This is a genomic window from Xanthobacter lutulentifluminis (assembly GCF_043194675.2).
In the GTDB taxonomy this organism is placed as follows: Bacteria; Pseudomonadota; Alphaproteobacteria; order Rhizobiales; family Xanthobacteraceae; genus Xanthobacter.
Genome location: NZ_CM195525.1, coordinates 4,132,930 through 4,363,615, shown reverse-complemented (window position 1 = coordinate 4,363,615; position 230,686 = coordinate 4,132,930). Strand labels below are relative to the sequence as shown.

General features: G+C 69.7%; 191 protein-coding genes, 3 tRNA genes, 1 pseudogene and 1 riboswitch (2 of these 196 running past the window's edge). Of the genes and pseudogenes, 81 read left to right on the top strand and 114 right to left on the bottom strand.

Annotated features, from left to right (window positions below; genetic code table 11):
- The 6 genes from rfaE1 to V5F49_RS20135 form a co-directional block, all read right to left on the bottom strand.
- Positions 1–183: the 5' portion of a D-glycero-beta-D-manno-heptose-7-phosphate kinase gene (rfaE1, locus tag V5F49_RS20160; protein ID WP_394115060.1), read on the bottom strand. The gene continues 1,266 nt to the left of window position 1, outside the view; 183 of the gene's 1,449 nt are visible here — the first part of the coding sequence; the start codon lies at positions 181–183; its stop codon lies off the left edge, out of view.
- Between the two features lie 12 nt (positions 184–195).
- Positions 196–1,206 (bottom strand): ADP-glyceromanno-heptose 6-epimerase, encoded by a 1,011-nt coding sequence (rfaD, locus tag V5F49_RS20155; RefSeq protein WP_394115059.1) that lies wholly within the window; start codon positions 1,204–1,206, stop codon positions 196–198.
- Complete coding sequence (waaC, locus tag V5F49_RS20150; protein ID WP_394115058.1) at positions 1,203–2,303, bottom strand: lipopolysaccharide heptosyltransferase I; 1,101 nt, start codon at positions 2,301–2,303, stop codon at positions 1,203–1,205. Before waaC ends, rfaD begins: the two co-directional genes overlap by 4 nt.
- Positions 2,300–3,322, bottom strand: a complete 1,023-nt coding sequence (gene waaF / locus V5F49_RS20145) for a lipopolysaccharide heptosyltransferase II (protein ID WP_394115057.1) — start codon at positions 3,320–3,322, stop codon at positions 2,300–2,302. Before waaF ends, waaC begins: the two co-directional genes overlap by 4 nt.
- 284 nt (positions 3,323–3,606) lie before the next feature.
- Entirely contained in the window at positions 3,607–4,080 is a 474-nt protein-coding gene (locus V5F49_RS20140) for a phasin (protein WP_394115056.1), read from the bottom strand.
- 219 nt (positions 4,081–4,299) lie between these two features.
- Positions 4,300–4,863: a phasin family protein gene (locus V5F49_RS20135; protein WP_394115055.1), complete on the bottom strand. Its 564-nt coding sequence runs from the start codon at positions 4,861–4,863 to the stop codon at positions 4,300–4,302.
- Between the two features lie 204 nt (positions 4,864–5,067).
- Between V5F49_RS20135 and V5F49_RS20130 the strand changes: the two genes are divergently transcribed.
- The 6 genes from V5F49_RS20130 (at position 5,068) to V5F49_RS20105 (ending at position 13,695) form a co-directional block, all read left to right on the top strand.
- Complete coding sequence (locus V5F49_RS20130; RefSeq protein ID WP_394115054.1) at positions 5,068–7,404, top strand: PAS domain S-box protein; 2,337 nt, start codon at positions 5,068–5,070, stop codon at positions 7,402–7,404.
- 187 nt (positions 7,405–7,591) lie between these two features.
- Positions 7,592–7,828, top strand: a complete 237-nt coding sequence (locus V5F49_RS20125) for a (2Fe-2S)-binding protein (protein WP_394115053.1) — start codon at positions 7,592–7,594, stop codon at positions 7,826–7,828.
- Positions 7,829–7,970: 142 nt separating this feature from the next.
- Positions 7,971–8,453 (top strand): bacterioferritin, encoded by a 483-nt coding sequence (bfr, locus tag V5F49_RS20120; RefSeq protein WP_394115052.1) that lies wholly within the window; start codon positions 7,971–7,973, stop codon positions 8,451–8,453.
- A 398-nt stretch (positions 8,454–8,851) separates the two neighbouring features.
- Positions 8,852–9,910, top strand: coding sequence for an extracellular solute-binding protein (locus V5F49_RS20115; RefSeq protein ID WP_394115051.1), 1,059 nt, complete (start codon positions 8,852–8,854; stop codon positions 9,908–9,910).
- Between the two features lie 13 nt (positions 9,911–9,923).
- Positions 9,924–11,648, top strand: coding sequence for an ABC transporter permease (locus V5F49_RS20110; RefSeq protein WP_394115050.1), 1,725 nt, complete (start codon positions 9,924–9,926; stop codon positions 11,646–11,648).
- A gap of 172 nt (positions 11,649–11,820) precedes the next feature.
- Positions 11,821–13,695 (top strand): AsmA family protein, encoded by a 1,875-nt coding sequence (locus V5F49_RS20105; RefSeq protein WP_394115049.1) that lies wholly within the window; start codon positions 11,821–11,823, stop codon positions 13,693–13,695.
- Positions 13,696–14,110: 415 nt separating this feature from the next.
- Here V5F49_RS20105 and V5F49_RS20100 read toward each other — a convergent pair whose 3' ends face one another.
- The 8 genes from V5F49_RS20100 to V5F49_RS20065 form a co-directional block, all read right to left on the bottom strand.
- Positions 14,111–14,641, bottom strand: a complete 531-nt coding sequence (locus V5F49_RS20100) for an invasion associated locus B family protein (RefSeq protein WP_394115048.1) — start codon at positions 14,639–14,641, stop codon at positions 14,111–14,113.
- A 217-nt stretch (positions 14,642–14,858) separates the two neighbouring features.
- Positions 14,859–17,168: a xanthine dehydrogenase molybdopterin binding subunit gene (gene xdhB / locus V5F49_RS20095; protein WP_394115047.1), complete on the bottom strand. Its 2,310-nt coding sequence runs from the start codon at positions 17,166–17,168 to the stop codon at positions 14,859–14,861.
- A complete protein-coding gene (locus tag V5F49_RS20090) occupies positions 17,165–18,574 on the bottom strand; it encodes a xanthine dehydrogenase small subunit (protein ID WP_394115046.1) in 1,410 nt (469 codons plus the stop codon). The genes xdhB and V5F49_RS20090 overlap by 4 nt, the downstream gene beginning before the upstream one ends.
- A gap of 3 nt (positions 18,575–18,577) precedes the next feature.
- Entirely contained in the window at positions 18,578–19,348 is a 771-nt protein-coding gene (locus V5F49_RS20085) for an ABC transporter permease (RefSeq protein ID WP_394115045.1), read from the bottom strand.
- A 37-nt stretch (positions 19,349–19,385) separates the two neighbouring features.
- The gene (locus V5F49_RS20080; protein ID WP_394115044.1) at positions 19,386–20,225 is read right to left on the bottom strand and encodes an arylamine N-acetyltransferase family protein; all 840 of its coding nucleotides are present in this window, start codon (positions 20,223–20,225) and stop codon (positions 19,386–19,388) included.
- Positions 20,226–20,427: 202 nt separating this feature from the next.
- Positions 20,428–21,210 (bottom strand): ABC transporter ATP-binding protein, encoded by a 783-nt coding sequence (locus V5F49_RS20075; RefSeq protein WP_394115043.1) that lies wholly within the window; start codon positions 21,208–21,210, stop codon positions 20,428–20,430.
- Positions 21,211–21,263: 53 nt separating this feature from the next.
- On the bottom strand, positions 21,264–21,884 hold the full coding sequence (locus V5F49_RS20070; RefSeq protein WP_394115042.1) for a glutathione S-transferase family protein: 621 nt from the start codon (positions 21,882–21,884) through the stop codon (positions 21,264–21,266).
- 30 nt (positions 21,885–21,914) lie between these two features.
- A complete protein-coding gene (locus tag V5F49_RS20065) occupies positions 21,915–22,922 on the bottom strand; it encodes an ABC transporter substrate-binding protein (protein WP_394115041.1) in 1,008 nt (335 codons plus the stop codon).
- A gap of 224 nt (positions 22,923–23,146) precedes the next feature.
- On the opposite strand from V5F49_RS20065, the gene V5F49_RS20060 reads away from it, so the two are divergent.
- A complete protein-coding gene (locus tag V5F49_RS20060) occupies positions 23,147–24,328 on the top strand; it encodes a hypothetical protein (protein ID WP_394115040.1) in 1,182 nt (393 codons plus the stop codon).
- 493 nt (positions 24,329–24,821) lie between these two features.
- Here V5F49_RS20060 and V5F49_RS20055 read toward each other — a convergent pair whose 3' ends face one another.
- Positions 24,822–25,874, bottom strand: coding sequence for a FecR family protein (locus V5F49_RS20055; RefSeq protein ID WP_394115039.1), 1,053 nt, complete (start codon positions 25,872–25,874; stop codon positions 24,822–24,824).
- 11 nt (positions 25,875–25,885) lie between these two features.
- Positions 25,886–27,232, bottom strand: coding sequence for a tetratricopeptide repeat protein (locus tag V5F49_RS20050; RefSeq protein ID WP_394115038.1), 1,347 nt, complete (start codon positions 27,230–27,232; stop codon positions 25,886–25,888).
- Positions 27,233–27,592: 360 nt separating this feature from the next.
- Between V5F49_RS20050 and V5F49_RS20045 the strand changes: the two genes are divergently transcribed.
- Both V5F49_RS20045 and V5F49_RS20040 read left to right on the top strand, forming a co-directional pair.
- Positions 27,593–28,525: a ring-cleaving dioxygenase gene (locus tag V5F49_RS20045; RefSeq protein ID WP_394115037.1), complete on the top strand. Its 933-nt coding sequence runs from the start codon at positions 27,593–27,595 to the stop codon at positions 28,523–28,525.
- A gap of 59 nt (positions 28,526–28,584) precedes the next feature.
- On the top strand, positions 28,585–29,238 hold the full coding sequence (locus tag V5F49_RS20040) for an alpha/beta hydrolase (RefSeq protein ID WP_394115036.1): 654 nt from the start codon (positions 28,585–28,587) through the stop codon (positions 29,236–29,238).
- Positions 29,239–29,244: 6 nt separating this feature from the next.
- Here V5F49_RS20040 and V5F49_RS20035 read toward each other — a convergent pair whose 3' ends face one another.
- Positions 29,245–30,081, bottom strand: a complete 837-nt coding sequence (locus tag V5F49_RS20035; protein WP_394115035.1) for an SGNH/GDSL hydrolase family protein — start codon at positions 30,079–30,081, stop codon at positions 29,245–29,247.
- Positions 30,082–30,545: 464 nt separating this feature from the next.
- On the opposite strand from V5F49_RS20035, the gene V5F49_RS20030 reads away from it, so the two are divergent.
- Together V5F49_RS20030 and V5F49_RS20025 are read left to right on the top strand one after the other, a co-directional pair.
- Entirely contained in the window at positions 30,546–30,896 is a 351-nt protein-coding gene (locus V5F49_RS20030; RefSeq protein ID WP_394115034.1) for a RidA family protein, read from the top strand.
- 389 nt (positions 30,897–31,285) lie between these two features.
- Positions 31,286–31,362, top strand: a tRNA-Asp gene (locus tag V5F49_RS20025).
- 347 nt (positions 31,363–31,709) lie between these two features.
- Here V5F49_RS20025 and V5F49_RS20020 read toward each other — a convergent pair.
- From V5F49_RS20020 to V5F49_RS19990, 7 genes are all read right to left on the bottom strand, one after another.
- Positions 31,710–31,785 (bottom strand) — tRNA-Val (locus tag V5F49_RS20020).
- A gap of 518 nt (positions 31,786–32,303) precedes the next feature.
- Positions 32,304–32,582, bottom strand: a complete 279-nt coding sequence (locus V5F49_RS20015; protein ID WP_203192292.1) for an HU family DNA-binding protein — start codon at positions 32,580–32,582, stop codon at positions 32,304–32,306.
- 324 nt (positions 32,583–32,906) lie between these two features.
- Positions 32,907–35,324 carry an endopeptidase La gene (lon, locus tag V5F49_RS20010; RefSeq protein WP_394115033.1) on the bottom strand — a complete coding sequence of 806 codons (2,418 nt, stop codon included), beginning with the start codon at positions 35,322–35,324 and terminating at the stop codon, positions 32,907–32,909.
- A 321-nt stretch (positions 35,325–35,645) separates the two neighbouring features.
- Positions 35,646–36,914 (bottom strand): ATP-dependent Clp protease ATP-binding subunit ClpX, encoded by a 1,269-nt coding sequence (clpX, locus tag V5F49_RS20005; RefSeq protein WP_393982343.1) that lies wholly within the window; start codon positions 36,912–36,914, stop codon positions 35,646–35,648.
- Between the two features lie 413 nt (positions 36,915–37,327).
- The gene (locus tag V5F49_RS20000; protein WP_394115032.1) at positions 37,328–37,963 is read right to left on the bottom strand and encodes an ATP-dependent Clp protease proteolytic subunit; all 636 of its coding nucleotides are present in this window, start codon (positions 37,961–37,963) and stop codon (positions 37,328–37,330) included.
- A gap of 84 nt (positions 37,964–38,047) precedes the next feature.
- On the bottom strand, positions 38,048–39,397 hold the full coding sequence (gene tig, locus V5F49_RS19995) for a trigger factor (protein WP_394115031.1): 1,350 nt from the start codon (positions 39,395–39,397) through the stop codon (positions 38,048–38,050).
- A gap of 203 nt (positions 39,398–39,600) precedes the next feature.
- Positions 39,601–39,685, bottom strand: a tRNA-Leu gene (locus V5F49_RS19990).
- 429 nt (positions 39,686–40,114) lie between these two features.
- Here V5F49_RS19990 and V5F49_RS19985 point away from each other — a divergent pair.
- Complete coding sequence (locus V5F49_RS19985) at positions 40,115–41,347, top strand: multicopper oxidase family protein (RefSeq protein ID WP_394115030.1); 1,233 nt, start codon at positions 40,115–40,117, stop codon at positions 41,345–41,347.
- Between the two features lie 691 nt (positions 41,348–42,038).
- On the opposite strand, the gene V5F49_RS19980 is transcribed toward V5F49_RS19985, so the two are convergent.
- Positions 42,039–43,514 (bottom strand): NAD(P)H-hydrate dehydratase, encoded by a 1,476-nt coding sequence (locus V5F49_RS19980; protein ID WP_394115029.1) that lies wholly within the window; start codon positions 43,512–43,514, stop codon positions 42,039–42,041.
- A 251-nt stretch (positions 43,515–43,765) separates the two neighbouring features.
- Between V5F49_RS19980 and V5F49_RS19975 the strand changes: the two genes are divergently transcribed.
- A complete protein-coding gene (locus tag V5F49_RS19975; RefSeq protein ID WP_394115028.1) occupies positions 43,766–44,104 on the top strand; it encodes a P-II family nitrogen regulator in 339 nt (112 codons plus the stop codon).
- 49 nt (positions 44,105–44,153) lie between these two features.
- Complete coding sequence (gene glnA, locus V5F49_RS19970; protein WP_394115381.1) at positions 44,154–45,563, top strand: type I glutamate--ammonia ligase; 1,410 nt, start codon at positions 44,154–44,156, stop codon at positions 45,561–45,563.
- A 219-nt stretch (positions 45,564–45,782) separates the two neighbouring features.
- On the opposite strand, the gene V5F49_RS19965 is transcribed toward glnA, so the two are convergent.
- Complete coding sequence (locus V5F49_RS19965; protein ID WP_394115027.1) at positions 45,783–46,145, bottom strand: AzlD domain-containing protein; 363 nt, start codon at positions 46,143–46,145, stop codon at positions 45,783–45,785.
- Positions 46,142–46,882 (bottom strand): AzlC family ABC transporter permease, encoded by a 741-nt coding sequence (locus V5F49_RS19960; protein ID WP_394115026.1) that lies wholly within the window; start codon positions 46,880–46,882, stop codon positions 46,142–46,144. Before V5F49_RS19960 ends, V5F49_RS19965 begins: the two co-directional genes overlap by 4 nt.
- A 738-nt stretch (positions 46,883–47,620) precedes the next feature.
- On the opposite strand from V5F49_RS19960, the gene pabB reads away from it, so the two are divergent.
- From pabB to V5F49_RS19945, 3 genes are read left to right on the top strand one after another with little or no spacing between them, the layout of a single operon-like run.
- Positions 47,621–49,009, top strand: a complete 1,389-nt coding sequence (gene pabB, locus V5F49_RS19955; RefSeq protein WP_394115025.1) for an aminodeoxychorismate synthase component I — start codon at positions 47,621–47,623, stop codon at positions 49,007–49,009.
- Positions 49,010–49,019: 10 nt separating this feature from the next.
- Entirely contained in the window at positions 49,020–49,811 is a 792-nt protein-coding gene (locus V5F49_RS19950; protein ID WP_394115024.1) for an aminotransferase class IV, read from the top strand.
- Positions 49,808–50,356, top strand: coding sequence for a GNAT family N-acetyltransferase (locus V5F49_RS19945; RefSeq protein WP_394115023.1), 549 nt, complete (start codon positions 49,808–49,810; stop codon positions 50,354–50,356). The genes V5F49_RS19950 and V5F49_RS19945 overlap by 4 nt, the downstream gene beginning before the upstream one ends.
- A gap of 7 nt (positions 50,357–50,363) precedes the next feature.
- Here the strand turns inward: V5F49_RS19945 and V5F49_RS19940 are convergent, their stop codons facing one another.
- Genes V5F49_RS19940 through crtY form a run of 4 tightly spaced genes read right to left on the bottom strand, consistent with a single transcriptional unit; the run spans position 50,364 to position 55,205 of the window.
- Complete coding sequence (locus V5F49_RS19940) at positions 50,364–51,617, bottom strand: glycosyltransferase (RefSeq protein ID WP_394115022.1); 1,254 nt, start codon at positions 51,615–51,617, stop codon at positions 50,364–50,366.
- Positions 51,614–52,546, bottom strand: coding sequence for a phytoene/squalene synthase family protein (locus V5F49_RS19935; RefSeq protein ID WP_394115021.1), 933 nt, complete (start codon positions 52,544–52,546; stop codon positions 51,614–51,616). The genes V5F49_RS19940 and V5F49_RS19935 overlap by 4 nt, the downstream gene beginning before the upstream one ends.
- Positions 52,543–54,057, bottom strand: a complete 1,515-nt coding sequence (locus tag V5F49_RS19930; protein ID WP_394115020.1) for a phytoene desaturase — start codon at positions 54,055–54,057, stop codon at positions 52,543–52,545. Before V5F49_RS19930 ends, V5F49_RS19935 begins: the two co-directional genes overlap by 4 nt.
- Positions 54,054–55,205 (bottom strand): lycopene beta-cyclase CrtY, encoded by a 1,152-nt coding sequence (crtY, locus tag V5F49_RS19925; RefSeq protein WP_394115019.1) that lies wholly within the window; start codon positions 55,203–55,205, stop codon positions 54,054–54,056. Before crtY ends, V5F49_RS19930 begins: the two co-directional genes overlap by 4 nt.
- A gap of 192 nt (positions 55,206–55,397) precedes the next feature.
- Between crtY and V5F49_RS19920 the strand changes: the two genes are divergently transcribed.
- Positions 55,398–55,769: a DUF983 domain-containing protein gene (locus V5F49_RS19920; protein WP_394115018.1), complete on the top strand. Its 372-nt coding sequence runs from the start codon at positions 55,398–55,400 to the stop codon at positions 55,767–55,769.
- Between the two features lie 12 nt (positions 55,770–55,781).
- Here the strand turns inward: V5F49_RS19920 and V5F49_RS19915 are convergent, their stop codons facing one another.
- Positions 55,782–56,990 (bottom strand): N-acetylmuramoyl-L-alanine amidase, encoded by a 1,209-nt coding sequence (locus V5F49_RS19915; protein WP_394115017.1) that lies wholly within the window; start codon positions 56,988–56,990, stop codon positions 55,782–55,784.
- 853 nt (positions 56,991–57,843) lie between these two features.
- Here V5F49_RS19915 and V5F49_RS19910 point away from each other — a divergent pair.
- The 5 genes from V5F49_RS19910 (at position 57,844) to V5F49_RS19890 (ending at position 68,839) form a co-directional block, all read left to right on the top strand.
- Positions 57,844–60,987, top strand: coding sequence for an Rne/Rng family ribonuclease (locus tag V5F49_RS19910; RefSeq protein ID WP_394115016.1), 3,144 nt, complete (start codon positions 57,844–57,846; stop codon positions 60,985–60,987).
- 694 nt (positions 60,988–61,681) lie between these two features.
- On the top strand, positions 61,682–64,099 hold the full coding sequence (locus V5F49_RS19905) for a penicillin-binding protein 1A (protein WP_394115015.1): 2,418 nt from the start codon (positions 61,682–61,684) through the stop codon (positions 64,097–64,099).
- 359 nt (positions 64,100–64,458) lie between these two features.
- The gene (locus V5F49_RS19900; RefSeq protein WP_394115014.1) at positions 64,459–66,978 is read left to right on the top strand and encodes an EAL domain-containing protein; all 2,520 of its coding nucleotides are present in this window, start codon (positions 64,459–64,461) and stop codon (positions 66,976–66,978) included.
- Between the two features lie 102 nt (positions 66,979–67,080).
- Positions 67,081–68,211, top strand: coding sequence for a peptide chain release factor 2 (prfB, locus tag V5F49_RS19895; protein ID WP_394115013.1), 1,131 nt, complete (start codon positions 67,081–67,083; stop codon positions 68,209–68,211).
- 169 nt (positions 68,212–68,380) lie between these two features.
- A complete protein-coding gene (locus tag V5F49_RS19890; RefSeq protein WP_394115012.1) occupies positions 68,381–68,839 on the top strand; it encodes a hypothetical protein in 459 nt (152 codons plus the stop codon).
- A 149-nt stretch (positions 68,840–68,988) separates the two neighbouring features.
- Here the strand turns inward: V5F49_RS19890 and V5F49_RS19885 are convergent, their stop codons facing one another.
- Positions 68,989–70,398 (bottom strand): hypothetical protein, encoded by a 1,410-nt coding sequence (locus V5F49_RS19885; RefSeq protein WP_394115011.1) that lies wholly within the window; start codon positions 70,396–70,398, stop codon positions 68,989–68,991.
- A 181-nt stretch (positions 70,399–70,579) separates the two neighbouring features.
- Between V5F49_RS19885 and V5F49_RS19880 the strand changes: the two genes are divergently transcribed.
- On the top strand, positions 70,580–70,705 hold the full coding sequence (locus V5F49_RS19880; RefSeq protein WP_394115010.1) for a hypothetical protein: 126 nt from the start codon (positions 70,580–70,582) through the stop codon (positions 70,703–70,705).
- A 119-nt stretch (positions 70,706–70,824) separates the two neighbouring features.
- Here V5F49_RS19880 and V5F49_RS19875 read toward each other — a convergent pair whose 3' ends face one another.
- A complete protein-coding gene (locus V5F49_RS19875; protein WP_394115009.1) occupies positions 70,825–74,562 on the bottom strand; it encodes a vitamin B12-dependent ribonucleotide reductase in 3,738 nt (1,245 codons plus the stop codon).
- A gap of 805 nt (positions 74,563–75,367) precedes the next feature.
- Here V5F49_RS19875 and V5F49_RS19870 point away from each other — a divergent pair.
- The 4 genes from V5F49_RS19870 (at position 75,368) to sseA (ending at position 80,393) form a co-directional block, all read left to right on the top strand.
- Positions 75,368–76,720: an MFS transporter gene (locus V5F49_RS19870; protein ID WP_394115008.1), complete on the top strand. Its 1,353-nt coding sequence runs from the start codon at positions 75,368–75,370 to the stop codon at positions 76,718–76,720.
- Positions 76,721–76,804: 84 nt separating this feature from the next.
- Entirely contained in the window at positions 76,805–78,262 is a 1,458-nt protein-coding gene (locus V5F49_RS19865; protein WP_394115007.1) for a cryptochrome/photolyase family protein, read from the top strand.
- A 72-nt stretch (positions 78,263–78,334) separates the two neighbouring features.
- Positions 78,335–79,363 carry a cysteine synthase A gene (locus tag V5F49_RS19860; RefSeq protein ID WP_394115006.1) on the top strand — a complete coding sequence of 343 codons (1,029 nt, stop codon included), beginning with the start codon at positions 78,335–78,337 and terminating at the stop codon, positions 79,361–79,363.
- A gap of 172 nt (positions 79,364–79,535) precedes the next feature.
- On the top strand, positions 79,536–80,393 hold the full coding sequence (sseA, locus tag V5F49_RS19855; RefSeq protein ID WP_394115005.1) for a 3-mercaptopyruvate sulfurtransferase: 858 nt from the start codon (positions 79,536–79,538) through the stop codon (positions 80,391–80,393).
- A gap of 59 nt (positions 80,394–80,452) precedes the next feature.
- Here sseA and galE read toward each other — a convergent pair whose 3' ends face one another.
- Both galE and V5F49_RS19845 read right to left on the bottom strand, forming a co-directional pair.
- Positions 80,453–81,463 (bottom strand): UDP-glucose 4-epimerase GalE, encoded by a 1,011-nt coding sequence (galE, locus tag V5F49_RS19850; RefSeq protein WP_394115004.1) that lies wholly within the window; start codon positions 81,461–81,463, stop codon positions 80,453–80,455.
- 67 nt (positions 81,464–81,530) lie between these two features.
- Positions 81,531–82,256, bottom strand: coding sequence for a class I SAM-dependent methyltransferase (locus V5F49_RS19845; protein WP_394115003.1), 726 nt, complete (start codon positions 82,254–82,256; stop codon positions 81,531–81,533).
- 316 nt (positions 82,257–82,572) lie between these two features.
- Here V5F49_RS19845 and V5F49_RS19840 point away from each other — a divergent pair, with 316 nt between their 5' ends.
- Entirely contained in the window at positions 82,573–83,643 is a 1,071-nt protein-coding gene (locus V5F49_RS19840; protein ID WP_394115002.1) for an acyltransferase family protein, read from the top strand.
- An 8-nt stretch (positions 83,644–83,651) separates the two neighbouring features.
- On the opposite strand, the gene V5F49_RS19835 is transcribed toward V5F49_RS19840, so the two are convergent.
- The gene (locus V5F49_RS19835) at positions 83,652–84,842 is read right to left on the bottom strand and encodes a glycosyltransferase family 4 protein (protein WP_394115001.1); all 1,191 of its coding nucleotides are present in this window, start codon (positions 84,840–84,842) and stop codon (positions 83,652–83,654) included.
- Between the two features lie 13 nt (positions 84,843–84,855).
- Positions 84,856–85,437, bottom strand: coding sequence for a serine O-acetyltransferase EpsC (epsC, locus tag V5F49_RS19830; RefSeq protein ID WP_394115000.1), 582 nt, complete (start codon positions 85,435–85,437; stop codon positions 84,856–84,858).
- 547 nt (positions 85,438–85,984) lie between these two features.
- Here epsC and V5F49_RS19825 point away from each other — a divergent pair.
- The 5 genes from V5F49_RS19825 (at position 85,985) to V5F49_RS19805 (ending at position 99,400) form a co-directional block, all read left to right on the top strand.
- Positions 85,985–86,989: an NAD-dependent epimerase/dehydratase family protein gene (locus tag V5F49_RS19825; protein WP_394114999.1), complete on the top strand. Its 1,005-nt coding sequence runs from the start codon at positions 85,985–85,987 to the stop codon at positions 86,987–86,989.
- A 92-nt stretch (positions 86,990–87,081) separates the two neighbouring features.
- On the top strand, positions 87,082–88,446 hold the full coding sequence (locus V5F49_RS19820; protein WP_394114998.1) for a hypothetical protein: 1,365 nt from the start codon (positions 87,082–87,084) through the stop codon (positions 88,444–88,446).
- A gap of 120 nt (positions 88,447–88,566) precedes the next feature.
- Entirely contained in the window at positions 88,567–89,856 is a 1,290-nt protein-coding gene (locus tag V5F49_RS19815; protein ID WP_394114997.1) for a lipopolysaccharide biosynthesis protein, read from the top strand.
- 754 nt (positions 89,857–90,610) lie between these two features.
- The gene (locus V5F49_RS19810) at positions 90,611–97,294 is read left to right on the top strand and encodes a hypothetical protein (RefSeq protein ID WP_394114996.1); all 6,684 of its coding nucleotides are present in this window, start codon (positions 90,611–90,613) and stop codon (positions 97,292–97,294) included.
- A 174-nt stretch (positions 97,295–97,468) separates the two neighbouring features.
- Positions 97,469–99,400, top strand: a complete 1,932-nt coding sequence (locus V5F49_RS19805; RefSeq protein ID WP_394114995.1) for an acyltransferase family protein — start codon at positions 97,469–97,471, stop codon at positions 99,398–99,400.
- 521 nt (positions 99,401–99,921) lie between these two features.
- On the opposite strand, the gene V5F49_RS19800 is transcribed toward V5F49_RS19805, so the two are convergent.
- The 7 genes from V5F49_RS19800 to V5F49_RS19770 form a co-directional block, all read right to left on the bottom strand.
- Positions 99,922–101,253, bottom strand: a complete 1,332-nt coding sequence (locus V5F49_RS19800) for a hypothetical protein (protein ID WP_394114994.1) — start codon at positions 101,251–101,253, stop codon at positions 99,922–99,924.
- A 127-nt stretch (positions 101,254–101,380) separates the two neighbouring features.
- Positions 101,381–102,412 carry a glycosyltransferase gene (locus tag V5F49_RS19795; RefSeq protein ID WP_509210717.1) on the bottom strand — a complete coding sequence of 344 codons (1,032 nt, stop codon included), beginning with the start codon at positions 102,410–102,412 and terminating at the stop codon, positions 101,381–101,383.
- Positions 102,413–102,888: 476 nt separating this feature from the next.
- Positions 102,889–103,848: an NAD-dependent epimerase/dehydratase family protein gene (locus tag V5F49_RS19790; RefSeq protein ID WP_394114993.1), complete on the bottom strand. Its 960-nt coding sequence runs from the start codon at positions 103,846–103,848 to the stop codon at positions 102,889–102,891.
- 22 nt (positions 103,849–103,870) lie between these two features.
- Complete coding sequence (locus V5F49_RS19785) at positions 103,871–105,121, bottom strand: glycosyltransferase (RefSeq protein WP_394114992.1); 1,251 nt, start codon at positions 105,119–105,121, stop codon at positions 103,871–103,873.
- Positions 105,122–105,208: 87 nt separating this feature from the next.
- Positions 105,209–106,267 (bottom strand): glycosyltransferase family 4 protein, encoded by a 1,059-nt coding sequence (locus V5F49_RS19780; protein ID WP_394114991.1) that lies wholly within the window; start codon positions 106,265–106,267, stop codon positions 105,209–105,211.
- A 74-nt stretch (positions 106,268–106,341) separates the two neighbouring features.
- Positions 106,342–107,454, bottom strand: coding sequence for a glycosyltransferase (locus V5F49_RS19775; protein WP_394114990.1), 1,113 nt, complete (start codon positions 107,452–107,454; stop codon positions 106,342–106,344).
- Positions 107,455–107,834: 380 nt separating this feature from the next.
- The gene (locus V5F49_RS19770; protein ID WP_394114989.1) at positions 107,835–110,132 is read right to left on the bottom strand and encodes a GNVR domain-containing protein; all 2,298 of its coding nucleotides are present in this window, start codon (positions 110,130–110,132) and stop codon (positions 107,835–107,837) included.
- A 495-nt stretch (positions 110,133–110,627) separates the two neighbouring features.
- Between V5F49_RS19770 and V5F49_RS19765 the strand changes: the two genes are divergently transcribed.
- Positions 110,628–111,944 carry a UDP-glucose dehydrogenase family protein gene (locus V5F49_RS19765; RefSeq protein ID WP_394114988.1) on the top strand — a complete coding sequence of 439 codons (1,317 nt, stop codon included), beginning with the start codon at positions 110,628–110,630 and terminating at the stop codon, positions 111,942–111,944.
- A 116-nt stretch (positions 111,945–112,060) separates the two neighbouring features.
- Positions 112,061–113,515, top strand: a complete 1,455-nt coding sequence (locus V5F49_RS19760; protein ID WP_394114987.1) for a mannose-1-phosphate guanylyltransferase/mannose-6-phosphate isomerase — start codon at positions 112,061–112,063, stop codon at positions 113,513–113,515.
- Between the two features lie 108 nt (positions 113,516–113,623).
- Here the strand turns inward: V5F49_RS19760 and V5F49_RS19755 are convergent, their stop codons facing one another.
- Positions 113,624–114,772, bottom strand: a complete 1,149-nt coding sequence (locus tag V5F49_RS19755) for an AGE family epimerase/isomerase (protein WP_394114986.1) — start codon at positions 114,770–114,772, stop codon at positions 113,624–113,626.
- Positions 114,773–114,990: 218 nt separating this feature from the next.
- Between V5F49_RS19755 and rfbC the strand changes: the two genes are divergently transcribed.
- The 5 genes from rfbC to V5F49_RS19730 all read left to right on the top strand — a co-directional run bounded on the left by rfbC (position 114,991) and on the right by V5F49_RS19730 (position 119,408).
- Positions 114,991–115,563 (top strand): dTDP-4-dehydrorhamnose 3,5-epimerase, encoded by a 573-nt coding sequence (gene rfbC / locus V5F49_RS19750; RefSeq protein ID WP_394114985.1) that lies wholly within the window; start codon positions 114,991–114,993, stop codon positions 115,561–115,563.
- A gap of 15 nt (positions 115,564–115,578) precedes the next feature.
- Positions 115,579–116,700: a dTDP-glucose 4,6-dehydratase gene (gene rfbB, locus V5F49_RS19745; RefSeq protein ID WP_394115379.1), complete on the top strand. Its 1,122-nt coding sequence runs from the start codon at positions 115,579–115,581 to the stop codon at positions 116,698–116,700.
- Positions 116,697–117,614, top strand: a complete 918-nt coding sequence (gene rfbD, locus V5F49_RS19740) for a dTDP-4-dehydrorhamnose reductase (RefSeq protein ID WP_394114984.1) — start codon at positions 116,697–116,699, stop codon at positions 117,612–117,614. The genes rfbB and rfbD overlap by 4 nt, the downstream gene beginning before the upstream one ends.
- Positions 117,611–118,483 carry a glucose-1-phosphate thymidylyltransferase RfbA gene (gene rfbA, locus V5F49_RS19735; RefSeq protein ID WP_394114983.1) on the top strand — a complete coding sequence of 291 codons (873 nt, stop codon included), beginning with the start codon at positions 117,611–117,613 and terminating at the stop codon, positions 118,481–118,483. Before rfbD ends, rfbA begins: the two co-directional genes overlap by 4 nt.
- 151 nt (positions 118,484–118,634) lie before the next feature.
- Positions 118,635–119,408 (top strand): ferredoxin--NADP reductase, encoded by a 774-nt coding sequence (locus V5F49_RS19730; RefSeq protein ID WP_394114982.1) that lies wholly within the window; start codon positions 118,635–118,637, stop codon positions 119,406–119,408.
- A gap of 17 nt (positions 119,409–119,425) precedes the next feature.
- Here the strand turns inward: V5F49_RS19730 and V5F49_RS19725 are convergent, their stop codons facing one another.
- Entirely contained in the window at positions 119,426–120,400 is a 975-nt protein-coding gene (locus V5F49_RS19725) for a DMT family transporter (RefSeq protein WP_394114981.1), read from the bottom strand.
- A gap of 358 nt (positions 120,401–120,758) precedes the next feature.
- Between V5F49_RS19725 and V5F49_RS19720 the strand changes: the two genes are divergently transcribed.
- Both V5F49_RS19720 and V5F49_RS19715 read left to right on the top strand, forming a co-directional pair.
- Positions 120,759–122,753 (top strand): hypothetical protein, encoded by a 1,995-nt coding sequence (locus V5F49_RS19720; protein ID WP_394114980.1) that lies wholly within the window; start codon positions 120,759–120,761, stop codon positions 122,751–122,753.
- A 453-nt stretch (positions 122,754–123,206) separates the two neighbouring features.
- A complete protein-coding gene (locus V5F49_RS19715; RefSeq protein ID WP_394114979.1) occupies positions 123,207–124,679 on the top strand; it encodes an undecaprenyl-phosphate glucose phosphotransferase in 1,473 nt (490 codons plus the stop codon).
- A 565-nt stretch (positions 124,680–125,244) separates the two neighbouring features.
- Here the strand turns inward: V5F49_RS19715 and V5F49_RS19710 are convergent.
- Positions 125,245–125,997, bottom strand: a complete 753-nt coding sequence (locus V5F49_RS19710) for a competence/damage-inducible protein A (protein ID WP_394114978.1) — start codon at positions 125,995–125,997, stop codon at positions 125,245–125,247.
- A 168-nt stretch (positions 125,998–126,165) separates the two neighbouring features.
- Here V5F49_RS19710 and V5F49_RS19705 point away from each other — a divergent pair, with 168 nt between their 5' ends.
- From V5F49_RS19705 to V5F49_RS19655, 11 genes and pseudogenes are all read left to right on the top strand, one after another.
- A complete protein-coding gene (locus V5F49_RS19705; protein WP_394114977.1) occupies positions 126,166–127,581 on the top strand; it encodes a circularly permuted type 2 ATP-grasp protein in 1,416 nt (471 codons plus the stop codon).
- A 195-nt stretch (positions 127,582–127,776) separates the two neighbouring features.
- Entirely contained in the window at positions 127,777–128,727 is a 951-nt protein-coding gene (locus tag V5F49_RS19700) for an alpha-E domain-containing protein (RefSeq protein ID WP_394114976.1), read from the top strand.
- Positions 128,728–128,801: 74 nt separating this feature from the next.
- Positions 128,802–129,647 (top strand): transglutaminase domain-containing protein, encoded by an 846-nt coding sequence (locus V5F49_RS19695; RefSeq protein WP_394114975.1) that lies wholly within the window; start codon positions 128,802–128,804, stop codon positions 129,645–129,647.
- Positions 129,648–129,992: 345 nt separating this feature from the next.
- Positions 129,993–130,925 (top strand): phosphate ABC transporter ATP-binding protein PstB, encoded by a 933-nt coding sequence (gene pstB / locus V5F49_RS19690; protein ID WP_394114974.1) that lies wholly within the window; start codon positions 129,993–129,995, stop codon positions 130,923–130,925.
- 73 nt (positions 130,926–130,998) lie between these two features.
- Complete coding sequence (locus V5F49_RS19685; RefSeq protein WP_394114973.1) at positions 130,999–131,433, top strand: HIT family protein; 435 nt, start codon at positions 130,999–131,001, stop codon at positions 131,431–131,433.
- An 8-nt stretch (positions 131,434–131,441) separates the two neighbouring features.
- A complete protein-coding gene (locus V5F49_RS19680; RefSeq protein ID WP_394114972.1) occupies positions 131,442–132,422 on the top strand; it encodes a beta-ribofuranosylaminobenzene 5'-phosphate synthase family protein in 981 nt (326 codons plus the stop codon).
- A 129-nt stretch (positions 132,423–132,551) separates the two neighbouring features.
- Positions 132,552–133,688, top strand: a complete 1,137-nt coding sequence (locus V5F49_RS19675; RefSeq protein ID WP_394114971.1) for an ATP-grasp domain-containing protein — start codon at positions 132,552–132,554, stop codon at positions 133,686–133,688.
- Positions 133,689–133,710: 22 nt separating this feature from the next.
- A complete protein-coding gene (locus tag V5F49_RS19670) occupies positions 133,711–134,658 on the top strand; it encodes a triphosphoribosyl-dephospho-CoA synthase (protein WP_394114970.1) in 948 nt (315 codons plus the stop codon).
- A 272-nt stretch (positions 134,659–134,930) separates the two neighbouring features.
- Positions 134,931–135,182: a hypothetical protein gene (locus V5F49_RS19665; protein WP_394114969.1), complete on the top strand. Its 252-nt coding sequence runs from the start codon at positions 134,931–134,933 to the stop codon at positions 135,180–135,182.
- Positions 135,116–135,268 (top strand): annotated as a pseudogene (locus V5F49_RS19660) (glycosyltransferase 61 family protein); the annotation flags it as partial. The gene V5F49_RS19665 and the pseudogene V5F49_RS19660, both read left to right, overlap by 67 nt.
- Before the next feature lie 66 nt (positions 135,269–135,334).
- Positions 135,335–135,502, top strand: a complete 168-nt coding sequence (locus V5F49_RS19655; protein ID WP_394114968.1) for a hypothetical protein — start codon at positions 135,335–135,337, stop codon at positions 135,500–135,502.
- A 73-nt stretch (positions 135,503–135,575) separates the two neighbouring features.
- Here V5F49_RS19655 and V5F49_RS19650 read toward each other — a convergent pair whose 3' ends face one another.
- Positions 135,576–136,283, bottom strand: a complete 708-nt coding sequence (locus V5F49_RS19650; protein ID WP_394114967.1) for a HisA/HisF-related TIM barrel protein — start codon at positions 136,281–136,283, stop codon at positions 135,576–135,578.
- 36 nt (positions 136,284–136,319) lie between these two features.
- Between V5F49_RS19650 and V5F49_RS19645 the strand changes: the two genes are divergently transcribed.
- The 4 genes from V5F49_RS19645 (at position 136,320) to V5F49_RS19630 (ending at position 140,668) form a co-directional block, all read left to right on the top strand.
- A complete protein-coding gene (locus V5F49_RS19645; RefSeq protein WP_394114966.1) occupies positions 136,320–137,285 on the top strand; it encodes an ATP-grasp domain-containing protein in 966 nt (321 codons plus the stop codon).
- 70 nt (positions 137,286–137,355) lie between these two features.
- A complete protein-coding gene (gene folB, locus V5F49_RS19640) occupies positions 137,356–137,793 on the top strand; it encodes a dihydroneopterin aldolase (RefSeq protein WP_394114965.1) in 438 nt (145 codons plus the stop codon).
- A 96-nt stretch (positions 137,794–137,889) separates the two neighbouring features.
- Positions 137,890–138,879 carry a class 1 fructose-bisphosphatase gene (locus tag V5F49_RS19635; protein ID WP_394114964.1) on the top strand — a complete coding sequence of 330 codons (990 nt, stop codon included), beginning with the start codon at positions 137,890–137,892 and terminating at the stop codon, positions 138,877–138,879.
- A 181-nt stretch (positions 138,880–139,060) separates the two neighbouring features.
- On the top strand, positions 139,061–140,668 hold the full coding sequence (locus tag V5F49_RS19630; protein ID WP_394114963.1) for an AMP-binding protein: 1,608 nt from the start codon (positions 139,061–139,063) through the stop codon (positions 140,666–140,668).
- 65 nt (positions 140,669–140,733) lie between these two features.
- Here the strand turns inward: V5F49_RS19630 and V5F49_RS19625 are convergent, their stop codons facing one another.
- From V5F49_RS19625 to phaC, 4 genes are all read right to left on the bottom strand, one after another.
- A complete protein-coding gene (locus V5F49_RS19625; RefSeq protein ID WP_394115378.1) occupies positions 140,734–141,375 on the bottom strand; it encodes a GNAT family N-acetyltransferase in 642 nt (213 codons plus the stop codon).
- Positions 141,376–141,584: 209 nt separating this feature from the next.
- Positions 141,585–142,853, bottom strand: a complete 1,269-nt coding sequence (locus tag V5F49_RS19620) for a M16 family metallopeptidase (RefSeq protein ID WP_394114962.1) — start codon at positions 142,851–142,853, stop codon at positions 141,585–141,587.
- Entirely contained in the window at positions 142,850–144,262 is a 1,413-nt protein-coding gene (thrC, locus tag V5F49_RS19615) for a threonine synthase (protein WP_394114961.1), read from the bottom strand. The genes V5F49_RS19620 and thrC overlap by 4 nt, the downstream gene beginning before the upstream one ends.
- 156 nt (positions 144,263–144,418) lie before the next feature.
- The gene (gene phaC, locus V5F49_RS19610) at positions 144,419–146,251 is read right to left on the bottom strand and encodes a class I poly(R)-hydroxyalkanoic acid synthase (protein ID WP_394115377.1); all 1,833 of its coding nucleotides are present in this window, start codon (positions 146,249–146,251) and stop codon (positions 144,419–144,421) included.
- 304 nt (positions 146,252–146,555) lie between these two features.
- Here phaC and V5F49_RS19605 point away from each other — a divergent pair, with 304 nt between their 5' ends.
- From V5F49_RS19605 to glpX, 4 genes are all read left to right on the top strand, one after another.
- Positions 146,556–146,879 (top strand): hypothetical protein, encoded by a 324-nt coding sequence (locus tag V5F49_RS19605; protein WP_394114960.1) that lies wholly within the window; start codon positions 146,556–146,558, stop codon positions 146,877–146,879.
- 150 nt (positions 146,880–147,029) lie between these two features.
- Positions 147,030–148,250, top strand: coding sequence for an LL-diaminopimelate aminotransferase (locus tag V5F49_RS19600; RefSeq protein WP_394114959.1), 1,221 nt, complete (start codon positions 147,030–147,032; stop codon positions 148,248–148,250).
- Between the two features lie 69 nt (positions 148,251–148,319).
- Complete coding sequence (locus V5F49_RS19595; RefSeq protein ID WP_394114958.1) at positions 148,320–149,615, top strand: homoserine dehydrogenase; 1,296 nt, start codon at positions 148,320–148,322, stop codon at positions 149,613–149,615.
- Positions 149,616–149,619: 4 nt separating this feature from the next.
- Positions 149,620–150,609, top strand: coding sequence for a class II fructose-bisphosphatase (glpX, locus tag V5F49_RS19590; protein WP_394114957.1), 990 nt, complete (start codon positions 149,620–149,622; stop codon positions 150,607–150,609).
- A 40-nt stretch (positions 150,610–150,649) separates the two neighbouring features.
- Here the strand turns inward: glpX and V5F49_RS19585 are convergent, their stop codons facing one another.
- On the bottom strand, positions 150,650–151,087 hold the full coding sequence (locus tag V5F49_RS19585; protein ID WP_394114956.1) for a hypothetical protein: 438 nt from the start codon (positions 151,085–151,087) through the stop codon (positions 150,650–150,652).
- A gap of 227 nt (positions 151,088–151,314) precedes the next feature.
- Between V5F49_RS19585 and V5F49_RS19580 the strand changes: the two genes are divergently transcribed.
- From V5F49_RS19580 to V5F49_RS19570, 3 genes are all read left to right on the top strand, one after another.
- Positions 151,315–152,568: an MgtC/SapB family protein gene (locus tag V5F49_RS19580; RefSeq protein ID WP_394114955.1), complete on the top strand. Its 1,254-nt coding sequence runs from the start codon at positions 151,315–151,317 to the stop codon at positions 152,566–152,568.
- A 46-nt stretch (positions 152,569–152,614) separates the two neighbouring features.
- Positions 152,615–154,414: a single-stranded-DNA-specific exonuclease RecJ gene (recJ, locus tag V5F49_RS19575; protein ID WP_394114954.1), complete on the top strand. Its 1,800-nt coding sequence runs from the start codon at positions 152,615–152,617 to the stop codon at positions 154,412–154,414.
- Between the two features lie 281 nt (positions 154,415–154,695).
- Positions 154,696–155,382: a YoaK family protein gene (locus V5F49_RS19570; protein WP_394114953.1), complete on the top strand. Its 687-nt coding sequence runs from the start codon at positions 154,696–154,698 to the stop codon at positions 155,380–155,382.
- Between the two features lie 159 nt (positions 155,383–155,541).
- On the opposite strand, the gene V5F49_RS19565 is transcribed toward V5F49_RS19570, so the two are convergent.
- From V5F49_RS19565 to V5F49_RS19545, 5 genes are all read right to left on the bottom strand, one after another.
- On the bottom strand, positions 155,542–156,036 hold the full coding sequence (locus V5F49_RS19565) for a hypothetical protein (RefSeq protein ID WP_394114952.1): 495 nt from the start codon (positions 156,034–156,036) through the stop codon (positions 155,542–155,544).
- Positions 156,029–156,937, bottom strand: a complete 909-nt coding sequence (locus V5F49_RS19560) for a ParA family protein (protein WP_394114951.1) — start codon at positions 156,935–156,937, stop codon at positions 156,029–156,031. Before V5F49_RS19560 ends, V5F49_RS19565 begins: the two co-directional genes overlap by 8 nt.
- Positions 156,938–156,993: 56 nt before the next feature.
- Positions 156,994–158,385, bottom strand: coding sequence for a GntP family permease (locus V5F49_RS19555; RefSeq protein ID WP_394114950.1), 1,392 nt, complete (start codon positions 158,383–158,385; stop codon positions 156,994–156,996).
- Between the two features lie 167 nt (positions 158,386–158,552).
- The gene (gene argC / locus V5F49_RS19550) at positions 158,553–159,605 is read right to left on the bottom strand and encodes an N-acetyl-gamma-glutamyl-phosphate reductase (RefSeq protein WP_394114949.1); all 1,053 of its coding nucleotides are present in this window, start codon (positions 159,603–159,605) and stop codon (positions 158,553–158,555) included.
- Between the two features lie 158 nt (positions 159,606–159,763).
- The gene (locus V5F49_RS19545; protein ID WP_394114948.1) at positions 159,764–161,077 is read right to left on the bottom strand and encodes a sensor histidine kinase; all 1,314 of its coding nucleotides are present in this window, start codon (positions 161,075–161,077) and stop codon (positions 159,764–159,766) included.
- Positions 161,078–161,379: 302 nt separating this feature from the next.
- Between V5F49_RS19545 and V5F49_RS19540 the strand changes: the two genes are divergently transcribed.
- The 4 genes from V5F49_RS19540 (at position 161,380) to V5F49_RS19525 (ending at position 175,395) form a co-directional block, all read left to right on the top strand.
- Entirely contained in the window at positions 161,380–170,535 is a 9,156-nt protein-coding gene (locus V5F49_RS19540) for a peroxidase family protein (RefSeq protein WP_394114947.1), read from the top strand.
- Positions 170,536–170,598: 63 nt separating this feature from the next.
- Complete coding sequence (locus tag V5F49_RS19535; protein WP_394114946.1) at positions 170,599–172,407, top strand: type I secretion system permease/ATPase; 1,809 nt, start codon at positions 170,599–170,601, stop codon at positions 172,405–172,407.
- A gap of 1 nt (position 172,408) precedes the next feature.
- Positions 172,409–174,046 (top strand): cadherin-like domain-containing protein, encoded by a 1,638-nt coding sequence (locus tag V5F49_RS19530; RefSeq protein WP_394114945.1) that lies wholly within the window; start codon positions 172,409–172,411, stop codon positions 174,044–174,046.
- A gap of 11 nt (positions 174,047–174,057) precedes the next feature.
- The gene (locus V5F49_RS19525) at positions 174,058–175,395 is read left to right on the top strand and encodes an HlyD family type I secretion periplasmic adaptor subunit (RefSeq protein ID WP_394114944.1); all 1,338 of its coding nucleotides are present in this window, start codon (positions 174,058–174,060) and stop codon (positions 175,393–175,395) included.
- Between the two features lie 4 nt (positions 175,396–175,399).
- Here the strand turns inward: V5F49_RS19525 and V5F49_RS19520 are convergent, their stop codons facing one another.
- A complete protein-coding gene (locus V5F49_RS19520) occupies positions 175,400–176,044 on the bottom strand; it encodes a response regulator (RefSeq protein WP_394114943.1) in 645 nt (214 codons plus the stop codon).
- Between the two features lie 410 nt (positions 176,045–176,454).
- On the opposite strand from V5F49_RS19520, the gene parE reads away from it, so the two are divergent.
- Positions 176,455–178,497 (top strand): DNA topoisomerase IV subunit B, encoded by a 2,043-nt coding sequence (gene parE / locus V5F49_RS19515; protein ID WP_394114942.1) that lies wholly within the window; start codon positions 176,455–176,457, stop codon positions 178,495–178,497.
- A gap of 111 nt (positions 178,498–178,608) precedes the next feature.
- The gene (locus V5F49_RS19510) at positions 178,609–178,911 is read left to right on the top strand and encodes a hypothetical protein (protein WP_394114941.1); all 303 of its coding nucleotides are present in this window, start codon (positions 178,609–178,611) and stop codon (positions 178,909–178,911) included.
- Positions 178,912–178,929: 18 nt separating this feature from the next.
- Here V5F49_RS19510 and V5F49_RS19505 read toward each other — a convergent pair whose 3' ends face one another.
- A complete protein-coding gene (locus V5F49_RS19505) occupies positions 178,930–180,072 on the bottom strand; it encodes an MFS transporter (RefSeq protein WP_394114940.1) in 1,143 nt (380 codons plus the stop codon).
- A gap of 433 nt (positions 180,073–180,505) precedes the next feature.
- Here V5F49_RS19505 and V5F49_RS19500 point away from each other — a divergent pair, with 433 nt between their 5' ends.
- Positions 180,506–182,149, top strand: coding sequence for a DEAD/DEAH box helicase (locus V5F49_RS19500; RefSeq protein WP_394114939.1), 1,644 nt, complete (start codon positions 180,506–180,508; stop codon positions 182,147–182,149).
- Between the two features lie 224 nt (positions 182,150–182,373).
- Here the strand turns inward: V5F49_RS19500 and V5F49_RS19495 are convergent, their stop codons facing one another.
- From V5F49_RS19495 to fumC, 51 genes are all read right to left on the bottom strand, one after another.
- Positions 182,374–182,832: a TfoX/Sxy family protein gene (locus V5F49_RS19495; RefSeq protein WP_394114938.1), complete on the bottom strand. Its 459-nt coding sequence runs from the start codon at positions 182,830–182,832 to the stop codon at positions 182,374–182,376.
- A 16-nt stretch (positions 182,833–182,848) separates the two neighbouring features.
- Entirely contained in the window at positions 182,849–183,625 is a 777-nt protein-coding gene (locus tag V5F49_RS19490; protein ID WP_394114937.1) for an ATP12 family chaperone protein, read from the bottom strand.
- A 60-nt stretch (positions 183,626–183,685) separates the two neighbouring features.
- Positions 183,686–184,417, bottom strand: coding sequence for an HAD-IA family hydrolase (locus V5F49_RS19485; protein ID WP_394114936.1), 732 nt, complete (start codon positions 184,415–184,417; stop codon positions 183,686–183,688).
- A complete protein-coding gene (locus V5F49_RS19480; RefSeq protein WP_394114935.1) occupies positions 184,414–185,112 on the bottom strand; it encodes a zinc ribbon domain-containing protein in 699 nt (232 codons plus the stop codon). The genes V5F49_RS19485 and V5F49_RS19480 overlap by 4 nt, the downstream gene beginning before the upstream one ends.
- Positions 185,113–185,320: 208 nt before the next feature.
- Entirely contained in the window at positions 185,321–187,135 is a 1,815-nt protein-coding gene (locus V5F49_RS19475) for a TRAP transporter large permease (protein ID WP_394115376.1), read from the bottom strand.
- A 160-nt stretch (positions 187,136–187,295) separates the two neighbouring features.
- Positions 187,296–187,919, bottom strand: coding sequence for a TRAP transporter small permease subunit (locus tag V5F49_RS19470; protein WP_394114934.1), 624 nt, complete (start codon positions 187,917–187,919; stop codon positions 187,296–187,298).
- Positions 187,920–188,125: 206 nt separating this feature from the next.
- Positions 188,126–188,830, bottom strand: coding sequence for a hypothetical protein (locus V5F49_RS19465; protein ID WP_394114933.1), 705 nt, complete (start codon positions 188,828–188,830; stop codon positions 188,126–188,128).
- On the bottom strand, positions 188,827–189,918 hold the full coding sequence (locus V5F49_RS19460) for an RluA family pseudouridine synthase (protein WP_394114932.1): 1,092 nt from the start codon (positions 189,916–189,918) through the stop codon (positions 188,827–188,829). Before V5F49_RS19460 ends, V5F49_RS19465 begins: the two co-directional genes overlap by 4 nt.
- A gap of 87 nt (positions 189,919–190,005) precedes the next feature.
- On the bottom strand, positions 190,006–190,401 hold the full coding sequence (gene crcB / locus V5F49_RS19455) for a fluoride efflux transporter CrcB (RefSeq protein WP_394114931.1): 396 nt from the start codon (positions 190,399–190,401) through the stop codon (positions 190,006–190,008).
- A gap of 283 nt (positions 190,402–190,684) precedes the next feature.
- Positions 190,685–190,915 (bottom strand): hypothetical protein, encoded by a 231-nt coding sequence (locus V5F49_RS19450; protein WP_394114930.1) that lies wholly within the window; start codon positions 190,913–190,915, stop codon positions 190,685–190,687.
- A 59-nt stretch (positions 190,916–190,974) separates the two neighbouring features.
- Positions 190,975–192,285 (bottom strand): replication-associated recombination protein A, encoded by a 1,311-nt coding sequence (locus tag V5F49_RS19445; RefSeq protein ID WP_394114929.1) that lies wholly within the window; start codon positions 192,283–192,285, stop codon positions 190,975–190,977.
- A gap of 4 nt (positions 192,286–192,289) precedes the next feature.
- Positions 192,290–193,753, bottom strand: a complete 1,464-nt coding sequence (locus V5F49_RS19440; RefSeq protein WP_394114928.1) for a Do family serine endopeptidase — start codon at positions 193,751–193,753, stop codon at positions 192,290–192,292.
- A 162-nt stretch (positions 193,754–193,915) separates the two neighbouring features.
- Positions 193,916–194,338, bottom strand: coding sequence for a 50S ribosomal protein L17 (gene rplQ, locus V5F49_RS19435; RefSeq protein ID WP_394114927.1), 423 nt, complete (start codon positions 194,336–194,338; stop codon positions 193,916–193,918).
- Between the two features lie 105 nt (positions 194,339–194,443).
- A complete protein-coding gene (locus V5F49_RS19430) occupies positions 194,444–195,460 on the bottom strand; it encodes a DNA-directed RNA polymerase subunit alpha (RefSeq protein WP_394115375.1) in 1,017 nt (338 codons plus the stop codon).
- A gap of 142 nt (positions 195,461–195,602) precedes the next feature.
- Entirely contained in the window at positions 195,603–195,992 is a 390-nt protein-coding gene (gene rpsK / locus V5F49_RS19425; protein WP_237345136.1) for a 30S ribosomal protein S11, read from the bottom strand.
- A 130-nt stretch (positions 195,993–196,122) separates the two neighbouring features.
- Positions 196,123–196,491, bottom strand: coding sequence for a 30S ribosomal protein S13 (gene rpsM / locus V5F49_RS19420; RefSeq protein ID WP_394114926.1), 369 nt, complete (start codon positions 196,489–196,491; stop codon positions 196,123–196,125).
- 463 nt (positions 196,492–196,954) lie between these two features.
- On the bottom strand, positions 196,955–197,539 hold the full coding sequence (locus V5F49_RS19415) for an adenylate kinase (RefSeq protein WP_394114925.1): 585 nt from the start codon (positions 197,537–197,539) through the stop codon (positions 196,955–196,957).
- Position 197,540: 1 nt separating this feature from the next.
- Positions 197,541–198,875: a preprotein translocase subunit SecY gene (gene secY / locus V5F49_RS19410; protein ID WP_394114924.1), complete on the bottom strand. Its 1,335-nt coding sequence runs from the start codon at positions 198,873–198,875 to the stop codon at positions 197,541–197,543.
- A 404-nt stretch (positions 198,876–199,279) separates the two neighbouring features.
- The gene (gene rplO, locus V5F49_RS19405) at positions 199,280–199,762 is read right to left on the bottom strand and encodes a 50S ribosomal protein L15 (RefSeq protein WP_394114923.1); all 483 of its coding nucleotides are present in this window, start codon (positions 199,760–199,762) and stop codon (positions 199,280–199,282) included.
- Positions 199,763–199,772: 10 nt separating this feature from the next.
- On the bottom strand, positions 199,773–199,955 hold the full coding sequence (rpmD, locus tag V5F49_RS19400; RefSeq protein WP_024278458.1) for a 50S ribosomal protein L30: 183 nt from the start codon (positions 199,953–199,955) through the stop codon (positions 199,773–199,775).
- 30 nt (positions 199,956–199,985) lie between these two features.
- On the bottom strand, positions 199,986–200,543 hold the full coding sequence (gene rpsE / locus V5F49_RS19395; RefSeq protein ID WP_394114922.1) for a 30S ribosomal protein S5: 558 nt from the start codon (positions 200,541–200,543) through the stop codon (positions 199,986–199,988).
- Between the two features lie 17 nt (positions 200,544–200,560).
- The gene (gene rplR, locus V5F49_RS19390) at positions 200,561–200,923 is read right to left on the bottom strand and encodes a 50S ribosomal protein L18 (RefSeq protein ID WP_394114921.1); all 363 of its coding nucleotides are present in this window, start codon (positions 200,921–200,923) and stop codon (positions 200,561–200,563) included.
- A 12-nt stretch (positions 200,924–200,935) separates the two neighbouring features.
- Positions 200,936–201,469, bottom strand: coding sequence for a 50S ribosomal protein L6 (rplF, locus tag V5F49_RS19385; protein WP_394114920.1), 534 nt, complete (start codon positions 201,467–201,469; stop codon positions 200,936–200,938).
- A 16-nt stretch (positions 201,470–201,485) separates the two neighbouring features.
- On the bottom strand, positions 201,486–201,884 hold the full coding sequence (rpsH, locus tag V5F49_RS19380; RefSeq protein WP_394114919.1) for a 30S ribosomal protein S8: 399 nt from the start codon (positions 201,882–201,884) through the stop codon (positions 201,486–201,488).
- A gap of 10 nt (positions 201,885–201,894) precedes the next feature.
- Complete coding sequence (gene rpsN / locus V5F49_RS19375) at positions 201,895–202,200, bottom strand: 30S ribosomal protein S14 (protein WP_394114918.1); 306 nt, start codon at positions 202,198–202,200, stop codon at positions 201,895–201,897.
- Positions 202,201–202,329: 129 nt separating this feature from the next.
- Positions 202,330–202,887 (bottom strand): 50S ribosomal protein L5, encoded by a 558-nt coding sequence (rplE, locus tag V5F49_RS19370; protein ID WP_394114917.1) that lies wholly within the window; start codon positions 202,885–202,887, stop codon positions 202,330–202,332.
- On the bottom strand, positions 202,880–203,197 hold the full coding sequence (gene rplX / locus V5F49_RS19365) for a 50S ribosomal protein L24 (RefSeq protein WP_394114916.1): 318 nt from the start codon (positions 203,195–203,197) through the stop codon (positions 202,880–202,882). Before rplX ends, rplE begins: the two co-directional genes overlap by 8 nt.
- Positions 203,197–203,565, bottom strand: coding sequence for a 50S ribosomal protein L14 (gene rplN / locus V5F49_RS19360; protein ID WP_138398138.1), 369 nt, complete (start codon positions 203,563–203,565; stop codon positions 203,197–203,199). The genes rplX and rplN overlap by 1 nt, the downstream gene beginning before the upstream one ends.
- Positions 203,566–203,767: 202 nt before the next feature.
- Positions 203,768–204,016, bottom strand: a complete 249-nt coding sequence (rpsQ, locus tag V5F49_RS19355; RefSeq protein WP_012113711.1) for a 30S ribosomal protein S17 — start codon at positions 204,014–204,016, stop codon at positions 203,768–203,770.
- A 7-nt stretch (positions 204,017–204,023) separates the two neighbouring features.
- Positions 204,024–204,236, bottom strand: a complete 213-nt coding sequence (rpmC, locus tag V5F49_RS19350; RefSeq protein WP_394114915.1) for a 50S ribosomal protein L29 — start codon at positions 204,234–204,236, stop codon at positions 204,024–204,026.
- 10 nt (positions 204,237–204,246) lie between these two features.
- The gene (gene rplP / locus V5F49_RS19345) at positions 204,247–204,660 is read right to left on the bottom strand and encodes a 50S ribosomal protein L16 (protein ID WP_394114914.1); all 414 of its coding nucleotides are present in this window, start codon (positions 204,658–204,660) and stop codon (positions 204,247–204,249) included.
- A 29-nt stretch (positions 204,661–204,689) separates the two neighbouring features.
- Positions 204,690–205,451: a 30S ribosomal protein S3 gene (gene rpsC, locus V5F49_RS19340; protein ID WP_394114913.1), complete on the bottom strand. Its 762-nt coding sequence runs from the start codon at positions 205,449–205,451 to the stop codon at positions 204,690–204,692.
- On the bottom strand, positions 205,451–205,831 hold the full coding sequence (gene rplV, locus V5F49_RS19335; protein WP_038193664.1) for a 50S ribosomal protein L22: 381 nt from the start codon (positions 205,829–205,831) through the stop codon (positions 205,451–205,453). Before rplV ends, rpsC begins: the two co-directional genes overlap by 1 nt.
- A 6-nt stretch (positions 205,832–205,837) precedes the next feature.
- Entirely contained in the window at positions 205,838–206,116 is a 279-nt protein-coding gene (gene rpsS, locus V5F49_RS19330) for a 30S ribosomal protein S19 (RefSeq protein ID WP_168458251.1), read from the bottom strand.
- An 11-nt stretch (positions 206,117–206,127) separates the two neighbouring features.
- The gene (gene rplB / locus V5F49_RS19325) at positions 206,128–206,961 is read right to left on the bottom strand and encodes a 50S ribosomal protein L2 (protein WP_394114912.1); all 834 of its coding nucleotides are present in this window, start codon (positions 206,959–206,961) and stop codon (positions 206,128–206,130) included.
- A 25-nt stretch (positions 206,962–206,986) separates the two neighbouring features.
- Complete coding sequence (locus V5F49_RS19320; protein WP_394114911.1) at positions 206,987–207,292, bottom strand: 50S ribosomal protein L23; 306 nt, start codon at positions 207,290–207,292, stop codon at positions 206,987–206,989.
- The gene (gene rplD / locus V5F49_RS19315) at positions 207,289–207,909 is read right to left on the bottom strand and encodes a 50S ribosomal protein L4 (protein WP_394114910.1); all 621 of its coding nucleotides are present in this window, start codon (positions 207,907–207,909) and stop codon (positions 207,289–207,291) included. Before rplD ends, V5F49_RS19320 begins: the two co-directional genes overlap by 4 nt.
- Positions 207,909–208,634 carry a 50S ribosomal protein L3 gene (gene rplC / locus V5F49_RS19310; RefSeq protein WP_394114909.1) on the bottom strand — a complete coding sequence of 242 codons (726 nt, stop codon included), beginning with the start codon at positions 208,632–208,634 and terminating at the stop codon, positions 207,909–207,911. The genes rplD and rplC overlap by 1 nt, the downstream gene beginning before the upstream one ends.
- A gap of 22 nt (positions 208,635–208,656) precedes the next feature.
- Positions 208,657–208,965 carry a 30S ribosomal protein S10 gene (rpsJ, locus tag V5F49_RS19305; protein WP_012113701.1) on the bottom strand — a complete coding sequence of 103 codons (309 nt, stop codon included), beginning with the start codon at positions 208,963–208,965 and terminating at the stop codon, positions 208,657–208,659.
- 65 nt (positions 208,966–209,030) lie between these two features.
- Positions 209,031–210,221, bottom strand: coding sequence for an elongation factor Tu (gene tuf, locus V5F49_RS19300; protein ID WP_509210716.1), 1,191 nt, complete (start codon positions 210,219–210,221; stop codon positions 209,031–209,033).
- A 66-nt stretch (positions 210,222–210,287) separates the two neighbouring features.
- Positions 210,288–212,363, bottom strand: a complete 2,076-nt coding sequence (gene fusA, locus V5F49_RS19295; protein ID WP_394117951.1) for an elongation factor G — start codon at positions 212,361–212,363, stop codon at positions 210,288–210,290.
- 20 nt (positions 212,364–212,383) lie between these two features.
- A complete protein-coding gene (gene rpsG, locus V5F49_RS19290; RefSeq protein WP_394117950.1) occupies positions 212,384–212,854 on the bottom strand; it encodes a 30S ribosomal protein S7 in 471 nt (156 codons plus the stop codon).
- A gap of 25 nt (positions 212,855–212,879) precedes the next feature.
- Positions 212,880–213,251, bottom strand: coding sequence for a 30S ribosomal protein S12 (gene rpsL / locus V5F49_RS19285; protein ID WP_012113697.1), 372 nt, complete (start codon positions 213,249–213,251; stop codon positions 212,880–212,882).
- Between the two features lie 469 nt (positions 213,252–213,720).
- Entirely contained in the window at positions 213,721–214,188 is a 468-nt protein-coding gene (locus tag V5F49_RS19280; RefSeq protein WP_394117949.1) for a lysozyme inhibitor LprI family protein, read from the bottom strand.
- An 89-nt stretch (positions 214,189–214,277) separates the two neighbouring features.
- The gene (locus V5F49_RS19275; RefSeq protein WP_394117948.1) at positions 214,278–215,261 is read right to left on the bottom strand and encodes a malate dehydrogenase; all 984 of its coding nucleotides are present in this window, start codon (positions 215,259–215,261) and stop codon (positions 214,278–214,280) included.
- A gap of 162 nt (positions 215,262–215,423) precedes the next feature.
- Positions 215,424–215,804: a hypothetical protein gene (locus V5F49_RS19270; protein WP_394117947.1), complete on the bottom strand. Its 381-nt coding sequence runs from the start codon at positions 215,802–215,804 to the stop codon at positions 215,424–215,426.
- Between the two features lie 168 nt (positions 215,805–215,972).
- On the bottom strand, positions 215,973–216,632 hold the full coding sequence (locus V5F49_RS19265) for a TPM domain-containing protein (protein ID WP_394117946.1): 660 nt from the start codon (positions 216,630–216,632) through the stop codon (positions 215,973–215,975).
- Between the two features lie 121 nt (positions 216,633–216,753).
- A complete protein-coding gene (locus V5F49_RS19260; protein ID WP_394117945.1) occupies positions 216,754–217,599 on the bottom strand; it encodes a TPM domain-containing protein in 846 nt (281 codons plus the stop codon).
- A gap of 11 nt (positions 217,600–217,610) precedes the next feature.
- Positions 217,611–218,222 carry a LemA family protein gene (locus V5F49_RS19255; RefSeq protein ID WP_394117944.1) on the bottom strand — a complete coding sequence of 204 codons (612 nt, stop codon included), beginning with the start codon at positions 218,220–218,222 and terminating at the stop codon, positions 217,611–217,613.
- Positions 218,223–218,318: 96 nt separating this feature from the next.
- Entirely contained in the window at positions 218,319–218,915 is a 597-nt protein-coding gene (locus V5F49_RS19250) for a ParB-like protein (protein ID WP_394117943.1), read from the bottom strand.
- Between the two features lie 216 nt (positions 218,916–219,131).
- Positions 219,132–220,520 carry a class II fumarate hydratase gene (gene fumC / locus V5F49_RS19245; RefSeq protein ID WP_394117942.1) on the bottom strand — a complete coding sequence of 463 codons (1,389 nt, stop codon included), beginning with the start codon at positions 220,518–220,520 and terminating at the stop codon, positions 219,132–219,134.
- Between the two features lie 264 nt (positions 220,521–220,784).
- Between fumC and V5F49_RS19240 the strand changes: the two genes are divergently transcribed.
- From V5F49_RS19240 to V5F49_RS19215, 6 genes are all read left to right on the top strand, one after another.
- Positions 220,785–220,979 (top strand): DUF4169 family protein, encoded by a 195-nt coding sequence (locus tag V5F49_RS19240; protein ID WP_394117960.1) that lies wholly within the window; start codon positions 220,785–220,787, stop codon positions 220,977–220,979.
- Complete coding sequence (locus tag V5F49_RS19235; RefSeq protein WP_394117941.1) at positions 220,960–221,238, top strand: ribbon-helix-helix domain-containing protein; 279 nt, start codon at positions 220,960–220,962, stop codon at positions 221,236–221,238. Before V5F49_RS19240 ends, V5F49_RS19235 begins: the two co-directional genes overlap by 20 nt.
- A gap of 255 nt (positions 221,239–221,493) precedes the next feature.
- Positions 221,494–222,624 carry an FtsH protease activity modulator HflK gene (gene hflK, locus V5F49_RS19230; protein ID WP_394117940.1) on the top strand — a complete coding sequence of 377 codons (1,131 nt, stop codon included), beginning with the start codon at positions 221,494–221,496 and terminating at the stop codon, positions 222,622–222,624.
- Complete coding sequence (gene hflC / locus V5F49_RS19225) at positions 222,621–223,529, top strand: protease modulator HflC (RefSeq protein ID WP_394117939.1); 909 nt, start codon at positions 222,621–222,623, stop codon at positions 223,527–223,529. The genes hflK and hflC overlap by 4 nt, the downstream gene beginning before the upstream one ends.
- 19 nt (positions 223,530–223,548) lie before the next feature.
- Positions 223,549–223,737, top strand: coding sequence for a DUF2065 domain-containing protein (locus V5F49_RS19220; RefSeq protein ID WP_394117938.1), 189 nt, complete (start codon positions 223,549–223,551; stop codon positions 223,735–223,737).
- 220 nt (positions 223,738–223,957) lie between these two features.
- Positions 223,958–225,436 (top strand): DegQ family serine endoprotease, encoded by a 1,479-nt coding sequence (locus tag V5F49_RS19215; RefSeq protein ID WP_394117937.1) that lies wholly within the window; start codon positions 223,958–223,960, stop codon positions 225,434–225,436.
- A 111-nt stretch (positions 225,437–225,547) separates the two neighbouring features.
- Here V5F49_RS19215 and serB read toward each other — a convergent pair whose 3' ends face one another.
- Positions 225,548–226,447 (bottom strand): phosphoserine phosphatase SerB, encoded by a 900-nt coding sequence (gene serB / locus V5F49_RS19210; protein WP_394117936.1) that lies wholly within the window; start codon positions 226,445–226,447, stop codon positions 225,548–225,550.
- On the opposite strand from serB, the gene miaA reads away from it, so the two are divergent.
- Positions 226,446–227,396 (top strand): tRNA (adenosine(37)-N6)-dimethylallyltransferase MiaA, encoded by a 951-nt coding sequence (miaA, locus tag V5F49_RS19205; protein ID WP_394117935.1) that lies wholly within the window; start codon positions 226,446–226,448, stop codon positions 227,394–227,396. The two genes, serB and miaA, sit on opposite strands and share 2 nt — an antisense overlap.
- A 108-nt stretch (positions 227,397–227,504) precedes the next feature.
- Here the strand turns inward: miaA and thiC are convergent, their stop codons facing one another.
- Entirely contained in the window at positions 227,505–229,379 is a 1,875-nt protein-coding gene (gene thiC / locus V5F49_RS19200; RefSeq protein ID WP_394117934.1) for a phosphomethylpyrimidine synthase ThiC, read from the bottom strand.
- A gap of 85 nt (positions 229,380–229,464) precedes the next feature.
- A riboswitch (TPP riboswitch) is annotated at positions 229,465–229,593 on the bottom strand.
- Positions 229,594–229,742: 149 nt separating this feature from the next.
- Between thiC and V5F49_RS19195 the strand changes: the two genes are divergently transcribed.
- Positions 229,743–230,537: a thymidylate synthase gene (locus tag V5F49_RS19195; protein WP_394117933.1), complete on the top strand. Its 795-nt coding sequence runs from the start codon at positions 229,743–229,745 to the stop codon at positions 230,535–230,537.
- A gap of 148 nt (positions 230,538–230,685) precedes the next feature.
- Position 230,686 carries a 1-nt sliver of a tellurite resistance TerB family protein gene (locus tag V5F49_RS19190; RefSeq protein WP_394117932.1) on the top strand. Its footprint extends 1,148 nt past the window's final position, so just 1 of its 1,149 coding nucleotides falls inside the window; its start codon straddles the right edge of the window (only 1 of its three bases is visible, at position 230,686); its stop codon lies off the right edge, out of view.

Here is a 230,686-nt window from a genome sequence, read left to right as displayed (position 1 = left end):
CGCCGCATTGGCCGCTACGTTGGCCGCGCCGCCGGGCACGATGCGCTCGGCGCCGTGCACCAGCACCGGCACCGGCGCCTCCGGCGAGATGCGGTTGACGGAACCGACGATGTAGCGGTCCACCATCACGTCGCCGATGACGGCGATGGGACCCGCGGGCCCAGCCGCGCCTTCACCCACCATGATGCCTGATCCTCACGCCGCGTTGCGCGGCTTCAAATGGCCGTTCACATAGGCCGAGACCCCGTCCTCCAGCGAGGTGAAGGGGCGGGTGTAGCCGGCCGCGCGCAGCTTGGAGACGTCGGCCTGCGTGAAATACTGGTACGCCTTGCGCAGGCTCTCCGGCATGTCCACGTAGTCGATCTGCGGCGCGGTGCCGAGGGCGGTGAACACCGCCGTGGCGAGATCGGCGAACGAGCGCGCCTCGCCGGTGCCCACGTTGAAGATGCCGGACACGTCCGGGCTCTCCAGCAGCCAGCGCACCACCTCCACGCAGTCCTGCACATAGACGAAGTCGCGCAGCTGGCCGCCGTCGGTGTAGCGCGGGTCATGCGACTTGAAGAGCGTCACGCTCTCCCCCGCCTCGGCCGAGGGGTAGATCTTGTGCACCACCGAGCGCATGTCGCCCTTGTGGGCCTCGCCCGGGCCGTACACGTTGAAGAAGCGCAGGCCGGCGAACTGCGGCGGGCGCGGGCGGTTCTCGGCCACGTCCGCCATCACCCGCCGGTCCACGAACAGCTTGGACCAGCCGTACGGATTGAGCGGCGCCAGCGCGGCGAGGTCGGAGGCCGCCTCGGAATCGGTGAAGCCGTTGGTCCCGTCGCCATAAGTGGCGGCGGAGGAGGCATAGACGAAGCCCAGCGCCTTGCGCGCGCACAGGTCCCACAGGTCCAGCGTGGCGCGGATGTTGCGGGCGACGATCTTGTCCGCGTCCCGCTCGGTGGTCGCGGAGATGGCGCCCATGTGGACCACCGCGGCGAGCCGTCCGCCCTCCTTCTCCACGAAGGCGGTGATGGTCTCGGGCCGGATCACGTCATGCAGCACGATGTCGGCGATGTTGCGCCACTTGGGGCCGTCCTCCAGCCAGTCGGCCACCACCACCCGGTACCCGTCCTCGGCGGCGGCGCGGGCGATGTTGGAGCCGATGAAGCCGGCGCCTCCGGTCACGAGCAGGAGGTCGCGGCTCAGGGCCGGGGTGCGCGTCATGTGGGGCTTCCCATCGGTTCGTCGGGCGCAGGGTGTGCCACGCCCGCGCGCTCCTTGTCCATGATGCCGCCCAAGGCGCCGCCCAGCGCCGCCAGCGCAGCCCACGCCTCGGCGGCGGAAATGGCGGCGAGGCAGGGCGGGCCCTCCGCCGTCTCCGGCGCGATGCGGCAGCGGGCCTTCTCGCAGGGGGCGCAGGGCAGGCGCGCGGCAAGGTCGGCCGCCTTCAGCTCCCTGACGCGGGGGCCGAACAGGCCGGTGAGGCGCGGGTTCGTGGGACCGTAGAGCCCCACCGTGGCCACGCCATAGGCGGCGGCCAGATGGACGAGGCCGGTATCCGCCCCCACCACCCCCGCCGCGCCGGCGATGACCGGCGCCAGCGTCTCAAGCGTCTGCGGCGGCAGGAGGCGCACCTGCGGCAGTCCCTCGGCGATCGCGGCCGCGCGCGCCTCCTCCTCCGCCCCATGGGCGAACAGGCGCACCTCCAGCCCGGCCGCGCCGGCCAGGGCGGCCAGATCGCGCCAGCCGGCGCGGGTCCAGGTCTTGGTGGGCCAGGTGGTGCCGTGGAGGAAGACGAGATAGGGCGCCCCCTCCCCCCGCGCCGGCTCAAGGCCGCTGGAGGCCGGGCGTCCGGCGGTGGAATAGCCGAGCGCGCGGGCGAACAGGGTGCGGATGCGTTCCGCCATGTGCTCCACCTCGGGCACGTGGTGGCGGCGGGCGTAAGTGAGCGCGGCAATGCCCTCGCGCGCGCTGGCGCGGTCGAAGCCGTGGCGCTCGCCGCTGGCGAGGCGGGCGACGGCGGCGCTCTTCATCAGGCCCTGGGCGTCGATGATACGGTCGTAGCGGGTCTCGCGCAGCGCGGTCCGCAGGCGGGCGAACTCCCCGGCGCGGGCGGCGGCGAGCGGCTTGCGCAGCATCCGCCGCAGCGGCACGGGGATGACGCGCCGCACCGCCGGATGCAGCCGCGCGATGGGGGCGAAAGCCTCCTCCACCACCCAGTCCAGCTCGAGCCCGGGGATGGCGGCGGCGGCATCCGTCAGCGCCGGGAACGTGTGGACCACGTCGCCCAGCGAGGACAGCTTCACCAGCAGCACCTTCATTTGCGCAGTTGCTCGGCGGCGGCGAGCACGTCCCCGGCGGCGATGCCTTCCAGGCACGCGAGGGTTCCGAGCGGGCATTCCCGCTTGTGGCAGGGCCGGCACGGCAGATCGAGCGCCATCACCCGCGCGAACGGCGAGGCGGGCGGCGTCATCTTCTCGGAGGAGGCGCCGTAGAGCACCACGAGCTGCCGGTCGAACGCGCCGGCGATGTGCATCAGGCCGGAATCGTTGGAGATCACCACGTCCGCCCCGGCGAGGATGGCGGAGGCCTCGATCAGCGAGGTGCGGCCGACGAGATTGTCCACCGGCACCCCGGCGGAGGCCTCGATGGCTGCCGCGCTCTCTGCATCCTTGGGCGAGCCCAGCACGCGGATGCGATAGCCCGCCGCCGCCGCCAGCCCGGCGAGGGCGGCGAACTTCTCCGCCGGCCAGCGCTTCGCGGGGCCGTATTCGGCGCCGGGGCACAGCACCATCACCGGCCCCTCGCCCGCGAGCGGGAACTTGGCCGCCGCCACGTCGCGCGCGCCATCAGGCAGGATCAGGCGCGGGCGCGGCGGCCGGGTGATGGAGCCGGCCGGCAGGCCCAGAGCGACGAAGCGCTCGATGGTCTTGGCGGTCTTGCGGTCGGGGTCCGGCCGGGCGTCGGTGAGCAGCGGGCCGCGCATCTCGGCGCGATAGCCCACGCGCTCGGGAATGCCGGCAGCCAGCGGCACGATGGCGGCCTTGAAGGCGCGCGGCAGGATGATGGCCTTGCCGTAACCCTCGTCGCGCAGCGCGCGGCCGGCGCGCCAGCGCGCCAGGAGGCCGAGCTCGCCATGGCCGAGGCCCAGGGGAATGGTGCGGCGGATGCCGGGGATCATCCGCGCCACGGGCAGCGCGGCGGGCGGGGCCAGCACATCGATGGGGCGGCCGGGCTCCCGCAGGCGCAGCACTTCCACGAGGCTCGCCGCCATGACCATGTCGCCGACCCAGGAGGGGCCGACGAGCAGCAGGGGCGAAACGGAACCAAGGGCACGCATGCGAAAGCTCGCGGGGTGAAACGCCCGCGTCATTGCAAGGCGGGGGCGCCGCGTCAAGCGCCATCGCCGCAGGGCGGGGCCGCGTCGGGAGCGGCGCGCGGAACGGAGCACCCGCGGCGAAAGGGCCGCGCGGAACGGAGCACCATCGCCGCCGACCGCTGCAATGCGTTCACGCCCCTTGCGGGCGCGCCCATCACGACTGCGGCATTGTCCTCAGGCGAAAGCCGGCTGCGCGGTCCTCGCAGCCGGTGACGGGAGGCCGAGGCCTCCCGGACGGTCCGACCTCAGGCGGCGGGACGGACGGTTTTCTCGACCGAGGTTTTCAGGGGCTCGGAGGAGTCCGCCGCCACCTTCTGCGCCAGCGCGGAGAGGTCCTTCACCTGGGTGGAGAGGGTCTCGACCTGCTTGCGCGCATGGCCGGCCGACAGGTCCACCGCCTCGGTCACCGTCTTGGCGGCGAGCAGGGCGTTGAAATAGTCGAAGGCCGAGTTGACGTTGGACTGCAGCGCCTCGAGCACCTTGGCGTTGTACTCGGCAACACCCTTGCTGGCAGTGGTATAGGTGTCTTCCAGCGCAGAATTCACCTGCGTGGCGGCATCCTTGAACTTGGCGTAGTTCTCGCGGCAGGTGGCGAGACCCTTCTCGGCGATCTCGCGGACGGCCGGCGGCACTTCCACGCCGGGGACACCATTGGCCGAGAAGGCCTTCTTGGCGGCTTCGATCTGGTCCTGGTAGGCCTTGATGAAGGTGTCGTTCATGTCATCCTCGGTGAAACGGGCAGGCCGGTCCGTGCGCCGAGGCACAATGCTGCTCCGCCCGAGACGACACAGGCGCAAGACCTGCGCCGACCGCTCCGGCTGAAGCATTGGCAGCTGTGAAACCCCGACTTGCAGGGTTATATCCGATAAATGCGTGCAGCGCAAAATGAAATTCTGCGCTGCACAAGCTTGGCTTGAGGTATTCGCCTGCGCCGGACGTCAGTGCGACTGGTTCGGATCGGTCGCCGCGGTCACGTTCGCGGCGGCGTGCTCGGCCGTGGTCTTGGCATCGCGCGCCGCGGTCTCGCTGACGGACTTGAAGTCCTGCGCAGCGGTCTGGGCGCTCTGGGCCGCGGCGGCGGCCAGCGTCTTCAGCCGGTCGGCGAGCGTGCGGGCGTGCTCGTCGAGGCTGCGGGCGGTGCTCTCGCCGAGCGCCTTGGCATCGGCGCCGAAGGTCTTCGCCTGCTCGGCGACGGACTTCATCTGGTTGCTCAGGAATTCGGCCTGCAGGCTTACCATCTCCTGCGGGCTCTTGGCCGCCACCAGCCTGTGCAGGAAGTCGAAGCTGGCCTCGACATTGGCCTCCATGACGCCGATGACCTTCTGGCGCAGGTCCTTCATGCCGGACCGCACTTCCTCCATGTGGCCCTCGGTGTCGCCGACGGTCTCGCGCGCGTTGTGGAACAGCGTCTCGAACGCCTGCCGGGCCTGCGCCACGTTCTTTTCCGCGATGGCCCGCATCTCCGCGGGCAGCTCCAGGTCCGGACCGAATTTCGTCGTCATGGCCGTCACTCCTCCGGGTGTTCTTCGGGCGGCGCCAACACCCACCCGACACGATCTTAGTATGGGCGCACCGCGCTTCGCCAATATGAATGCCGAAAATCCACGCGGATTGCACCGTCGTTAATCAATGGGCATCACTATAGACAGCGCACCGCCGCGCGAGTCCCGGGCCTTCCGGACGGCGGAAGGGACCGACGGCAGATCATGACGCAGACCGGCGCACGTTCGCTTCTGGGCGCGGAGCAGGCCCTGTCGCCGCTGCAGCGGCCGGATCTGCCCTCCTTTCTGGTCGCGCTGCCGGGCGGACGGGTGATCGAGGCGACCGCCGCCTGCGCCGCGCTGGGCATCCGCGCCGGCGCCCCCGCCCCTGCCCGCATCGCCGAGGACGCGCGCCGGCTGCGCGCCCTGTCCTGCGCCCGTTTCGGCTATGCGCGGCTGCGCCTGCCCGGCCTGCTGACGCCGCGCCTGTTCCGCTACGCGCCGCTGGCGCTGCCCGGCGGCCTCGCCGTGCTGTTCGCCGATCCCGCCGCCTTCGCGACCGATGCAGGCACCGCCCCCACCGCCCCGCCGGTGCCCCTCGCGCTGCGGCCGCTGCTGGCCCAGCCGGCGCGCATCACCTTCGAGACCGATGCCGCAGGGCGCATCCTCACGTTATCGCCGCTGTTCGCCGACGCCCTCGGCGCGCGGGCGGCGCGCATGCTCGGCCGCAGCTTCGCCGAGATCGCGGCCGACGGGCTCATGTCCGGCGGCGAGGCGCTGGACGCCGCGCTGGCGGGTGGCAGCTTCAGCGAAATGAAGGCCCGTATCGCCGCGAGCCGCCCCGACGAGGCGGCGCTCGACCTCAGCCTCGGCGGCGTGCCGGTGTTCGACGGCGCCCGCCACCGCCAGGGCACGCGCGGCTTCGGCATCCTGAGCGCGGCCGTCGCCGATGCCCCGGCCCCCATCGCCCGCCCCGAGCCGACGCCGCCTCCTCGCCCGGCGCCGCGCGCCACCGCCGGCCTCGGCGAGAATGTGGTGCCGCTGCGCGCCGGCACGCTTTCCCCGCAGGAGCGCTCCGCGTTTCGCGAGATCGCCCGCACGCTCGCAGCCGCCATCGAGGACTGGCCGAAGGGCATTCCGCCCGAGCCGGAACCGGACGCAGAGGAACCGGACGAGGGGGGGCCGGACGCGGGGGAGCCGGACGAGACCTTGGCGGCCGCGCCCCCGCTCCCCGATGCCGCGCGCCCCGATACCGGGCCCGCCGAGGCCGGCGAGGCGCCCGAGGCCGGCCGGGATTTCGAGCTGCTCGACCGCCTGCCCCTCGGCCTGCTGGTGCTGCAGGACGGGCACGCCAGCTTCATCAACCGCACGCTGCTGGACTGGACCGGCCGGGCGGATCTGGCCGAAGCCGAGGCCGCCGGCGGGCTCGATGCCATGCTGGTGCGCGAGGGCGCCGACCTTCTGCTCGCCTCCGCCGACGGCGCGCGGCGCCCGGTGGAGGTCCGCCTCGTCGCCGCGCCCTTCCTCGGCCGGCCGGCGCTGCTGCACGTCATCCGCCCGCAGGCGGAGGCCCAGACCCGGCAGGATCGGGCGGCGGCGCGGCGCGAGGCCATCGACATGGTGCCCTGGCCGGTGTTCCTGGTGGAGCGCGAGGGCGCGATCCGGCTCGCCAATGCCGCAGCGGCGGAACGCGTCGGCTTTGCCGCGGCCGATCTCGCCGGCGAGCCCTTCACCACCGCCATCGCCCCCGAATACCGTGCCGCCGCCGTGGCCGCGCTCGACGCCGCGTGCGCGGACGAGCCGCCCCGCGAGCTGCGGCTCGCCCTGCGCCATCGCGATGGCGGCCTCTGCCCGGGCCGCGCGGGCGTGATGCGCGCGGGGGCCGAGGGCCAGCTGTTGTGCGTCGTGGTCGGCCCGGATGTCGCGCCCGAATCGGCGCCGGACCGCCTGCCCTTCCTCGCCCGCCGCCTCAATGCGGCGCTTGCCGGGCCGCTGGCCCGCCTTGCCGCCGATGATTGCCCGGTGCCCGAGGCGCAGGCGGCGCGCGCGGCCGTGGCGGCGACCCTCGACGACCTGTCCGGCCTTGCCGAGGACGCCCCGCCCGCGCCCACCGCGCCGTGCGATCTGGCCGCGGTCGTGACGGCGGCGGCCGATGGCCTCGCCCTCGCCGCGCGCCGGCGCCGGGTCGCCCTGCGGCGCGACACGCCCGCCGCGCTCTCCGTCCGCGCGGACGCGCCGCGGCTCGCCCGCCTCGTCCGCCTGCTGCTGGAGGAGGCGCTGGACGCCACCCCGGCGGGCGGCAGCATCGCCGTGAGCCTCGCATCCGACGAGAACGGCGCCTGCCTCAAGGTGAGCGACGGCGGTGCGGCGCTGGATGAGGTGACCCTCGCCGCCGCGCTCGATCCGGCGGCGCAGATGCCCGAGCCGGGCCGCTTCGACACCGCCGGTCGGCCGCTGCGCCTCGCCCGGCTGGCGCGGGAGGCGACGCTGCTGGGCGGCGCGCTCACCGCCCGGCCCGACAGCGCACGCGGCATGACGGTGCTGCTGCACCTGCCGGCCTGACGCACAGTCAGACCCCGGCGCAGTGTTCAGACTGGAATTACTCCAGTCTATGCGCCGATGACTTTCGGACGCAGGCGCAAAACACCATCTCGCAATTCTACGGAGTTGACGCGGACCCCTGTCTGCTGCGAAAAATATAGCAGAAACAAGTTTTTAGAAGAATTCCAACTTGCCGCCGGATTAGGCCATGATCATTTGTTCATGCAATGTTTTTTCGGAACAGCAGGTTCTGGACGCCCTTGCCGGAGCGCAGGGCGTGCGTTCGCCGAGCGAGGTTTACCGCTGTCTCGGCTGCTCTCCCCAGTGCGGCCGGTGCGCCCGCACCATCCGCTCCCTCATGAACAAGGCGCAGGGCCACGATTGCGGCGCCTGTGCCGAGGAATGCCCGGCGGCCGCCCTGGTGGGCATGGTCGCCGCGGAGTGATCTTCCCAGGCTGAACCGCAATTCCGCTACGGAATATTCCGGGTGGCGACACGCCGCGGTTGCCGGTAAATTAGAATTGGTCTAAGGCTGAATCCAATCAAGCTGCCACAGGCAAGATGCCATCAGGCACCAGGAGCTGAGCATGAAGGGCGACCCGAAGGTCATTGAATACCTCAACCGGGGGCTGCGTTCGGAGCTGACCGCCATCAACCAGTACTGGCTGCATTACCGCATGCTGGACAACTGGGGCTACAAGGCCCTGGCCAAGAAGTGGCGCGCCGAGTCCATCGAGGAGATGGTGCACGCGGACAAGTTCACCGACCGCATCCTCTTCCTCGACGGCTTCCCGAACATGCAGGTGCTTGATCCGCTGCGGATCGGCCAGGACGTGAAGGAAATCCTCGACGCCGACCTCGCCGCCGAGCTCGACGCCCGAGCCCTCTACCAGGAGGCCGCCGCCTACTGCCACTCGGTGAAGGACTTCCCGAGCCGCGACCTGTTCGAGGAGCTGATGGCGGACGAGGAAGGCCACATCGACTTCCTCGAGACCCAGCTCGATCTCGTCTCCAAGCTCGGCCTGCAGCTTTACGCGCAGCACCACATCGGCGAGCTCGACGAGGACTGAGTCGCACCCGCGACCCGCGTGTGATCGAAAAGGCCCGGCCCCCGCCGGGCCTTTTTGCTTTTGGGCCGCCGCGCCGCGGCTGATCCCCGTCGCGGGCGTTGCGCCCGCCCGGCAGCCCGGTTCACACGGCAGCGCCGGCGACGCCGCCCGCCAGCGGCGACACGCTGGGATCGCCATCGGCGCTTTCGGTTTCGGGAGGGCGCCTCCCCGGCCATCCTGCGCATTGGAATTAGAATGTTTTGAAAGAAGAGTTAGACAGTTTCCAATGTTTGGCATCTCACTTTCTTCTTGATTGACCCTAAGCAAAGCGACGGGTTAGCGAACATCTCGAAGTTGTTTGTCCGGCCCGATGCGGCATTCCAATGCCGCGCCGGCAGCCGCAGCCCGGAGGGGTCCCCATGAGCCCGTATCGCGTCCCGCACGGCATCCTCGGCCGCCGCCCCCTCCTGCGCGGCCTCCTCGCCGGCGGCGCGCTGCTGCTCGGCCTCGGCAGCGCCACGGCGCAGCAGGTGGTGAACATCTACACCACCCGCGAGCCCGGCCTCGCCGCGCCCTTGTTCGAGGCCTTCACCAAGGCCACCGGCATCGAGGTGAAGAGCGTCTTCATCAAGGACGGCCTCGCCGAGCGGGTGAAGGCGGAGGGCGCGAGCTCCCCGGCCGACCTGCTGATGACCGTGGACGTGGGCAACCTGCTGGACGTGGTGGACGCCGGCGTCACCCAGCCCGTGAGCACCCCCGCCCTCACTGCCGCCGTTCCCGCCAACCTGCGCGACCCGGACGGCAACTGGTATGCACTCTCCCTGCGCGCGCGCCTCGTCTACACCGCCAAGGACGTGGTGAAGGTCCCCGCCATCACCTACGAGGAGCTGGCCGACCCGCGCTGGAAGGGCAAGATCTGCATCCGCTCGGGCCAGCATCCCTACAATGTGGGGCTGGTGGCGGCCTATATCGTCCACCACGGCGAGGCGAAGACCGAGGCCTGGCTGCTCGGCCTGAAGGCCAACCTCGCCCGCAAGGCCGCCGGCGGCGACCGCGAGGGCGCCCGCGACATCCTCGGCGGCATCTGCGACCTGGCGGTGGGCAATTCCTACTATGTGGGCCTGATGCGCTCGGGCCAGGGCGGGCCGGACCAGAAGAAGTGGGGCGACGGCATCGGCGTGCTGCTGCCCACCTTCGAGGGCGGCGGCACCCATGTGAACGTCTCCGGCGCGGCGGTGGCGAAGAACGCGCCGCACAAGGACGCCGCCATCAAGTTCATGGAATTCGCCGTCTCTCCCGCCATGCAGGCGGTCTACGCCCAGAAGAACATGGAATATCCGGTGCTCGCCGCGGCCGACGTCGATCCCGTCATCGCCGGGCTCGGCCCGCTGAAGGTGGACCCGATCCCGCTGGTGGAGATCGCCCGCAACCGCAAGCGCGCCAGCGAGCTGATCGACAAGGTCGGCTTCGACAACTGACGGGGCGTTCCCCATGGCAGATGTGGCCGTCGCCACCGGGCAGCGCCGCGCCGGCCTGAGCCTGCCGGCGCGACCGTCCGCTTTGCTCGCGGCAGCGGCGCTGGTGGCGCTGTTCGTGCTGCTGCCGCTGATCGCGCTGGCGGGGATCGCCGCGCGCGGCTCGGGCGACATGTGGCCCCATCTGGTCGCGACCGTCCTGCCCGACGCGCTGGCCCAGACGGCGCTGCTGCTGCTCGGGGTGGGCGTCCTCACCCTCCTGTTCGCGGTGCCCTGCGCCTGGCTGGTGGCCACCTGCAGCTTTCCCGGGCGCGGCGTGCTGGAATGGGCGCTGCTGCTGCCGCTGGCGGTGCCGGGCTATATCGTCGCCTTCTCCTATCTCGACGTGCTGCACCCGCTCGGCCCGATCCAGGAGGCGCTCAGGGCGGTGCTCGGCATCGCCAGCCCGCGCGACTTCCGGCTGCCGGACATCCGCTCCACCGGCGGCTGCATCCTGGTGCTCTCCGCGGTGCTCTACCCGTATGTCTATCTCTCGGCGCGGGCGAGCTTCGTGCTGCAGTCCGCAGCCGCGCTGGAGGTGGCACGCACGCTCGGCGCCAGCCGCTTCAGCGCCTTCCTGCGGGTGGGCCTGCCGCTGGCCCGCCCGGCCATCGTCGCCGGCCTGACGCTGGTGCTGCTGGAGACGCTGGGCGACATCGGCGCCTCCGAGTTCCTCGGCGTGCGCACCCTCACCGTGTCGATCTATTCCACCTGGGTGAACCGCTCCAACCTGCCGGGCGCGGCGCAGATCGCGCTGGTCATGCTGGCGCTGGTGCTGGCGCTGATCGTGGTGGAGCGGGCGGCGCGGCGCTCGCGGCGGTTCGTGGCGCCCGGCTCGGCGCGGCCGCAGGCGCCGGTGCGGCTCACCGGCCTGCGCGGCTACGGCGCCGCCGTGTTCTGCGCCATTCCCGTCACCGCCGGCTTCCTCGTTCCGTTCGTGCACCTGTCGGTCTCCGCCGCCCGCCGGGTCGCGGAGACCGGCGTGCCCGTGCGCATCGGCGGCGAGGCGGCCACCACCGCCGCCATCGCCCTCGCCGCGACCCTCGTCGCGCTCTCCCTCGGCCTCGTGGTGACGCTGGCCCAGCGCCTGACGCGGGCGCGCATCGCCTCCGGCCTCGCCCGGGTGGCGAGCCTCGGCTATGCGGTGCCCGGCACGGTGCTGGCGGTGGGCCTGCTGAGCCCGCTCGCCGGGCTCGACAACATGCTGGATGCGGCCGCGCGGCAGACGTTCGGCCTCTCCACCGGCCTCCTCATCTCCGGCTCGGGCGCGGCGCTGGTGGCGGCGCTGGCCATCCGTTTCCTCGCCATCCCCATCGGCGGCATCGAGGCAGGCTACGCCAAGCTCTCGCCCCATCTCGACATGGCCGCCCGCAGCCTCGGCGCCACCGAGCCGCGCACCGTGCGGCAGATCCACCTGCCGTTGCTGCGCCCGGCGCTCGCCACCGCGGCGCTGCTGGTGTTCGTGGATGCCATGAAGGAGCTGCCCGCCACCCTGCTGCTGCGTCCGCTCGGCCTCGAGACGCTGGCGACCCACGTCTATGGCGAGGCGGCGCGCGGCACCTACGAGGACGGCGCCCTCGCGGCGCTGGTGATTCTGCTGGTCGGCCTCGGCCCGGTGATCCTGCTGGCGCGCATGTCCTCGGCCGCATTGCGCGGCTCGGGCGCCCCGGCGCGGGGCTCAAGCTCGGCCCGCTCTGCCTGAGGGGCCTCCGCGGGGACGCCAGCCATCAAAGCGACACAGACGGCGCGGAAGGTGCCGGCCGCTTGTCGAAGAGGCCGAGGGCGCCGCGCGCCTTGTCCCGCGCCCTGTCTCCATCGGAACCGTCTGGACCTTGATGTTGCGCTTTGGGGAACATACCCGCCGGGCCGGCGCGGTGGTCGCGATCGCCGTGGGCGTTCTGGCGATCATCTCGCTCACCGTGGTGGTGGTGCTGCCGCTGGTGGTGCCGAGCGCCGAATTGCGCCGCACCGCGGTGCAGGCGCTGTCCGGCTCCACCGGCCAGAGGGTCGCGATTCTCGGCGAGCCGTCGCTGCGCCTGTTCCCGTCCCCCCGCGTGGTGCTCGGCAAGGTCTCCTTCCCGCTGCCCGCCGGCCAGTCGCTCGATGCCGAGAACGTGGTGACGCGGCTCGACATCTGGTCGCTGCTCGCCGGCAAGGTGGAGGTGGACGACGTGATCGTCGAGCATCCCACGCTCGTGCTGGCCGGCGACGGCATCGCCCCCGCCCTCGCGGTGGCGCCGGTGCTGGCGGCGGCGGACCGGCCGGAGCTGCGAATCGTCGACGGGACCATCGTCTGGCGTACCGCCGGCGGGCTCACGCGCGAGCTGGTCAGCGGCCTTACCGCCAGCCTCGACCGGGTGAACGACGGGCGTGGCGTCGCCATCGCCGTCGCCTTCGACTGGCGCGAGGACCGCGTTGCCGCCACCGCCCTCGTGGACGACGCGGCCGCCCTCATGAGCGGCACGCCCACGCCGACCCGCCTCATGGTCTCCACCACCGCCGCCCGCGCCCGGTTCCAGGGCCGCGCCGCGCTGGGCGACGCCCCGGTGATGGAGGGCACCGTTTCCGCCGAGGGCGAATCACTGCGCGATCTCATCACCTGGGCCGGGCTTGAGCTGCCGACCGCCGGCGGCTTCGGCCCGTTCGCCCTCGCCTCCCGCCTGTCGCTGGACAATGGCGCGGTCTCGCTCACCGAGGCGGCCGTGGAGCTGGACGGCAATCGCGGCGACGGCGCCTTCCTGTTGCAGGTGGCGCAGGGGCGCCCGGTGCTGCAGGGCACGTTCGCGGCCGACCGGCTGAACCTCACCCCTTACGGCGCCCTGCGCCTGACCACCGACGACGGCCGCGCCTGGGACCGGCGCCGTATCGATCTGTCGTGGCTTTCCGCGCTCGATCTCGACCTGCGGCTGTCCGCCGGCCGGGTGATCGCCGACGAGACCACCCTGTCCACCGTCGCCGCCAGCGCCGTGCTCAGCGCTGGCCGGCTGGTGATCGCGCTCGGCGAGGCCAAGGGCTGGGGCGGCGCGCTGCGCGCCTCGCTCTCCCTCGCCCCCGCCGCGCCCGAGCCCGACGCCCTGCCCGACGACGCGCCCGGCGCCGAGGTGCGGTTCGAGGCGGAGGCCACCGACGTGGACCTCGCCCGCACGCTCGAGGAAATCGCCGGCATGCGCCGCATCGAGGGCGTGGGCAGCCTGCAGGTGGATGTGGCGGGCGCCGGCCACAGCGTGCTCGACATCGCCCGCAACGTGGCGGGCAGCATCTCGCTTTCCGCCGCCAACGGCTACCTCGCCGGCTTCGACGTGGCGCAGGTGCTCCAGCGCGTGGAGCGCCGGCCGCTTTCCGCCGTCACCGACAGCCGCGGCGGGCGCACCGCCTTCGCCGAGATGGCCTGCCGCATCGCCATCGTCGACGGTGTCGGCACGGTGGAGGAGATGCAGCTGCAGGGCCGGCAGGTGCGCCTCAACATGGCCGGCAGCGTCGCCATCGGCGAGCGCACCATCGACCTTTCCGGCAAGGCCGCCCTGCTGCCCTCCGGCAAGGGCACCGGCGGCGTGGAGCTGCCGTTCAGCGTGCACGGGCCGTGGGATGCGCCGGTGGTGATGGCCGATCCCCTCAGCCTGATCGAGCGGTCCGGCGCCGCCTTGCCGCTGCTGGAGGCCGTGAAGGGCCGCACCGGCGGCGCTGCCGCCGAGCCCATCCTCGACGGCGCCCCCCTGCCCGCCGCGCCCCGGCCCGCGCCCGCCAACTGAGGGCGGGGCCGGCCGGCCCGGAAGCCGCATCCCGGAATGCAGTGCCCCGGCACATGCCTTGCGGATCGCTTCAGGCACGACCCTCGCGTGGGATGTCAGCGCCTGATGATCCATCTTGTCATTCGGCGGTGATGCGACGCCCTGCCCGCGCCCGCCGGCCTCGTCCGGCGCTCCGCATCCCGGCCGGGCGATATCCCGCCCCCGCCGCGCGCGCCGTGGCTTCCCGTCCAGCCTGACCTGTGCGCCGCCCGTCTCTCGCCAAGGACGGACCGCCTCCGGCACCGCAGCGCCTGACACGAGCCCCGGCCCACCAGCCACCAGCCTCAGACGCAAAAGCGCCGGCGGCTGGGCCTCCGGCGCTTCGGGTCCTGCGGTACGTATCCGGGAAGCGGCGCGACGCGCGCCGGGTGGCCGCTCAGCTCTTCAGGCTGGCTTCCATGGCGGCGCCGACGCCCTTGAAGGACAAGGGCAGCACGATGGGATGGCGCGAGCCGTCCTCGAACACCAGATCGCCCACGCCCGCGCTCGCCTTGAGGGCGGTGATCTCCGCCGGCTTCAGCTCGGTGGAGGCGACGCAATACTGGCCGCAGCGCTTGAAGGTGAGCACCACGTCGGCGACGCCGGCCACCTTCAGCGTGACATTGCCCGGCAGCCACACGCCGGGGGGCACCAGCGTGATGAGGCGCACCGGCCCGTTCTTCTCGGCCCGCACCGCCACATGGGCGAGGATGCCGTTGCCGTCCTTGGGCTGGAGCGTCTGCACCGCCTCGCACTCGCGCTTCTCGCCCGCGCCCTTGCAGCGCACGGTCCAGTCGTCGTGGGTGGAGACGGTCTCGGTGGCCGGCGCGGGGGCGGTCTGCGCCGCAGCGGGCGCGACGAAGGCCGCCGCGAGCAGCAGGCCGGAAAGCACGGAGCTGCGGAAGGGGACCAGACCGGAAAGCGCCATCTGCTTCGTCCTTTGCAATTCGCCCGCTCGTCCGCGGCTGCCACCGGGCCGGCCCGCGCGCGGCACGCGCCGCAGGCCACAGGGACATATCCGACGCAGGCGGCGGGTGGCAACGGCTTTCACGGCGGTCGCAGCGTCAGCACGCGCGCCGGGTGGGCGCCATCCGCCCGTCCCGGCACGCTGATGGGAAAGCGTCCGGACCGCGCCCGTCGCCCTCTCAGCGGCCGCGCCGGGTGGCAACCGCCGCAAGCACCCGCTCGGGCGAGGCCGGGGCGTCGAGCACCACGGGCCCCTCCCCCGGCAGGCCGGCGATGGCATCGCGGATGGCGAGCCAGACCGAGATGGCCAGCATCAGAGGCGGCTCGCCCACCGCCTTCGAGCGCAGCACCGTCTCCTCGCGGTTGGGCCGGTCCATCAGGTGGACGCGGAAGTCCGGCGGCACGTCGCGCGAGCCGGGGATCTTGTAGGTGGAGGGCCCGCGCGTGGCGAGCCGGCCCGCCGCATCCCAGCGCAATTCCTCGCAGGTGAGCCAGCCCATGCCCTGCACGAACGCGCCTTCCACCTGCCCGAGATCGATGGCCGGGTTCAGCGAGCGCCCGCAATCCTGCACGATCTCCGCCCGCAGCACCCGCACCGCGCCGGTGAGCGTATCCACCGCCACCTCGGCCGCGGCGGCGCCGTAGGTGTAATAATAGAAGGGCCGCCCCTGCGAGGTCGCCATGTCGAAATGGATCTTGGGCGTCTTGTAGAAGCCGGCGGCGGAAAGCTGCACCCGCTGCTGCCACGCCCGCTTCGCCACCTCGCCGAACGGCAGGGTGCGGTTTCCGGCCCCCACCTGCCCGTGCGCAAACACGATCTCCGCCGCGTCCACCCCCAGCTCCGCCGCCGCCACCTTCGCCATGCGCCCGCGGATCTCCCGCGCCGCCACCAGCGCCGCCATGCCGTTGAGGTCGGAGCCGGAGGAGGCGGCGGTGGGCGAGGTGTTGGGCACCTTGGCGGTGCTGGTGGCCGAGACGCGCACATGGTCCAGCGCGATGCCGAACGCATCCGCCACCACCTGCGCCACCTTCACGAACAGGCCCTGCCCCATCTCGGTGCCGCCGTGGTTCAGGTGCACCGAGCCGTCGGTATAGACATGCACCAGCGCGCCGGCCTGGTTCAGCGTCGTCAGGTTGAACGACACGCCGAACTTGATGGGCATGGTGGCGAGGCCCTTGCGGATCACCGGGCTCGCCGCATTGAACGCCTCGATGCCGCGCCGCCATGCCGGAAGGTCCGCCGCCGCATCGAGATGTGCCATGGCCTCGGCGATGATGTTGTCCTCCACCTCCTGGCCGTAGGGGGTCACGTTGCGCGGGGCGTCGCCGTAGTAGTTGGCGGCGCGCACCTCCTCCACCGGCCGGCCGAGATGGCGGGCGATGCCCTCCACCACCGCCTCGATGGCGAGCATGCCCTGCGGCGCGCCGAAGCCGCGGAAGGCGGTGTTGGAGACGGTGTTGGTCTTCACCAGCACGCCGCGATAGCGCGCCGCCGGGATGAAATAGCAATTGTCCGCATGGCACAGCGCGCGCGAGACCACCGCCGGGGAAAGATCGGCCACGTTGCCGCAATCGGCGGCGAACTCCATGTCGAGGCCGGCGATGCGGCCGTCCGCGTCGAAGCCGGCGGTCCAGCGGATGCGGAAGGGGTGGCGCTTGCCGGTGGCCTCCATGTCCACCTCGCGCGGCAGGCGCAGCTTCACCGGCCTGCGGGCATGGTGGGCGAGCAGCGCGGCGACGGCGGCGATGATGGTGGCCTGGCTCTCCTTGCCGCCGAAGGCGCCGCCCATGCGCCGCACCTCCACCGTCACCGCCGCGAACGGCAGGCCCAGCACATGGGCGACGCCGTGCTGCGCCTCCGTGGGGTGCTGGGTGGAGGAGAAGACCTGCATGTCGCGGTCCTCCCCCGGCACGGCGAGGGCGATCTGGCCTTCGAGGTAGAAATGGTCCTGCCCGCCGCAGCGCACCTCTCCCGATGCCCGCAGCGGCGCGGCGGCCAGCGCCGCCTCCATGTCGCCCCGCCCCACCTGCTGGTCCGGGCCGACGCGGGCGCCGGCGGCATAGGCGGCGTCGAGATCGAGCAGCGCTGGCAGCTCCTCGTAGTCGATGCGCACCAGAGCGGCGGCGGCGCGGGCGGCGTCCAGCGTCGGCGCGGCCACCGCCGCCACCGGCTGGCCGACGTATTCCACCACCCCCTCCGCCAGCGCCGGCTCGCCGGTGCGGATGGGGGCGATGTCGTTGATGCCGGGAATGTCGCCGGCCGCCACCGCCACCACGCCGGGCAGCGCGCGGGCGGCGGCAAGGTCGATGGCGCGGATGCGCGCGTGCGGATGCGGGCTCAGCACCAGCGCGGCATGGAGCAGGCCGGGCGGCTCCGGCATGTCGTCGATATAGATGGCACGGCCGCTCACATGGGCGGCCGCGCTCTCGTGCCGGGCCGGGGCATGGACCACGCGCCCTCCGCCGGCGCCGGCATCGGACGCGCTCATAGGGCTTCGAGCTCCAGCGGCAGGTCGGGACGGGTGACCGCGAGGGCGAGCCGCGCCACGAGGTTGGCCGCCGCCTCACGCCGATAGGCGGCGGAGGCACGGTGGTCGCCGATGGGGGCGAAATCGGTGGCGAGCGCCGCCGAGACGACCTCGGCAGACGCCGCGAGCGCACCGCCGGGCAGCGCCTCCAGCGCGCGGGCGCGCTTCGCCCGCTCCGCCATGCCGCCGAACGCCGCCGCCCGCAGCGTCGCCGCGCTGCCCGTGCCCGCCACCCGGAACACGCCGAGCAGGGTGGAGATGTCCTGATCGAACCGGCGCGAGAGCTTCCAGGCATGGAGCGTCTCTCCCGCCACGGGCAGCGGCAGGCGGATGGCGGCGATCACCTCGTCGGGTGCGAGCGCGGTGCGGCGATAGCCGGTGATGAAATCGTCCACCGCCATGCGGCGCGCCCCGGCCGGGCCGGCGATCTCCACCTCGGCGTCGAGCGCGAGCAGCACCGGCAACGTATCCCCCACCGGCGAGGCTGTGGCGAGATTGCCGCCGAAGGTGCCCATGGCCCGGATCTGCCGCGAGCCGATGCGCCGGATGAGCGCGCCGAAGGCGGGATAGGCCGCTTCCACCGCGGCAAGCCCCTCCGCATAAGTGACGGCGGCGCCGAGCACGAGGGCGCCGTCTTCCTGCGCGATGCGCCTCAGCTCCGCGACGCGGCGGGTGGAGATGGCGCGCGCGAAGCCCCGCCGCTTCCTGGCCGGGATGAGGCCGAGATCGGTGGCGCCGGCGAGGATCACCGCTTCCGGATCGGCGGCGCGCAGGCGCACCAGCTCGGCCAGGGTCTGCGGCAGGTGATGCGCCTCCCCCTCCCCCGCCACCTCGAGCGCGCCGGCCGGCGGCTCGGGAACGGGCTCGGCGGCGGGCGCGTCGGCGCACAGGGCGCGGGCGGCATCGACGATGGGGCGATAGCCGGTGCAGCGGCACAGATTCCCCGCCAGCGCCTCGTGGATGTCCGCATCGGTGACCGGCCCGGCGGCGCCCTCCTGCCGCAGCACGAACAGCGACATGACGATGCCCGGCGTGCAGAAGCCGCACTGGGTGCCGTCGCTCTGCGCCAGCACGCGCTGCACCGGGTGGAGATCATCGCCGGCGGCGAGGCCCTCCACCGTCAGCAGCGCCGCGCCGTCGATCTGCGACAGGAGCAGGATGCAGGAATTGGCCGCCTCCCACTTGAGCGTCCCGTCCGGCCCCGGCCGGGCGAGCGCGACGGTGCAGGCGCCGCAATCGCCCTCCGCGCAGCCCTCCTTGGTGCCGGTGAGATGGCGGCGGGTGCGCAGCCAGTCGAGCACCGTCATGGAGGGGGCGGCGGCCGCCTCCTCCACCCGCGCGCCGTTGAGCAGGAAGGCGACGGCCACGCCTCAGCCCCCCGCGCTCTGCGACGAGCGGAAGGCCCAGCCGACCATCCGCCGCTCGAAGGCGGCGAAGACGGCGTACATGGCGATGCCTTCCACCGCGAGCACCACCAGGCCGGCGAACACCAGCGGCATCTGGAAGTTGGAGCCCGCCTGCACCATCAGGTGGCCGACGCCCGCGTTGGCGCCGATGGTCTCGGACACCACCGCGCCCACGAAGGCGAGGGTGATGCCCACCTTCAGCGCCCCGAAAAGGTAGGGCCCCGTGCGCGGGATGCCCACCTTGCGCATGATGTCGAGCTTCGAGGCGCCGAGCGCGCGCAGCACGTCCTCAAGCTCCGGCTCGGTGGTGGCAAGGCCGGTGGCCACGTTCACCACGATGGGGAAGAAGGAGATGAGGAAGGCGGTGAGGATGGCCGGAATCTCGCCGATGCCGAACCACATGATGAGGATGGGCACCACCGCCACCTTCGGCACCGAGTTGAAGCCGATCATCACCGGGTAGAGCCCGCGATAGATGGTGCGCGACCAGCCCACCACGATGCCCAGCGCGATGCCGAACACCACCGCGATGGCAAACCCCGCCATGGTGGTCCACAGGGTGACGAACGAGTTCTTCAACAGCGGCCACCAATACTTTGCCATGGCGGCGAAGATGTCGGTCGGCGCGGGCAGGATGAAGGTGTCGATATGGAACAGGCGGCAGGCCGCCTCCCAGATCACGAACAGGCCGACCGTGAAGGCGATGGGGGCCATGTCTTCCGCGGAGAGTTTCATGTCGCCTCACATCGCTCCTTCTGGTCTTTCGCCCGGCTCACGCGCGCGGTGCGGCCGCCGCGCGGGCGAACAGGTCTGCCACCGGAACCGGCGGGGTGATGCCGAAGACATCCTCCAGCACCCGCTCCAGCTGGTCGGCGCTTTCGATGGGGTGCTCCTCCAGCCGCTCGCCGTCGCGCCCCTCGATGATGTACCGGTCGGCGATGAGCTTGTGCCGCCGGTCGGCCGCGAGGCGCTCCAGGATCAGGATGTGCAGGAACGGGACGTTGGGGCTCGTGGAGGTGTACCAGTTGCCGAGCTCGTAGTCGGCATGGATCTGCGGCACCATGTCGAACACGTACATGGTGCGCCAGCCGGCCGGCTGGCGGGCCGCCAGATGGAACAGCCCGTCGGCCGCGGTGAGGCGGAAGGTGCCCAGCGCCGTGGGCTGCTCGACATCGGCCGCAAACAGCAGCGGCTCATCCACGAGGCAGGCGCCGAAGCCCACGTCCACCAGCCGCGCCGCGCCGTCCGCCTCCACGGCGAGGAGCATGTGCTCGCGCGGGCTGAGCGGACTGTCCGGCGGCGACATCCAGCGCACGCGGCCCGTCAGCCCGGTCACGGCAAAGCCGATCCGCTCCAGCACCGCCTTGAACAGCACGCTGTGCTCGAAGCAGTAGCCGCCGCGCCGGCTGGCGACGAGCTTGGCCTCCAGCGCCGGAAGATCAAGCTTCACCGGGCGCCCGACCAGCGGGTCGAGCCCCTCGAACGGAATGGCGCGCACGTGCCGCGCCTGCAGCTCGGCGAGCGTGGCGAGGTCGGCACGCGGCGTGCCGGTGTAGCCGATGCGGTGGAAATAGGCGGAGAGGGAATGATCGCTCAGGGAATTATCGCTCATGGGGCCCCCTTGCCTCCGGACCGCCGGGAGAGGCCGGCGCAAAGACCGCGCGCTGTCGCCGGCGGTCCTGCCGGCGCGCGGATCCCTGCCGGCGTCCCTGCGGACGGAGCGGGCCCATGAAACGCCGGCCGGGAGCAATCGGCAACAATCCGCCCCGGCGGCAGGGGCCGCCTTGCGGTGAAGCGCGCGGGCGCCGCCACCGTCAGGCCGCCTGCCGCACTTCGGCGATCCTGCTGCGCAGCTCGTGGACCAGCTGGGTGAACTCGGGCCGGTAGCAGACCTCGAGGTCGCGCGGGCGGGGAAACTCCACCCGCCGCGTCTCGACGATCCGGCCGGGGCGCGCGCTCATCACATGGATGGTGTCGGCGAGGAAGCCGGCCTCGCGCAGGTCGTGGGTCACGAGGATCACGGTGAAGCCCAGCTCCTGCCAGAGGTCGCGCAGCACGCACCACAATTCCTCGCGGGTGAAGGCATCGAGCGCGGCGAACGGCTCGTCCAGCATCAGCAGCGCCGGCTGGTGGATGAGCGCGCGGCAGAGGGACGCCCGCTGCTGCATGCCGCCGGACATCTCCCACGGAAAGCGATCGGCGAAGGCGCCGAGCCCCACCACGTTCAAAAGCGCCATGGCCTTGTCCTGGAACGCGGCCCTGTCGCGCGAGAAGCGGCGGCGGTAGGGCTCCACGATCTCCAGCGGCAGCATCACGTTCTGCAGCACGGTGCGCCAGGGGAGCATGTTGGCGTGCTGGAAGGCCATGCCGGCGATCTTCACCGGGCCGGTCACCTGCTGCCCGTCCACGCTCACCGTGCCGGAGGTGGGGCGGATGAGGCCCGTCACCAGCTTCATCAGGGTGGACTTGCCGCAGCCGGAGGGGCCCACCACGGCGGCGAACTCGCCCTTGCGCACGTGCAGCGTGGTGCCGGCCAGCGCCGGCACCGGGCCGGTGCGGCCGGGATAGGTCAGGGTCACGTCGTCGAGGACGATCACGGTCCGGGCCTTTCGTCTGTCGCGGGCGGGACTGATCCCGGCCGCGGCGCGCCTCAGCGCGCGAGGATCTGGGCGAGCGGCGGAATGGTCTTGATGCCCGGCAGCGCGGCAAGCCGCTCCACCCAGGCGGCGACGGCGGGCCAGCGGGAAAGGTCGAAGCCCGCCTCCTCCGCCCGGTGGGTGTAGGCGAACAGCGCGAGGTCGGCGATGGTCGGCCCCTCCCCTGCCAGCCACGGCGCGGCGGCAAGATGCGCTTCCATCACGTCGAGGGCGGCCGCGCCCCGGGTGGCGCATTCGGCGAGGCGCGCGGCGTGCAGGTGCCCCTCGCGCTTCCACGCGATCAGGAAGCGCGCCACCGCGATGGCCGGCTCGTGGCTGTACTGCTCGAAGAACAGCCACTCGTGCACCCGGGTGCGCGCAAGGCCGGGCGGGGGCAGCCACGGCGTGCCCTCGGCGAAATGCAGCAGGATGGCGTTGCTCTCGCGCAGCGCCGTCCCGTCGTCGAGCACCACCACCGGCACCTTGCCGATGGGGTTGAGGGCGAGGAATTCCGGCGTGCGGGTGCCCCCCGCCAGCCCGTCCACCTCCACCCACTCGAAGGCGTGGCCGGTGAGGTCGAGGATCTGCGCCGCCTTCCAGCAATTGCCGGAGCCGTACATGCCGAGAAGCCGCATCGCGTTCTCCCTCGCCGGCGCTGGCCGCGCTCACATCTTGCGGTCGGCCGCCGGGGGCAGGAACTCGCTGGTGAAGATGTCGGCGGCGGTGGGCTTGGCCTTGAAGTCGTAGGTGATGCCCACCTGGTCGATGGACTTGGCGAGCCGCGCCGGGTCCACGTCGCCGATGCCGTTGGCCTTCACCCAATCGGTGACGATGTTGTCGCGCAGCGCCATCTCCAGGCGGGCGAGCTCGATGGCCTCGTCGGCGGTCTCGTTGCGCTTCATCACCGACTGGATGGCCGCCTTCGGGTCCCTGGCGGTGTCGATGAGGCCCTTGATGGTGGCCTTCACGAAGCCCTTCACCACCTCCGGATGGGCCTTGGCATAGTCCGGATTGACCATGATGGCGTTGCCGTAGAGCACGAGGCCGTACTTGGACATGAGCATCACCACGATGTCGTCCGCCGGCACGCCCTTCTGGCGCAGGTTGAAATAGGAGGAGAAGGAGAAGCCGGTGATGGCGTCCACCTGCCCGGCGGCGAGCATGGGCTCGCGCACGGGGAAGCCCACGTTCTCGATCTTCACCTTGTCGGCGTCGATGCCGTTCTCCTTCACGAACGCCTTCCACTGGGCGAAGGCGCCGTCGGGCGCGGGCGCGCCGAGCGTCTTGCCTTCGAGGTCCCTCGGCTTGGCGATGCCGGTCTTCTTCAGGGTGACGATGGAGAAGGGCGGCTCGTCATAGACCATGAGCACCGCCTTCACCGGCTTGTCCGGGTTCTGGTCGCGGAACTTCATGAGCGAGTTGATGTCGAAGAAGCCGAGCGGATACGTCCCCGCCGCCACCCGCGCGATGCCGGCCACCGAGCCGGGGCCGCTGTCGATGGTGACGTTCAGCCCCTCCTGCTTGTAGTAGCCCTTGTCGAGCGCGACGAAATACGGGGCGGACGGGCCCTCGAACTTCCAGTCGAGCGCGAACTTCACGTCCGTCTCCGCGGCGGCCGGCGCCACCGCGAGGGCGGCCAGCGCGGCGGCGAAGAGATAACGCATCGGCTTCATGGCAAACGCCTCCCTGAGCGCGGGCTGCCGCGCTTTCGCGCGTTTTTCTGCAACGGCCGTGCCATGCCGAACTGCGCGAAGGTGCGTCAGTGCCTGCGCAGTAGGCGCAGCGTGACCGCCGACAGTATAGGCATCTGCCCAAATCTTGTGCGAGCGATGCGCACCCGCGGCGCTGGACAAGCGGACGCCGCTGCGTCATCGCGGAAGCGAACGGAGGGTTGGGCGTGAGCGGACGACGGCGCGTGCTCTTGGCCTGGGAGCAGGGTCGCGGCTTCGGCCATACCACCCAGCTGGCGCAGCTGGGACGGCGGCTGCGCGCCGCCGGGGCGGAGGTGGCGGCGGCGGTCCGCTTCACCGAGCTGTCGCGGCCGCTGGTGGAGGCCGGCATCCGGCTGATCCAGGCCCCCGTCTGGCCCGATCCCGCGCCGCGCCCCGGCGACGCCCTGGCCGCCTCCGCCACCCTCACCGATACCCTTGCCCGCCTCGGGCTGCGCGACCCGGACGGCGTCGCCACCGTGCTCCGGGGCTGGCGCGCCATCCTCGATGCCGAGCGGCCGGACCTGATGGTCTGCGACTACTCCCCGCTCGCGGCGGTGGCGGCGCGCGGGCGCTGCCGCATCATGCAGGCGGGCACCGCCTATTGCCTGCCGCCTTCCCACCTCCCGGAAATGCCGCTGCAGCACGATTTCGCCCCGCCCCGGCACACTGACGCCGAGGTGATGGGCGCCCTCAACATCGCCCTCGCCGGGGAGGGCATGGCCCCGCTGGAGCGCATCGGCGCGCTGTTCGCCGGCGACGACGTGTTCGTGCGCACCTTTCCGCTCATCGATCCGTATGCCGACCTGCGCACGCGCGACGCGGAGGGCCCGGTGCTCGCCGCCCCCATCGGCCCGGCGCGGGAGGATGCCCGCACCGTCTTCGCCTATCTGCATCCGGAAGTGGCGGGCCGCGCGGACGTGCTGGCGGCGCTGGTGGCGCTGGGGCCGGCGCTGGAGATCCACGTGCCGCGCGCCGGCTCGCTCATCACCGGCCCGCTGGCGACGGCGCGCGCGCGGGTGCACGAGCGCCCGGTCGCCATCGGCGCGGCGCTGGCCGGGAGCCGTCTGGTGCTGCACCAGGGCAGCGCCGGCATCGCCTCCGAGGCGCTGCTCGCCGGCGTGCCGCAATTCACCCTCAGCCTGCATGTGGAGCATTATCTGAACGCCGAGGCGCTGGCCGCGGCCGGCGTGAGCCGCCATGTGCCGCTGTTCGACCCCGCCGCGCGCCTCGCCGGCGAGAGCCTGCGCGCCATGTATGCCGACGAAGACGCGCTGATGCTGGCGCGGGCGGCCGGCGAGATGCACCGCGCCCTGATGACGCCCGACCCGCTGGAGGTGCTCACCGCCCGCACGCTGGCGCTGCTGTAGCGCATTCGGGGTGGCGCGGACGCCGGCGCGCGGAAACCCGGCTCGGGTGCAGATCCGGCTTGGGTGGAGACCGTGCAGCGCGGCCGGCTTCCGTGGCCGGAACGCAGGCGGAGGAACCTGCGGCGAGACGGGCGCGGCAGACGCGGACCGCCACGGAACATCGCGCCGGGACATTGCAGCGGGTCCGGCCCCCGGCCCGTGCGCAGGCATCGGCCCCCCGATCACGGGCGTGCCGAGCGCTCCGGCGCGCTCATGCCTGTGCCGGCGGACCTGCTCCCGCGGAGCGGGAAGCATCTCGCCGGGGGCGGGATGCGCTTAGCCGGGCTCATGCCCGAAGGGTGGCGGGCGCGGCGCCGGCCGGAGCACCGGAACGCGGCCCCCGACACAGCGCCCGCCCGCGCGGCTGGATCGGTTCCGCCGCGCGCCGTGTGCGGCAACGATGCAGCGCCGGGCCACGAGACATCAGCCCCGCGACACGGCGCCGCCGGCCGGCTCAGTAGCCGATGGGCCCGCCGCCCGTGCCACCGCCGGGAATGCCGCCACCGGGAAAGCCGGGGAAGCCCGGAAAACCGGGCAGGCCCGGCAGGTTCGGGAAGCCGCCGCCCCCGCCGCCATAGCCGCCGGGAGACCCCGGGAAGCCCGGCAGGCCGGGGAAATTCGGGAAGTTGGGGATGCCGCCGGAGCCATAGCCATAGGGCTGCGGAATGGGCAGCACCACGTTGCCCTGGTTCTGCTGCGCCGCCTGCTGGGCGATCTCGTTGGCCTCGCCTTCCATCCGCGTGTTCACATAGCGGCAGGCGGCGGCGGCGAGATCCATGGTGGTCTGGCCCTGCGCCGGCACCGAGCAGGGGTGCGCCGCGCCGCGGTCGAGGCCGGTGACGTCGGGCGTCGGGTCCGGCCGGCCGCCGTTCTGGCCGGTGCGGCTGCGGGTCTGGGCGATGATGGCGTCGATCACGCCCTGCGGCACGCGCGTGGGGCCGGCGATGCCGCCGCGGCCCACCGTGACCATGAAGCCCGGCCGGCGCACCACCACCGTCTCGCCCGAGGGGCCGACGATGGTGAGGATGCCGAACTGCAGGATGGCCTGCGTCTCGCCGTCACGATGGGTGATGGCCGCGACGCCGCCGCGGATGCCGATGGTGGCGACGGGGGTCTTCACCTCCGCGCCGTCGGTGTGGCTGGCATTGCCGCCCACGAAGCGCACCGCGCCCTTGGTGAGCGAGATCGCCATGGACCCCTTCTTGGCGTTGGGATCGTAGACGAACTCGTCGATCAGCAGGTTGGAGTTGGGGCCGATGTTGAGCGTGGTCTTGTCCACGAACATCACCTGCACGCTGCCGGAGGCGCTGGTCTCGATGCGTTCGCGGTGGATGATGCTGGAGCCCAGCTCCAGCACGCGGGCGCCGCCCACGGAACGGGGATTGACGGCAGCGGCGGTGCCCACCTGCTGCTGGGCGCCGGCGGGCGCGGTGGCGGCGATGAGGGCGACGGCGGCGACCGAGGCGAGCAGGAAGGCGACGCGCCGGGCGGGGGTGCGGATCTGCATGGCGGCGCTCCTCAGAACCGGACGTTCGGGCCGACGGAGACGCTGAAATTGTCGAACGCATAGTTCGGCAGCGTCGAGTTCGACCAGCTGTACTGGATCTGCGTCAAGAGCCCCCATTGCTCGTGGATCGGCACGTCGAGGGCGAGGCCGACCCGGTACTGGTTGTCGGTCTCGGTGATGAAGCGGGTGATGAAGGGGTTCGGCGCGTCATAGGCATAGCGCGAGTAGCCGATGGTCGGGATCGCCATCCAGCGCTTCACGCCCCACAGGCCCTGGAACTCGATGGGCAGGGCGAGGTCCACTGACCAGTTGGTGTAGGAATACCAGGGCAGCTCGCCGCTGGCATCGTTGTAGGCGAAGCGCGCGCGCCAGCCCCAGTCGTCCGTGACCCGGCCGGAGAAATTGGCGCCGGCGGTCCACATGGTGCCGCTCTGGAAGCCGGCGGTGGGGTAGTCGGCGGAGCTCTGGTAGTCGCGCTGGCGCAGCTCCAGGAAGGGCTCCACCGCGAAATAGATGCTGAAGGGCGCGTAGAGCGAGACGCCGGCGCCGTAGGTGCCCACGTAGCCGTCGCCGCCCAGCGTCACGCCGCCGGCGATGCCATAGGCGCGGATGGAGGAGCCGGGCAGCGCATCCGGCAGCAAAGCGAAGCGCGGGCCGGTGTTGAACTCGGCATAGCCGAGGCTCAGCTGGTCCAGCTGGAACTGCTGCGAGTAATACAGGTTGAGGTTGCTCTCCCACACGTCGCCGCGCTGGTTGCCGAAGTCGTAGACGTGGCGGATGGTGGCGAGGGCGAAGGCGTTGCCGTCCGCCTGCGCGGCCGCGCCGGGCGGCAGCAGGGCGCTGACGTCCTGGCCGAGGACCAGGCGGCTGGAGGGGCCGTAATTGGCGTTGGACTGGTAGCGCACGCCCACCTGGGCATAGACGCTCCACTGGTTGGTCTCGAGCCGGCGGTCGATCTCCACCAGATAGGCGGCCACATTGTCCCGCTCGGCCTGCGACAGCGCCGGCGACTGGGAGATGGGCTGGAAATAGGACCGCGCGGATTCATACGCCCCGAGCCGGTAGTAGAGCCGCGCCAGCTCCAGCTTCACCCGCACCAGATTGGGGTTGTAGAACAGGATGCGCTCGTAGACGCCGATGGCGGCCTCGTAGTCGCCCACCTCGATGGCGCGACGGGCGAGGCGGAAGGCAAGCTCCACATCCGCCGGGCGCTTCATGGATTGATGGAACAGGGCGTTGAACTCGGGGTCGGCATCCGCCACCGCGGTCTGCTGCGCCGCCGTCGCCGCTCCCGCGCCAAAGCCGACCGCCGCCGCGACCAGCAGCGCCGCGCCCGCGCGCAGAACCGCCCGGTGCAACCGGTGGCCAGACGCACCTGTCCTGTTTCCGCAACTGTCTTGCATTACCAGCATGCCCGATCTTTCCGGCCGTTGCTGGCAAGGCCCCGCCCCTTGCCCTTAACTGCTCCTTAACATCTCGCGCTGCGAAAGGGGATTCGCCGGCCACCGGAATCTCACCGGATGCTGAACGTTTCCTGACCCTGCCGGCTTTTTTGCCACAACCGCACATGCCCCTCCCTACCGCGGTGCCTCCCCCGCGATCGGGGCGGCGCATATCGAGTTTGCGCGTTCGCAATGAACTTGGACTTTTAACCATTCGTTCTTTGCTTAAATTGACATCAACGCCGAAGCGAACTTCCCGGCGCGGAGGACAAGACCATGCACAGCAGCGGACTTCACCACATCACCGCCATCGCCGGCCCGGCCCGCCGGAACCTTGAGTTCTACACCCGCACCCTCGGCCTCAGGCTGGTGAAGAAGACCGTCAACTTCGACGATCCCGGCACCTATCACTTCTATTTCGGCGATGCCGCCGGCAGCCCCGGCTCCATCATCACCTTCTTTCCCTGGGAGCATGCCGCCGAAGGCCGCGCCGGGGTCGGCGAGACCCAGGAGACCGCGTTCCGCATCCCCGAATCCGCCATCGGCTACTGGACCAGCCGCCTGATCTCGCGCGGCCTCACCCCGGACCTGCCGGAGAAGCGCTTCGGCGCTACCGTCCTCGCCTTCAAGGACCCGGACGGCATGCGCCTCGCCCTCGTCGGCGTGCCGGGCATCGAGGCCGAGCCCGCCTGGGCCGGCGGCGAGGTGCCGGAGGACGCGGCCATCCGCGGCGTGCATTCGGTCACGCTGCTCTTGAAGGAGGCCGGCGCCACCGCCGCCATCCTCACCGACGTGTTCGGCTTCGAGGAGACCGGCCGCGAGGGCACCCGCCTGCGCTTCACCGCGCCGGGCACGGCCGTGGGCGGCATCGTGGACATCCGCGAGGCCGGCGGCTTCCTGCCCGGGCGGCAGGGGCGCGGCAGCGTCCACCACATCGCCTTCCGCGCTGCCGATGACGCGGCGCAGGCGCAGATGGTGGAGAAGCTGACGGCGCGCCACGGCCGCCACGTCACCGAACAGCGCGACCGCAACTACTTCCGGTCCGTCTACTTCCGCGAGCCGGGCGGCGTGCTGTTCGAGATCGCCACCGACGAGCCCGGCTTCGCGGTGGACGAGGCGCCCGAAAGCCTCGGCACCGCGCTGAAGCTGCCGGCGCAGTACGAGGCCCATCGCACCGAGATCGAGGCGGTTCTCCCCGCCGTCGCCTGAACCGGCACCCGGCCGCGCCGCCCCGAGCGCGGCCGGGGCATCCCCCACAGGAGGCTTTCATGGCCCACACGCTTGCGGGCGCCGATGGCGCGCCCGACTTCATCCATCGCTTCGTCCCCGGCACCGATGCCGGCGCCGCCCCGCTGCTGCTGCTGCACGGCACAGGCGGCGACGAGGAGGACCTCATCCCCCTCGGCCACGCGGTCGCCCCCGGCGCGGCCCTGCTCTCGCCCCGCGGCAAGGTGAGCGAGGGCGGCATGCCGCGCTTCTTCCGCCGCCTATCGGAAGGCGTGTTCGACGAGGAGGACGTGGTGCGCCGCGCCCGCGAGCTGGCGGATTTCATCGCCGCCGCCCGCACGCGCTACGGCATCGCGGCGCCGGTGGCGTTCGGCTTCTCCAACGGCGCCAACATCGCCGCCGCGCTCTTGATGCTGCGGCCGGAGGCGCTCTCCGGCGCGGTGCTGCTGCGGGCCATGGTGCCGCTCTCGGCGCCGCCGGCCGGCAACCTTCCGGGCACGCCGGTGCTGATGCTCTCCGGCGCCATGGACCCCATCGCGCCGCGCGCCAACTCGGCGAGCCTTGCCGCCCAGCTCACCGCGCGCGGCGCGCAGGTGGAGCACAAGGTGCTGCCCGCCGGGCACGGGCTGATGCAGGCCGACATCGCCGCCGCGCGGGACTTCCTCGCCGCCGCCGGCCGGCGGGAAGCCGCCTGACGCGGCTCAGCGCAGGGGGGCGCCGGCGTCCGCTCGTGGCGACGGCGCCGCCTTCGGCTTCGCCGAGGAGCCCCCGGCGGCCGCGACGCCGCTGACGATGGCCGGCGCGATCAGCTCGGCGAGGCAGGCATAGCCCTTGTCGCCCTGGTGGAAGCTGTCCCAGGCGAGGCTCGCCTTGAAACCCTGCGGATCCTGCGCCGCCCACTGCTTCATCATGCGGTAGCGCTGCATGACGGAGGCGCCGCGCGCCGCCGCCGCGCCATCCACCGCAGCCACGAACGCCTCGTAGCGCTCGGCATTGCCGATGCCGGGGAAATACTGCTGGTCGATCACCAGCGCCGCCGCGCCCGTGGCCTTGATGGCGTCGAGCCCGGTCGTCACCAGCTGGCGCAGGCTGGCCGGATCGCCGCCGAAGATCACGTCGTTGGTGCCCACCTGCCAGATCACGAGGTCCGGCGCCGGCGGGTTGGCCATGAAGGACTGCAGGCGGCGCAGCGTGCCGGGCCCGGTCTCGCCGGAGACGCCCGCATTCGTGATCTCCACCCGGCCCGGGCCAAAAGCCGTCTCGAGCCGGCGCGCGAGCTGGCTCGGATAGTTGGCATCCGCGCTGGAGGCACCGGCGCCAGCCGTCGAGGACGAGCCGATGGCCAGAATTCGCAGCGGCGCGCCCTCCCGCAGCGCCTTGGCGCCCTTGGTGAGCACCAGCGGCGAGGGACGCCCGCTGGCCGGGCAGGCCATAGCGCCAGGCATGCCGGCGAGAAGAAGGCTGGCGGCGAGCGCGCAGCTCAGAAGGCCGCGGCGGAGGGAGGGGCGCGCAGATCGGATGCGGACGGTCATGGACATGGCAGCACGGGCTGGAAGGCGGGACGGGGCGCACACTCGCCGCCCCGCCTGCCGAATGCAAGCGACGATCACGCAGGGGAGCCCCTGCCCCAGCCGCAGACCCGCCGCCCGCTCCCCGCGCATGACGCGCCGCGCACCCGAACGGACGCGCACACGAACGGGCCGGAGCCGCACGTTGTCCCATCTGAACCGGGCTGCCGGCCGGCCCGTGCGAGATCACGGCGCCAGTGTCCCCGGCCATCGCCGGCACGCCATGCGAGGGTCCCCCTTCCCCAACAGGCTCCGTCCAGCCCGGTGCGGCCATGCCTCGCCTCCGGCATCTGGCCGGCAGTTGCCGCTCCACGCGGCCGAACGGAAATGCCGGCCGGTTCTGGTGCGCGGGGCCAAGAGCCTATAAGCGGTGCGCGGCCGGCCGTTCGCGCCGGACGACGGGCGCTTCCGCCCCATTGAAGGACCTGTCCATCATGAGCATCACCCGACTGCACCAGGGCCCCCGCATGAGCCAGGCCGTGGTCCACGGCAACACCGTCTATGTGGCCGGCCAGGTGGCGGCGCCGGGCGAGAGCGTCACGGCCCAGACCACCGCCGTGCTGGCGCAGGTCGACGCGCTGCTGGCCGAGGCCGGCAGCGACCGCGACCACCTGCTCAACGCCATCATCTGGCTCGCCGACATGAACGATTTCGCCGAGATGAACGCGGTGTGGGACGCCTGGATCGCCGGCCACGGCGCGCCGGCCCGCGCCACCGGCGAGGCGCGCCTTGCCGCCCCCGGCTACAAGGTCGAGATCATCATCACCGCGGCCGTGAAGGCCTGAGACGCGCGCGGGGCGGGCAGCCATGCCCGCCCCGCTTCGCAGCCCCATTCCACGGGTCCTCCTCACCGCGCCGCCAGCGCAATCGCCGATCCGCGCCGCAGCCCTCGCGCGCGATGCCCGGTCGGACACAGCTTCCGGCGCGCGCCCTGCCCGCCTCCCGCTCCATGGCCGAACCGATTCCGTGCCGGCGGCGGCGCCGCGCGATTCCGGCGCCGGGCGAGCGCCGCGCAAGCCGGTCTGCTCTCCTCGCAAAGCATTGCCGGGAAACAGTTTGCCGACTGCCTGTGGACAAGTCCGGCGCAAAATCTGCGCGTCTTGCTTGACTTGCGCAAAGGCGTGCCGTACCACGCGGCTCTCTTCGGCGGCACGGTTCACTCCGGCGCCGCTCCGGGGGTGTAGCTCAGTTGGTTAGAGCGCCGGCCTGTCACGCCGGAGGTCGCGGGTTCGAGCCCCGTCACTCCCGCCATCTCATCGAACATTCTCAGCCATATCCCGTCGCGCCCTGCGCCGCTGATTGCGCAAAGCGCTTCCGCCCCTGAACGGGGCGACCTCGCCTTCGCCTGCCGCGGACTGGCGACGACGCAACTGACGCGCGTTCGTGCGCGGACTTCCGCGCGTAGATGCAGCAGCTTCGGGAGCGACGACATCCCGGCTGCCGCCGCACGCGAGCGCGCCCGAGGACGATTTCGCGACACCGCCGCCCTGCCGGCATCGCCCGGACCGCGCCGCGGTCAGGCACACGCCTCCCGCCCGCAGGCGGGCCGGAGCAACGCGGAGACAGAGCGGGAAGAATTCTGGGGCCGGCTGGCGGCCTGGTGGGCGGTGACGGGCTCGAACCGCCGACCCTCTCGGTGTAAACGAGATGCTCTACCAACTGAGCTAACCGCCCGAGGCCACACGCGTGCCGCGCGTGGCGGAGTGTTGGCGCTATAGTCCGGCGCGCGGCGGGCGGCAAGGCCCGTGCGGGATCGCCTGCGCAGGGCTGTCCACGCGATGGCCTGCGCGGGCCGGCCGCGGAGCCCGGTCCGCAGGCATCGTCCGCAAGCATCGTCCGCAGGCATCGTTCCCAGGCATCGCCCACCACGGCGCCAGTTGTTCGCCGGGCCGCGACCTGCATCAGCGACCGTGCGCGAAGTCCAGAAGAGAGAATTGGAAAAGGCGGCCCTTCTTCGGGCCGATCTCGCCCTCCGGTAGCCGCCACGAGCATCCGGACCAAGTGGCGCGGCGGGAGAGGAGGTCTGGCAGGGAGAGGGACAGCGCCTCTCGCGCAAGCCGCGTCCGCAACGCCTGGGCTGCCGGAAGCCGCTGTCCCGAAACGTATCCCCGCGGCCTCGGGGACGCTCCAGCCGCGCGAAGGCGCGCGCGCCGGGAGCGTCCGGGAGGCCGTTCAGGTCACCCGAAGGTCGATCAGCCGTTGACGGCTTCCTTCAGGCCCTTGCCGGGGGTGAACTTGGGGGCCTTGGAGGCCTTGATCTTCACCGGCTTGCCGGTGCGCGGGTTGCGGCCTTCGCGGGCAGCGCGCGTCACCACGGAGAAGCTGCCGAAACCGATCAGCTTGACTTCCTCGCCCTCTTTGAGCGCCTTGGCGATGATGTCGAAGGTGGCGTCGACAGCCGCAGCAGCAGCCGTCTTCGTCAGCTTCGCTTCTTCCGCCACCGCAGCGATCAGTTCGTTCTTGGTGGTCATCTGACCTTTCCTTCCGTTGTCAGAACACGAATCGTGCAGGGACGAGCCCTGACGAACGGCGCGAGCATCACGGAAAATACGGCATTTGCAAGCGCGATCCGCGTCAAACCCGCACCAATGCACGATTTCCAGCTGTGCGCCTGCGAACGACCGGGGGGTCGGCGACCCGGATGCGACTGCCCAAATGCAAGGCAACCCCTTGAAAACATTGAGGGCGCGCCGCACACCGCCCGCATGGTGCGGATCGGTGGCGGCGCGCCCCCGGAAGGACGTCAAAAAATCAAGCAATCCGGCCGGGTTGCGGGCAATCCGGCCGGATCAGGGTCAGTGGGCGACCACGCCGGCGGCATCCTCGTCACCCACGGGCGCGTTCACGGGACGCTCCTCCCAGGTGATGGGCTCCGGCGGGCGGACCAGCGCGTTGGCCAGCACCTCGTCCATGCGGGACACGGGCACGATCTCCAGCGCGTTCTTCACGTTGGCCGGAATATCCGCCAGGTCCTTGGCGTTCTCCTCGGGGATCAGCACCTTCTTGATGCCACCACGCAGGGCAGCGAGGAGCTTCTCCTTGAGGCCGCCGATGGGCAGCACCCGGCCGCGCAGGGTGATCTCGCCGGTCATGGCCACGTCGCGACGGACGGGGATGCCGGTGATCACCGAGACGATGGCCGTGGCCATGGCGACACCGGCGGACGGGCCGTCCTTCGGGGTCGCGCCCTCGGGCACGTGGACGTGGATGTCGCGGCGCTCGAACAGAGGCGGCTCGATGCCGAAGTCCACCGCCCGCGAGCGGACGTAGGACGCGGCGGCCGAGATGCTCTCCTTCATCACGTCGCGCAGGTTGCCGGTGACCGTCATCTTGCCCTTGCCGGGCATCATCAGGCCCTCGATGGTGAGCAGCTCGCCGCCCACCTCGGTCCAGGCGAGGCCGGTGACGACGCCCACCTGGTCCTCGGTCTCCATCTCGCCGTAGCGGAAGCGCGGCGCACCGAGGAAGTCCTCGATGTTCTTGGCCGTGACCTTCACCGACTTCTTCTTGGCGAGCATGAGCTCCTTCACCGCCTTGCGGGCGAGGGTGGAGATCTCACGCTCCAGGTTGCGCACGCCGGCTTCCCGCGTGTAGCGGCGGACCAGCGTGAGCAGCGCCTCGTTGTCGATGGCGAACTCCTTGGGCGTCAGGCCGTGCTTGGCGAGGGAGTTGGGGATCAGGTGCTTGCGCGAGATCTCCACCTTCTCGTCTTCCGTGTAGCCGGCGATGCGGATCACCTCCATGCGGTCCAGAAGGGCCGGCGGGATGTTCAGCGTATTGGCCGTGGTCACGAACATGACGTTGGAGAGGTCGTAATCCACCTCCAGGTAGTGGTCGTTGAAGGTCGAGTTCTGCTCGGGATCCAGCACCTCGAGCAGGGCCGAGGACGGATCGCCGCGGAAATCGGCGCCCATCTTGTCGATCTCGTCCAGCAGGAACAGAGGGTTCGACTTCTTGGCCTTGCGCATGGACTGGATGACCTTGCCCGGCATGGAGCCGATGTAGGTCCGCCGGTGGCCGCGGATCTCCGCCTCGTCCCGCACGCCGCCGAGGGCCACGCGCACGAACTCGCGCCCCGTCGCCTTGGCGATGGACTTGCCGAGCGAGGTCTTGCCGACGCCGGGCGGGCCGACGAGGCACAGGATCGGCCCCGTGAGCTTGTTGGCGCGGCTCTGGACCGCCAGGTACTCGACGATGCGCTCCTTGACCTTGTCGAGGCCGTAGTGATCGCTGTCGAGGATCTCCTGGGCGTAGTTCAGGTCCTTCTTGACCTTGCTCTTCACGTTCCACGGGATGGAGAGCAGCCAGTCGAGATAGTTGCGCACCACGGTGGCTTCCGCGGACATGGGCGACATCTGGCGGAGCTTCTTCAACTCGTGCGTCGCCTTCTCACGGGCTTCCTTGGTGAGCTTGGTGCGCTTGATGCGGTCTTCCAGCTCCTGCAGGTCGTCGCGGCCGTCCTCGTCGCCCAGCTCCTTCTGGATCGCCTTCATCTGCTCGTTGAGGTAGTACTCGCGCTGGGTCTTCTCCATCTGCCGCTTGACGCGGGTGCGGATGCGCTTTTCCACCTGCAGGACGGAGATCTCGCTCTCCATCAGCCCGAGCACCTTCTCGAGGCGGTCGGACACCTTGAGGGTCTCGAGCACGCCCTGCTTGTCGGCGATCTTGACGGCGAGGTGCGAGGCCACCGTGTCGGCGAGCTTGGAGTGGTCGTCGATCTGGCCGACGACGCCCACCACCTCGGGCGACACCTTCTTGTTCAGCTTCACATAATTCTCGAACTCGGTGACCACCGAGCGCGCGAGCGCCTCCGCCTCGACGGCGTCGCCGGCCTCCTCCGACAGGGAGATGGCCTCGGCCTCGTAGAGGTCGGTCCGCTCGGTATAGCGGGTCACCTGGGCGCGGCTGACGCCTTCCACCAGCACCTTCACGGTGCCGTCGGGGAGCTTCAGCAGCTGCAGCACGGTGGCGAGCGTGCCCACGGAGAAAATGGCCTCCGGGGCCGGATCGTCATCGGATGCGTTCTCCTGCGTGGCGAGCAGGATGTAGGTGTCGCCGCGCATGACTTCCTCGAGGGCGCGGATGGACTTCTCGCGACCGACGAAGAGGGGAACGATCATGTGGGGAAAAACCACAATGTCGCGAAGGGGCAGAACCGGGAAGGTCTGGGACACTCCGGCAACGAGCGGCGGGCGCGGCTTCTGGCTCGTCATGACGCAATCCTTTCAAGAAGTGCACGCGCTGGATTTGGGCGCAAAGATGCGTTGCCGCGCGTGCACGCGGCCGGAGACGGGCGTGGAATTTCAATGCTGAAGCGGCTGAAGCCGCAGGAGACACGAGGTCCGACCCCCGAGACCGGGACTTTCGGAAAGTAGATGGACACGCAACCTGCCCGTTTCAAGGGCAACTCTATTACGTCACCCGGGAGAGGGCGGATCAGGGCCGGGACCCCAACCGTCTTCCCCCCTTCGTCACCCAAGCCCCAGCTGCTCCCCGGGCCCTGAGGCCGGGGGAGCGGGCTGGATCTGGAGCCGTCACGCACTGGCGCCGGCGTCGCCGACGCGGTCCGCGTAAATATAGAGCGGACGCGCATTCTGCTCGACGACCTCCCGCGAGATCACCACTTCCTCGACCCCTTCCAGACCGGGGAGATCGAACATGGTGTCCAAGAGGATGCCTTCCATGATGGACCTGAGGCCACGGGCGCCGGTCTTGCGCTCGATCGCCTTGCGGGCGATGGCGCCGAGGGCCTCCTCGTGGATGGTGAGGTCCACGTTCTCCATCTCGAACAGCCGCTGGTACTGCTTGACCAGCGCGTTCTTGGGCTCGGAGAGGATCTTCTTCAGCGCCTCCTCGTCGAGGTCACCCAGCGTCGCCAGCACGGGCAGGCGGCCGATGAACTCGGGGATGAGGCCGTACTTCAGCAGATCCTCGGGCTCCACCTCGCGGAACACCTCGCCGGGGCGGCGATCCTCCGGCGGGGCGACCTTGGCCTGGAAGCCGATGGAGGTGGACCCCTTCGAGCGCGAGGAGATGATCTTGTCGAGGCCGGCGAAGGCGCCGCCGCAGATGAACAGGATGTTGGTGGTATCCACCTGCAGGAACTCCTGCTGGGGATGCTTGCGGCCGCCCTGCGGCGGGACCGAGGCCACCGTGCCTTCCATGATCTTCAGCAGCGCCTGCTGCACGCCCTCGCCCGACACGTCGCGGGTGATGGACGGATTGTCGGATTTGCGACTGATCTTGTCGATCTCGTCGATGTAGACGATGCCGCGCTGCGCCCGCTCGACATTGTAGTCGGCCGCCTGGAGCAGCTTGAGGATGATGTTCTCCACGTCCTCGCCCACGTAGCCGGCTTCGGTCAGCGTGGTGGCGTCGGCCATGGTGAAGGGCACGTCGAGAATGCGCGCCAGGGTCTGCGCGAGCAGCGTCTTGCCGGAGCCGGTGGGGCCGATCAGCAGGATGTTGGACTTCGCGAGCTCCACGTCGCCGTGCTTGGTGGCGTGGTTGAGGCGCTTGTAGTGGTTGTGCACCGCCACGGAGAGCACCTTCTTCGCATGGTCCTGGCCGATGACGTAGTCATCGAGGACCTTGCGGATCTCCTTCGGGGTCGGGATGCCATCCCGCGACTTCACCAGAGAGGACTTGGACTCTTCCCGGATGATGTCCATGCACAACTCGACGCATTCGTCGCAGATGAACACAGTCGGTCCGGCGATGAGCTTCCTGACCTCGTGCTGGCTTTTGCCGCAGAACGAGCAATAAAGCGTGTTCTTGCTGTCGCTGCCGCCGGTCTTGCTCATCTTCGTCTCCTAACGATCTACCGAACCGGACACACGCGGCGCCCGTCTCGCTAGCGTCACATATGGGGAATGGACGAAGCAAAAACCTCGCCACTCCCGAAACGGTGATCGGTCCATGAGAGCCAATCACCCCGAGGCGTCACGATCAAGGCGGGGAAGCGACATTCCCCAGAAGGCGGCTTGCCGGAAATGCGTTCGCCGGCAATGCCGCGCGCCCTCGTCGCGCCGTCTGCCACATCGTGTGCCGCGGGTCCCTGCCGAAAGGTGAAGACCCCTTAACGCAACGGCCCCCGCCCTTGTGGGAGCGGGGGCCGACATTGCGGCATCCGATGCCGGCTTAACGACATGCAAGCGCGATCTTGCACCGCACGCAAGTGGGGCAATGCGAGAACGCATGGCCCCACCCGCCGTCGTCACGCCGCCTTGGAGGTCTCGTCCGTGGGGCGCTTGTCGATCACGGAATCGATCAGCCCGAACTCCTTGGCCGCATCGGCGGTCAGGAAATTGTCGCGCTCCAGGGCGTCCTCGATGGCCTTCAGCGGCTGGCCGGTGTGCTTCACATAGATTTCATTCAGCCGCTTCTTCAGGTTCAGGATCTCCTGCGCGTGCAGCATGATGTCCGTCACCTGACCCTGGAAGCCGCCCGACGGCTGGTGGACCATGATTCGGGCGTTCGGCAGGGCGAAGCGCATGTCCTTCTCGCCGGCGGTCAGCAGCAGGGAGCCCATGGAGGCGGCCTGGCCGATGCACAGCGTGGACACCGCCGGCTTGATGAACTGCATGGTGTCGTAGATGGCGAGGCCCGACGTCACCACTCCCCCGGGGGAGTTGATGTACATCGAGATTTCCTTCTTCGGATTGTCCGCTTCCAGGAACAGCAGCTGCGCCACCGCAAGCGTGGCCATGCCGTCCTCGACCGGGCCGGTAAGGAACAGGATGCGCTCCTTCAGGAGGCGGGAAAAGATGTCGTAGGACCGCTCGCCACGGTTGGTCTGCTCGACCACCATGGGGATGAGGTAATTCATATAAGTATCGACAGGATCACGCATCTTCAGTCCTCAGGGCGCGGGTGGAGGCACGCCGTATCCGGCGTGCCGCGCAATATCGTCGCAGGACGAAAGCGACCCCAAGCCTCAGGCCGCCTTCTCGTCTTCCGCCTCCTTGTAGAGCTCCTCCTTGGTGACCGTCTTCTCGGTCACGTTGGCGAGCTCCAGGAGGAAGTCGATGACCTTCTCCTCAAACAGGGGGGCGCGGACGGACGCCAGGGCCTCGGGGGTGCGGCGGTAATATTCCCACACCTGCTGCTCCTGGCCGGGGAACTGGCGAGCCCGTTCCACCACCGCGCGCGTCACCTCGTCGTCGGAAACCTGGATATTGTTCCGCTCCCCGATTTCCGCAAGCACCAGCCCGAGGCGCACGCGGCGCTCGGCGATCTTGCGGTAGTCGGCACGGGCCTCGTCCTCGGTGGTGCCTTCGTCGGCGAAGGTGCGGCCCTGGCCGGCGAGATCCTCGTTCACCCGGCTCCACACGCCGTGGAACTCCTGGTCCACGAGGCCTTCCGGCACGTCGAACTTGTGGCTGGCGTCGAGCGCGTCGAGCAGGGCGCGCTTGACCTTCTGGCGGGCGGCGCCGGCATGCTCCTGGGCGATGCGGCCCTTCACCGTCTCCTTGAGCTTCTCGAGGCTCTCCTGGCCGAGGGTCTTGGCGAACTCGTCGTCCAGCGCCACGGCGCCGGGCGCGTCGACGGACTTCACCGTCACCTCGAAGGTCGCCGCCTTGCCGGCCAGCTCCTTGGCGGCATACGCCTCGGGGAAGGTCACGTTGAGGGTGCGGCTCTCGCCGGCGGACGCGCCGACCAGCTGCTCCTCGAAGCCGGGGATGAAGCCCTTGGAGCCGAGCAGCACATCGATGTCGGTGCCCTCGCCGCCGGCGAACTTCTCGCCGTCCACATAGCCGGTGAAGTCGATGGTGACGCGGTCACCGTCGGCGGCCGGGCCTTCCTTGGTGGCGAAGGGGCGGTTGGCGTCGGCGATGCGCTGGACGGTCTCGTCGACCTCCGCGTCGGTCACCTCCACCACCGGCTTCTCCACCGAGATGTCCTTGAAGTTGCCGAGCTCGATCTTCGGCAGGATCTCGATCTCGACGTCGTAGGCGAGGTCCTTGCCGCCGTCGAGCAGGGTCTCGCCCTGCTGGCCGTCGGAGAGCTTCACCTTGGGCTGGAGCGCGAGCTTGAAGCCGTTCTCCTCGACGATCTTGCTGTTGGTCTCGTTGACCGTCTGCTCGATCACCTCGGAATAGACGGACTTGCCGTACACCCGCTTGAGGTGCCCGACCGGCACCTTGCCCGGGCGGAAGCCGTTCAGCTTCACCTGGCCCTTGAGCTCGCTCAGCCGGGCGTCGGCCTTGGCGTCGAGGTCGGCGGCGGACACCACCACACGGAACGCGCGCTTGAGGCCATCGGCCTGGGTCTCGGTCACCTGCATCGTCTTGCCTTCACATCCTCGTCCCGCATGGCGCGGAGAGCTAGAAACGGTTTCGCCGCGAACGCCCGGCCGCAAGGCCATGGCGCGCGGCGCGTGTCGTCCGGACCGGAGGCTGCGCAAGCCGCGCCCTGGCCCGGACACTGGCACCCCCGCGCCCTGAGCGCGCCGGAAGCCACCCGTGCGCCCTGCGCGCGACGGAACCATGGTGCGGGCGGAGGGTTTCGAACCCCCACGACTTGCGTCACGGGAACCTAAATCCCGCGCGTCTACCAGTTCCGCCACGCCCGCAGGGCACCCGCGCCGCCGGGCACGCGCGACAGGCCCGCATGAGCCGGGCCGCGTCCCGCGCGTCGCATCCGGGGAAGCCCCCGGGCGCGGTCCGCCGGGGACGCACGCCGCTTCACGGAATCCACGCGCGCACGCTGGTGCGACGCGCGGATCGGGTCGCGGCTTATATCATGGACACGCGGGCGTGCAGCAAGAAAATGGCGCCCGCCACCTGCCCCGCCCCCTGCCCCGCAACGGCCGCGGAGGCCCGATCCAAACGCATCGCCCCGCGCCTGCGAGGCGATGCGGCGCCTTGTCCCGTCGCGCGGCCGCGCATGCCGCAGGGACGCCCCCATGCCGGCCGCCGCTGCGGCGATTGTGGCGGTGGAAAGGCGCTTGCCCTTTTTACGGGCGCGTATGATGGTCTCGCACCTCGCCAGGAGATGCCGCGTGACCACGCCGATTCCCTCCCGACGCACCATCCTCAAGGGTGCCGCGGTCCTGTCCGCCAGCCAGCTCGGCACAGTCCTGCTTCCGGCGTTCGCCCAGGCCCCTGCCGCCGCGCCCGCGGCAGCGCTCGCCGCCGCGCCGGGCAGCCTGCCCGAGCTGGCCGGACAGGGGCCGCTGGCTCTGTTCAATGGCGCCCTGCCCGGCCCGGTGCTGCGGGTGCGCAAGGGCGCGGAGCTGTCGGTCGCGCTCTCCAACGGGCTGAGCGAAGCTTTTTCCCTGATGTGGCAGGGTGTGCGCCTGCCGGCCAGCGCCGGCACGACGCCGGTGGACCCCGGCAAGAGCGCCACGCTGCGCCTCGCCCCGCCCGATGCCGGCACCTTCTGGTACCACGCCGCCGCCCCCGCCCTCGCCCGCCGCGCGCTCGCCGGCGCGCTGGTGGTGGAGGAGCCCGGCCCGGCCGCCTACACGGCCGACCACGTGCTGTTCATCCAGACCTTCCCGCCCGAGACCGGCCTGCCGATCTTCCCGGTCAACGGCGCCATCTCCCCCACCCTTCAGGGCCCGGCCTCGGGCCGCGCCCGGCTGCGGCTGGTGAATGCGACCCCGCTGTTCCTGCGCCTGCGCATCCGCGGCCCGGCGAGCTACGCCATCGCCGTGGACGGACAGCCGGTGGCCGAGCCGTTCGAGCTGAAGGACGGTCGCGTGCATCTCGCCCCCGGCGGGCGGGTGGACGTGGCCGCGACGCTCGACGACGCCGATGCCTCCATCATCGAGATCGAGACCACGCAGGACCCCATCCGCCTCGCGGTGGTGACGCCCGTCGGCCCCGCCGGCACGCCGCCCGCCGGCCCGCCGGCGCCGCTGCCGCCGAACGACCTGCCGGCCGAGATCCCGCTGAAGGACGCCCTGCGGGTGGAACTGCCCATCGGCGAGAAGGCCACGCCGGGGGCGCCGCCGCTCGGCTCGGTGAAGGTGGGGCGCAGCGTGGTGCTCACCCTCGCCAACAGCCTCGACGCGCCGGTGGCGGTGCATATCGCCGGCCATCCCGTGCGCCTGCTGGACGGGCTCGACGACGGCTGGAAGCCATGGTGGCACGACACCGTGCCCGTTCCCGCCAAGGCCACGGTGCGCGTCGCCTTCCGCGCCAGCCTGCTGGGGACGTGGTCCATCGTCGGCCAACGTGGCGGCGACGGCGCGGTGGTCGCCTCGCGCACCTATGAGGTCACGCCCTGAGGGCTTGGAACCGTCGCAGCGGATGCGCCGGCCGGACCGTCACCGGCGCGTAACGCCCGGCGCGAACGGAACTGCGCGCCGGCCAGCATCGGCGCGGCGGAGGCGGCGGTGCCGTCACGGCATGGCGCGCCCCTCGGCAGGCGGCCGGCATTGGGCAGGTGCTGCGACGTTCTCCGCCTGGCACCTCATCGCTCGCGCAGGACCGCTCGAGCGGGCAGCGGCCCCGCAACCCGTCACGAACAGTGCACGTTCGGGCCGCGGCCATCGCCCCGAAACCGGAGCCGGCCACGACGCCGGCCATCCCGCGGGAGCGATCAGACAGACTGGGCAGCGAAAGGCCGCGCCGGCGCCGAGCCCTGCGCCCGGACGCCGGCAGGCCCGTGAGAGGCATCAGACAGGCGGCGCACCGGACGGCGGCGTCCGTGCAAAGCCCTGCCCCGCCTGAACGTGGCAGCCGGGCGGCCCAGCACGCGCGAACACACCGCCCGCCGGAAGGCGGCGCCAGTGCAGCAGCGCGCCGCATGGCGGCCCGGCCGGAACTGTCACCGCCGCAAGCGCCCGCCGGTGCCGACGCGGGAGCGGCGCATCCGCTCTGGCGCAGACGTCCTCGGGGCTGCCTGAGATGCGCCCACGCCTGCTCTCAGAGCTACACGCACCAACCCCGCCCCGGAGGGCCGAGATTCACGGCGCCTCAGATCCGCACCCACTTGCGTTCGAGCATTTCGTAAAGCGTGGAGAGCACGGGGCGCAGCGCCTCGGGCAGGTCGTCCGCCACCAGCCCCGGCCCGGCCGATTGCGCGGCCTCGCCGTGCAGCCACACGGCGGCGCAGGCGGCGTCGAAGGGCGGCATGGCCTGCGCCAGCAGGCCGCCGGCGATGCCCGCCAGCACATCCCCCGCCCCCGCCGTGGCGAGGAAGGGCGGCGCATTCTCGGCGATGGCGGCACGCCCGTCCGGGGCGGCCACCACCGTATCCGGGCCCTTCAGCACCACCACCGCCCCCAGCCGCGCCGCCGCCGCGCGGGCGCGGGCGAGCTTGGACTGGGCATCGAGCACCGCCGCATCGCCGCGGAACATGCGCGCGAACTCGCCGTCGTGGGGCGTCACGATCATGCCGGCGGAGCGCGCGGCGAGCGCCGCCAGCGCCCAGGGCACGCCCGCGTAGCTGGTGAGCGCGTCCGCATCGAGCACCAGCCGACGGCCGTCCACCGCCGCCTCCACCAGCGCCCGCGCATGGTCGCCGGCGCCGAGGCCCGGCCCCACCACCACCGTGCCGAGCCGCCGGTCCGCGAGCAGCGCGGCGAGGTCCGCGGCATCGGCCATGGGACGCGGCATGATGGCGGCGTAGGAGGCGCCATGCAGCGGCAAAGCATCCGGCGGCAGCGCCACCGTCACCAGCCCCGCCCCCGCCCGCAGCGCGCCACGGGCGGCAAGGCGGGCCGCGCCGCAGGTCCAGGGGCCGCCGCTGACCACCACCGCGTGGCCCCGGTCGTACTTGTGGCCCATGGTTGCGGGCACCGGGAAGGCGTCGCGCCACAGGTTCGGCATGTTGACGAAGGTGGCGGGGCGGATCACGTCCAGCGCCGCCTCCGGAATGCCGATGTCCGCGACCCGCACGCGCCCGCACAGGCTGCGCCCGGGCTCCAGCAGGTGGCCGGGCTTGCGACGGAAGAAGGTGACCGTCTCCAGCGCCGCCGCCGCCGCGCCGCGCACCTTGCCGGTGGCCCCATCGAGGCCGGAGGGCAGGTCCACCGCGACGATGGGCCGGCCGGACGCGGCCATGCGCTCCACCAGCGCCCTGGCGGCGCCATCGAGATCACGGGCGAGGCCGGCGCCGAACAGCGCGTCCACGATCACCCCCGCCTCGGTGAGGTCGAGGGCGGCCGGCTCGTCGATGGGCCGGCGCCAGCCCTGGGCAGCGCGGCGGGCGTCCCCGGTGAGGCGGTCGACATCGCCCAGCAGCGCGAGCCGCACCCGGAAGCCGCGCTGGGCCAGAACCCGCGCCGCCACGAAGCCGTCGCCGCCGTTGTTGCCGGGCCCGCAGAGCACCACCACGCGAGTCGGCAGCGGAAACCGCGCCACCACATCCGCCACCGCGGTGCCGGCCCGCTCCATCAGCGTGAAGGAGGGCGTGCCTGTTTCGACGGCGAAGTGATCGGCACGGGCCATTTCCTGTGGATCGAGAAGTGCGTACACTGGTGCCCCCGCCAATTATGCTCAGATGATGCTCACAAAACTCAGATGATGGAGAGGAACTCCGCCTATTTTTTCGTCACAGAGCCTATTTAGTTAGCATCTGTGGCGTTGCAGCAATCTCCCGCCCGGCATGGCCACGTGAGGCGGGGCATGGCATGTATCCTGCTTAAGGTGGAGCCGGCCTGGACCTGCGGCGGCGGCCGGGCCACGGGGAGACGGAGCGGATGAAGAAGATCGAGGCAATCATCAAGCCCTTCAAGCTCGACGAGGTCAAAGAGGCACTCCAGGACGTCGGCCTGCAGGGCATCACCGTCACCGAGGCGAAGGGCTTCGGCCGCCAGAAGGGCCATACCGAGCTCTATCGCGGCGCCGAATATGTGGTGGACTTCCTGCCCAAGGTCAAAATCGAGGTCGTGCTGGCCGACGATATGGTAGACCGTGCCGTCGACGCCATTCGCCGCGCGGCCCAGACCGGGCGCATCGGCGACGGGAAGATCTTCGTCTCGTCCATCGAGGAGGCGATCCGCATCCGCACCGGCGAATCCGGCCTCGACGCGATTTGATGCGTCCAATAAGAAGCGAAGGCCTGCAGAAAGGTATCAAACCATGACAATCAAGACGGCCAAGGACGTTCTCGACACCATCAAGAACGAAGACGTCAAATACGTCGATCTGCGCTTCACCGATCCGCGCGGCAAGTGGCAGCATGTCACGTTCGACATCAGCATGGTCGATGACGAGTTCCTGACCGAAGGCACCGCCTTCGACGGCTCGTCCATCGCCGGCTGGAAGGCCATCAACGAATCCGACATGCTGCTCATGCCGGACCCGGCCACCACCTGCATCGACCCCTTCTTCTCGGAGACCACGCTCTCCATCGTCTGCGACGTGCTGGAGCCGACCACCGGCCAGCCCTACGGCCGCGACCCCCGCTCCATCGCCAAGAAGGCCGAGGCCTACGCCAAGTCCACCGGCATCGGCGACGCCGTCTACTTCGGCCCCGAGGCCGAATTCTTCATCTTCGACGACGTGCGCTTCAAGGCGGACCCGTACAACACCGGCTTCAAGCTCGATTCCATCGAGCTGCCCACCAACTTCGACACCGAATACGAGGGCGGCAACCTCGGCCACCGGGTGAAGACCAAGGGTGGCTACTTCCCCGTGCCGCCGATCGACTCGGCACAGGACATGCGCTCCGAGATGCTCGCCGCCATGGCCCGCATGGGCGCCAAGGTGGAGAAGCACCACCACGAGGTGGCCTCCGCCCAGCATGAGCTCGGCCTGAAGTTCGGCTCGCTGGTGACCATGGCCGACCACCTGCAGGTCTACAAGTACTGCATCCATCAGGTCGCCAACATCTACGGCAAGACCGCGACCTTCATGCCGAAGCCCGTGTTCGGCGACAATGGGTCGGGCATGCACGTCCACCAGTCCATCTGGAAGGAAGGCAAGCCGCTCTTCGCCGGCGACAAGTATGCGGACCTGTCCGACTACTGCCTGTGGTACATCGGCGGCATCATCAAGCACGCCAAGTCGCTGAACGCCTTCACCAACCCGCTGACCAACTCCTACAAGCGTCTGGTCCCGGGCTACGAGGCTCCGGTGCTGCTGGCCTACTCGGCCCGCAACCGCTCGGCGTCCTGCCGCATCCCCTACACCAACAACCCGAAGGCCAAGCGCGTCGAGGTCCGCTTCCCCGATCCCGGCGCGAACCCCTACCTCGCCTTCGCGGCCCTGTTCATGGCCGGCATGGACGGCATCCTGAACCGGATCGACCCCGGCCAGGCCATGGACAAGGACCTGTACGACCTGCCCCCGGCCGAGCTGAAGCAGATCCCCACCGTCTGCGGCTCGCTGCGCGAGGCGCTGGACTCGCTCGCCGCGGACCACGAGTACCTGCTGAAGGGCGACGTGTTCCAGAAGGACTTCATCGAGTCCTACATCGAGCTCAAGTACACCGAGGTGATGCGCTTCGAGATGACGCCGCACCCGGTCGAGTTCGAGATGTACTACTCGGTCTGAGGACTTTGGCGGAGCCCGGCCGCACGCCGGGCTCCGTCCCCAGTTCACCGCGTGAACCTCCTGGGGCGCCTTTCGGGGCGCCCTTTTTCTTTGGATCTGGCACGTTGCGCAAAGGCCCAGCGCGCGCACCCGCCCGGAAGGTCACGACCGCATAAGGCAAGGCCGGACGCGCCGGCGCAGCGCGCGGATCGCCCGCGCCGCAAGGCCGGCGCCCGCCGGTCAGTGGGTGGCGACCGTGAGGCCCTCGGCCAGAATGGCGCCGATCAGGATCAGCTCCCCCGCCAGCACGCCCGCGAACACCGAGCGGCGCACCAGCACGAAGCCTGCCACCCCGCCCGCCACCGCGGCAAGGCGCAGCGCCAGCGGCACGGCGGCCAGCGCCCCGGCCGGCGCGAACAGCAATCGCGCCACCACGGCCGCGAGCAGCGCGGTGGCCACCGCCTGCACCCAGCGCAGGAAGGGGCTGCCATCCTCGATGTTGCGGCCGGCCAGCACCGCCAGCGAGCGCCAGATCTCTGTGGGCAGGAAGCCCACCAGCACCACCAGCAGCAGCGCCGCGCCCTCGCTCAGGGTGCCGCTCATCGCCGCCGCTCCAGCAGCCGTCCGCCGAGGAACGCCAGCGTTCCGCCGCCGATGCCGGCGATCAGCAGGTCCATGCCGCCGGCCAGCTCCAGCGTGAGGGGGGCGATGCAGAAGCCGGCGGCCAGCGCCAGCCAATCGGTGGGCAGGGTGGCGTTGCGCACCATCAGGATGGTGAAGGAAAGCGGTGTCAGCAGCAGCAGGCCGGCGGCCAGCGGCCCGGGCAGTTCGCCGGCGACGGCATGGCCCGCCAGCGTCCCGGCGAGGCTCACCGCCACCAGCATGGTGCCGAGGCCGAGCACGAAGGGCTCGCGCGCCGTGCCCGGCAGGTGAGGCAGAAGGCGCAGGCCCTCCAGCCACACCGTCATGGCGACGAAGTGCGCGCACAGGAGCTCGCGCCACAGGCTCCGGCTCTGGCCGCGCATGTAGGGGGCGATGGAGACCACCATGGGCAGGAGCCGCATGGAGGAAAGCCCCACCGCCAGCGCCAGAGCCGGCAATGCGGTTCCCGCGGCCACCCCGCCGATGAGGATCAGCTGCGCCGGCAACGCCCATACCAGCAGGGTGGAGGCAAGGCCCGCCCCGATGGGGAAGCCCACGCTCTCCAGCACCGCGCCAAAGCCAAGATAGCTCGCGAACAGCACCAGCGCGGGCACGGAGCAGCCGGCGCCCATGCCGCGCGCGAACCAGTAGGCGGACGAACGATCGGTAGGCTCGGCGGACGAGGGAGGGGCGAACACGCGACGCTCTCAGGTTCGGGGCGGGACCTCAGACGCGGACCGGCTTCGGCCGATCCATCGCAGGCCCTTGCAATAGCATACGGATCGGGATGGGGAATGCGCCCGCGCGCAGACGCGCCGGCCCGGCCATGCGGGAGGGGCGGGGCTGGACGCAGCGGGATCAGCCGGACGTGTGGTCCGCCGGCGACGGACGCAGGGCACGAACCGTGTCGTCGGCCGGGCCACGGCAATCTGCGTCGGCATGGCGCGACCGGAAGTCTCGCCAGCGACGCGGCAGCATTGCCTTTTTGACCCCCATCCGCTCGCGCGAAGCCGCGGACCTGCCGGCATCGCCAACGGGTGCGACGCGGACAGGATCACCGGCCCTCGGGTCCCCCTGCCCGTCCGGCGGCAGCGCGCGCCGGCCTCCGATCCGTTCACCGCCGGACAGAATGGATCAACCGCAGCCGGATTCCCCGCCATCAACGCCTCCCCATAGCGACGATGATCCCCGGCCCAGCGGCAGGCAGCGCAGCCGCCCTCGCCGTCCGCCGCGCGCCGGGCAGGTTGCGGCCCTTGCGCGCGACGGGATTGCCCCGGCGGCCGGAGGACGGCATCTTGGCTCATCGGAGCGTGTCCGCCTGTCAGGGAATCGGGTCACGTTCCGGGGCACGGGCGCACGCGCCAGACGCCGAACGCGCACACGCCTCGAACGCCCAACGCCCTGCCCCGAACCAGCCCCGAACCGGTCGCTCCGCCGTGCTTACCGTCGAAATTCCGTACCGCGACCCGTTCGCTGCCTTCCAGGCCTTCGCCGATGCGCCCTTCTGCGCCTTCCTCGACAGCGCCGCCGGAGGCGATCCGCGGGCGCGCTGGTCCTATATCGGCGTCGATCCCTATGAGGTGATCGTGGCCGATGGCGATGGCGTGCGCCGCAACGGGGTGCGCTTGCCCGGCACGCCGTTCGACGTGCTGGCGCAGGCGCTCGGGCCGGTCCGGGCGGGCGCGGACGGGCCGGTGCCGTTCACCGGCGGCGCCATGGGCTATCTCGGCTACGAGCTCGGCCGGCATCTGGAGCGCCTGCCGGCGCCGCGCCGGTCCGATCCGCCGGTGCCCGAGATGGTGATGGGCCTTTACGATTCGGTGCTCGCCTTCGATCTCCGCGAACGCCGCGCCTTCATCGTCTCCACCGGCCGCCCGGCCGAGGGCGAGGCCGCCCGCCGCCGGGCCGAGGCCCGCGCCGCCGAGCTGACGGACCGCATCGCCCGCGCGCCGCAGGTCCCGCCACCGCCCGACTTCACCCTGCGCGGCGCTTTCACACCCGACCAGCCGCGCGCGGAGGTGGAGGCGGCCATCGCCCGCGTCATCGCCTATATCCGCGCCGGCGACATCTTTCAGGCCAACCTCACCCACCAGATGCGGGCGCCCGTGCCGCCGGGGCTCGACGACCTCGCGCTCTACGCGCGTCTGCGGTCCATCAGCCCGGCGCCGTTCGCGGCCTTCCTGCGGGCCGGGCCGGAGCTGGCGGTGCTCAGCGCCTCGCCGGAGCGCTTCCTCTCGCTCTCCCGCGACGGACGGGTGGAGACGCGGCCCATCAAGGGCACGCGCCGCCGCAGCCCGGATCCGGCGGAGGACGCGCGCCTTGCCGCCGCGCTCCTCGCCTCGCCCAAGGACCGGGCCGAGAATTTGATGATCGTGGACCTCATGCGCAACGATCTCTCCCGCGTCTCGCAGGTGGGCAGCGTGAAGGTGCCGGTGCTGTGCGGGCTGGAGACGTTCGCGAGCGTGCATCATCTGGTGTCGGTGGTGGAAAGCCGGCTGATGGCAGGCCTCGGCCCCGTAGACCTGCTCAAGGCCTGTTTTCCAGGCGGGTCCATCACCGGCGCGCCCAAGATCCGCGCCATGGAGATCATCCACGAGCTGGAGCCCTCTCCGCGCGGGGTCTATTGCGGCTCGGTGGCATGGATCGGCTTTGACGGGGCGATGGATTCCTCCATCGTCATCCGCACCATCACCCGTTCGGGCGATACCCTTCTGACGCAGGCCGGCGGCGGCATCGTCGCCGATTCCGATCCGGCGGACGAATACGAGGAAAGCCTGATCAAGCTCGCGCCCATGCTGCGCGCGCTCTCGGGCGAGCCCGCGTGAGGAGGGCGCCATGAAGCTGTGGCTGGGCACGCGGATCATCCCGCAGGAAGAGGCCTCCATCTCGCCGCTGGACCGGGGCTTCACCCTCGGCGACGGTCTGTTCGAGACCCTGCACGTCGCCGGCGGCACCGTGCTGCGGGTGGAGGCGCATCTGGCGCGGCTCGCGGCGGGGGCGCGGGTGCTGGGCCTGCCCCTGCCCGCGCTCGACCTTGCCGCCGCGCTCACAACCACCGCGGAGGCCAACGCCATCACCGACGGCGCGCTGCGGCTCACCGTTTCCCGCGGCGTCGGCCCGCGCGGCGTGCTGCCGCCGGCCGAGCCGGCGCCCACCCTCGTCATCACCGCCGCCCCCCTGCCCCCGCCAGCCGCGCCGGCGCGGCTGGTGATCGTTCAGCGGACGCGGCGCAACGAGTTCTCGCCGCTGGCGCAGGTGAAGTCGCTGAACTACCTCGACAACATCCTCGCCCGGCGGGAGGCGGCGGCGCGCGGGGCGGACGACGGGGTGCTGCTCAACACCCGCGAGGGGGTGGCCGAAACCTCCATCGCCAACCTGTTCGCGGTGCTGGACGGTGCGCTGGTGACGCCGCCGCTGGACGCGGGCGTGCTGCCCGGAATCATGCGTGCGGCCGTGCTCGCGAAAGGTGCCGCCGAACGCCCGCTCAGCGCCGCCGACCTCGCGCGGGCGGAGGAGATCTTCCTCACCTCGGCGCTGGGCATCCGCTCCGTCGCGGCGCTGGAGGGGCGCGAGCTACCCGCGCGGGACGCGGCGGCGCGGCTGCGCACGGTGATCGCGGGGGCATGATGGCGCCCACCCTCACCACGGCACGCCTGCTGCTGCGCCCCTGGCGGCCGGAAGACCGCGACGGCCTGTGGCGGATGCAGTCCAATCCCGCCACCATGGAATTCCTGATGCCCGTGCCCGACCGCGCCGCCAGCGATGCGGTGGCGGACCGGGCGGAGGATCATTTCGCGCGCCACGGCTTCGGCCTGTGGGTGGCGGAGGTGCCGGGCGTCACATCCTTTGCCGGCTATACCGGACTCGTCCACGTGCCCTATGCGGAGCACTTCACCCCGGCGATCGAGATCGGCTGGCGCTTCGATCCCGCCTTCTGGGGCCATGGCTATGCCACCGAGGCGGCCCGCGCCGCCCTCGCCTACGGCTTCGACACGCTGGGGCTGGAGGAGATCGTGGCCATCACCGTCCCCGCCAACCGCCGCTCCCGGGCGGTGATGGAGCGGCTCGGCATGGTGCGGGACATGGATGGGGACTTCGACTATCCCGCGATCCCTGTCGGCCACCCCCGGCGCCGGCAGGTGCTCTACCGGCTCAAGCGCCCGCAGGGGTGAGGCACGCTCAGCGCGCCACCGCGACCGCCGCCTCGATCAGGTCGGCGGCCCGGCCGACACCGCCGCCGGCGGCCATTTCGTCGGCGATGCGACGGGCGGCGGTGCGGTAATCGTCCTTCTCCAGCACGGCACGCAGCGCATTCGTGAGCCGCGCGCGCGAGGCCTTGGCGGCGGGCACCACCTCGGCGACACCGGCATAGGCGAGGCGGGCGGCGGTGGCGGGCTGCTCGAAGGCGATAGGCATGGCCACCAGCGGCACGCCCTCCGCCAGCGCGTCCAGAACGGTGTTCATGCCGCAATGGAGCACGGCGGCGGCGCAGCGGCGCAGCACCTCCTGCTGGGGCACGAAATCACGCACCTCGGCGAGCTCGGAAAGCTCGGCCGCCTCTTCCGGGGTGAGCTTGCCGCCATGGGCCACCAGCAGCCGCGCGCCCACGTCGCGGGCGGAGAAGGCCACCTTCTGGAACAGGTCCGCGCGGCCACCCTGCAAGGTGCCGAGCGAGCAGAAGATGAAGGGCATCCCCGACACCTCGGTCCACGGCTCGGCGGGCGGGGGCGTGCCGGTGGCATCGCGCCAGGGCGAGCCGTAATGGAAGGTGTCCGGCAGCTCGGTGCGGGGGAAGTCGAGCCCCTGCGGCATCTGCGACACGGTGAGCAACGGCGAGAAGCCGCCGTCCGCGAACGGGTCGAGCCCGAACGCCGCGCCATGCCGCTCCAGCACCTTGCGCTGGCCGCGCAGCAGGAAATCGGTGATGCGGTAGCCGCCCTTGTTCCAGAACAGCCCGTCCTCGGAGGGGTCGTAGGGCCAGGGCACGAACGGCGGCGGCACGCCCAGCTCGCGGTTGAGCGGCAAAGCGGTGGCGGTGGAGATGACCGGCAGGCGCAGATGGCGCGCGACGAGGGGGCCGGCCGGCTCGGTCTGGTCGGCGATCACCGCTTCCGCGCCAATGGCGGCAAGCACGCCCGGCAGGTCGCGGCACAGCATGTCGGTCTGCGCGGCCGTGGCCCTCAGCGTGCCGAGCAGGCCGAACAGGCCGGTCGGCTTGGCGAGGCGCTTCACATAGGCGTCGAGCGCACCGGCGGGGAAATCCGCCTGCCCCACGGCGGCGAACTCAGCGCCCTTGCCGGCCACCAGACGCCCGGCGTCCGCCATGTGGACGAAGGTGACGCGATGGCCGCGCGCAGTCAGCGTCCGCGCCAGCACCAGCAGCGGGTTGTAATGCCCCGGCAGCGGCGGGGCGACGACGGCGAAATGGGTCATCGCGGACGGGTCCACAGGTTGGACGGGCGCGGTGGCGGCGCCCCGTCGAAGCGCGCGGCGAGCGCATCGCCGAGGCCGCGCGCGAGGAATGCGACCTTCTGGGCGCGGGAGGTGGAGACGCGGGCATCCCACGCCGCGGAGCCGCGCCGGCGCACCTCCACGCCGATGGCGCGATAGACGCCGCGCGCCGCGCCCACCGCGGCAGCGGCCCGGAACGGCAGCGCCGCCATGCCGATGCGCGCCTGCTCGTAATAGGGTTCTGCCACGTCCAGCAGCCGCGCCACCACACCGGCGAGCGCCGCGCGGTGACGCGGATCGGCGAGCGCGTCGGCGGGAATTCCGGCGTCGTCGAGATACTCGGCCGGCAGGTAGATGCGGCCGATGCCGGCATCCTCGATCACGTCGCGGGAGATGTTGGTGAGCTGGAAGCCGAGACCGAGGTCGCTGGCGCGGTCGAGCACCGTCTCGTCCCGCGCGCCCATGATGAGGGCCATCATCACCCCCACCACGCCGGCCACGTGGTAGCAGTAGGTCAGCGTGTCATCGAGGGTGCGGTAGGCGCGGCCCTCCACATCCATGCGGAAGCCTTCCAGCAGCTCCAGCGGATAGCGCTCGGGGATATGGTTGCGGCGCACCACCTCGGCGAAGGCCGCGAAGGCGGGATGGGCCGATGGGGCGCCGCGATAGGCCCGGCGCGTCTCCTCGAACAGGTCATCGAGCCGCTCGGCGGGCGAGGCATCGGCGCTGACGCGGCCGTGGCCCAGCACCTGCCCGTCCACCACATCGTCGCAGTGGCGGCACCAGGCGTAGAGCATCACCGCGTCCGCCCGCATCTGCGGGGCGAACAGCCGGGCGGCGGCGGCGAAGCTCTTGGAGCCCTTGGCGATGGCCTCCTCGCTGGCGCCGAGGACGTCGGGGGCTGCGCTCATGCGGTCGTCACGCCCGCATCCGCCAGCATCAGCCCCGCCGTCGCCTTGGCCGAGCCCACCACCCCCGGCACGCCCGCGCCCGGATGGGTGCCGGCGCCGGTGAAATAGAGGTTGGTGATCTTCGCGTCCCGGTTGTGCGGCCGGAACCAGGCCGACTGGGTCAGGATCGGCTCCACCGAGAAGGCCGAGCCCAGGTGCGCGCTCAGCTCGTCGCGGAAGCCGAACGGCGTGAGGATGCGGCTGGTGACGAGCGACTCGCGCAGGCCCGGCAGCAGGCGCTGCTCCAGATGGGCGAGGATGCGGTCGCGATAGCGCGGGCCCTCCACCTCCCAGTCGATCTCGGCCTTGCCGAGGTGCGGCACCGGCGAGAGCACGTAGAAGGCGGTGCAGCCCTCCGGCGCCAGCGAGGGGTCGGTGACGGTGGGCGCGTGCAGGTAGAGGGAGAAGTCCTCCGGCAGGGCCGGCCCCTTGAAGATCTCGCTCACGAGGCCGCGATAGCGCGGGCCGAACAGCACGGTGTGGTGCTGGAGATGGTCCCAGGTGCGGCGCGCGCCGAAATAGGTGACGAACAGCGACATGGAATGCCGCTTGCGCGCCAGCTGCGCGCCATAGGAGCGCCCGCGGGGCGAGCCGCGCAGGAGCTTCGCATAGGTGTGGACCACGTCGGCATTGGAGGCGACGAGGTCGAAGGGAAGCGTCTCGCCGTCCGTCAGCCGCACGCCGGTGGCCCTGGCGCCCTCCACCGTGATCTCGTCCACCGGCGTGGACAGGCGGATGGTGCCGCCGAGCTCGGTGAACAGCCGCACCATGCCCTTCACCAGCGCGCCGGTGCCGCCGCGCGGGAAGAACACGCCCCACTTGCGCTCGAGCGCATGGATGAGCGCGTAGATGGAGGAGGTGGAAAAGGGGTTTCCCCCCACCAGCAGCGAATGGAACGAGAAGGCCTCCCGCAGGTGCGGATCGCGGATGAAGCGGGCCACCATGGCATAGACCGAGCGCCACGCCTGGAGCTTCACCAGGTTCGGACCGGCCTTCATCATGTCCGAGAAATGCAGGAACGGCACCGCGCCGAGCTTGAGGTATCCCTCCTCGAACACCGCCTGCGAATAGGCGAGGAAGCGGCGATAGCCCTCCACGTCCGCCGGATCGAAGGCGGCGATCTGGGCGTCGAGGGCGGCCTGGTCGTTCACGTAGTCGAACTGGCGCCCGTCGGTCCACAGCAGCCGGTAGAAGGGCGAGACCGGGATCAGCTCCACATAGTCCGACAGGCGGCGGCCGGCGGCGGTGAACACCTCCTCCAGGCAGGTGGGATCGGTGATGACGGTGGGCCCGCCATCGAAGGTGAAGCCGGCATCCTCATAGACGTACGCACGGCCGCCGGGCTTGTCGCGCTGCTCGAACACGGTGGTGGCGATGCCGGCCGCCTGCAGGCGGATGGCGAGGGACAGCCCGCCGAAGCCCGAGCCGATGACGGCGGCGCGGCGGGGGGAGGAAGTGATATCAAGCATCATGCGGAACCGGATCTGGTCTCGGCGAGGCAGGACAGCGCCCGCATCACCGATACGGGCGGGCGGCCCGTGAGGATGCGGGCCTTGTCCGAAAGAGTGAGCCGGTCCGCGTAGAACCGGGCGACGAGGTCCTCCGGCAGGCGGTAGAACCGGGCGAGGATGGCGTAGCGCCGGTCCGGCTCGGCGGCGCGGAACAGCATGCGGTTGAGCAGCCGGAAGAAGCCGCGCGCCTGCCATTTCTCCAGTGCTTGGGCGCGCGCGGCCGCGGCGAGCGCGGGACCGGAAAGGTCCGCGAGGCCGGCGATGCGGTCGGCAAGGCCCATGGCGTCGGGCAGGGAATAGCCTGTGGTCGGGTGAAACAGCCCGGCCCGAAGGCCGACCCGCGCGACGCCCGGCGCGCCGGCATCCAGATGCGCCGCGAGATCGCCGCCGAGGGCGATGGGCAGCACGCCCGCCTCCTCGCGCGCCACATAGTCGAGCGCCCAGCCCTGTGCGGCAATGTAGGCGGCGATGCGGGCGCGCACGGCCTCGGCCGGCAGGTCCGGCCCGTCGGCGTAATAGGTGTCCTCCACCAGCAGCGTCTCGGCGTCCAGCGGCAGCACGTAGACGAAGCGGTAGCCGTCCAGCTGGGGCACCCGGGCATCCATGATGATGGGACGGGTGAGGCCATGCGGGCGGGCGAGGCGCACCTCCAGCCCGACGAACTTCTGGTAGCCGAGGTCGAGATGGGGCGCCGCTTCCGGCCCCCGGCCATCCACCACCGCGCGGGCGGCGATACGCTCCCCGCCATCGAGCACCACATGGTCGGCCGCCACCTCCGCCACGCGGGCACGGGTGCGGATGGAGGCGCACAGGCGCTCGTTCATCACCTCCGCCAGCCGCTCCGACGAGATGGTGGCATAGCCGCCGGACAAGGCGCGGGAGAATTCGGGGAAATGCACGTCGTGCCCCGACCACGCATAGGTGCGGAAGGGCGCGAGGAAGGCGTGCTGGGCGGGCGAGAGGTCGGAGGCGTGGTACGACCAGCTGTGGTTGCCGCCCACGCTGTCGCCCGCCTCCAGCAGCAGGATGCGCAGGTCCGGCCGCCGCTCGAACAGACGGGCGGCGATGAGGCAATTGGCGAGGCCGGCACCGACGAAGACGATGTCCATCCTGCGCGCCGCTCCTCCCGATCACCATCCGATCGCTGCGGAATAGCCCCCGGGGCCGCGCCTGTCACCCCCGGCCGTCGCCCAACGTCCGGCCAAGCCTCCGCTTTCCCCTGCGACAGTGGCCGCGCTTGCGGCGGGGGCTGGAGAAGCCTACCTCCGGGGTCCGGGGCTGCGCTCCGGCAAGGAGACACCATGAACGATCACCGCTGGCCCCCGCTGTCGCCCCTGCAGACGGGCGTGCGCGGCCGGTGCCCCCGCTGTGGCGAGGGCCACCTTTTCAAGGGCTTCCTGACCCTCGCGCCCTCCTGCGATGTCTGCGGGCTCGACTATTCCTTCGCCGATCCGGCGGACGGGCCGGCCTTCTTCGTCATGTGCTTCGCCTGCGTCCCGGCGGTGATCTTCGCCATCTGGCTGGAGGTGGCCTACGAGGCGCCCTACTGGGTGCATCTCGTCACCACCGTGCCCCTGCTTCTGCTCACCTGCATACCGCCTCTGCGCCCCCTGAAGGGCTGGCTGGTGGCGAGCCAGTATTATTACAAGGCCGAGGAAGGCCGCCGCGTCTGAGAGGTGCGGGGCTCACCGGCGGGCGACGGCGTCGTCGCTCGGCTGGTGCAGGCCGGCGGCCTTCTGCGCGAAGAACTGGTCGATGCCGGCGCAGATCACCTCGGCGATGCGCGCGCGCCCGTTCTCGCTGGTCAGCGTCCTCAGGTCCTCGGCGCTGGACATGTAGCCCACCTCCAGCAGCACCGAGGGCACGTCGTGGGCCTTCAGCACCCGGAAGCCGGCTGATTTGAGCGGCGAGCGGTGGAACCGCACCGTGCCCTTCATGCTGCCCACCAGCGTGCGCGCGAACAGCGCCGAGAAGTTGCGTGTCTCGCGCTGGGCGAGATCGATGAGGATGCCGGCGACCTCGTCGCTCTCGTCGCTCAGGTCCACGCCGGCGATGAGGTCGGCGCGGTTCTCCTTCTCGGCGAGGTGCGCGGCGTCCGCGTCGCTGGCGGTCTCCGACAGGGTGTAGACGCTGGCGCCGCTGGCCTTGCCGTCGCCCCGCGCCAGCGCATCCGCATGCAGCGACAGGAACAGGTCGGCGCGGGCGGCACGGGCGATGCGCACCCGCTCGCCCAGCGGCACGAACGTGTCGGTGGAGCGGGTCAGCACGACGCGATAGGTGCCCGCCTTCTCCAGCCGGTCGCGCACGGCGAGCGCGGTCTCCAGCACGACGTTCTTCTCGGCATAGGCGGAATAGCCGGTGGTGCCCGAATCGATGCCGCCATGGCCCGGGTCGATCACCACCACAGGACGGGTATCGCCGTCGGCGGGCGCGACCACAGCAGGCTGCGGCATGGCCGTGCGCTGCTCGGCCGCCGAGGCCACCGAGCGGGCGAAGGCGGCGGGATCGGTCGGCACCAGGTCCACCACCAGCCGGGCCGGCTGGTCGTCCACCGGATCGAGCAGGAATGCCTTGTCGATGGCCACCGGGCCACTCGCCTCCAGCACCATGCGCGCCTTGCCGGGGGCGAACACACCAAATCGGTAGGCGGAAACCAGCCCCCGCTTCTGCTGGCCGGGATCGGGCCGGAGCGCGAAGGAGACGTCCGGCAGGTCGAGGATCACCCGGTAGGGGTCGGCGAGGGTGAAGGCGCGGAACTCCGCCGCGCGGTCCAGGTCCAGCACCAGCCGCGTGCGCTTGGCATCGCCGGCCAGCCGGGCGTCGCGCACCACGGCGGGTGCCGCCGCGTCGGCAGGCGCGGCCTGGGCCGCAGGCGGGGCCGCAATCCACACCATAAGCGCGATCGCACAGGCCGCCACAATCCTCGACTGCAAACGCGCCATCGCCCCGATGCGCCGCGCGGGGGCGGGCCGGTGCGGGCCGGGCGCAGGCAGGGCAAGGCGGGGCGCGGGGCGCGGGTCCGGTCGCGGGTCCATCGGTCTCCCAAGGTCGGGCGGGCCATCGGGCCATCCAAGAGGGGCAGCGTTAAGGCGGGGGTGTAAACGCGCCGTTGACGCCGCCGCCGGGCCCCTTCCGCAGCAGGCGACGCTGGGGCATGGAGACGCATAAACCTTGCCAAGCAGGAAGTTGGGCGGGTAAGAAGGTGACCGTACACAGTTCGCGTTCCGGAACAGGCTCTTTGGCCCCGGCTGCCGCGGCTGCCGCAGGTGGTGTCCCTTCCCTCCCGGTCCGGCCGCAAATCGCGCCCCCATCGGGATTCCCGGGGCTCCCGCCATCTGCCGCCGGAGGTTCGACCACATGATCGTGGAGCCCGGCGGCGAGCGTCGCACATGCGCGCAGCGGCAGGCCCGGTGATCGCCGCCGAAGGTCCGCGAGGGACGATCAGGGGAATCGGGCGAACGTGTACCGTGGCCGGAACAAGGCGCCCGCCTTTCATCCGGTGCGAACCCTTCATCGAGGAACGGGCAACCGAGGGCATGGAATTTACTCCGCACGACAGGCGCGCCAGCCGCGCCCCCGTGTGCCCCGACGCCGGGGGCCGCAGCGACGCGGCCCGGCGCGCCCGCTCCTCCCATTCGTCCTCACGTCATCACATCCGGCGCCCGAGCGGCCCGGCCGCTCCCGAACGGGACGCGCCCGGGCGGCTGTCGCGGACCCTTGTCCGCGGCGCCGTGAAGAGAGAATTCCATGGCCAACAAGATGCTCATCGATGCGACCCACCCGGAGGAGACCCGGGTCGTGGTCGTGCGCGGGAACAGGGTCGAAGAGTTCGACTATGAGTCGGCGTCCCGCAAGCAGCTGCGGGGCAACATCTATCTCGCCAAGGTGACCCGGGTGGAGCCCTCGCTCCAGGCGGCGTTCATCGAATATGGCGGCAACCGGCACGGCTTCCTCGCCTTCAGCGAGATCCATCCGGACTATTACCAGATCCCGGTCGCCGACCGCCTCGCCCTGATCGAGGAGGAGGAGCGCGCCGCCCGCCTCGCCGAGGATGAGGCCGACCTGAAGGAGCGTCGCCGCGACCGCAATCGCGCCAAGCGCTCCAGCCCCGACCAGAGCGTGAGCGAGGCTGCCGCCCCGGTCGAGGAGGCCGAGATCGTCACCGACGCCCCCGCCGAGGCGGAGGAGAGCGGCGAGTTCGCCGCGGCGGACGAGAGCGCGGCCGCGCCGGCCGAGGACGCCTCGGTCGAGGTGGCTCCCGCCGCAGAGGTTCCCGCCGAGGCGGATGCGACCGCGCCCGAAGCGCCGGCCGAGCCGGTCGCCGAAGCGGCACCCGTGTCCACGCCGCACAGCGTCACCGACCTGCTGAGCGCCGCCGAGGCGGCAGAGGCCGCCGAAGAGCTGCGCGAGATCGCCACCGACGCCCCCCTCGGCTCCCCCCTCCCCGCCCCCGAGGAGCAGGCCCACGGCAGCGCCGACGACGAGGAGGCCCGCCGCGAGGAAGCCGCCGAGGCCGAGAGCCATCCCGCTCCCGTGCTGGAGGGCGACGACGCCCCCGTCGAGGCCCGCGACACCCGCCGCGCCGATGAGGACGACGAGGAAGAGGACGACGAGGACGACGGCGACGTCGACCAGATCGACGAGGAAGAGGAGATCGAGCACCTCGGCGCCGACGAGGATGCCCTCGAGGAGGTGCCCGAGCGCGCGCCCCAGCGCCGCGCCCGCTCCTACAAGATCCAGGAAGTCATCCGCCGCCGCCAGGTGATGCTGGTGCAGGTCGTGAAGGAAGAGCGCGGCAACAAGGGCGCCGCCCTCACCACCTACCTCTCGCTCGCCGGCCGTTATTCCGTGCTGATGCCGAACACCGCCCGTGGCGGCGGCATCTCCCGCAAGATCACCAACGCCGTCGACCGCAAGCGCCTGAAGGAAGTGGTGCAGGACCTGGAGGTGCCGGAAGGGATGGGCATCATCCTGCGCACCGCCGGCGCCAACCGCACCAAGACCGAGATCAAGCGCGACTTCGAGTATCTGCTGCGGCTGTGGGAGACGGTGCGCGAGCTGACCCTCGGCTCCGCCGCGCCGAGCCTCGTCTATGAGGAAGGCTCGCTCATCAAGCGCGCCATCCGCGACCTCTACAACAAGGACATCGACGAAGTTCACGTCGCCGGCGAGGAAGGCTACCGCGAGGCGAAGGACTTCATGCGCATGCTCATGCCGAGCCATGCCAAGTCCGTGCTGCCCTACCGCGAGGCCCAGCCCATCTTCGCGCGCTACGGCGTGGAGCAGCAGCTCGACGCCATGTTCTCGCCCGTCGTGCAGCTGAAGAGCGGCGGCTACATCGTCATCAACCCGACCGAGGCCCTGGTCTCCATCGACGTGAACTCCGGGCGCGCCACCCGCGAGCACCACATCGAGGACACCGCGCTCAAGACGAATCTCGAGGCCTCCGAGGAGATCGCCCGCCAGCTCCGGCTGCGCGATCTCGCCGGCCTCATCGTCATCGACTTCATCGACATGGAGGAGAAGCGCAACAACCGGGCGGTGGAGCGCAAGCTCAAGGATTGCCTGAAGAACGACCGGGCGCGCATCCAGATCGGCCGCATCTCCCACTTCGGCCTGCTGGAGATGTCGCGCCAGCGCATCCGCACCGGCGTGCTGGAAAGCTCCATCGAGGTGTGCCCGCACTGCGGCGGCACCGGGCACGTGCGTTCCGCTGCCTCGGTCTCGCTCCAGCTGCTGCGCGCGCTGGAAGAGCAGCTGCTGCGCGCGACCACGCACAATCTCATCGCCCGCACCCGCACCGAGGTGGCGCTCTATGTGCTCAACCAGAAGCGCGCCCACCTGCGCGAGCTGGAAGAGCGCTTCAAGGTCACCCTGTCCATCGCCGCCGACGAGAGCGTGACGGGCCACCAGCCCTTCCTGATCGAGAAGGGCGATCTGGCCGCCCCGCCGGCCGCCCCGCCCCGTCCCGCCGCCGTGGTGCAGCCCGATTCCATCCTGCCCGACGAGGATTATGTCGAGGAGGAGGAAGAGGACGTCGCGGACGAGGCCGCCGAGGAGAGCGACGCCGAGGCGTCCGCCGACGCGGGCGATCGCGGCGATGACAACGGCCGCCGCCGGCGTCGCCGGCGCCGCCGCCGGCGTGGCGAGCGCGAGGAAACCCGCGAGGCCGGCGCCGAGGGCGACGACGAGGACGATGCCGCCGCCGAAGGCGAGGACGGCGAGGGCGACGACGAGGAGCGCTCCGAGGAGGAGCGGTCCGACGCCGAGCGCGACGATGAGAACGCCGATCGCCGCAAGCGCCGCCGCGGCCGCCGCGGTGGGCGCCGCAACCGGCGCGAGCGTGACGGCGAAGGTGAGGGCGACCTGTCCGAAGCCGAGGGCGAGGAAGGATCCGACTCCGAGACCGACGGCTCTGCCGAAGGCGAGGCGCCCGTCGCCGAGACCGTCGCATCGGACGAGGCGCGCGATCAGGTCGCGGCTTCCGCTGAGGCCGAACCGGTGAGCACGGCTGCAATCGAGGCTCCGGCCCCGGCGGCGGCCGCCGCTGCCGAGCCGGCTGCCGCCGAGCCCGAGGTGGTGGAGGCGAAGCCTGCCCGCCGGCGCTCGACGGTGCGCGAGAAGGCCCCCGTGGCCATCCCCTCCCCCGCGCCCGAGGCGATCGCCGCGGAGGCTGAGCCCGCCACCGGCGAGACCGAAGCCGCGCCGGAAACCAAGGCTGCGGATGCCGAGACGGCTGCGCCGACCGAGACCGCGCCTGCCGCCTCCGCCACGGACGAGCCCGCTTCCGCCGAGCCGGTCGCGGCCCAGCCGGCGGCGCCCGAGGCCGGCGACGATACTCCGGCCCGCAAGCGCTCCGGCTGGTGGCAGCGCAAGCTGTTCGGCGAGTGAACGACAGCCCCCGGCGCGGCTGGGGGCGGCCACAGAGGCTGGCAGGTCACGACAGACAAAACGCTCCCCGGTCTCCGGGGAGCGTTTCTGTTTCAAGGATGGGTGCACGGGCACCGCGGGACGCCGGATCGCCCGGGGTTGGCTGGCGATACGCCGCCCCGCAGGCCTGCCGGGAGTGTCGATCGGTAGCCGCCGGATAGAGCCCGCCCGACGAAGGGACGGATCGGCCGGGGCGCCAGAGACATTGCCGCCCTTTCAGGCGCGATCGAGCCGGCGAATGATCCCCCGGCGGCGCGTCACCGAGAATTCCCGGCGGCCCGTCGCCAGGCCCTCGCCCGGCCGCCCGGGTCGGTCTCCCCGGTGTCCTTCTCCCCCGCTCTCCCGGACGCAATCCGGCCGCCGCGTCCCGCGCCGCCGATGCTCCCGCCCCGGCGCGGCAAAACACCGGGCCGCGCCCCTGGAAGGCGAGGCGCCGTCGCGAAGCGGCCACGTTTGCCCCGCATAGCGTGCCGGTCGCGAGTCTTCGTTGCGGAGGACGGACGGCGGGGAGGATCGGCATCATCCCGCGTCGCCGGACGCCGGGAAGGTTGCGCTCCGGCGCCGGGCCACGCAATGTGACCCCTTCGCAGGACAGTCACGACGCGCTAATGCGGTGCCACGCCCCGGTCGGGCGCGGTGGGAGGGAACCGGCGAAATGCGGTTGCTGTTGAGGTTCTTGGGGTTCCTGTTCGCGCTTACCACGCTGGTGCTGCTCGCCGGCGCCGCGGGCGCGACCTATCTCGTCTGGAAATACTCCCAGGACCTGCCGGACTACTCCCAGCTGCAGAACTACGAGCCGCCGGTGATGACCCGCGTCCACGCAGCCGACGGCGCGCTGGTGGCGGAGTACGCCAAGGAACGGCGCCTCTACATTCCCATCCAGTCGGTGCCGAAGCTGGTCATCGAGGCCTTCCTGTCGGCCGAGGACAAGAACTTCTACGAGCACGGCGGCATCGATCCCACCGGCATCTTCCGCGCCGGCCTCGACTTCCTGCAGAACTACGGCCGCAACAAGCGGGCGCAGGGCGCCTCCACCATCACCCAGCAGGTGGCCAAGAACTTCCTCCTGACCAACGAGCGCAGCCTTGACCGCAAGATCAAGGAAGCGCTGCTGGCCCTGCGCATCGAGCGCGCCTATTCCAAGGACCGCATCCTCGAGCTCTATCTGAACGAGATCTATCTCGGCATGGGCGCCTACGGCATCGCCGCCGCGGCGCTGGTGTATTTCGACAAGTCGGTCGAGGAACTGAACGTGCAGGAGGCGGCCTACCTCGCCGCTTTGCCCAAGGCCCCGTCCAACTACAATCCGTTCCGCGAGCGCGTGCGCGCCACCGATCGCCGCAACTGGGTGATCGACCGCATGGTCGAGAACGGCTTCGTCTCCCCGCAGGAGGGCGAGGCGGCCCGGAAGAGCGGCATCGACGTCGCCCCCCGCGCCACCGGCGCGCAGATCTTCGCGGCGGAGTATTACGCCGAGGAAGTGCGCCGCCAGATCTACGAGCGCTACGGCGAGAAGAAGCTCTATGGCGGCGGCCTCTCCGTGCGCACGCCGCTCGATCCCAAGCTGCAGGTGCTGGCCAAGAAGACCCTGACCGACGGCCTCGTGCGCTATGACGAGGAGCGCGGCTGGCGCAAGCCCGTCACCCATATCGAGATCGCCGGCGTGGACTGGGGCGTGGCGCTGGGCGAGGTGAAGGAATTCACCGACATCCCCTGGCGCCTTGCCGTGGTGCTGGACGTCAACAAGGACAATGCGCGCATCGGCCTGCAGCCGCCGCGCTCCCGCTCGGGCGCCCGTTCCACCGACCGCGAGATCGGCCTCATCCCGGCCGAGGGCGCCAAGTGGACGCGCCGGCCCATCAACCAGGTGCTGAAGACCGGCGACGTGGTCTATGTGGAGCCGCTCGCCGACCGCTCCGGCCAGTGGCGCCTGCGCCAGGTGCCGGCCATCGAGGGCGCCATGGTGGTGATGGAGCCCACCACCGGCCGCGTGCTCGCCCTGTCCGGCGGCTTCTCCTACGACGAAAGCCAGTTCAACCGCGCCACCCAGGCCATGCGGCAGCCCGGCTCCTCGTTCAAGCCCATCGTCTATTCCACCGCGCTGGACAACGGCTACACCCCCTCCACCATCGTGCTCGACGCCCCGTTCGAGCTGGAGCAGCAGGGCCAGGACACCTGGCGGCCGGAGAACTACTCCAAGAAATTCTACGGCCCGCAGACCCTGCGCTTCGGCCTCGAGCAGTCGCGCAACGTGATGACGGTGCGCCTCGCCAACGACGTGGGCATGCCCATCATCGCCGAATACGCCAAGCGCTTCGGCATCTATGACGACATGCCGCCGCTGCTCTCCATGGCGCTCGGCGCCGGCGAGACCACGCTCATGCGCATGACCGGCGCCTATGCCATGATCGCCAACGGCGGGCGCAAGGTGACGCCCTCGCTCATCGACCGCATCCAGGACCGCTACGGCCACACCATCTTCCGCCACGACGAGCGCGAGTGCCGCGGCTGCGAGGCGGACAAGTGGGAGAACCAGCCCGAGCCGAGCCTGGTGGACCGCCGCCCGGTGGTGCTCGATCCCATGACCGCCTACCAGATCACCTCCATGATGGAAGGCGTGGTCCAGCGCGGCACCGGCACGGCGCTGAAGGAGCTGGGCAAGCCCATCGCCGGCAAGACCGGCACCACCAACGACGAGAAGGACGCCTGGTTCATCGGCTTCACGCCGGAAATGGTGGTGGGCGTCTATCTCGGCTACGACCGGCCCAAGCCCATGGGCAAGGGCTCCACCGGCGGCCTCATCTCGGCCCCCGTGGTGCGTGACTTCATGAAGGTGGCCATCGCGGACCGCCCGGCCATCCCGTTCCGCGTGCCGGCCGGCATCAAGCTGGTGCGGATCGACCGCAAGAGCGGCCAGCGCACCAGCGCTGGCGACGGCAATGCCATCCTGGAGGCGTTCAAGCCGGGCACCGCCCCGCCGGACAGCTATTCCGTGGTGGGCTATTCCGGCACCGATCCCAACGCGCCCGAGGCCGTGCCCACCGCCTCGCGCGCCGGCGGCGGCCTCTACTGACCGGGCCGGCGTCCTGATCGGGACGGTGGCCGCGCGCCGCCGGTTCCCTTTTGGAATTGCTCCCCTGGCGCATCCGCACCGGTAGATTTCGACACTGAAGCTCGGCCACGCCTGAAGATGTCGCCGATGCTTCCCTCCGGCGACGTCACATCGCGCCCCCTCGCCTGCACGGCATGAGCGCAGCCTTGGCCGTATTTACAATCAAAGGGTGCATTGCTTGACCACACAATGCCCTGAACAGTTGCCTCCATTCTGTACAATGTCGTCAGGGTAGGTAATCTGTCGGGGTTTTGCGGCGTCGGACGGGTTTTGGGGGATACCCGGTTCGCTCGCTTGCCTACCGGCTTGGAGCCGAAGCGATGGGCAAGAAGATCGCGGGCCTGCCTTCCGTCTCCGGGCTGGCGGAGGCGGTGCCTGTCGTACTGGTGGATGAAGCGGACCGGATCGCCTACGCGAATCCGGCAGCCGAGCGCCTGTGGGGTCTCGCCGCCGATGCCATGGTGGGCCGCAGCGCCCGCGCCCTGCTGTTCGGTCGCCACGGCATCGACCACAACCGCCGCATCGGCTTCGACCAGATCGCCGGCAGCGACCAGCATGTGGTGATCGAGCGGAACGGCGGCGGGTCCTGGAGCCTCGTCGCCGCCACCCGGATCCGTCACGGCGGCGTCCCCTGCTACGTGCTGTTCGTGCGCACCCGGCTGGAGCGCGAGAGCGCGCGTGACGACGTCCGCGTGCTCTCCCTCATCGCCGAGCGCACCGACCGGGGCGTGGTCGTCACCGACGCCGACCGGCGCATCATCTTCGCCAACCCGGCCTTCTCCTCCATGCTGGGGGCACCCGCGCCCGGCGGGCAGGATCTGGCGCGGCTGCTTGCCGCAGGGGGGGCTTCCGCGAACTTCATTTCGCGAATGGAGGGTAACATCCTCCGGCGGTCCGCTTTTGCGGATGACGTGCGGCTGCACAGCTCGGGCGAGGGGATCTGGGTGTCTGTCAGCGTTACCCCGGTGATCGATCAGGCGACAGGCCTGCTGGAGCATGTGGTGGCCGTACTCGCGGACATCACCCACACCCGTCTCGTCGAGCAGCTGCAGCGCGAGGTGCTGGCCGCGCTCGCCGCCGATTCGCACGTCACCGAGATCATGGAGCTGCTCTGCCGCCGGGTGGAGGCGCTGGCCCCCGGAGTCCTGTGCTCCATCCTCGGCGTGACGCCGGACGAGCGCCTCACCGTCCTCGCCGCCCCGAGCCTGCCGGACGACTACACAGCGGCGCTGGAAGGCATTCCGGTCGGTCCGCGCGTGGGCAGCTGTGGCACCGCCGCCTTCCGGGGCGAGCCCGTCATGGTGGAGGACATCGCCACCAGTCCCCTGTGGGCGGACTTCCGCGACCTGCCGCTGCCGCGGTCCATCAAGGGCTGCTGGTCCATCCCCATCAAGCCGCGCGGCGGCAAGGTGGCGGCCACCTTCGCCTTCTACTTCTCGCAGACGCCGTTCGGCGCGCCGTGGCTGGAGAGCGTGGTCTCCGCCTGCTCGGACCTGTGCGCGCTCACGCTGGAGCGCTCGGAATCCAAGACGCGCATCGCCCTGCTCGCCAGCGTCGACACGCTGACCGGCCTGCCCAACCGCGCCCGGCTCATCGAATCCCTGCCCGGCCTGCTCGCCACCGCCCGCGATCTGGAGCAGCCGGTGGCGGCGCTGGTGCTGGACGTGGACCACTTCAAGGACGTCAACGACACCCTCGGCCATTCCACCGGCGACCAGCTGCTGGTGGAGATGGCGCGCCGGCTGAAGGCGCAGCTGCGTGCCGGCGATCTGGTGGGCCGCACCGGCGGCGACGAGTTCGTGGTGCTGATCCACGATTGCGGCGCCGAGGAAGCCGCCCGCATCGCCCAGCGGCTCCTGGAGTACATCGCCGCGCCGGTGCCGGCGCAGAAGCTGCACCTCACCATGTCCGCATCCGTGGGCATCGCCGTCTTCCCCGAGCACGGCGCGGATGCGGAGACGCTGCTGAAGCATGCCGACACCGCCATGCACGAGGCGAAGCGGCGCGGGCGCGGCAAGTTCCATTTCTTCACAGAGGACATGAACCGCCGGGTGCAGGACCGCCTCGTCCTGTCCGTGGCGCTGCGCGAGGCGGTGCAGAACCAGGCGCTGCGGCTGGTCTACCAGCCCCAGGTCTCGCTCGACACCGGCGCCCTCCACGGCGTGGAGGCGCTGGCCCGCTGGACCGATCCGGTCCATGGCGAGGTGCCGCCCCCCCGCTTCATCGAGCTGGCCGAGGAGTATGACTTCATCGAGCGCATCGATGCCTGGGGCGTCGAGCAGGCGTGCCGGCAGGTTGCGGCGTGGCGCGCCGCGGGGATCGCGGTGCCGCATGTGTCGGTCAATCTCTCCCCCCACAGCTTCCGCAGCGGCGAGATCGTCGGGGTCGTCTCCTGCGCGCTGAAGCGGCACGGCCTGGTGCCGAGCGACCTGAGGGTGGAGATCACCGAGCGGGTGATGATGGACCAGCACCCCAACTCCTTCTCCACCGCCTGCGCCATCGAGGCGCTGGGCGTGCGCATCGCCATGGACGATTTCGGCACCGGCTATTCCAGCCTCAGCGCCCTCTCCCGCCTGCCCATCGCGGAATTGAAGATCGACCGCAGCTTCATGCTCAGCATCGAGCAGGACCGCAACGCGCTGGCGCTGGCCACCGCCGTCATCCGCATCGGCCACAGCCTCGGCATGACCGTGGTGGCGGAGGGGGTGGAGACGGCGGCGCAGGCGGGGCTGCTGGCGGCCCTCGGCTGCCATGCCGGGCAGGGCTACTTCTTTGCCCGCCCCCTCGCCGCGGACGACGTGGCCCGCTGGCTGGAGACCCGCACCAGCGCCCTGTGCTGAGCCGCGGTCCCGGTCTCTTCCCGCGATCGTTCGCCGCCCGGCGTTTACACCCGCGCGCCCCGCCGCTATTTTCCGCGGCCCTCACCCGGAGATAGATGAACCATGCGCGCGGAACTCGCCGCGAAGGTCGACGAGATCAAGGCCTCCCTGGACCTGCTCAGGTCCCACCTGGACGTGGACCGCGCGCGGCGGCGTCTCGATGAGCTCAACGCCATGGTGGAAGACCCCACCTTGTGGGACGATCCCGAGCGCGCGCAGAAGATCATGCAGGAGCGCACCACGCTGGAAGACGGCCTCGGCGCCATCGACCGCATCCGGCGCGAGCTGGATGACAATGTGGAGCTGATCGAGCTGGGCGAGGCCGAAGGCGACGAGGGCGTGATCGCCGAGGCCGCCGCCGCCATGGACGGCCTGAAGGCCGAGCTCGCCCGCCGCGAGCTCGAATCGCTGCTCTCCGGCGAGGCCGACAGCAACGACACCTATCTGGAAGTCCACGCCGGTGCCGGCGGCACCGACAGCCAGGACTGGGCCGAGATGCTGCTGCGCATGTACACGCGCTGGGCCGAGCGCCACGGCTTCAAGGTGGAGCTGGTGGACGAGAGCCAGGGCGAGCAGGCCGGCCTGAAGTCCGCCACCGTGCTGGTGAAGGGCCACAATGCCTATGGCTGGCTGAAGACCGAGGCCGGCGTGCACCGGCTGGTGCGCATCTCGCCGTTCGATTCCAACGCCCGCCGGCAGACCTCCTTCTCCTCGGTTGATGTCTATCCGGTGATCGACGACCGCATCGTGGTGGAGATCAACGAGAGCGACGTGCGCGTGGACACCATGCGCTCCGGCGGCGCCGGCGGCCAGCACGTGAACAAGACGGAATCGGCGGTGCGCCTCACCCACATTCCCACCGGCATCGCCGTGGTGAGCCAGGGCGACCGCTCCCAGCACAAGAACCGCGCCACCGCCTGGAACATGCTGCGCGCCAAGTTGTTCGAGATGGAGCTGAAGAAGCGCGAGGCGGAAGCGGCGGCCGAGCAGGCGGCGCGCACCGACATCGGCTGGGGCCACCAGATCCGCTCCTACGTGCTCCAGCCCTACCAGCTGGTGAAGGACCTGCGCACCGGCGTCACCTCCGGCACCCCGCAGGAGGTGCTGGACGGCGACCTCGACCCGTTCATGCAGGCCGCCCTCGCCCAGCGCGCCTATGGCGGCGGCCCCGACAGCGTCGACGACGTGGACTGACGCCCTCCCCGAGGGGAGCGAAACCGCACGGGCCGGAGAAAGGCCTTGAGCGGCAGCGCAGTTGCGTCATCCTGATCGGTCAGGACAGGACGCCGGGCCCGGCGGTTCGTGGCCTTCGGCCGCGCCGGGCTCATGCGCCCGTGTCCACGACACAGCGGAGCCATCCGCCATGGCGCGATCATCGACCGCAGGATCAGGACGCGGGCAACCGGCCCTCGGGACACCCGGCGGCCGCCAGCCGGACAGCGGGCGCGCCGCCGCCGGAGCCGCGCCGGGCCGTGGCCCGGCCGGCCATGGAGCCCAACCCGCGCAAGGCGGCAGGGGACAAGGACCGCGCGGCGCCATCGGCATCGTCGCCACGCTCTGCCTCGCGGCAGCGCTGCCGGTGCAGCCGGCGCGGGCGCACGAGTGGTATCCCGCCTATTGCTGCTCGGGGCAGGATTGCTACGAGATCACCACCGAGGACGTGGAGTTTGTCGGCCAGGGCTATTTCATCAAGGCCACCGGCGAGTATTTCCCGCGCGATGCCGTGCCGGAGAGCCCGGACGGCAAGTTCCACCGCTGCTCCATCGGCGGGCGGCGGGAGGGACGGACGCTCTGCCTGTTCGCCCCCACGCCGGCCTTCTGAGCCGACCCGCCCGCCAGCCTGGGCTGCCCACCTGACCCGCCCGTCTGGCCTGCCCGCCTTCCCGCAGGCCGGCCCGCCCCCGAACGCGGCTTCGAGAGCAGCGCTCATCTGGAGCGCCTTCCGTCAGCCGGAGCCAGCGGAAGGCGGCTCTAGCGGGTCAGCACCGCATCGAACGCGGCCGCCGCGCTGGTGACGTCCATCACCAGCGGCTGCGGGCCGAGCGAGAAGCCCCCGGCCTCCTCGGGCTGGGGCGCGCCGCACATCAGCTTCGCCTCGATCTTCACGTCCGCCCCTGGCACGAGCCGCGCGCGCACCCGCTCGGCGGTGGTCCAGGCCACGAGGCGGATCTTGCCGCCCTGCTGGGGCGATCCGCCGATCTGCACCACAAACACGTCCTGGAACGGCCGCTCCAGCCGGAATGCGGTGGCGCCCTTCAGCAGCTGGATGGTCTCCCTCATGCTGCAGGCGGACGGCTTCGGCTGGTAGTCGAAGGTGAACATGCCGAAATTGTGCTCGATCTCCTCCTCGCGGCGGCCCTGGTCCTTGAACTCGTAGACCCACGCGCCCTTCAGCCACGGGGTGGCGGCCGCCCAGAGGACGAACTGGGCGAGGTAGTCCGCCTGCTGGGTCCGGCTGATGACGCAGGGCGAGAGCGACGCTGTGGGCCAGCCCACCTCCGACACATAGATCGGCACTGGCGCCTCCGGCTTGCCGATCAGCGCCTGCAACAGGCTCACACGGTCGATCGCCTCGGTGGCCGAGCGCTTCTGAATGGAGGGATCGCAATGGTTGCTCAGATGCACCGACATGCCCTGGGAGCCGCGCATGCCGCCACCCTCATAGACGGCGCGGGTCCAGTTCCAGTCCGGGTCGTATCCGGAGGTGCCGATGAAGACGGGCGCGTTGGGAAAGGTGCGGCTGAGCACCGGCTGCACGGCTTCAACCAGCTTCAGGTAATCCGCGGCCGCCCGCGGGTCGCCCGGCTTGGCGGGACCGATGATCCAGGGCGGGCTGAACGTCGGATCGATGTTCCACTCGTTCCAGATCTCGAACATGGGCTTGAAGCGGCTGACGAAATTGCCAGCCTTCACGACAAACCGCGCGAACGCCGCGCGGCCCTCCTCGGTGAAGGGTGGCGCGCCGCCCGGCACGTTGGGGTGCGCGTGGCCGAAGATGAGCAGGGGCGGCAGCTCGACCATGGAGAGGAAGCGGTGCAGCCGCCAGGCCTGCGTCGGCGGCGAGGTGTTCTCGTGGACGCCCGGCCGGTCGAACAGGGACCACACGAGATCGTCGCGCACCGAGGAAAAGCCCATCTCGCGGATGAGCCTAGCGGTCTTCTCGGGATCGTAGTTGTAGTTGCCGCCGATGCCGAAATGGACGCCGGCGCCGACGATGAGGGGATCCGGCCGCGCGACGAGGGTGCCGCTATCGAAGCGGAGCGGCTTGCGCTCCTCTTCGGCCCGGCCTGACGCCGTCATGCCCAGCACCAGCCCGGCGGCCAGCGTGAGCGCCGCGCCGGACCGCCATGCCGTCCGGGCCAGACCAGACAGACTCGGCATGACCCGACTTGAATGCGACCCCGGACTCGCGCACGCAGAACGCCCCCGCACCACCATCCCCCGCCCCCCTCAGGCTGCGGCCCGCGCAATCGGACCGCGCAACAGGCCCCGCCTGCAAGCCACTTACACGCCAACTCTACATCATTCTACCGGCAGAGCGTGACGCGTGAAGGAGTTTGTGATGTCGCAGAAGCAAACCAGCGTACAGCCCGCCGCAGGCTACCTCACCTATGGCACCAAATGCACGAAATTCGTTGCTGCCTGCGGCCGAGCGCGCGGCTTTACTTTAGGTAATAACTGGAAATGAGCTTCTGTCGGGGCATGAAAAATCGCAATTTGAGAAAGTGTACTATGAGATAAAAGTTCCTGATTTGTTCTATTGAAGCCCCCCGCCCCGGAGCTGAGTCCGGGGCGGGGGATCGAAGATCAGCTGCAGCCGGTGGTGCCGCCGCAGGTGTCGCACTTCAGGCAGGTGCCGTTGCGCACCAGCGTGAAGTTCATGCACTCGGGGCAGGCCTCGCCCTCGTAGCCCTTGGCGCGGGCCTCGGCCCGGGCTTCCGCCTTGCGGGCGGAAGCGGACCACGGCAGCGACTTCTCCATCAGGCTCTCCACCGCCGCCTCGATCTCCTCGGCGGCGGGGGCCGGCTCGGCCACCTCCACCTCGGGCTTCAGCGCGGTGGCGCCAACGGTCGGCGTGCCGAGCGTGGGCGCGCGCAGCACCGTCACGTTGTCGGAGGCGCCGCGGGGCTCGCCGGACACCGTCTGGGGCGCCAGGAGGTTCACCGTCTTGCCGCGCACCAGGCCCTTGGAGACGATGCGGTTGGCCGGGTTCGGCGCCTTGCCTTCGTCCACGCCCTTGCCGAGCGCATCGAAGCCGGTCTCGGACAGGTCCACATGACCGAGGTCGTTGCGGCCGAGGTAGCTCACCGCCAGCTCGCGGAACACGTAGTCGAGCATGGAGGTGGCGTACTTGATGGTGTCGTTGCCCTGCACCGGGCCGGCCGGCTCGAAGCGGGTGAAGGTGAAGGCGTCCACATACTCCTCAAGCGGCACGCCGTACTGCAGGCCGAGCGAGATGGCGATGGCGAAGTTGTTCAGCAGCGAGCGGAGGGCGGCACCCTCCTTGTGCATGTCGATGAAGATCTCGCCGAGACGGCCATCATCATATTCGCCGGTGCGCAGATACACCTTGTGGCCGCCCACCACCGCCTTCTGGGTATAGCCCTTGCGGCGGTCGGGCATCTTCTCGCGCTCACGCACGCGGTGCTCGACGATGCGCTCCACCACCCGCTCGACGATCTTCTCGGTCACGGTGGCGGCGCGCGCCGCGTTGGGCTGGGCCACCAGCGCCTCGACGGCGTCGTCCTCGTCCTCCTCGTCCGCCACCAGCTGGGCGTTGAGCGGCTGGGAGAGCTTGGAGCCGTCGCGATAGAGCGCGTTGGCCTTCAGGGCGAGGCGCCAGGAGAGCAGGTAGGCGGACTTGCAGTCCTCCACGCTCGCCTCGTTGGGCATGTTGATGGTCTTGGAGATGGCGCCCGAGATGAAGGGCTGCGCCGCCGCCATCATGCGGATGTGGCTCTCCACCGAGAGGTAGCGCTTGCCGAGCCGGCCGCACGGGGAGGCGCAGTCGAACACCGGCAGGTGCTGCGGCTTGAGGAAGGGCGCGCCCTCAAGGGTCATGGCGCCGCACACGTGGATGTTGGCCGCCTCGATGTCCGCCTTCGAGAAGCCGAGGAAGGCCAGCAGGTCGAACTTGGGGTCCGCCAGCTGCGCCGCCGGCACGCCGAGGGACTGGGCCAGGAACTCCTCGCCGAAGGTCCAGCGGTTGAAGGCGAACTTGATGTCGAACGCGGTCTTCACCGCAGCCTCGGCCTTGGCGATGGCGGCGTCGTCGAAGCCCTTGGCGCGCAGCGTCGAGTGGTTGATGGCCGGGGCCTGGGCGAGCGAGCCGTGGCCCACCGCATAGGCCTCGATCTCGGCGATCTCGGCCTCGCCGTAGCCGAGGGCGCGCAGGGCGTCCGGAACCGCGCGGTTGATGATCTTGAAGTAGCCGCCGCCGGCCAGCTTCTTGAACTTCACCAGCGCGAAGTCGGGCTCGATGCCGGTGGTGTCGCAATCCATCACCAGGCCGATGGTGCCGGTGGGGGCGATCACCGAGACCTGGGCATTGCGGTAGCCGTGCGCCTCGCCCAGCGCCAGCGCCTTGTCCCAGGCCGCGGTGGCACGGGCGACGAGGCGGGTGTCCGGGCACGACACGTGGTCGAGCGGCACCGGGGCGATGGACAGGCCCTCGTAGCCATCGGCGAGGCCGTGGGCGGCGCGGCGGTGGTTGCGGATGACCCGCAGCATGGACTGGGCATTGCCCGAATAGGCCGGGAAGGTGCCGAGCTCCTTCGCCATCTCGGCGGAGGTGGCGTAGCAGATGCCGGTCATGATGGCCGAGAGGGCGCCGCAGATGGCGCGGCCCTGGGGCGAGTCATAGGCGATGCCGCTCGACATGAGCAGGCCGCCGATGTTCGCATAGCCGAGGCCGAGGGTGCGGTACTCGTAGGAAAGCTCGGCGATCCGGCGCGAGGGGAACTGCGCCATCAGCACCGAGATTTCCAGCACCACGGTCCACAGCCGCACCGCGTGCTCGTAGCTCTCCACGTCGAAGCGGCCGTCGGCATCGCGGAACTGCAGCAGGTTCAGCGAGGCGAGGTTGCAGGCCGTGTCGTCGAGGAACATGTATTCCGAGCACGGGTTGGACGCCCGGATCTCGCCGCCCGCCGGGCAGGTGTGCCAGTCGTTCACCGTGGTGTGGAACTGGATGCCGGGGTCGGCGCAGTGCCAGGCGGCCGCGCCGATCTTCTCCCACAGCTCGCGGGCCTTGACGGTCTTCGCCACCTTGCCGTCGGTGCGGCGGATGAGCTTCCAGTCCTCGTCCGCCTCCACCGCGCGCAGGAAGTCGTCGGTGACGCGCACGGAGTTGTTGGAGTTCTGGCCGGCGACGGTGATGTAGGCCTCGCCGTCCCAGTCGGTGTCATAGATGGCGACGTCGATGTCCTTGTAGCCCTGGCGGGCATACTGGATGACGCGGCGGATGGCGGCGTCGGCGACGCCGGCTTTGCGCGCGGCCTTGATCTCGCGCTTCAGCGCCGGGTTCTTCTCCGGCTCGAAGCAGTCGTCGCCGTTGCCCTCGCAGTTCACGCAGGCCTTCAGCACCGCCTTGAGGTGCTTGGCGTTGAGCCTGGAGCCGGTGACGAGGGCGGCGACCTTCTGCTCCTCGATCACCTTCCAGTCCACATAGGCCTCGATGTCCGGATGGTCGGCATCGACCACCACCATCTTGGCGGCGCGACGGGTGGTGCCGCCGGACTTGATCGCGCCCGCAGCCCGGTCGCCGATCTTCAGGAAGCTCATGAGGCCGGAGGAGCGGCCGCCGCCGGACAGGCGCTCGCCCTCGCCGCGCAAGGCGGAGAAGTTGGAGCCGGTGCCGGAGCCGTACTTGAACAGGCGCGCCTCGCGCACCCACAGGTCCATGATGCCGCCCTCGTTCACGAGGTCGTCGCCCACGGACTGGATGAAGCAGGCGTGCGGCTGGGGATGCTCATAGGCCGAGGTGGAGGCCATGAGCTCGCCGGTCTGGTAGTCCACGTAGAAGTGGCCCTGGCCGGGGCCGTCGATGCCATAGGCCCAGAACAGGCCGGTGTTGAACCACTGCGGCGAGTTGGGCGCGGCCATCTGCATGGCCAGCATGTAGCGGTGCTCGTCGAAGAAGGCCTGGGCGTCGGCCTCGCTGTCGAAATAGCCGCCCTTCCAGCCCCAGTAGGTCCAGGTGCCGGCGAGGCGGTCGAACACCTGCTTGGCGGAGGTCTCGCCGACGAGACGCTCCTTCTCGGGCAGGTCGGCGAGCGCCGCCTCGTCCGCCACCTGGCGCCACAGGAAGGAGGGGACGGAATTCTCCTCCACCTTCTTCAGGCGCGCGGGCACGCCGGCCTTGCGGAAATACTTCTGCGCGAGGATGTCGCTCGCCACCTGCGAGAACTGGGCCGGGACCTCGATGCCCTCCTGCCGGAAGACCACGGAGCCATCGGGGTTCCGGATCTCGCTCACGGTCTCGCGGAAGGGGATCTCCGCGTAAGGGGAACGACCCTCTTGCGTGTAGCGGCGTTCGACGCGCATGACCGGTGCTCCTTCGGTCGGCCCTGCCCCGGGGCCGTTTAGTCTGTCAGATGAATGTGGCGGACGCGACTACCCGTCAGGCACGGCGGCTCGCGCCGCGCCATGGCGGATCTTCAGCTTGTGAATTCGGGAAGAGGGCGAGCGCTCACCAACTGGTACACGTGGGAACGCCCGTCGCTCAGGTCCCGAACGCTAGTGCGAGTCTGGCCCCTGGGTCAAACCCGATTTTGCCACGATCTGGGGCCTCGAACCCCGCTCGGCTACTATATATAGTCGTCTCCACCCCCTTAACAAATCCTCAACGAGCCTTTTCCCGGCTCGGTTTTCACGCCTTCGCGACCGTCCTGCGACCGTCTCCGGCCCGGCGGATTTCATCACCGTCATCCACAGGGCACCCACTAGCCCTGGTGGCTGCCGGCGGCGCGGACCCCAGGGCTCCGGCCGGCCATGGGCTGGGTGTCCGGATGATGCAGCCGGGGGGTGCGGGCGATGCCGGCGGGGCGGCGGGCGGCCTCATCGAGATCGAGCCGCGAGCGGGAGCCCGGGCGACGGCGGCGAGCAAGACTTCCAGACAGGCGCCGGACACAAGGACGCCGGCGGCCGGCCATGCGCCCCGCACATCCAAGATATGCAGGGTGCCGGTGGGGGACGGCTGGCCAAGCGGGCCGCAATAATCTATCCCGTCGATCAACCTCCTGACGCGCCGGATTTCCCCGCCCCGCTTCGCCGCGACAGATCCTTGCCGGTCCCGCCGTCCTCGGCCCGCCCGGCTCCCCCGACGGGGCGGCACACTCCGGGACCGGCCATGTCCTCCACCACCATCGGCACCTCGGCCGATGCCCGCGCCGTCAACCCGCGCTCGCGGGTCATCCTCGCGAGCCTCGTCGGCACCACCATCGAGTTCTACGACTTCTACGTCTACGCCACGGCGGCGGTGCTGGTGTTCCCGCACCTGTTCTTCCCCATTGGCAACGACACGACGGCGCTCCTCGCCTCGTTCGCGGTGTTCGGCGCGGCCATGGTGGCGCGGCCGCTGGGGGCCATCTTCTTCGGCCACCTCGGCGACAAGAAGGGCCGCAAGATCACGCTCGTGGGCGCGCTCTTGACCATGGGCATCGCCACCTTCCTCATCGGCCTCCTCCCCACCTTCCCGGTGGCGGGGTGGATCGCGCCGGCGCTGCTGGTGATCCTGCGCCTCGCCCAGGGCTTCGCGCTCGGCGGCGAGTGGAGCGGGGCGGCGCTGGTGGCGACCGAGAACGCCCCTCCCGGCAAGCGGGCGGTCTATGGCACCTTCCCGCAGCTGGGCGCCCCCATCGGCTTCATCATCGCCAACGGCCTGTTCCTCGTCATCGCCGCGCTGATGCCCTCGTCCGATCCCTCGCGCCCCTCCGACGCCTTCCTCGCCTGGGGCTGGCGCATCCCGTTCCTGTTCTCGGCGGTGATGGTGATCGTCGGGCTGTGGGTGCGCTTCTCGCTGGTGGAAAGCAGCGCGTTCGAGAACGCAGTGAAGCACGGCAAGATCCGGAAGGTGCCGCTGGCCGCCGCCTTCCAGACCCACTGGCGCGAGCTGATCCTCGGCACGTTCTACATGCTGGCCACCTACGTGCTGTTCTACCTGATGACCACCTTCTCGCTGAGCTACGGGCGCGCCGCCACCACGGCCCCCCTGCCCGGCCTCGGCTACGACTACCGTACCTTCGTGCTGATGATGATCTTCGGCGTGGTCTTCTTCGGCATCTTCACCATGGTGTCCGGCCCCTGGGCCGACCGCTGGGGCCGCCGCCGCACGCTGATCTGGATCACCTCCGCCATCGCCCTGTTCGGCCTTTTGTGGGTGCCCATCCTCTCCGCCGGCACGGTGGGCGTGGTGGCCTGGCTGGTGCTCGGCTTCACGCTGATGGGCCTCACCTTCGGCCCCATGGGTGCGCTGCTGCCGGAGCTGTTCCCGGCCAACGTGCGCTATACCGGATCGGGCATCGCCTACAATGTGTCGTCCATCCTCGGCGCGGCGGTGGCCCCGTTCATCGCGGTGGCGCTGTGGAGCTATGGCGGCGGCAGCCCGTTCTACGTGGGCCTCTACCTCACCGCCATGGCGCTCCTGACGCTGACCGCGCTGCTGCTCGGCAAGGAGACGCGGGACGTGGACATCCACCACTGACCGGGTGGGGGCCGCGCTGCCCCCCTTGCATCGGGCGGGGAAACGGAGTGAACCTCTGCGCCCCCGTCCGCGTAGGAGGTGGTCATGACGGCCTCCCCTTCCCTGCTGTGGTTCCGCGACGACCTCCGGCTCTCCGACAATCCGGCCCTGACGGCGCTTGCCGCGGCGGGCGCCCCCATCGCGGCGCTCTATGTCCTCGATGACGACAGCCCGGGGGTCCGCCCCCTGGGCGGCGCGGCGCGCTGGTGGCTCGCCCAGTCGCTGCGGGCGCTCCGGGCCGAGCTTGCCCGCCACCGCATTCCCCTGGTGCTGCGCCGGGGCCCGGCCAACCGGGTGGTGCCGGAAGTGGCGGCCGCGCTCGGCGCCGCCCGCGTCGCCTTCAATGACCGGGCCGGCGCGCCCGAGGGCCGTATCGATCACGCCGTGACCTCCCGGCTCGATGCCGAGGAGCGGCAGGTGCTGCGCTTCTGCGCCCATCTGCTGCATCCCACAGGCAGCGTGCAATCGGCCTCCGGACGGATGCCGCGCACCTTCTCCTCCTTCCACCGCGCCGCATCGAAAGGCCGGGCGCTGGCGCCGCCGCTGCCGGTGCCGCCGCGACTGAAGGGCGTCGCCCATCCCCCGCCGGGCGAGACGCTGGAGAGCCTCGAGCTGGAGCCGCAGGCACCCGACTGGGCCGGCGGCATGCGCGCCTTCTGGCAGGGCGACGCGCAGATGGGGGAACAGGCGGCCCAGACGCGGCTTGCCGATTTCATCGCCGACGGCCTCGCCGGCTACCGCGACGGCCGCGACCTGCCCGCCTCGCGCCATGTCTCCCGGCTTTCGCCCTATCTGCGGTTCGGCGAAATCTCCCCGCGGCAGGTGCTGGCGGCCATCCGTCATGCCGCCGACGCGGGCGAGGTGCCGGCGGCCGATGCCGAGAAATACGAGGCGGAGCTCTACTGGCGCGAATTCTCCTACCACCTGCTGGCGGAAGAGCCGGACATCGCCCGCCGCAACATCCAGCCCGGCTTCGATGCCTTCCCCTGGCGCGAGTGCTCGGGGGAGCTGAAGGCGTGGCGACGCGGCCTCACCGGCTATCCGCTGGTGGATGCCGGCATGCGCCAGCTGTGGCAGACCGGCTGGATGCACAACCGGGTGCGCATGGTGGTCGCCTCCTTCCTCGCCAAGCATCTCCTGATGGACTGGCGCGCCGGCGAGGACTGGTTCTGGGACACGCTGGTGGATGCCGACCCGGCCAACAATCCCGCCAGCTGGCAATGGGTGGCAGGATCGGGCCTCGATGCCGCGCCCTATTTCCGCATCTTCAACCCGGTGACGCAGGGCGAGAAGTTCGATCCGGACGGCGACTATGTGCGCGCCTTCGTGCCGGAGCTGGCGCGGCTGCCGGCGCCGCTCATCCACCGGCCATGGACGGCGGATGCCGGAACCCTTGCCGCAGCGGGCGTGCGCCTCGGCACCACCTACCCCCGCCCGGCGGTCGACCACGCCGCCGCGCGCGAGCGGGCGCTGCGGGCATTTGAATCTACACGAAAAACATGAGCTTTGTCGGTTGATACAAGCGGAGGCGTTGAGTACCCTGCCTTCCACATTCATTGAAGGCTTGATGAAGAGATGATCCGTAACGGACTTGTGGACTCCATCGGCAATACCCCCCTCATCCGTCTGAAGCGTGCCTCCGAGGAAACCGGCTGCGAGATTCTCGGCAAGGCCGAGTTCCTCAATCCCGGCCAGTCGGTGAAGGATCGCGCCGCCCTCGGCATCATCCAGGATGCGGTGGCGCGCGGCGACCTGAAGCCCGGCGGCGTGATCGTGGAGGGCACCGCCGGCAACACCGGAATCGGGCTCGCGCTGGTGGCCGCCCCGCTCGGCTTCCGCACCGTGATCGTCATTCCCGAGACCCAGTCCCAGGAAAAGAAGGACATGCTGAAGCTCGCCGGCGCCACGCTGGTGGAGGTGCCGGCCGTGCCCTATTCCAACCCCAACAACTACGTGAAGGTCTCCGGCCGCCTCGCCGAGGCGCTGGCCAAGACCGAGCCCAACGGCGCCATCTGGGCCAACCAGTTCGACAACGTGGCCAACCGGCAGGCGCATATCGACACCACCGGCCCCGAGATCTGGGAGCAGACCCAGGGCAAGGTGGACGGCTTCATCTGCGCCGTGGGCACCGGCGGCACGCTGGCCGGCATCGCCATCGCGCTGAAGGCGCGCAACCCCGCCATCCGCATCGGCCTCGCCGATCCCATGGGGGCGGCGCTCTATTCCTACTACACCACCGGCGAGCTGAAGGCCGAGGGCTCCTCCATCACCGAGGGCATCGGCCAGGGGCGCATCACAGCCAACCTTGTGGACGCGCCCATCGACACCGCCTTCCAGATCCCCGACGAGGAGGCCCTGCCGGTGGTGTTCGACCTGCTGGAGCACGAGGGCCTGTGCCTCGGCGGCTCCTCGGGCGTGAACGTGGCGGGCGCCATCCGCCTCGCGCGCGAGCTGGGGCCGGGGCACACCATCGTCACCATCCTGTGCGACTACGGCACGCGCTACCAGTCCAAGCTGTTCAACCCGGCGTTCCTGCGGGAGAAGAACCTGCCAGTGCCGGAGTGGCTGGAGCGCAAGGCTGAGGTGCCCAACGTCTTGGTCTGAGCCGCAGGACGCGCGCCGGCAGGCGGCTTGACGGCGGCGCGCTTCCGGCCGAGACGTGCGTGCCCCGGTTAAGCGTGCTCCGGTTATGCGTGCCCCGGCCGTGCGTATCCCGCACCCGGGACGCGCGTCCCGGCCGCGCGAGCCATCAAGCCAACCCCGCGAGAGAGGCGCCATGAGCGAGCTTCCCGTCGATACCCCCGAGAGCCCCTTCGTCTCCACCGGCTGGCTCGCCGCCAATCTCGGGGCACCGGATCTCGTGGTGGTGGATGCCTCGTGGCACATGCCCGCCTCCGGCCGCAGCGGCGCGCGGGAGTATCTGGAACGGCACATTCCCGGAGCGGTGCATTTCGACATCGACACGGTGGCCGACCACACCAGCCCCCTGCCGCACATGCTCCCGGATGCCCACAGCTTCGCCCTCGCGGCCGGCGCGCTGGGCATCGCCGAGGGGCTGCGGATCGTGGTGTATGATTCCGTCGGCCTGTTCTCCGCGCCCCGGGTGTGGTGGACCTTCCGTGCGTTCGGCGCCTCCGACGTGAAGCTGCTGGACGGCGGCCTGCCCAAATGGCTCGCCGAGGAGCGTCCGGTGGAGGACGGAGAGGTCCGCCGCCGGCCGGCCGTGTTCCATCCGCGCCTCGACCATTCCCGCATCGCCGACATCACCCGCGTCGCCGCGGCGCTGGAGAGCGGCAGCGCGCAGGTGCTGGACGCGCGGCAGGAAGCCCGCTTCCGCGGCGAGGCGCCCGAGCCGCGGGAAGGGCTGCCTTCCGGCCACATGCCCGGCAGCCTCAACCTGCCCCACGGCCGCCTCGTGAAGGACGGCCGTCTGGTGCCGCCGGACGAGATCCGCGCGGCCATGGATGCCTCCGGCCTCGACCTCGCGCGGCCGGTCATCACCTCGTGCGGGTCCGGCGTGTCGGCCGCCATCCTCTGGGTGGCGCTGGAGATGATCGGCAAGACGCCGCTCGCGCTCTACGACGGCTCGTGGACCGAGTGGGGCGCGAGCGGCCGGCCCATCGCCACGGCCTGAGCGGGCGCCGCCCGAGCGGCGCGCCGGGATGACCTTATGAAGCGAGGCGCGGCCTGTGGTCAGGCCGCGCCGGCCGCGGCTTCGGCGGCCTTGCGGCGCACCAGCGCCTTTTCCCACGCCACCGCATGGCGCACGATGGTGGGCAGGTCGTCGAGGATGGGCTGCCAGCCCAGCTCGGCGCGGATGCGGTCGGCGGCCGCCACCAGGCAGGCCGGATCGCCGGGGCGGCGCGGCGCGAGCGTGACGGGAAAATCAAGGCCCGACACCTCCTTCACCACGTCCACCACCTCCTTCACCGAATAGCCGCGCCCGTAGCCGCAATTGGCGACGAGGTTGCCGCCGCCCGCGCGCAGCCGCTCCAGCGCGGCCACATGGGCGCGGGCGAGATCGGTGACGTGGATGTAGTCACGCACGCAGGTGCCGTCCCGGGTCGGATAATCGGTGCCATAGATCTCCAGCCCCGGCCGCACGCCGGCCGCCACCTGGCTGGCGATCTTGATGAGGTGGGTGGCGACACGGGAGGACTGGCCGGACCGGCCCTCGGGATCGGCCCCGGCCACGTTGAAGTAGCGCAGCGCCGTATAGGCGAGGCCATGGGCGCGGGCGGCGTCCTCCAGCATCCACTCGCTGGCGAGCTTGGTGCGCCCGTAGGGATTGATGGGCGCGAGCGGCTCGTCCTCGCCGATGATCTCCACCCGCGGCTCGCCGTAGACGGCGGCGGTGGAGGAGAAGATGAAGCGCTCCACCCCGGCCGCCACCGCGGTCTCGATGAGCGTGCGCGTCTTCACGATGTTGCCGAAGTAGTAGGCGAGCGGGTCCGCCACCGATTCCGCCACCAGGATGCGCGCGGCGAAATGGATGATCTCGGTGATGCCACGCGTCTCCAGCAGGCGGCGGACAAAGGCGGCATCTCCCACGTCGCCCACCACCAGCTCGGCCTGCGGCGGCACGGCCCAGGCGAAACCGGTGGTGAGATCGTCCAGAACGACCACCGATTCCCCGCGCGCGAGCAGCTCCAGAACCGCGTGGCTCCCGATATATCCGGCACCGCCGGTCACCAGAACGGGCATGGATTCCTCAGCCTTCGTCTCATCAGGCCACAGAAACCACGCCCAACCGCTCCTGTCACCCTAGCGATCAGCCGGTGCCGGGGCTGCGGGTGAGCACCATCAGCGACCAGCCGCCCACCAGCCGCACCACCGCATGCGGCGCAACCCCGAAGGCCACGCGGCGCGGCCAGGCGGCCAGCCGCTTCTTCAGGGTCTTGCCCGCCTGATCGATGGCCCAGGGCGTGTAGAAGTGGTCGACCACCTCGAGCCCGCTTTCCTGCAGCAGGGCGAGCGCGGTGGACTGCGTGAAATAATGCAGGTGGCCGATGTCGTTGCGCGCATTGTCGATCACCCAGCCGCGCGCCACCGCCAGCGCATTCATGTCGAGCGGGATATGCAGCACCTGGTGGGTGGAGATGCGGCCGAGCGCGCGGGCGAAAGAGAACGGGTCCTCCACATGCTCGATGACGTCGATGGCCATGGCGAGATCGAATCGCCCTGCCCCATCGAAGGGGCTGCCATGGGTGAAGCTGAGGTTCGGCGCCAGCCGCTCCCCGCACATGGCGAAGGCGTGGGGCGAGACCTCGTACCCCTCCACGCGCGTCTGCGGCCAGTGGCGCGCCAGCAGCTCGACGATGCCGCCGGCCCCGCAGCCCACCTCGCACAGGCTGGACGGCGCCACCGCGTTGCGATCGAGGATGGTGAGGATGTGGTTGAACTTCCAGCCGCTGTCGTCCTGGTGCCAGTCCGCGTTCGCGGCCAGATAACGCTCGTCCAGGTAGCGGCGCAGGTTTCCCGTCTCGTGGAGCGTCATGGTCGGCACTTCCCCCTGCGGCGGATCCAATCACGCGAACGGCGACGTAAAGTCATGCTATCGGAATCCCGACGCCGTCCGGAAGCCCAAAAATCAGGCTGCGCCATGGGGTTCCCGCATCTGCGAGAAATTCTCGCGGAGATCTGCTGCACATGCTAATCTGATCAATGGTGGCGTTTCGGGCGGCGCGGCCGGCCTCCCCGGGTCCGGCGGGCGCACATTCCCTCGAACGCTCCGGAGGTTGCCGGCCCCGGCCGGCCCGGCGAGACCCGCTCCGCGTGGCCACGGCCGCGCGGGCCGCAGCAACGGACGGCGGATGAAATCCACCTATCTGGTCAATGTGCAGGTTCTGCGCTTTTTCGCCGCTGCGCTCGTGGTGTTCGCCCACGTGGGCGTCGAGGTGGGCAACGTGGCCGGCCGCACCGGGCAGTCGTTCCAGCAGATCGGCCTGATCGACTGGGGGCTCGGCGTCGACATCTTCTTCGTCATCAGCGGCTTCATCATGTACTACATGATGCATGACCGCTTCGGGGCCCCCGGTGCCCCGGCGGACTTCCTGCGCCGGCGCATCATTCGGATCGTCCCGCTCTACTGGATCTGCACCACGCTGATGCTGGCGGCCCTGCTCGCCGCGCCGCAGCTGATCAACAACAACGGGCTGGACCCGCGCCACGTGCTGGCCTCCTACGCCTTCCTGCCGTGGCCGCGCTCGGACGGAGAGCTGTTCCCCATCCTCTCGCTGGGCTGGACGCTGAACTACGAGATGCTGTTCTACGCCATCTTCGCCGGCGCCCTGCTGCTGCCGCGACGGAGCGGCTTGGCGGCGCTGGTCGCGGTGTTCGTGCTGCTGGTGGCGGCCGGCCAGATCGCGCCGCCGGGCGCCTTCCTGCTGAAGTTCTGGGGCGATCCCATCATCGGAGAGTTCCTGCTCGGCGCAGGCGTGGCGGCGCTCTTCCTCGGCGGGCGGCGCCTCTCCGGCGGGGCGGCGCTCGCCCTGCTCCTCGCCGGTGTCGCGCTGGCGGTGGCCGCGTTCCAGACCAGCCTCTACGAGCACGTCTGGCGGCTGGTGACCGGCGGTATCCCGGCGGCGCTCATCGTCGCTGCGGCGGTCATGGGACCGTCCCTGCGCGAGACGCTACCGGCGCGGGCGCTGGCGCTCGGCGGCGATGCCTCCTACGCGCTCTATCTGACGCATCCCTTCACCATCAAGCTGTTCGGCGTGCTGGGCGCGAAGGTGGCGCTGCCGCTGCCGGCCATCTACGCCGTGGGCTTCGTGCTGACGGTGCTGGTGTCGGTCGCGGTCCACCTCATGGTGGAAAAGCCCATCGGCTCCTGGCTGCTGCGCAAGACCGGGCGGCTGAAGCCGGCGCTGCGCACGGCCGCCTGAGACGAGGCTCAGGACGCAGGGGTCAGGGTGCGGTAGATGTCCCGATAGGCATCCACCACGTCGGCCATGGCACGGCGCGGCTTCTCCCGCAGCACGCGATGGGCCGCAAGGATCAGGTCCGGCGCCGCCACCAGACGCCGCAGCACCGCTGCCAGCCCCTCGGCCTCGGGCGGCGCGGTCCAGCCGGTCACCCCGTCCTCGTACATCTCCGGCAGGCCGCCAAGGGCGGTCGCCACCACCGGTCGCCCGGCGGCCAGCGCATCCAGCAGCACCAGCGCGCCGGGCTCCTCCCACAGGGAGGGCACGGCCGCCACGTCGATCTGCGGATAGAAATCCGCCGGCGCGACGAAGCCGAGGAAATGAAGCTCGGCGCCCGGCGCCAGCACCGCGAGCGCGGCGCGCTGCTCGTTCGTCACGTTGCCGGCGAGGACCAGCCGGACGGTGCCGGCCGGCAGCCGCCCCACCGCGTCCGCCAGCAGGCGTACGCCCTTCTCCTCGGAGAACCGCCCGAGATAGCCGATCCGCAACGGCCGGCCGATGGCCTCCATCGGCTCGGGGTGGAGCGCCGGATTGGGCACGTTGTGAATCACGTGACGGGAGGCGGTGCCGAACAGCCCCTCCTGCAGGTGCAGGTCGAGGGTGCGTCGGCTCACGCTCACCACCGCGTCGACGAGCGCGCTGCGCCGCCGCCGTCCCCCGGTGAGGACGGCGCAGCTGCCGCAGGTGGTGGCGCAGACGTGGCCGTCCTTGAAGCGGGAGCAGCGCGGGCAGATCAGGTAATAATCGTGCAGCGAATGGGCGACGGGAATGCCGCGGTCCCGCGCCAGCTGCCACACATGGGTATTGAGGCCGTTCAGCGTGTGCGTGTTCATCACGTCCGGCCGCGCCGCATCCAGCACGGCGGCGACCTCGGGATGGGCGAAACAGCGATCGTCGATGGCGTGCCACGCCAGATGCGCGAGCGCGTGGTGGCGCGCTCCGAACGGGGCGAACAGGTTGCGGACGGGCACGAACTCCACCCGCACGCCATTGGCTTCCTCGGTGCGGCGGCGTCCGTCGAGCGCCATGCGCACCACGGTCACGCGGTCGCCGCGCGCGACCAGCCCTTCCGCGAGCTGGCGGACCACCATCTCGGCCCCGCCGAAGATCTTCGGCTCGAGCGGGGTCGGATAAAGCGCGTTGACGAGGGCGACGTGCATGGTCGCCGCCCCCTCAGACCGTCGCCGCGAACGGCGCTGGCGTCACGGCGGCCGGCGGTTCGGCCGGAATGATGCGGGCGGGAATGCCGATGGCCGTCGCGCCGGGGGGCACGTCCTTCAGCACCACCGCATTGGCGCCGATGATGGCGCCGTCACCGATCGTGATGGCGCCGAGCAGCACCGCGCCGGCGGAAATGTTCACGTTGTCGCCGAACACGGGGTCGCGCGGGTCGTCCTGGCTCTTGCGGCCGATGGTGACGTTCTGCAGCAGGCGCATGTTGCGCCCGACCTTCGCCTGGCCGATGACGATGCCGTAGGGGTGCGGCACGAACAGCCCCCCGCCCACCTGCGCGCCGATGGCGATCTCCGAGCTGAAGATCAGGCAGGTGGCCCACCAGACGATGCGCCGCAGCAGCCGGCCCACCAGCGGCACCCGCACCACCATCTCCTGCAGCCGGCGCGCGAACACGAACTGGAAGCCGGGCGTAAGCAGGAACATGCGCAGGGTGAACATGGCGCTCACGCCCCTGCGCTCGGCGGCGGCATAGGCGGCGAGGTCGGCCTTGACCTTCTGGAGCGGCGTTTCCGCAGACATGAGGCCTGGCTCCCTGTGGTGCCGGCACACCCGTGCGCGGCGCTGTTCGCTCGCGGCACCGCTCCGGCGGAACGCCCGGGGGCACCAGATCTCGCACGGCGGGACGCCGCACGCATGCCGCACACCCGCACCGCCGGTATACTGCGTTGCGGCATCAGGTGGAAGGGGCTGACACCCCCGCGCCCCCTCCTGCGCCACGCGACCGCAGGTCGCGTGGCCGGTCCTGCCCCCGCGCCCGGTCGCCGCAGCACGCGACCGGCGGGGCCAGCCACCGCCGCCCGCAGAACTCGATACCCCGCATTTTCGTGTTAAAGCGCAGCGCCTTATTCCATCTGCCGCAGCGTCCAACCGGCAGCGTCCGCGCCGGACGGCGACCCGCGCAGCCGCCGCAGCGAGAGGGAGGCGGCGGCCGGCGGATTCATGTAGCTTGCCGCGCGAACGACATCGGGCGCGGCATGGACAGCCTTGTGTGCAGCGCGGTATGAGAGGGGACCTGCGGGCGCGCCTGAGCGCCCCGGAGCACCGCTCTCCGCATCAAGGGACGAGAATGCGGTATCTAGTGACTGGGACTGCGGGCTTCATCGGCTTCCATCTTGCCAGGCGCCTGCTGGAAGACGGCCACACCGTGGTCGGCTTCGACGGCATGACCGACTATTACGACGTCGCGCTCAAGCGGAAGCGTCACGCCATCCTCGATCAGTCGGAACGCTTCACCGCCGTCATCGGGATGCTGGAGGACGCCGACGCGCTGGACCGCGCCGCCGCGATCGCCCGGCCGGACGTGATCGTCCACCTCGCCGCCCAGGCCGGCGTGCGCTACAGCCTCGAGAACCCGCGCTCGTACATCGATTCCAACATCGTCGGCTCCTTCAACGTGCTGGAGCTGGCGAAGCGGCTGAAGCCGCGCCACCTGCTGCTCGCGTCCACCTCCTCGGTCTATGGCGGCAACGAGAAGGTGCCGTTCAGCGAGACCGACCGGGCCGACGAGCCCATGTCCATCTACGCCGCCACCAAGAAGTCCATGGAGGTGCTGGCCCACAGCTATGCCCACCTCTTCGGCGTGCCCACCACGGCGTTCCGCTTCTTCACGGTCTATGGCCCGTGGGGACGGCCGGACATGGCGCTGTTCAAGTTCGTGGAGGCGATCGGCGCCGGCCGGCCCATCGACATCTACGGCGAAGGCCGCATGAGCCGCGACTTCATCTACGTGAACGACCTGGTCGAGGGCATCGTGCGCCTCATCGCCATTCCGCCCGGCGAGGAGAACCGCGTCTCGGCGCCCGGCGTCACCGACACCCTGGCGCACGGGGCGCCCTACCGGGTGGTCAACATCGGCGGCGGCCAGCCGGTGGAGCTGATGCGCTTCGTGGAGACCATCGAGGCCGCGGTGGGAACGCCGGCGCAGCGGCGCATGCTGCCCATGCAGGCCGGCGACGTGCCGCGCACCTTCGCGGCCCCCGACCTGCTGGTGGCCCTCACCGGCTTCCGTCCGCAGACGGACGTGGCCGTCGGGGTCCGCGCCTTCGTGGACTGGTATCGCGAGCACTACTAGGCGCGCCGCGGCCGGCGCGTCGGAAGCGGGAGGAAGACCGAAGGCGTTTGCAAATCGCCCCTTGTCCGGGTGCCCAGAACGGAGATGAAGCGATGAAGCTCGGGACTTTCATTCCGCGTGGCGCCCTCGCGCTGACGGCGGCGCTGACCTTGGGCGCGCAGGTGTGCGCGGCGCAGCCGGCCAATGTGAAGACGCTGTCCTTCGAGGGGCAACCGCCGGCGCGGGAGGTCCCCCTCATCACCGGGATGGGCGTCCATTTCGGCATCGGCGGCCAGTACAACTACGTGCCCGAGAAGGCCGCCGCGGCGCTGCGGGAGCTCGGGGTCGACTCTTTCCGCGACGACCTGCCCTGGGGCACCTTCGAGGGCGCGGCCGGCCGCGCCGACCCGCCCCAGCCGCGGCGCCTGTTCGACTTCATGGCGATGACGCAGGCAAAGCCGCTGCTCATCCTCGGCCATTCCAACCCCGAGGTGACCGGCGGCGTGAAGCCTATGAGCGAAGCCGGGCGGGCGGTGTTCGCCGACTTCACCGTGCGGGCGCTGGCCCAGACCCGCCGCTTCGGCGCCATGTACGAGATCTGGAACGAGTGGAACCTGACGCCCGGCCAGCGCCCGCCGTGGCTGTTCGGTCCCGGCACCGCCGACGACCCGCGCGCCGCGCAGCATTATGCCGTGCTCGCACGCGGCGCCGTCGCCGCCCTGCGCGATGCCGCGCCGGACGCGGTCATCCTCTCCGGCGCCGTGGGCGGCGATCCCGGCTGGGACTGGACCAAGGCCATCGTGCGCGACGGCGCGTTGAAAGGCGCGAACGGGCTCTCCATCCACCTCTACAACCACTGCGAACCGGACGTGACCACCCGCAATGCCACCGAGCTGGTGGACCGGGCGAGCGAGCTGCAGCAGGCGCTGCGCAGGCAGACCGGCGCCGAGGTGCCGTTCTACGTCACCGAGTTCGGCTGGCCGACCGTGCAATGGCCCTGCCCGATCCCGCGGCAGGCGGCGGCGGACTATATCGCCCAGTTCCTGCTGTGGTCGGCGGCCACGCCCTGGATCAAGGGCGCCTGGATGTACGAGCTGAAGGACCAGGGCACCGATCCGCGCGAGATCGAGCAGAACTTCGGCCTCTACGACTACGACTACAACCCGAAGCCGGGAGCCTGCGCCGCGCGCGAGGCGATCAAGCTCATCAAGGGCTCGCGCGGGTTCCGGCTGGAACGCCCGTTCAAGGACTTCTTCCTGCTGCAGACCTCCACCGACCGGGGCATCCGCCTCGTCGCCTGGACCACGCGCGAGGAGACGCGCGGCCTGCTGCGCCTGCAGGGCGCCAAGCCGACAAAGGTCGCCGCGCTGTGCAACCTCGTCGGCCCGCCGCGCGGCGACGCCCTTGAGATCGGCACCGAGCCCGTGGTGATCGACATCGACGCGCCCAAGGTGAGCGCGACGGCTTCCATGCGATAGGCCGGAACAGCCCCGCGCCCCGGCCAGCTGCGGCCATGGGCGCGGGCGGCCACAGCGCTCCTTCCCCGAACCCAGCAGCAGCACCAGCCGCCAGCCCCTGCGCGGGCGCAGAGGATGACCATGGCGATCCTGAACAGGCTTACGGGACTGGTGAACGTGGGGCTGCGCGGCTCGAGCCTCGCCTTCCGCTTCATCCTCTCGTTCTACATCATCAAGTATCTGGGGCTGGAAGCGGCCGGCATCTACGGCCTCGCGCTCGGCGCCATCGGCATCGCGCCGGCCATCACCACCCTCGGCATCAACTATTTCCACGCCCGCGAGCTGGTGGGCATGCCGCCCCACCTCGCCGCCCCGCGCATGAAGACGCGCCTGCTGGCGTCCACGGTGGTCACCGCTCTGCTGGCGGTGGGCTCGCTGGCGACGGCGATCGCCGTCTCCTACCCCATCACGCCGATCCTCATTCTGGTGGCGGCGCTGGTGTGGCTGGAGATCTACGCCAACGACATGCACGTCTCGCTCGTCGCCCTGGAGATGCCGTTCCAGGCCAACATCGTGCTGTTCGTACGGCTGGCTGCCTGGGTGCCGTTCGTCATCGGCATCGGCCTGCTGGTGCCGGAGACGCGGACCATCGAGTTCGTGCTCGGCGGCTGGCTCGCCAGCTATGTGCTCTATTTCGCGCTGCTGTGGTGGTTCCTGCGCCACTGGCCGCTGCGCGAGGCCGTGCGCGCGCCGATCCAGGTGCCGTGGCTGAAGGAACGCCTGAAGCGTTCGTGGCTGATCTACTTCAGTGACATTGGTCTTGTGGGCTACATCTATGTCGATCGCTACATCGTCTCGTTCATGCTCGGGCTGGAGCTGACGGGCCTCTACAACTTCTACTGGTCGCTGGCCAATGCGCTGCAGACGCTGCTGGCGACAGCCATCATCCAGCTCGCCATGCCCACTCTCTACAAGGCCTACAACACCGGCGTCATCACCAACTGGCGCACGGCCATGCGCCGCCAGATCATCAAGACCGCGACCTACGCGGGCGCGCTCGGGCTGTGCGTGTACGTCGCGGCCGAAATTCTCATTGCCTTCATGGACATGGGCCACGTGACCGAGCATCGCGGCGTGTTCATCATGCTGCTCGTCGCGGCCATGATCCGCTCCGGCTCGGACCTCGCGAACGTCGGCCTCATGAGCGTGCGCATGGACCGCACCTACGCTTTCACCAACCTCGCCTCGCTGCTGATCTCGGCCGCCGTCACCTTCCTGTTCACCGCGCTGATGGGCTTTCCCGGGGTGGGCATCGCATCGCTCGTCACCGCCACCATCGTGACGGCGACCAAGGCCGGATTCCTGCTGCGCTTCGCCTATGGCAGCCACCCCGCGCCCGCGGGCTCCGGGGGCACCGGCGACCCGGCCTGATCGATCTCCACGCGGGGCGGGCGGCAGCCCGCAGGACATGGGCCCGCCGCACTGCGGCAGCGCTGTCCGCCGCGGCCGGTCCCGGCGCTCCGGCGGGGGCTCGATTCAACTTAGCCGATAGTCGGATTGCCCCGCCTGAGCCCTGTTCACGCCGGCCATGAGCGACGCATCACGCCGCATTGGCCGCCCGCCCTTTCTCCTGCGTCGAAATATCGCAACTCTTGCTGGCGGCTTGTTGCGCTGCGTCACCACGGTACCCCCTCTGCCGGGACCATACTGTTTTCACGCATCCTGCCCCATGGTGAGCCATTAAGAATAAAGAGGAAGGCCGTTCTTTCTCATATTGCAATCTGATCTGCACTGACAGGCTGCTGCAACAGTGACAATCAAGTTTCAAGCCCATCAATCAAACCCACAACCAAGGCATTGAGCATAAAGTCGCAGACTGCGAATGCCATCAAAGCTGCCACTAGGTTTGCAGCAATATTTTTTTACCTTCTATTTCCGGTTGCTGGCTGGATTTTAACAATTCGGAATATTCTTTTACCGATCGATCTGCGAGCGATCGGCAGAACAATCCCGCAAAATCTTACCGCAGGACACAGTCTGAGCGGAGGCCTCCCCAATGCCTGACAATCAAACTACGCAGAATAGCGCGTCTGATTTCGTTAATTCACTCGGCATTGGAACAAAGTCAGGCAGCTATACGGACAGCTACAAGAATGCAAGCCTAGTCATCAGCAGCCTAGACTATTTGAACATTTCTCTTGTCCGCGACTCCTATGCCTCTTACGGCCAGGGAAAAGAAGTCGTCGATGCGCTGGCCGCGAGCGGCATCCGTTTCGATTTCATCGTGAACAATTACGTGGCGGCAGGTGGTCAGGGCGGGATCAGCGGCTACCTCACCGCCCTCAATGCATTCGCGGATGCGTATCCCGGAAGCCTCGTCTCGATCGAGGGGCCGAACGAGGCGAACGCGACGGATTTCTACTACAACGGCCTGAGCTCGACGGACGCGATCGCCGCGTTCCAGCGTGATCTCTATCTGGCCATCAAGGCCGACGGGGACCTCGGCGACGTCCCGGTCTACAATGTCTCCCTGGCCGACAACCGACCCGGCTCCGACACGCTCGGCGACCTCGGCAACTATTCCGATGGCGCCAACGTCCACGCTTACCCCAACACGGGCCGGACCGCCGACAGCCAGATCGCCGCCTCCATCGCCAAGGCGCAGAGCCTGTCGCAGGGCGATCCCGTCATCGTCACGGAGACGGGCTACGCCACCCTGCCGACCGCCGGCGGCATCGGCACCAGCGAGACCGCGCAGGCAAAGCTGATCCTGCAGAATATCCTCGACGCCTACGAGAACGGCGCGGAGCAGGTCTACATCTACGACCTGATCGATTCCCCCAGCCTCGGCACCGCCGACAAGCCGCAGGAAGCCTTCTTCGGCCTGTTCAATGCCGATGGCTCGCCCAAGCAGGCCGCGACGGCGATCCACAACCTCACGACCATCCTGCAGTTCGGCAACGACGGCACCCCGACGACGGCGCACGACACCGGTTTCACCATGTCGAACGCGCCCTCCGACGCCCATTCGATGGTCCTGACCAAGTCCGGAGACGTCTACGACATCGTCCTGTGGACCGATCGCAAGGTCTGGGACGATGTGAACGACACCGACATCGTCAATTCAACGTCCACGGTCACCGTCGACCTGGGCGAGACCGTGACGACAGTGCGCGTGTACGATCCGCTGGGTGGGCTGACGCCGATCGCGACCTACACCAACGTCAGCTCCTTCACGGTGCCGCTCAGCGACCGGCCGCTGGTGATCGAGATCGGGGCCAGCGCGCCCGTGACCGAGCCGGCGCCCGCGCAGGTCGATGCCCAGCTGACCCTCTCCTCCGCCGATTTCGTGGCGCAGATGGACGAGCTGGCCAACACCACCGGCCTCGTCTCCGTCCACCTCACCGACGGCAACGTGCTGGATGTCGCCTCTCCCGAGACGATGCAATACATCATCCAGCACTACGGCGATCTTCTCGACAAGATCGACGGCGGCTACAGCTTCTCGGTGGCCTATGGACAGGCCACCTGGCGCCTCGAGCGGCTCTATGATGCCGACGGCAACCTGACGCGCGTCATCGATTACAGCCTGAGCAACGGTATCGTCACCAGCAAGACGGTCGACGACCTCAACGGCTTCATGGAGTACTACACCTACAACATTGTCGGCCAGACCTATACCAGCCAGCATCAGGTGGTGGATTCCACCGGCAAGGCGGTGCTCGTGGAGCGCTTCCACGCCGATGGCACGCCGGACTACGTCAAGACGGTGGCCACGGACGGGACGCAGACCGTCTCCACCTACAATGCCGCGGGCCGCATGGTCACTCAGGTCATCACCGGCGCCGACGGCACCATCACCACCGACACCTACGACCCCGCGACGGGCCAGCGCGTCCAGGAGATCGTGGACAGCGCGTCCACCTACACCACGCGCACCTGGACCAGCGGCACGCTCACCAAGGTAATCGTGCTGGACAAGGCATCGGGCACCACCGACCACTACCTCTACAACGTGACCGGCCAGAGCTACACCACGCAGCATCAGGTCATCGATTCCACCGGCAAGGTGCTTCTGGTGGAACGCTTCCATGCGGACGGCACGCGCGACTACACCAAGTCGGTCGCGGCGGACGGGACGCAGGACACGGTCACCTACAATGCCGCCGGACAGAAGATGTCGGAGGTGGTCATCAGCCCCAGCGGCACGGTGACGACCGACACGTTCGACACCGCATCCGGGCTCCGCGTCCAGCAGATCATCGACAGCGCCACGACCTATACCACCAGCACCTGGACCAACGGCACGCTCACCAAGGTGATCGCGCTCAACAAGGCGTCCGGCACCACCGATCACTACCTCTACAACGTGACCGGCCAGAGCTATACGACGCAGCATCAGGTGATCGAGGCCAGTGGCAAGATCACGCTGGTGGAACGCTTCCATGCGGACGGCACGCGCGACTACACCAAGACGGTGAGCGCCGACGGCACGCAGACGACCACCACCTACAATGCCGCCGGACAGAAGATGTCCGACGTCACCATCAGCCCCAGCGGCGCAGTGACCACCGACCTGTTCGACACCTCCACCGGCCTGCTCACCCAGGAAACCATGGAGAGCTCCACCGACTACGTCACCAAGACGTGGACGAACGGCGTGCTCACCAAGGTGGTGGACCTGAACAAGACCACCGGCACCACCCATTACTATACCTATGGCATCGTCGGGCAGACCTACACGAGCCAGCATCAAGTGGTGGACGCCTCCGGCAAGACGACGCTGATCGAGCGTTTTCACGCCGACGGCACGCTCGACTACACCAAGACCATCGCCGCCGACGGCACGCAGGACACCACCACCTACAACGCCGCCGGCCAGAAGATCGGCGAGGTCATCATCAGCCCCAGCGGCACGGTGACGACGGACACATACGATGCGGCGAGCGGAAAGCTCACCCTCGAAATCGTCGAGAGCTCAAGCGAATACACGACCCGCAACTGGACCAACGGTGTCCTGACCAAGGTCAACACAGTCAACAAGACCACCGGCTATACCGACACCACCACCTACAACATCGCCGGCCAGACCTACACCACCCAGCATCAGGTGGTCGACGCGACCGGCAAGGTGGTGCTCATCGAGCGGTTCCACGCCGACGGCACACGTGACTACACCAAGACCATCGGCACGGACGGCACCCAGACCATCACGCTCTACAACGCCGCCGGTCAGAAGATGTCCGCGGTCACCACCACCAGCGGCGGCACGGTGACGACCGACACCTACGACACGGCCTCGGGCCTGCTGGCCCAAGAGACCATCGAGAGCAGCACAGACTACGTGACCAAGACGTGGACCAACGGCGTTCTCACCAAGATGGTGGACCTGAACAAGACCACGGGCACCACCCATTACTACACCTACGCCATCACCGGACAGACCTATACCAGCCAGCACCAGGTGGTGGACGCCTCCGGCAAGACCACGCTCATAGAGCGGTTCCACGCGGACGGCACATTCGACTATACGAAGGCCGTGGCCGGCGACGGCACGCAGGAAACCACCACCTACAACGCTGCCGGGCAGAAGATGACGAAGGTCATCGTCAGCCCCAACGGGGCGGTGACGACCGATACCTATGATCCGGCGAGCGGCAAGATCACGCTGGAGGTGGTCGACAGTCCGACCGACTACACCACCCGCAACTGGACCGACGGCGTCCTGACCAAGCTCAACATCGTCAACAAGACCACCGGTGTCACCGACACCACCACCTACGGCATCACCGGCCAGAGCTACACGACGCTGCATCAGGTGGTCGACGCGACCGGCAAGACGACGCTGATCGAGCGCTTCCACGCCGACGGCACGTTTGACTACACCAAGACCGTCGCCGCCGACAGCACGCAGGACACCACCACCTACAATGCCGCCGGCCAGAAGATGACCGAGGTCATCATCAGCCCCAGCGGCGCAGTGACGACTGACACCTATGATACCGCGACCGGCCTGCTGGCGCAGGAGACCATCGAGAACACGACCGATTACGTCACCAAGACGTGGACCAATGGCGTTCTCACCAAGATGGTGGACCTGAACAAGACCACCGGAACGACCCATTATTATACCTACGCCATCACCGGGCAGACCTATACGAGCCAGCACCAGGTGGTGGACGCCTCCGGCAAGACCACGCTCATCGAGCGCTTCCACGCCGACGGCACGCTCGACTACACCAAGACCATCGCCGCCGACGGCACGCAGGACACCACCACCTACAACGCCGCCGGGCAGAAGGTGAGCGAGGTCATCGTCGCGCCGAACGGCACCGTGACCACCGACACCTTCGATCCGGCGAGCGGCAAGGTCACGCTGGAGGTAGTCGACAGCCCGACCGACTACACCACCCGCAACTGGACCGATGGCGTTCTGACGAAGCTCAACATCGTCAACAAGACCACCGGCGTCACCGACACCACCACCTACGGCATCACCGGCCAGAGCTACACGACGCTGCACCAGGTCGTGGATGCCTCCGGCAAGACGACGCTGATCGAGCGCTTCCACGCCGACGGCACGCTCGACTACACCAAGACCGTGGCCGCCGACGGCACGCAGGATGTCACCACCTACAACGCCGCCGGCCAGAAGGTGACCGAAGTCATCACCGCGCCCAATGGCACGGTGACCACCGACACCTATGACACGGCGAGCGGCCTGCGCGTGCAGCAGATCGTCGACAGCAGCACCGATTACATGACCAGGACGTGGACCGGCGGTGTCCTGACAAAGGCCGTCGACCTGGACAAGACCACGGGCACCACCCACTACTACACCTACGCCATCACCGGGCAGACCTATACCAGCCAGCATCAGGTGGTGGACGCGGCGGGCAAGACCACGCTGATCGAGCGCTTCCACGCCGACGGCACCCGCGACTACACCAAGACCATCGCCGCCGACGGCACGCAGGACACCACCACCTACAACGCCGCCGGGCAGAAGGTGAGCGAGGTCATCGTCGCGCCCAACGGCACGGTGACCACCGACACCTATGATCCCGCCAGCGGCAAGATCACGCTGGAGGTGGTGGACGGGCCGGCCGAATACACCACCCGCAACTGGACCAACGGCGTCCTGATGAAGGTGAACACCGTCAATAAGACGACGGGCTATACCGACACCTACAACTACAACATCAGCGGCCAGACCTACACCACCCAGCACCAGACGGTGGATGCCTCCGGAAAGGTCGTGCTCATCGAGCGCTTCCACGCCGACGGCACCCGCGATTACACCAAGACCATCGCCGCCGACGGCACGCAGGACACCACCACCTACAACACCGCCGGGCAGAAGATCTCGGAAGTCATCATCGCGCCCAACGGCACCAAGACGACCGACACTTTTGATCCCGCCAGCGGCAAGATCACGCTGGAGGTGGTGGAGAGCACCACCGAATACACCACCCGCAACTGGACCAATGGCGTCCTGATGAAGGTCAACACCGTCAACAAGACGACGGGTTATACCGACACCTACAACTACAACATCACCGGCCAGACCTACACAACCCAGCACCAGACGGTGGATGCCACCGGAAAAGTCGTGCTCATCGAGCGCTTCCACGCCGACGGCACCCGCGACTACACCAAGACCATCGCCGCCGACGGTACGCAGGACACCACCACCTACAACACCGCGGGGCAGAAGATCTCGGAAGTCATCATCGCGCCCAACGGCGCGAAGACGACCGACACCTTCGACCCCGCCAGCGGCAAGATCACGCTGGAGGTGGTGGACGGGCCGGCCGAATACACCACCCGCAACTGGACCAATGGCGTCCTGATGAAGGTCAACACCGTCAACAAGACGACGGGCTATACCGACACCTACAACTACAACATCACCGGCCAGACCTACACCACCCAGCACCAGACGGTGGATGCCGCCGGAAAGGTCGTGCTCATCGAGCGCTTCCACGCTGACGGCACCCGCGACTACACCAAGACCATCGCCACCGACGGCACGCAGGACACCACCACCTACAACACCGCCGGGCAGAAGATCTCGGAAATCATCCTCGCTCCCAATGGAACGAAGACGACAGATACATATGATCCGATTTCCGGAAAGCTCACGCAGGAAATCATCGACAGCTCAACCGACTACGTGACGAAGACGTGGACCAGCGGCGTGCTGACGAAGATCGTCGACCTCAACAAGACGACCGGCGTGACCGACTATTTCACGTACAACATCACCGGACAGACCTACACCTCGCAGCACCAGCAGACGGACGCCAGCGGCAAGACGCTGCTGGTGGAGCGGTTCCACGCCGATGGCACCTATGACTATCGCGAGGTTCCCCACACCGACGGCTCCAAGGACACGTGGATGTACGACAGCAAGGGCACCCTGCTCGCCCATTACGAGATCCATACGGACGGATCGCGGGTTGTCGACAACTACCTTCAGGACGGATCCGGCGACATCCGCCATGACACCTTCGCCAAGGATCTCGTCCTGCTGCTGCGTGACTACGAGCATACGGACGGCACGCATACCGTCTATTCCTACACCGCCGGACAGGACGTGCATGGTGGGGCGACGAACGACATTGTCTATTTGCGCGGAATGGCCAACAATACATACCATTACGATGGCGGCACCGACACGCTGCTGAACTTCGACGCAGGAACCAGCCACATCCTTATCGAGGGCGGGCTCGCCCATTCCGCCAGCGACCTGCACCTCACCCAGACCGGCAGCGACGTGACCGTGAGCATCGACTCCACCCATTCCCTCGTGCTCAAGGACATGCAGCTGGCGAACGTGAGCAGCAGCATCTTCCTGTTCCAGTGAGCTCCGCCGGCGGGGTCCGCCCTGCCGGCCTTGCCCCACCCTGGGCGGTATTATTTTCCCATATCCCCCACTGCCTGCGCGGATGCGTCCCGGCCCTGCGCCTTTACACCGCGCTGCCCGCAACTATACTGCACTGCACCATTGGGATGGACGGCGCGCAGGGGCAGGTGCGACATGCGATACCAGGACGCCGGCGTCACGACGCCCCGTTTCCGTGACGATATCCAGGGCCTGCGGGCCATCGCGGTGCTGTCCGTCCTCCTGTTCCACGCCTTTCCGACGGCAATCCCCGGCGGCTATGTGGGCGTCGACATCTTCTTCGTGATCTCGGGCTATCTGATCACGGGGATCATCTACAAGTCACTGGAGCAAGGTGGTTTTTCCATTGCCGACTTCTATCGGCGCCGGATCCGCCGCATCGTTCCCGCGCTCGTGGTGGTTGTGGCCGCAACCATCGGCTTCGGCTATTTCGCGCTCAGCCCCAAGCAGTATTCGGCCCTGTCCGTTTCCGCCATCGCCTCGCTGCTTTCGGTCTCGAATATCTATTTCTGGAAAACCACCGGATATTTCGAGACGTCGGCTGAGTTACGCCCCCTGCTCCACACATGGTCGCTGGGCGTCGAGGAACAGTTCTACATCTTTCTGCCGCTGCTGATGTATGTGGTCTACCGGTTTCGCAGGGCCCTGCTGGTGCCGGTGCTCCTCGCCTGCTTCGTGGCGTCGCTTGTGGTCTCGGAGCTGATGGTGGATCGCGCGGCAACCGCCGCCTATTACCTGCTGCATTCACGGGCCTTCGAGCTGCTGATCGGCTCGCTGCTCGCCGTCGCCGGCCATCACCTGCCCGCGTCACGTCGGGTGCGCGAGGCGGGCGCGGTGATCGGGCTCGGCATGGTGCTCTTCGCGCTGTTCGCCTTCTCCGAGCACACCCGCTTTCCCGGGCTGAATGCGCTGATCCCCTGCGTCGGCGCGGCCCTGCTCATCCATGCGGGGCGGCCCGACGGCCTGCCGCTGGTCACGCGGCTGATCGCAAATCCGCCGTTCCGCTACCTCGGCGACATCTCCTATTCCCTCTACCTCTGGCACTGGCCGGTGCTGGCGTTCGCGCGCAACGAATTCGGCATCGAGCTTCCCGTCCAGGTGGCGGCCGCGTGCGTGGTGATTTCGATCGTCCTGGCGATCCTGTCCTACCGCTTCGTCGAGCAGCCGTTCATGCACGCCTCGCTGCGCGCGACGCCCCTGCTCACCGGCGGCCTCGGCGCCATTGCGGTGCTCGCGCTGCTGATCTCGCCCATCTACCTGACCAAGGGTCTTCCGGCGCGCTTCTCCAGCGAGACGCTCGCGCTGTTCAACGGATCGAACGATTTCAATCCCAAGCGCAGCCAGTGCCACAGCGGAGGTGGCCTGCCCATTCCGTTCCGCGCCAATTGCGTGTTCGGCGACACCAGCAAGACGCCGTCCACCGTCGTCTGGGGCGACAGCCACGGGGCGGAGATCTCCTACCAGCTGGGCTCGCTGGTGGCGGGATCGGGCCAGTCGGTGATGGAGATCACGGCATCCGCCTGCCCGCCGGCGCTCGGCTTCGCCGCGCCGGGGCGGCCCCACTGCGTCGGCCACAACCAGGCCGTTCTCGACAACCTCGTCGCCTCCCCCGATGTGCGCAACGTCATTCTCGCCGCCAACGGGCAGGAGTATCTGGACCAGGGCGCGCAGGGCCTCGCCCCGGCGCTGGAATCAACGGTGAAGGCCCTGACCAACGCCGGCAAGAGGGTCATCCTGATCGCCCAGATCCCGACCTTCGATTTCGATCCCCCGCAGGCGCTCGGCCTCGCCCAGAGCCGGGGGCAGGACATCCGCAAGATCGGTATTCCGCAGAGTTCCTATCGCGCCCGCAGCGAGAAGTGGAACACCGTCATCGCCGGATTGCACAAGACCTACGGGGCGCAGATCGTCGACCCGAGCGACATCCTGTGCGACGACCATTTCTGCGAGATCTTCAGGGATGGCAACGGTGTCCTCTATTTCGACAAGGACCACCTGAGCCTGAAGGGCTCCGACCTGATCGCCCCCACCATCCTCGCCACGATCCAGGGCAAGAACGGCAGCTGAGCCTCCCTCCTGGCACGCCCGCGCCCGTCTCGTCTCCGCGGCCGGCCAGCGCGGCGACACCGGTAGATGCACCTGGATGGCACGGCTCCTCCGGCTGCGTCCGGCAGGAAGCTCTCCGTGCCGACGCTGCCGTCGCAGGGCGGATCGGGGCCCGAGCGCGCGCTCGCGGATGGGAGCCGATGCCGCCGCGCAGCCATAGGCAGCGGCGCGCGCTGAGGGATCAGCGGCAGCACGGCGTTCTGATGCGGTGACGTGCTCACCCTGAGTTCCTGCCATGGATAAGCTGGGGTCCTTCGATCAGGAGAAGGACCATGCGGCGCAGCCGTTTCAGCGGCTCCAGCGACTCCCGCAGTACGGGGATGCGCGTCACCGAGCCGGCGCGGCCGGCATACGCCGGCGGATGACCGGACGGGCTCCCCCTGTCCCATCCCCCCGAACCGGATCGAACGCACGCCGAATGCGACCGGCCACTTCCCGGCCCGGGAACGGGTCGAGGGGAGACGGCGGACCCGCGAGGTCGCCTAGCGCATGTGGGGGCGAAGACCCATCCCGTGCCGGGACTCCACCGCCGCCGAGCGGACGGTGTGGCGTGGAGGCGTCGGCATGGCGCGCGCAAAGTGCTGCCATTTGGCCGCGAACGACGCGCTGAAGACATAGCCGAGCATGAGCGTCGCGAACGAGGGGCCGTAGCACTGCACGGTCACCGTGTAGACGTTCATGAGGATGATGAGCGCGAGCTTCGTCCTGTCCATGTTGTAGCGGATGCAATAAATCTGCATCACGACGAAGAACAGGAACGGCACGCCGAGCATCATATAGGTGGTCAGGTAGAAATTATCCAGCGCGAAGTAAATGTCCGACAAGGACGTATAGGTCATCGGATAGGCATAGCAGCCCACGCCACAGCCGGTGATCAACGCGGTCGGGAAGATCTCGGCGATGGTGACGAACGGCCCGCGCCAGGTGTTGTCGATGCGGTCAGACATGCTCGACAGCACGGGCGAGACGCCGGACAGGTCGAAACCGCCGAACGCGATGATGAGGATCGGCGGCACCAGGATCAGCAGGAACGACAGGCGCGCCCCGAGCCGGAGCAGCTCCAGGTTCTGGTCGCGGTTGCGCACGATCTGGCACGCCAGATAGATGATGAAGTAGACGGCAACCGTGCCGAGCGCCGTCTTGCTGGTGGTCACATAGATCGGCCAGACCACCAGCGGCCACAACATCAGGTTGCGCAGCAGGCTCAGGCGGAAGCTGAGCAGCACATACAGCACGAAGATGGTGAAGGCCGCCATGGTGCTGTCGCCGGCGAAGCCGCCGTAGCGCACCTCGCCGCCGGTCCACCACAGCTTGCCGACCGCGCGCTCGACGCCGAACGACGTCATGGTCTGCCCGGTCCACGGATATTCGATGTAGGGATTCAGGATCACGCCGACGATGGACGCCATCAGAATCAGGAAGATCACGATGCGCGCCCAGCGGAACTCGGTCGCGGCGCGGTCGTAGAAGGCGAAGCCGACGAAGATGGGCGTGAGGCTCTTGAGCGCCGACATGAACGTCAGCATCTCCAGATCCATGAAGATGGTGCCGATGATCAGCCCCACCACGAAGTTCGCGATGAAGAGGATGCCGATGAGGTTCCGCTTCTCGAAGATCTGCTGGTAGGCAAAAACGCCGATGACGGCGAACGACATGAAATCCGGGATGAACCACAGCACGTCGAGCTTGGCGAGGCCGAGGCCGTAGCGCAGCACGCCGGTGAGGCCGTCGCGGACGGCGAACGCGAGGAACGTGATGACAAGGAAGACGAAGAAGAGGTCCCCGCTCCGCTGCCGCTGCGCACCTGCGAACATGCTTCCGTCCTTGTGATCTGCCGGTGCAGCCGCCCCGGCGCGCCCGCCATCGGGCTAGCGGCAACCGGCCGGCATCATCCGGCAGCCGGGCCGCGGGGGCCGGGCCTTGCCGCACTGCAGCAGAGTATCATTTCCGCAGGACCTTGGCATAGACCCCATCGGTTTCCCGCACCATCCGCTCCAGCGAATAGTCCGCGAGGAAGCGCGCGCGCCCGCAGGCCGCGATCTCCCGCAACTGCTCACGCGTCAGCGACGACAGGACGCGGCGCAGGGCGGCGGCGTCTTCCGGTGGGACGAGAATGCCGTACTGGCCGTCACCCAGGATCTCCTTCAACCCCCCGACAGACGAGGCGATGACGGGGACGCCGAGCCGCATCGCCTCGATGGCCACCAGGCCGAACCCTTCCCAGCGGGACGGAACGACCAGCACGTCGCAGGCCTGCATCTGGGCATAGACCTCGACCCGGTCGTGCCATCCCAGGTTGACCACGTGGGGCGGCAGGGCCTCCGGCAGCTTGAGCTCGTTCACCACGAACCCGCCCACGAGCCGGACGCTCAGCGTCTCCTCGAGGCCTTCCACCGCCTCCAGCAGCACGTCCACGCCCTTCTGGAAATCGAACCGGCCGGCGTAGAGCACGCGCAGCCGGGCGTCATCCCAGGTGGCGGGCTGCACCTCAGGCGCCTGCGACTTGATCCCGCTGACCACGAGGCTGAGCGCATCGTCGGCGAAGCCCAGGTCCTTGGCGCGGCGGAACTCGTGGCGGGAGATCAGGATCACCTGATCGGTGTTGCGGACGAGCAGGCGCTCGACGATCTCCGCGACGAAGCGGACGACGCGCGAGCCCTTCATGTCGACGGACCAGCCGTGTGGACAGAAGATGATGCGATAGCCGCGCGACAGGCCGAGGCCGCGCACGACCACGCCGGCGATGGAGGAGTGGGCGTGGACGATGGTGGGCTTCAGCTCGTCCAGAGCGCGGCGGTAGGCCCGCACGAAGTTCAGGAGACCGAGGGAACGGGAGCGGCGGGCGAAGGAGATGATGCGCACGCCGGAGCCGACCACCTGCGGATCGAGATACCCCAGCTGGTTCTCCGGCACCACCAGCGCGATGTTCTCCGCCCCATAGACGGCGACCTGCGCGGGAACGAGCTCCGACAAATAGGAACCTGTGCCTCCAATCACGCTTTCGCACACATGGAGCAGCCGCATCATGCTCACTCGCAGGCATCCGTCACTGGTGGCACCTCTCACCCGATGAATTGGATCGATCCCAGCAGCGCTCAACTATTGATTGTCCTTCCGGCCACGCGCGGCGCGCAGGTCGAAAATCCCGGATCCACTGCAACTGATTTCGCACGCCCGTCGCGATGCGGGTTAAGCCATTCGCCTGCCTGATGCTCTCGCATCTCGCGCCCGCCGGCCTTGCAACTCCTTCTCCATTTGTGGGCAGCGTGAAATGCACTCACTCTCAACCCAGAGTGACAGAATGATGACAGGCGCGAAAGCAGATTTTCCTCGTGGAATTTGCCTACATCCCCGGACGCCACCCGAATATCCCTAAGATCCACCCGCTTCACGCGCTGAAACGGCCATCTAAATCAGTTTAACACGGTACAAATGTACCGCGTTGCTCATTAGTCAAACTTCTTTCCGCTCTGGTCCGACCACCGTTGCAGTCCCTGACGCAGGTTATACGGAAAAGTATATCCCTTGGACGTCAGCCACTGGGGGAAGATATCGGTAGAACGCACCAGCTTCATTACCCGCTCGGGGTGTATGCCGATATTCAGCACCTTTGTCTTCTCCAGTCCGGTGGCTATCCCCACCACGACGCCCCGCGGGATCATGTAAGTCTTCCCCTTGGGGAAGTGATCTTCGATGAACAGCGAGACCACCTGCTCCAGCGTGTAGCGCTCGGGATAGGCCGCGTTGAAAACCTTGAACGGCTCCGGGCTGAGCCGCGCGAACTCCATCGCGTCGATCAGGTCCTCCACATAGACGCAGGCCTTGATGGTGTCCTTGCGGCCGGGGAAGATGAAGAAGCCCTTCTCCAGCAGCCGCGCGAGGCGGGTAAAGTTGCCGCGCTCGCCCTGCCCGAACACCACCGCCGGCCGCACGATGGTCAGCCGCCGGCCCTCGCCCCCCTCCAGCCACAGCCGGTGCACGCGCTCGGCCATCAGCTTGGAATAGCCGTAGGCGGATTCCGGCGTGGGCGTGGTGTTCTCGTCCTTCATGGACTCGGACGGGCCATAGACCGAGATCGAGCTGGTGAACACGATCTCCGGCACGCCGAGCCGCTCGGCCAACGCCTTCACCTCCAGCGCGCCGTTGATGTTGGTGTCGTAATACTCCCAGAAGGGATGCCCCGGCGTGGTGTGGATGGCCGCGAAATTGTAGATGCGCTTCACCGGCTGGCTGACCTCGAACCCCGAGAGGTCGCGCACGTCGGCGATGCGGTAGTCGACGCCCGGCAGGGTCTCGCGCTGCGGCTTGATGTCGGCGGAGATGACCTGCTCCCCGGCCGCGGTCAGCTTGCGCGCCAGATGCGTGCCGACGAAACCCGACCCGCCGAAGATGATGATCGCACCCTGCATGGCCTAACCCCTTGTGTCCGCCTCAGACCGGCGGAAGAGATGATGTCGATCCGGCCAGGATGGCCTCGATCTGCTCGTAGTAGCGCGAGGATTCCGCGGTGCCCTTGTAGTCGCGGATGCCCGGGAAAAGCGTGTCGCGCTGGGCCCACCAGGCCTCCTGGCCGATGGTCAGCGCGCGTTCCATGAGCGCCTTGAGGGCGCCCGGCTCGTCGGGCTCGTAGCACCAGCCCATGCCGTAGCCCTTCAGCACCTCGGGAATGCCGCCGCGGTCGGTCCCGATCAGCGGCACGCCATAGACCGCGGCCTCGACGATGATGCGGCCCTGCGGCTCGATCCAGCGCGACGGCACCACCACCACGTCGGCCTCGGCGTAGATCCGCTCCGGCGGCACATGGCCGAGGAACTCCACCGCCTTGCCGCGGGCCAGCTCCTTGAGGTGCGCCACATAGTCGTCGCGTCCCCGGCCGGCCACCAGCAGGCGGGCGCGCTCCCCGCCCTCCATGGCGGCGAAGGCGCTCACCAGGTCCCCCACGCCCTTCGCCTCGGTGATCCCACCCAGATAGCCGAAGGTGAAAACAGGGCTGGAGGGCTTCTCCCGCCCCATCAGCGCGGCGTCGAACTTGGTCTCGCTGGTGTTGGTGTTGTAGAGCACGTGCCAGTTGGCCTTGCGCAGCTGGCCGCCCCTGGTGATGCGCTCGCGCACCGCGTGGCTCACGGCGATGGCGGTGATGTCGGCGCCGTCGCCGATGCCGATGCGCGAGGTCAGCACCCGGCAGTCGAGGCAGGGGCTCTCGCAATTCTTGCCGTCGCGGAACATGTTGGTCTTGGGGCAGAGCACCGCATAGTCGCGCAGGTGCCACACGATGGGCAGCTTCAGCCGCCGCGCCGCCGCGAACAGCGCCGGCTGCATGCGCACCGAGTTCTGCGCGTAGAGCACGTCGAAACGGCGGGGCTCGAGCACCGCCATGATGTCGTCGAGCCGCGCCGCGCCCCAGGCGGCGCGCGCGTGCCATTCCAGCTTCTTCAGCGCCCCGGCGGCCGACTGGCGGGCCGCCGGAAGATGCAGGTTGCGATAGGGCACGCGCACCAGCGTGAAGCCTTCCGGATGGCGCTGCGTGCCGACCGGCGCCAGGGCGTCTCCCTCCATGCCGAGCGCCAGGACGGTCACGTCATGGTTCCGGCGCGACAGCTCGATGGCCGCCATGCGGGCGGAGATTTCGGCGCCGCCCTCGTCCTCCGGCGCGAATGTCTGGGCCGCGATACAGATCTTCATCGGTCGTGCTCACCCTGCTGCATCCGCCGCGCGCCCGCCCCGCCGGCATGGGCGCCGGCCGAGGACGTCGCCGCTCCCGGCCCGGCCCTAGTCATTGAGCGCCGCCAGCAATGCCTCCGCGCTCCGCGCCCAGGAAAAGGCCGCGGCGTGGGCGCGCCCGCGCTCCACCATGCCCGGCCGGGCATCAGGCTCGCCGAGGAAGCGTTCCACCGCCGCGGCGATGGCCGCCGGATCGCGCGCGTCAAAATAGCGGGCCGCGTCGGCGCACACCTCCCGCACCGGCGGGATGTCGGAGGACAACACCGGGCAGCCCAGCACCATGGCCTCCAGCGGCGGGATGCCGAAGCCCTCGTACAGGCTCGGAAACAGCAGCGCGCTGGCGTTCTGGTAGAGGGCGACGATCTCCGCGTCGGTGAGCCGGCCGGAGAAGATGACGCGGTCGTTGTCCGCCTGCGTGCCGCCGCTGAACACCGCCTTGTGGGCCGCGCCGACGATGACGAACTTCGGCGCCGCAGCCCCGAGCCGCTCCAGCCCGGCGATGGCCGCCTTCAGGTTCTTGTTCGGCGCAGGGGAGCCGACGAACAGCAGGTAGCCGCCCGGCGACACGCCGAGCCGGTCGAGCACCGCCGCATCCGGCGGCACGCGCGCCACATGCTCGCAGCTGTTGGGGATGACGCCGGCGACGTCGACGCCCAGCACGTCCTTCAGTTCGCGCCTCGAGAACTCCGACACGGTCGCGATGCGCGAGGTGCGAGCCAGCACATGCCCGAGCGTGCCGTGGACCGTGCGGTAGGCACGGGAGAAATTCCCCGGCGTGCGGTAGATCATCGCGTCGTGGATGACGGTGAGGCTGCGCCGGTGCAGCACCGGTCCGCTGTTGCACAGGTTCACCAGCCGGCCGCCGCGGGCGTGCCAGGCGAGCTCGGTCTGCTCCCAGGGATGACCGCCGCGCGTGCCCACCTGGCGCACTGGAATGGCCTTGAGGCCGAGGTCGGCGATGGCACCCGGAGGCACGAGCACTTCCCACGGCTCCACCGGCGGCGCGGCGGCGAAGCGCGTGTCGAGCGCCTTCACCACCTCCTGCGCGAAGCGCTGGACACCGCTGGTGTGCTGGGTGAGGAAGCGGCCGTTGATGAAGGTGGTCATGACGCGGCGCGCTCCCGGCGCATTCTGGCCGGAACGCCGCGCCCGAGACGCCACGCAGAGCGCGGGGCCACCGCTCAGGCCCCCGCCTGCGCCGGGACAAGGCCCGCGCGGGCGATCTCGGCGTCGATGAACGCCTGCATCTTCGCAAGGAAGACGTCGCGGCCGAACAGCTCCACATGCGCCCGGAAATCCGCCGGAGTGCCGCGCACCCCCTCGGCCTCGAACCGCTGCACCGCCGCGGCGAGGGACTGGGGCGTCTGCTCGTGGAACAGCAGGCCGGTCACGCCGTCCACCACCGTCTCGGTGGCGCCGCCGCGCGCGAACGCGATCACCGGCCGGCCGGAGGCCATCACCTCCAGCGGGACGATGCCGAAATCCTCCACGCCGGGGAAGACGAGCGCCTTGCAGCGGGCGAAGCTGCGCTGGATTTCCTTGTCGTCCACCGCGCCGAGGAAGCGCACCGTGGGGCCGGCCATCTTGCGCAGCTTCTCGCTGGCGCCGCTGCCGATGATGTCCAGCCGCTTGCCGAGGGTGTTGAAGGCCTCGACCGCCACCTCGATCTTCTTGTAGGGGGTGATCTGGCCGGCGCAGAGATAGACGTCATCCACCTCCGCCGACGGGGTGAAGCGGGAGAGGTCCACCGGCGGGTTGATGACGGTCGCCGGGCGGCGGTAGGTCTTCTCGATGCGCTTCGCCACGTACTGCGAATTGGCGATGAAGGAGTCCACCCGGTTGGCGGTGGTGATGTCCCACTGCCGCAAAGCGGGGCCGGTGATGGACATGACCGCGCGGGTCAGCTTGCCGGAGGAGGCGCGATACTGGGGCTCGAGATCCCAGATGTAGCGCATGGGCGAGTGGCAGTAGCAGATGTGCACCGCGTCCGGCCGCGTCACCACCGCCTTGGCCGGCCCGGCCTCGCTGGAGATGACGAGGTCATAGCCCGTCAGGTCGAAGGATTCGATGGCGAAGGGCATGAGGGGAAGCATCTTCTGGTAGTGCTTCCGGCCGCCGATCTTCTGCAGGAAAGAGGTGGTGATGCTGTGCCGGCGGATCTTCTCGGACAGGTTTGCCGGCTCGGCCACCAGGGTGAAGATGTCGGCGTCGGGGAACAGATCGCAGAGCGCCTCCACCACCTTCTCGCCGCCGCGCATTCCCACAAGCCAGTAATGGACAATCGCTGTCTTCATGCTGTTCGGCCTCAGATTCCCCGGCAGGCGTACAGTCCGGCGGAACCGCGCGGGGCAACCTTCCGCCCCGGTGCCCCCGCAGCTTGCCGTACCGCCCCCATTGAACTCCCGCGCGTCGCAGCCCGTCCCCGAAGCCGTGCCGCGCCCCCAATCTCGCCCCGCCGAGGCCGCTGCCCGCCGGCTCCTGTCTCCCGCACGGCGCAGGGCTCGCATGCACCGCAGCGGATGACCGCATCACGACACGGCCGACCCGGTGCCGACCGCCCGCCCGGGCGCCAGGGGGAAGGCCGAGACCAGTCCAGAACCCGCAGGCCCATGCGGGCCCGCACCAACAGTGGAAATGGCGCGACACGGCAGGATTGCGCCGGGCGCCGCGGCCCCTAGCGGTAGTAAGCCGCGTACTTCTTGTGCAGCCCGTCCTGCGGAACCTTGCTGGTGTAGAAATGCAGACGATGCGTATCCACCTTGTTGAGGATCACGCCGAAGCACTTCTCGTAGACCTGCGGATTGGCCTCGAACGCATCCACCACCAGATCGCGGGACGTGGAGCCCCATTCGACCACGAACAGCACGCCGTCAAAGAACTTGGCAGCGGCGCGCACGTCCACCACCGGACCGAGCGGCGGCAGGTCGACCACGATGTAGTCGACCTTCGCGCCGAGGTCCGCCAGCAGGTTGCCCATGGCGGCCGACGACAGGAGATTGGAGGTGTGGGAGTTGCCGGCGTCCGAGCCGGCGGGGATGAAGGCGAGGCCCGTCTCCGGCTCCACCATCATCACCGATGCGGGCGACACGCCCTCCGAGAGGATGTTGAGCAGCCCCTTGTCGGCGCCCGGCGCGATGTCGGACGTCAGACCGCGATGGCGCAGGTCGGCGTCGATCAGAACCGTGCGCGCGCCCAGCTGGGAGAGGATGGAGGCGAGGTTCTTGCTGATGGTCGACTTGCCTTCGTCCGGCAGCACCGAGGCGACGGCGATGATCTTCGGGGCCTTCTCGCCGATGGAGAAGTCCATCGCCACCTTCGCGCTGCGCAGGGTTTCCGCGAACGGCGAGAGGATGTGGTTGGTGGCGTAGCGCATCATGGACGAGCCGACCACCTGGTTGCGCCCGGTGCTCGCCAGCGGCGGCACGAGGGCCAGCTGGCGCGGCGAGATCTTGGGCATCACGCCGATGCAGTCGAGATGCAGGAGCTCGCGGATCTGCGCGGCGGAACGGAAGCCGAGATCCCGCAGCTCGCGCACCGCGCCGAAGCCGACGCCGCCGAGGAAGCCGACCAGCGCGCCCAGCACGAGCGACAGCACGAGCCGCGGCGCCGACGGCAGGGACGGCACCACCGCCACCGAGATGACGCGCGCCTCGGAAACCGGGAACGACTGCTTCTGCAGCGATTCCTGATAGCGCTGCAGCATCGTCTCGTAGAGGTTCTTGTAGGTGTCCGCCTCGCGCTCGAGCTCGCGCAAGGCGACGCGATCCTTGTTCGCCACGTCGGTGACGCCGACCTGCGTCTTCAGCTGCGCCTCGAGCGCCCGCTCGCGGGCCTGGGCGATGTCGCGCTCGCTGCGGTAGCTTTCGGCGATGCGGCCGAGCTCGCTGAAGATCAGGCGACGATATTCGGCGATGTCGCCGCGCAGGCGCTGCACCTGGTAATGGTTGGGGCCGAGCTTGGCGGCAAGCTCCGCCTCGGTCTTGGAGGCGGCCGTGGCCTTGTTGCGCAGCTCGACGATGATCGGGTTGTTCAGCGCCTCGGAGACCGCCGCGTCCATCTGCCCCGAGGAGATGATGGACTGGATGCGCTCGTACTGCGCATCGGCCCGCGCCACATCCGAGCGGGCCAGGACCAGCTGGCTGTTGATCTCGCTCAGCTGCTGCTCGTTCACCAGCGAGCCGCCGGCGGTGGTGATCAGACCCTTGTCGCCGCGGAACTTCTGCACCGCGAGATCGGTGTCGAGCGCCTTCTGCCGCAGCTCCTGGATGCGCGGCAGCAGCCAGTCGGTCGCGCGCCGGGTGGCCTCGAAATTGGCCGAGAACTGGTCGTCGAGATAGGCTTGGGTATAGGCGTTCGCGATCTGCGCCGCCTTGTCGGGCTGGGTCGAGGAGAAGCCCACCTCGATCACATAGGTGCGGCCCACGCGCTTCAGCGACATGTTGCTGGTCAGGTAGCGCAGCGCATCCTCGCGGCGCGCCGCCTCGATCTCGGCCGGCGAGAGCGTGGGCTTGGAGAGGATCGTCTCCTTGATCGCGCGGATGCCGGACTTCACCGCCGAGATGGCGGCCGCCACCGGCGACTGGACGTTGTCGTCGTCGAGCACGCGGTCGAGCCCGACCTTGTTGATGACCGAGGTCGCGATGTTGAGCGACTTCAGCACCTCCACCTGGCTGTCGACCGCGCCGGTATCGAGGCCGAGCTCCGACAGGGCGGAGACCGCAACTTCGTTATTCAGCTTGGACTTGCTGTCCAGGAGCAGCTGGGTGCCAGCGACATACTGCGGAGTCTTCGCGATATAGTAGGCTAGTCCCAGTCCCATGCCGATGCAGACGCCGATCAGGACCGGGCGGGTCTGACGCCGAACCGCCGCCAGCAGCGCCGTGAAATCGATGGCCGGCGCCGCCGACTCACCCCCATGAGGGCCGGACTCGTAGCGAAGCGCCCCGTTCGACCTTTTTGGAGACTGCAGCACGGAAGAGTTCCCTCGTGGCGACGTCAGACGGCTGCATGCAGGTTAGCGCGGCACTGCGGCGAAGACCAGCGCTGCGGCGCACAATTCCCATGAAGCATCGACCTGACCTTGGGAAATCATTCGAAAATCGACGGTTGACGAGACTGCATGATCACCGTCTCACCCATCAGCGGTTGCCGTCCTCCCCCGCCCCGTACCGCACCGGGGATGCGGTGATTTGACCCGCTCCAGGCCGCGCCAGCGCTTGCAAATTGCAAAAATTACCACCACTCCGCGAGCGCGGCGGCCTTAGCCTTAAGTCTGGGCGCGGAATGCGGATTTGGACCGGGCCGGAATACCGTTGACTGGAACTTGGGCAGCGCCTCGATCCGTGCTGTGGAAGACTGCCAGGGACAAAAATCAATTGAGATTTTACCCACGGAGGTCTAATTCCTGCTGCGATGCAACATGCGACCCGCGTCGTCGGGCGGGGGTCGCACAAGACAGGGCTGGGCCATGCGTGTCACCATGATCGGAGCGGGCTATGTCGGCCTCGTCTCCGGCGCCTGCTTTGCAGATTTCGGCCATACCGTTACCTGCGTCGACACCCACGAAGGCAAGATCGCGGCTCTGAAGCGGGGCGAGATCCCGATCTTCGAGCCCGGCCTCGACGATCTCGTGGCCTCCAACGTCAAGGCCGAGCGCCTGTTCTTCACCACCAGCCTCGCCGAGGGCGTCAAAGACGCCGAGGCGGTGTTCATCGCCGTCGGCACCCCCTCCCGCCGCGGCGACGGCCATGCCGACCTGTCGTACGTGCACCAGGCGGCGCGCGACATCGCCCAGGCCATTTCCGGCTACACGGTGGTGGTCACCAAATCGACGGTCCCGGTGGGCACCGGCGACGATGTGGAGCGCATCATCCGCGAGACCCGGCCCGACGCGGAGTTCTCGGTGGTCTCGAACCCCGAGTTCCTGCGCGAGGGCGCGGCCATCACCGACTTCAAGCGCCCCGACCGAATCGTGGTCGGCACCGACGAGGAGCGCGCGAAGCAGGTGATGACCGACCTGTATCGCCCGCTATTCCTCAACCAGTCGCCGCTGCTGTTCACCTCGCGCCGCACCGCCGAGCTGACGAAGTACGCGGCCAACGCCTTCCTCGCCACCAAGATCACCTTCATCAACGAGATCGCCGATCTCTGCGAGAAGGTCGGCGGCAACGTGCAGGACGTGGCCCGCGGCATCGGCCTCGACAACCGCATCGGCTCCAAGTTCCTGCACGCCGGCCCCGGCTACGGCGGCTCGTGCTTCCCGAAGGACACGCTGGCGCTGATCAAGACCGCGCAGGACTACGACGCGCCCATCCGCATCGTCGAGACGGTGGTGGCGGTCAACGACCAGCGCAAGCGCGCCATGGCCCGCAAGGTCATCCAGGCGCTGGAAGGCAACGTGCGCGGCCGCACCATCGGCGTGCTGGGCCTGACCTTCAAGCCCAACACCGACGACATGCGCGACGCGCCGTCCATCTCCATCATCACCGCCCTGCAGGATGCCGGCGCCATCATCAAGGCGCATGATCCCGAGGGCGTCGAGCAGGCGAGCAAGGTGCTCGACAACGTGACCTACGTGACCAACCCCTACCTCGCCGCCGAGGGCGCCGACGCGCTGGTCATCGTCACCGAGTGGGATGCCTTCCGCGCGCTCGACCTCAAGCGCATCCACGCCAGCATGGCCAACCCGGTGGTGGTGGACCTGCGCAACATCTACCGCCCGGAAGAGATGCAGGCCCTCGGCTTCCGCTACAGCAGCGTCGGCCGGGGCTTCGACCAGGCCTGACACGGTGCAACGGCCTTCCCCGGCCTGTCCGGGGAAGGCCGCATCGGGACGAAGTTCGTGGACCACGCCGGCCGTCTGCTGCAACCTGACCCGGAACCGAGCCTGAGGGCCGCACCATGACCAGCTCTTCCCCTACCGAGACGCCGAAGGCTTCGAGCGGAAAGATCATCCCGGTCGTCCTCGCCGGAGGCTCGGGAACCCGCCTGTGGCCGCTCTCGCGCAACAGCCTGCCCAAGCAGTTCCTGCCGCTCGCCACAGAGAACACCATGTACCAGGACACGCTGCTGCGCGCGGCGCCGGGCGCGGTGTTCGGCAACCCGGTGGTGGTGGCCAACGAGGAGTTCCGCTTCTTCGCCCAGCGCCAGGCGCGCGACATCGGCATCGACGCCACCGTGATGCTGGAGCCGGCCCGCCGCGACAGCGCGCCCGCCCTCATCGCCGCCGCCGCGTGGGTGGCCAAGACCTACGGGCCCGAGACGCTGGTGCTGGCGCTCGCCTCCGACCATGTGGTGCTCGACCCCGCCGGCTTCGTGCGCACGGTGGAGATCGGCGCCAGCGTCGCCCGCCTCGGCAAGATCGTCACCTTCGGCATCGAGCCCACGGAGCCGCGCACCAGCTACGGCTACATCCGCCTCGGCGCCGAGCTCGATCCGCGCGGCGCGTTCGAGGTGGATTCGTTCGTCGAGAAGCCCGATCGCGCCACCGCCGAGCGCTATGTGGCCGCCGGCTATCTCTGGAACTCGGGCAACTTCCTGTTTCCCGCCGGCCTGATGCTGACGGAAGCCGAGCATTACGAGCCCGCCATCGCCGAGGCCGCCCGCCTCGCGGTGGAGGAGGCCAAGTCGGACCTCGGATTCCTGCGGCTCGATCCCGCCGCGTTCAAGGCGGCCCCCGCCAAGTCCATCGACTTCGCGGTGCTGGAGCGCACCCGCCATGCCGGCGTGGTGCGCGGCAGCTTCGGCTGGTCGGACGTGGGCTCCTGGGACGCGCTGCACGAGATCGGCAACCAGGACGCCCGCGGCAATGTCACGGTCGGCACCGTGCAACTGCTGGACAGCTCCAACTCGTTCGTGCGCTCGGACGGCCCGCTGGTCACCGCCATCGGCCTCGACGGCGTGTCGGTGATCGCCACCGAGGACGCGGTTCTGGTGATGCCGTCCAACCGCAGCCAGGACGTCAAGCAGCTGGTCTCCGCCCTCAAGGAGTCCAACCGCAAGGAGGTCGAGGAGCACCTCACCATCCACCGGCCCTGGGGCACCTACCAGACGGTGTGCAAGGGCGACCGCTTCCAGGTGAAGAAGATCGTGGTGGAGCCGGGCGGCGTCCTGTCGCTGCAGAAGCACCACCATCGCGCCGAGCACTGGGTCGTGGTGCGCGGCACCGCCGAGGTGACGGTCGGCGAGCGCACCTTCACGGTGCACGAGAACGAATCCACCTACATCCCCATCGGCAGCGTCCACCGGCTCGGCAATCCCGGCCGCATCCCGCTGGAGCTGATCGAGGTGCAGACCGGCTCCTACCTCGGCGAGGACGACATCACCCGCTTCGAGGACATCTACCAGCGCGCCTGACCGCCGCGCCGCTGACTTCCGCCGCTGCCATCCCGAAAGCAGAAGGCCCGGCATCCCGTGTGGGATGCCGGGCCTTCTTGCGTCCGGCTTTCGTGCGCCCGGCTTCCGTCAGGCGACTCCGCCGGCCTTGAGCAGAACCGCGAAGGCGGAGAGCAGGTGGTAGAACGAGGAGGCCGGCGCCGGCTCCTCCACGAAGGTGCCGTCGGCAAGCAGCTGGTCGCGCCACAGGCCCTTCACCGGAACGTCCAGGTAGGTGCGCGTGACGGCGAAAGCCTCGGCCGCCGCGGCGAGAAGCGCGTCCCGCTCGGCGGCGTCGTCGCTGCGCCCGGCAAGGATCAGGGCGGTGCGCAGCCGCTCGGTCTGGGCCCAGAAGCGGGCGCGGGGGTCGGTCACCGCGCCGGCCGCGTCCAGGGCGAAGATGGCGGCCTTGCGCACCGGATCGATGCCGTGGTCGCGCCCGAAGGCGTACATGCGCCGCGCCTCGGCCAGATGATCGAGCCCCAGAAGCGTGCCGGCGCGGTCGAGCAGATAGGCCCACTCGAACTGGTGGCCGGGCTCGCGCACCCCGCCTTCGGGGCCGGCGGCGAAGTTCCAGTCGCCGTCATAATATTCGCCGATAGCGCCGGTCGCCGGATCGATCAGGCGCGAGACCGCGAGGCCGACGATGCCGCGCGCCACGTCCGCGAACGGCTCGGCGACGCCGGCGGCGGTCCAGGCGAGATTCGCCTCCAGAAGGTGCATGTGCGGGTTGGAGCGCAGCGGCAGCACGCGCGGCCGCGCCTCCTCGAACCCGCCGCCGGGGTGGGACAGCTCCGCCTTCAGCTGGGCGATCAGGGCGCGCGCCGCGGTCACCGGCGCATCGCCGCCGAGGCCGGCCGCATGGGCGTTGGCGAGGGCGAACAGAACGAATGCCTGATCGTAGAGGTCGGCGGTATCGTCGAGCGCGGTGCCGTCGGGCGCCACCAGCGTGCGGAACAGGCCGTCCGGCCGCCGGTAATGGGCCAGCAGGAAGGACAGGCCGTGCTCGGCCGCCTCGCGCCACGGGCCGCCCCACCCCAGCTGTCCGCCTTCCACATAGGCATAGGCCTGCCGGGCCTGCACGCGCAGGCGGCGGGGCGCGGCGACCGGGGTGCCGGCGAGGGTGATCTTCTCATGGAAGCCGCCGGCCGGATCCGCCCCCACCGACCACCACAGTGGCAGGGCCGCATCGAACAGCCAGTCCCGCGCCCAACGCGCCTCAGCCTCCAGCACCGCCATCGCGAAAACTCCATGCAGGGATAACGGTCAGCTTAGCTGCCGTACCGGACAAGGCGAAGACACTTCCGCGCCTTCCGCGGCCCGTCGACACTTTGACGCAAGGCCGCAGGCCGCGGCGCTGCCTGCGGACGGTATCCTGCACCCGCCAAGAACGGTCGGGCATCATCCCGATGCGAGCAGCCGTTGCCTTGGCCGCGCGCTCGACCTAGAAGCGCGCCATGACTGCATTCCAGCCGCTCGATCTGCCCGAGGTCATCCTGGTCACGCCGCGCCGCTTCGGCGATGCGCGCGGCTATTTCTGCGAGACCTACGTGAAGCCGCGCTATGCCGCCAACGGCATTCCCGCCGACTTCCTGCAGGACAACGAGTCGCTCTCGGCCGAGGTCGGCACCATCCGCGGGCTGCACATGCAGGCGCCGCCCTTCGCCCAGGCGAAACTGGTGCGGGTGCTCTCGGGGGCGATCTACGACGTGGCGGTGGACGTGCGGAAGGGCTCGCCCACCTACGGCCGCTGGGTCGGGGCGCGCCTCACCGCCGAGGGCGGCGAGCAGCTCTTCGTACCCCAGGGTTTTGCCCACGGCTTTTGCACCCTCGCGCCGGATACGCGCGTCGCCTATAAGGTGGACGGCCTCTACGATCAGAACAGCGAGCGCGGGATCATCTGGAACGATCCCGACCTCGCCATCGACTGGGGCCTCAACGGTGGCGAGGCCATCCTGTCCGACAAGGACAGGATTCTCCCGCGCCTGAAGGATTTCGACAGCCCGTTCGCCTTCGCGGCGGCGCGGTGAGCTCGGGGTGACATGATGCGGGTTCTGGTGACGGGGGGAGCGGGCTTCATCGGATCGGCGGTGGTGCGCCACCTGATCGGCGAAGGCCACGAGGTGCTCACCTTCGACAAGCTCACCTATGCGGGCAACCTTGCCTCCCTCGCTCCCGTGGCGGACAACCCGCGCCATTCCTTCCTGAAGGCCGACATCTGCGATGCGGTCGCGGTGCGCGGCGCGCTGGAGGGGTTCCGGCCCGATCTGGTGATGCACCTCGCCGCCGAATCCCATGTGGACCGCTCCATCGACGGGCCGGGGGATTTCATCTCCACCAACGTGGTCGGCACCTACACGATGCTGCAGGAGGCCCTGCGCTACTGGCGGGCCCTGCCGGCGGCGGCGCAGCAGGCGTTCCGCTTCCACCACATCTCCACCGACGAGGTGTTCGGCAGCCTCGGCGCCGAGGGCCTGTTCCGCGAGGACACGCCCTACCAGCCCAACTCGCCCTATTCCGCCTCCAAGGCGGCCTCGGACCATCTGGTGCGGGCGTGGTTCCACACCTATGGCCTGCCGGCCGTGATGTCGAACTGCTCCAACAACTACGGCCCCTACCACTTCCCCGAGAAGCTGATCCCGCTGGTGACGCTGAACGCGCTCGAGGGCGCGGACCTGCCGGTCTACGGCACCGGCGAGAACGTGCGCGACTGGCTGTTCGTTCAGGACCACGCCGAGGCGCTGGTGCTGATCGCCACCCGCGGGCGGCCGGGCGAGAGCTACAATGTGGGCGGGGCGAGCGAGCGGCGGAACATCGACGTGGTGCGCGCCATCTGCGGCATCCTCGACGACATCGTGCCCGACGCCGCCATCGGCCCGCGCGAGAAGCTGATCCGCTTCGTCACCGACCGGCCGGGGCATGATGCGCGCTACGCCATCGACTTCTCCAAGCTGAACACCGAGCTCGGCTGGTCGCCGCGCGAGACGTTCGAGAGCGGGCTCGAGAAGACCATCCGCTGGTATCTCTCCAATCGGGGATGGTGGGAGCCGCTGCGGCAGAGCTACAAGGGCCAGCGGCTGGGGCTGGAGACGCCCGCCGCTTCCGGCGCATCCGCGGTGGCGGAAGGCGCCGCGCAGGCCGTCACCAGCCAGGGACTTGCATCGTGACCCGCATTCTCCTGTTGGGCGCCGGTGGCCAGCTCGGGCGCGAGGTGACGGCGCTCGCCGCCGACAAGGGCATCGCGCTCACCGGGCTCGGCCATGCCGACCTCGACATCGCCGATCCGGTCGCGGTGGCGCGCGCGCTCGAGGCCGCGCGCCCCGACGCGGTCATCAATGCGGCGGCCTACACCGCCGTGGACAAGGCCGAGGCGGAGCCGGAGCTGGCGGCGCGCATCAACGCCTTCGCCCCCGGCCTCGTGGCCGAACGCTGCGCCCGCTACCGCACGCCGATGGTCCACGTCTCCACCGACTATGTGTTCGACGGCACCAAGGCCGGCGCCTATGTGGAGGCCGATCCGGTGGCGCCGCTCGGCGTCTACGGCCGCACCAAGGCTGCCGGCGAGGCCGCCGTGCGCGCCGCCACCGAGCGCCATGTGATCGTGCGGACCTCGTGGGTCTATGGCGCCTACGGCAACAATTTCCTCAAGACCATGCTGCGGCTCGCCGGCGAGCGCGACCAGCTGCGCGTGGTGGCGGACCAGCGCGGGTGCCCGACCGCGACGCGCGACCTCGCCGAGGCGGTGATCGCCGCGGCGCTGGCGGCGGCCGGCGGCGAGGCCCGCTGGGGCACCTTCCATTTCGCCGGCACCGGCGCGACCACCTGGCACGGCTTCGCCTCCGCCATCGTCGCGGCGGCGGCCGAGCATACCGGCAGGCGCCCCCAGGTGGACGCCATCACCACCGCCGACTACCCCACCCCGGCCCGGCGGCCGCGCAATTCGGAACTCGCCAGCGACCTGTTCGAGCGCACCTTCGGCGTGCGCGCCGCCCCCTGGCAGGAGCGCACGCGCGAGGTGGTCGCCACCCTGCTCGCCCCGACGGCTTCCGAGGCGACGACAACTCCTGCGGAGGCAAAGTGAAAGGCATCATCCTCGCCGGCGGCTCCGGCACCCGTCTGCATCCCATCACGCTGGTGGTGTCGAAGCAGCTGCTGCCTGTCTACGACAAGCCGATGATCTACTACCCGCTGTGCACGCTGATGATGGCGGGCATCCGCGACATCCTGATCATCACCACGCCGCATGATTCCGCGCTGTTCCAGGCGCTGCTGAAGGACGGCAGCCAGTTCGGCATCAACCTCACCTATGCCGTGCAGGACCAGCCGCGCGGCCTCGCCGACGCCTTCATCGTCGGCCGCGAGTTCGTCGGCGACGACCGGGTGGCGCTGGTGCTGGGCGACAACCTGTTCTTCGGCCACGGCCTGCCGGAGCTGCTCGCGGGCGCGGCCCGGCGCGAGCGCGGCGCCACCGTGTTCGGCTATCCGGTGCAGGACCCCGAGCGCTACGGCGTGGTGGAGATGGACCCCACCGGCCGCGTGCTGTCTCTCGAGGAAAAGCCGAAGGCGCCGAAGTCCAACCTCGCGGTGACGGGCCTCTATTTCTACGACAACCGGGTGGTGGACATCGCCGCCGACCTCAAGCCCTCGCCCCGCGGCGAGATCGAGATCACCGACGTCAACAAGGCCTATCTGGAGCTCGGCGAGCTTCAGGTCTCCATGATGGGGCGCGGCTTCGCCTGGCTCGATACCGGCACGCCCGATTCGCTGGTGGAGGCCGCCCAGTTCGTCCAGATCATCGAGAAGCGGCAGGGCCTGCGCATCTCCTCGCCGGAGGAGGTGGCCTACCGCGCCGGCTTCATCGACAAGGAGCAGCTGAAGGCGCGCGCCCGCGACCTCGCCAAGTCGAGCTACGGCGGCTATCTCGCGCGCCTCGCCGACGGGCAGGCCTGAGCCTGTCCGCAGACGACCGGCGGAGGGGACATGCCGTCGCACTTTTGAAGCGTGGCCACATCCTGTAGGGTGCGGCCGTCTTCCCGCAATTTCGTGTGGCCGTCCGCCGGTTCGGCGCGCCCCGCGACGTGTCGCGACCGGATTTTACACGATGAGCAATTTCAACGAAGAGACCGTCCTCAGCGTCCACCACTGGACCGACAATCTCTTCTCCTTCACCTGCACGCGCGATCCGGGGCTCAGGTTCCTCAACGGCCAGTTCACGATGATCGGCCTTCTGGTGGACGGCAAGCCGCTGCTGCGCGCCTATTCCATGGCCAGCGCCAATTACGAGCCGGACCTGCAGTTCTTCTCCATCAAGGTGCAGAACGGCCCGCTCACCTCGCGCCTGCAGCACCTGAAGGTGGGCGACAAGATCCTGGTCGGCCGCAAGCCCACCGGCACGCTGGTGCAGGACAGCCTGCTCCCCGGCAAGCGGCTTTACCTGCTCTCCACCGGCACCGGCCTCGCGCCCTTCCTGTCGGTGGTGAAGGACCCCGAGGCCTACGAGCGCTTCGAGAAGGTGATCCTGATCCACGGCACCCGCACGGTGGCCGAGCTCGCCTATGACGACTTCCTGACCAAGGAGCTGCCGAACCACGAGTTCCTCGGCGACGAGGTGCGGCAGAAGCTCGTCTATTACCCCACCGTGACGCGCGAGCCGTTCCGCAACCAGGGCCGCATCACCGATCTCATCACCTCGGGCAAGCTGTTCTCGGACATCGGCGTCCCGGTCATGTCGCTGGAGGAGGACCGCCTGATGCTCTGCGGCAGCCCGCAGATGCTGAAGGATGTGGTGGACCTCCTCGAATCGCGCGGCTTCACCGAGGGCAGCCAGTCGGCCCCCGGCCACTATGTGATCGAGAAGGCGTTCGTGGAGCGCTGATCGCGCCGGCGCCGCCCTCAGGCGGCGTCATCCTCCGGGGCGCGCCGACCGACGGCGCGCGGCGGCGCCTCGGCGCCACCCGCGACCACTTCCAGCTGCGGCGCCTTGCGGGCACCTCCCGGCCGGCGCTCGCGCAGAACCAGCACCAGCCCTGCGGCCACCACCACCGCCGCGCCGGCCATCACCAGCGGGTGCGGCCATTCGCCGAACAGGATCACCCCGAACCCGGTCGCCCACAGCAGCGTCGCATAATTGAGCGGTGCCACCACCGAGGCCGGAGCAAACCGCGTGGCCGAGGTCATGCAGATCTGCCCGACGCCGCCCACGAGCCCCATGGCCACCATGAGCGCCGCGGTCCTCCCGTCCGGCACCACCCAGCCGAACGGCGCCGTGGAGAGCCCGGCGAGCGACGCCACCACCGAGAAGTAGAAGACGATGGCCTCGCTGGTCTCGGTGCGGGTCAGGTGGCGCACCTGGGTGATTGCGAGGCCCGCGCCGCACGCCCCGGCCAGCGCCAGCGCCGCGCCGATCAGGGGCCCGCGCCCGGTGCCCAGCGAGGCGTGGGAGAACGAGGGCCACAGCATCAGCACGATGCCGGCGAAGCCGATGGCCAGCACCGCCCAGCGATGGGCCGGCACCCGCTCGCCCAGCATCAGCGCCGCCAGCACCACCGCCACCAGCGGCGTGGCGTAGGAGAAGGCGATGGCCTCCGCCAGCGGGATGAAGGCGAGCGCGGCGAAGCCGAGCCACATGGAGCCCACCCCCACCAGCCCGCGCACCACATGGCCCAGCGGCTGGCGGGTGGCGAGCGCGCCGGTCATGCGCCCGGTCCACATCAGCCACACGATCACCGGCGCGAGCCCGAAGAAGCTGCGCGCGAACACGATCTCCCCGCTTGGCATCTCGCTTGCCAGCATCCGCGCGAGGGCGGACATGATGGCGAAGAAGAACGTGGCGGAGATTTGCAGGGCGATGCCGGCCGAGGCATTCATGGGACGGGTCCGGAGGCGGCGTATTTTGGCTATAGCGCGCAATGCCCATTTGCGGCATGCACTGGATGCAGAGCCAAACAGCGAGCCCCGCGTGGAACGGGAAAGCCGCCGCCAGATGATCCGCAGAATGCCGTGGAAAGATGAGCCGCGGGCGGTGCTTGCATGGGCGCAGCAGCCGGAACCGCACCGCGCCTTCGAGCGCCCACCGGCGAACCGCGCGCCGGCTCGCCCGACGGCCGCATCCGGCCACCACACAGCGCCGCAGCAAGATCGCGATGGCCGCAACCGGCCCGCGGCAGCCCACCGCTCCGGCCGCGATGCCCGCTCCGGAGAGGCGAAGTGCGCCTGGGCCGGGCTGATGCGGCCGCTCGCCCGCCTTGCCGTGCTCCTCGCCATGGCCTGCGGCCCCGCGTGGGCGGAAGGCACGCCGGCTCCGCCCGCCGAGCCGGCGACGCGTCCCGCGCCGGTCACGCTGGAGCTCGACCGGGCGGTGACGACGGCGCTGGAGGGCGCCGGCTTCTCCTTTGCCGACCTCATGGGCGCCCCGCGCGCTGGAACGCTCGAGGCGCTGGAGCGAGGCAGCCCGCTCTATGCCGACCTTGCCCGCCAGATCACCGCCGACGTGCGCGATCTGCGCGCCCAGATGGCGGCCGACCGGCGCCCCCTGTTCGAGGTGACGGACGACAATGTGGGCCGGGTGATGGACGTGCGCTGGCTCGCCTCGCCGCTCGCCTCCTTCCGGCTGGTGGGCGTGGTGAACCGGGCCGACCGGCGCGACTTCACCACCCTCACCACGCGCCCCTCCTGCGGCGAGGCGCGGCTCATCTACCGCCTCGCCTACCGCTTCACCCGTGGCGCCACCGTCTATGCCTCGCGCCTGCCGGTGAACGTGAATGCCGTGTTCGACATTCCGCCCGGCGGAGACGGCGCCTGCCCCGACCTCGCCGCGCTCTGGACGCCGCCGGCCGGCCTCTCCGGCCCGGCCGCCACCGCCGGCTGGCTCGCCCGCGGCCCGCTCGCGGCGGCCCGCCTGCGGCAGGTCGAGATCAACGCGCAGGTCGTGCGCCTGCCCTCCGGCATGGAGACGGAGCTGGGCGGGCAGGCCGTCTATCTCATGCGGGTGTTCGTGCCCGAAGGGGGCCGCGCCGTCCCCTACCCGCTGGAAAACACGCCGGACGTGGCGCGCCTGAAGGCGGATGCCGCGCTGAAGGCGCGACTGGTGGACTATGTGCGGACCCACCTCGGCGAGATCGACACCGGCGTGTTCCAGCTGCCGGAAGAGATGCTGGCACGCAAGGCGCTCTCCTTCTCCACGTTCGGCAGCACCCGCACGGCAAACCATCCGTTCGCGACCCTGTTCACGCCCGAGGATTTCTCCGGATTGCCGCTCGAGCGGCTGGGGTTCGTCTCATCGCCCGCCGGCCTCATCGCCCGGCTCGACGATGCCACCTGCACCGGATGCCACCAGGGCGCCGCGACCGCCGGCTTCCATCTGATCGGCCGCGACGAGCCGGATGTGTCCCCCTTCAACGTGGTGAAGGTGCCGGTCTCGCCCCATCTCCACGCGGACGAGGCGCGGCGGCGCGCCTATCTGGCTGCGCTCGCGCGGGGCGAGGCGCCGGACCGATTCCGGCCGCTCTCCTATGCCCCGCCCGCCACTTGGGCAGGAATGGCGCCGCACCGCAGCGGCCCGGCCGCGCCCACGGCCGCCTGCATCATCGCCCCTTCAGGAGCCCCGGCGCCGTTCCACGATGCGTGGACGTGCGGCGACGGCACCTCCTGCCAGGTGCTGGCGCGCAATCCGCGCCTGCCGGTGTCCAGCGGCCAGTGCATGCCCACCGGCGCGGCCGGTCTTGTCTCCGGAATGGCGTGCCTGTCCGGCGAGATCCTGCCCGGCCGCGCGCCATGGCTGGACCGGTTCGGCGCGGTGCGGCGCATCAACAGCCCGGCGCCGCAGGCCTCGCCATCGGCCTACACGTGCCGTCCGGCGAAGCTGGGCGTCCCGGGCGGGTCGGCCTACCGCCAATGCACCGCCGGCGAACGGGCGTTCGCCGGGTTCGGCTCCGGCCGCGCGCTCCCGGAGATCTGCGCGGTGGTCGGGGGCAAGGCCTTCGACCTGTGCGTCGCCACCGACAATTTCGCCCGTTGCATGGACGCCAGCGTCGCCCGCGGCAACCGCCCGACCTGCGGCGAGGGCCGATTCTGCCGCGAGGACTTCATGTGCCAGGCATTGCCCGCGAACCTGCCCGGCGTTGCGGCGGCGGCGAAGGACAACGGCTTCTGCTCGCCCACGTACTTCGTGTTCCAGATGCGCATCGACGGCCATCCGGACCCACTCAAGGGCGTGCCCTGAGTCCATTGCACCCGACGGCCGGCCGCATGCTACCGCGATGCAGCGAAACACACCCTCCCATGCATTTTTTCTTCGCCGGAAACACACTGATGCTGAACGCTGCACACATCCCCTTTCGCAGTGCAGCAATGCCCATTCTTTAAGCGTGGCCATAACTCATCACGAATTAGGCAAGGATAATTTGCGGCGCACAAATTATACCTCCTGAATATTATTGCGGTAAGTTCGTGATTATCTTCGTCAACTCTTGGCTATTACCCAAGGGACAGAGCGTCAAACTGCATCAAAGAGCATCACCATGCACACTTTCCGGAACTAATTGACGCTTTTGCAACAAGCAATAACTTAGCATTAACAAGTTATTACTGACTTGCCTCGACGGCGATGCAGGTGCTATGTTGGCACCGACCTGAGAATGAACGACCGACTCCACTCCGAGGGAATTGAGGGCAGATGTCAGTCTCCACGGACAACATGCGGGTCGATCGCGTCGGCGAGACGCAGAGGCTGTCCCGTCGGGCGGTACTGGATTATGCATCCCTGACCCCGCTCTTCATTTTGTGCGATGCGGCCTTGATCCTGCTGCTGAGCGTCGTGGTGGACATGATCTCCACCAGCCAGGCGTCGCCGGACATCGCGGCCAATTTCGACATCACCCGCCCGCTGGGCATCGGCCTCCTGGCCGCGGTGGCGTTCGTGCTGATCACCCGCTCGCGCAGCCTCTACAAGCCGCGGCTGATGGCCCGGGTGTCGGAGCAGGTGCGCGCGGCGTGCGTGAACTGGGCGTTCTCCATCCTGTTCGTCGCCAGCGTCATCTTCTGCCTGAAGGTCGGCGACAGCACCTCCCGCCTCTCCACCGGCATCTTCGCCGCCCTGGGCTTCGTCGCCCTGCCGTCGTCGCGCTGGGCCATGGGCATGTGGGTGCGCCGCGCCATGATCACCGGCGCCGTGCGCGGCCGGGCCTCCATCATCATCGGCGACGCCTCCGAGCTGGAGCGCGTGGTCCCCTCGCACGTGCTGCAGCGCCTCGGCCTGCGCGAGCTGCGCCGCTTCAGCTTCGGCGGCGCGGGCAGCGAGACCGGCGCCCTGACCGCCGACGAGATCGACACGCTCAAGAGCGCCATCCAGTTCGCCCGCCAGCAGCGCGTGGAGGAGATCGTCCTCGCCATGCCGTGGGGCAACCTCGCCCGCCTCGATGCGGTGCGTGCCCGCCTGCGCGCCCTGCCGGTGCCGGTGAAGCTGCTGCCTGACGAGGCCGTGAAGGAACTGCTGGACTCCCCCCGCGTGGATTTCGGCCCCTCGGTCGCCATCGAGGTGCAGCGCGCCCCGCTCTCGCGCTTCGAGCTGGCGCAGAAGCGCGCGCTCGACATCGCCGTGTCCAGCGTCGCCGTCACCCTGCTGCTGCCGCTGTTCGCCATCATCGCGCTGTGCATCAAGATGGACAGCCGCGGCCCGGTGGTCTTCCGCCAGCGCCGCAACGGCTTCGGCGGCCGCGAGTTCACCATCTACAAGTTCCGCTCCATGACGGTCATGGAGGACGGCTCCAAGGTGGTGCAGGCCCAGCGCAACGACAAGCGCGTGACCCGCGTCGGCAAGTTCCTGCGCGCCACCAGCCTCGACGAGCTGCCGCAGGTGCTGAACGTGCTGTTCGGGCACATGTCCATCGTCGGGCCCCGGCCGCATGCCATCGCCCATGACGACGCCTATTCCAAGCTGATCGCCGGCTACGCTTTCCGCCACCATGTGAAGCCGGGCATCACCGGCTGGGCCCAGGCCCATGGCCTGCGCGGCGAGACGGCCGAGATCTCGCTGATGGAACGGCGCATCGAGATGGACCTGTGGTACGTGAACAACTGGTCCATCTGGCTGGATATCAAGATCATCCTGAAGACCTTCATCGAGGTCTTCCGCAACGACGCCTACTGAGCGTCCCGCGCGACGGATCTGGAAGGGCCGGGCATGTCCCGGCCCTTCGCCGTTTCAGGCTGCGGATTGTTCCTGGCCTGCGTGCCCGGACCACCGCGGGCGGCCGCTCCCGCCTCTCCACGTCACGACACCACGGCCGCCCCACCCCTCGACGGCTCTTCCGGGGCGCGGCGGGGCCTCCTGACGGCCACGGGGAAGGCCGATGGCCCCACTCATTGCGGACGGCCGGCAGGCCAGAAGGCCGGCCCGGCACATGCGGTGCGAATGCGCGGCCTCCCTCACTCGCCGAAGCGGCGCTTGACCGACGCTTTGCTGCGCGTGAAGGCCTCGATCTGACAGGTCGCCTGCCGTCGGCAGGGGCCCGGGCCGGCTGGGCGGGTGCCTCGGCTCCCGGCGGGCGAGCGCGACGCCGCAGCAGCAGCGCCCCGCGGCACGCAGGCAGTCCACTCCGCCGTGACGTTTCATGCCCCCATTGGGGCCCCACAGGCCTCAGCCGAGGCCGTCGCGCAGCCCGTGCCCAGAGCCCGCCGCCAGATGGCGCCAGCCGCCCCCTGCCCCGCTCCCCTCAGCCGCCCGTGGCCTGCGCCACCATGGCCGCCACCGCATCCCCGGCCGCCGCGAGCAGCTCGGGATCGCGGGCCCGCACCACGAGATTGGTCTTGAAGCGGCCATCGGTCTCGTCGCGGAACGGATACGAGCCGATGATGGCCTGCGGAAACGCCGCCGCGATCTCCCGCAGGGGCGCGGCGATGTCGCCCTCCTTGGCATCGGCGAGGACGGTGCGGGAAAGCATCGGGAGGCCCTTCTCGAGCTCGGGCAGCACCGCCTCCAGCATGGACTGCATGATGCGCGGCACGCCGGCCATGACGATCACGTTGCCGATCCGGAACCCCGGCGCCTTGGACACCTCGTTCACCACCAGGCTGGCGCCGGCGGGAATGCGGGCCATGCGCAGGCGGGCCTCGTTCAGGTCCTTCTCGGCGATGTACTCGAGCAGCATCGCCCGCGCCCGCGGGTCCACGTCGATGGAGACGCCGAACGCCCTGGCCACCGCATCGGCGGTGATGTCGTCATGGGTGGGGCCGATGCCGCCGGTGGTGAAGACGTAGGTGAAGCGGGCCCGCAGGGCGTTGATGGCCACCACGATGTCCTCTTCGACGTCGGCGACGATGCGCACCTCGCGCAGGTCTATGCCCACCTCGGTGAGTCGTTCGGCGATGTGCCCGATGTTCTTGTCCTTGGTCCGGCCGGAGAGAACCTCGTCGCCGATGACCACCAGCGCCGCCGTGACCGATTGCGCGCCGTCTGCCTCGCCCATGTGTCAGACCCCTGCCCGCGCCGGGAGCACATCCCGGTCGATTGCCCAAATAATGAACAGCCCGAAAGCCAAAGCTTTGCGCTTTCGTCTGCTTCCCCCTTTAGCACTTCTTTGGCACGATGTTTGTAGAGTCCCGTTCGGTTCTCAGGGCGCGGAGTGACGGTCCCAATGCGGCAAGCGTTCGATGAAATGTCCAGTTCCGATGGCGCCGTCAGGCCCGCGTACGAGACCCTCAAGCGGTGGCTCGCGGACGTGCCCCAGGACGTTCTGGACCACCGCCGCAAGGAGGCGGAATTCATCTTACGCCGCATCGGCATCACCTTCGCGGTCTACGGCGAGCAGAACGCCCAGGAACGCCTGATCCCGTTCGACATCGTCCCGCGCATCATCACCAAGGACGAGTGGGGCCGCCTCGCGCGCGGGCTGGAGCAGCGCGTCAAGGCGCTGAACATGTACATCAAGGACGTGTACGGGAAGCGCGAGGTGCTCAAGGCCGGCGTGGTGCCGGAGAACCTCGTCTACCAGAACCCGGCCTTCCGCCCGGAGATGAACGGCCAGCGCGTGCCGCACGACATCTACGTGCACATCGCCGGCATCGACATCGTGCGCACCGATCCCGATACCTTCTACGTGCTGGAGGACAACGCCCGCACCCCGTCCGGCGTGTCCTACATGCTGGAGAACCGGGAGATCATGCTGCGGCTGTTCCCCGAGCTGTTCTCCATGCACAAGGTGGCGCCGGTCGAGAAATACGCCGACGACCTGCTCGCCACGTTGCGCTCGCTCTCGCCCCACGGCGGGCACGAGCCGAACGTGGTCATCCTCACCCCCGGCATCTACAACTCGGCCTATTACGAGCACTCCTTCCTCGCCGACAAGCTGGGCGTCGACCTGGTGGAGGGCCGCGACCTGTTCGTGAAGGACGGCGTGGTCTTCATGCGCACCACCGAGGGGCCGAAGCGGGTGGACGTGATCTACCGCCGCCTCGACGACGACTTCCTCGACCCCCTCGCCTTCCGCCGCGACAGCGTGCTGGGCGTGCCCGGGCTGATGAGCGCCTACCAGGCCGGCAACGTCACCCTCACCAACGCCGTGGGAACGGGCGTCGCCGACGACAAGGCGGTCTATTCCTACATGCCGGACATCATCAAGTTCTACCTCGGCGAGGAGCCTCTGCTCCCCAACGTACCCACATGGCGCTGCCGCGAGGCGGATCACCTGAAGTACGTGCTGGAGCACCTGCCCGAGCTGGTGGTGAAGGAAGTGCACGGCTCCGGCGGCTACGGCATGCTGGTGGGCCCGGCCGCGGACAAGGCGCAGATCGAGGCGTTCCGCGCCAAGCTCATCGCCGACCCGGCCAACTTCATCGCCCAGCCGACGCTGGCGCTCTCCACCTGCCCGACCCTCGTGGAGAAGGGCATCGCCCCCCGCCACGTGGACCTGCGGCCGTTCATCCTGTCCGGCTCGGACAAGGTGCGCATCGTGCCGGGCGGCCTCACCCGCGTGGCCATGAAGGAAGGCTCGCTGGTGGTGAACTCCAGCCAGGGCGGCGGCACCAAGGACACCTGGGTGCTGGACGCATGAGCACCGCGGCCCCCGCCCGCCCCGCTTCCGCCCCTCCGGCCGGCCTCGATCCGGCCCGGGCGGATGAGCGGCGGGCCGGGTCCGCCCTTCCCTCCTCCCGCGGAGCCGCGCCCCCGGCGCGCTCCATCCTGGGTCCGGACGCCTGAGCGCGGGTTCCCCGCGCTTCCGACCATCTCCTTCCGCAACGGGCTCCCCATGCTTTCGCGCACCGCCGACAACCTCTACTGGCTGACCCGCTACGTGGAACGCGCCGACTGCCTCGCGCGCATCCTCGACGTCTCCCAGCGCCTCGCCTACACCCCCGTCACCTACGGCGGCTCCACCAACGAGTGGGGCTCGGCCGTGCTGACCGCCGGCTGCGCCGACGACTACACCGCCCGCTATGGGCCGCTGGAGGAGGCCACCGAGGAGAACGTGGTGTCCTTCCTCGCCTTCGAGGCGGAGAACCCCTCCTCCATCCGCAACTGCTTCGAGGTGGCGCGCACCAACGCCCGCTCCGTGCGCACCGCGCTGACCTCGGAGATGTGGGACGTCATCAACTCGGCCTGGATCGAGCTGCGCAACTTCCCCAACCGCTCGCTGACCCGCGACGAGCTGGCGCGCTTCCTCGCCTTCGTGAAGGAGACCTCGCTCCGGTTCGACGGCGCCACCTTCCGCACCATGCTGCGCAATGACGGCTACTGGTTCGCCCGCTCCGGCGCCCAGCTGGAGCGCGCCGACAACACCGCGCGCATCCTCGACGTGAAGTATCACGTGCTGCTGCCGGAGAAGGAGCACGTCGGCGGTCCGCTCGATTACTTCCAGTGGGCATCGATCCTGCGCTCCGTGTCGGCGCTCACCGCCTTCCACTGGGTCTACCGCGACAGCGTGAAGCCCTGGCTGGTGGCCGACCTCCTGATCCTGAACCGGCAGATGCCGCGCTCGCTGGCCGCCTGCTACGACAGCCTCGCGCGCAACCTGGACGACATCGCCTCGGTGTACGGCCGGCAGGGCCCCTCGCAGCGGCTCGCCCGCTCGACCCTGGCGAAGCTCACCAACAAGTCCATCGACGACATCTTCCAGACCGGCCTGCACGAGTTCATCACGGAGTTCATCTCCGACAACAACAAGCTCGGCGCCGAGATCACCGAGCAGTATCTCACCTGACGCAGCCGGCCGCCCCGCCACCGGGGCGGCCCCCGCGTTCGTCAAGCAGAGGCCGGCACCGGCCGAGGACCGCCATGCGCATCCGCATCCGCCACGAACTCTCCCAGCGCCTGGAGCCTGGCACCCGCAACATGTCGGTGACGGTGCGCCTGACCCCGCGCGCCCACGAGGGCCAGTTCATCCTGCGCTGGGCGCTCGATCTGAGCACCGACAGCCGGCTGCATCCGCAGGAGGATGCGTTCGGCAACATCTGCCACACCTTCTCGGTGGACGGCCCCACCGACCGGCTGATCGTCATCGCCGAGGGCGAGGTGGAGACGCAGGACACCACCGGCATCGTCCGCGGCACGGTGGAGCGTTTCCCGCCCTCCCTGTTCCTGCGCCAGACCGACCTCACCGAGCCGACCGACGCCCTGACGGCCTTCGCCGACGCCATAGAGGCGCCGGCTGACGACACGCTCGCCCTCCTGCACGCGCTCATGGTGGCGCTGCATGGCAAGGTGAAGGAGGTGGACGGGCCGCCGGTGGGAGACCCCTTGTCCGCCGACGCCGCCCTGAAGGCCGGCAAGGCCTGTGCCGGCAGCCTCGCCCATGTCTTCACCGCGGCCGCCCGCCATCGTGGCATCCCGGCCCGCCACATCTCCGGCTATGTGGCCCCGGACGACGAGGCGGACGGTGCCGGCGAAGGCAAGGCGCGGCACTGGGCGGAGGCTTATGTGCCGAAGATCGGCTGGGTCTCGTTCGATGCCGGCCGCAACCTGTGCGGCACCGACCATTATGTGCGCCTCGCCGTGGGCCTCGATGCCATCGGCGTCGCCCCCCTGCGCAGCACCGGCCTCGACCTCGAGGAGCGCGTGAGCGCCTGGGACGGCCGCGCCGCGCTGAAGCTGGCGCAGGCCCAGAGCCAGGGCCAGAACTGAGCGGCGGCGCTCCGGCGGTCGCCCGCCGGAGTTCGGTTGCCGGCAGTCAGTTGCCGGAGTTCGCTTGCCGGAGCTCTCTCGCCGGCGCTTAGTTGCCGGCACTCACTCGCCGGCACTCACTTGCCGGCACTCACTTGCCGGGGGGCAGTTCCCGGCGGCGCGGGCGACAGGGCCGGGCGATCTTCGGACCCCGGCAAACCGGCGCGCTTTCCTGCGGCGCGTGTGGCGGCGGCGCCGCCCGGCACCTGCGGTGACCGTCGTTGCGGATCGTGAACCCACGACTGTCACAGGCCGGGGCTAGACTGTTTGCCCCGTTCCCCGCGAACGGTCAGCCGGGAAGCCGCCATGCCGATCGCGCCCATCGCCTCCGCTCGCATCTCCCCCGCGCCCCGACGTGCGCCGCTGGCGCCACGTTCCGGCGCGCCGCTGCCCGTCCCGCGCACCGTCGCTGCCGGCCGCCCCCCTGCTCCGCCGGTTCCCACGGCCCAGCGCTCCGGCGCCGACACGGATGGCGAAGGCCCCGCCACCGTCAAGATCGACGCCCGGCACATTTCCTTCCATTATGGCGAGACGCTGGCGCTCGCGGACGTGAGCCTGCCGATCCACGCCAACCGCGTGACAGCGCTCATCGGCCCCTCCGGCTGCGGCAAGTCCACGCTGCTGCGCGTCTTCAACCGCATGTACGACCTCTATCCCGACCAGCGGGTGGAGGGCGAGGCGATCATGGACGGGGCGAACATCCTCGATCCCGCGTTCGACCCGGTGGCGCTGCGCAGCCGCATCGGCATGGTGTTCCAGAAGCCGACGCCCTTCCCCATGTCCATCTACGACAACGTCGCCATCGGCCTGCGCCTCAATGCCGAGCTCTCGTCCGCCGACCTCGACGCGCGGGTGGAGGAGGCGCTGCGCAAGGCCGCGCTGTGGGGCGAGGTGAAGGACATCCTCACGCAGAGCGGCCTCAGCCTCTCCGGCGGGCAGCAGCAGCGGCTGTGCATCGCCCGCACCATCGCGCTGCGGCCGGAGGTGATCCTGCTGGACGAGCCCTGCTCGGCGCTCGATCCCGTCACCACCGCCCGGATCGAGGAAACCATGGAGGAGCTGCGGGCGACCTTCACCCTCGTCATCGTCACCCACAATCTCCAGCAGGCGGCGCGGGTCTCGGACTTCACCGCCTTCATGTATCTCGGCATGCTGGTGGAGTTCGGCCCCACCGACGCGCTCTTCACCCACCCGCGCGACCGCCGCACGCAGGACTACGTGACCGGCCGCTTCGGCTGACGCGCGCCACGGGCTCCCCCTTGACCCTCCGCCCCCGCCCTGCAATCTCCTGCCCCACCATGGAGGAAGCACGATGAGCGCGACGCCGGCCTACGATCCCAGCAACGTCTTCGCCAAGATCCTTCGGGGCGAGCTGCCGGCGCACAAGGTGTATGAGGACGACAAGGCCATCGCCTTCCTCGACATCATGCCCCGTTGCCCCGGCCATACGCTGGTGATCCCCAAGGCCCCGGCCCGCAACATCCTCGACATCACGCCCGACGACCTCGCCCACGTGGCCAAGGTCGCCAAGAAGGTGGCCATCGCCGGCAAGGCCGCGTTCTCCGCCGATGGCGTCACCGTGCAGCAGTTCAACGAGGAGGCCGGCGGGCAGGTGGTGTTCCACCTGCATGTCCACGTCATCCCGCGCCATGCCGGCGTGGCCATGAAGCCGCCCGCGAGCGCCATGGAGAAGCCGGAGGTGCTCGCCGAGCACGCCGCGCGCCTGCGCGCCGCCCTCGAAGGGTGAGCGGCGGCGTGGACCTCACGCACGCGGCGGGCCTCGCCGTCCGCGCTCCGGCCCGGCTGCATCTGGGTTTTCTCGACCTTGGAGGCAGCACGGGGCGGCGCTTCGGCAGCCTCGGCATCGCGCTGGAACGGCCGGTGACGGCGGTCACCGTCACCCGCGCCGGCGCCGACTCGCAGAGCGGACCGGATTGCGAACGCGCCGGCCGGGCCCGCGACCGGGTGCGGACGGCGCTCGGCCATGCCGAGACCTTCGCCGTGGCGGTGGATTCGGCCCTGCCCGCCCACAACGGGCTCGGCTCGGGCACCCAGCTCGCCCTCTCCGTGGGGGTCGCGGTGGCGCGGCTGTGCGGCCACGCGCTCACCGCCCGGCAGGTGGCGGTGCTGCTCGGCCGGGGCCGGCGCTCGGCCATCGGCATGGAGGCGTTCGAGGCGGGCGGCGTCATCCTCGACGGCGGCAAGCCGGTGGGCGGGCCGGACCCGGGCGATCCGCCGCCGCTTCTCGCCCGGCTGCCGGTGCCCGAGAACTGGCGCATCCTTCTCATTCACGACCGCGCCCGCGAAGGGCTGTCCGGCGATGCCGAGACCCGCGCCATGGCCGCCCTGCCGCCGTTCCCGGCGGAGGCGGCCGCCCATGTCTGCCACCTGATGCTGATGCAGGCCCTGCCGGCCCTCGCCCTCGGCGATGCGGACGGGTTCGGCGCGGTGATCGGCGACTGGCAGCGGGCGCTGGGTGATCATTATGCCGCAGCTCAGGGCGGCGGCCGCTTCCTCAGCGCCGGGGTGGCGGAGGCCGCCGCATGGCTGGAGGCGGAGGGCGTGCGCGGCGTCGGCCAGAGCTCGTGGGGGCCCACCGGCTTCGCCATCGTGGGCGACGTGCCTCAGGCCGAGGCGCTGCTCGGGAGCTTGCGCCGCCGCTTCGCATCGTCCACAAACCTGTCATTCGACTGCGTGCGGGGAAACAACCGGGGCGCCGAGATCGTCGCCCTGTAGGGGGAAGCTGCGCGAAGGCGCGGCAACCACGGACGGGACACACATCAGGAGGACGGCGCGACGCCCGGGGGGCGAGCCGGTGCGCAAGACACCGGGACGCGCCGCAGAAAAACAAGCAGGCTGGGATCCATGGATATCGCCCTCATCGCCCTTTCCGCCCGGCCGCTGGCCGCCAGCGCCGCCCGCGCCGGTTTCGCCGCGCTCTCCTTCGACCTGTTCGCGGACCTGGACACCTGCGCCCATACGGCGCGGTGCGTGCGCGTGCACCGCAAGAACGGCTGCGCCTTCGATCCGGACGATCTGGTGCAGGCGCTGCGCTCGCTGGCGCCTCCCGGGCTGCCGGTGGTGCTCGGCGGCGGGCTGGAGGACGACCCGGCCCTCATGATGCGCATCGCGGAGCGCAACCCCATCCTCGGCAACGCGCCGGAGACGGTCCGCGTCCTCAAGGACCCGCTGGCGCTGTCGGCCCTGTGCGCCCACCTCGGCATTCCCCATCCGGCGGTGACGCTGGAGGCGCCCGCGCCCGACCTGCTCTCCGGCGCCAGCGTGCTGGAGAAGAAGATCGGCGGCGCCGGCGGCGCCCACATCCGCCGGCGCGCGGCGGGCGATCTCTCCCCGCCCCCGCCCGGCCACTTCCTCCAGCGCGAGGAGGAAGGCCAGTCCGTCTCCCTGCTGCTGCTCGCCAACGGCACCGGCGCGCGCATCGTCGGCGCCTCCCGCCAGTGGCGCGCGGACGATGCGGAGCACCCGTTCCGCTACGGCGGCGCCGCCGGGCCCATCACGCTGCCCGAGCCGTTCGGCGCGGCCATGCGGCAGGGCGCGCTCAACGTCGCCCTCGCCTGCGGCCTCGTGGGCCTGGTCTCCATGGATTTCGTGGTGTCCGACCACGGCTGGTTCCTGGTGGAGGTGAACCCGCGCCTCGGCGCCACTCTCGACATCTTCGACGTGGACCCGATGCCGCCCCTGCTCGGCCTGCACCTCGCCGCCTGCGGCGGGCGCCTGCCGGATGGGCTGCCCATGCCCTCCGAGGCCCATGCCGCCGGCGTCATCTATGCCGACGAGGACATGGTGGTGCCCCGCGAGATCTGGCCCGACCATGTGGCCGACCGCCCGCCGGCCGGTGCCACCGTGGCCAAGGGATCGCCCCTGTGTACGGTGCGCGCCACCGGCCCCACCGTGGAGATCGCCGAGGCCCGCATGCGCGAGCGCACGCAGGCGCTGCGTCGCGAGCTGGGCCTTGCGGCCGAGCCGGCGCCGGCTCCTTGATCCCGCCTCGCGCGCGGTCGGCGTGAGCGCGCTCGCCCCCGGCCGCATCGCCCGCGCCTTCGAGGCGGCCTGCCGGGCCGAGCTCGCGGCGCTGAAGCCCGGGAACGTCCACGTCCACGCCGCCGGGCACGGCATGGAGGTGGCCCAGTTCGAGCAGGCGGCCGCCGCAGCCGCGCCTGCCATCGCCCGCGCCGGCGCCCGTGCGGGCATGCGCATCCGGGAGGCGGTCGAGGCCTCGCTCGCGGTGGCAGGCTGCAACACCAATCTCGGCATCATCCTGCTGTGCGCCCCCCTCGCCGCCGCTGCCGAGGCGCCGGGGCCGGGCGATCTGCGCGTCCGCCTCGCGGCCGTGCTCGCGGAGCTGGACGTGGACGACGCGCGAGACGCCTTTTGCGCCATCGCCGCCGCTTCCCCCGGCGGTCTCGGCGACGCGCCCGAGGCGGATGTGCGGGCGCCGGCCGCCATCACGCTCGCCGCCGCCATGGCGCTCACCGCCGACCGCGACCGCATCGCCCGGCAGTATGCGACCGTCTATGCGGACATTTTCGCCCTCGGCCTGCCGGCCCTGCGCACCGAGTCCGGCGACGGCAGGGCGGGAGCGCCGCACGCCACGGCCCATGTGCCGACCGGCCGAGCGCCGGCCGAGCCCGGAACGGAAACAGCCGAACCGCCCCCGGCCGGCACCGCATGCCTCGCCCCGGCGCGGGTGGAGGCGGCCTATCTCGCCTTCCTCAGCGCCTTTCCCGACAGCCACATCGCCCGCAAGTTCGGACCGCAGGCCGCCGAGGCGGTGCGGGCGGAGGCGGAAGCGATCCGCACCGCCCTCCCCGCCCTTGCGCCGGCGGCGCGGCACGCCCGGCTGATGGCGTTCGACGCCGCGCTGAAGGCACGCGGGCTCAATCCCGGCACCAGCGCGGACCTCACCGTCGCCAGCGTGTTCGCCGCCCTGCTGGAGGCGGACGGAGCCTGAATTGGCAGCTGTCGCAAGGACCGACGATCCCGATACCGCCGCCGGCGTCGGGGGGTGGGACTGCCGGCCTTGACGGGTTGCATTTTCTATGGCGGTGCTCGCGTGAGGAGGCATCGAGGGGCGATCATCGACCACGCGCACAAGGCTGCGCCGCGCAACACCCACCACGCGGCACGCCGGCGGCAGGACGCAACATCAACGGGCATCATCGCAGCGGGGCCGATAGGCGCACCGGCCCACCTGAAGCAGAGCACCTGGGAGAGCACCTGGGAATGACAAGCAATAACGTGAGCGTGCGAGATTTGACCCCAGATGTCGCGCACGTGACGCCGGTGCAGCGCCGCAGCAGATATCCGAGCAGGCCTCCCGCCATCAGCAACATGCAGGATGTCGCGCCGGACTGGCGCCGGAAGACCGAGAATGTTCTGTTCCGGAGCGAAGCGGTTCTCAACGACGCCTGGATGGCCGAGATTCGCGACGCGACCGGCTGCTGCGCAACGAAGCCGACGTCATCGCCCTCCTGAGCGCCCAGGGCTTCGAGATCGTCCGTCCGGAGACCCTCTCCATCACCGAGCAGGTGCAATTGTTCTCCAACGCGGAGGCCATCGCAGGCATCAGCGGCGCCGCCCTGACCAATATCCTGTTCGCTCCCGCGGACTGCAGGATACTTGCCCTGATGCCGAACTATGGATTCGAGTTCTTCTTCTGGGACATCGCGAACATCGTCGGGCAGGATTTTTCCTACATCGTCGGTGAGGCGGAAGCGCCGGAGCAGCTCGGCCACAGCAACTTCACGGTGGACCTGCGATACATTCGGGAATGGCAGGAAACCCTGAAGCCCTGAACCCGCGCCGCCCGGCACCGGTCTCCTTCCCTCCCGTCCCCTGAGCAGGCGAGGCGCCCGGCGCGGCGGCGCCTCACACCCAGCGGGCGGCGGCCTCCGGCGGAATCCGCCCGTCGTGGAGCGCGCTCGCCACCAGCACGCCGGCTGCTCCCGCCTGCGCCAGCGCCTCCAGATCCTGCGGGCCGCGCACGCCTCCTGCGGCGAACAGCACCGGGGTGCGCCCGGCGGCACGGGCGCGGGCCGCCACATGCGCCAGCGCCGCGAGGTCCGGCCCCTCGCCGGAACCCACCCGCGCCAGCGTCATGACGATGACCCGCGCCGGCCAGAGGGTCGCGTCCGCATGCAGCGCCTCAGGCCCAACGGGGCCGGCGGCGTCATGGTCCAGCGAGAGGATCGCCCCGCCCGCCGCCAGCGCCCGCGCGCCCGTGACGGCATCGGCAACCGCCTCGGTCCCGACCACGCTGATGCCCGGTCCGGCCGCGGCCCGGCGCCGCACGCGGTCGGCATCCGCCTCGCCGGCATCGACCCAGAATTCCACCGCCGGCCAGGCGGCCGCGAGCGCGGCGATGGCCGCATCGTGGCTCCCGGAGCCCGCAATGGCGTCGAGATCGGCGATGTAGAGGGTGCGGAACGGGGCCAGCGCCATCAGCCCGGCCACCACGTCGGCCGGCGCGCTGGTCGGGCTCAGCGGGCTGTGGATGGGACGATATGCGTCGCGCTGTCCACGCCGTGCGTGCACGACGCACCCTCCCTTCAGGTCAATGACGGGGATAAGCTGCATGTCAGAAGGTTGGTCCGCTGCGCCGAGAGGAGTCCCATGCGCGTCTTCATCTGTGAGTACGTGACATCCGGTGGATTGCGCGACAAGCCCCTGCCCGACGCCGCGCTGGCGGAAGGCCGCCTCATCCGGGACGCGCTGGTGAACGATCTGGAAGGATTGCCGGGCATCACCATCGTCCTCGCCTACGACGACCGGCTGCCGGCGCCCAACGAGAATGCGGTGCCCATCCGCAAGGGCGAGGACCCCTGGATCACGTGGTCGGGCCTTGCCCAAGATTGCGATGTGGTGTGGCCCATCGGCCCGGAGACCGGCGGCGTCTTGGGGCGCATGGTGCGGCTGCTGAAGGAGGGCGGAGAGCGGCTGATCGCCTCCGATCCGGCGGCCATCGCCACCGCCACCAACCGCCTCAAGCTGGCGCGGCGGCTGGACGAGCTCGGCATTCCCCACGTGCCGTGCCACCCCATCGAGGCGCTGCCCGCGGGCATCGACGGCGATCTCGTGACCCGGCCGGAGGAAGGCGCGGGCTGGGGCACGGCACGCGCCTGGCCGAACCGCGCGGCATTGCCCCGCGCCACCGGGCTCGTGGTGCAGCCCTTCGTCCACGGAACGCTGGCGAGCCTGAACGTGCTGGTGCGGCCGGACGGGGTGACGCTGCTGGCGGCGAACCGGCTGCACATCTCCCATCTCGTGGGCGTGTTCGGCTTCGAGGGCGTGACGGTGGGCGGCGTCGCCGACGAGGACGGCCGCCTCGCGGATCTCGCCCGCCGGGTGGTGGAGGGCATCCCCGGCCTCAACGGCTTCATCTGCATCGACGTGATCCTGACGCCGGAGGGGCCGCTGGTGGCGGAGATCAATCCGCGTGTCAGCGTCTCCTATGCGGGCCTGCATGCGGCGTTGGGGGTGAACCCGCTCGCCTTCCTGCCCGAGCTGATTCGCGAGGGGCGGCCGCCCAGCGTGCCGCACCTGCCGCGGCCGACGCCCATCGAGGTGAAGATCCGTTGAAAGGCGCCGCCGAAACCAATAGGAAGACTCGCCGTTCGAGGCGGGCGGCGCGGTGCCGCGTGAGGCCCTCATGACATCTGACGACATCTCTTCGCTGGCCGATGCGCGGGCCGAAACCGAGACCGGAGCCCGCGCCCGTCCCCACACCACGGACCGCCTGTTCCTGCGGGCCCTGCCCTTCTACGCCCGCCACGGCGTGTTCGAGGCGGAGCGCGAGCTGGGCCAGCGCTTCGTGGTGGACGTGGACTGCTGGCTCGACACCCGTCCCGCGGCCTGGGCCGACGACGAGGCGCTCACCGTCTCCTACCAGCAGATCTACGAGCAGGTCGCCGGCGTCGTCACCGACGATCCGGTGCATCTGATCGAGACCCTGGCGGAGCGCATCGCCACGCGCCTGCTCGACCATTTCGAGATCGTGGAGCAGGTGCGGGTGGTGGTCCACAAGCCCGGCGCGCCGGTGACCGGCGTGTTCGGCGACGTGGGCATCGAGATCATCCGCACCCGTTGAGGGACCGAACGCCGCGCCCGCTTTACCGGGCGTGCTGCAGTGCGGCATAAGGGGCTCCCGGCGAAGACATCCGCCGGACGAGAATGGGAGCGCGCGGTGAGCGAGTTGGTGACCCTTCAGACCTACCTCGGAACCTGGGCCGGCGACGACGCGGGCCGCAAGGCCATTGCCGCGACCGTGACCGCCATCGCCGAGGCCGGCGTCGGCATCGCCGACCTCGTGGCGCGCGGCCCGCTGGAGGAAGGCCTTGCCTCCATCCGGGGCGTCGACCCCAACGCCGGCGGCGACGCCCAGAAGGAGCTGGACGTGGTGGCCGAGGAGCGCATCCTCGCCGCCCTCAAGCCCACCCCCACCGCCTTCCTCGCCTCCGAGGAGAGCGAGACGCTGATCCCGGTGAACCCGGAAGGCCGCCTCGTGGTGGCGGTGGACCCGCTGGACGGCTCCTCCAACATCGACACCAACGTGTCGGTGGGCACCATCTATTCCATCATGCCGTACGACCCGGCGGTGAACACCGATCCCGTCACGGCGGTGATGCAGCCCGGCTCGAACCAGGTGGCGGCCGGCTTCCTCGCCTACGGCCCGGCGACCATCCTCGTCGCCACCTTCGGCGCCGGCACGCAGGTGTTCGTCCATGACCGGCAGAGCGGCGCCTTCGTGCTGGCCCGCACCAACGTGGAAATTCCGGCCGAGACCAAGGAATACGGCGTCAACCAGTCCAACGTGCGCCACTGGCACGAGCCCATGCGCCGCTACATCGAGGACTGCCTCGCCGGCAAGGAAGGCCCGCGCGGCAAGGACTTCAACATGCGCTGGGTGGGCTCCATGGTGGCCGACGCCTTCCGCATCTTCACCCGCGGCGGCGTCTACGTGTACACGGGCGACAAGCGCAAGGGCTACGAGAACGGCCGCCTGCGCCTGATCTACGAGGCCTTCCCGCTCGCCTTCCTGGTGGAGCAGGCCAAGGGCGGCGCCACCGACGGCAAGACCCGCATCCTGGACATCGAGCCCCACCACATCCACCAGCGCATCCCGCTGGTGTTCGGCTCCAGGGCCGAGGTCGAGAAGATCGCCTCCTATTACTGATCGGGCCGCGCGCCGAAGGGATCAGGGCCGGACTTCACGTCCGGCCCTTTTTCGTTGGTGGAGCGCGAAGCGTCCTACCCCTTGACCTCCGGAAAAAAACGTTCGATCGTTTCTTTGCCATTCGCCTTTGGGCGAAGACGCAAGCCGCCACGAGGAGAGAGCGGCGACAAGGGAGACGAGAATGCTCGTGCCGGCGGCCGATTATGACGGCCTCATCCGCGCCTTTTCCTGGGCCATTCCTGCCCGCTTCAACATGGGCGTCGCCTGCGCGGATGCCCATGCGGACGGCTCCGGCAAGCCCGCGCTGATCTTCGTGGAGGAGACGGGCGCGGTCCGCACCTACAGCTTCGACCAGCTCGCCGCCCTCACCAACCGCTTCGCCAACGCCCTCACCGCCCGCGGCCTGACGCGCGGCGACCGGGTGGCGGTGTTCCTGCCGCAGGCGCCGGAGACGGCCATCGCCCACATCGCCGCGTTCAAGGCGGGCATGATCTCGGTGCCGCTGTTCACCCTGTTCGGTGACGAGGCTTTGGAATACCGGCTCTCAGCCTCCGGCGCGCGGGTGCTGGTGACCGACCTTGCCGGCCTCGCCAAGCTGGAGCGCGTGCGCGACCACCTGCCAGACCTCGCCCACGTGTTCGTCATCGGCGCGGACACCGGCGGCGCGTCCTCGTTCGACGGCGCGCTGGCGGCGGCCTCCGACCGCTTCACGCCGGTGGACACCGGCCCGGACGATCCGGGCATCATCATCTTCACCTCCGGCACCACCGGGAACCCGAAGGGCGCGCTGCACGGACACCGGGTGCTGGTCGGCCACATGCCGTGCATCGAATTCGTCCACCAATACATGCCCCAGCCCGGCGACCTGCACTGGACGCCGGCAGACTGGGCGTGGATCGGCGGGCTGTTCGACGTGCTGTTCCCCTCGCTCTTCCTCGGCGTGCCGGTGCTGGCCCACCGGGCAAAGAAGTTCGACCCCGACGCCGCCATGGACCTGATGGCGCGGCACAAGGTGCGCAACGCCTTCCTGCCGCCGACCGCGCTGAAGCTGCTGCGGCAGGCGGACGTGCGCCACGACGGCCTCGTGCTGCGCTCGCTCCTCACCGGCGGCGAGACGCTGGGCGCCGGCCTCGGCGCCTTCGTGGAGGAGCGCCTCGGGGTCGAGCCGCGGGAGATCTACGGCCAGACGGAATGCAACCTCGTTGTGGGCAACAACTCCAGCTTCTTCCCGGTGCGCCCCGGCTCCATGGGTAAGGCCATCCCCGGCCATGACGTGCGCATCGTCGACGATGAGGGCCGGGTGCTGCCCACAGGCGCAGAGGGCAACATCGGCATCCGTCGCGGCGATCCGGTGATGATGCTGGAATATTTCGCCAATCCGGAGGCCACCCGGCAGAAGTTCGCGGGCGACTTCCTGCTCACCGGCGACGTGGGGCGGCAGGACGAGGACGGCTACCTCTGGTACGTGGGGCGCAGCGACGACGTCATCACCTCGGCCGGCTACCGCATCGGTCCCGGGGAGATCGAGGACTGCATCCTCAAGCATCCCTCCGTGGCGCTGGTGGCGGTGGTGGGCGTGCCCGATCCGCTGCGCACGGAGGCGGTGAAGGCGTGGGTGGTGCCCAAGCCCGGCGTCTTCCCCTCCGAGGCGTTGGCGAGCGAGATCCAGGAGTTCGTGAAGACTCGCCTGTCGGCGCACGAATATCCGCGCCATGTCGCGTTCGCCGACACCTTGCCCATGACCGCCACCGGCAAGATCCTGCGGCGGGAGCTGCGGGCGCGCGGATAGCCGCCGCGGTCGAGAGGCAGGCAGACGCCCTACCTGGCGCGATCCGGAGACAAGCCGCCGCCCTCCTACTGCGCGGGGGGCACCCGCTCCCGCGCCTCGCGGCGCAGGCCGCGCGGCCGGGCGAGCGCCGGATCATGGCGCAGCCGCGCGAACAGGAGGTGGTCCTCCCACGTCCCGTTGATGCAGAGGTATTCGCGCGAATAGCCCTCGCGGACGAAGCCGCAGCCCTCCAGCAGGCGGATGGAGGGCTCGTTGGAGGGCATGCACGCCGCCTCGATGCGGCGCAGGTGCAGCACCTCGTAGGCCACCGGAAGCAGCAGCGTCACCGCCGCCTTCATGTAGCCGTGCCCGGCATGGGGCGCGCCCATCCAGTAGCCGAGGCTCGCCGCCTGACAGACCCCGCGCCGCACGTTGGAGAGGGTGAGGCCGCCGAGGAGCGTGTTGTCGGAACGGCGGAAGACGAACAGCGGATAGGCCTCGTCCGAGAGCATGTCGCGGGCGTAGCGGCGCAGGCGCCGGCGGAACGCGCCGCGGGTCAGGTCATCGGCCGGCCACAGCGGCTCCCACGGGGTCAGGAAGGCGCGGCTCGCCTCCCGAAGGTCGCGCCACTGGGGAAAGTCCCGCATCTGCGGCGCGCGCAGGTAGACTGTTTCCCCCTCGATGACGGGGAGCGGCTCGGGCGAAAATACCGTGCTCAGCGACCACATGGCGGGAGCGCTCAAACCTCCTGCAACCGGACCCTTCGACTTTCCGGCGCGGCTGCCTCGCGGGCGGAGACCCGGACGGAAGCTGCATCTCCCCAAAGGTCTAGAGCAATTTTCGGCGCGCGGGAAACCGGGAAACCGCTCCGGCGCGCCAAAGACCGCTCCAACCGGGGGGAGGCGGGCCGACGGATGCCCCCGCCCGGCAACGACGCTTAGGCGGGGCTGCCCAGCCGCTCCACCACCCGCGCGGCGGGGTCGAGACCGCCTTGCGGACCGATGGCGGCCAGCGTCGGCCGGCCGCGCGAGATGAGGAGGCCGGCCGCCTGTCGCACGGCCGCCACGTCCACCGCCTCCACCCGCGCGACGATCTCGTCCACCGGGATGGTCCGCCCGAAGCCCAGCAGCTGGCGGGCCAGCTGGTCGGCGCGGGCGCCGGAGCTTTCCAGCGCGGCCAGCAGCCCCACCTTCATCTGCGCCTTGGCGCGGGCCACCTCCAGCTCGGTCACGGTGTCCGCCGTGTCGAGGATCTGGTCCACCACGGCGGTGGTCAGCTCCTCCACGTCGCCCGTGTCGGTGCCGGCGTAGATGCCGAACAGGCCGGTGTCCTGATAGCTCCAGTGAAAGGCGTAGATGGAATAGCAGAGGCCGCGATCCTCGCGCACATCCTGGAACAGGCGGGAGGACATGCCGCCGCCCAGCACGTTCGCGAGCACCTGCACCGCGTGATAGTCCGCGTCCTTGAACGAGCAGCCCTCGAGGCCGAGGAGAATGTGCACCTGCTCGGTGTCCCGCGCCATCAGGCGGGTGCCGCCGGCATAGGTGGCCGGCGCCATCTCGGGCACGCCCGCGCCGGCGATCGACTTCAGCCGCTCCGCCGCCTCCGCCACCAGCCGGTCGTGCTCAACCGCGCCGGCAGCAGCCACCACCATGCGCGGACCGCGATAGGTGCGGCCCAGATAGGCGCCGAGCTGGTCGCGCGAGAAGGCGCGCACGGTGTCCGGCGTGCCGAGGATGGAGCGGCCGACGCTCTGGCCGGGGAAAGCCTGCTCCTGGAACAGGTCGAAGACGAGATCGTCGGGCGTGTCCATCACCGCGCCGATCTCCTGGACGATGACGTTCTTCTCGCGCTCCAGCTCCTCGGGCGCGAACGCCGGCTCGGTGAGGATGTCGGCGAGGATGTCGAGGCCGAGGCCCACGTCCTCCCCCAGCACGCGGACGTTGTAGGAGGTCTGCTCCACCGAGGTGGCGGCGTTGATGTCGCCGCCCACCTGCTCGATCTCCTCGGCGATGCGCCGGGCCGAGCGGCGGCGCGTGCCCTTGAACGCCATGTGCTCGAGGAGGTGGGAGATGCCGTGCTCGTCCTGCCGCTCGTCGCGGGCCCCCGCCGCGACCCAGATGCCGAGCGAGGCGGTGCCGAGGTGGGCCATGTCGTCGGTGACGACGGTGATGCCGTTGTCGAGCGTGGAAACCGTCACGCTCATGCCGCCGCACCTGCGGCGATGCGGGCGCGGGCGCGGATGAAGTCTTCCACCGCGGCGAGGTCGTTGGGCAGCACGGTCACGCTCTCGCGGCGGGTGAGCAGGTCCGCCATGTGCGGCGGCAGGCCGGGGCGATGGCCGGTGGCGGCTTCCACCGCATCCGGGAACTTGGCCGGATGGGCGGTGGACAGCACCACCTGCGGCACCCGCGCGGCATGCTCCACCTTGTCCGCCACGGTCAGAGCCACCGCGGTGTGCGGATCGGCCAGGTAGCCGGCGGAGCGGTAGAGCTTCTTGATGGTGGCGGCGGTCTCCGGCTCGTCCGCCCGGCCGGCGGAGAAGTCGGCGCAGATGGACGCAAGCGCATTGCGCGGCACGGTGAACGACCCGGACTGGGCGAGCGAGGCCATCAGCTGGCGCAGCGCGGCGCTGTCGCGGTCGAGCGCCTCGAACAGCAGCCGCTCGAAATTGGAGGACACCTGGATGTCCATGGACGGCGAGGAGGAGGGCAGCACCCCCTTCACCTCGTAGCGGCCGGTGTCCAGCGTGCGCACCAGGATGTCGTTGACGTTGGTGGCGATGGAGAGGTCGCGGATGGGCAGGCCCATCTTCTTCGCCACCCAGCCGGCGAGGATGTCGCCGAAATTGCCGGTGGGCACCACGAACGACACCTCGCGGTGCGGCGCGCCCAGCGCCGTTGCGGCGTAGAAGTAGTACACCACCTGCGCGACGATGCGCGCCCAGTTGATGGAGTTCACGCCCGCCAGCGCCAGCTGGTCGCGGAAGGCGTGGTGGTTGAACATGGCTTTGACGAGGCTCTGGCAGTCGTCGAACGTGCCTTCCACCGCGATGGCGTGCACCGAGGGCGAGGCCACGGTGGTCATCTGCCGGCGCTGCACTTCCGAGACGCGGCCATGCGGGTAGAGGATGAACACATCCACCGCATCCGAGCGGCGGAACGCCTCGATGGCGGCGCTGCCGGTGTCGCCGGAGGTGGCGCCGACGATGGTGGCGCGCCCGCCGCGGGCGGCCAGCACATGGTCCATCAGCCGCGACAGCAGCTGCATCGCCACGTCCTTGAAGGCCAGCGTCGGGCCGTGGAACAGCTCCAGCACGAAGCGGTTCGCCCCCACCTGCGTCAGCGGCGCCACGGCGGGGTGGCGGAAGCCGGCGTAGGCGTCGTCGATCATCACATCGAGGGCGCGCTCGGGCAGCGCATCGGCCACGAACGGCGCGATCACCGCCTTGGCCACGGCCGCATACGGCTTGCCGGCCAGCGCGGCGATCTCGTCCGGGGTCAGGGTCGGCCAGGCCTCGGGCACATAGAGACCGCCATCGCGCGCCAGACCGGCCAGCAGCGCATCGGAGAAGGACAGGACGGGAGCCTCGCCCCGGGTGGAAACGTAACGCACGGGTCCTCGACATGGATCTGCGGCCGCACGGCGGGCCGCCTGCCAAACTAGACGCAAGCGCCCCGGCGCGGAAGGCGGGACTTCCATGCCGGGGCGCCGGGGATGTTCAGGGCCGCGCGCCCACCATCCCCTCCGGGCGGCAGGCGCGGGCAAGGATCAGCTGCGCTCGCGCACGTAGCGGCCGGGCGCATCCTCGATGGGGGTGAGGCGGCCGCCGCCGACCGGACGGGCGGGCACCTCCTCGGGCGAAAGGGCGCCGAACCAGTTGACCCAGTCCGGCCACCAGGAGCCCTTGTGCTCCTGAGCGCCGTCGAGCCACAGGTCAAAGCTCGGGCCGGTGGGGCCGTCGGCCCAGTACTGGTACTTCACCTTGGCGGGCGGATTGACCACGCCGGCGATGTGGCCGGACCCCGCCAGCACGTAGCGCACGGGACCCGAGAGCAGGTTCGCGCCGATATAGACCGACAGCGCCGGCGCGATGTGGTCCTCGCGGGTCGCCAGCGAATAGACCGGGATCGACACCTTGGTCATGTCGATGCGCACGCCGCCCAGCTCGGCGAGGCCGCGGGCGATGTTGTTGGTGAGGTAGCAGTTGCGCAGGTAGTAGGAGTGGTTGGCCGCCGGCATGCGGGTGGGGTCGGCGTTCCAGTAGAGCAGGTCGAACGGGAACGGCGCCTTGCCCTTCATGTAGTTGTTCACCACGTAGGGCCAGATCAGGTCGTTGGAGCGCAGCATGTTGAAGGCGCTCGCCATCTTGCTCCCCTCGAGATAGCCCATGGTCTTCATGCGGCGCTCGATGGCGGCAAGCTGCTCCTCGTCCACGAACACCTTCAGGTCACCGGCGTGGGTGAAGTCGATCTGCGTGGTGAGGAAGGTGGCGGAGGAGATGCGGTCGTCGCCCGTGGCCGCCATGTAGGCGAGCGTGGTGGCGAGCAGCGTGCCGCCCACGCAATAGCCCATGGCGTGGGCCTGCCGCTCGCCGGAGGCGATGGCCACCTGGTCGAGGGCGGTCATGATGCCCTCGCGCATGTAGTCCTCGAAGCCCTTCTCGGCGAGGCGGGCATCCGGATTGACCCAGGAGATCACGAACACGGTGACGCCCTGGTCCACCAGCCACTTCACGAACGACTTCTCGGACGTGAGATCGAGGATGTAGAACTTGTTGATCCACGGCGGCACGATCAGCAGCGGCGTCCTCTTCACGCTCGGCGTGGTCGGCTCGTACTGGATGAGCTGCATCAGCTCATTCTCGTAGATCACCTTGCCGGGGGTGGTGGCGAGGTTGCGCCCCACCTCGAACGCCGACATGTCGGTCTGGCGGATCTTCAGCGAGCCCTTGCCCTCGATCAGGTCCTCGGTGAGGTTCTTCATGCCCCGCACGAGGTTCTCGCCGGACGAGCTGAGCGTCTCGCGGATCAGCTCGGGATTGGTGAGCACGAAGTTGGAGGGCGACACCGCGTTGGAGATCTGCCGCACCAGGAACTCGGCCTTGTGCTTGGTGTGCGCATCGAGGCCCTCGGCCTCCTGCACCATGTCCTCGGCCCAGTTGGCGGTGACGAGATAGACCTGCTTCAGCGCGTCGAAGAAGGGGCTCTGGCGCCAGCCCTCGTCCTTGAAGCGGGCATCCTTCGGGTCGGGAGCGGTGACCGGGGCCACCTCCTCGCCGGCCAGGCGCTTCATGGTGTTGGACCAGACCGAGAGATAGCCGGACATCAGCCGCGACTGCGCCTCGATGGTGCGCTGGGGATCGGCCATCCAGTATTCCGCCACATGGCCGACGGTCTTGAGCGCGTCGGCGATCTCGTCCGCCATGTCGTCGGTCTTGCCGGGCGCGCGCGGAGTGAGATAGGCGGCCATCGCCTTGCCGCCCTCCTCCACCATGCGCGCGAGGTTGCGCGAGAACGCCTCGATGTCCACGCCGGAAGGCCCCTCCCCGGCCGCGCCCTGCCCGTCCGCATCGGCCTTGGGCCTCGGCGGCGCCTTGGCCACGGGCACCGCCTTGGGCGCGGGCGCCGGCTCGGGCGCCGGCGGAACCACGTTGAGGCGCGGCGCCGGCATGCCCACGGGTGAAGCGAGGTCCGGGCCGTGCCCGGACGTGTTGGACGTTTCCTCGGCTCGGGACATGTATCGTTCCTTCTGGCGGGCCGTTGCGGACTGGTTCGTCCATCTTTATCGCCGCCCGTGTGTCCTTCATACTCCGCTCGTGTGACGGGATCGAGCCTTCGAGGCGCGCGCAGCGTGCGCGACCAACAGGTTCCTGCCACGCCCGCGCCTCGGCGACGTCAGGAGAATCATGCAGCGTTCCCCGTACCTTCCGGCCATCGCCCCGCCTTCCCGCACGCCGCAGCGCAGCATTCGGGTTGCAGGCCGCGCCGGAATCGCGCTCGCCCTCGCGGCCGTCGCCGGCTGTGCCGGTGGAGAGAGCTTGCCCGGCATCACTCCGCCCCATACCGACGTACCGACCGTGGCGGCGGACCAGTTCCCCACCGTGGGCACCACCCCCGCCCCCAACCGCGCACCGGCGCTCACCCCGCAGGCGCAGCAGAAGCTGCAGCAGGACCTGGAGCGCCTCGCCCGCACCCAGCAGGCCAAGCGGGCGCAGCCGGACCAGAACTAGCGGCGGCCCGGCCGCCATGCGTTTTGCGGTGCAGCGGGCGCGATTTGGCCCCACTGCCATCGCATTCATGTCTTTTCCATTCGTGGAAGAGTGCTACAAAGCCCGACTGCCGCGCCGGGAGAGCAACATGCGCGGCCCTGGAGCCTTGAGATGACGACCGATTTCCACCGCATTCGCCGGCTGCCGCCCTACGTGTTCGAGCAAGTGAACCGCGTGAAGGCCGCCGCTCGCAATGCCGGGGTGGACATCATCGACCTCGGCATGGGCAATCCCGACCTCGACGCGCCGGCGCACGTCTACGAGAAGCTGAAGGAGACCATCGGCAAGCCGCGCACCGACCGCTATTCCTCGTCCAAGGGCATCCCCGGCCTGCGCAAGGCCCAGGCGGCCTATTACGAGCGGCGATTCGGCGTGAAGCTGGACCCGGACAAGCACGTGGTGGCCACGCTCGGGTCCAAGGAAGGCTTCGCCAACATGGCGCAGGCCATCACCGCCCCCGGCGACGTGATCCTGACGCCGAACCCCTCCTACCCGATCCACGCCTTCGGCTTCCTGATGGCCGGCGGCGTCATCCGCTCGGTGCCGGTGGAGCCGGGGCCGGAGTTCTTCCACGCCATGGAACGGGCGGTGCAGCACTCCATCCCCAAGCCCATCGCGGTCGTGCTGTGCTATCCCTCGAACCCCACGGCCTGCGTGGCGGACCTTGAATTCTACAAGGACGTGGTGGCCTTCGCGAAGAAGAACGACCTGATCGTCCTCTCCGACCTCGCCTATGCCGAGCTGTATTTTGACGGCAACCCGCCCCCCTCGGTGCTGCAGGTGCCGGGCGCCATGGACGTGACGGTGGAGTTCACCTCCATGTCCAAGACCTATTCGATGGCCGGCTGGCGCATGGGCTTCGCGGTGGGCAACGAGCGCCTCATCGCCGCCTTGTCGCGGGTGAAGTCCTATCTCGACTACGGCGCCTACACGCCGATCCAGGTGGCGGCCACCGCCGCGCTGAACGGCCCGCAGGAGTGCGTGGCCGAGATGCGCGAGACCTACAAGAAGCGCCGTGACGCCATGGTGGACAGCTTCGGCCGCGCCGGCTGGAACATCCCCGTGCCGAAGGCCTCCATGTTCGCCTGGGCGCCCATTCCCGAGCCGTTCCGCGAGATGGGCTCGGTGGAATTCGCCAAGCTGCTCATCGAGAAGGCGGAGGTGGCGGTGGCCCCCGGCGTCGGCTTCGGCGAGCACGGCGACGCCTATGTCCGCATCGCGGTGGTGGAGAACGAGCAGCGCATCCGCCAGGCGGCGCGCAACATCCGCCGCTTCTTCGAGCAGGCGGGCACGACGCTCCACAATGTGGTGCCGCTCAGCGCCGCGCGCTGAGTGGTGCCGGCGGGCGCCCCGCGCTAAGAGCGGGGCTCCCCTCCTCTGGCGTAGAACCGGTCCGATCCCATGAGCGAACTGAAAGTGGGCCTCGCCGGCCTCGGCACCGTCGGGGCCGCCGTCTTCCGCATGCTCGAGCGCCGCAGGGCCGAGCTTGCCGCCCGCACTGGCCGCACCCTCACCGTCACGGCCGTCGCCGCGCGTGACCGCAGCCGCGACCGCGGCCTCGCGCTCGGCGACGTCGCCTGGTTCGAGGACCCGGTGGCGCTCGCCCGCGAAGGCGACATCGACGTGTTCGTGGAGCTGATGGGCGGCGAGGGCGATCCCGCCAAGGCCGCGGTCGCCGCCGCGCTCGACCGGGGCATCCCGGTGGTCACCGCCAACAAGGCCCTGCTCGCCAGGTGCGGCGTGGAGCTCGCCCGCCGGGCCGAGGCCACGGGCGCCGGCCTGTTCTTCGAGGCGGCGGTCGCAGGCGGCATCCCCATCGTGAAGACGCTGCGCGATTCGCTCGCCGGCAACGTCATCGAGCGGGTGTCGGGCATCCTCAACGGCACCTGCAACTACATCCTCACCCGCATGGCGGACGAGAAGCTCTCGTTCCATGTCTGCCTCACCGAGGCCCAGCGCCTCGGCTATGCGGAGGCGGACCCCACCTTCGACATCGACGGCTACGACACCGCCCACAAGCTCTCCATCCTCACCTCGCTGGCCTTCGGCACGCAGGTGGATGCGGACGCCATCTATGTGGAGGGCATCCGCCAGCTGACCCTCGCCGACCTCGAGGCGGCCGACGACCTCGGCTACCGGGTCAAGCTGCTGGGCGTGGCGGTGAAGACCGACACCGGCATCGAGCAGCGCGTGCACCCCACCATGGTGCCCAAGCACTGGCCCATCGCCCAGGTCTCCGGCGTCACCAACGCGGTGGCGGTGGATGGCGACGCCGTCGCGCTCACGCTGGTGGGCCCCGGCGCCGGCGGCGATGCCACCGCCTCAGCGGTGGTGGCCGACATCTTCGACGTGGCCCGCGGCAATCGCGGCTTCGCCTTCGGCCTGCCCGTCGACGGGCTGCAGAAGGCCGAGCGCGCGCCCATGCAGCGCCACGAGGGCGGCTACTACATCCGCCTGTCGGTGGTGAACAAGCCGGGCACCGCCGCCACCATCACCCGCCGCATGGCGGACGAGCAGATCTCGCTGGAATCCATCGTCCAGCGCCAGCCCGGCGGCGCCGTCGCCGCCGAGACGGCCCACGTGATCCTCATCACCTACGCCACGACCGAGGAGGCCGTGCGCCGCGCGATCGCCGCCATCGAGGCCGACGGCGTGGTGGCCTCCCTCCCCCAGGTGATCCGCATCGAGAAGGATTGACGCCATGAGCGTTGCCCGGATGCCCCAGGTGCTCGACCGCCGCCTCGCCCTCGATCTGGCGCAGGTGACAGAGCGGTGCGCTGTCGCCGCCGCGCGGCTGCGTGGACGCGGCGACGAGCAGGCGGCGGACCTCGCCGCCATGGCCGCCTGCCACCGCGAGCTGAGCCAGGTGCCGGTCTCCGGCACCATCGTCATCGGCGAGGGCGTCGAGGGCGAGTGCGACCAGCTGTTCGTGGGCGAGGCGCTGGGCCTCGGCGGACCGGAGGTGGACCTTGCCGTCGACGCGCTGGAGGGCTCCACCCTCTGCGCCAAGAACATGGAAGGCTCGCTCTGCGTGCTGGCGGTGGCCGAGCGCGGCTCGCTACTGCAGGTGCCCGCCGCCTACATGGAGAAGCTGGCCATCGGGCCCGGCTATCCCGACGGCATCGTCTCGCTCTCCCGCAGCCCGCAGGAGAACATCCACGCGCTCGCCGAGGCGAAGGGCGTGCCGCCCTCCGAGATCACCGCGCTGATCCTCGACCGGCCCCGCCATGGGCCGCTCATCGAGGCGGTGCGCAAGACCGGCGCCGCCATCAAGCTCATCACCGACGGTGACGTGGCGGGGGTGATCCACACCACCAATCCGCACGAGAGCGGCATCGACATCTATCTCGGCCTCGGCGGCGCGGCGGAAGGCGTGCTGGCGGCGGCGGCGCTGCGCTGCATCGGCGGGCAGATGGAAGGCCGCCTCGTGCTCGACACCGAGAAGAAGCGCGCCCAGGCCAAGGCCCTCGGCATCCGCGACGGCTCGAAGGTGTACAAGCTGGAGGAGATGGTGCGGGGCGACTGCCTCGTCGCCGCCACCGGTGTCACCGACGGAGCGCTGCTGAAGGGCGTGCGCTTCGGCCGCGAGATGATCGCGACCGACACCATCGTCCTGCGCGCCGCCACCGGCACCGTGCGCCGCATCGCCACCGAGCACCGCGACTTCCGCAAGTTCCGTCTCGCCGAGTGAGCGCGGGGCCCGCCCTCAGCCCCCCTCACTTGCACCCACCTCACTTGCAGGCGGGATAGCCGAACTTCGCGATGATGGTGCTGCCGGGAATGGCGAGGAAATCGAACGTCGACATGGCGTTCCGCTCCAGGAGGTACTGGCGCAGCGCCGGATTGTAGCGCGCCAGCATGCGGCTGGTGGTGTCGGCGCTGATCTTGCCGCTGCGGGGATTGCCGCCGGCATGGAACAGCAGCGTCGCGCCCGGCTTCACGCAGACATTGCGGATGGCGAGCATCATGGTGCAGGCCGACTGGCAATGCCCATCGATGACGAACCGCTCGCCGGAGGCGTTGAACTTCGCCACCACCGCCTCGAACTCGGCGAACCGCTGCGGAGTCGGCGCCCCCATGCCGAGGCCGAGCGAGGACACCGACCCGTCGGCGCGGGCCGCTCCCGGAAGGCCGGCGGCGAGCAGACCGGCGATGGCGAAGGCGAACATCTGAAAGGCACCGCGCGGAGCGCCGCGCCGCGGCTTGCGACCCCTCGTCTCCATGGCTTCCCCCCAAAACGTGATGTCGGAAACTCCGTAACCGCAGTGTCCGCGCAACCGGCGGCGGTGGCAACCGCGCGGCCGCAATCGCGCCGGAAACCGCGCATCGGCGACAGCGATCGCACGAATCCGGTATCATCCCTGCGACGATCCTCGCGTCAGAGTCCGGAGCCGCCATGGACCACCTGATCTACCGGCTGGGCATCGCCCTTGCCATCGGGCTGGTGGTGGGCGTCGAGCGCGGCTGGCGCGAGCGCACCGATCCGCCAGGCAGCCGCACCGCCGGCGTGCGCACCTATTCGCTCATCGGCCTGCTCGGCGGCGTGAGCGCGGCGCTGGCGCTGGCGATCCAGAGCCCGGCGGTGCTGATCGCGTCCAGCCTCGCCTTCACCGCCCTGTTCACCCTCTTCAAGTACCGCGAGATGGTGGAGGACCGGGAGTTCGGCATCACCGGCATCGTGGCCGCGCTGCTGGTGTTCGCCCTCGGCGCGCTGGCGGTGGCGGGAGACGCGGCGGCGGCGGGGGCGGTCGCCATCGCCGCCACGGGCCTTCTTGCCGCCCGGGAAATGCTGCATGGCCTGGTCGCCCGCCTCACCTGGGTGGAGCTGCGCTCGGCGCTGATCCTGCTCGGCATGACCATGATCGTGCTGCCGCTGCTGCCCGATCGCACCCTCGACCCGTTCGACAGCATCAATCCGCGCCAGATCTGGCTGTTCATGGTGCTCACCGCCACCATCTCGTTCGCCGGCTATGTGGCGGTGAAGGTGGCGGGGCCGGAGAAGGGCATTCTGTTCAGCGCGCTGGGCGGGGCGCTCGTCTCCTCCACCGCCGTCACCATCGCCTTCGCCCGGCGCGCCGCCGCGGAGGAGCCGGCGGTGCTGCTGGCCGGCGGGGCGGCGCTCGCGGCCATGGTCTCGCTGCTGCGCGTGCTGGTGATCTGCATGGTGGTGGCGCCGGGGCTGCTGGCGACGCTGGCGCCGCCCGCCATCGCGGCGGCGGCCGCCTTCGCCCTCGCCGGCGGCATCATGATGCGCAGCGCGGGCGCGGCCCAGGGCGAATCCACCCTCGGCAATCCGTTCGATCTCGGCCCGCTTGCGGCGTTCGCCTGCATGTTCGGCGTGGTCTCCTTCATCAGCGGCTTCCTGCTGAAGTCGGTGGGGCCGCAGAGCCTGTTCGCGGTGAGCGCGGTGGCGGGCATCGTCGACGTGGACGTGCCCTCGCTGAACGCCGCGCGCCTCGCCGGCAGCTCGCTCACCTTCGAGGCCGCCGCCCTCGCCATCCTCATCGCCCTCGGCGTGAACGCCATCGCCCGCGTGGGCTTCGCGGCGGCCGCCGGGCCGCTGCCCTTCACGGCGCGGCTCGCGGCGGCGACCGCGGCGGCGGTGGGCGCGGCCCTTGCCGTGCTTGCGGTCGCGCGGGGGCTGGCATGACACAAGCCGGCTCGACGCCGCGCGCCGGCTCTGGCCTCATCCGGCCATGACCATCGCCCTGCCGAATCGCCTGTTCCTCGATGTCGCCCGCTCGGCCACCGGCCGTGCCTGGCGCGAGCGGCTGGACGTGCGCACCTCCCAGATCGCCCTGGCCATGGCGCAGCGCCACGGCATCAGCGAGCTGCTCGCCCGCGTGCTGGCCGGGCGCGATGTGCCGCTCGACGAGGTGGAGCGCTATCTCGATCCCTCCATCCGCACCCTCCTGCCCGATCCGGACACGCTGACCGACATGCCGGCCGCCGTGGAGCGCCTCGCCCGCGCGGTCGCGACCGGCGAGACCGTGGCAGTGTTCGGCGACTATGACGTGGACGGCGCCTGCGCCACCGCGCTCATGGTGAGCGTCCTGCGCGCGGCCGGGCTCGACCCGCTGTTCCATATTCCCGACCGCATCTTCGAGGGCTATGGCCCGAGCGTGCCGGCCATCGAGCAGCTCGCGGCGCGCGGCGTGACGCTGCTGGTGACGGTGGATTGCGGGACAACGTCCCAGGAGCCGCTCGAAGCCGCCCGCCGGCTCGGCATGGATACGGTGGTCATCGACCATCACCAGGCGGGCGAGGCGCTGCCTCCCGCCGCCGCCATCGTGAACCCCAATCGCGAGGATGATCTTTCGGGCCTCGGCCACGTGTGCGCGGCGGGGCTGGTGTTCGTCACCGCCGTGGGGCTGGTGCGGGCGCTGCGGCAGCGCGGGCACTTCACCACGGAGCGCCCCGCCCCCGACCTGCTGGACGCGCTCGACCTCGTGGCGCTGGCCACCGTGGCGGACGTGGTGCCCCTGCGCGGGCTCAACCGCGCCTTCGTCACCAAGGGGCTGCTGGCCATGCGCCGGCGCAGCCGCATCGGCCTCACCGCGCTGATGGACGCCGCGCGGCTCGACGGGCCGCCGCGCCCGTTCCATCTCGGCTTCCTCATCGGCCCGCGCATCAATGCGGGAGGCCGCATCGGCGAGGCGACGCTGGGCGCGCGCCTGCTCCTTACCGACGACCCGGCGGAGGCGCGGCGCATCGCCGGCGAGCTCGACCGGCTGAATTCCGAGCGGCAGGAGGTGGAGCGCGCCATCCTCGCCGCCGCCGAGGCCGAGGCGCAGGCCTCGCTGGGCATCGGCGACGAGGGCGCGGTGGTGGTGGTGAGCGGCGACGGCTGGCATCCCGGCGTGGTGGGGCTGGTGGCGGCGCGGCTGAAGGAACGGTTCCAACGCCCCGCCTTCGCCATCGCCTTCAACGGCGAGACCGGCACCGGCTCCGGCCGCTCCCTCCCCGGCGTGGACATCGGCCGCGCGGTGCGGGGCGCGGTGGAGAGCGGCATCCTCGCCAAGGGCGGCGGGCACGCCATGGCGGCCGGCCTCACCGTGGCGCGCGGCCAGCTGGGCGCGCTGCGGGCGGACTTGGAGCGGCGCCTTGCCGCCGACGTGGAGCGCGCGCGGGCCGAGGGCACCCTTGCCATCGACGGCGCGCTGACCGCGCGCGGCGCGACGCCCGATTTGATCGAGACGGTTTCCCGCGCAGGGCCGTTCGGCGCCGGCAATCCGGACCCGGTGTTCGCCTTTCCGGGCCACCGCATCAGCTTCGTGGAAAGCTTCGGCGCCGGGCACGTGCGGGCGCGCATCGCCTCTCCCGACGGCGCGACGCTGAAGGCCACCGCCTTCCGCAGCGCCGAGGAGCCGCTCGGCCGCGCGCTCCTCGCCGCGCGGGGACGGCCGCTGCACGTGGCCGGCAGCCTGGAGCTCGACACCTGGCAGGGCGAAACCCGCGCGGCGCTGCGCATCCGCGATGTGGCGGAGCCGCTGTGAGCCGTGCCGTGGCAAGGGGAACCGCGCGGCGAGCGGCGCATTCGCGATGCGGCCGAACCGGCGTGTGATGCGGTGTGGCGGGGGAACCGTGCGACGTGCCGGATATCCGAGGCGAAGGGCGGGGCCGACGTTGGGCGCTCTTTTGGCAAGGTGAAACGCGCAGCACGCGCGCATCCGCGACGGGCTCGGGCGGGCTGAGGTGACAAAAGCAAGAATGCGCGCTGCGCCACGCTCCGCGATGGGACGGAGACGGCCTGAATCGCGCTGCGGGGGGTGACGGCGTGCGGTGGCTTCCGGTTCTTCTGTGCTTCAATGCCGGCTTCGTGGATACCACCGGCTTCGTCTCGCTGGGCGGGCTGTTCAGCGCGCATGTCACCGGCAACATCGTCACCATCGCCGCCGCGCTGGCTCAGGCGCGGGCGCCGGAGCTTGGGAAGGTCATCGCCCTTCCGGTGTTCGCCGTGGTGGTGATCGGCGCCCACCTGCTGGGACGGGCCATGCAGGCCCGCGGCCGCAGCGACTTCCGCATCCTCATGGGCGCCAAGCTGGTGCTCCTCGCCCATGCGGCGCTGGTGGCGGTGACGGTGGGCCCCTTCTACCACCCCGACGCGCCGAACGCCCTGATGACCGGGATGACGCTGGTGAGCGCCATGGCGCTGCAGAACGCCTTGCACCGGACCCATCTGAAGGACGTGCCGCCCTCCACCATGATGACAGGCACCTTCACCCAGCTGCTGGTGGATGGCGCGGCCCTCTGGCAGCCGGGCCCCGACAGCGATCGCGCGGCCACGCGCGCGCGGCTGGGGCGGTTCGCCGGCAATTTCGCCGCCTTCGTCGCCGGCTGCGCGCTGGCGGCGCTGCTTCACCTGCTGGTGGGCATGTGGTGCATGCTGGTGCCGCCGCTGGTGGCCATGGCCGAGATCTTCTCCCTGCCCCCGGAAGAGGCGGGCGAAGCCACGGCGGCGTAGGCTCGCTCGCCGGCGAGGCGGCGCCGGGAGCAGCGCGCCCGATGGATTGCGCGACCCGGCCTCCCGCCCGATCGTGCGCGGGGCCGCCTCGGGGCCGCCTCAGCGCTCCTCTCCTCAGCGCTCCTCTCCTCAGCGCGCCTCGCCTCAGCGCGCCTCTCCTCAGCGCTCCTCGGAGACGCGCAGGGCGGCGCGGCCGGTGATCTTGCGCTTGCGCGGGGCAGGCGTCGCCGCAGGCGCATCGGCCCCGGGAACGTCCTTGGCGGGTGCATCCTTGGCGGCGGCACCCTTCCGGGCGGCCGGCTTGCGGGCGGGCTTCTCGGCCGCGGCGGCGGGCGCGCGGCTGCCGTCGGCAAGCGCCAGCAGCGCCTTCACCCGGTCCGCCGGCTGCGCCAAGGCGGGAGCGTGCGGGTCGAGCCGGGCGAGGAGCGGTTTCGTCTTGGCCGCCGGCACGCCGTCCAGCGCCTCGGCGAAGGCCGCGGGGCCGAGCAGCACGTGCATCGCGCGCAGGGCTTCGAGGCTCGTGCCGTCCGCCACCAGCTGGGCACGGACGATCTCGTTCACCGCCTTGCGGGCGAGGTTGGCGCCGGCGGAGAACAGCTCCGCCCTGCCCCCGACGGCGGCGAGCAGCTGGAAGAAATCAGTCCCGTCACGCATCGAGCCGTCTCCGGGTCTCGCTCACGAGGTCGCGCACCGCATCCACCGCGCGATACCATTTCTGCTCGAACGACGGCGCGTAGGGGAAATTGTCCGGGTCCATGGCCCGCTCGATGGCGGCAAGGTTGCTCACCGTCGCGTCGAACATCTCGAACACCGCATCCTCCGCCGCCGCCTCCTCGCGCAGGCTCTCCAGCGTATCGCGATGCTGGATCTTGTTCGCATTCACGCGGCTCGCCAAGACCACCGGCCGGCGCCGGGGCTGCGGCAGGGCGGAGCGCGTGACGTGGGCATTCTCCCACACCGAGGCGCGGAACGCGTCGAAGCCGAGGGTGGAGAGGTAATCGGGAATGGTGGGCACGATCACCATGTCGGCGAGGCGGATCGCCACCTCCGTGAAGGCGGAGATGCCGGGCGCGCAGTCGAACAGGACGATGTCGTAGCGCGCCCGGAGGTGAACCAGAGCCTCCTCCAGCACCTTGAGCGACTGCCCCTCCAGCGAGCGCATGCCGAAATTGCGCTCGGCGAGGCGCAGCACGATCTCCCGCTCCAGCAGGCGCAGGCGGGGGCTGGCCACCACCATGTCGATGGCCAGCTCCTCGCCGGCGCGCATCACGTGGGAGATGCCGGGAGTGACGTAGTCGGTGATGGGCTTGCGGTCGCCGTAGAGCAGCCGGTCGGCCAGGAAGGAGGTGATGGAGCGGCGCTGCTCGAGGATGGCTTTCAGCTCCTCGTCCGGCGCGAAGCAGTAGGAGGCGTTGGCCTGGGCGTCGAGATCGACCACCGCCACCTTCCACCCCGCCTCGGCGAAACCCTCCGCCAGCATGACGACGGTGGTGGTCTTGCCCACACCGCCCTTCATGTTGGCGACGGCGATCACTCGCCCCCCAGCGTCCGCCATCGCCCCCGTCCCCCCTGGTCAGCGTGGCCGCAACTTAGCGGCCATGCTGCACCTGCTCAATACAACCCTGTGAGGTAGTAGAAAGCGATGACGAAGAACACGGCCGCCGTCTTGATGAGGGTGATGGCGAAAATGTCGCCGTAGGACTGGCGATGCGTCAGTCCGGTCACCGCCAAGAGGGTGATGACCGCGCCGTTGTGCGGCAACGTGTCCATGCCGCCGGAGGCCATGGACGCCACCCGGTGCATCACCTCCAGCGGAATGCCGTAGGCGTGGGCCTGGGCGATGAACTGGTCCGCCATGGCCGCCAGCGCGATGGACAGGCCGCCCGACGCCGAGCCGGTGATGCCGGCGAGCGTGGTCACCGTGATGGCCTCGTTCACCAGCGGGTTGGGGATGGCGGCGAGCGCGCCCTTGATGACGAGGAAGCCCGGCAGCGCCGCGATCACGGCGCCGAAGCCGTATTCCGTCGCGGTGTTCAGGCTGGCCAGCAGCGCGCCGGCCACCGCATCCTTCGAGCCGCCGGCGAACTTGCCGGCAATGGGCTTGAAGCCGAACACCAGCACCGTGAGGATGCCGAGCAGCAGCGCCGCCTGCACCGACCAGATGGCGGCCCAGGTGCTGGTGGGCACGCTCACCGCGGCGGCGCCGGGCACCAGCGTGGCCGAGGCGGTGGTGCCGAACCAGCCGGGAATGAGCTGGGCGAACACCAGGTTGGCGATGCCCACCACCACCAGCGGCAGCAGGGCAAGGAACGGCGAGACGAGCGGCACGCTCTCGTCCACCACCACCTCGTTGATATGACCCTCGCCATAGCCCTCGCCCTTGCGCTGGGCCTGCCGGCGGCGGAACTCCAGGTAGGAGATGCCCACCAGCAGCATGAACAGGGCGCCGACGATGCCGAGGATCGGCGCCGCATAGGCGGTGGTGTGGAAGAAGGTGGTGGGGATGATGTTCTGGATCTGCGGCGTGCCGGGCAGCGTGTCCATGGTGAAGGAGAAGGCGCCGAGCGCCACCACCGCCGGCAGCAGGCGCTTGGGGATGCCCACCTGGCGGAACATCTCGGCACCGAACGGATAGACCGCGAACACGACGACGAACAGCGAGACGCCGCCGTAGGTCAGGAGCGCGCCCACCAGCACGATGGAGAGGATCGCCCGCCCCGGCCCCAGCAGCTTGACGATGGAGGAGACGATGGAGCGCGAGAAGCCCGACAGCTCGATCAGCTTGCCGAACACCGCGCCCAGCAGGAACACGGGGAAGTAGAGCTTGATGAAGCCAACCATCTTTTCCATGAACAGGCCGGAAAAGACGACGGGGACGGCGGAAGGATCAGTCAGCAATACGGCGCCGAGGGCGGCCACCGGCGCGAACAGGATGACGCTGAAGCCGCGATAGGCGACCAGCATGAGGAAGCCGAGGGCGGCGATGCAAATGAGGAAGCTCATGAGATGCCCTGAGAAGGAGGTAGGAGAATCCCTTAAACATAGGGAAGCTACACTGTCCTAATACACGCAACCATACGACTTCCAACCGTGCCGCAACGTCACGCGGCACGGTTCGGCCGGCGCCCGGAGGCGGCCGGCGACGGCGCGGGGCAGGCCCGCGCCGTGCATCAGGGCATCAGGGCGATCTGCTCGAGGCCCATGGTCTCGGGGTAACCCATGACCACGTTCATGTTCTGCACCGCCTGGCCGGAGGCGCCCTTCACCAGATTGTCCAGCGTGGAGATGAGGATGGCGCGGTTCGGATTGCGATCCGCCGCCACCCCCAGGAACACCATGTTGGAGCCGCGCACATGCCGCGACTGCGGCACCTGGCCGAACGGCAGCACATGGACGAAGGGCTCGCCGCGGTAATAGTCGGCGAGGATGCGGTGCAGGTCCTCGGCGCTGGCGCCGGCGGTGCGCACATAGATGGTGGCGTAGATGCCCCGGTTCATGGGCGCGAGCACCGGCACGAACATGGGCGACACCGGACGCCCGGCGGCCTTGGAGAATTCCTGGTCCAGCTCGCCCATGTGGCGGTGGCCGGAGACCGCATAGGCGTGGATGCCCTCCGACACCTCGGAGAACAGCATCGCCTCCTTGGCCGCGCGGCCGGCGCCGGACATGCCGGTCTTGGAATCGATGACGATCGTCTCCGGATCCAGCGCGCCGGCCTCCAGCAGGGGCACGATCGGCAGGATGGCAGTGGAGGAGTGGCAGCCGGGATTGGCCACCAGCCGCGCCTTGCGGATGTCGTCGCGATAGATCTCGACGAGGCCGAACGCGGCCTCCTTCTGCAGCTCCAGCGCCTGGTGCGGATGGCCGTACCACTGCTCGTAGGCGCCGGGGTCGGTCAGGCGGAAGTCGGCGGACAGGTCCACCACCTTCACGCTCGGCGCCGCGTCGAGCACCTTCTTGATGACGAGCTGCGTGGTGGCGTGCGGCAGGGCGCAGAACACGAGGTCGACCTGCGTGAAGTCCACCTCGTCGATGGTGACGAGCTTCGGCAGGGCGAACGGGGCGAACTGCGGGAACACCTCGGCCATGGTCTGGCCGGCCTTGCGGTCGGCGGTCAGGGCGACCAGCTCGGCGCGCGGATGGCGCAGCAGCAGTCGCACCAGCTCCGAGCCGGTGTAACCCGAAGCACCAAGTACCGCGATCCTGGCCTTTGCGTCCGCCATCTGACCTCTCCATGGCCGGCGCGCGGAATGGGCTCGGCGCCGGGCGAAGCTGTCTACACCGCTTTCAACGACGATTGAAGGACGGCCCACGCAGGTCCGCCCCGCCCCCGGGCGCGCGCGGCGCATGGCCTGCATTTGCGGACGGTCGGCCCGGCGGCTCAGCCGCGCGGATCGATCGGCCTGAGGCCGAGGGGCAGCGAGACCACGAGGCGCACGCCGCTGGGCGTCACCGCCGTCACCTTCAGCGTGCCGCGCATGGCCTCCACCCGGCTGGTGAGGCTGGCGAGGCAGGTCTTGCCCGGCACCGGCGGCGCCTGCCCCATGCCGGGGCCGGCATCGCTGATGGTGAGCACCAGGTAGCCCCGCGCCCGCTCCACCCGCACCGCCTGACCGATCCCGCCGCCATGGCGATAGGCGTTCGACAGCCCCTCCTGCACCACGCGGAAGGAGCTGACCTTCACCGAGCGGCGCACCGTCTGCGGCAGCGTGCCGAAGGCGAGCGTGACCGACGTCCCGGTGAGCCGCTCGTGGCCGAGCACGGCGAGACGGACCGCCTCCTCCAGGTTCAGCCCCTCCAGCTCCGGCAGGGCGAGGCCGCTGGTGATGTCGCGCAGCTCGGCCACCACCGTCCGCAGCTCGGCGCCGAGCTCGCGCTGGCGGCCGGCGTCGCCCGCCGTCAGGGCAAGGATGGCAAGGCGCTGGATCGGACCGTCGTGGATGTCGGTGCCCACCCGGGCGAGGGTGCGCTCGATGGCGATCATCGCATCGTGCCGCGCCTGCTCGGCCACGCGGGTGAGCACCGCGCCGCGCCGGCTCAGCAGCCGGGCGTGGCGGGCCTGGCGCACCAGCGCCGCCTGCTGACGCTCGATGGTGGCCGCGGCGCCGGTGACGAGCAGATAGAGCATGCCCAGCATGGCGACGCAGACGAGGCCGACCATGGGCCAGGTCTTCAGGCTCTCCTCCCGCGCGAGGCGGTCCATCTCGCCGCTCCACAGGTCCACACCCGCCACCGCGACAGCGGCGCCTGAGGGATCGCGCACCGGGGCGAACAGGCGCATCAGCATGCCGCGCTCCCCGTGCGGCGCGAGGCGCAGCGGGCGCGTCACGGTCTCGCCGGCGAGCGCTGCCGCGCGCGCATCCCCCGGCAGCGCCTCCGGCATCGCGCGGCGCGGGAGGGAGAAGACCTCGCGACCGCGCTGGTCCCACACGACGAGCACCATGAACTCGCGGTGGAGATTGCCCTCGATCTCGCTGGCGAGGCGCCCGGCTGCGGCCTCGGCGCGCGGGCCGGGGGGACCGACGAGGTCCTGCACATGGTCGCCCACCAGGTCATCGAGGAACCGTGCGCTGGCCGCGAGCGCGGCAGTGCGCCAGTCGGTCTCGATGCGACCCTGGATCCACAGCCCGAGCGCCAGCATCGAGCCCGCGAACAGGAGGGAGGCGCTGACCAGGAACTGCGTCCGCAGCCCCATCCGGCGCCACCACCCGACCAAAGTCCCTATTGGTCCGACGGACCATGGTCGTGACAGGATCCGTCCTTCGACCTCAGGATTTTCCCGCGAATTGGAGGGGGCAGACCGCGAGACCTTATGGTCTATGTTCTTCTCCATGGCGTGTTTCACTATCAGCAACGCTGCGTCATGCAGGGTAGCGACTATTTCGCCTTGGGCCAGATTTTTCTGGGTCAGGCGCAAATACCTCTGCCGCACGCACGAGCATTCCGCACCGCGGGGCGAAAGACCCCGGATCGCCAGCGACGCCGAGGGAGGACGCCATGGTCCAGCTGATCCGCAACGATCTCGAGTTCATCCTGCAGCAGATCAAGATCGCCGAGGCCAACGCCGCCGGCATCCCCCTGACCGAGATCAGGCTCGACGCCAACGGAAACGTGATCGCCGATCCGGCCTGGTACACCTCGCCGGCGTTCGACCCCGCCGCCCCGCGCGCCATTCCCGATCCGCACACGCCTTATGGCCTGCGCACCGTGGACGGCAGCTACAACAACATCGTCGAGGGGCGCGAACACTGGGGCGCGGCCGACCAGCCCATGCCGCGCATGCTCACGCCCGACTTCCGCGACGATGCGGACGGCGACAGCTTCGACGCCAACGGCCCGGCTCCCGGCGGGGTGGTGACCAACACCGACTACGGCGCCGGCGGCAACGTGGCCGACGTGGACCCGCGGCTCATCTCCAATCTCGTCGCCGACATGAGCTTCAACAATCCGGCCGCGATCGTGGCCGCGCTCAGCTTCGCCGGCTCCACCACCATCTACGGCGCGGGCGGCGACCTCGAGACGGTGCAGGACGCCCATGCGGCCTACATGGCGGTCATGTCAGATCCGGGGGCCGACGCGGCGGCCAAGGCGGCGGCCACAACCGCCTTCGACGCGGTGCTCGGCTCGGTCGGCATCAGCCAGGAGAACGGCTCGCTGGTGGTGCCGAACGTCGCCCCCGACGAGGGGCTTTCCAAGCCGTTCAGCAGCTGGATGACCTTCTTCGGCCAGTTCTTCGACCACGGCCTCGACCTGATCTCAAAGGGCGGCAACGGCACCATCTTCATTCCGCTCGCGGCCGACGATCCGCTCGTCACCCACGGGCCGGACGGCATTCCCGGCTCGGGCGACGAGGTCTCGCCGCAGAACGCCTTCATGGTGCTCACCCGCTCCACGCCGGTCGCCGGCCCCGGGGCGGACGGCATCCTCGGCACCGCCGACGACACCGCCCACGAGGCGGTCAACACCACCACGCCGTTCGTGGACCAGAACCAGACCTACACCTCCCACCCCTCCCACCAGGTGTTCCTGCGGGAGTACGAGACGGTGGGCGGGAAGACGGTCGTCACCGGCCGGCTGCTCAATGGCGCGGACGGCGGCCTGCCCACCTGGGCCGACGTGAAGGCGCAGGCGCGCACCATGCTCGGCATCCAGCTGGACGACGACGACGTGAACGCCGTGCCGCTGCTGCGCACCGACGCCTACGGCCGCTTCATTCCCGACGCCAACGGCTACGCCCAGGTGATCGTCGGCATCGGCGCCGACGGCGTGCCCAACACCGCCGACGACGTGGTGGTCTCCGGCACCGCCGCCAATCCGGTGGACCTTTCGGCCCCGGTCACCATCGGCAGCGTCACCTATGCCGGCGCCATCCGCACCGGCCATGCCTTCCTCGACGACATCGCCCATGCGGCGAGCCCTTTCAACAGCCAGACCGGCGCGGTGAAGGCCGAGGATACGGACGGCGTCATCAACGGCGACACGAACGGCAACGGGGTCATCGACAACGGCGAGGTCGCGGCCGAGGCCGGCACCTATGACGGCGAGCTGCTCAACCGCCATTACGTGACCGGCGACGGGCGCGGCAACGAGAACATCGGCCTCACCGCCGTGCACCACGTGTTCCATTCCGAGCACAACCGGCAGGTGGACGCGCAGAAGCTGACCATCCTCGCCACCGGCGACACCGCCTTCATCAACGAATGGCTCGCCACCGACATCGCCAGCCTGCCGGCCAACTTCGCCAGCATGACCAAGCTGGAGCAGCTCGATTACGCCAACACCCTGGGCTGGGACGGAGAGCGCCTGTTCCAGGCCGCGCGCTTCGCCACAGAGATGCAGTATCAGCACCTGGTGTTCGAGGAATTCGCCCGCAAGATCCAGCCGGCGATCGACCCGTTCGTCTTCAACAGCGTCACCGACATCAATCCGGCGATCTTCGCGGAGTTCGCGCACACCGTCTATCGCTTCGGCCATTCGATGCTCAACGAGAACATCGACATGGTGGACGCCAACGGCGACCTGACCCAGGTGGGCCTGATCGAGGCCTTCCTCAATCCGGTGGCGTTCGACGAGCTCGGCACCTCGGACGAGGCCGCGGCGGCCATCATCCATGGCATGTCCATGCAGCAGGGCAACGAGATCGACGAATTCGTCACCGGCGCCCTGCGCAACAACCTGCTCGGCCTGCCGCTGGACCTCGCCGCCATCAACATCGCCCGCGGCCGCGACACCGGCGTGCCCTCCCTGAACGAGGCGCGCGAGCAGCTCTATGCCGCCTCCGGCTCCACCTTCCTGAAGCCCTACGAGAGCTGGGTGGGCTTTGCCGCCAACCTCAAGAACCCGCTGTCGGTGGTGAACTTCATGGCGGCCTACGGCACCCATGAGAGCATCACCTCCGCCACCACCTCGGAGGCCAAGCGCGACGCGGCGTGGAACCTCGTGTTCGGCGTGCCCGGCGAGACCGCCGAGCAGCGCGCGGAGCGCGTCGCCTGGCTGAACAGCCCGGCGGCCGAGACCGGCGTGGACGACATCGACCTGTGGATCGGCGGCCTCGCCGAGAAGGAGATGCCGTTCGGCGGCATGCTCGGCTCCACCTTCAACGCGGTGTTCGAGGCACAGCTGGAGAACCTGCAGGACGGTGACCGCTTCTACTACCTCAGCCGCACGCAGGGACTGAACTTCCTCAACGCGCTGGAGCAGAACTCCTTCTCCAAGATGATCCTCGCCAACACGGATCTTGCCGATCCCGGCCCCGACGGCATCCGCGGCACGTCGGACGACATCGTGCAGCGGCACGTGGGCATCGACATCTTCGCGCGCTACGACCATTACCTGGAGGTGGACGCCGCCATGCAGCTGGAGCCGGACCCGGTCGGCAACGACCCGGTGCTGGAGGGCATGGGCCTCGGCAAGGTGCAGCGCGACAATCCGGCCACCCCCGGGGCGGACACCAACTTCATCCGCTTCACCGGCGGCGAGCACGTCAACATCGGCGGCACCAACGGCAACGACATCATCATCGCCGACTTCGGCGACGATTCCATCTGGGGCGATGCGGGCGATGACCGCATCGAGGCCGGGGCAGGCGTCGATCTCGTCAACGGCGGCGCCGGCAATGACATCATCACCGACAGCGGCGATACCGGCGACTTCCTGAAGGGCGAGGCCGGCGATGACGTGATCGCCAATTCCAACGGCATCGACATCCTGATGGGCGGCACCGGCAAGGATGTGATCTTCGTCGGCGTCGATTCCACCGAGGTGTTCGGCGGCGAGGGCGACGACTTCATCCTCGGCGGCGCCGATGCCGACTTCCTCCTCGGCAACGAGGGCGACGACTGGATCGAGGCCGGCGCCGGCTTCGACACCACCGCCGGCGACAACTCCCAGCTCTTCTTCAACTCGGACATCATCGGCCACGACGTGATGTTCGCAGGCTCCGACGAGCATGATTTCGACGCCGAGTCCGGCGACGACATCATGGTCCAGGGCGAGAGCGTCATGCGCAACGAAGGCATGTTCGGCTTCGACTGGGCCACCTTCCAGGGTGCCAACGTCAACGGCTATGCGGACATGCGCATCGCCATCTTCACCACCGACCAGCAGGACATCCTGCGCAACCGGTTCGACAAGGTGGAGGCGCTGTCCGGCTGGCAGCACGACGACACCCTCATCGGCGACGACCGCACCGCCGACCCCAATGCCGGCGTGCCCGGCGCGGGCGCGGCGGAGGGCGTGTTCTTCAAGGACGAATTGACCCAGGCCGGCGTGAACCGCATCGACGGGCTGCGCCAGCTGCTGGGCCCGCTGGTGGCGGCGGCGCCGGTGGGGGCGACGGCCGAACAGCTGGAGGCCATCATCGCCTTCGACGACGGCAACATCCTGCTCGGCGGCGGCGGCTCCGACCGGCTGGAGGGCAACGGCGGCGACGACGTGCTGGACGGCGACGCCTGGCTCAACGTGCGGATCCGCATCACCGCGCCGGGGGCCGCCAACACGCAGGCCAACGAAATCGGCACGATGACCAGCCTCTCCCACGTCTTCCCGGCCGATCACCCCAACCCCGAATGGGCCGGCAAGTCGCTGTTCCAGCTGATGATCGACCGCAAGATCACGCCCTCGCAGATGCACATCGTCCGCGAGATCCTGCACGACACGGCGCCCGGCGCCACCGACACCGCCGTGTTCTGGGACGTGCGCGCGAACTACGAGATCACGGCCAATGAGGACGGCTCGCTCACCGTGAGCCACGTCACCGTCACCGGCGGCGTCATCGACCCGACCACCGGCCGCGCCCGCGTCTCCGACGGCACCGACCGGCTCACCAACATGGAGCTGCTGCAGTTCGCGGACCAGACGGTGGAGACCTCCACCTTCTTTCCCGATCCCAACAGCCCGGCCACCGGCACGCCGCTCGTCAGCGACGTGACGCCCACCGAGGGCCAGGCACTGACGGTGAACGTCGCGGCCATCGCCGATGCCAACGGCCTCGGCCCGTTCACCTACCAGTGGCAGGTTTCCACCAACAACGGCGGGACCTGGACCAACATCGCGGCGGCCCAGGGCGGCACGGCAGCGAGCTTCACGCCGGCGCAGGCCCAGGTGGGCGCGCTCCTGCGGGTCAACGTCTCCTTCACGGACGGCGACGGCTATCAGGAGGTGCGCTCCTCCGCCCCCACCGGCGTGGTGGGCGACGTGATGACCGGCGTGAACGGCCAGGACAGCACGCTCACCGGCACCGCCGGCGAGGACATCATCACCGGCGGCAATCCCGGCGGCTTCCTCAACCTGTTCGGCGGCAACGACACGCTCTCCGGCGGGGACGGAAACGACGTGCTGAACGGCCTCGGCGGCACCGACACGCTGAACGGCGGCACCGGCAACGACACCCTGAACGGCGATGCCGGCAACGACAAGCTGAATGGCGGCGCCGGCAACGATGCCGTCAACGGCGGCGCCGGCACCGACACGGCCGTCTTCACCGGCGGCCCGCGCAACTTCAACTTCGCCCTCTCCGGCACCGACATCGTGGTCACCGACCTCACCGGCGCCGAGGGCACGGACACGCTGACCGCCGTCGAGCAGGCGAGCTTCGCCGGCACCAGCTACTCCATCGTCAACGGCAACACCGGCAACGCGCTGGCCAACCTCGTGCTCGGCTTCGGCGGCAACGACACCATGAACGGGGCCGCCGGCAACGACGTGATGGTGGGCGGCGCCGGCAACGACACGGTGGTCGGCGGGCTCGGCAACGACACCCTCCTGTGGCGGGTGGGCGACGGCCGCGACTTCATGGACGGCGGCGCCAACACCGACACCGTCCATATCGCCGGCGACGCCACCGCGGAGACGTTCCACGTATGGACGCGGGTCGAGGCGACCGCCGCCGGCATCACCGGCCTGAACGCCAACACCGAGATCGTCATCACCCGCAACGGCACCAACACCGCCTCCGTCATCGCCGAGCTCGACAACATCGAGGAGATCGTGATCAACGGGCTGGGCGGCGGCGACAGCTTCGTCACCCACGGCAACTTCGGCGCCACCTCGCTCGCCATGAGCACCATCACGTTCGAGGGTGGCGACGGCGACGACATGGTGGACATCACCGGCCTCACCTCGGCGCACCGCGTGGTGTTCCGCTCGTCCGGCGGCAACGACACGGTGGTGGGCGCGCCGCGGCCGCAGGATGTGTTCCAGGGTCCGAACGTGGCGTTCGTGGCGAGCGCGGCGGACCTGCCCTCGGGCGGGAGCGATGCCCCCACCGGCGCCTTCGGCTACACCGTGCGCGACCTCGAGGGGCTGAAGAAGCTGGTGGCGGGCCTGCTGCCCTTCCCCGACGATGACGACGCGGAGAACGCCCTCGGCCCGCGCACCATCTCGGGCTCCGGCAACAATGAAGGCAGCCCGGACCTCGGCAAGTCCGACACCGCCTTCATCCGCCTGACCGACGCCCGCTACGGCGCCTACGACCCGGCCATCGACAACCGCGCCCTGAACCCGATCTATGACGGGCTCGACCCGCGCACCATCTCCGACATCCTGGGCACCCAGGAAGCCGGACTGCCCACCAATGCAGAGGGCGCCAATATCTTCTTCATGGCGTTCGGCCAGTACTTCGACCACGGCCTCGACTTCATCGCGAAGAACGCGGCCAACGGCAAGGTGGTGATCGGCGCGGCCGGCACCGGGGCGCCCGGATCGGGCAATCCGGCCGACCTGACGCGGGCCGAGGTGATGGGCTTCGACGCGGAGGGCAACCCGCTTCACGTCAACAAGACCACCGCCTTCGTGGACCAGAACCAGGCCTATGGGTCGCACGGCCTCGTCGGCCAGTTCCTGCGGGCCGGGGACGGCTCCGGCGGGCTCGGCGCGCAGCTCTTCCAGGGCGGGCCGGACCCCTCCAACCCGGACTTCGCCCTCCTGCCCACGCTGCGCGAGCTGATCGAGGAGCACTGGGCCAACGACACGGTCTTCACCGATCCCTCGCTGCCCGGCGGGCAGGTGTCGTTCCGCGACTACTTCGGCTCGTTCGAGGTGGCGCCCTGCACCTTCGCCAGCCTGAAGAATCCCGACGGCAGCCTCAACGCGGACGTGGTGGCCAAGCTCGCCGGCGACTTCATGGGCTCCGGCCAGGCGCTGCTGCTCGATACCAACCCGTTCATCAACCTGCTCGACCACTACGTGGCCGGCGACGGGCGGGCCAACGAGAACGTGGCGCTCACCTCGGTGCACACCATCTGGGCGCGCAACCACAACTACCACGTGGAGAACCTCGCGGCCGCCGGCTTCACCGGCACCGCGCAGGAGCTGTTCGACGCCGCCAAGATGATCAACGAGGCGGAGTACCAGCGGGTGGTCTTCACCGAGTTCGCCGACAAGCTGCTGGGCGGCATGCGCGGCGACGGCGACCACGGCCACGGCGGCTACAATCCGGATGCCGACCCCGGCATCTCCCACGAGTTCGCCGCGGCGGCCTACCGCTTCGGCCACTCGCTCATCGGCCAGACGCTGACCGTGCTCGACGAGAACGGCCAGCCCCGGCAGGTGGCGCTGTTCGACGCCTTCCTGAACCCGACCAACGACGCCTCCGCCTTCCCGGTGGACCCGAGCGCCTTCTACACGCCCCAGCCCGGATACGAGCAGCTCGGCGTGAACGCGGTGCTCGGCGGCATCGTCGGCCAGCCGGCGGAGGCGGTGGACTTCAACATCGTCGACGCGGTGCGCAACGACCTCGTGCGCATCAACGCCGACCTGTTCTCCTTCAACCTCGCCCGCGGCCGCGACGTCGGCCTCGGCACGCTCAACCAGGTGCGCATGGACCTCGACGCCTCCACCGACCCCTATGTGGCGGAGGCCGTGGGCTATGTGGGCGACCTCTCGCCCTACACCTCCTGGGAGGACTTCCAGCAGCGCAACGGGCTCTCCGACAGCGTGATCGCCCAGTTCAAGGCGGCCTATCCCGACCTCGTGCTGGACACGCCGGAGAAGATCGCCGCCTTCGCCGCCGTGAACCCCGACATCGAGCTCCTCGACGGGGAGAACGGGGCGAAGATCGTCAAGGGCATCGACCGGGTGGACCTGTGGGTCGGCGGCCTCGCCGAGACGCACGTCAACGGCGGCATGGTGGGCGAGACCTTCTGGGTGGTGCTGCACGAGCAGATGGACCGGCTGCAGGAGGCGGACCGCTTCTACTATTCCGACCGCCTGGAAGCCTTCGACTTCTACGAGGACTTCATCGACGGCCAGGAGTTCTCCGACATCATCCTGCGCAACACCGGCCTTCAGGGCCTCGCCGAGAGCGTGTTCGACACCGAGCTGCCGGAAGACGGTGAGGAGGACGACACCCCAGCCCAGGGCGACGGCGACGGCGAGGAGGAGGAGGACGAGGACGATCCAGCGCCCGATGACGACGAGGACGAGGAGGACGACACCACGACCGATCCCGACGACGACGAAGGCGACACCGGCGGCGACGTCGACGAGGACGACGACGACGGTGCCGGTGACGACGACGAAGACGAGGAGGATGAGGATGAGGAAGAGGACGACGACATCGAAGACGGTGACGATGACGACGAAGACGACGAGCAGGGCGACACCGGCGACGACGACGAAGATGACGAGGACGACGACGAGGCGGATGACGACTCCCCCGGCTCGGGCGGCTCGCAGGACGACGACGACGATCACACGCCGTCCAATCCGCATCACGGTGGCGGACCGAGGCCGGTCGCGGCCTTCCTGGAGCAGCTGTTCGCCCGCATCGGCGAATGGCGCGGCTGGGAAGGGCGTGGCGGGGACGGCCTCGGCTCCGCCCCGTTCGCCGGCGGCGCCCTCGGGGGGCTCCTCGACAAGGTGGGCGCCTTCGTGGACGGCTTCGCCGAGACCCGCGGCACCGGCGGCTGGCGCACCGCGCTGACCCACGACGACGATGCCACGCCGGCCACCCAGTCGGACGGCCCGGCACCCCAGTGGGGCGGCCTCGGCTGGCTCGGCAACCGCATGGAGGGGCTGCTGGACAGCACCGCCCTCGGCGACCGCTTCGGCCGCATGATGCAGATGGGCGAGAGCGGCGCCGACGTGTTCACCGCCGAGCGGGGCGACGGCCACAACCTCTATGTGGGCGATCCCCTGTTCGGCCAGCGCGGCTTCGACACGGCGGACTATTCCGCCGTCACCGTGGACATGAAGGTGGACCTCGGCGCCCTCGGCCTCCTCGGCGGCACCGCCTCCAGCGCGCAGACCGGGTACGACGTGCTGCGCGGCGTCGACAAGGTGGTGACCGGCTCCGGCGACGACACCATCGTCGCCAGCCGCAACGCCGAGGTGATGGACGGCGGCGACGGCGAGGACGTGTTCGTCTTCCGCTCCGTCGAGGCGGCGGACGGCGATCTCATCGTCGGCTTCGAGCCGGGCGACCGGCTCGACCTCTCCGGCATCGACGCCGACCGGGGCACGGCCGGCAACCAGGCCTTCACGCTGGTGAACGGGCCCATCGATGGCGCGGGCCAGCTCGCGGTCTCGTTCGAGACGCGGGACGGCACCGAGTACACCGTCATCGAGGGCGCGGTGGACGACGACGCCACGGCCGACTTCCGCATCGAGCTGGAAGGCCGCCACCAGCTGAAGTCCGAGCACTTCTCGCTCTGACACGCGCCGGGCGGGGACGTTTCCTCCCCGCCCCTTCCCCGCCTCAGGCCAGGGCTGCCCACCATGGCGAACCGTTCCGCTTCCGCCGCCTCCTCCCGCGCCGCCCAGCAGCGGGACCTCGCCCGGCTCACCGCCGGCTTCCGCAGCATGGCGATCTTCCTGTTCGTCATCTCCGGCATCATCAACGTGCTGGCGCTGACCGGCTCGTTCTACATGATGCAGGTGTACGACCGGGCGCTCACCTCCGGCAGCATCCCCACGCTCATCGCCCTCTCGGTGCTGGCGCTGGGGCTCTACATGTTCCAGGGCGCGTTCGATCTCATCCGCTCGCAGATCCTGGTGCGGGTGGGCGCGCGCTTCGACCGCTCGGTGGCGCCCATCGCCCACAAGGTGGTGGTGGACATGCCGCGCCTCGGCTTCTCCACCACCGAGGCGGTGGAGCGCGGGCGCGACGTGGACACGGTGCGCAACTTCCTCGGCTCCTCGGGGCCGGGCGCCATGTTCGACATGCCGTGGGTGCCGATCTACGTGGGCTTCGTCTACATCCTGCACCCCTGGCTCGGCATGCTGGTGCTGGGGGGCGCGCTGGTGCTCACGGTGCTGGCGCTGGCGAGCGAGGTGGTCTCCCGCCGCCTCGCCACCGCCACCCGCAAGGCGGCGCTGGTGCGCAACACCATCGCCGATTCCAACGCCCGCAACGCCGAGGTGCTGAAGGCCATGGGCTTCGCCGGCGAGGCGGTGGAGCGCTTCCGGCGCGCCAACCTGGAGCACCTCGCGCTCCAGACCCGCTCCAACGACATCACCGGCGTGTTCGGCGCCATCTCGCGGGTGCTGCGCATGGTGCTGCAGTCGGCAACGCTCGGCCTCGGCGCCTATCTCACCATGCGCGGCGACATGTCGGCCGGCGCCATCATCGCCGCCTCGGTGGCGGGGGGCCGGGCGCTGGCGCCGGTGGATCTCGCCATCGGCAACTGGCGCTCCTTCGTCGCCGCGCGGCAGGCCTACGGTCGGCTGAGGGAGACCATCGTCGCCCTCGGCAAGCTGCCGGAGCGCACCGAGCTGCCGCCGCCCGCCGCCTCGCTGAAGGTGGAGAAGATCACCGTCGCCGCCCCCGGCAACGGGCAGGTGCTCCTGAGCGAGGTCGCGTTCGAGCTGAAGGCCGGGCAGGCCGCCGGCATCATCGGGCCGAGCGCCGGCGGCAAGACGACGCTGGTGCGCGCCGTCACCGGCATCTGGCCCTGCCTGCGCGGGGCGGTGCGGCTCGACGATGCGGAGATCGCCCACTGGACCGAGGATGCCATCGGCCGTCATCTCGGCTACCTGCCGCAGAACGTGTGCCTGCTGGACGCCAGCGTGGCGCAGAACATCTCCCGCCTCGCCAGCGTGCGCGACGACGCGGCGGTGGTGGAGGCGGCGCGCGCCGCCGGCGTCCACGAGATGATCCTGCGCCTGCCGGACGGCTACCAGACCCAGCTCGGCGCCGAGGGCGCCGCCCTCTCCGCCGGCCAGCGCCAGCGCATCGGGCTGGCGCGCGCGCTCTACGGCAACCCGTTCCTGGTGGTGCTGGACGAGCCGAACGCAAATCTCGATTCCGACGGCGAGGCCGCGCTGAAGGAGGCCATCCTCGGCATCCGCGCGCGCGGCGGCATCGCCATCGTGGTGGCCCATCGGCCGAGCGCGCTCGCCGCGGTCGATCTGGTGGGCGTGGTGCAGAACGGGCGCCTCAAGGCCTTCGGGCCGAAGGAGGATGTCCTGAAACTCGAGGTCATGGACGGCCGGCCGGCCGATCGACCCCGCGTGGTCCCCGCCGCAGAGGCGGGACCGGCGGCGGCCGCGGCGGGCGAGGCGCCCTTGCAGGTCAGGGGAGCGTGACATGATTACCGTGAAAGGCACACGCATGGGCCAGCGGCCGGGAGCCCCCGCCGCCGACCTCTACCGCACCCAGGAGGAACGGCCGGCCGCGCGCCTCGTCGCGCTGGTGGGCGCCGGCATCGCCGGGGCGGTGGCCTATTTCGCCTCCGGCGCCACCAGCGCCGCGGCCGCCGAGACCCCGCCCCCGCCGAAGCCGCAGGACGCGGCGCAGGAGGAGGCGCCGCCCTCCCCTGGCGAGCTCCCGCGCGCCGCTTCCGCGGCCGCCGCCGACCCGGACGCGGAGGAGGCCAAGGACCGCGCCGAGGCCCCGCCCCCGCCCGCGACGGAGGTGGCGGAATTCATGGACGCGCCGCCCGAGCTTGCGCTTGCCGCGCGGCTGGCCCGGCTCGGCCCGCCTTCCCGCGCCACCGCCGAGGACCCGCAGGCCGGCATCGCCATGACGGACGATCCGGTCGGCGCCGCGCGCATCCGCCCGCCGCACAAGGCCCGCCCCTCCGCCACCGGCAATGACGACGAGGAGGAGCGCCCCTCCGGCAGCGGCGAGGAGCCGTCCGAGGGCGAGGGCTCCGGCGAGGACGACGACGAGACCACCCGCAACCGCGCCCCGCGCGCGGGCGATCCGGTGAGCCTGCCGGCGGTGATGGCGACGCAGGCGGTGTTCATTCCGGTGGCGAGCCTGCTCGCCGGGGCCAGCGATCCCGATGGCGAGGCGTTGCAGGTCACCTCCATCACCGCCTCGGCCGGGCTGCTGCTGCCGGTGGAGGGCGGCTGGGTCTATCTCGCGCCGCCACTAGCCACCGAGGACGTGGCGCTCAGCTACACCATCTCGGACGGGCTCGACGGCGTGCCGCAGCGCGCGGTGTTCGACGTGACGCCGGAGGGCGCGGTCGCGGCCGGCACGGCGGCGCCGGAAATGTTCGCCGCCCTGTCCGCATCGGCGCGGCAGGCCGCGACGCCGGTGGAGGAGGATGCCGCAGCCCCCGCCATGCGCCATCTGGTCGAGCGCACGGGAGTGGAGGACGGCCCCGCCGCCCCCGCCGAGGCGGCGGCCGAGAGCCCGCCGGCGGACAGCACCGCCGCCACCGATGCGGCCGGCACAACCCCGGCCGCCGCGCCGCCCGCCTCCACGCTCGATCCCGCCACCGCGTCCACCGTGGCGAGCGGCAGCGACGTCGCAGCCACGGAGCCGGCGGGGGGAAGCCTCGCCGCGCTTGCCGCGCCGGTCCCGGGCGTGCCCGAGCCGGCAGCGGTGGCCCCGCCGGCGGCGGAACCGGCGGCGCCGGTCGCCGTTGCGGCCGCCGCATCCCCGGAGAGCGCCTCGGCGAGCTTCGCCGCCGCGACCGAGACCGACGCCTTCGCCTTCGCGCCGGAGCCATCCGCCGCGCAGGGCGAGACCGTCTCGCAGATCGTGGCGCTGGAGGTGGGCGACAGGGTCGATATGGCAGCCGCGGCACCCCAGCCGGACGCCGACAGCCAGTTCGCCGCCGCCTATGGCGATGGCGCGGGCGCCCTGCCCTACCAGATCCATGCCGATGCCTCGGTCCCCGCCACGGTTCCGGACCTGCCGGAGCCGTTCGATCCGGATGCCGATGCGGCCATGGCCCAGGCCGCCGCGCCCGAACCCCTGTTCAACGCCTGAGGGAGGCGGCCATGACCCAGATGAGCCCCACATCCGACGCCGGCCTTCCCTGCGATCCGGCCGACGACGAGCGCGCCTTCCGCCTGCGCCGCCACGTCGCGACCGGAGTGGCGCTGGTGGTGCTGCTCATCGCCGGCTGCGGCGGCTGGGCGGCGAGCGCGCGTCTCAACGGCGCCGTCATCGCCCAGGGCACGGTGACGGTGGACCAGAACCTGAAGGAGGTGCAGCACCGCGACGGCGGCATCGTCGCCGAGATCGCGGTGAAGCAGGGCGACTTCGTCTCCGCCGGCCAGACGCTGCTGCGGCTGGACGACACCTCCTCGCGGGCGGAGCTGTCCATCATCCGGGCCCAGCTGGTGGAGCTGATGGCCCGTCGCGCCCGCCTGCTGGCCGAACGCGACGGGCTGGAGCGCATCGAGTTCCCCCGCGAGCTGCAGGGCCTCGGCACGGACGTCGCATCGATGCTGCGGGACGAGACCCGCCTGTTCGAGGGCAACCGCTTCACCCGCCGCAGCCAGACCGAGCAGATGGAGCTCGCCATCCTGCAGACCGGCGAGGAGATCCGCGGCCTCAACGCCCGGCGCGACGCCAAGACCGAGGAGACGACCCTGCTGTCGCTGGAGCGCGACAAGGTGGTCTATCTCTTCAACAAGGGGCTGACCGACGGCAGCCGGGTCCATGCGCTCAACCGCGAATGGGCGCGCATCAACGGCGAGAAGGCCGAGATCGAGGCCTCCATCGCCCGCGCCAACGTGCGCATCACCGACAGCCGCCTGCAGATCATCGCGCTGGAGCAGAACGCCCGCACCGATGCCCAGCGCGAGCTGCGCACGCTCGACGCGCGCATCTCCGAGCTGGCGGACCGCCGCATGGTGGTGGAGGACCGCCTGACCCGCACCGAGCTGCGCGCGCCCATGCGGGGGCGGGTCAACGAGCTCAGCGTCTTCACCATCGGCGGCGTCATCACGCCGGCGGCCAAGGTGGTCACGCTGGTGCCGGAGGACGCGCGCCTCAGGGTGGAGGCCAAGGTGGCGCCGACCGACATCGACCAGGTGCAGAAGGGCCAGGGGGCGCGCCTGCGTTTCTCCGCCTTCAACCAGAACACCACGCCGGAGCTGCGGGGCACGGTGGCGCAGATCTCACCCGCCACCATCCGCGACGCCGCGAACGGCACCATGTCCTACATCGTGGAAGTAGCCATCGAGGACGATCTCGAAAAGCTGGGCGCGAACCAGCTGGTGCCGGGGATGCCGGTGGAGGTGTTCATCTCCGGCACCGACCGCACCGCCCTCGCCTATCTGGCGAAGCCGCTGGCGGACCACTTCAACCGCGCCTTCCGCGAGCAGTGAGGGATCAGCCGCGATGCGCCGAGGCCGCGCCGGCCCCTTCCCTCAGCTGCTGGGCGGCGATCACCACCTCCAGCCGGTTGCGGGCGTGCAGCTTCTGCATGAGCGTGGACATGTAGCCCTTCACCGTCTTCTCGCTGAGGGCGAGGGCGCGGGCGATCTCGCTGTTCTTCTTGCCGAGCAGCAGGAGCTGGACGATCTGGTCCTCGCGGATGGACAGGTGCATGGCCTCCCGCGCGCGCTGGCGGTGGGCCTTCGCCTCCAGCTCGGCGATGATGCGGGCGGCGAAGCTGGGCGTGATGTAGGTCTCGCCCGCCCGTGCGCCGGCGATGGCCTGCACGAGGTCGCACTGGGCCGAGCCCTTCAGCACGAAGCCGCTGGCGCCGGCGCCGAGCGCGCGGGCCGCGAGCTCGGCATTGTTGGATGCCGTGAAGATGACGATCCGGGAGGCGGGATGGCGCTCCCGCATCTGCGTGATGGTGCCGATCACATCGCCCTGCATGGTCAGATCGACGACGATCACCTCCGGCGCATGCCGCTCGGCGATCCGGAGGATGTCGCCGACACACGTGCCCGTGTCGACAACCCTGAACTCCTCCGTCTTCTCGAGAACCGTGACGATGCCTTCAACGACGATCGGGTGGTCGTCCACGACCGCAACCGAAATAGCGCACACGCTGTGTACCCCCATGGTTGTGACCGACCATGACGCTCCACTATAGATCTGAATAGAATGCTTTCAAGTCATCAAATTTTCATGGACTTTACTGCTTGAGGTAGCAGGCGGCGGGATCGATAATTCTCTGACCTACCCGGATATGGATATTTTCTCATTTTGCAATGCGGGATAATTTTCTACCGCAACGCAACATCTTGGCAATCCGGATTCTGGCAGTCCGGCCCCGCCCCCGGCCGTCCGACGCGCGCCCGCATCGCCACCCGCGGTGCCCGGCGCCCGGGCCGCCTCCTCAAGCGACAGCTCTGCTATGCTGCGCGCGGCCGGCGGCACGGGCGCGACGATTCGCACTGCCATCCGCGCCCCACATGGGTTAACCAGACCGCATGTCCGACACCGACGATCTCTTCGGCTCCGCCTCCCGCTCCCGCGCTTCCGCCAAGGCCGCGTCCAAGGCCAAGGCGCCCGCCGCCGTGCCCGCCATGGCGAACGACTACACCGCCGCCCACATCGAGGTGCTCGAAGGGCTGGAGCCGGTGCGCCGCCGGCCGGGCATGTACATCGGCGGCACGGATGCCAAGGCGCTGCACCACCTCTTCGCCGAGGTGATCGACAACTGCATGGACGAGGCGGTGGCCGGCCACGCCTCCTTCATCGAGGTCCAGCTCGGCGCCGACGGCTATCTCACCGTCTCGGACAACGGCCGCGGCATCCCGGTGGAGGAGCACCCCAAGTTTCCCGGCAAGTCGGCGCTCGAGGTCATCATGACCACGCTGCACGCCGGCGGTAAGTTCGACAGCAAGGTCTACGAGACCTCCGGCGGCCTGCACGGCGTCGGCGTCTCGGTGGTGAACGCGCTCTCCGACGACCTGGAGGTGGAGGTCGCCCGCAACCAGACCCTCTATCGCCAGTCCTTCGCCAAGGGCGTGCCGCAGGGGCCGCTGAAGGAAGTCGGCCGCATCACCAACCGGCGCGGCACCCGCGTGCGCTTCCATCCCGACCCGGAGATCTTCGGCCCCTCCGCCCGGTTCGAGCCAGCACGCGTGTTCCGCATGGCGCGCTCCAAGGCCTACCTGTTCGGGGGCGTGGAGATCCGCTGGTCGTGCGACGCCGAGCTGCTGAAGGGCGTCGAGGGCATCCCGGAGAAGACCGTGTTCCGCTTCCCCGGCGGCCTGCGCGACTATCTCGCCGCCGATCTGGAAGGCAACACGCTGGTGCATCCGGACATCTTCTCCGGCCGCATCAGCAAGCCCGGTGGACACGGCTCGGTGGAGTGGGCGGTGGCGTGGGTCGCGGATGCGGACGGCGGCATCTCCTCCTACTGCAACACCATTCCCACCCCGGACGGCGGCACCCACGAGAACGGCCTGCGCGCCGTGCTGCTGAAGGGGCTGAAGGACCACGCCGAGCGCTCCGGCCAGGGCAAGCGCGGCGGGCTCGTCACCGGCGACGACGTCATCACCGGCTGCGCGGCCATGCTCTCCGTGTTCGTGCGCGAGCCGGAATTCCAGGGCCAGACCAAGGACCGCCTCGCCACCGCAGAAGCGGCGCGCATCGTCGAGCAGGGCCTGCGCGACCCGTTCGACCACTGGCTGGCCGCCAACCCAGTGGCCGCGACCCGGCTGCTGGAGCATGTGATCGACCGGGCCGAGGAGCGCCTGCGCCGCAAGCAGGAGAAGGAAGTCTCCCGCAAGACCGCCGTGCGCAAGCTGCGCCTGCCCGGCAAGCTCGCCGACTGCTCCAACACCGAGGCCGCAGGCTCCGAGCTGTTCATCGTCGAGGGCGACTCGGCCGGCGGCTCCGCCAAGCAGGCGCGCGATCGCAAGACGCAGGCCGTGCTGCCCCTGCGCGGCAAGATCCTGAACGTGGCCAGCGCCACCCGCGACAAGCTGGCCGCCAACCAGCAGCTCGCCGACCTCGGCCAGGCGCTCGGCTGCGCCGCCGGCTCGCACTACCGCGATGCGGATCTTCGGTACGAGAAGGTCATCATCATGACCGACGCCGACGTGGACGGGGCGCACATCGCCTCCCTCCTCGTCACCTATTTCTTCCGGCAGATGCCGAAGCTGATCGAGGACGGCCACCTCTTCCTCGCCGTGCCCCCGCTCTACCGCATCACGCAAGGGGCGAAGACGCTCTATGCCCGCGACGACGCCCACAAGGCGCAGCTGCTGAAGAAGGAATTCTCGGCCAAGGGCAAGGTGGAGGTGGGCCGCTTCAAGGGCCTCGGCGAGATGATGCCGGCGCAGCTGAAGGAAACCACCATGGACCCGCGCACGCGGACCCTCCAGCGCGTCGCCATCGAGGATGCCGAGCGCGCCGCCACCAGCGACCTCGTGGAGCGGCTGATGGGCAACAAGCCGGAGGCGCGCTTCGCCTTCATCTCCGAGCGCGCGGCCTTCGCCGGCGAGGATTTGCTGGACATCTGAGCGGGCGCCGCACGCGATCTCGAAAAATCAAGCCGCCGATGCGGCGAACGAGGGGGGAGCGTCATGGGGTGTGGTGAGACGAAAAGGAACCGGGCGGGACGCGGGGTGCAGATGGCGCTCGCCGCCAGCCTCGGATTGGCGGCGCTGCTGCCGGGCGCGGCGCGGGCGCAGTCGTTCGGCAACGACGAGCAGTCCTGCGTCTATTACGGCTACTGGGCGGTCTCCGTCATCTATCTGGCGGCGAGCCAGGGCTGCGACTGGAAGCGCGCCAACGAGTGGATAGACCCCATGCGCCACGCCAAATGGTGCATGGGCCAGTCGCCGCAATCCATGTCCAAGGCGCCGCAGGTCCACCGCAATGGCGTCGCTGCCCGCTGCGCCAAGCAGGGCGCGTCGGTGAAGATCAACATCTGACCGGACGCTGCCGCGCCCTCAGCGGCGCGGCACCAGCCGTCTGGCGGGATAGGCGAGCCCGATCATTCCCACGCCGGAGATGGCGAACACCGCCGCCGCGCCGGTGACCGCGGCCAGATGGGCCAGCGCCACCGCGCCCACCGCCTGCCCCACGAAGAAGGCCGAGGCGAACAGCGAGACCGCCGATCCGCGCGCCTCGGGCGCAAGCTCGGTGGCGAGGATCTGCAGCACGTTGTGGATCATGTAGAAGGCGAAGCCGCCTGCGGCGAACAGGGCGACCACCACCGACAGGTGCGATTGCACGGCAGCGCCGATGAACAGCACCCCAAGCAGCGCCGCACCGATGCCCACCATGCCGCGCAGGCCCAGCCGGCGCACCAGCACCGGCACCGCGAACGAATAGAACGCGCCGCCCACGGCAAAGGCCGCGATCACCAGTCCCGCCTCGACCGCATCGCCCAGCGCATGCTCCACCATCAGCGGCGCCACCAGCGGAAAGGCGCCGAAGCTCAGCGCCCCTTCCACCGCCACCACCGCATAGACGCGGATGGAGAGCGGGTTGCGCAGCACGGTGCCGTAGCGCGCCAGCGAGGTCCCGAACGACAGGCGCTGCGGCGCCTGCTCCTCCTTCAGGCCCACCATCGCCGCGACGGCGGCGAGCACGGCCACCGCGAAGGCGGTCCAGAACACCGGGCGCCAGCCGGCATATTCGGCGATGAACCCGGCGGCGGCCGAGCCCACCAACTGGCCGAGCACGAGCGCGAGCAGCACCCGGCTCAGCGCCAGCGGGCGCCGGTCGAACGGCACGCGGTCGCCCACGGTCGCCAGCACCACCGGGATGATGCCGCCCGCGAACGCCCCGGAGAACACCCGCGAGGCCAGAAGCTCCCAGTGCCCCGGCACCAGGGCGGAGACCGCGAGCCCCACCGACAGCATGACGAGGTTGAAGCGCACGAGCCGCACCTTGCCGACCGCATCGCCGATGGGGCCGAACAGCAACTGCATGGTCGCGTATGGGAAGGTGAAGGCACCCGCCAGCAGCGCCACGTCCTGCATGGTCACCTTCAGGTCGGCGGCCAGGATGTTCAGCATGGGGTCCACGGCGCGCATGGAGAAGGCGCTCGCGAACGCGGCGAGGCCGAGGACGAGGAGGAAAGGCATCAGGATCGGCCGTCGCGGGGAAGTCCGCCCCCGCCCCGGGGAGGCGTGGACGGGAGGGCTGTGGTTCGGTCAGGCAGGCCGGCCGCCAGCGGGGCCGGCAGGACCAACCCCATCCGTGCGGCGTCATGACCAGCCGGTCAAGATGGCGCCCCCCGGCACGGCTGCATGGCTTGCCGGCAGGTGCATTCGCCTGCCGCATGGCTTTGCGCCCGGATTCTGTGCAGTTCGCAGGTACTTGCGCACGTTGAGCGGAAAATTCCCGGCCATTCACCGGCGCGGCCGGGAAAACATTGACACGACGCACAATTTTCTTATGTTGCTCTGCGTCGTCCGAGATATGTCGAATCCAAGCGCGTCGACCGACGACCACTCGTCTGAGCCCGTACGGCACGGGACGTTCGACCCCGGCGCGCCGCCGCATCATACAGATGCAATGTCATTTTCCGAACTCGGCCTGAGCGAAAAGGTTCTCTCGGCGGTCGCAGACACTGGCTACACCCAGCCGACGCCTATCCAGGCCCAGGCTATTCCCCATGTGCTCGCACGCCGTGACGTGCTCGGCCTGGCGCAGACCGGCACGGGCAAGACCGCAGCTTTCACGCTCCCCATGCTCACCCTGCTGGAGCAGGGCCGCGCACGCGCCCGGATGCCGCGCACGCTCATCCTGGAACCCACGCGCGAACTCGCCGCACAGGTGGAAGAGAACTTCGTCCGCTACGGCAAGAACCACAAACTGAACGTCGCCCTGCTGATTGGCGGCGTTTCCTTCGGCGACCAGGATTCCAAGCTGCTGCGCGGCGTGGACGTGCTGATCGCCACCCCCGGCCGCCTGCTCGACCATGTGGAGCGCGGCCGGCTGCTGCTCTCCGGCATCGAGGTGCTCGTCATCGACGAGGCCGACCGCATGCTGGACATGGGCTTCATCCCGGACATCGAGCGCATCTGCAAGCTCGTGCCGTTCACCCGGCAGACGCTGTTCTTCTCGGCCACCATGCCGCCGGAGATCCAGCGCCTGGTCTCGCAGTTCCTCTCCAACCCGGTGCGGGTGGAGGTCTCCAAGCCCGCGTCCACCGCCACCACGGTGACGCAGCTTCTGGTCGCCTCCGGCCGTGAGGACTACGAGAAGCGGGACGTGCTGCGCGAGCTCATCCGCAATTGCGAGGGGCTGCAGAACGGCATCATCTTCTGCAACCGCAAGCGTGACGTCGCGGTGGTGCACCGCTCGCTGCAGAAGCACGGCTTCAACGCCGTCTGCCTGCACGGCGACATGGACCAGCACGCCCGCATCAAGGCGCTGGACCAGTTCCGCACCGGCGAGGCCAACCTGCTGGTTGCCTCCGACGTGGCCGCCCGCGGCCTCGACATTCCGGCGGTGAGCCACGTCTTCAACTATGACGTGCCGCACCACTCGGAAGACTATGTCCACCGCATCGGCCGCACCGGCCGCGCGGGTCGTTCCGGCACCGCCTACACGCTGGTGACGCACCTCGACACCAAGTCTCTGAGCGCCATCGAGAAGCTGATCGGCAATCCCATCCCCTGGAACGGCGAGCCGCTGGGCGATGCCCCGCCGGCCTCCGAGCGCCGCGAGCGGCGTGGCGAGGAACGCCTGCGCGGCAAGCGCCGGGTGGAGAAGGAAGGCCGCAGCGAGCGCGAGCCGCGCCGCGAGCGGGAACGAGACGGCAAGTCCGCCGAAGGCAGGTCCGCTGAAGGCAGGTCCGCTGAAGGCAGGTCTTCAGAGGGCAGGTCCTCAGAGGGCAGGTCTTCAGAAGGCAAGTCGTCCGAGGGCAGGTCGCAGGAAGGCAAGTCTGCGGAAGGTCGCTCCGGCGAGCGCAGGTCGTCCGAGGGTCGGTCGTCCGAGGGGCGGGGCGAACGCCGGTCCGAGGGTCGGTCCGCCGAGCCCCGCGTGGAGGCCGAAGCCCGCGCCCCGCGTCCCGAGCGCGGCCGTCGCCCGTCCCGCGAGGATGGCGCCGAGGAGCGTCCCGCCCGTCGCGAACGGACGCCCGCCAACGAGCCGGCGGACATGTCCCACCTTCCCGCCTTCCTGCTGCGCCCCGTGCGCGTGAAGGCCGGCTGAGGCGGCTTCGTCCGCAAGGACTGCGAGCTGAAAAGGCGGCGGGCCAGTCCCTGCCGCCTTTTTTCATGCCCGTTTTCATGCCCGCCGCAGCCGATCATCGCCCGCGCGGAACAGCCTGCCTCGGTGAAATCGGCGGACGGCCACACGGCGCGGGCGCGCCTTCGCACGCCCGTCCGCCGCAGGAAGCGCTGCCGGTGCCCTTGGCGGCGCGCCGGACGCTTCCCTCAATCGCCTTCGACAGGTCGACGCCGGGTGCCCGGGCGCCGGGCGCGGCCGGCGGTCGGCGCACGTTCCGCGGCTTCGGCTGCGCCATCGCCCGAGGATGCGGCTGCGCGCTTGCGCGACGGACGCCGGGCGGGGCGCTCTTCCGCCGCCGCCTGGGCCAGCATCAGCGAGCGGCGCGCGAGCGCGGCGAGGTCGTCGGCATCATCCAGCGCGGCCTCGGGCACGGACCAGAAGCCGCGCATGGTGCGCACGGTGCCCTGCGCCTCGTAGCTGAACGGCCCGGCGCCACGCCGCTCCAGCTCGGCGGCGAAGGCGGGGTCCGCTTTCAGGTAGATGGTCCCCGCCACCTCGATGGCGAACATGAGCCCCTCGGCATAAAGCCCGCTGCCGCCGAACATGCGCCGCGCCTTGACCGGGGCGAAGGCGGCGAAGAGGTCGGCGATCTCGTCCGCATCCATGCCGCCGGCTCCGTGATCAGCCGAGGAGGCCGATGAGCCGGGCCGCGGCATCCATCTCGGTGCGACGGGCGGCGCGGCGGTGGGCGGCGACCTCGTCCTCGCCCCACTGCTCGCGGTTGAAGTCCTCATCCACATGGGCGGCCGCCCAGGCGGCATCCACGTCCAGCGCGCCTTCCGCCACCGCCAGCGCCAGCAGCGCCGAGCCGGTGAGCGTCGTCATGGAGTGGATGGCGGAGAGCCGCAGCGGCTCCAGCGGCACCAGCGAGGCGACGCGCGCGAGGGCATCGGGCGGCTGCGTCACGTGCTGCACGCCTTCGGAGAGGAAGAAGCGGGCATCGTGGCCCGCATTCATCCAGTCGAGCACCGGATCCCAATGGCGCGCCTGGCGGTCCACCAGCTTCTGCGGGCCGTCGGCGCGATAGAACAGCATGTCGGTGCCGGCATAGCGCACCACCTCGTCCCGCACCGCCTCGGCCTCGGGGCCCACCCGGTCGAGCGCCACGTTCACGAGGCGGGTCAGCGGCATGAGGAAGGGGTTGATCTCGGTTTCCTGCGCCGCCCATTCGGCGGCCATGGCCTCGGCCAGCGCGCGGGTGGGCGCGCGCAGCAGGCCGCGCGCGGGCGTGCGCACCGGGCGGCCGTCGAGCAGGATGGTGAAGCCGTCGTCGGTCTCGCCGACGCTGACGTCGGTATAGAAGCGCTTGGGCAGCGGCGTGCGCTGGGCGGCGCGGGCACGGGCGACCGGATCATCTCCGGGGACGTTCTCCTCAAGGCCCTCCAACAGATCGCGCATGGGATGCCCTTTCACCCTGTTCGCCGGCGGCGCGCGTGCGGGCGCGCCGGCTCCGTCACATCAGACCTGCGAGCCGATCGGCGCGCGGCGGCGGGCCAGTAGCTCGGCAATGGCGTCCGGCACATCGCGGAAGCGGTGGACGACCCGGTCCGCGCCCGCCTGCTCCAGATCGGCCACCTCATGATAACCCCAGGCCACGCCCAGCGCCGAGGCCCCGGCCTGCAGCGCCATGGAGATGTCGTAGGTGGTGTCACCCACCACCACCGTCTCCTCCGGGCGCGCGCCGATCTCGCCCATGGCCTGGAACACCATGGCCGGATGGGGCTTGGACGGCGCGTCGTCGGCGGTCTGGATGGTGGAAAACCAGCCCTCCATGTCGTGCGCCTTCAGCACCCGGTCGACGCCGCGCCGCGCCTTGCCCGTCACCATGCCCAGCACCACGTCGTCGCGCCGGCGCAGGGCGTCCAGCACGTCGCGGGCATCCTCGAACATGGGCTCGGGCGGCTCGGCGTTGCGCAGGCGGGTGAAGGCGGTGCGATAGGCATCCACCAGCGCCGCGACCGGATAGGCGCGATCGCCCTGCGAGAGCATGCGGAACGCCTCCGGCAAGGACAGCCCCACCACCGAGAGCAGCCGCTGGCGCTCCGGCAGCGCGACGCCGTGGGCGGCATGGGCATCGCGCATGGCGGCGACGATCATGTGCTGGCTGTCCACCAGCGTGCCGTCGCAATCGAACAGCACCAGCGTGAGCGCGGGCGAGCGGCTGGGCACGGCGGCGGGATCTGCGGTCATTTCTGCGTCATCTGCTGGGTCGCCACGTCATAGATCCAGGTGAGGCCCGAGGGATCGACGAACAGGATCTGCCGGAAGCCGCGCTGCTCGCACTGCTTGGGGAACGGCCCGGCGACGATCAGCTCCGCCGCCGTCTTGGCGGGGAAGTTGAACTTGATGGTGAGCGTGGTCGCATCGTCGCCAGAGGTGGTCACCGTCAGATCGAGACCGTTCTGGGCGAAGCTGTCCTGCTTGCTCTTGGCGAACGCGCGGCGGGCGTTGGCGTCGGCGGCGGGCGGCACGATGGGGCCATTGACGGTGGGCAGCGGCAGCGCCGCATCCTGCCCCGGCGCCTGTCCGGCGACGCCGGCCTGTCCGGGCACGGCGGGCGGCTGGGCCGGCTGCCCCTGAGGCGCCTGCCCTTGCGCGGCCTGCCCGGGACCTGCCTGCCCGGGGGGGACGGCCGGCGATCCGGTCTGCGGCGCGGGGGCCGTCGCCTCGGTCGCGGGCGCGCCGGCGGAGGGCTCCGAGGGCGGCGCCGACATCACCCACCACACGAGCCCGCCGGCCACCAGCGCCACCGCCGTGCCGCCGAGCCCGACGACGAACGGCATCAGGAAGCTGGTGTGCAGCTTGCGGCCGCAGAAGGGGCAATGGGCCTCCTCCGGATAGACCTGCGCCCCGCAGCCGGGACAGAAGTCGGGCCTGGGGTTCATTGCATTCTCCTCCGCACACGCGGCGCGCCGTACCGCCGCGAATCGGCATGGTGGATCATTCTCCACAGATGCACGAGGCGGCGGCCGGCGTCATTCCGTCCGGTGCGTCATGTCCAACCGGAATATGCCCTTAGCAGGGCAAGGCGGGCAGCATCCGCCGCCAGCGCCCCGGATGGCGGAGCATCCGGAGCGCTCGGTGCCCGCTGCGCTATTTCCCGAAGCCGAGGTCGAGGGGCGGCGGCGAGGTGGCGTCGAGGCCGGGCGAGAGGTTCTCGAACTGCTGCTGGATCTGCTGCTGGTCGAGCTGCACGCCGCCCGACTTGTAGTGGGTCACCATGCCCGGGAACAGGATGATGAGCGCCACCATGACCAGCTGGATGCACACGAACGGCACCGCGCCCCAGTAGATCTGCCCGGTGGTGACCGGCTGCATCACCTTGCCGGTGACGCGATCGATGTACGGCACCTTGGCCGCCACCGAGCGCAGGAAGAACAGGGCGAAGCCGAACGGCGGGTGCATGAACGAGGTCTGCATGTTCACCGCCAGCATCACGCCGAACCAGATCAGGTCGATGCCGAGCTTGTCGGCCGCCGGCCCGAGCAGCGGGATGATGATGAAGGCCAGCTCGAAATAATCGAGGAAGAAGGCCAGCACGAACACCAGCGCGTTGACGGCGATGAGGAAGCCGGTCTGGCCGCCGGGCAGCGACACCAGCAGCTCCTCCACCCACTTGTGCCCATCCACCCCGTAGAAGGTGAGCGAGAACACGCGCGCCCCGAGCAGGATGAACAGCACGAAGGCCGAGAGCTTGGCGGTGGAATAGGTGGCCTGCCGCATCAGGTCGAACTTCAGGCGGCCGCGGGCGAAGGCGAGGATGAGCGCGCCCACCGATCCCATGGCGCCGCCCTCGGTCGGGGTGGCGACGCCGATGAAGATGGTGCCGAGCACGAGGAAGATGAGCGCCAGCGGCGGCACCATCACGAACACCACCTGCTCCGCCAGCTTGGACAGCAGGCCGAGGCGGAACACGCGGTTGATGACGGCGATGACGAAGGCGATGCCCACCGTGGCGGACATGGTGAGCACCACGTAGTCCGCGCCGAACTTCACGCCGCTCTCGGTCATCAGCACGATGCCGCAGCCCACTGCCAGCGCCAGCGTGATGAACAGCGAGGGCGTGAGCAGCCGCGCCGTGCCGGACAGCACGAAATACAGCAGCACGAACGCCACCGCGCCCCACACGACGGCGTTGGCGATGCCCGGCAGCAGGCCGGCGGTGAGCGCGGGCAGGCCGCCGGTGGCCACCAGATAGGCGAAGCCCGCCGCCGCGATGGCGCCGAGCACGCGGGAGGGGCCCACCTTCTGCTGCGGATCGCGCAGGGTCTGCGCCTCCAGCGGCAGGCCGGGGGCGGCGCCGGGGAAGAAGGAGGAGACGATGAAGATATAGACGGCGTAGAGCCCGGCCAGCAGCAGCCCGGGCAGGAACGCGCCCTCGTACATGTCGCCGACAGAGCGGTTCAGCTGGTCCGCCATCACGATCAGCACCAGCGAGGGCGGGATGATCTGCGCCAGCGTGCCCGATGCGGCGATGACACCGGAGGCGACCCGCCGGTCATAGCCGTAGCGCAGCATGATGGGCAGCGAGATGAGGCCCATGGAGATCACCGAGGCCGCCACCACGCCGGTGGTGGCCGCGAGCAGCGCGCCGACGAAGATCACCGCATAGGCGAGACCGCCGCGGATGGAGCCGAACACCTGCCCGATGGTGTCGAGCAGGTCCTCCGCCATGCCGGACCGCTCGAGGATGAGGCCCATGAAGGTGAAGAACGGGACCGCCAGCAGCACCTCGTTGTTCATGGTGCCGTAGACGCGCTCGGGCAGCGCCTGCAGGAACTTGGGCTCGAACAGGCCGAGCCAGATGCCGATGACGCCGAACACGAGGCCGTTGGCGGCCAGCGAGAAGGCTACCGGGTAGCCGAGCAGCAGGAACACCACCAGCGCGCCGAACATGATGGGCGCCATGTTGTGGATGAACCAGCCGCGGAAGCCGGGCTCGGCGGCGAACGCCACGTCCGGCAGGGCGACGGCGAGGACGAAAGCGAGAAGGAGGGCGGCGGCGGCGAGGCGCGCCTTGAAGGGGCCGGCCTTCAGCGGGCGAAAGGTGAGCATCTGGGCCGCTCCGTCAGTTCTTGGGCGGGGTGGCGGAAGGGGGTGCGTCCTGAACGTCGGCGACCGACAGCAGGCGCTCGGCCTCGGCCGCGAGCGCGGCATGGCTACCGCCCTCCCCCTCATGGGGATCCTCCATCCGGCCGGTGAAGATGGCGACGCGCTTGATGAGCTCGGAAATGCCCTGCAGCGTCAGGAAGAAGAAGCCCACCGGCACCAGCAGCTTGGCCGGCCACTGCGGCAGGCCGCCGGCGTTCAGCGACTGCTCGTTGATCTCGAAGGAGGCGAGGAAGAACGGCCAGGACGTCCACAGCAGCAGGATGGAGAAGGGCAGAAGAAAGAAGATGTGGCCGAAGATATCGATGCCGTCGCGCACCCTCTTGCGCAGGCGGGAATTCACGATGTCGATACGGATGTGCTCGTTGTCCATCAGCGTCCAGGACGAGCACAGCAGGAACACCGCCGCGAACAGCACCCATTGCAGCTCCAGCCAGGCGTTGGAGCTGAGGTCGAACAGCTTGCGCACCAGCGCGTTGCCGGCCGAGATGAGGATGGCCGCCAGGATCAGCCAGGAGGCGAGCTTGCCGATGCGGGCGTTGACGGCATCGATCCCCCGGGCGAGGGCGAGCAGGGCTGACATTTAAATCGTTTCCCTTGGGCACGGCCGGAGCGGGCTCCGGGATCGCTTCTTCTTTGGCCATCGGGCCTTGGCGCGCACCATAGGGGAAGATGACGCGACTTCAAGCCGGAGGCCGTTACCGGCGCGCCCAAGGCAGCGGAAGCGCGACCAAAGTCTAAGCCGGCAAGCAAGGGCGGTAGCCGGGAGGGTGCCGGCCGAGGGGCCCGTCAGCGCGGCGCCGGCGCATCCGGCCAGGGCGGCGGGCCCGGGAGCACGGCACCGGGCCGGAATCGCCCGGCCGCCCGGTCCCACACCAGCGCCTGCCCGGTGCCGGCGACCGGGCTCGGCGCCACGCACCACACGGCGAGGTCCGTGCCCCGGCGCGGCAGGAGGGTGATGGCGCGCCCCAGACCCTCGAACGCGGCGGTGGTCTCGTCCACCTCCTGCGGCTCGGTGTGGCACAGGGGTTCGTCGAGCGTGGGCATCACGCGGTCAGTCACGAGGTTCCAGCGGCCGGAGGCGTGGGAATAGAATCGCACCCGCCCGCCGAACGGCACCCCGCCCCGGCCCGCCCGCTCGCTGAGGCCGAGCAGCGGAGCGCCCTCGGCATCGAACCACACTGCCACCTCGGTCACGAAGGGTGTCGCCCCGTCGCCATCGCCGCGATCGTCGATGCGCAGGTAGTCGGTGGCGGGATCAAGCGTGAGCGTGATGCGCGCGCGGGGGCCGTAGAGCCGCCCGCCGGAGGCGGTGGCGGCGGCGCCCTCGCCGGCGATCTCGTAGTCCGGGAAGCCGTTGGCCTGGGCGATCTGCAGGTCGCGGAAGAGATAGAGCACGCCGTCCTCCGGCGCGCGGCCCGGCTGCGCCTCCGTGGGCATGGCGATGGCGGCCAGCGCCGCCGCGAGCACCCACCGGAGCGCCGCCCGCCTCATGCCTCCGGCGCCTCCAGGATGGGATCGTACTGGGAGGCGTCGAAGCCGAGGACCGCAAAGGTCTGCGTCATGTGCGGCGGCAGCGGCGCGGAGACGTCGATCATCCCCTGCCCGCGCGGATGGGGAATAACCAGCCGGCGCGCCAGAAGGTGCAGCCGGTTCTGCAGGCCGCCCGGCAGCTCCCAGTTCTCCACGTTGAAATACTTCGGGTCGCCGAGAATCGGGTGGTGGATGTGCGCGAGATGGGCGCGCAGCTGGTGGGTGCGGCCGGTGACCGGCTTCAGCGACAGCCAGCTCATCTTCTGCGCCGCCTGATCCACCACGGCATAATAGGTGATGGCGTGGCTCGCCTCGTCCTCGCCATGGCGGGCGACGCGCATCTTCTCCTCGTCCTCGTCGCGGGCGAGATAGGTGGAGATGCGGCCCTGCCGCGGCTTCGGCACGCCCGGCACCACCGCCCAGTAGACCTTGCGGGCCTCGCGCGAGCGGAAGCTCTTGGCCAGCACCGAGGCGGCAAGGCGCGACTTGGCGATGAGCAGGCAGCCGGAGGTGTCCTTGTCGATGCGGTGGACGAGGCGCGGCTTCTGCCCGTCCCGGTCCTTCAGCGCTTCCAGCAGCCCGTCCACGTGCCGGTAGGTGCCGGAGCCGCCCTGCACCGCGAGGCCGAACGGCTTGTTCAGCACCATCACGTCCTTGTCCTCGAACAGGGTGATGGATTTCAGGAAGGCGCGGTCTTCCTCCAGCTTGCGGGCGGCCGGATCCTTCGCCGCGCGGGGCTTGGCGGGAGAAGCGGCGCCGGGCCCGGCCTCAGCCGAGCGGGCCTTGCCCGCATCCCCGCCGCCACCGGACGCCGGCTTGCCGGACGGCGCGGCCTCGCCCTCGTCGGGACCGAGCGGGGGAATGCGCACGCTCTGGCCCGGGGCGAGGCGGGTGGAGGTCTTCACCCGCCCCCCGTCCACGCGCACCTGCCCGGTGCGCACCAGCTTCTGCAGGTGACCGAAGGAAAGATCGGGGTAATGCACCTTGAACCAGCGGTCGAGGCGCATGTCCGCCTCGTCCTCGGCCACGGTCTTGGTCGCGACGGCCATGGATCGGAAAGTCCCTTGGGATCGGAAAGTCCCTTGAGCGGGCCCCCTGCCCGTCCGCCGCAGCAATAGAGCAAGCCGCGCCGCCCGTCACGTCAGCGCGCGCATGAGCCCTATGCCGGCGAACACCGCCGCGAACGACAGCACCACCGAGCCGGTGGCGTACAGCGCCGCCGCGCCATAGGCATCGCGTTCCACCAGCGCCAGGAAATCCAGCGAGAAGGTGGAGAAGGTGGTGTAGCCGCCGAGGATGCCGGTGGTGAGGAACAGGCGCATGGTCTGGTTCCAGAACTCGCCGTCCTTGAAGGCGAGATAGCCGGCCATGACGCCCATCAGGAAGCTGCCGGACACGTTGATGAAGAAGGTCGCGAAGGGAAATCCCATCCCCAGCAGCTTCGGCACGGCCATGTTGATGAGATGGCGGATCACGCCGCCGAGGCCGGCGCCGAGGAACACGACGAGTGCGGGAGGCAAGGCGAGGGTCATGGGCGGTTCCGGAACAGGCTCACGAGCGCAGACGTCGCGCGGCATGAAGGGCGGCGAGTATGGTGATGCCATCTCGGTCCGCGCGATAGATGACGAGATAGGATGTTCCCGCGATAGTCAGTTGCCGCGTGCAGGGCACGATGCCCGCAGGTGCGGACAGGGGGCACGAGGACGGCGCGCTCGATGCGCGCCATCAGTCGCCCTGCGGCTGCCGGACTCTCGGTGGCGACGTGGCGTCCGATCTGCCGCAGGTGCCCGAGCGCACGGGCGCGGAATGTGATTCTCATCCGCGGAAGCGGGCGAAGAAGGCCTCCACCTCCTCGGGCGCCGCATCGGGCTCCCCATCCTCCAGCGCGCGGCGGACTTCCTCCTCCTGCTCGGGGGTGAGGACATAGACCGCGCTCTCCGCGCCCGAGGCCTCGATCACATGGAGGAACTCGCGGGCGAGCGCATCCTGCTCCGCCTCGGGCAGAGCTTCGAGCTTCTCTATGAGTTCGCGCAACAGCCGGGTCATGGTCGCCTTCGCGAGGTCGGCCCCTTCCCCGGCACCATACAGGAGCGCGCCCCCACCCGCTATTTCTCCCCCCGCTCGGCTCGCAGGCGGGCCCAATAGTCCATGCGCTTCCTGATCTCCCGCTCGAAGCCGCGTTCCACCGGCCGGTAGAAGCTCTGCCGGCCCAGCGCCTCGGGGAAATAGTTCTGGCCGGAGAAGGCGTCCGGCTCGTCATGGTCGTAGCGGTAGCCGGTGCCGTAGCCCTCGGACTTCATGAGCTTGGTGGGGGCGTTCAGGATGTGCTTGGGCGGCATCAGGGAGCCGCCTTCCTTGGCGGCGCGCTTGGCCGCCGAGAATGCCTTGTAGACCGCATTCGACTTGGGCGCGGTGGCCACATAGACCACCGCCTGCGCCAGCGCGAGCTCTCCCTCCGGCGAGCCGAGGAAATCGAACGCCTCCTTGGCCGCATTGGCGACCACCAGCGCCTGCGGATCGGCATTGCCGATGTCCTCGATCGCCATCCGCACGATGCGCCGGGCGAGGAACAGCGGGCTTTCCCCCGCATCCAGCATCCGCGCCAGATAATAGAGCGCCGCGTCCGGGTCCGAGCCGCGCACCGACTTGTGCAGGGCGGAGATGAGGTTGTAGTGGCCGTCCTCGCTCTTGTCGTAGATGGGCGCGCGCCGCTGCACCACCTCGGCGAGGCCAGCGACATCGAACACCTCGCCGGGCCGGGCGGCGCGCCACACCTCTTCCGCCAGAGTGAGGGAGGCGCGGCCGTCGCCGTCCGCCATGTTCACCAGCGCCGCGCGGGCCTCTTCCGTCAGTGGCAGGGGGCGGTCCTCAACACTCTCGGCCCGCGCCAGCAGCCTGGCGATGGCCTCGGCATCCAGCGCCTTGAACACCAGCACCCGCGCCCGCGAGAGCAGCGCCGCGTTCAGCTCGAACGAGGGGTTCTCGGTGGTGGCGCCCACCAGCGTCACCGTGCCGTCCTCCATCACCGGCAGGAAGCTGTCCTGCTGGGCGCGGTTGAAGCGGTGGATCTCATCCACGAACAGCAAGGTGGCGCGCCCCGTGAGCCGGCGGGCGCGGGCCTGCTCGAACACCTTCTTCAGGTCGGCGACGCCGGAGAAGATGGCGGAGATCTGCTCGAAGGCGAGGTCGGTGGCGGTGGCGAGCAGGCGCGCCACGGTGGTCTTGCCGGTGCCCGGCGGCCCCCACAGGATGAGCGAGCCGAGCGAGCGCGCCTCCAGCATGCGCGTCAGCACGCCGTCGGCGCCGACAAGGTGATCCTGCCCCACCACCTCGTCGAGCCGCGCGGGGCGCAGCCGGTCCGCCAGCGGGCGCGGCACCCCCTGCGACAGGCCGGCGGCCTCGAACAGGTCGGCCATCGGCTCAGCCCGGCAGGAGGGCGGAGATGGTGCGCCCGCCCCGGCCCACCGTGACCCGCCAGGCGCGCAAAGGCGTGCGCAGCAGCTCCTGCAGGTCGCCGGTGCGGCCCACCTTGGCGCCGTTCACCTCCACGATCACGTCGCCCGGCTTGAAGCCGGCGGCGGCGGCCGGGGAGCCGTCGTCCACGTCGTAGATCACGACGCCGGTGGCGTTGGCATCCACCTTCAGCTCCTCGGCGACGGCCGGGGACAGGTTCACCACGGTGGCGCCGGCGAAGGGCGAGCGCGCGCGCACCTGCAGCTCCTCGCGCGGCACCGTCTCCGGCGCGCCCTCCAGCACCACGATGGCGCTCAGCTCCTTGCCGCCCCGGTTGAAGGCCAGCGCCGCGCGCCCGCCGATGGGCCGCGTGGCGAAGCGGTAGTTGAGCGATTCGGGATCGTCCACCGCCTGCCCTTCCACGGCGACGATGAGGTCGCCGGTGGCGAGGCCCGCCTTGGCGGCCGGGCTCTGCGGCACGACACCCTGCACCAGCACGCCGGTGGGACGCGGCAGGCCGAGGCTCTCGGCGATGTCGGGCGTCACCCGCTGCAGCCGCGCGCCGAGCCAGGGCCGGCGCACCGACTTGCTGCCGCTCTTCGCCTGCTCGATCACCACCCGCGCCATGTTGGCGGGAATGGCGAAGCCGATGCCGATATTGCCGCCGGAGCGGGAATAGATGGCGGTGTTGATGCCCACCAGCTTGCCGGCCATGTCCACCAGGGCGCCGCCCGAGTTGCCGGGATTGATGGCCGCATCGGTCTGGATGAAGAACTGGTAGTCGGAGACGCCCACCTGCGTGCGCGCCACCGCCGAGACGATGCCTTGCGTCACCGTCTGCCCGACGCCGAAGGGATCGCCGATGGCGAGCACCAGGTCGCCCACGGCCAGCTCGTCGGAATTGCCGATGTCGAGGGAGGCGAACGCCTCCTTGCTGTCGGTGCGGATGCGCAGCACCGCGAGGTCGGTGCGCTGGTCGCGCAGCAGCACCTCGGCCTCGAACTCGCGCCGGTCGTTCAGGGCGATGCGGATTTCGTCCGCGCCCTCGATGACATGGAAATTGGTGACGACGATCCCGCTCGGATCGACGATGACGCCCGAGCCCAGCGAGCGCTGCACGCGCTCCGGCGCGCCAAGGCCCGGCCCGCCGCCGGGGCCGCCGAAGAAGCGGCGGAAGAACGGGTCATCGAAGATGGGGTTGGCGCGCTGCTGCACCGTCTTCTGGGCGTAGACGTTGACCACCGCCGGCGCGGCGCGCGCCACCACCGGCGCGAACGTCAGCTTCACCTCGGCCGGCGAGGCCGGCACCCGCTGCGCCGTCGCCGCCGGGCTCTGGGCTGCGCCCTGGGCCGAGGCGCCGCCGCAGGGGCCGGCAATCGCCAGCAACACCGTGGCGGCCAGCGCCGCCATCCGCGAGAAAGGTCCGAACATTCCGCCACCCATGAAGCCATCCGGCCGGCATGCGTCCGGCCCGGCATCCGCCGCTGCCCGTCTCGATTCGCCGGCGCGGATATTCAACGCCACACAGCTCTGAATGCAAAAAGGGGCGGCCCGAGGACCGCCCCTTTTGAACTCAGCGCGAGGAGAGCCGGCTCAGGCCGCCTCGGCCTCGGCGGCAGCTGCGGTGCGGGCGTGATCGGCGGCGCCCTTGGCGTCCACGTCACGATCCACGAACTCGATCACGGCCACGGCGGTGTTGTCGCCATAGCGGAAGCCGGCCTTCATGATGCGGGTGTAGCCGCCCGGACGCGCGGCATAGCGCGGAGCGAGCACGTCGAAGAGCTTCTTCACGACCGCCTGGTCCTTGAGCTCCGCGATCGCCTGGCGGCGGGCGTGCAGGTCGCCGCGACGGGCGAGGGTCACCAGCTTCTCGACGATGGGACGCAGGTCCTTCGCCTTGGGCAGGGTGGTGACGATCTGCTCGTGGGTGATGAGGGCGCCCGCGAGGTTGGAGAACATCGCCTTGCGGTGCTCCCAGGTGCGGTTGAACTTGCGGTGTACCTTGCCGTGACGCATGACGGCGAACTCCTGAAAGATGGCGGCGGACGAGCCGGATTGAAGTTGCGCGGCTCGTGCCGCATCAATGGTTCTGGTGGCGGCTTGCGCCGCCCGTGGTCGAGATCAGTAGTGTTCCTCGAAGCGCTTGGCCAGCTCTTCGATGTTCTCCGGCGGCCAGCCGGGCACTTCCATGCCCAGATGCAGGCCGAGGGAGGCGAGCACTTCCTTGATCTCGTTGAGCGACTTGCGTCCGAAGTTCGGCGTGCGGAGCATCTCCGTCTCGCTCTTCTGGATCAGGTCGCCGATGTAGACGATGTTGTCGTTCTTCAGGCAGTTCGCCGAACGCACAGACAGCTCCAGCTCGTCCACCTTCTTCAGCAGCGCCGGGGAGAACGGCAGCGTCTGGATGGCGGTGGTCTCGCTTTCGCGCTTGGGCTCCTCGAAGTTGACGAAGATCTCCAGCTGGTCCTGCAGGATGCGCGCGGCATAGGCCAGCGCGTCCTCGGCCGTGATCGAGCCGTTGGTCTCGATCTGCATGGTCAGCTTGTCATAGTCGAGGATCTGGCCCTCACGGGTGTTCTCGACCTTGTAGGAGACCTTGCGCACCGGCGAGTACAGGCTGTCGATCGGGATGAGGCCGATCGGGGCGTCCTCGGGGCGGTTGCGATCCGCCGCCACGTAGCCCTTGCCGGTGTCCACGGTGAACTCGATCCGCAGCTCCGCGCCCTCGTCGAGGGTGCAGATGGCGAGGTTCGGGTTCAGCACCTGGATGTCGCCGACGGTCTGGATGTCGCCGGCGTAGAGCACGCCGGGGCCGGTCTTCTTGGCCACCATGCGCTTCGGGCCGTCACCCTGCATGCGGATGGCGACGTCCTTCACGTTCAGGATGATGTCCGTCACGTCCTCGCGCACCCCGGGGATGGACGAGAACTCGTGCAGAACACCGTCGATGTGGATGGACGTCACCGCCGCGCCCTGCAGCGACGACAGAAGGATGCGGCGCAGCGCGTTGCCGAGCGTCATGCCGAAGCCGCGCTCCAGCGGCTCGGCGACGACGGTCGCGAAGCGCTTGGGATCGTGGCCGGGGTTGACCTGCAGCTTCTCGGGCTTGATCAGCTCTTGCCAGTTCTTCTGAATCACTTGCTTCACCTTGCTTTCTCGCCGGGCCGCGGCGGCTTGCCGGGGTCATTTGCCTCAACCGGAGGCCGGGCCCGTCCCGATCGGGGAGGAGAAACCGGGCAGAACCCCCGCCGGACCAAAATCCAGCGGAGACAAGAGCGGATCAGACGCGGCGGCGCTTGCGCGGACGGCAGCCGTTGTGCGGGATCGGCGTCACGTCACGGATGGAGGTGACGAGGAAGCCGGCCGCCTGCAGCGCGCGCAGCGCCGACTCACGGCCCGAACCGGGACCCGACACTTCCACCTCGAGGGTGCGCATGCCGTGCTCGGAAGCCTTGCGGGCCGCGTCCTCGGCCGCGACCTGGGCGGCGTACGGGGTGGACTTGCGCGAGCCCTTGAAGCCCATGGCACCGGCCGAGGACCAGGAGATGGTGTTGCCCTGGGCGTCGGTGATGGTGATCATGGTGTTGTTGAACGAGGCGTTCACGTGCGCCACGCCGGAGGCGATGTTCTTGCGTTCGCGACGGCGGACGCGGGTAGCTTCCTTGGCCATTCTTCTGTCGATCCTTCAGGCGCGCCCGTAGCTCCAGGCGCTCGGGATGGCCCTTGCGGGCCGGTAAAGGGCAAGGCCGGCCGGGAAAAGCATCCCGCCGGCCCGCCCGATCAAAAGGTCTTGCGACCGATCACTTCTTCTTGCCGGCGATCGGCTTCGCCGGACCCTTGCGGGTGCGGGCGTTGGTGTGGGTGCGCTGGCCGCGCACCGGCAGGCCGCGGCGATGGCGCAGGCCGCGGTAGCAGCCGAGGTCCATCAGGCGCTTGATGTTCATGGCCACCTCGCGACGCAGGTCACCTTCCACGAGGTAGTCGCGGTCGATGGTCTCGCGGATCTGCAGCACTTCCTGGTCGGTCAGCTGGTTCACGCGGCGCTCGGCCGGAATGCCCACCTTCTCCACGATTTCCTCGGCCTTCTTGGCGCCGATGCCGTGGATGTACTGGAGCGCGATCACGACGCGCTTGTTGGTGGGGATGTTGACGCCTGCAATACGAGCCACTGCTCTCTCCATGTATGCCGCCGGCCAAACCCAGGCCGGACGGCCTGGACAAAGCGACGGAGTGAGCTCCGCGTCCGGTGGAGGCCGGCCCTTGCGGAGAAATTGGAACGAACGCTCCGGATACGGCAAAACTGCCGCGCTGTCCGAACCCTTCCGGGCGGACCGAACGGCACCTGTTCCGAGGCGAGGGAGTGCCCATAGCGGGAAATTAAGGAACGGTCAAGGGCCGCGTGCATCTGCCCGCCCCTGCCTGCTTCGGCCGCATTCCGACGCCGACCGCACTCGCGCACCGCCGCGATGGAACGGCCGATTCGCCCAGAGCGCCCGACCCAGGCTATCGACATTCTGGCCCCCGACGCACCAGCCGCCAGGCCCGAAGCGACGAAGGCCCCACCGCCACGGGAGCAGAGGAGCCCTCAATCATCGCACAAATGTGGGAGGGCTTTCACCCTCCCCGCGTCACTCAAGCAGCCACGAGCACGTCGTGGATGGCCGCGGTCACGTCGTCGATGGGCGCCATCCCGTCGATCTGCTTCAGCTGGTTGCGCGCCTTGTAGTAGGGCGCCACCACCGCCGTGTCGCGGTTGTAGGCCTCAAGGCGGGTCTTGAAGACCACCGGGTCGTCGTCCTTGCGCACCGGCTCGCCCTTGGCCTGAGCCTCGGCGGCACGGTTGAGGATGCGGTTGACCAGCTTCTCCTGGTCCACCACCAGCTCGACCACGGCATCCAGCTTCAGGCCCTTCTCAGCCAGAAGCTTGTCCAGCGCCTCGGCCTGCGCGACCGTGCGCGGGAAGCCGTCGAGGATGAACCCGTTCTTCGCGTCCGGCGCATCCAGCCGCTCGGCGATGATGCCGATCACGATCTCGTCGGAGACGAGGCCGCCCGCATCCATCACCGCCTTGGCCTTCAGGCCCACCGGAGTACCGGCGGCCACCGCGGCGCGCAGCATGTCGCCGGTCGAGAGCTGGACGATCCCGTGACGGGTGACCAGCCGTTGTGCTTGGGTTCCCTTGCCCGCCCCAGGCGGCCCGAGCAGCACCAGCCTCATTTTATCTCCTCCTCCCCCCGCGCAGCTTCGCCTTCTTGACCAGTCCTTCGTACTGGTGGGCCAAGAGGTGTCCCTGAATCTGGGACACGGTATCCATCGTCACGCTGACGACGATCAGAAGCGACGTTCCACCGAAATAGAACGGAAGCGACGCGTAGGAAATCAGCAGTTCGGGGAAGAGGCAAACCGCCGCAATGTAGGCGGCGCCCACCACCGTGATCCGCGTCAGCACATAGTCGATGTACTCGGCCGTGCGCTCGCCGGGGCGGATGCCGGGAATGAAGCCGCCGTGCTTCTTCAGGTTGTCCGCCGTCTCCACCGGATTGAACACGATCGCGGTGTAGAAGAAGCAGAAGAACACGATCAGCAGCACATACAGCACCATGTAGAGCGGGCGCCCGTGGCCGATGTGCGTGGTGACGGTCTGCAGCCATTCCGGACCGGAGCCCTGCATGAAGCTGGCGATGGTCGTGGGAATCAGCAGCAGCGAGGAGGCGAAGATGGGCGGGATGACGCCCGACGTGTTCAGCTTCAGCGGCAGGTGCGAGGACTGGCCCTCATACACCCGGTTGCCCACCTGGCGCTTGGGATACTGGATCAGCAGCCGGCGCTGGGCGCGCTCCATGAACACGATGAAGGCGATGATGAGCACCGCCATCAGCAGCACGCCGAGAATCACCACCGTGGAGATGGCGCCCTCGCGGCCGAGCTCCAGCGTGCGCACGAAGGCGCCGGGCAGCTCCGCCACGATGCCGGCGAAGATGATGAGCGAGGTGCCGTTGCCGATGCCGCGCGAGGTGATCTGCTCACCCAGCCACATCAGGAACATGGTGCCGCCGGTGAGCGTGATCACCGTGGTGATGCGGAAGAACCAGCCCGGCTCGGAAACGACGGTGCCCGAGCCCTCGAGGCCCACTGCGATGCCGTAGGCCTGGAACAGCGCCAGCACCACCGTGAGGTAGCGCGTGTACTGGTTCAGCTGCTTGCGGCCGGCCTCGCCTTCCTTCTTCAGCGCCTCCAGCGTCGGCGAGACGCTGGTGAGCAGCTGGATGATGATGGAGGCGGAGATGTACGGCATGATGTTCAGGGCGAAGATGGCCATGCGCTGCACGGCACCACCCGAGAACATGTTGAACAGGCCGATGATGCCCTGCTGCGCGTTCTTGAACACGTCGGCGAGGGCATCCGGGTTGATGCCCGGCATCGGGATGTAGGTGCCGAGCCGGTAAACCAGAAGCGCGCCGAGGGTGAACCAGATGCGCTTCTTCAGCTCCTCGGCCTTGCCGAGGGCGCCGAAATTCAGGTTCGCCGCGAGTTGTTCCGCCGCCGAGACCATGCCTTGCTCCGCTGGACGCCGCCCTGTGCCGGGCAGCCCTTATATGAGGGCGCTCACCGCGGTGCCAAGACGCAAGGCCGGGACAAAGTTCCGCGCGGGCGGGCGCAGGGCCCGGCGCCGCGGCCGGAAGGCCATCCCTCGGCGGGGCGGGAACGGGGACCGGCAGTAAGGGCCGGCCTCGCCTGTCCCGGGACCCGGACCCTCTTGGCCGACCCGACCGCCGCGCATGCGCTGCCCGGCCCGGAGCCTCAGGATCCCTCACGCGTCCGGCCGCACCGGCGCATCGCCCGGAAAAGCAGATACCCGGCTCGCGCCGGGTTGCCGGAGAAGAATGGCGGGACGAAAGGCCCCCGGCCATCCTGAAAACGCGAAAAGCGGCCGGGACGAACCCGGCCGCGTCTCGATCACTCGGCGTCGGCGGCGGCCGGCGCGGCCAGCACGGTGACGGAACCGCCAGCCTTCTCGACCGCAGCGACGGCCGACTTGGTGGCGTAGGCCACCTCGAGCGTCACCTTGGCGGAGAGCTCGCCGGTGCCGAGCACCCGCACGCCGTCCTTGGCGCGACGCAGCACGCCGGCGGCGACCAGGGCCGCCTCGGTGACGGGCTGGCCGGCGTCGAGCTTGCCGGCTTCAACGGCTTCCTGGATCTTGCCCAGGGAGACCTCGTTGTAGTCGAGGCGGAAGATGTTGTGGAAGCCACGCTTCGGCAGACGCCGATGCAGCGGCATCTGGCCACCCTCGAACCCCTTGATGGCGACGCCGGTGCGGGCCTTCTGACCCTTCACGCCGCGTCCGCCGGTCTTGCCCTTGCCGGAGCCGATGCCCCGGCCCACGCGCATCCGCTTCTTGCGGGCGCCGGGATTGTCCCTGATTTCGTCGAGCTTCATGTCCCGCTCCTCACTCGACCACGCGGACGAGATGGGCGACCTTGGCGATCATGCCGCGCACGGCCGGGGTGTCCTTGAGGGTGGAGCGGCGGTGCCGCTTGTTCAGACCGAGGCCCACGAGGGTGGCTTCCTGGTCGAACGGACGGCGGATCGGCGAACCGATCTGCTCCACGGTGATGGTCTTGTCGCTCATGGCGCAATCCTATCCTTCGGTCCGCGCCGCTCAGTCGGTCGCTTCCGCGTCTTCGACGCGGCGGCGGGACTGGAGCTGCGACACCTTGAGGCCGCGACGGGCGGCGACAGAGCGCGGGCTGTCCTGATTCTTCAGGGCGTCGAACGTGGCGCGCACCATGTTGTAGGGGTTGGAAGACCCGAAGGACTTCGCCACCACATCGTGCATGCCGAGCGTCTCGAACACCGCGCGCATCGGACCGCCGGCGATGATGCCGGTACCGGCCGGGGCGGCGCGGAGCACCACCTTGCCGGCGCCGTGGTGACCGTGCACGTCGTGGTGCAGGGTCCGGCCTTCGCGCAGCGGCACGCGGATGAGGGCGCGCTTGGCGCTCTCGGTCGCCTTGCGGATGGCCTCCGGCACCTCGCGGGCCTTGCCGTGGCCGAAGCCGACGCGGCCCTTCTGGTCACCCACCACCACCAGGGCGGCGAAGCCGAAGCGACGGCCGCCCTTCACCACCTTGGCGACGCGGTTGATGTGGACGAGCTTGTCCACGAACGTGTTGTCGCGGTCCTCGCGCTCCTGGCGCTGTTCCCGATCACGGGCCATTGCTGTTCGTCCCTGCGTCAGAACTGAAGGCCGCCTTCGCGGGCGCCCTCAGCGAGCGCCTTGACGCGCCCATGATAGATGTAAGCGCCACGGTCGAAGACGACCGCGGACACGCCCTTCGCCAGCGCCCGCTCGGCCACCAGCTTGCCAATGGTCTTGGCAGCCTCGGTGTCCGCGCCGGTCTTCAGCGAGGAACGCAGATCCTTCTCAAGGCTCGATGCGGCGGCGAGGGTCTCGCCGTTCGCGTCGTCGATGACCTGCGCATAGATGTGCTGCGAGGTACGGTGCACCGACAGGCGCGGACGCCCGTTCGCAGCGACGCGAATCGCACGGCGCACCTTGGCCTTGCGGCGCGCCAGCGCCTCCAAATCCTTAGCCATGGTTCGCCTCCGTTACTTCTTCTTGCCTTCCTTGCGGAAGATGAATTCACCGGCGTACTTGACGCCCTTGCCCTTGTAGGGCTCGGGGCCACGGAACTCGCGGATCTCCGCCGCCACCTGGCCGACCTTCTGACGGTCGATGCCGGAGACCACCACTTCGGTGGGCTTCGGGGTGACGATCTGGATGCCCTCGGGGATCGCGTAGATCACGTCGTGGCTGTAGCCCAGCGAGAGGTTCAGGTTCTTGCCCTGCACCGCCGCCTTGTAGCCGACGCCCGTGATCTCGAGCTTCTTCTCGAAGCCCTTGGTCACGCCTTCGACGAGGTTCGACACCAGGGTGCGGGACATGCCCCACATGGCCCGATGCCGCGAGGTCTCGCCGTTCATGGACAGCTTGAGCTCGGAACCCTCGACCTTGGCGGCGATCTCTTCCACCAGGGTCACTTCAAGAGCGCCCTTCGGGCCCTTCACCTTCACCGTCTGACCTTCCAGGCTGGCGGTGACACCAGCAGGAATGGCGACGGGCAGCTTGCCGATCTTCGACATCTTGTCCTCCGTCGCGTCAGAACACGGTGCAGAGCACTTCGCCGCCGACGTTCTTGTCGCGAGCTTCGTGGTCGGCCATCACGCCCTGGGGCGTGGAGACGACCGCGATGCCGAGACCGTTGGCGACGCGGGGCAGGTTCTTGACCGACGCATAGACGCGCCGGCCGGGCTTCGACACGCGGGCGATCTCGCGGATCACCGGCACGCCGTCGAAATACTTGAGCTCGATCTCGAACTCGGTACGGCCGTTGCCGTGGTCGGTCGAGGTGAAGCCACGGATGTAGCCCTCGTCGCGCAGCACCTCGAGGACGCTGGCGCGCAGGCGCGAGCCCGGCGTCGAGGTCTTGTCCTTGCGCCGCATCTGGGCGTTGCGGATACGGGTGATGAGATCACCGATGGGATCGTTCACAGCCATCAGTTCCTCCTCACCAGCTCGACTTCACGAGGCCGGGCACCTGGCCCTGGTTGCCCAGCTCGCGCAGCGCCACGCGGCTCATCTTGAGCTTGCGGTAGAACGCACGCGGCCGGCCGGTGACCTCGCACCGGTTGCGGATGCGGATCTTCGCGCCGTTGCGCGGCATCTGCGCCAGCTTCAGGGACGCCTGGAAGCGCTCCTCGATGGGCAGGGTCTTGTCGTTCACGATCGCCTTCAGACGCGCGCGCTTCGCCGCCTGGCTGGCTGCCAGCTTGCGGCGGCGCTCGTTCGTCTCGATCGCGCTCTTCTTCGCCATCTCTTGCTCCTGTTCTCCGCGTCTGAGAGGGCCTTGGCCCCTCACGGCCGGAAAATCACCAAACGCTTCGCGCCCGGACGGACCGGGCGACAAGGCGCCGCGCTTTCGCGAAGCGCCCCTTCTAGTCGATCACTGGCGGAAGGGGAAGTTGAACGCCTTCAAGAGGGCGCGGGCTTCCTCGTCGGTCTTCGCCGTGGTGCACACGATGATGTCCATGCCCCAGATCTGCTCGACCTTGTCGTAGTTGATCTCGGGGAACACGATGTGCTCCTTGATGCCCATGGCGTAGTTGCCACGGCCGTCGAAGCTCTTCGGGTTCAGGCCGCGGAAGTCCCGCACGCGGGGCAGCGCCATGGTCACGAGCCGGTCAAGGAACTCGTACATGCGCACCTTGCGCAGGGTGACCTTCGTGCCGACCGGCTGGTTCTCGCGCAGCTTGAAGTTCGAGATCGCCTTGCGGGCCCGGGTCAGGACCGGCTTCTGGCCGGCGATCTGAGCAAGGTCGTTGGCGGCGGTCGTCGCCTTCTTGGTGTCGGCAGTGGCCTCGCCGACGCCCATGTTGATGACGATCTTCTCGATCGTCGGCACTTCCATGGGGTTCTTGTAGCCGAACTGCTCGATCAGCTGCGGGCGCACCACTTCGTCATAGTGCTTGCGCAGCCGCGGGGTGTACGTCGCCTCAGCCATCGATCCTCTCCCCGGAACGCTTGGCCACGCGGACCTTGCGCCCGTCTTCCAGCACCTGGAAACCGACGCGGGTCGGCTTGCCGTCCTTGGGATCGGCAATGGCGACGTTCGACAGGTGGATGGGAGCCTCCTTGGAGATGATCCCGCCTTCCTGGTTCGCCGTCTGGCGCTGGTGACGCTTCACAATGTTCACGCCGCGGACGAGAGCGGTCTCGTCCTTCGGCAGCACCTGGATGACCTCGCCGGTGCGGCCCTTGTCGCGGCCGGCGAGGACGACGACCTTGTCGCCCTTCTTGATCTTCGCGGCCATCACAGCACCTCCGGCGCCAGCGAGATGATCTTCATGTGGTTCTTCGAGCGGAGCTCGCGGGGAACCGGGCCGAAGATACGGGTGCCCACCGGCTCCTTGTTGTTGTTGATCAGCACGGCCGCATTGCGGTCGAAGCGGATCACCGAACCGTCGACGCGACGGATGTCCTTGGCGGTGCGAACCACCACGGCCTTCATCACGTCGCCCTTCTTCACGCGGCCGCGCGGGATAGCTTCCTTGACCGACACCACGATGATGTCGCCCACGTGGGCATACTTCCGCTTGGAGCCGCCAAGCACCTTGATGCACATGACGCGACGCGCGCCGGAATTGTCCGCCACGTCGAGATTGGTCTGCATCTGGATCATGACGCACCTGTTCTCGTCATCCGGCGCCGCCGGACGACCGGCATTGCCTGAACCTCAGTACCGTGCCCGCTCATCGGAACACGGTGTCGCAGCGATGCGGTCTCCACTCGGTCACCAGGCGAATCATGCCTTTGGAGCCGACGGACCCAACATCGGAGCGCGTTCCCGCCCGGACGATCCATCCGGGCGGGACGTCCTCATATCAGACTTCGGCGCGCTTCTCACCCTGGATTACGATCCAGTTCTTCAGCTTCGAAATCGGCCGGTGCTCCTCGATCCAAACCGTATCACCCACCTTCCAGGCGTTGGCCTCGTCATGGGCGTGATACTTCTTGGACCGACGAACGGTCTTCTTCAGCAGCGGGTGGGTGAAGCGACGCTCCACCCGGACCACCACGGTCTTGTCGGTCTTGTCGCTGACCACGACGCCCTGGAGCACGCGCTTCGGCATCGCTTCCTCACTTCGCCTTCTGCGCCGGCGTACCGGCGCGCTTGCCATTCTGCACGGTCTTGATCCGCGCGATGTCGCGGCGGATCTGCTTGGACCGGGCGGTGTTCTCCAGCTGACCCGTCGCCTTCTGGAAGCGCAGGTTGAACTGTTCCTTCTTCAGCTTCAGCAGCTCATCCGCGAGCTGATCGGGGCTGAGGGCCCGAACGTCCTCGGCTTTCATGAGCCTCTCCTCACTCGGCGATGCGCTGGATGAAGCGCGTCTTGATGGGCAGCTTCGCCGCCGCAAGGGTCAGCGCCTCGCGGGCGAGCTCGGCGCTCACGCCGTCGATCTCGAACATGATGCGGCCGGGCTTGACGCGGGCGGCCCAATACTCGGGAGCGCCCTTGCCCTTACCCATACGCACTTCGGTCGGCTTGGCCGACACCGGCACGTCGGGGAACACGCGGATCCACACACGGCCCGCGCGCTTCATGTGACGGGTGAGCGCGCGACGGGCCGCCTCGATCTGGCGGGCAGTGACACGCTCCGGCTCGACGGCCTTCAGGCCGAACTCGCCGAAATTGAGTTCCGTGCCGCCCTTGGCGACGCCGTGGATGCGTCCCTTGAACTGCTTGCGGAACTTGGTGCGCTTCGGTTGCAGCATGGCTTAATCGCCTTCTCTCTCGCCGGCCGTCACGCGCGATCGCGATCGCCGCGGTGGTCACCGCGATCGCCACGCTCACGGTCGCCGCGCTCGCGCCGCTGGGGACGCGACGAGGGACCAGCTTCCTGCTCGGCCTGGCGCTTGTCCTGCGCCATGGGATCGTGCTCGAGGATCTCGCCCTTGAAGATCCACACCTTCACGCCGCACGTGCCGTACGTGGTGAAGGCGGTGGCGGTGCCGTAGTCCACGTCCGCGCGCAGGGTGTGCAGCGGAACGCGGCCTTCGCGGTACCATTCGAGGCGCGCGATCTCAGCGCCGCCGAGGCGGCCCGAGCAGTTGATGCGGATGCCTTCGGCGCCGAGACGCATGGCCGACTGCACCGCGCGCTTCATGGCCCGGCGGAACGCCACGCGGCGCTCCAGCTGCTGGGCGATGGATTCGGCGACGAGACGGGCGTCGATCTCGGGCTTGCGGATCTCGACGATGTTGATGAAGACTTCCGAGTTGGTCATCTCGGAGACCTTCTTGCGCAGCTTGTCGATGTCCGCGCCCTTCTTGCCGATGACCACCCCCGGACGAGCCGAGTAGATGGTCACGCGGCACTTCTTGTGCGGACGCTCGATCACCACCTTGGAGACAGCGGCCTGCTTGAGCTGCTTGAGCAGCATCTCGCGGATCTTCAGATCCTCGTGCAGGAGCTTGCCGTACTCGCCCTTGTTGGCGAACCAGCGGCTATCCCACGTGCGGTTGATGCCGAGCCGGAGCCCGACCGGATTGACCTTCTGACCCATCAGGCCCGCTCCTCGACTTCCCGCACCACGATGGTGATGTGGGCGAAGGGCTTCTCGATGCGCGAGGCGCGACCGCGCGCCCGCGGCGAGAACCGCTTCATGACCAGACCCTTGCCCACGTGCGCCTCGGCGACGATCAGGTCGTCCACGTCGAGCTCGTGGTTGTTCTCGGCGTTGGCGATCGCGCTCTCGAGGCACTTCTTCACGTCGCGGGCGATCCGCTTGTGGGAGAACTCGAGATCGGCGAGCGCCGTCGCCACCTTCTTGCCGCGGATCAGGCCCGCGACCAGGTTGAGCTTCTGCGGGGAGACGCGCAGGTTGCGCGCCACCGCCTTGGCTTCGTTGTCCGCGAGCGCGCGGGGCTTTGCCTGCTTACCCATGACCGATCACCGCCGCTTCGACTTCTTGTCGGCCGCGTGTCCGTAGTAGGTCCGCGTGGGCGCGAACTCGCCGAACTTCTGGCCGATCATGTCCTCGGTGACATTCACGGGCACGTGCTTGTGACCGTTGTAGACGCCGAAGGTTAAGCCCACGAACTGGGGCAGAATGGTGGAGCGCCGGCTCCAGATCTTGATCACATCGCGGCGACCCGAACCCGCGGCAGCTTCCGCCTTCTTCAGCAGGTAGCCGTCGACGAACGGGCCTTTCCAGACAGAGCGAGACATAGCTCAGGCCCTCACTTCTTGCGCTTGTGGCGGCTGGACACGATGAACTTGTCCGTCGCCTTGTTGCTGCGGGTCTTCTTGCCCTTGGTGGGGATGCCCCAGGGCGTGACCGGATGACGGCCGCCCGAGGTGCGGCCTTCACCGCCGCCGTGCGGGTGATCCACCGGGTTCATGACGACGCCGCGGTTATGCGGACGCTGGCCCAGCCACCGATTACGGCCGGCCTTGCCGAGCGAGATGTTCATGTGGTCGGGGTTGGAGACCGCACCCACGGTGGCGTAGCACGCGCCGTGAACGAGGCGCTGCTCACCCGAGTTGAGGCGCAGGATCACGTAGCCCTCGTCGCGGCCGACGATCTGGGCGTAGGTGCCCGCCGAGCGCGCGATCTGCCCGCCCTTGCCGATCTTCAGCTCGACGTTGTGCACGATGGTGCCGACGGGGAGCGAGGAGAGCGGACCGGCGTTGCCCGGCTTCACGTCCACCTGGCTGCCCGCGATCACCTGATCGCCCACCGCCAGGCGCTGCGGCGCCAGGATGTAGGAGAGCTCGCCGTCCTCATACTTGATGAGGGCGATGAAGGACGTGCGGTTCGGGTCGTACTCGAGCCGCTCGACCGTCGCCGGCACGCCGCGCTTGAGACGCTTGAAGTCCACCAGGCGGTAGGACTGCTTGTGGCCGCCGCCGCGGAAGCGGACGGTGATGCGGCCGTTGTTGTTGCGTCCGCCCGAGGAGCTCTTGCCCTCGGTCAGGGTCTTCACCGGCTTGCCCTTGTAGAGGCCGGAGCGGTCCACGATCACGAGCTGGCGAAGGCTCGGCGTGACCGGCTTGAAATGCTTCAGCGCCATGGTCTTATCCCGTTCCCCTCGGCTCTCAGAGGCCCGTGGTGATGTCGATCTTCTGGCCCTCTTCGAGGGTCACGACCGCCTTCTTGACGTCGCTCTGGACGCCGCGACGGCCGCGGAAGATCTTCACCTTGCCCTTGCGGACCAGCGTGTTCACGCTCTTCACCTTCACGTCGAAGAGCTTCTCCACGGCCTCCTTGATGGCGGGCTTCGTGGCGGTCTTGGCGACGTTGAAGACGACCTTGTTCTGCTCGCTCGCGGTCGTCGCCTTCTCGGTGATGACGGGCGAGACGATCACGTCGTAGTGACGCGGTTCGATGTTGCGCGTGCTCATTTGAAGCGCGCCTCCAGCGCGTCCACGGCGGCCTTGGTCAGGACCAGGGTGTCGCGGCGCAGGATGTCATAGACGTTGATGCCCTGGATGGGCAGCACGTCCACGTAGGGCAGGTTGCGCGCCGCGAGCGCGATGTTCTGCTCCACCTGGGCGCCGTCCACGAAGAGAACGGACGAGATGCCGAGCTTCTCCAGACGCTCCTTGAGCGCCTTGGTCTTGGGATCGGCCAGCGAGGCCGCGTCCACGACGATGATCTGCGCGGCCTTCGCCTTGGAAGACAGGGCATGCTTCAGCGCCAGGGCGCGCACCTTCTTCGGCAGGTCGATGGCGTGCGAGCGCACCACCGGGCCGAAGGCACGACCACCGCCGCGGAACTGCGGAGCGGACGCCGCGCCGTGACGCGCGTTGCCGGTGCCCTTCTGCTTGTACATCTTCTTGGACGTCCGGTTGATCTCCGAACGGCCCTTGGTGCGGTGCGTGCCGGCCTGGCGGCGCGACAGCTGCCACGTCACGCAGCGATGCAGGATGTCCGCGCGGGGCTCGAGACCGAAGATCTCGTCCGCGAGGGTGACGGAGCCCGCATCAAGCCCGTCGAGCGTCTTGACGGTCAGTTCCATCACGCGTTCTCCTCGTTCGCGGCTTCAGCCGGGGCCTCGCCCGCGCCGTCGGCGAGCTTGAACGCGCCGGGCTTGGGAGCCTCGGCCGGAAGCCGCTTCTTCACGGCGTCACGGACGGTGATCCAGCCGCCGGCGTGGCCGGGGACGGCGCCCTCGACCGCGATCAGGCCGCGCTCCACGTCGGTCATGACGACCTTGAGGTTCTGGGTGGTGACGGTGACGTCGCCCATGTGGCCCGGCATCTTCTTGTTCTTGAAGGTCTTGCCGGGATCCTGGCGGCCACCGGTCGAACCGATCGAGCGGTGCGAGATGGACACGCCGTGCGAAGCGCGAAGACCACCGAAGTTGTGGCGCTTCATGCCGCCGGCGAAGCCCTTGCCGATGGTCGTGCCGGTCACGTCCACGTACTGGCCCACGACGAAGTGGTCAGCCGTGATCTCGGCGCCGACGGGGATCAGCGCCTCTTCCGGCACGCGGAACTCGGCGAGCTTGCGCTTCGGCTCCACCTGAGCCACGGCGAAGTGGCCGCGCTCGGCGCGGGTCACGTTCTTGGGCTTGCGACGGCCGGCACCAAGCTGGACCGCGACATAACCGTTCTTGTCGAGCGTGCGGTGGGCGACCACCTGGCAGCTCTCAACTTTCAGCACAGTGACCGGCACGTGCTCGCCAGCATCGGTGAAGATGCGGGTCATGCCGACCTTCTGGGCGATGACGCCTGACCGCATGGTCGTGTCTCCTCGCACCACGTCAGAGCTTGATTTCGACGTCAACGCCGGCGGCGAGGTCGAGCTTCATCAGCGCGTCCACCGTCTGGGGCGTCGGATCGACGATATCGAGCAGGCGCTTGTGGGTGCGCATCTCGAACTGCTCACGCGACTTCTTGTCGATGTGAGGCGAACGGTTGACGGTGAACTTCTCGATCCGCGTGGGCAGCGGGATCGGGCCGCGCACCTGCGCGCCCGTGCGCTTGGCCGTGGCGACGATCTCGCGCGTCGACGCATCGAGGATGCGGTGATCGAACGCCTTCAGGCGAATTCGAATGTTCTGGCCGTTCATGGCTCAATTGGCTCCAGGAAGAGGAAACGCGCACGCCGGTGCGCAGCGCGTTTCGTTCTTGTTGATCACTCGATGATGGCGGCGACGACGCCGGCGCCGACGGTGCGGCCGCCTTCACGGATGGCGAAGCGCAGCTTCTCTTCCATGGCGATCGGCACGATCAGGTGCACGTCCATGGACACGTTGTCGCCGGGCATCACCATCTCGGTGCCTTCCGGCAGCGTGCACACGCCGGTCACGTCCGTCGTGCGGAAGTAGAACTGCGGGCGGTAGTTGGTGAAGAACGGCGTGTGGCGGCCGCCCTCTTCCTTCGTCAAGATGTAGGCCTCGGCCTTGAACTTGGTGTGCGGCTTCACCGAACCCGGCTTGCACACGACCTGGCCGCGCTCCACGTCCTCGCGCTTGGTGCCGCGCAGCAGGATGCCGACGTTGTCGCCAGCCTGGCCCTGGTCCAGCAGCTTGCGGAACATCTCGACGCCGGTGACCGTGGTCTTCACCGTCGGACGGATGCCGACGATCTCCACTTCCTCGCCCACCTTGATGATGCCGCGCTCCACGCGACCGGTCACCACGGTGCCGCGGCCGGAGATCGAGAACACGTCCTCGATCGGCATCAGGAACGGCAGGTCGATCGGGCGCTCGGGCTGCGGGATGTAGGCGTCGACCGCCTCCATCAGCTTCAGCACCGCGTTCTTGCCCAGCTCCGGATCGCCGTTCTCAAGCGCAACCAGCGCAGAGCCGCGCACGATCGGGATGTCGTCGCCGGGGAAGTCGTACTTCGAGAGGAGCTCGCGCACCTCCATCTCCACGAGCTCGAGGAGCTCGGGATCGTCGACCATGTCGCACTTGTTCAGGAACACCACCAGCGCCGGCACGCCCACCTGACGGGCGAGCAGGATGTGCTCGCGGGTCTGCGGCATCGGGCCGTCGGCCGCCGAAACCACCAGGATCGCGCCGTCCATCTGCGCCGCGCCGGTGATCATGTTCTTCACGTAGTCGGCGTGCCCGGGGCAGTCGACGTGCGCGTAGTGGCGGTTGCTGGTCTCATACTCCACGTGCGCGGTCGAGATCGTGATGCCGCGCGCCTTCTCTTCCGGCGCCTTGTCGATCTGGTCGTACGCCGTGAAGGTCGCGCCGCCCGTCTCGGCAAGGATCTTCGTGATCGCAGCCGTCAGCGACGTCTTGCCGTGGTCCACGTGACCGATCGTGCCGATGTTGCAGTGCGGCTTCGAGCGGTTGAACTTCTCTTTGGCCATGGGACTCTCCGTTGGGTCTCTCTGGCGTGATCTTTAAGGGTGAAGTCGAGGTTCAGGCCGACGCGATCACGCGTACTTGGCCTGGACCTCCTGAGCGACGTTCGACGGCACCTGCTCGTAGTGGTCGAACTGCATCGTGAAGGTGGCGCGGCCCTGGCTGAACGAGCGCAGGGTGTTCACGTAGCCGAACATGTTCGCGAGCGGCACCATCGCGTTGATGACGTTGGCGTTGCCGCGCATGTCCTGGCCCTGGATCTGGCCACGACGGGAGTTCAGGTCGCCGATGACCGAGCCGGTGTAGTCTTCCGGGGTCACCACCTCGACCTTCATGATCGGCTCGAGCAGCACCGAGGAGCCCTTCTGGAGCGCTTCACGGAAGCCGGCACGGGACGCGATCTCGAACGCGAGGGCGGACGAGTCCACCTCGTGGAAGGCGCCGTCGGTGAGGGTCACCTTGACGTCGACCACCGGGAAGCCCGCCAGCACGCCGGCGCCGAGCACGCTCTCGAGGCCCTTCTGGACGCCCGGGATGTACTCCTTCGGCACCGCGCCGCCGACGATGGCGCTCTCGAACGAGAAGCCCTTGCCGGGCTCGTTCGGCTCCACCGTGAACTTCACCCGCGCGAACTGGCCGGTACCACCGGTCTGCTTCTTGTGGGTGTAGTCCACCTCGGTCTTCTTCGTGAGGGTCTCACGATAGGCGACCTGGGGCGCGCCGATGTTGGCGTCCACCTTGTAGGTGCGCTTCAGGATGTCGACCTTGATGTCGAGGTGCAGCTCGCCCATCCCCTTCAGGATGGTCTGGCCGCTCTCATGGTCGGTCGACACGCGGAAGGACGGGTCCTCGGCGGCCAGCTTCGACAGGGCGATGCCCAGCTTCTCCTGGTCGGCCTTGGACTTCGGCTCGATGGCGATCTCGATGACGGGTTCGGGGAACTCCATCTTCTCGAGGATCACCGGCTTGTCGGTGGCGCACAGGGTGTCACCGGTGCGGACTTCCTTGAGGCCGGCGAGGGCGACGATGTCACCCGCATAGGCTTCCTTGATGTCCTCGCGGTTGTTGGCGTGCATGAGCAGCATGCGGCCGACACGCTCGCGCTTGTCGCGGGTCGAGTTGAGGAGACCCATGCCGGTCTCCATCACGCCCGAATAGACGCGGCAGAAGGTGATGGTGCCGACGAAGGGGTCGTCCATGATCTTGAACGCGAGCACGGCGGTCGGCTCGGAGTCCGAGGGAAGACGCACAGTCTCTTCTTCGGTCTTGAAGTCGATGCCCTTGATGGCGCCGCGATCGATGGGCGACGGCAGGAAATCGACGACCGCGTCGAGCAGGGGCTGCACGCCCTTGTTCTTGAACGCGGAACCGCAGAACACCGGGTTGAACTTGCGGCCGATGACGGCCTTGCGGATGAGCGACTTGAGGGTCGCCTCGTCCGGCTCGACGCCATCGAGGTAAGCGGTCATGGCGTCGTCGTCGAGCTCGACGGCGGCTTCCACCAGCTTGTTGCGATATTCGGCGGCCTTGTCGGCGAGATCCGCGGGGATCTCCTCGTCATGGTACTTCGCGCCGAGGGCTTCGTCTTCCCACACGACCGCCTTCATGCGGACGAGGTCGATGATGCCCTTGAAGTTGCTCTCGGAGCCGATCGGCAGCTGGCAGCACACGGGGTTGCCGGCGACGCGGTCGACGATCATCTCGACGCAGCGGTAGAAGTCGGCGCCGATCTTGTCCATCTTGTTGACGAACACGATGCGCGGCACGTTGTACTTGTCCGCCTGGCGCCACACCGTCTCGGTCTGCGGCTCGACGCCCTGGTTGCCGTCGAGGACGCACACGGCGCCGTCGAGCACACGCAGGGAGCGCTCCACCTCGATGGTGAAGTCCACGTGCCCGGGGGTGTCGATGATGTTCAGGCGCTTGCCCGACCAGAACGCAGTCGTCGCGGCCGACGTGATGGTGATGCCGCGCTCCTGCTCCTGGGTCATCCAGTCCATGGTGGCGGCGCCATCATGGACTTCGCCGATCTTGTGGCTCTTGCCCGTGTAGTAGAGGATCCGCTCGGTGGTCGTGGTCTTGCCGGCATCAATGTGGGCCATGATGCCGAAATTACGGTAGTCCTCGATCGCGTGGCTGCGCGGCATGGCTCAGTCCTCGGTTCCGATCACCAGCGGTAATGCGAGAAGGCACGGTTGGCTTCCGCCATCCGGTGCGTGTCCTCGCGCTTCTTCACGGCGGCGCCGCGATTGTTGGCAGCATCGAGCAGCTCGGCGGAGAGACGCTCCACCATGGTCTTCTCGTTGCGGGCCCGGGCCGAGGCGATGAGCCAGCGGATGGCCAGGGTCTGGCGACGCTCGTTGCGCACCTCGACGGGCACCTGGTAGGTCGCGCCGCCGACGCGGCGGGAGCGCACTTCCACCGCGGGAGCCACGTTCTCGAGGGCCTGGATGAAGACCTCGACCGGATCGTGCTTGGCCTTCGTCTCGACCACGTCGAGCGCGCCATAGACGATGGACTCGGCCACCGACTTCTTGCCGTCGCGCATGACGGAATTCATGAAGCGCGACAGGGTGGTGGAGCCGTACTTCGGATCCGGGATGACTTCGCGGCGCTCGGCCTTGTGACGACGGGACATCGTTCAGTTCCTCAAATTCGCCGGATCACTTCGGACGCTTGGCGCCGTACTTCGAGCGGCGCTGCTTGCGGTTCTTGACGCCCTGGGTGTCGAGAACGCCGCGCAGGATGTGATAACGCACGCCCGGAAGGTCCTTCACGCGGCCGCCGCGGATCATCACCACGGAGTGCTCCTGAAGGTTGTGACCCTCGCCGGGAATGTAGCCGATCACTTCGTAGCTGTTGGTGAGCCGCACCTTGGCGACCTTGCGGAGAGCCGAGTTCGGCTTCTTCGGGGTCGTGGTGTAGACGCGGGTGCACACGCCGCGCTTCTGGGGGCTCGCCTGGAGCGCCGGCGCCTTGTCGCGCGCCTTCTGCGCTTCGCGCGGCTTACGGATCAGCTGGTTGATCGTCGGCATGTACGCCTTCGCCTCGTCCTGATCTGCGGCCGAAGCCGCATCCTTCATTCGACGACCTTTGCGGGCCGCCACGACTGGCCCCGAAGGGCCCTGCAATTCCGTTCGGGCAGATCCCCGCCCGTTCGCACCACGAACACGAAAGGCGCCGTCCACCGCCACACGGGGGCAGACACGCCTTTCTCGCGACAGAGGATCACAGCGCGCATATCCCGGAAATCCGGGCGGCGCCGCGATCATGCACCTGAAGTTATCGCAGTGCTGTTCCTGGCAGCGTTTCGGCTCTTTGGATCGTGTCTCGCCGGGGCGTTCTGCCGCCGGAGACGAGAAAACAATCGATCAGACGCCGACCGCCTGCCGCGAAAGTGGGCTGCTTCTATCTGCAGAGTCGCCGAGCGTCAAGTCGGAAGGGTCGGCCAATCGTTAAAAATCCGGACTTCGCGGGGTGCCGGGCGGATTCAAATACCGCCTTTCAGCGCATGGCGGCGTCGTCCGCGATCCCCCTCAGGTAGAAATACCGTTCGGCAGTCGCGCGATTGGTGCAATCCGCGGCCAGCGGCCGGGCGATGGTACCACCTTCGTGGAGCGCGTCATAGAATCGGCAGCTGAGGTCGCGGGTCTCGATCCAGCTGCGTTGCGCCGCCTTCAGCTTCTGCCCCGTGCCGGCCGGCAGCGCGGCCATGGCCGTCCGGTAGGCCGCGTTGAGTCGCGCATCCCACACGTCGCTTTCGCGGCCGTAGCAGGTGACCATGCCGGCGGTGGAGGGGTCGAGCCCGCGCTCCAGGCAGGGGTTGGCCACCACGCCGATGCAGCTGCGCGCGTCGGTGCGGGCCTGTTCCGCGCGGGCGAGGCAGGCGTCCACGGCGGCCTCGTCGGGGCCGGCGGCCAGCGCCGGCGTGGCCGCGAGAACCAATGCGAGGAACAGGCGCACCCGGGCCATCGTCATCCCTCGTCTGGCGCCGGACAGCCGCGCGCGGCCCGGACGGAGCCGCCCCCGCACGCTCGCGCGGCGGGGGCGGTGTTTCTCACTCAGCCGAGCAGGCCGGCCACGCCGTCGCGCTCCTCGAGGAGCTCGTCCAGCGTCTTCTTGAACATGGTCTTGGAGAAGTCGTCCATGGGCAGGCCCTGGACCACCTCGTAGTCACCGGCGGTGCAGACCGCGGGCATGCCGAACACGATGCCTTCTGGCACGCCGTAGGAGCCGTCGGAGGCCACGCCCATGGACACCCAGCCACCGTTGGTGCCGTGGATCCAGTCGTGCATGTGGTCGATGGCGGCGTTGGCGGCCGAGGCGGCCGAGGACAGGCCGCGGGCCTCGATGATGGCCGCGCCGCGCTTGCCGACGGTCGGCAGCAGGGTCTCGCGGTACCAGGTCTCGTCGTTGATGATCTCGGGCAGCGGCTTGCCGTTCACGGTGGCGAAGCGGTAGTCGGCATACATGGTCGGGGAGTGGTTGCCCCACACCGCCACCTTCTCGATGTTCTTGGTGGCGATGCCGCCCTTGGCCGCGAACTGCGACAGCGCGCGGTTGTGGTCGAGGCGCAGCATGGCGGTGATGTTGCGGGCCGGCAGGTCGGGCGCGCTCTTGGCGGTGATGTAGGCGTTGGTGTTGGCCGGATTGCCCACCACCAGCACCTTCACGTCACGCTTGGCGACCTCGTTCAGCGCCTTGCCCTGGACCTTGAAGATCTCGGCGTTGGCGGACAGCAGGTCGGCGCGCTCCATGCCCTTCGAACGGGGACGGGCGCCCACGAGGATGGCGGCGTCGATTTCCTTGAAGGCGACCTTCGGATCGTCGGTGATGACCACGCCCGCGTAGTTCGGGAAGGCGCAATCCTCGATCTCCATCACCACGCCCTTCACCGCGGCCTGGGCCTGGGGCAGATCGAGCAGCTGGAGGATGACCGGCTGATCCTTGCCGAAGAGATCGCCGTTGGCGATGCGGAACAGGAGCGAATAGCAGATCTGACCGGCGGCGCCCGTGACAGCGACGCGAACGGCGGGTTTGGTCATGAGAGGAAGCCCTTTGCCTTAGGTCGAGCCCCGAAGGCTCGGGCGCGCAATCTATGCCGCGTCGCGGCGGAAGGAAAGGCGCGGAATCGGGCTTCCGCGCCCCTGTCTGCTCGTTCCTTGGTCTAGCCTGCGAATCGAACAGGCAACGGTCGGGCGCGTTCGTCAGCGCGGAAAGCGCGCGGCCTGGATGAAGCTTGCGAGCAGCTTGAAGTCGTCGGGCGAGAGCGGGTAGGCGAAAGTCTTGAACCCCACCTGGATCCGCACCAGCGGCGACGCCCCGGGATTGGGCTCGAGCCGGCACATCACCACCGGGTCCAAGAAATCCGGCAGGGCCGCGACATCCGCCTTGCAGAGCAGCCGGCCGCCGTCCTGGGCGCGGACATGGGTGAGCGGATAGGCCTCCACGCTGTCCGGCGCCGACGTGACCGGGCGCCCCGCCGTCCAGCTGCGGATGGCGATGCGCCCGCTGTCGGGCCCCGTCTTCTCCAGCGTGATCTCGTAGGTTTCCCCGCCGCTGCCGCGCGAATGAACCGTGACCGCCATGATGTCCCCCTCCCCGCGGCAACCGGCGCGGACGGGACAGGACAATACATGATTGCATCTATATCGTAATACAATTTTAGATATGCATCACACTGGTGCATGTCCGAGCCGGCGCCTTGCCGACCCGGGATTGGCCCGCCCGGAGCTCGTCCGCTCGGCGCTGTCGGCTCAGAGGATGACCACCTGGTTCGGCAGCTCGTCCCGGTCGCCCGGCTGGCGGGGCAGCGGGCCGGCGAGCAGGTCGCCCGCGAGGCTCACGCCGGCGATGAGGCCGTCCCCGAGATTTCCCTGCCGGGCGCGGGCCGCCACCGCCTCGCAGATCTCCGCCCAGGCGGCATGGCCGAGAGGGGTGTGCGCCGCCTCGTCCGCCACTACCTCCACCATGCGCTCGTGGACCGCGGCGAAGATGAGCAGGCCGGTGCGGCCGGCGGTCTGGGGGATGCCGTAGGACAGGAAGGTCTCCACCGCCGCGCTGCGCGCCGCCGCCTTCAGGGCGAGGCGCGGCACCACCCGCGGCGCGATGCCCGGCAGCATCAGCGCCGCCGCCAGCACCACGAACAGCGCCGCCTGCATGGACAGGATGGACAGCGCCGGCATCGGCCGCGCCAGCACCACCAGCCACGGCACCACCAGCGCCAGCAGCGAGGCCCACAGCACGGAGAAGAAGGGATGCTGCACCAGCGGCATCCGGGTCACCACCACGCGGATCTCGGCGGAGGTCTTCTGCTCGGCGGCGCGGACGGCCTCCGAGATGCGCACCAGCGCATCATCCGTCAGGCCGATGCGGGCGCCGGCGGATGCAGGCATGTCCTGTGCGGCAACGCTCATTCCTGCCTCCCTGTGCCGGCCGGCCCGGTGCCGGCTGCGGCGCATCATGGTCCGGGCACGGCGTCACGATCAATCCGCCCGCGCCACCATGGCGCACGCAGCCGTCGGCCGTCGGCAGGAATCACCAATCTCCCGACGCGCCGCCGCCGCCCGAGGAGCCGCCGCCCCCGCCAGACCAGCCGCCGCCGGAGGAGGAGCCGCCGGACCAGCCGCCGGAGCTCGTGCCCCAGTCCCAGCTGCTGGCGGTGGCGCCGCCCAGCGCCCCGCCACGCCGGCGCCGCGCGGCCGAGCCGCCGCCCCCGCCCCGCCCGCCGCGGGTGACGCGCCAGATGATGTAGGCCCAGAAGATCACCATCACGGCGAGGAAGATGAGGTTGTCCACCTCCTCCTCGCTCATGCCCGGCTGCTCCAGCTGGCGGGCGCGGGCGCGCGCCTCGTCCGGGTCGAGGTTCAGCACCTCGAGGATGGCATCGGTGCCCTTGACGACGCCGGCCGCCATGTTGCCGGCCTTGAAGGCGGGCACCACGGCGTTGCGGATGATGGTGGAGGCCACCGCATCGGTGAGGATGCCCTCGAGCCCGTAGCCCACCTCGATGCGCACCTTGCGCTCGGCGGGGGCGACGAGGAACAGGACGCCGTTGTTCTTCTTCGCCTGGCCGAGCTGCCAGTGGCGGAACAGCCGGTTGGCATAGTCCTCCACCGACGTGCCCTGCAGCGAGGGCACGGTGGCGACCACAAGCTGGTCGGTGGCCTTCGCCTCCTGCGCCGCGAGCTTGGCGTCGAGCGCGGCAAGGGTCGCCGGGTCGAGCACATGGGCGGCATCCACCACCCGGCCGGTGAGCGCGGGGAAGGTGAGCTCCGCCCACGCCGCCCCCGCCAGCAGGGCCAGCGCCACGAACGCGAGCACCGCCACGCGCAGCACGGCCGCAGCCGGCTGCGCGGACTTCTGGACGAGCGGACCCGGCACGGCGGGCCTCCTCAGTTGAACTTCACCTTCGGCACCTGCATCTGCTGCTCGGAGATGGTGAAGGTCTCCATGGGCTTGTAGGCGCGATAGAGGGTCGCCGCCCACAAGGCGCCAGGGAAGGTCTTCAGCTCGGTGTTATAGACCCGCACCGCCTCGATATAGTCGCGCCGCGCCACCGCGATGCGGTTCTCGGTGCCCTCGATCTGCGACTGCAGCGCCAGGAAGTTCTGGTTGGACTTCAGGTCCGGATAGGCCTCGGAGACCGCGATCAGCCGGCCGAGCGCGCTGGACAGGCCCGCCTGCGCGTCCTGGAACTGCTTGAACTGCTCGGGATTGGTGATGGTCGAGGCATCCACCTTGATGGAGGTGGCCTTGGCGCGGGCCTCCACCACGGAGGTCAGCACGTCCTTCTCCTGGGTGGCGTAGCCCTTCACGGTCTCCACCAGGTTGGGGATGAGGTCGGACCGGCGCTGGTACTGGTTCAGCACCTCGCTCCATGCCGCCTTGGCGCGCTCCTCCTCGGTGGGAATCACGTTGATCCCGCAGCCGGCGAGCATCAGGCCGGCGAGCACGGCGAACAGCGGCGCCCTGAGGCGGGCAAATTCACGAAGCACGATAGACATGGTGGCCCCTTCCCTGTCGCCGCAGCGTGGCAGCGGCGTGCTTATAACACGGCAAAGGTCGAGAAAGGTCCCGGACCGATCCGGGACGAAACCTCCTCACCGGCCGAGATAGCCCGGCAGATCCTGCGCCTCGTCCAGCAGCGAAACCTTGATGGCCAGCTTCTCGGCCAGCTCGATGTCGGTCTCGAGCAGGCGGGTGGTCATGAAGGAGCGGTAGTAATTGCCCCACATGAATTCCTGGAACGGCGTGTCCTCGTTGGCATAGGCCTTTCCGCGCACGCCGCGGGCCAGCGTGCGCCACGGATTGTCGGTGAGCTCGCTGACGTGGCGGGGGATCTTCACGCACGGGCGGCGGTTGCCGTCCACGTCGATGGGCCAGCACAGGCCCTCCGTCTCCATGCGGTGCCAGAACGCCTTCGGATCGAGGTCCGACCAGTCGGCGCGCGGCTCGCCCAGGAGCACGGTCCCGTCGCCGATGGCGATCAGCGCCCGGCACAGGTGGTGATGGTCGATCATGTAGAGCCGGCGCTTCGGCCCGATCACGAAGGGGACCGGCTTGCTCTCCTTGAGCGCGCGCAGGTCCCGCGGCGACAGCTCGCGCATCCGCGCCGCGCGCCGCTCCACCTCCTGCAGTCCCAGCGTCAGCTGCGTGGGATTGAGCGCCGCGATGTCGATCTCGGTGAGGCCCGCCATTCCATCCCCCTGCCCTGCCGGCGCCACGAACCTTCGCCCGTGCCGCGCGATCCGGGAAGGAGTCCCGAAAATGCCGGCGGCGGCAACCCTGCCGGGTGCCGCCGCCCGCATCGAACGCCGCTCGCATGGAACATGGCGGGAACCCTCCGGCGAGCGGAATGGCGCTCCGCGCCGCGCCGCCCGCTGAAGGAGCCCGCCGCTTCGGGCGAAGACCGATCAGCCGGGGGAGATCATCTTCTCCGGGCGCACCACCTCGTCGAACTCCTCGTTCGTCACGTAGCCGCCGCCCACGGCCTCCTCGCGCAGGGTGGTGCCGTTCTTGTGGGCGGTCTTGGCGATCTTCGCCGCGTTGTCGTAGCCGATCTTCGGGGCCAGCGCGGTGACCAGCATCAGCGACCGCTCCAGCGCCGCCTTGATGTTGTCCTCGCGGGCCTCGATGCCGACCACGCAATTGTCGGTGAAGGACACCGCCGCGTCGGCCATCAGCCGCACCGACTGCAGGAAGTTGTAGGCCATCACCGGGTTGTAGACGTTGAGCTCGAAGTGGCCCTGGCTGCCGGCGAAGGTGAGCGCGGCATTGTTGCCGAAGATCTGCACGCAAACCTGGGTGAGCGCCTCGCACTGGGTGGGGTTCACCTTGCCCGGCATGATGGACGAGCCGGGCTCGTTCTCCGGCAGCGACAACTCGCCGAGGCCCGAGCGCGGGCCCGAGCCGAGCAGGCGGATGTCGTTGGCGATCTTGAACAGGGAGGCCGCCACCGTGTTGATGGCGCTGTGCGAGAACACCATGGCGTCGTGGGCGGCCAGCGCCTCGAACTTGTTGGGCGCCGAGGTGAAGGCGAGGCCGGTGATGCTGGCGATCTTGGCCGCAACCTGCTCGGCGAAGCCGATCGGGGCGTTGAGGCCGGTGCCGACGGCGGTGCCGCCCTGGGCCAGCTCCATCAGCGCCGGCAGCGTGATCGCGATGCGCTTGATGCCGTTCTCCACCTGCTGGGCATAGCCGGAGAACTCCTGGCCGAGCGTCAGCGGGGTGGCGTCCTGGGTGTGGGTGCGGCCGATCTTGATGATGCCGGACCACGCCTCGACCTTGACCGCGAGCGCGGCATGCAGGTGCTTCAGCGCGGGAATGAGCCGGTGGACGATCTCCTCCGCGCAGGCGATGTGCATGGCGGTGGGATAGGTGTCGTTGGACGACTGGCTCATGTTGACGTGATCGTTCGGGTGGACGGGCTTCTTGGAGCCCATCTCGCCGCCGAGCATCTCGATGGCCCGGTTGGAGATCACTTCATTGGCATTCATGTTGGACTGGGTGCCCGAGCCGGTCTGCCACACGGCGAGCGGGAAGTGGTCGTTCAGCTTGCCGTCGATCACTTCCTGCGCCGCGGCGACGATGGTGTCGGCGATCTTGGGATCGAGCCGGCCGAGGTCCCGGTTCACTTCCGCCGCGGCCCGCTTGACGATGCCGAGCGCGCGCACCACCGGCAGCGGCTGCTTCTCCCAGCCGATCTTGAAGTTGCCGAGCGAACGCTGCGCCTGCGCCCCCCAATAGCGGTCGGTTGCGACCTCGATTGGGCCGAAAGTATCAGTCTCGATGCGGGTGCTCATCGCCGTGGCTTCTCCGTGTCTCGCGGGGCGCGCGGCTCATAGCACAGCTCGGCCCCGATGGGGGAGCGCGCCTGCTGGCTAAAATAATTCCAGGGCGGTAGCCGGCGGATGTTACCTCTCCCGGTTTTAGCCATATCTTGGGCGTGCCTTGAGGTATAAATTACTTCCGGGCTCGTGGGCCTGACGCGGTGCGCCGGCCGTACAACAACCACCGGCCGCCGCGCGGAGGAAACCGGCGACAAGGTGAGGACAGCGTTGGGCGACGTGGTCAATCTTCATCGGGCGCGCAAGGCGCGGGCCCGTCGGGCGGCAGAGGTGACGGCCTCGGAAAACCGGATCCGATTCGGACGGACCAAGGACGAGCGCCTCCGGCAGGAAGACGAGCGCGAGCGGCAGCGGCGCAACTTGGATGGCCATGCCCTGACCGAGAGGGAAGAACATGAAAAGCCCCGTGGTTAAGAGATCAATCGTCATCGCCGGCCACAAGACCAGCGTCAGTCTGGAAGACGCCTTCTGGGAAGCCCTGAAGGAGATCGCGGGTTCGCGCCGGCTCACCCTGTCCGATCTCGTGGCGACCATCGATTCCGCCCGTACCCAGGGCAATCTTTCGTCGGCCATCCGCCTGTTCGTCCTCGATCACTACCGAGGCGTGGCGACTGCGGCCCGCGCGCAGGTGGTGGGAGACCGCATGCCTGCGGCCATCCCTCCCGTTGCGTAAGCGGAAACGCGACCCTATCTGCGAACAAGGCTGACCGCGCGTCGCGTTGAAAGGCGGCGCGCGGTTTCCTATAACCGCCCGACCCGGCGGGGCACGTTGAGGCGCGCGCATTTCGGTCCGGCGCCCGGCTGCCTCCCCCGGAAGGGTTCGCTTGTCGGAACCGGCTGCCCGGCGGGGAGCGCCCCGCGGGGGCCGGTTGCGGCTCGGGAGCGACGCGCGTGCCGAATTGCCGGCACCGCCCACGGGAGACGACGGATGTCGTGGAAGAATCAGAGTGGCGGCCCATGGGGTAACGGGCCGCGCGGGCCCTGGGGTTCGGGGCCCTCTTCATCGGGACCGACGCCGCCAGACCTTGAAGATCTCATCCGCCGCAGCCAGGACCGGCTGCGCACCATGATGCCGGGCTCGTTCGGGGCCAAGGGCATCGCCGTCATCATCGCGCTGGTCGTGTTCGGCTGGCTGATGTCCGGCTGGTACGTGGTGAAGCCCGACGAGCAGGGCGTGGTGCTGCGCTTCGGCCAGTACGTGGGCAAGACCCAGCCCGGCCTGAACTATCACTGGCCCTACCCGATCGAGACGGTGCTCCTGCCCACCGTCACCCGCATCAACACCATCAACATCGGCATGCGGGTGGGCGAGGACACGCGCCGCGGCACCTCGGTGATGCGCGACGTGCCGGAGGAGAGCCTGATGCTCACCGGCGACGAGAACATCGTCGACGTGGACTTCGCCGTGTTCTGGCGCATCTCGGACGCCGAGCAGTATCTGTTCAACGTCCAGAACCCCGAGGGCACCATCAAGGCCGTGGCCGAGAGCGCCATGCGCGAGGTGATCGGGCGCACCAACATCCAGCCCATCCTCACCGGCGCCCGCCAGAACGTGGAGACCGGCGTGCAGGAACTCATGCAGTCGGTGCTGAACGGCTACAAGGCCGGCGTGCAGATCACGCAGGTGCAGATGCAGAAGGTCGACCCGCCCAGCCAGGTCATCGACGCCTTCCGCGACGTGCAGGCCGCCCGCGCCGACGCCGAGCGCGCCCAGAACGAGGCCCAGACCTACGCCAACCGGGTGCTGCCCGAGGCGCGCGGCGAGGCGTCCCGCATCGAGAACTCGGCCCAGGCCTATCGCGAGCGCACCGTGGTGGAGGCCCGCGGCCAGGCCGCCCGCTTCCTCAAGATCTATGACGAATATCAGAAGGCGAAGGTCGTGACGCGCGAGCGCATGTACCTCGAGACCATGGAGCGCGTGCTCGGCGGCCTCGACAAGGTGGTGGTCGACCAGCCCGCCACGCGTACCGGACAGGGCGTCGTGCCGGTCCTGCCCCTCAACGACATGCTGCGCCGCGCCCCTGCGCCGGCCGCCCAGCCCCAGGGAGCCGCGCGATGAGAAATCCCGTTCTCGGCGGCGTGCTCGCCGTCCTGGGCGTCGCCGCCCTCGTCCTGATCTACTCGGCCGCGTTCATCGTCCACCAGACCCAGCAGGCGCTGGTGCTGCGGCTCGGCGAGCCGCTCGCCCCCGTGACCACGCCGGGCCTGCACTGGAAGATGCCGTTCATCGACAGCGTGGTCTATCTGGACAACCGCATCCTCGACCTCGAGAACCCCTCGCAGGAAGTGATCGCCTCCGACCAGAAGCGCCTGGTGGTGGACGCCTTCGCGCGCTACCGCATCACCAATCCGCTGCGGTTCTACCAGTCGGTGGGGACGGTGCAGAGCGCCAACTACCGCCTCTCGACCGTGCTGAACTCGGCCCTGCGCCGGGTGCTCGGCGAGAACGCCTTCACCGCCGTGGTGCGCGACCAGCGCGAGAACCTGATGCGCCAGATCAGCGAGCAGGTGAACCGCGAGGCCGCCAACTTCGGCATCACCGTGGTGGATGTGCGCATCCGCCGCGCCGACCTGCCGGAGGCCAACAGCCAGGCGGTGTTCCAGCGCATGCAGACGGAGCGCCAGCGCGAGGCGGCCGAGATCCGCGCCCAGGGCAACGAGGCCGCCCAGCGCCTGCGGGCCCGCGCCGACCGCGAGGCGGCCATCGTCCTCGCCGAGGCCAACTCCAAGGGCGAGCAGCTGCGCGGTGAAGGCGACGCGGAACGCAACCGCATCTTCGCCGATGCGTTCGGCCGGGACCCGGACTTCTTCTCGTTCTACCGCTCCATGCAGGCGTACGAGAGCAGCCTGAAGGCAAGCGACACGCGGATGCTGCTGAGCCCCGACTCTAGCTTCTTCCGCTACTTCCAGGACCCGGCGGGCGCGGCCCGCCCGGCGACGGCCGCCCCGGCCACCGGCAACTGAGCGAGAGGCCGGGCGCGGCATGAAGGATCTGTTCGCCGCACTCGGCCTCATGCTGGCCATCGAGGGCCTGTGCCTTGCCGCCTTCCCGGTGGCCTGGCGCAAGGCCATGCGGGCGGTGCTGCATGCACCCGAGACGCCCATGCGCCTCGCCGGCCTCGGCGTCGGCGCGGTGGGCGTGCTTCTCGTGTTCCTCGTCCGCGGACTGTGACCTGCATCGGCGCCCGGCCGGGCAGGCAGAACACCAGCAGCCGGCGCCCCAACGGGCGCCGGTCGCGTTTTGGCCGCATTGCCCCCGTGAGCTTGGGCCGCGTCTGGCTGTGTCCTGCGGGAGCCTCGCCCGGCCCGCCGCAAACGTGACCAGCCGCCCCTTGCGCCCGCACCAGCGCGGGCGCAGCCTCCGGGTACCCGTCGCCGCTTCGAGGAGAGCCATGGCCCATCCGTATCCCTCCCCCGCCCGCTTCCGGCTGCCCGCGCTGGCGCTCGCGGCGGCGGTCGCGCTCGGCGCGTTCGCCGGCCCCGCCCCCCTCGCCGCCGCCCCCGGCAAGGGACCGGACACGGTGGCCGACGTGGCCGAGAAGGTGATGGACGCGGTGGTCAACATCTCCACCGCCCAGAACGTGGCGCCCTCGCGCCAGGTGCCGGCGCCGCAGGCCCCGCCCGGCTCGCCCTACGAGGATTTCTTCGACGAGTTCTTCAAGCGCCGGCAGGACGACGGCGCGGAGAACCGCTCCCGCCGCGTGTCCTCGCTGGGCTCGGGCTTCGTGATCGATCCGTCGGGCTACATCGTCACAAACAATCACGTGATCGCCGACGCCGACGAGATCTTCGCCAATTTCAACGACGGCTCGAAGCTTAAGGCCGAATTGATCGGCCGCGACACCAAGACCGACATCGCGCTCTTGAAGGTGAAGCCGGAAAAGCCGCTCACCGCCGTCAAGTTCGGCGATTCGGAAAAGCTGCGGGTGGGCGACTGGGTGATGGCCATCGGCAACCCGTTCGGCCTCGGCGGCACGCTGACGGTCGGCGTGGTCTCCGCCCGCAACCGCGACATCAACTCGGGGCCCTACGACAACTTCATCCAGACCGATGCCGCCATCAACCGCGGCAATTCCGGCGGTCCGCTGTTCAACATGGAAGGCGACGTGATCGGCATCAACACCGCCATCATCTCCCCCTCCGGCGGCTCCATCGGCATCGGCTTCGCCGTGCCCTCCGCCACCGCCCAGCCGGTGATCGCCCAGCTGCAGCAGTTCAAGGAGGTCCGGCGCGGCTGGATCGGCGTGCGCATCCAGCCGGTCACCGAGGACATCGCCGAGAGCCTCGGCCTCGGCAAGCCGCGCGGCGCGCTCATCGGCGTGGTGTCGGAGAACGGGCCGGCGGCGCAGGGCGGCATCAAGGCCGGCGACGTCATCGTCCGCTTCAACGGCCGCGACGTGAAGGAGGTGCGCGACCTCACCCGCTCGGTGGCCGACACCATGGCCGACACCGAGGTGGACGTGGTGGTGATCCGCAAGGGCAAGGAAGAGAAGCTGCGCGTGAAGGTCGCGCGCATGCCCGACGACGACAAGCCCGAGGCCAAGGCCGCCTCCGACGCCCAGAAGGCACCTCCGAAGAAGGCGCTGGGCATCGAGATGTCCGCCATGAGCGACGAGCTGCGCAAGCGCTACCGCATCAAGAGCGAGATTTCGGGCGTGGTCGTCACCGACGTGGACCGCTCGTCACCTGCCGCCGACAAGGGGCTGAAGGCGGGGCAGGTCATCGTCCAGGTGGGCCAGGAGGCGGTGGCGAGCCCCACCGACGTGGAGAAGCAGATCGACGCGCTGCGCAAGCAGGGCAAGCGCTCGGCCCTGCTGCTGGTCTCCGACGGCGACGGCCGGCAGGAGTTCGTCACCATCCCGCTGAACTGAGGCGGGCCAGACAGGCCCGTCTCTTCCCGAGGTGACCTGAGCGGAGCGGCACATGCGCCGCCCCGTTCTTCGGCGGGGGAAGCGCAAGGCGCCGCCCCGTTTGCTCTTCGCTCAGGGCGTGACGAATTCCGCGTGGGTGTAGCCCTGCATGTAGAGCAGCGCGGTGAGGTCGCCGTGGTCCACGCGGGCGTGGGCGGCAGCGGCGACCGCGGGCTTGGCGTGATAGGCGACGCCGATGCCCGCCTCGTCTAGCATGGCGAGGTCGTTGGCGCCGTCGCCCACCGCCATGGTCTCGGACGGGGCGAGATGCATGCGGTCGCGCAGTTCCACCAGCGCGGCGAACTTGGCGTCGCGGCCGAGGATCGGCTCGGCGACCGCGCCCACGAAGCGCTCCTCGTCCACCAGCAGCGTGTTGGCGCGGTGCTCGTGGAAGCCGATGCGCTCGCAGATGGCGCCGGTGAACAGGGTGAAGCCGCCGGAGACAAGCGCGGTATAGGCGCCGTTGGCCTTCATGGTGGCCACCAGCTCGGGGCCGCCGGGCGTGAGCACGATGCGGTCGCGCAGCACGTCGGCCACCACGCTCGCCGGCAGGCCACGCAAGAGGGCGACCCGCTCGCGCAGGGCCGGCTCGAACGCGATCTCGCCGCGCATGGCGCGCTCGGTGATGGCGGCCACATGGGCCTTCACGCCCACGAGGTCGGCCAGTTCGTCGATGCACTCCTGCCCGATCATGGTGGAATCCATGTCGGCGAGGAACAGGCGCTTGCGCCGCGCCGCCTCCAGCTGCACCACCACGTCGATGGGGGCGGCGCCGAGCGCCTCGCGCACCGCGTCGGCGATGGCGCGGGCATTGGCGCCGAGCTCCGGGGCGAAGTGGATGTCCACCGCCACCTCGGGCGCCAGCACCACCGGGTCCTGCGCCTCGGGCAGCACGAGGCGCGCATCATGGATTGCCTCGCGCGTCAAAGCCGGGGCAGATGGATTGGAAATCAACGTCGCGACATAGGCCATGGAAGCATCAAAGGTCGGAGGAAAGAAGCCGTCGGCCGTGCTCATCGCAGGTCCGACCGCCAGCGGCAAGTCGGCGCTTGCCCTCGCGCTCGCGGAACGGCTCGGCGGCATCGTGCTGAATGCAGATTCCATGCAGGTCTATGGCGATCTTCGGGTGCTCACCGCGCGGCCGACCGTCGCGGAGGCCGCGCGGGCACCCCACGGCCTGTACGGCCACGTGGACGGCGACAGCGATTATTCCGTCGGCCACTGGGTTTGCGACGCCTCGGCCGCGCTCGCCCATGCGCGGGAAGCGGGGCAGCTTCCCATCCTCGTGGGCGGCACCGGCCTGTATTTCCGCGCGCTGACGCAGGGGCTGGCGGACATTCCCGCCATTCCGGAAGCGGTGCGCGCCACCGTGCGGGGCGCGGCGGAGCATCTCGACAATCCGGCGCTCCATGCCCGGCTTGCCGCGCGGGACCCCGCGTCCGCCGCCCGGATCGAGGTGAACGACCGCCAGCGGGTGCTGCGCGCGCTGGAGGTGGAAGCCGCCACCGGCCGCCCCCTCTCCGAATGGCAGCGCGACGCCCAGCTGCCGGTGCTGGACCCGGACGCCTGCGTCCGCCTCGTGCTGGAAGTCGATCGCGCCCTCCTGCGCCGGCGCATCGACGCGCGGTTCGAGGCGATGATGGCGGAAGGAGCGCTGGAGGAGGTCCGCCGCCTCGCCGCCCGCCACCTGAGGCCGGACCGGACCATCCTGAAGGCCCATGGCGCCCCCGCCCTCACCCGCCACCTCGCCGGCGAGATCAGCCTCGGCGAGGCCATCGCCGAGGGGCAGGCGGATACGCGCCGCTACGCCAAGCGGCAGGACACCTTCTTCCGCCACCAGATGCCCGACTGGGCCCGCGCGACGCCGGAGACCGCGCTGGAACAGGTTCTCGCCACGGTGGAGGCCATACGGAACGGCTGAGCCTCCGGCGCCCGCCAGACCTATCGGGCCTCCTGCCGGCTCTTCTCCCGCCCCGAACGAGAGAGGGAGGCCCTGCGGCCGCCCTCTCCATTCGTCCCGTCCCTGCCCTCACTCGGCCGCGGCCGGCGGGGGCGGCGCCACGTCGGGCGCGGGGGTGTAGATGAGGCCGCCGCCGTCGCGGAACTTCTGCGCCATCTCGGCCATGCCGGCGGAGGCGAGATTGTCCGCCTCGGCGCGGGCGATGTCGCCGGCCTCCAGCTTCAGCTCCTGCGAGATCTTCATGGAGCAGAACTTCGGCCCGCACATGGAGCAGAAGTGCGCCACCTTGGCGCCCTCGGCGGGGAGCGTCTCGTCGTGGAAGCGCTCGGCCGTCTCCGGGTCCAGCGAGAGCGCGAACTGGTCGCGCCAGCGGAAGGTGAAGCGGGCGCGCGAGAGCGCGTCGTCCCGCAGCCGCGCCGCCGGATGGCCCTTGGCGAGGTCGGCGGCGTGGGCTGCGATCTTGTAGGAGATGACGCCGGCCTTCACGTCGTCGCGGTCCGGCAGGCCCAGGTGCTCCTTCGGCGTGACGTAGCAGAGCATCGCCGTGCCGAACCAGCCGATCATCGCCGCGCCGATGGCCGAGGAGATGTGGTCGTAGCCGGGGGAGATGTCCGTCACCAGCGGGCCGAGGGTGTAGAACGGCGCCTCGTGGCAGACCTTCAGCTGCTTCTCCACATTCTCGCGGATGAGGTGCAGGGGCACGTGGCCAGGGCCCTCGATCATCACCTGGCAATCGTGCTTCCAGGCGATCTCGGTGAGCTGGCCGAGCGTCTCGAGCTCGGCAAACTGCGCGGCGTCGTTGGCGTCGGCGATGGAGCCGGGGCGCAGGCCGTCGCCGAGCGAGAAGGCCACGTCATACTGGGCGAGGATCTCGCACAGCTCCTCGAAATTCTCGTAGAGGAAGCTCTCCTTGTGGTGCGCGAGGCACCACTTGGCCATGATCGAGCCGCCGCGCGAGACGATGCCGGTGACGCGGTTGGCGGTGAGCGGCACGAACGGCAGGCGCACGCCGGCGTGCACCGTCATGTAGTCCACGCCCTGCTCGGCCTGCTCGATCACCGTGTCGCGGAAGATCTCCCAGGTGAGGTCCTCGGCGATGCCGTTCACCTTCTCCAGCGCCTGATACAGCGGCACGGTGCCGATGGGCACCGGCGAGTTGCGCATGATCCATTCGCGGATGGTGTGGATGTTCTTGCCGGTGGACAGGTCCATCACCGTGTCGGCGCCCCAGCGGGTCGCCCACACCAGCTTGTCCACCTCCTCCGCCACGCCCGAGGTCACGGCCGAATTGCCGATGTTGGCGTTGATCTTGACGAGGAAGTTCCGGCCGATGGCCATCGGCTCGGTTTCGGGGTGGTTGATGTTGTTGGGGATGATGGCGCGGCCGCGCGCCACCTCCTGCCGCACGAACTCCGGCGTGATCTCGGCGGGGATGGCCGCGCCGAGGCCCATGGCCTGATGGTGCGGGTGGGCGCCGCCATTGGCGCGGGCGAGGTTCTCGCGCGCGGCCACATATTCCATCTCCGGCGTGATGATGCCGGCCCGGGCGTAGGCCATCTGGGTCGGGCGCTTGCCGGCCTTGGCGCGCAGCGGCTTGCGGCCGGAGAGGTCGAACTGCGGCAGCGACGAGGTCTGGCCGGCCTTCAGGCCGTTGTCCTCGGGCTTGATGGCCCGGCCCTCCACCTCCTCCACGTCGCCGCGCTCGCGGATCCACTGGGCGCGCAGCAGCGCAAGGCCGCGGGTGAGGTCGATGACCGCCTCGGGATCGGTATAGGGACCGGAGGTGTCGTACACCCGCAGCGGCTTCTCGGCGGGATCGGTGAGCGCGATCTCGCGCATGGCGACACGCACGTCCGGACGGGCGGCGGGGACGAACACCTTGCGCGAATGCGGCAGGGGCCCGGTGGTGACCTTCAGGGAGGACGTCGAGGCTTCGTCCAGCATAATGCGGTTCTCCGTTCAGCTTGCGCTTTCAACGAGAGCCGGGGTTAGAGCTAGGAGACGGGTGCGGCGGCGACGTGACGTGCCGGGAGCGCACGGGTTCCGATCCCTTCGCCGGTATGACCCGGATCAGGTTCGAAGGGTCATCGCGGCGCCGGGCGTGCCGCCCGGATTCGCGAAATCTCAGCCCCGGCGCGGGGCCCCCCTTGGAACGGTGCGAGTGTGCTGTATACCAGAGCCCACTGTCAACGCTGCACCGCACCATGCCGCGCCCGTGGACAGCGTGCGCCGCACGGTGGCGGGGCGGGTGCCGCCCCTGTAGAGTCCTGCTCCCGCGCGGGGATCGACGCCGGAGCAGATCGAGCCATGGACGCCTACCACCAGCTTCTGAGCCGCATCCTCGCCGAGGGCGCCCGCAAGGAGGACCGCACCGGCACCGGCACGCTCTCCGTGTTCGGGCATCAGATGCGGTTCGCGCTGGGCGACGGCTTCCCGCTCGTCACCACCAAGAAGCTGCACCTGAAGTCCATCATCCACGAGCTTCTGTGGTTCCTCGCCGGCGACACCAACATCCGCTACCTGAAGGAGAACGGCGTCTCCATCTGGGACGAGTGGGCGGATGCGAACGGTGAGCTCGGCCCGGTCTACGGCCACCAGTGGCGCTCGTGGCCGACGCCGGACGGCGGCGTGATCGACCAGATCGCCCAGCTCCTCACCGACCTGCGCCGCAATCCCGATTCCCGCCGGCTTATCGTCACCGCCTGGAACCCGGCGGACGTGCCGAAGATGGCGCTGCCGCCCTGCCACTGCCTGTTCCAGTTCTACTTGGCCGACGGCAAGCTCTCCTGCCAGCTCTACCAGCGCTCGGCGGACGTGTTCCTCGGCGTGCCGTTCAACATCGCCTCCTACGCCCTGCTCACCCACATGGTGGCGCAGGTGACGGGGCTCGGCGTCGGCGATTTCGTCCACACGCTCGGCGACGCGCACCTCTATCTCAACCATCTCGATCAGGCGCGCGAGCAGCTGAAGCGGACGCCGCGCCCCCTGCCCCGTCTCGTGCTCAACCCGGCAGTCACGGACCTGTTCGCGTTCCGTTACGAGGATGTGAGCATTCACGGCTACGATCCGCACCCGGCCATCAAGGCGCCGGTGGCGGTCTAGGGCACGCGGCGGCACGGATCGTCGCGATCGCGCCGGCTCGCGCAGCTGGCGAGCCCCGGCGCGTTTCCGGGGAACCGCCGCACCGCGCGGCGGCCGCGCACCAGGGACGGCCGGGCGACCGGCCGGAACATGCTCCAGGGAGGATCTCA

Bases quoted from the DNA above. Each gene is read 5' to 3' on its own strand.
- rfaD (WP_394115059.1), bottom strand. From the start codon at position 1,206: ATGACGCGCACCCCGGCCCTGAGCCGCGACCTCCTGCTCGTGACCGGA.
- waaC (WP_394115058.1), bottom strand. From the start codon at position 2,303: ATGAAGGTGCTGCTGGTGAAGCTGTCCTCGCTGGGCGACGTGGTCCAC.
- waaF (WP_394115057.1), bottom strand. From the start codon at position 3,322: ATGCGTGCCCTTGGTTCCGTTTCGCCCCTGCTGCTCGTCGGCCCCTCC.
- V5F49_RS20140 (WP_394115056.1), bottom strand. From the start codon at position 4,080: ATGAACGACACCTTCATCAAGGCCTACCAGGACCAGATCGAAGCCGCC.
- V5F49_RS20135 (WP_394115055.1), bottom strand. From the start codon at position 4,863: ATGACGACGAAATTCGGTCCGGACCTGGAGCTGCCCGCGGAGATGCGG.
- V5F49_RS20130 (WP_394115054.1), top strand. From the start codon at position 5,068: ATGACGCAGACCGGCGCACGTTCGCTTCTGGGCGCGGAGCAGGCCCTG.
- V5F49_RS20125 (WP_394115053.1), top strand. From the start codon at position 7,592: ATGATCATTTGTTCATGCAATGTTTTTTCGGAACAGCAGGTTCTGGAC.
- bfr (WP_394115052.1), top strand. From the start codon at position 7,971: ATGAAGGGCGACCCGAAGGTCATTGAATACCTCAACCGGGGGCTGCGT.
- V5F49_RS20115 (WP_394115051.1), top strand. From the start codon at position 8,852: ATGAGCCCGTATCGCGTCCCGCACGGCATCCTCGGCCGCCGCCCCCTC.
- V5F49_RS20110 (WP_394115050.1), top strand. From the start codon at position 9,924: ATGGCAGATGTGGCCGTCGCCACCGGGCAGCGCCGCGCCGGCCTGAGC.
- V5F49_RS20100 (WP_394115048.1), bottom strand. From the start codon at position 14,641: ATGGCGCTTTCCGGTCTGGTCCCCTTCCGCAGCTCCGTGCTTTCCGGC.
- xdhB (WP_394115047.1), bottom strand. From the start codon at position 17,168: ATGAGCGCGTCCGATGCCGGCGCCGGCGGAGGGCGCGTGGTCCATGCC.
- V5F49_RS20085 (WP_394115045.1), bottom strand. From the start codon at position 19,348: ATGAAACTCTCCGCGGAAGACATGGCCCCCATCGCCTTCACGGTCGGC.
- V5F49_RS20080 (WP_394115044.1), bottom strand. From the start codon at position 20,225: ATGAGCGATAATTCCCTGAGCGATCATTCCCTCTCCGCCTATTTCCAC.
- V5F49_RS20070 (WP_394115042.1), bottom strand. From the start codon at position 21,884: ATGCGGCTTCTCGGCATGTACGGCTCCGGCAATTGCTGGAAGGCGGCG.
- V5F49_RS20065 (WP_394115041.1), bottom strand. From the start codon at position 22,922: ATGAAGCCGATGCGTTATCTCTTCGCCGCCGCGCTGGCCGCCCTCGCG.
- V5F49_RS20055 (WP_394115039.1), bottom strand. From the start codon at position 25,874: ATGCAGATCCGCACCCCCGCCCGGCGCGTCGCCTTCCTGCTCGCCTCG.
- V5F49_RS20045 (WP_394115037.1), top strand. From the start codon at position 27,593: ATGCACAGCAGCGGACTTCACCACATCACCGCCATCGCCGGCCCGGCC.
- V5F49_RS20040 (WP_394115036.1), top strand. From the start codon at position 28,585: ATGGCCCACACGCTTGCGGGCGCCGATGGCGCGCCCGACTTCATCCAT.
- V5F49_RS20035 (WP_394115035.1), bottom strand. From the start codon at position 30,081: ATGTCCATGACCGTCCGCATCCGATCTGCGCGCCCCTCCCTCCGCCGC.
- V5F49_RS20030 (WP_394115034.1), top strand. From the start codon at position 30,546: ATGAGCATCACCCGACTGCACCAGGGCCCCCGCATGAGCCAGGCCGTG.
- V5F49_RS20015 (WP_203192292.1), bottom strand. From the start codon at position 32,582: ATGACCACCAAGAACGAACTGATCGCTGCGGTGGCGGAAGAAGCGAAG.
- lon (WP_394115033.1), bottom strand. From the start codon at position 35,324: ATGACGAGCCAGAAGCCGCGCCCGCCGCTCGTTGCCGGAGTGTCCCAG.
- clpX (WP_393982343.1), bottom strand. From the start codon at position 36,914: ATGAGCAAGACCGGCGGCAGCGACAGCAAGAACACGCTTTATTGCTCG.
- V5F49_RS20000 (WP_394115032.1), bottom strand. From the start codon at position 37,963: ATGCGTGATCCTGTCGATACTTATATGAATTACCTCATCCCCATGGTG.
- tig (WP_394115031.1), bottom strand. From the start codon at position 39,397: ATGCAGGTGACCGAGACCCAGGCCGATGGCCTCAAGCGCGCGTTCCGT.
- V5F49_RS19980 (WP_394115029.1), bottom strand. From the start codon at position 43,514: ATGGCCCGTGCCGATCACTTCGCCGTCGAAACAGGCACGCCCTCCTTC.
- V5F49_RS19975 (WP_394115028.1), top strand. From the start codon at position 43,766: ATGAAGAAGATCGAGGCAATCATCAAGCCCTTCAAGCTCGACGAGGTC.
- V5F49_RS19965 (WP_394115027.1), bottom strand. From the start codon at position 46,145: ATGAGCGGCACCCTGAGCGAGGGCGCGGCGCTGCTGCTGGTGGTGCTG.
- V5F49_RS19950 (WP_394115024.1), top strand. From the start codon at position 49,020: ATGAAGCTGTGGCTGGGCACGCGGATCATCCCGCAGGAAGAGGCCTCC.
- V5F49_RS19945 (WP_394115023.1), top strand. From the start codon at position 49,808: ATGATGGCGCCCACCCTCACCACGGCACGCCTGCTGCTGCGCCCCTGG.
- V5F49_RS19940 (WP_394115022.1), bottom strand. From the start codon at position 51,617: ATGACCCATTTCGCCGTCGTCGCCCCGCCGCTGCCGGGGCATTACAAC.
- V5F49_RS19935 (WP_394115021.1), bottom strand. From the start codon at position 52,546: ATGAGCGCAGCCCCCGACGTCCTCGGCGCCAGCGAGGAGGCCATCGCC.
- V5F49_RS19930 (WP_394115020.1), bottom strand. From the start codon at position 54,057: ATGATGCTTGATATCACTTCCTCCCCCCGCCGCGCCGCCGTCATCGGC.
- crtY (WP_394115019.1), bottom strand. From the start codon at position 55,205: ATGGACATCGTCTTCGTCGGTGCCGGCCTCGCCAATTGCCTCATCGCC.
- V5F49_RS19920 (WP_394115018.1), top strand. From the start codon at position 55,398: ATGAACGATCACCGCTGGCCCCCGCTGTCGCCCCTGCAGACGGGCGTG.
- V5F49_RS19915 (WP_394115017.1), bottom strand. From the start codon at position 56,990: ATGGTGTGGATTGCGGCCCCGCCTGCGGCCCAGGCCGCGCCTGCCGAC.
- V5F49_RS19910 (WP_394115016.1), top strand. From the start codon at position 57,844: ATGGCCAACAAGATGCTCATCGATGCGACCCACCCGGAGGAGACCCGG.
- V5F49_RS19905 (WP_394115015.1), top strand. From the start codon at position 61,682: ATGCGGTTGCTGTTGAGGTTCTTGGGGTTCCTGTTCGCGCTTACCACG.
- V5F49_RS19900 (WP_394115014.1), top strand. From the start codon at position 64,459: ATGGGCAAGAAGATCGCGGGCCTGCCTTCCGTCTCCGGGCTGGCGGAG.
- prfB (WP_394115013.1), top strand. From the start codon at position 67,081: ATGCGCGCGGAACTCGCCGCGAAGGTCGACGAGATCAAGGCCTCCCTG.
- V5F49_RS19890 (WP_394115012.1), top strand. From the start codon at position 68,381: ATGGCGCGATCATCGACCGCAGGATCAGGACGCGGGCAACCGGCCCTC.
- V5F49_RS19885 (WP_394115011.1), bottom strand. From the start codon at position 70,398: ATGCCGAGTCTGTCTGGTCTGGCCCGGACGGCATGGCGGTCCGGCGCG.
- V5F49_RS19880 (WP_394115010.1), top strand. From the start codon at position 70,580: ATGTCGCAGAAGCAAACCAGCGTACAGCCCGCCGCAGGCTACCTCACC.
- V5F49_RS19875 (WP_394115009.1), bottom strand. From the start codon at position 74,562: ATGCGCGTCGAACGCCGCTACACGCAAGAGGGTCGTTCCCCTTACGCG.
- V5F49_RS19870 (WP_394115008.1), top strand. From the start codon at position 75,368: ATGTCCTCCACCACCATCGGCACCTCGGCCGATGCCCGCGCCGTCAAC.
- V5F49_RS19865 (WP_394115007.1), top strand. From the start codon at position 76,805: ATGACGGCCTCCCCTTCCCTGCTGTGGTTCCGCGACGACCTCCGGCTC.
- V5F49_RS19860 (WP_394115006.1), top strand. From the start codon at position 78,335: ATGATCCGTAACGGACTTGTGGACTCCATCGGCAATACCCCCCTCATC.
- sseA (WP_394115005.1), top strand. From the start codon at position 79,536: ATGAGCGAGCTTCCCGTCGATACCCCCGAGAGCCCCTTCGTCTCCACC.
- galE (WP_394115004.1), bottom strand. From the start codon at position 81,463: ATGCCCGTTCTGGTGACCGGCGGTGCCGGATATATCGGGAGCCACGCG.
- V5F49_RS19845 (WP_394115003.1), bottom strand. From the start codon at position 82,256: ATGACGCTCCACGAGACGGGAAACCTGCGCCGCTACCTGGACGAGCGT.
- V5F49_RS19840 (WP_394115002.1), top strand. From the start codon at position 82,573: ATGAAATCCACCTATCTGGTCAATGTGCAGGTTCTGCGCTTTTTCGCC.
- V5F49_RS19835 (WP_394115001.1), bottom strand. From the start codon at position 84,842: ATGCACGTCGCCCTCGTCAACGCGCTTTATCCGACCCCGCTCGAGCCG.
- epsC (WP_394115000.1), bottom strand. From the start codon at position 85,437: ATGTCTGCGGAAACGCCGCTCCAGAAGGTCAAGGCCGACCTCGCCGCC.
- V5F49_RS19825 (WP_394114999.1), top strand. From the start codon at position 85,985: ATGCGGTATCTAGTGACTGGGACTGCGGGCTTCATCGGCTTCCATCTT.
- V5F49_RS19820 (WP_394114998.1), top strand. From the start codon at position 87,082: ATGAAGCTCGGGACTTTCATTCCGCGTGGCGCCCTCGCGCTGACGGCG.
- V5F49_RS19815 (WP_394114997.1), top strand. From the start codon at position 88,567: ATGGCGATCCTGAACAGGCTTACGGGACTGGTGAACGTGGGGCTGCGC.
- V5F49_RS19805 (WP_394114995.1), top strand. From the start codon at position 97,469: ATGCGATACCAGGACGCCGGCGTCACGACGCCCCGTTTCCGTGACGAT.
- V5F49_RS19800 (WP_394114994.1), bottom strand. From the start codon at position 101,253: ATGTTCGCAGGTGCGCAGCGGCAGCGGAGCGGGGACCTCTTCTTCGTC.
- V5F49_RS19790 (WP_394114993.1), bottom strand. From the start codon at position 103,848: ATGCAGGGTGCGATCATCATCTTCGGCGGGTCGGGTTTCGTCGGCACG.
- V5F49_RS19785 (WP_394114992.1), bottom strand. From the start codon at position 105,121: ATGAAGATCTGTATCGCGGCCCAGACATTCGCGCCGGAGGACGAGGGC.
- V5F49_RS19780 (WP_394114991.1), bottom strand. From the start codon at position 106,267: ATGACCACCTTCATCAACGGCCGCTTCCTCACCCAGCACACCAGCGGT.
- V5F49_RS19775 (WP_394114990.1), bottom strand. From the start codon at position 107,454: ATGAAGACAGCGATTGTCCATTACTGGCTTGTGGGAATGCGCGGCGGC.
- V5F49_RS19765 (WP_394114988.1), top strand. From the start codon at position 110,628: ATGCGTGTCACCATGATCGGAGCGGGCTATGTCGGCCTCGTCTCCGGC.
- V5F49_RS19760 (WP_394114987.1), top strand. From the start codon at position 112,061: ATGACCAGCTCTTCCCCTACCGAGACGCCGAAGGCTTCGAGCGGAAAG.
- V5F49_RS19755 (WP_394114986.1), bottom strand. From the start codon at position 114,772: ATGGCGGTGCTGGAGGCTGAGGCGCGTTGGGCGCGGGACTGGCTGTTC.
- rfbC (WP_394114985.1), top strand. From the start codon at position 114,991: ATGACTGCATTCCAGCCGCTCGATCTGCCCGAGGTCATCCTGGTCACG.
- rfbB (WP_394115379.1), top strand. From the start codon at position 115,579: ATGCGGGTTCTGGTGACGGGGGGAGCGGGCTTCATCGGATCGGCGGTG.
- V5F49_RS19730 (WP_394114982.1), top strand. From the start codon at position 118,635: ATGAGCAATTTCAACGAAGAGACCGTCCTCAGCGTCCACCACTGGACC.
- V5F49_RS19725 (WP_394114981.1), bottom strand. From the start codon at position 120,400: ATGAATGCCTCGGCCGGCATCGCCCTGCAAATCTCCGCCACGTTCTTC.
- V5F49_RS19720 (WP_394114980.1), top strand. From the start codon at position 120,759: ATGCGGCCGCTCGCCCGCCTTGCCGTGCTCCTCGCCATGGCCTGCGGC.
- V5F49_RS19715 (WP_394114979.1), top strand. From the start codon at position 123,207: ATGTCAGTCTCCACGGACAACATGCGGGTCGATCGCGTCGGCGAGACG.
- V5F49_RS19710 (WP_394114978.1), bottom strand. From the start codon at position 125,997: ATGGGCGAGGCAGACGGCGCGCAATCGGTCACGGCGGCGCTGGTGGTC.
- V5F49_RS19705 (WP_394114977.1), top strand. From the start codon at position 126,166: ATGCGGCAAGCGTTCGATGAAATGTCCAGTTCCGATGGCGCCGTCAGG.
- V5F49_RS19700 (WP_394114976.1), top strand. From the start codon at position 127,777: ATGCTTTCGCGCACCGCCGACAACCTCTACTGGCTGACCCGCTACGTG.
- V5F49_RS19695 (WP_394114975.1), top strand. From the start codon at position 128,802: ATGCGCATCCGCATCCGCCACGAACTCTCCCAGCGCCTGGAGCCTGGC.
- pstB (WP_394114974.1), top strand. From the start codon at position 129,993: ATGCCGATCGCGCCCATCGCCTCCGCTCGCATCTCCCCCGCGCCCCGA.
- V5F49_RS19685 (WP_394114973.1), top strand. From the start codon at position 130,999: ATGAGCGCGACGCCGGCCTACGATCCCAGCAACGTCTTCGCCAAGATC.
- V5F49_RS19675 (WP_394114971.1), top strand. From the start codon at position 132,552: ATGGATATCGCCCTCATCGCCCTTTCCGCCCGGCCGCTGGCCGCCAGC.
- V5F49_RS19665 (WP_394114969.1), top strand. From the start codon at position 134,931: ATGACAAGCAATAACGTGAGCGTGCGAGATTTGACCCCAGATGTCGCG.
- V5F49_RS19655 (WP_394114968.1), top strand. From the start codon at position 135,335: ATGCCGAACTATGGATTCGAGTTCTTCTTCTGGGACATCGCGAACATC.
- V5F49_RS19650 (WP_394114967.1), bottom strand. From the start codon at position 136,283: ATGCAGCTTATCCCCGTCATTGACCTGAAGGGAGGGTGCGTCGTGCAC.
- V5F49_RS19645 (WP_394114966.1), top strand. From the start codon at position 136,320: ATGCGCGTCTTCATCTGTGAGTACGTGACATCCGGTGGATTGCGCGAC.
- folB (WP_394114965.1), top strand. From the start codon at position 137,356: ATGACATCTGACGACATCTCTTCGCTGGCCGATGCGCGGGCCGAAACC.
- V5F49_RS19630 (WP_394114963.1), top strand. From the start codon at position 139,061: ATGCTCGTGCCGGCGGCCGATTATGACGGCCTCATCCGCGCCTTTTCC.
- V5F49_RS19625 (WP_394115378.1), bottom strand. From the start codon at position 141,375: ATGTGGTCGCTGAGCACGGTATTTTCGCCCGAGCCGCTCCCCGTCATC.
- V5F49_RS19620 (WP_394114962.1), bottom strand. From the start codon at position 142,853: ATGAGCGTGACGGTTTCCACGCTCGACAACGGCATCACCGTCGTCACC.
- V5F49_RS19605 (WP_394114960.1), top strand. From the start codon at position 146,556: ATGCAGCGTTCCCCGTACCTTCCGGCCATCGCCCCGCCTTCCCGCACG.
- V5F49_RS19600 (WP_394114959.1), top strand. From the start codon at position 147,030: ATGACGACCGATTTCCACCGCATTCGCCGGCTGCCGCCCTACGTGTTC.
- V5F49_RS19595 (WP_394114958.1), top strand. From the start codon at position 148,320: ATGAGCGAACTGAAAGTGGGCCTCGCCGGCCTCGGCACCGTCGGGGCC.
- glpX (WP_394114957.1), top strand. From the start codon at position 149,620: ATGAGCGTTGCCCGGATGCCCCAGGTGCTCGACCGCCGCCTCGCCCTC.
- V5F49_RS19585 (WP_394114956.1), bottom strand. From the start codon at position 151,087: ATGTTCGCCTTCGCCATCGCCGGTCTGCTCGCCGCCGGCCTTCCGGGA.
- V5F49_RS19580 (WP_394114955.1), top strand. From the start codon at position 151,315: ATGGACCACCTGATCTACCGGCTGGGCATCGCCCTTGCCATCGGGCTG.
- recJ (WP_394114954.1), top strand. From the start codon at position 152,615: ATGACCATCGCCCTGCCGAATCGCCTGTTCCTCGATGTCGCCCGCTCG.
- V5F49_RS19565 (WP_394114952.1), bottom strand. From the start codon at position 156,036: ATGCGTGACGGGACTGATTTCTTCCAGCTGCTCGCCGCCGTCGGGGGC.
- V5F49_RS19560 (WP_394114951.1), bottom strand. From the start codon at position 156,937: ATGGCGGACGCTGGGGGGCGAGTGATCGCCGTCGCCAACATGAAGGGC.
- V5F49_RS19555 (WP_394114950.1), bottom strand. From the start codon at position 158,385: ATGAGCTTCCTCATTTGCATCGCCGCCCTCGGCTTCCTCATGCTGGTC.
- argC (WP_394114949.1), bottom strand. From the start codon at position 159,605: ATGGCGGACGCAAAGGCCAGGATCGCGGTACTTGGTGCTTCGGGTTAC.
- V5F49_RS19545 (WP_394114948.1), bottom strand. From the start codon at position 161,077: ATGGGGCTGCGGACGCAGTTCCTGGTCAGCGCCTCCCTCCTGTTCGCG.
- V5F49_RS19540 (WP_394114947.1), top strand. From the start codon at position 161,380: ATGGTCCAGCTGATCCGCAACGATCTCGAGTTCATCCTGCAGCAGATC.
- V5F49_RS19535 (WP_394114946.1), top strand. From the start codon at position 170,599: ATGGCGAACCGTTCCGCTTCCGCCGCCTCCTCCCGCGCCGCCCAGCAG.
- V5F49_RS19530 (WP_394114945.1), top strand. From the start codon at position 172,409: ATGATTACCGTGAAAGGCACACGCATGGGCCAGCGGCCGGGAGCCCCC.
- V5F49_RS19525 (WP_394114944.1), top strand. From the start codon at position 174,058: ATGACCCAGATGAGCCCCACATCCGACGCCGGCCTTCCCTGCGATCCG.
- parE (WP_394114942.1), top strand. From the start codon at position 176,455: ATGTCCGACACCGACGATCTCTTCGGCTCCGCCTCCCGCTCCCGCGCT.
- V5F49_RS19510 (WP_394114941.1), top strand. From the start codon at position 178,609: ATGGCGCTCGCCGCCAGCCTCGGATTGGCGGCGCTGCTGCCGGGCGCG.
- V5F49_RS19505 (WP_394114940.1), bottom strand. From the start codon at position 180,072: ATGCCTTTCCTCCTCGTCCTCGGCCTCGCCGCGTTCGCGAGCGCCTTC.
- V5F49_RS19500 (WP_394114939.1), top strand. From the start codon at position 180,506: ATGTCATTTTCCGAACTCGGCCTGAGCGAAAAGGTTCTCTCGGCGGTC.
- V5F49_RS19495 (WP_394114938.1), bottom strand. From the start codon at position 182,832: ATGGATGCGGACGAGATCGCCGACCTCTTCGCCGCCTTCGCCCCGGTC.
- V5F49_RS19490 (WP_394114937.1), bottom strand. From the start codon at position 183,625: ATGCGCGATCTGTTGGAGGGCCTTGAGGAGAACGTCCCCGGAGATGAT.
- V5F49_RS19485 (WP_394114936.1), bottom strand. From the start codon at position 184,417: ATGACCGCAGATCCCGCCGCCGTGCCCAGCCGCTCGCCCGCGCTCACG.
- V5F49_RS19480 (WP_394114935.1), bottom strand. From the start codon at position 185,112: ATGAACCCCAGGCCCGACTTCTGTCCCGGCTGCGGGGCGCAGGTCTAT.
- V5F49_RS19475 (WP_394115376.1), bottom strand. From the start codon at position 187,135: ATGGCGCCCATCATGTTCGGCGCGCTGGTGGTGTTCCTGCTGCTCGGC.
- V5F49_RS19470 (WP_394114934.1), bottom strand. From the start codon at position 187,919: ATGTCAGCCCTGCTCGCCCTCGCCCGGGGGATCGATGCCGTCAACGCC.
- V5F49_RS19465 (WP_394114933.1), bottom strand. From the start codon at position 188,830: ATGAGGCGGGCGGCGCTCCGGTGGGTGCTCGCGGCGGCGCTGGCCGCC.
- V5F49_RS19460 (WP_394114932.1), bottom strand. From the start codon at position 189,918: ATGGCCGTCGCGACCAAGACCGTGGCCGAGGACGAGGCGGACATGCGC.
- crcB (WP_394114931.1), bottom strand. From the start codon at position 190,401: ATGACCCTCGCCTTGCCTCCCGCACTCGTCGTGTTCCTCGGCGCCGGC.
- V5F49_RS19450 (WP_394114930.1), bottom strand. From the start codon at position 190,915: ATGACCCGGCTGTTGCGCGAACTCATAGAGAAGCTCGAAGCTCTGCCC.
- V5F49_RS19445 (WP_394114929.1), bottom strand. From the start codon at position 192,285: ATGGCCGACCTGTTCGAGGCCGCCGGCCTGTCGCAGGGGGTGCCGCGC.
- V5F49_RS19440 (WP_394114928.1), bottom strand. From the start codon at position 193,753: ATGTTCGGACCTTTCTCGCGGATGGCGGCGCTGGCCGCCACGGTGTTG.
- rplQ (WP_394114927.1), bottom strand. From the start codon at position 194,338: ATGCGTCACGGCAAGGTACACCGCAAGTTCAACCGCACCTGGGAGCAC.
- rpsK (WP_237345136.1), bottom strand. From the start codon at position 195,992: ATGGCCAAGGAAGCTACCCGCGTCCGCCGTCGCGAACGCAAGAACATC.
- V5F49_RS19415 (WP_394114925.1), bottom strand. From the start codon at position 197,539: ATGAGGCTGGTGCTGCTCGGGCCGCCTGGGGCGGGCAAGGGAACCCAA.
- secY (WP_394114924.1), bottom strand. From the start codon at position 198,875: ATGGTCTCGGCGGCGGAACAACTCGCGGCGAACCTGAATTTCGGCGCC.
- rplO (WP_394114923.1), bottom strand. From the start codon at position 199,762: ATGAAGCTCGACGAAATCAGGGACAATCCCGGCGCCCGCAAGAAGCGG.
- rpmD (WP_024278458.1), bottom strand. From the start codon at position 199,955: ATGAGCGACAAGACCATCACCGTGGAGCAGATCGGTTCGCCGATCCGC.
- rpsE (WP_394114922.1), bottom strand. From the start codon at position 200,543: ATGGCCCGTGATCGGGAACAGCGCCAGGAGCGCGAGGACCGCGACAAC.
- rplR (WP_394114921.1), bottom strand. From the start codon at position 200,923: ATGGCTAAGGATTTGGAGGCGCTGGCGCGCCGCAAGGCCAAGGTGCGC.
- rplF (WP_394114920.1), bottom strand. From the start codon at position 201,469: ATGTCGAAGATCGGCAAGCTGCCCGTCGCCATTCCTGCTGGTGTCACC.
- rpsH (WP_394114919.1), bottom strand. From the start codon at position 201,884: ATGGCTGTGAACGATCCCATCGGTGATCTCATCACCCGTATCCGCAAC.
- rpsN (WP_394114918.1), bottom strand. From the start codon at position 202,200: ATGGCGAAGAAGAGCGCGATCGAGACGAACGAGCGCCGCCGCAAGCTG.
- rplE (WP_394114917.1), bottom strand. From the start codon at position 202,887: ATGGCTGAGGCGACGTACACCCCGCGGCTGCGCAAGCACTATGACGAA.
- rplX (WP_394114916.1), bottom strand. From the start codon at position 203,197: ATGGCCGCGAAGATCAAGAAGGGCGACAAGGTCGTCGTCCTCGCCGGC.
- rplN (WP_138398138.1), bottom strand. From the start codon at position 203,565: ATGATCCAGATGCAGACCAATCTCGACGTGGCGGACAATTCCGGCGCG.
- rpsQ (WP_012113711.1), bottom strand. From the start codon at position 204,016: ATGCCGAAGCGCGTGCTCCAGGGCGTCGTGGTCAGCGACAAGACCGAC.
- rpmC (WP_394114915.1), bottom strand. From the start codon at position 204,236: ATGAAAGCCGAGGACGTTCGGGCCCTCAGCCCCGATCAGCTCGCGGAT.
- rplP (WP_394114914.1), bottom strand. From the start codon at position 204,660: ATGCTGCAACCGAAGCGCACCAAGTTCCGCAAGCAGTTCAAGGGACGC.
- rpsC (WP_394114913.1), bottom strand. From the start codon at position 205,451: ATGGGTCAGAAGGTCAATCCGGTCGGGCTCCGGCTCGGCATCAACCGC.
- rplV (WP_038193664.1), bottom strand. From the start codon at position 205,831: ATGGGTAAGCAGGCAAAGCCCCGCGCGCTCGCGGACAACGAAGCCAAG.
- rpsS (WP_168458251.1), bottom strand. From the start codon at position 206,116: ATGTCTCGCTCTGTCTGGAAAGGCCCGTTCGTCGACGGCTACCTGCTG.
- rplB (WP_394114912.1), bottom strand. From the start codon at position 206,961: ATGGCGCTGAAGCATTTCAAGCCGGTCACGCCGAGCCTTCGCCAGCTC.
- V5F49_RS19320 (WP_394114911.1), bottom strand. From the start codon at position 207,292: ATGAGCACGCGCAACATCGAACCGCGTCACTACGACGTGATCGTCTCG.
- rplD (WP_394114910.1), bottom strand. From the start codon at position 207,909: ATGGAACTGACCGTCAAGACGCTCGACGGGCTTGATGCGGGCTCCGTC.
- rplC (WP_394114909.1), bottom strand. From the start codon at position 208,634: ATGCGGTCAGGCGTCATCGCCCAGAAGGTCGGCATGACCCGCATCTTC.
- rpsJ (WP_012113701.1), bottom strand. From the start codon at position 208,965: ATGAACGGCCAGAACATTCGAATTCGCCTGAAGGCGTTCGATCACCGC.
- tuf (WP_509210716.1), bottom strand. From the start codon at position 210,221: ATGGCCAAAGAGAAGTTCAACCGCTCGAAGCCGCACTGCAACATCGGC.
- fusA (WP_394117951.1), bottom strand. From the start codon at position 212,363: ATGCCGCGCAGCCACGCGATCGAGGACTACCGTAATTTCGGCATCATG.
- rpsG (WP_394117950.1), bottom strand. From the start codon at position 212,854: ATGTCCCGTCGTCACAAGGCCGAGCGCCGCGAAGTCATCCCGGATCCG.
- rpsL (WP_012113697.1), bottom strand. From the start codon at position 213,251: ATGCCGACGATCAACCAGCTGATCCGTAAGCCGCGCGAAGCGCAGAAG.
- V5F49_RS19280 (WP_394117949.1), bottom strand. From the start codon at position 214,188: ATGGCCCGGGTGCGCCTGTTCCTCGCATTGGTTCTCGCGGCCACGCCG.
- V5F49_RS19275 (WP_394117948.1), bottom strand. From the start codon at position 215,261: ATGACCAAACCCGCCGTTCGCGTCGCTGTCACGGGCGCCGCCGGTCAG.
- V5F49_RS19270 (WP_394117947.1), bottom strand. From the start codon at position 215,804: ATGGCGGTCACGGTTCATTCGCGCGGCAGCGGCGGGGAAACCTACGAG.
- V5F49_RS19265 (WP_394117946.1), bottom strand. From the start codon at position 216,632: ATGAGCGTTGCCGCACAGGACATGCCTGCATCCGCCGGCGCCCGCATC.
- V5F49_RS19255 (WP_394117944.1), bottom strand. From the start codon at position 218,222: ATGTCTATCGTGCTTCGTGAATTTGCCCGCCTCAGGGCGCCGCTGTTC.
- V5F49_RS19250 (WP_394117943.1), bottom strand. From the start codon at position 218,915: ATGGCGGGCCTCACCGAGATCGACATCGCGGCGCTCAATCCCACGCAG.
- fumC (WP_394117942.1), bottom strand. From the start codon at position 220,520: ATGAGCACCCGCATCGAGACTGATACTTTCGGCCCAATCGAGGTCGCA.
- V5F49_RS19235 (WP_394117941.1), top strand. From the start codon at position 220,960: ATGAAAAGCCCCGTGGTTAAGAGATCAATCGTCATCGCCGGCCACAAG.
- hflK (WP_394117940.1), top strand. From the start codon at position 221,494: ATGTCGTGGAAGAATCAGAGTGGCGGCCCATGGGGTAACGGGCCGCGC.
- hflC (WP_394117939.1), top strand. From the start codon at position 222,621: ATGAGAAATCCCGTTCTCGGCGGCGTGCTCGCCGTCCTGGGCGTCGCC.
- V5F49_RS19220 (WP_394117938.1), top strand. From the start codon at position 223,549: ATGAAGGATCTGTTCGCCGCACTCGGCCTCATGCTGGCCATCGAGGGC.
- V5F49_RS19215 (WP_394117937.1), top strand. From the start codon at position 223,958: ATGGCCCATCCGTATCCCTCCCCCGCCCGCTTCCGGCTGCCCGCGCTG.
- miaA (WP_394117935.1), top strand. From the start codon at position 226,446: ATGGAAGCATCAAAGGTCGGAGGAAAGAAGCCGTCGGCCGTGCTCATC.
- serB (WP_394117936.1), bottom strand. From the start codon at position 226,447: ATGGCCTATGTCGCGACGTTGATTTCCAATCCATCTGCCCCGGCTTTG.
- thiC (WP_394117934.1), bottom strand. From the start codon at position 229,379: ATGCTGGACGAAGCCTCGACGTCCTCCCTGAAGGTCACCACCGGGCCC.
- V5F49_RS19195 (WP_394117933.1), top strand. From the start codon at position 229,743: ATGGACGCCTACCACCAGCTTCTGAGCCGCATCCTCGCCGAGGGCGCC.